Origin of the sequence: Amycolatopsis sp. NPDC049868 (assembly GCF_044461365.1) — a bacterium.
Taxonomy (GTDB): domain Bacteria; phylum Actinomycetota; class Actinomycetes; order Mycobacteriales; family Pseudonocardiaceae; genus Amycolatopsis.
In genome coordinates this window covers 399,940-623,257 of the sequence record NZ_JBITKV010000004.1, presented here as the reverse complement: position 1 = coordinate 623,257, position 223,318 = coordinate 399,940, and the positions used below count along the sequence as shown (strand labels likewise).

Sequence of the window (223,318 nt, the reverse complement as noted above, 5' to 3'; positions counted from 1 at the left end):
GTGTTTTGTCTTGGTGGGGCGTGGCCCAACAGCCCATGTGGGGCCGGCCCCCCCCCCCCCCCCCCCCCCCCCCCCCACGCCTGCAGCAAGGGCGAGTCCCTTCAGCCACCCCAACTAGCCGGCCTCGCCGCTTCGCCGGTCGTGGTGATCCAGCAGCTTGGACAGCAGCTCGGTGAACTGCTCCCGCTCCTCGGGCGAAAGCGGCGCCAGCAGTTCGTCCTGGCGTTCGGCCAGCTGTTTCTCCAGCCGCCGCAGCTGCCGCTTGCCCGCCGTGGTCAGCGAGACGACGTTGCGCCGCCGATCAGCCGGATCCGGGGCACGCTCGACCAGTTCGCGTTCGGCGAGCTCGTTGATCGTCGCGACCATCTCGCTCACGTGGATGCCGCTCCGACGGCCCAGCGCCGCCTGACTGGCGGGCCCGGACTCGTCCAGCGTCGCCAGCACGCGGTAGTGGTAGCCGCGGGCGTCGACCGCGGAAAACCCGTCGGTCACCAGGCGATGCGCGTGGTTCGCGGTCTGCGTGAGCAGCCAGCTGGGCAGCATTCGCCAGCCGTCACGCGGCTCCTGCGAGGGGTCGTCCATGTGACGAGTCTAACCGAATCGTTGGGCGCCCGAACGATTGCGGTATCGTTTGGCAACCAAACGTTTAGCAACCCAACGAACTGTGGAGACCGCGCCGTGATCAAGCCCTTCCGCATCGACATCCCCCAAGCCGACCTCGACGACCTCGCCGACCGGCTGGCCCGCACCCGCTGGCCCAACGAGGTCGCCGACGCGGGCTCGGACTACGGATTCCCGCTCGCCCGGCTCAGAGAACTCGCCGAGTACTGGCGAACCGGCTACGACTGGCGCGCCCACGAAGCCGAACTCAACGAACTGCCGCACTTCACCACCGAGATCGAAGGCCAGAACATCCACTTCGTGCACGTCCGATCGGCGAATCCGGACGCACTCGCGCTGGTCCTCACCCACGGGTGGCCCGGTTCGTTCCTGGAGTTCCTGGGCATGATCGAGCCACTGACGCACGATTTCCACCTGGTGATCCCGTCGATTCCGGGGTACGGCTTCTCGGGGCCGACCCACGAACGCGACTGGAGCGTCGAGCGGATCGCACGGGCCTGGGCCGAGCTGATGCGCCGACTCGGCTACGAGCGCTACGGCGCCCAAGGCGGCGACTTCGGCTCAGGTATTTCGACAGCACTCGGCGCGGTGGCACCGGAGCACGTCGTCGGCGTGCACGTGAACTACCTGCCGACCCGGCCGGACCCCGAAGCCGGCATCGAACTGTCCGAAGAGGACGAAGCCCGCCTCGAAAAGGTGAAGCAGCTCATGGCGAATCGTCCGCCGTACCAGGCGCTGCAGATCGCCACCCCGCAGACCATCGGCTACGCGTTGACCGACTCACCGGTCGGACAGCTCGCGTGGATCGCCGAACGCTTCGCGCAGTGGACGGACCCGCGCACGCCGGTCGACGACGACCGGATGCTCACCGACATCTCGCTGTACTGGCTGACCGCGACCGCGGCCTCGTCCGCGCGGTTGCACCACGACGCCGGAAAGGTGAGCACCCCCTGCCGCGTGCCGCTCGGCGTGGCCGTACTCCCGCATGACATCACGCGATCGGTACGCCAACTCGCCCAGCGGTTGTTCGACATCAGGCACTGGTCGGAATTCGAACGCGGCGGTCACTTCGCCGCGATGGAGGTTCCGGATCTGCTCGCCGCGGACATCCGGGAGTTCTTCCTCGGCCTCGACAACTAGTCGCGACCCGGCCACGGGCCCCTTGGGCTCGTGGCCGGGTTTTTGAGGGCTATGTGGTGGCTTTTAAGCCAGCCGAGCTGAATAGGTCGTTATACACTTAGATGATTCAGCGACCCGCGGGGAGGTCGGCCGCCTCGACCGACCTCCGGTCTTCGAGAACGCGCTGCTTCGCGTTCTCGATATGCCGCCGCATGGCGGCCGCCGCCCCGTCGGCCTCCCCCGCCACCAAGGCGGCGTAGACGGTGCGATGCTCCTCAGCCGCCAGTCCGGGCGCTCCCCTGGCGGAGCCGAGCTTCGCGAAGAACCGGAACCTCTGCACCTGGCCACCGAGCGACCGGTAGGCCTTCTCCAGGAACGGGTTGTCCGCCTGAGCGGCGATGAGCAGGTGGAACCGTTCGTCGATCGTCCAATAGGCGCTGAAGGCCGCCGTGTCGGGCGACGTGGCGGCGCGGGCGAGGTCGTCGACACTCTTCAAGACCTCATCGAGGAACTCGGGGGTCGTCCGGCGGGCGGCCTCGTAAGCGAGCGCGGGTTCGAGGACCAGACGGGCGTCCATCAGCTTGATCAGCTCGAACTCGGTGAGCAGCGGGGCGACCCGGTAACCCTTGAGCGCTTCACGGCGGACGAGCCCGGTGTGCTCCAGCCGCGCCAACGCCTCCCGGAGCGGCGTCTGGCTGACGTCGAGTTCTCGTGACAGCGCACCGATGTTGACCGGTTCGCCCGCGGACCATCGGCCGTCGGTGAACTGACCCAGCAGCACCTCGTACATCCGATCGGCGAGCGGTTGCCGTCCGGACTTCCGCGGGGAAGCCATGTGTCCCTCCTTAGTCGCATCACGATATCCCGCGCGGCCCGGGGGCTTGATCTTGCCTGGCTATAGTATTGACACAAATCCTATAGTATTCGCATCAGGCCGCCCCGAACAGGAGAAACGAACCCGATGACCATGCGCGTACTCGTGACGACCTCGTATCTGAAGCCCGGCGGCGAGGTCGACCAGCTGCTGTCGGACGCGGGTTTCGACACCGTCTTCACCAGCCCCGCGCAGCGCGAGGCCACCGCCACTCCCCTGGCCGACCTCGTACGCGACGCCGACGGGATCGTCGCGGGCACCGATGTCTTCCCCGCCGGTGTCATCGAAGGCGCGAAGCGGCTCAAGGTGTTCGGCCGCTGCGGAGCCGGTTACGACAACATCGACCTCGACGCGGCGACCCGAGCCGGCGTGGCCGTCACCTACACCCCCGGCGCGAACCGCCGGTCGGTCGCCGAGCACGTCCTCGCGCTCATGCTCAACTGCGCCCGCCTCATCCCCCAGAACATCGCGAGCGTCCAGGCGGGCCGCTGGGAGCAGCGCAGCGGACGGGAACTCGACGGTGCCGTGCTGGGCCTGATCGGGCTGGGATCGATCGGCAAGACGGTGGCGCGGCTGGCGCTGGCGTTCGGGATGCGGGTCGTCGCCCACGATCCGTACCCCGACCGCGACTTCCTGGCGGAGACCGGCGTCGAAGCCCGCACCTTCGACGAAGTCCTGGCGGAGGCCGACTTCCTCAGCCTGCACCTTTTCCTCGACGACTCCACCCGTCACCTGATCGACGCGTCCGCACTGCGAAAGATCAAACCCGGGGCCTTCCTGATCAACACCGCGCGCGGTGAAGTGGTGGACGAGGAGGCCCTCGCCGACGCGCTGGAGAACGGCGTGCTGGCGGGCGCGGCCCTGGACGTGCTCACGGAAGAGCCCTTGCCGCTCGACAGCAGGCTGCGCGGGCTCGACAACGTCGTGATCACCGCCCATATCGGGGCCGCGACGGAACAGGCCCGGTCCCGCTCCAGCATGATGGCCGCCCAGCAGGTGATCGACGTCCTCCAGGGCCGCGCCCCCGCCAACCTCGTCAACCCCGGCCACGAGACGGCGGGGCGCCGATGATCCTCCACAATGGACTCCGCTTCGCCGCCAACCTCAAGTGGCTGTTCACCGAACTCCCCTTCGAACAGCGCTTCGACGCGGCAGCGGCGGCAGGTTTCACCGCCGTCGAGTACGCGTCGCCGTACTCCTTCCCCGCCACCACGCTCGTCCGGCGTCTCGCCGACGCCGGCCTGACCCAGATCCTGATCAACTCCCCGACCGGCGAACCCGGCTCCCCCGAGCGGCTCGGCTACGCGTGCCTTCCCGGCCGCACCGCCGAGTTCCGCGCGGGTGTGCAGCTCGGCCTGGAGTACGCCACGACCCTGAACAGTTCGTTCCTGCACCTGCCCGCCGGGATCCGGCCCACCGACGTCTCCCGTGACCGTGCCTTCGCGCACTACGTCGCCAACATCGCGTGGGCCGCGGACCAGGCAAAAGACAGCGGCGTCCGGCTGTTGCTGGAGGCACAGAACAAACAGGACGCGCCAGGCTTCCTCCTCGACGACCAGGCACACGCGGCCGCGGTGTGCGACGCGATCGGCGAGCCCCACGTACGCCTGCTCTTCGACGTCTACCACGCCTCCATCGACGAGAAGGACGTCGTCACGGCGCTACGGGAGTTCCTGCCCAAGGCGGCCCATCTGCAGATCGCCGACTCACCCGGCCGGGCCGAGCCCGGTACCGGCGGCATCCCCTGGACCGACGTCTTCGGCACGCTCCGTTCCGTGGGATACGACGGCTGGATCGGCTGCGAGTACAAGCCGGCCACCGGCACCGAAGCAGGTCTGAGCTGGATCAAGGAGCACAGCCGATGAACCCTCGCATCGCGTTGATCAGCGCCACCCCGGCCGCGATCCCACCCGCTGTGACCGCCCTGGAGAAAGGATTCCCGCGGGCCCGCCCGTGGAACATCCTCGACGACCGGCTGCTGGCCGACGTCGGCGAGAGCGGCCGCACCCCGGCGTTGGACGATCGGATGCGCCGGCTCATCGACTACGCGGTCTCCGGCGGCGCAGACGGTGTCCTGCTCACGTGCTCGCTTTACGGCGAAGTGACGAAGCAGGTCGACGCGCCGGTCCCGCTCCTCGCCCCGGACGAGGCGGCCTTCGACGACGCGCTCTCCAGTGGCCGCACCAGGATTCTCGTGGTCGCCTCCCTGGCCACGGCGCTGAGCGACTCGACGGCACGCTTCGAGCAGGCGGCACGCGACAAAGGGATCCCCATCGAGGTCGGCGGACTTCTCGCGCCGGACGAGCTCATCGAGACCTGCCAGGCACGAGCTCGTGGCTGGGACCTCGTCCTGCTCGCCCAGTACTCCCTCGCCCCGGCCTCGGACGAGCTGTCGGCCGCGCTCGGCATCCCCGTCGTGTCCGGGCCCCGCAGCGCCGCCGCGAGGCTGAAGGCGGTGATCGGGGAATGACCGGCGTGCTCGGCGCGATCGCCGACGACTTCACCGGCGCGACCGACGTCGCCGTCGCCTTCCGCCGGGGCGGGCTGCGCACCGTGCTGTTCTTCGGGGTCCCGCCCGAAGGCGAGGTCACACCGCCGCACGACGCGATCGTGATCGCCCTCAAGAGCCGCGCGATCGCCGCCGCGGAGGCGGTCTCGATGTCCATGCGAGCGCTGCGATGGTTGCGGAACCGGAAGGCCGGACAGATCTACTTCAAGTACTGCTCCACTTTCGACTCGACGCCACGCGGCAACATCGGCCCGGTTCTCGACGCGCTTTCGCGGGCGCTGTCACCCGCAAGAGTCCTGACGACGCCCAGCTCACCAGAGCATGGGCGAACGCAGTACCAGGGCCACCTCTTCGTCGGTGACACCCTGCTGGCCGAATCGCCCATGCGCGACCACCCCGCGACGCCGATGACGGACTCGCACCTGCCCCGTCTGCTGCGAGAACAGACCACCACACCGGTCGCCCTCGTCACGCACGACATCCTCCGGCGCGGCGAGACCGCCGTACGCGAAGCGATCGACGGCAAGAGCGGATACGTACTCGTCGACGCGCTCACCGAAGAAGACCTGCGGCTGCTGGGCCGGATCGCGGCCGACTCGCCACTCGTCGCGGGCGCGGCGGGCCTCGCGGCCGGGCTCGCCGCCGCGCGAGCCTCCACGACGACGACCTTGACCGACACGTCTCCCCCGACCGGCCCGGCGGCCGTACTGTCCGGAAGCTGCTCGGCACGAACACTGGAGCAGGTCGCCGTCATGAAACGGCTCGGACGTCCCGCACACCGCCTCGACCCGGTGGCCACGCCGGATCCGGACGCGCTCGCCGCGGGCGCACTCGCCTGGTACGACACCCTGACCGAGCCCGGACCGCTCGTCTACTCCTCGTCGAGCCCGGCTGATCTTCGCCGTACGCAACAAGAACTGGGTGTCTCGCGAGCCGCCGAGATCCTGGAGAAGGCGACCGGGCTCATCGCCGTCGGTCTCGTCGAGCGCGGTGTGCGCAGGCTCGTGGCCGCCGGCGGCGAAACCTCCGGCGCGGTGGTCACGGCGCTCGGCGTCCGCGGCGGCGTCATCGGCGCCGAAGCCGCTCCCGGCGTGCCGTGGATCCACCCGGTCGAGGACCGACAGCCCGCACTGTTGCTCAAATCCGGCAACTTCGGCGATCCGGACCTGCTCGCGACGGCGTCCGGCTCATGAGCACCGACCGGCTCCACCGCGAACGCGTCATCGCCGCGGCCAGATCGCTGTACGACCGCGGACTCACCCACGGCCGCACGGGCAACATCTCGCTGCGCTACGGCGAGCAGATCCTCGTCACGCCGACCGGGGCCTGCCTCGGCACCATACGACCCGGAGATCTGTCGGTCATCGACGCCGACGGAAACCACCTCGCCGGACCACCGCCGTCGAAGGAAGCCTTCTTTCACGCGACCGTGCTGCGACGGCGGCCGTCCGACACCGCGGTCGTGCACACCCACTCGACGCATTCCGCCGCCGTCTCGTGCTTGGCCGATCTCGACCCGCACGACGCCCTTCCACCGCTGACCGCCTACTTCGCGATGCGGGTCGGCCGCCTCCCGCTGCTCCCCTACCACCCGCCAGGGGATCCGGGCGTCGCCGAGCCGATCGCCCGCGCCGCCGTCGGACATCCGGCACTGCTGCTCGCCAACCACGGCCCGGTGGTCGCCGGGACGAATCTCGACACCGCCTTGGACACCCTCGAAGAACTCGAGCACACCGCGGAGATCTTCCTGCTCCTGCGAGGCCGCGCCACCCGGCCGCTGACCGATCGTCAGCGCGACGCCCTCCACTCCCCACCCGCCCGAAAGGACACCCCATGATCAGCCTCTTCAGCGCACTCTCCGTCAAGAAACCGCTGGACGACGTCCTGCTCGACGCATTCAAGGCGAAGCACGCCCTCGACGTCGAGGTCACGTTCGACCCCACCACCATCCTCGTCGAGAAGATCCGCGACGGCGCCGAGCCCGACGTCGTGATCGCCGTTTCCACCGCCTTCGCCGGACTGGAAACCGCCGGCGCGGTCACCCCTGAATCCCGCGTGGTACTGGCGAAAAGCGGTATCGGCATCGCCACCGCGCCGGAACTCGGCGACCCTGACATCGGCACGGTGGACGCTCTGTGCACGGCCCTCACCTCGGCCCGGTCGGTCGCCTACTCCCGTAGCGGCGCGAGCGGGATCCACTTCGCCCGGCTGCTGGAAGACCTGGGCATCGCCGACGAGGTGAACGCACGCGCCACGGTGGTGGAGAAGGGCTTCACCGCGCTCGCCGTCACCGATGGCCGCGCCGACCTCGCGGTCCAGCAGATCAGCGAACTGAAGTTCGTCCCGCGGGCGCGGATCGTCGGCCCGCTCCCGGACGGAGCCCAGCACTACAGCGAACTCTCGGCCGCGCTCGGCCGCTCGGCCCCGCCCGAAGCCGCGGACCTGCTCCGATTCCTTTCCGGACCGGAAGCCAAGGCCGCATACCGCGAAGCCGGCCTCGTCACCGACACCACAGCACGGACCCACGCGTGAACGCGATCCTGGCGCTGGTCGCGTTCATCGCCGCCATCGTCGTGTGGAATGCGGTCTTCAAACGCAACATCGGCGAAGCGATGGTCATCGGCTTCCTCGTCACCGCCGCCTTCGCGGGCACGGACTTCTTCGCCGTCGCCTGGGAAAGCCTGCTCGACGGGCTGAAGTCCGAGATCACCTTCGCCGCGTTGGCGTTCGTCTTCGTCAGCGAACTGCTCACCAGGACCGGGCTGGTACAGCGGATGGTCGACATTCTCAGTTCGTTCCTCGGGCGCCGCCGGGGCGGATCGGCCTACGCCGCGACCGTCGCTTCAGGACTGTTCGGCGCGGTCGCCCACAACGGTGCCGCGATCGTCGCCACGGTCGGGTCGATCACCATCCCCTGGATGAAAAGGTCCAAGGCGAGCGGTGAGACCGCGGCACTGGTCCTGTCCGGGAACGCCGGCGTCGGCGCCACCTTCCCCTTCAGCGGCGCCTTCTTCATCCTCCTGGCCGCCCCGACCGTGGTGCCGGTGCTCAGCGCGGGCGACATCGTCGCGACGATCTTCGTCACCGGCGCCTGGATGGTGGGGATGCGGCTGATCATGGCCTACGTCATCGTGAAACGCCGTGGTGTGCAAGCGATGGAACCACAGGACATCCACCCCCTGCGCGCGTCGTTCAAGGTCGGCTGGCCGTCGCTGGTCGTCCTCGGTTCGATCGCCGTCCCGATCCTGCTCACCGCACCGCCGACCGCGGATTTCGTCTCGGCCCGCATCGGCGTGGACGCTCCGGACGCGATCCCGCTGCTCATCTGGCTGCCGATCGTCATGCTGCTGGTCGGCCTGCTCGTCGAGCGCAGGCTGCTGCCGAAGGGCCGGGCGCGATGGTGGGATCTCTTCGGCGCGGTCGGCCCCAAACTCGGCCTGGTCGGAGTCACGATGATCTCCGCGTTCGCCGCGTCGAACGTGCTGAAGACGCTCGGCCTCGACGATCAGCTCAAGCCCTACCTCGAAGGGCTCACCGGGGTCTCTCCGCTGGTGGCAGCGATCGTGGTCGGTGTCGTCATCGTGCTCGTCGCCGGACCGCTCAACACGACGTCCACGGTCGCCGCCGTGGGACCCGTGGCGTTCGCCGCGCTCACGGCCGCGGGCATTCCACCGCACATCGCTTTCGCGGCGATCCTCGTATGGGCGTCGTCCGAAGGGTGCTCGCCGCCCGGTGCCGCGCCGCTCTATGTCGCGGCGGGCATCGCCGAGATCAACCCGGTACGGATCTTCGTCCCGGTCGTCCTCTACTACCTGTTGCCCACCCTGCTGTTCGGCGTACTGATGGCCGTCGGCTTGCTGTGGCTTCCTGGAGCGTGATCGCCGTGTACCGGATCCTGCTGGCCGCGACCCGCATCTGCCTGTTCGCGTTCCTCCTCGGCGGCTTCCTGGTCGTCGCCGGGCAAACACTCGGCATCGTCGTCGGTTCCGGGCCGATCGTGACGACGTTCGGCACCGATATCGCCGACAATGTCTGCGTCGTCGCCGGGATCGCGGGCATCCTCGCGTTTCTCTTGCTCTACACGAGGGAGGGCCGGGAAAACGCACCTGACGCCGAGGAATGAGGGTCGGGGTATCAGGGACTGTTCCCGGGCACGACGAGCCCCGCCTCGTACGCGACCACGACCGCTTGCGCGCGATCACGCACGCCGAGTTTGCCGAAAACCCTGCTGACGTGGGATTTCGCCGTCTGCTCCGCGATCACCAGCGCTTCGGCGATCTCCACGTTGGAAAGGCCACGCGCGATCAGCCTGAGCACTTCCGTCTCTCGCGCGGTCAGCTCGGCCACGAGGGAGTGACCCGTGTGAGCCGAGGCGTGTGTGCGGGCGAACTCGCCGATCAGCCGCCTGGTGATCGTCGGCGCGAAGAGCGCGTTGCCCGCGGATACCACCCGGACGGCGGTGACCAGGTCGTCCAGCGGCGAGTCCTTCAGGAGAAAGCCGCTGGCGCCCGCCCGCAGCCCGCCGAACACGTACTCGTCGATGTCGAAGGTGGTGAGGATCAGCACGCGGACCTCCGGCAGACCCGCCACGATCCGCCGGGTCGCTTCGAGACCGTCGAGTTCGGGCATGCGGACGTCCATCAGCACGACATCCGGTTCGAGTTCCGTGCACAGCGCGACGGCGGCGTTCCCGTCCGCGGCCTCCCCGACCACCCGGATGTCGGGCTGCGCGTCGAGCACCGCGCGGAAACTCTGCCGGACCATGGTCTGGTCGTCGGCGATGACCACCGAGATCACGGTTCCAGACGCCCCTCACGATCGAGCGGAACGGTCAAGGCGACGCGGAAACCGCCGTCGGCGCGCTCCCCTGCCTCAAGATCAGCCGCGAGCATAGCGGCCCGCTCCCGCATTCCCACCAGACCGTGCCCGCTTCGCATCGGCTCCGTCCTCTTCGGACCGTCGCCGCGGCCGTTGTCGATACGCAGCCGGACCGCCTCCGGACCGGCCGTGAGGTCGACGGAGATCGCCGCTCCTGGCGCGTGCTGGATCGCGTTGCTGAGGGCTTCCTGCACGATCCGGAACACCGACAACGCGACCCCGACCGGCACCGCGTCGAGGTCGCCGCGCAGGTCGAGCTCACACTCGGTGCCGGCGGCCTTGACCCCTTCGACGAGTTCGACCACCTTGCCCAACCCCGGCTGCGGAGCGACCGCGGGCACATGTTCCTCGGACCGGAGCACCCCGAGCAACCTGCGCAGCTCGGTCAGGCCCTCGCGGGCGGTTCCGGCGAGGTCGGCGAACTCCCGCCAGATTTCGGCCTCGCGATCGGCCTTGCCGTGATCCGCGAACCGGAACCGCGCCGAGTCGGCGCGAAGAGCGAGCACGGACATGTGGTGTGCGACCACGTCATGCAGCTCCCGCGCGATTCCCGCGCGTTCCTCCAGCAGGGCCGCCCGGGTCTCCTCGGCGAGCCTGCGTTCCTGTTGCGCCGCGCGTTCTTCTTCGGCGAGCCTTCGCTGGCGGACCGTGTTGCCGAGGAAGAACAAGATCCCGCCCAGCAGCACGAGCAACGCCGCGTCCCGCCAGTCACGAAGGAATGGGGTGGCGGCACCGAACGAGATCAGCCCCGCCCACGCGAGTTGCGGCTGATCGTTGCTCTCCCCCACCAGATAGAAGACGAGCGCCGCGGTGACCGCGAGTCCCGGCGCCCATGGCCAGCCCCAGGACTCGGCGATTCCGGGCAAGGTCGGCGGGGTGCTCACGATGCCGACGATCAGGACACGCCATCCCCACAGCGGTGAGCGCACCGCCAGCAGGCACGGCAGCACGGAGATGAGGACGTTGAACGTCTTCAAGGGCGGCGGCACCGAAACGGTCGAGAACGTGACGAAACCCGCCCACAGTCCACACGCGACGATCGCGAGAGCGCGCAGCCAGCGCAGCCCCGCCGAACGCTTCGGCGGGGCATCCGTTCCGGCGTAGGCCGTGTAGCGCAGGGCGTCCCGCCACACCCGCAGGCGCTGTCGGTCGATCATCAGGCGTCACCCTACCTTCAGACCGACTCACCGTGCGTAGTCAAAGGCGGGGCGCGCCTGCTTGGCACTGAGTGCCAGATGGCTTACGGCTCGTTCAAGGCGGCGTTGACCTTGGCGATGACGGCGTGCAGGGGCGTCGCCGTGGTCATCACCGCCACCAGCGTCGTTTCGTCCGGCGGTTCTTCGACCCTGAAAGCGTCGATCACCAGCGCGAAGGCCTCCGCCGCGCTGGCGGCGATGTCGTCCTGCCCGCCACTGCGCAGCCAGCGCCGCAGCACATGGTTGTTCGCGGCCGCGATCGCCGCGGCGGCCACCGCCGCCCTCAGGCTCGCCGACTCGTCGCCCTGCTCCGTGAACCGCGCCCGCAAGTAGCGGGCGAGCACGCGCTGATAGCGGTCGACGGTCGCGACCTCCTTGTCCCGCAAGGAAGGAACCGTTCGTGTCAGGGTGAACCGCTTGAGCGACACGTCGAGTTCCGCGGCATAGGAGTCAAGGACAAGACCGACGGCGGAACAAGCCACCTCCACCGGATCACGATCCGGGTCCGCGGCGGCGAACGTCTCCTCCATCTCGGCCACGATTTCGTCGTGGTTGGCGAAGAGCACGTCGTCCTTGGCGTCGAAGTACCGGAAGAACGTCCGGCGGCCGACCCCCGCGGCCGCCGCGATCTCGTCCACCGTGGTGGCCTCGTAGCCCTTGGCCGCGAACAGGTCCACGGCCGCCGCCGCGAGCGCGCGGCGCAGGCGGCGCCTGCCCGCGGGGGTCGCGCCGGCTCGGGTCACCGGCGCTCGGCGCGGCGAATCGGTCATAGCGGGACGGTAGCAGCCACTTGCTAGTGGCACTGAGTGCCGTTACGCTGTGCGGAGTCCCCCACCCCCGCTCGGAAGGCGCCGACGATGTCGCTGGACCACCAAGTGCTTCCGGTCGAGTCACGCTCGATCCGCCCCCGCGGCGACGCCTTCTACAGCCGTCTCTTCGGCTGGTCGCTGAAATGGCGGGGCCCGCAGCCGTTCCTGGTACTGGAAGGCGGGATCTGCGCGGTGACCCTGCCCAAGATCAACGGTGCCCAGGTCCTCACCCGGCTCGCCGACACCGGCTGCGGAGGTCCCGCCATGGCGGTGCTGACCCAGCAGGGCCCGCGCGTGGCCATCCTCGCGGAGACCGACGGCCTGATTCCCCCGCGGATCTCCCTGCCGCAGCATGTCGAAGTACTCGCCTGGGGCACGCTGCTCCCCTTGCCCGCCGATTCCGGACGCGCCGAGGCCCACGCGGAATGGCTCTCCGCGCCGGATCCCCGGCAGCGCTGGCTTCCCAGCCTGGACGCGGTCCTCGCCGCCGTCCGGCCGAGGTAGCGCCGGCGGTTCACGCCGCCACCGACGCCTGCGCGGAAACGAGAAGGGCTCCACCGTCCGATTCGGACAGGGTGATCTCAAGGGTCGCGCCTTCGGCCAACGGCGGCAGATCGCTCAAGGTCACGCGACCGATCAACCGTTGCCCGCGGCGCGCGTGCACCACACCGGAACGCCGGACCTCGATCCCCGATCGGTGCCACACGCGGACATTGCCCGACGTCGTCCGGCCACGCCACTGGCTTCCGCACCAGGCCGCGAGCGCGGCCCCCATCGTGTTGCACAGGACGTCGTCCAGCGAACCCACCCGGCCGGCGTCCTGCCAGACCTGAAGACATTCGATCGACACGGACACCAGGAACGCCGACAGGACGATCCGCGACACGGGCTTCGCCCAGCCGAAGCGCACCGGCAACAGGATCGCGAGCGGCGTCAGCAGGAAGACGTTGCCCGCCAACTGGAACAAGGCAAGTTCCGGACTGTCGCTGAAGACAGGCAGGACGTCCCCCAGCAGGTGAAGACTCACCGACGAGCCGCGTGCCGCCGTCGGCGCCGGCACGAAAACGATCAGAAGGACCGCGAAAAGCGCTGCCAGCAAAGCGAAATCCAGTACGACCGCGAACCGGCCGCGCCGTTTTCCGGTCAAGCGCGCGACGAATTCGGCGACACCCGCACCGGCCGCGGCGACGAGCAGCGACCACGGTGCGGCGTCGAAGAATGCCTGCCACCACCAGCCCATGCACTCCCCTTTCGCCGATGATCGTCTTCGGCGAGGGTGGCAGCATCGTGAAGGCCAGACAAGAACCCCGGCTATTGTCGGTGAATTACTACCATCCGCGTTGATACTTCACGGGCTTCGATTGTCACGGCCGTGCGGCCAGCGCGGGGCCGATCCAGCGGCGGACCATGGAGCGCAACCGCTCGTCGGTGTGCGCCGGTGTCGAGGGGTACTGCAGGAACGACAGGAACAGCCGCATCAGCATTTCGGCGAGCCCCTCGAAGTCGTCGTCGGTCGTGACGCCCACCGCCGTCCAGTCGACCGGCACGTTCCGGAGGATCCGCGCGCCGAGCGCGAACGACTGCGCCGAAGTGACCGCGACGGTGAAGACGTCGGCCTCGCCCGCTTTCAGGAGCAGTCCCAGGTACGGCTCGTCGGGGACCGCGCGGACGCCGAACACCACCGACTCCACGGCGACCTCGATGGGGTCGGCGAACGTGGCCAGATGCCGTTCCATCCGCCCGGCGAACTCCTCGACCCGGTCGAGCGCGACCGCGCTGAGGATGTCCGCGAGGCTCGGGTAGTAGCGATAGACGGTCTGCCGAGTCACACCCGCTTCCGCGGCGACGTCCGAGAGGCTGGTCTTGGCGAGACCGACCCGGTCGATGCACGCCGTCGCCGCCTCGACGATCCGGCGGCGCGCCTCGCGCTCGGTTCCGGGCGGGTTCCCCCGCCATCCGTGGTGCCCCATACGCCTCATCTTCCCCGAACGGAGAATCTCAGACGGTGGCAGGTGTCGCGCGGCGCACCCGGTACAGCGCGCCCAGCATCAGCCCTGCGGTCACGAAGCAGGCCAGTGCGTACAAGCCGCTCCCGATCGAAGTGCCGTTCTCGATGACGCCACCCACCCAGAACACGGCCATCCCGCCCAGATAGACAGCGGGATAGAACCGGGCGAAGGGTGCCAAAGGCTCTTCGGGACGTCCGTGCCGGACGAAGATCCAGATTCCGGCCAGCCACAGCAGGGCCAGCTCGACGCCGAGAACCCACACCTGCGCGGTCACGTTCCCGTCGAGCAGGCTCGACGGGAGCCCGGCGATCGCCATGCTCGGCGGGGTGAGGACCCCGGCCGGCAAGATGCGCGCCACCAGTGACCACCCTCGCCGCGCGCCGCCCGCCAGCCGCACCACCAGATAGGTCATGGCGCCCATCGATACGGACGCGAAGAGCAACATGCTGGTCATCGGCACCGAATCCAGCGCCGGGTGATTGACGATCCGGTTGTTCCCGTTCCAGGCCCACCATTTCACCTGCGGGCCGAGATGATCGAAGACCTCGTAGAAGACCTGACAGGCGAAGGCGACGGCCACGGACCCGATCAAGGCGCCCCGGGCACGGAAGATCCCGAGCGACCGGACGAGTTCGTAGGCGAGCTGACTGATCATCGGGTAGAACGCCACGATGTAGAGCGGCAGCCGATCCCACATGAACTGCACGGTGAACCGGTTGTGGGCGAAGATGAAGCCGTACTGCCGCTCGAGGCCGAACCACTCCGGGAAGTACAACGGCGGTTCGATGACGAAGAGGTAGACCAGCGAAGCGCACCACAACGCCAGATTCGTCGAGTCGCCCTGGCGGTACCGCCGGACGGCGTGCACCAGCGCGAACACGGCTCCGCCGACGACGAGCAGTTCCAGTAGCGGCATCGTCCAGTGGGCTTCCGTCCACGGCGCGCGGATCGAGAGCCACGGGGAGACGTCGTGACAGTCGAAACCGAGTCCTCGCGTGACGGCTTCCGCGTCCGGCCCGCACAGGGCGCTCACCGGGAGACCGCAGCTTCGGCGGCGGCGCCTTTCGGCGAATAGTCCGTGACCGGCGGTTCGGCGCGGGCGTCGAAGTCGAACGGGACCCGGTGCCGTCCCAGCGCGGCCCGGATCCGGTAGCGCACGAGCCCCGCGATCACCCGCGGGTTCGTCATCATGTCGCGCAGCGATTCGTCGAGGTTGAACACCTTCGCGAAGTGCTCGTCGACGACGTCGTCTTCGCGGGCGGCACCGACGATGAGCCTGAAGGCCGGCCCGGACACCGCTTCGAGCAGCCTGCGCCTCCACTCGGGCGCCTTTTCGGTGCCCACCGCGCAGGCGTAGCCCTGATCCCTCGCCATCGCCAGGCTCCACGGCACGTTGAGCAGCTTTCGTTGCGCCGCGAGGAATCGCGCGGAGAACTCCGGGCCGAGACGCCCGGCACGGGAGAGGTGCTCGCGCAACAGCAGTGCCGAGCCCGCGGCGGAACTGATGCCCTGCGCGTAGAACGGGTTGAACGCGCAGATCGAGTCGCCGACGAACGCCAGGCGCTCCGGCGGGGTGCGGAGCCGGTCGTAGCGGCGCCACTTGTTCCCGGTCGAGCGGGTCAGATGTACCTCGGAGGTCGGGGTCGACCGGTCCATCGCGGCCGCGAACAACGGCGCCCGCACCCGGCGGGCCGACTCGACGAACGCCTCGGTGGTACGCGGCATTTCAAGGCCCCAAGAGCCCATGCAGGCGATGACACGGTTGTCCTCGATCGGGAAGAAGTTCACCAGGAACTCGTGCTCGTCCGGATGCTCGCCCTTGTCGGGGGTCGGCATGATCACCAGATGCCGCCACCACCAGGACGGGGGCCGTTCTTCGGGTGAGGGCAGGTCGTACCAGCGTGAGGTGTAGGTGACTTTGGCGTCGAGGGTCCGCACTTCCGGCTCGGGCCAGCCGGCCGCCACCAGCCAAGCGCCGACGGAGGAACCGCGGCCCATCGCGTCGACCACGAAGTCGGCGTCGAGGTGTTCGTCGCCCTCGTGGGCGGAGAAGCCGACGCCCGTGACGACACCCGCCCGTGTCGTCAGCCCGCTCACCGCCACGCCCTCGCGGATCGTGACGTTCGGCAGGCCTCGGACCTTGTCGCGCAGTACGCGTTCGATGAGGATCCGCGAGCCGTAGATCATCGTCATCGCACTGCGTTTCCGCGCCGACCAGCCCTTCCCGTCGAGATACGCGGCGTCCATGGACGGCATCAGATGCAGTCCGCCGGCGGCGACGAGGTCGTCCTCGAATCCGGGGAACAGCGCGCCGATCGCGCGGCGGCCCGAGTTCAGCAGGAAGTGCGGATGCTTGCTCTGCGGTACCCCGCGCCGATGTTCGGCCTCGGCGGGCAGTTCGTCGCGTTCGAGCACCACCACCTCGTCGAAGTACGGGGCGAGCGCTCCCGCGGTGCAGAGTCCGGCGGCGCTGCCACCGAGGACGACGGCGGTCTTGCCGAGTCGCATGCGGACCAACTCCCAGCGTCATTCATACAGATTGACAATGGCTGTATGAATGTATGAATCGTCGCCGAAGCCTGTCAAGAGACCGTCTTGGTTGCCGATTTCGCGCCATCCGCGTTATTTTCAGACCATGCGGTCGGAGAAAAGACCAGATGGTCTGAGTTTCATCGAGCAGGCTCGGCGCAGGCAGATCCTCGACGGTGCCGCGCGGGTGATCGTCGAAGTGGGTTACGCCAACGCGTCGCTCGTCCGCATCGGCGAAGCGATCGGCAGTAGCAAGGGCGGCATCCTCTACCACTTCCCGGACAAGAACACGCTGGTCGGCGCGCTGGTACTGGACATCTACCAGCGCGGCGCTGCCGCCATCGCCGCCGCCGTCCGGGCGGCGGGAGACAGCACCGGTGCCAGGCTCAGGGCATACCTGCTGGCCAACCTCGCCTTCACCGCCGCACATCGGACCGAGGCGATGGCACTCGTGGAGCTGTCCAGCGGCTACCGCAGCCCCGAGGGATGGCGGCTCGACGAAGTGATCCGGCACTGGCTGGACGACCCCGCCCGCAGCGCCGAAGAACGTGCCGAGCTTGCCGTGCTCGACCTTGTCCCGCTGCTTCGCCAGGGTGTCGCGGACGGCGAATTCCGGCCGTCGCTCGACCCCGACGCGGTGGCCACCGCGCTGCGCGGAGCGATCGACGCCGCCGCGTCGCGCTGGGCCCGTGATCCGCGGTTCGACCCCGAAGCCTATGGCCGCGAGCTGGCCGATTTCGCCGACCACGCCTGCCGGAGGACACCATGACCCGACTGCTGATCATCACCACCGGCAGCCACGGCGACCACGCGCCCTACGCCGGTCTCGGCCAGGCGCTACAGCGGCACGGGGTGCGAGTGACCCTTGCCGCGACCAGCCGGTTCGAGCAGCTCGCCCTCGACGCGGGGATCGGGTTCGCCGCCTTGCCGGACGACCCGGAACCGATCGAGGCGACCGAACGCGGCCACCGCGCGAACGCGGGCGGGGCGCGCGGGTTGCGGGCGCTGGTCGAGCTCGGCGTCGAGCAGGCGCGCCGTCAACTGCCCTCCCTGATCGCCGCCGCGGCGGACGCCGACGTCATCGCCGCGACGATCCCGACACTGCTGCAAGCCAGGCCGATCGCCGAGGCCCACGGAGTGCCGCTGGTGGTGTTGCCGTTGCAGCCCGCCTTGCCCACCCGCGAGTTCTCCACGATCGCCACCCGCGACCTGGGACCGGCGCTCAACCGGACGCTCAGCACGCTGGCCGGGCGCTTCGCCTCCCGCTTGTACGCGCCGGTGGTCCGTGAGGTCCGCCAGTCCCTCGACCTGCCACCCGAGGACCGCCGTCAGGCGACGGCGCGGATCGACAGTCTGCCCGTGCTGCACGGGTTCAGCCCGGCCGTGCAAGCACGCCCGCACGACTGGCGGCCCGGCGCCGAGGTCGTCGGCTATTGGTGGCCGGTCGCCGGCAGCCGGCGACCTCGGGCCGAGCTGCTCGACTTCCTCGCCGCCGGGCCGCCGCCCGTGTTCATCGGCTTCGGCAGCATGGCGACCGGCCACACGACGAGGCTCGGCACCGCCGTCGCCGATGCGCTGGCCCGGACCGGGCACCGCGCCGTGGTGCAACGCGGGTGGGCCGATCTGCGGATCGACACCACCGGGCCGAACGTGATCACCGTCGACCACGTTCCGCACGAATGGCTCTTCCTTCGCGTGGCCGCGGTGGTCCACCACGCCGGCGCGGGCACCACCGCGGCGGCCCTGCGCGCAGGTGTCCCGTCGGTGCCTGTCCCCCACGCTCACGACCAACCGTTCTGGGCGCGCCGTCTGGTCGCCCTCGGTACCGCCCCGGCCGTTCTGCCCGCCGGGCGAGCCGACGGTTCGCGGCTCGCCCGGTGTCTTGTCGAAGCCACCGGCTCACCTCGCTACCGGGACAACGCCGCCCGGATCGCGTCCGCTGTCGCCAGCGACGACGCGGTGACCCCGGTACTACGAATGCTGCGACAGCTCACGGAGGGAAAGGCGACCGCTTGAGCGGTGGACTGGGTGGCATCCGGACTTGCCCGACCACTTCAGTAACATCCAGGTATGACCAACCGCTTAGTCTGTCTCGGCGATTCCTTCACCGAGGGTGTCGGCGACGAGGACCCGTCGTCCCCCAACGGCGTCCGCGGCTGGGCCGACCGCGTCGCGGGCACACTCGCGGCCAACCACCAGGACTTCCGCTACGCCAACCTCGCGATTCGCGGCAAGCTCCTCGGGCAGGTCCTTTCGCAGCAGCTCGACCCGGCACTCGCGATGAACCCGGATCTCGTGACGTTCTACGCCGGCGGCAACGACCTGATGCGGCCGAAGGTCGACATCGACGCCCTCATCGAGGATTACGACGTCGCGGTCGGCAAAGTGGTCGCCGCCGGGGCGCGGGTCATCCTGTTCACCGGTGTCGACGGGGTCGAAGACGCGTTGTTCCGCAGGATCCGGGGCCGCGTCGCGATCTACAACGAGCACGTCCGCGGTATCGCGGCGCGCCATGGGGCACTGCTGGTGGACATGTGGGCGATGCGCCAGCTGCGAGACAGGCGGCTGTGGGCGCCGGACCGCCTGCACCTGAACTCGTTGGGACACAACGAGATCGCCATCGCCGTCCTTGACGCGCTCGGTGAGCCGCACAAGCTGACTCCCGCCGCGCTCGGGCCGAGGCCGTCGCTGAGCCCGCAGGCACGGCGAACCGAGAACATCCAGTGGGGCAAGGAGCACGCTGTCCCGTGGATCAAACGCAGGTTGCGTGGCGAGTCCTCGGGGGACGCGCTCATGCCGAAACGCCCGGCGATGGACCCCTACACCTGACGCGGCCGAAGTCCGTCGAAGAGGATGCAGATCGTCCGGGCCCGGAATTCGGGCCCGGCATGCTCCGCCGCCTTCGCGGTTCCGATGATCACCGCGATCAGTTCGTCGACGCCGAGATCCTTGCGGACGTCGCCGGTGTCCTGTGCCCGGCGGAGCAGCACGCCGAGCGCGTCCTTCAGCCGGACACCGATGACCGACCCCGCCGACGGCACGCTGACACCGGCCGCCGACAGGGCCTCGAAGTAGGCGTTCTTCGCGCCGGACATCTCGATCCAGCCGGTCAGGAAGCCGAAGAACGCGGCACCCGGGTCGGGTGAGTCGGCGGCCACCGTGGCCTCCGCTTCGTCGACGAAGCGGTGCAGGCGCGCGAAGAGCACCGCTTCCAGCAGCGCTTCTTTCGTCGGAAAGTGCCGGAACACCGTACCGACGCCGACGCCTGCTTCGCGGGCGACTTCTTCGGTGGGCGCACTGGTGCCTTTGGCCGTGAAGACGCGCTCCGCGGCCTCCAATACCCGTGTGCGGTTACGGCGGGCATCGGCTCGGAGCGGTTTCTCGTCCGTCACAGCGGGGATCCTAGACCCGTTGTCGAGAGCCGATCCGGCGGCTCGCTCCGCTAGTCCGGCATCTCGTCCAATACGCGTGCCAAGGCCTTCGGAACACTGGTGCGCCAGCCGCCGCCCATGATCCGGCGCGACATACGTTGGAAATCGTCGTCGGGGTCGAAGCCCTCGTGACTGAGGAACAGCCGCGTCCCGCGCCCCTCCGGCTCAAGCCGCCACGTGACCGTCCACTCCGGACCCCAGCTGATGCTGAGCAGCCGCTCCGGCTCCACGGCCAGCACTTCGCAGGCGACCGGGCCGCCCGCGAAGCCCGCGGCGGGAACAGGATCCGCGAGCAGCTCGAACCGGTGTCCCACAACGGGTTCGATATCGTTCGGCATCCGCAGCCAGCGTTCCAGCAACTGTGGTTCGGTCAGCGCGCCACACCTTGCGCGGCGGATGCGCCAGGAACTGGTCGACGTGAACGGCCGTCGGATCTTCGTCGTTCAGAAGTCCTCCTCGTCCAGCAGGTCGCGCAGGTTGCCCAGCTTGCCGCGCCAGTACCGCTCGTACGGCGAAAGCCAGTCCGAAACCTCTTGCAGCGGCGCGGCCTCCAGAGAGTAGACGCGATTGCGGCCCTGCCTCTCCTCCCGGACGAGCCCGGCCTCACGGAGCACACGAAGGTGTTCCGACAGACTCGGCCGCCGCATGTCGAACCGTTCGGCGATCTCCCCCGCCGCCCGCGGACCGTCGAGGAGGATGCCCAGCACTTCACGGCGAGCCGGATTGGCGAGCGCGGCGAAAACGTCGTCGTTGACCGGCACTAGCGCGGCCAGTTCCCGTAGCCCGAAGCTTCGAGCAGCCCCATCGCGTTGCCATCAGGATCCTTCAGGGACGTCACACGGCCCCAAGGCATCTCCTCCGCGTCCTCGACCTCGACGCCCTGGGCGCGGAGCTCCACGATGTCGGCGTCGACATCCGTGGTGGTCAGCTGGAAGTGCACACGCGTGTCGTGATCCAGCCCGCCGACGGCGCGATCGACGAGCACGATCCCGGTGTCCGCCCCCTTGGGCCCGACCATGACGAACGGACCATGCGGGCCGCTGACATCGACGAGCAGATCGAAGCCGAGCTTGCCGAGGTAGAAGTCCCGTGCCTTGGCCAGATCGGAGACCGGCACGGTGAGGAACTGGATGCGGTCGATGTTCATACCCAGACCATACGTAGGAGATTTCCTACATGTCAACTCTCGACACCCTTACAACCTCGACATTGATAGAGGTCCAGGGTTCGTGACCACTGCCGCAACGCCTTGAGTTCGCCTATGGACGAACTTTTAGCGTCGTCGGCATGAGCACAGAAACCACCACGCAGTCCCCCATCCGCCTCGCCGTGATCATCGGCAGCGTCCGGCACGAACGCTTCGCCGACGCCATCACGGGATGGCTGCTCGCCGAACTCGCCACGATCGACGGCGTGGAGGTCGATCCGATCGACCTCGCCGACATCGATCTCCCGTTGCAGGGAACGCGCCCCGGTGGCACCGAGACGGTGATCAGCGACAGGTTGCGCGACGCTGACGCCTTCCTCGTCGTCACCCCGGAGTACAACCACAGCTTCCCCGCGGCGCTGAAGAACGCGATCGACTGGCACTTCACCGAATGGGCGTACAAGCCCGTCGCGTTCGTCGGGTACGGCGCGGGATCGGGCGGCATCAGGGCGATCGAGCAACTGCGGCTGATCTTCCCCGAGCTGAGGGCCACCACCATCCGCGACGCGGTACTGCTGAACGCTCCGTGGACCCGCCTGGGCCCGAACGGCTACGAAGGAACCGAGGGCGAACGCGGCGCACTGGCCGCGACGATGACGGAACTGGGCTGGTGGGCCCGCACCCTGCGCGCCGGACGCGTCGCGGTCGAGGTGAGTGCGGCATGAACCGCCTGACCGGGAGAGAACTGCGCATCGCGGCGGTGATCGCGCTCGGCGGGTTGATGGCCGTTCTCGACACCACGATCGTCGCCGTCGCGCTGCCGCGGTTCATGACCACCTTTTCCGCGTCGCTCACCACGATCCAGTGGATCGCGACCGCCTACGCGCTCGGCATGGTCGCGGCGATGCCGCTCGCGGCGACCTTCGCTCGACGGTGGGGAGCGCGCCGGGTGTATCTGGCCGCGCTGCTCGTGTTCGCGGTGGCGTCCGTGGCCGCCGGAGCGGCCGGTGATCTGGGATGGCTGATCGCCGCACGCGCGGTGCAGGGCCTCGCCGGCGGTCTCATCAACCCGCTGGGGATGACCATCGGCTTCGGCGCGGTGGCCCCGGAACGCCGGAGCCGGATGACCACGATCACCGGCCTTCCCCTGTTGATCGGGCCGATCCTCGGCCCGATGCTCGGCGGAATCCTGCTCGACGGGCTGTCGTGGCGGGCACTGTTCTTCATCACCGTTCCGCCCGCCCTGCTCGCCGTCGTCGGTGTGCTGCGCTGGGTACCCGCCGATACCCCGTCGGCGAACCGTGTTCCGATCGATTTCGCCGGTGGCCTGCTGCTCGTCCCCGGCGTGGTCGCGGTGGCGTACGGATTCAGCGAAGAGACGGCAGGCCTTGAGATCCGGGCGGTGATCGTCGCCATCGGGCTGGCGCTCATGGCGGTGTTCATCCGAAGGTCGTGGTGGCATCGCGCCCCGCTGCTGAACGTCCGGCTCCTGCGTGACCGGACCTTCGGGCGCAACACCGCGGTCCTCGTGCTGTACGCCGCGCCCTATTTCGGCTCGATGCTGCTGATGCCCGCCTACATTCAGGTGATGCGCGGCGATTCGCCCATGATCAGCGCGGTGATGATGGTCCCGGGCACGATCGGGATGGGCATCACCATCCAGTTCGCCGCCCGCGTCCTGGAACGCTTCGGGCCGAGGATCGTCGTCGGGACGGGGCTGAGCCTGGCGATCGCCTCGACCGCCCTGACCGTGCTCGTCCTCGCGCCGGACACGCCCTACCTGGTGCTGGGGATCTTGGGCGTGTTCCAGGGAGCGGGCACCGGAGCGATCATGATGCCCACCATCGTGAGCGCGGGCCGCGACCTGCGCGGACCGGATCTCGCGTCCGGTTCCGCGATCCTCCCCCTGGCCAGCACCATCGCGAGCGCGGTCGGCACCGCGGTGGTGAGCGCGGTGTTCAGCGGGCTGATCGCGGCGGCCAGCGCGGGCCGAGGCCTGGCCGCGCTGAGCGATCCGGCGGCGGGCTCGGCGCTCACCGGCGAGATCGTCGACGCGTATCGTCTGACTCTCGTCGGTGTGCTCGCGGTCATGGTGCTCGCCCTGGTGGTCAGGCTGCGGACCCGGCCCGCCGCCCCGACAGCGGAACCCACGACGGTACGGAGCGCGGCATGACGACATCGACACGATCCCCGCTCGACGCCCATCTGACCATCAGCGAGGTCGCGAGCAAGGCCGGGGTTTCGGCCAACGCCGTCCGGTACTACGAGCGCTACCGCGTCATCACCGCCGAGCGCACCGCGGGCAACGCGCGCCGCTTCACGATCGACGCCATCTGCCGGATCCGGCTCGCGGTCGCCGCCCAGCGGGTCGGCCTCAGCCTCGCCGAAAGCGCGGAAATCCTGGCCGAAATCCCGCCGATGTCCCCCGATCTCGAGCAGTGGTCGCGCGCGGGGCAACGGCTCATCGACGCCGGGCAGGCCCGTATCGCCGAACTCGCCTCGGTGGTCGACGAGTACCGGACGCTCGAGTTCCTCAGGAGCTGAACGGTGCTTCCGCGGGATTCGCCCAGCGGAACACCGGACGGTTCTCCAGACCGGGGTAGGCCACGGCCATACCCCGGTCCGGGGACATCGACCACAGCCGCGCGTCAGGCGACGCGGCATGCTTCGCCCAGTCCGGCGACCAGCCGGGGACGTAGCGTTCGTAGATGCGACGGATCCGGGCCAGGTCCTTGGCCTCCAGCCGCGCGGGGCCGCTCGTCCGCACCTGACGGACGTCATCGGGCGGATCGAAGGTCGCGACCATGACAGCGACTTCGCGATGGTCGTGAGCCGCAGCCAGGAACGGGGACGGCGGGCCGTCCGTCACCGGGGTGTGAAACCACAACCTGCCCTCCTCGGCGAGGAACCACATCGTCGCCAATGCCGGGTTGCCCCGGCCGGTGGTGGTGGCGACGCTGGCAGGCAGTCGCGGCTCGTCGAGAAGATCTCGTACCTCGAGAATCGGTCGGTCCATGACGCCAGCCTGCAACTTCGACCGCGATCGAGGTCCAGTGAGCAGCCCCGAAAGTACATGAAGGCCCCCTTCCTTGCGCTAGACGCAAGGAAGGGGGCCTTCATGTACTGCCAGAGACTCAGCGCTGCGGCGGCGGACCGCCCTGCGGACCACCGAACGGCCCCTGCTGCGGGAACGGGCCACTGCCCGGCCCCTGCGACGGCGGCCCCTGGTACGGACCGCCCTGCGGACCCGCGGGCGGCTGCGGCTGCGGCAGTCGCGAAGGTGGCGGAGTCTGCGGGGGCTCCGGAGCGGCCTCCGGCTCGGGAGCCGGCGTGGCCTTCGGAACCTGACGCGGAGCGGGCGGCTCCTGCCGAGGTGTCGCGACACCCAGCGCCGGAACTTCCTTACGCGCCACGGCTTCCGCGGCCGCGACGGCCTCGGCGACCTTCGGGTCGCTGGAGGTGTCGAACCAGCCCTGGACCTCTTCGTCCTCCAGGTCCGGCTTCTCGACGGGGTCTTCCTTCGGCGGCTCGTAGCGGAACACGCCGTCGTCGCCGGGGGCGCCAAGTGCGCGGGCGAAGCCTTCCAAGGCCTTGCCGTAGTCGCTCGGGATCATCCAGACCTTGTTCGCGTCGCCCTGCGCCATCTGCGGCAGCGTCTGCAGGTACTGGTACGCCAGGACCTCGGGCGTCGGGCGCCCGGCCTTGATCGCCGCGAAGACCTTCTCGATCGCCTTCGCCTGACCCTGTGCCTGCAGGTACCGGGCGGCTCGTTCACCCTGCGCCCGCAGGATCCGCGACTGCCGCTCGGCCTCCGCGCTCAGGATCGCGGCCTGCTTGGCACCTTCGGCCGCGAGGATCTGGCTCTGCTTCTGACCTTCCGCGGTCTTGATCGCCGATTCACGCTGACCTTCGGCGGTCAGGATCATCGCGCGCTTCTCACGGTCGGCGCGCATCTGCTTCTCCATCGAGTCCTGGATGGAGGGCGGCGGGTCGATCGCCTTCAGCTCGACACGGGCGACGCGGATGCCCCAGCGGCCGGTGGCCTCGTCGAGCACCCCGCGCAGCTGGCTGTTGATCGAGTCGCGCGAGGTCAGCGTCTGCTCGAGGCTCATGCCACCGACGACGTTACGCAGCGTCGTGGTGGTCAGCTGCTCCACACCGACGATGTAGTTCGAGATCTCGTAGACCGCGGCCCGCGAGTCGGTGACCTGGAAGTACACGACCGTGTCGATGGACACCGTCAGGTTGTCCTCGGTGATCACGGGCTGGGGCGGGAAGGAGACGACCTGCTCGCGGAGGTCGATCCGCGCCCGGACCTTGTCCAGGAAGGGCACCAGAAACGTCAGGCCGGGAGAAGCCACGGTCCGGAACCGGCCCAGCCGTTCGATCACTGCGGACTGCGCCTGCGGCACCACCATGATCGCCTTGACCACGACGACGACCACGAACAACGCGAGCAGTCCGACGACGATGAACACCACTGCTTCTGACAACTACCTTCCCCTTACGTAGAAACCTGCTGCTGTGCGGCCATCCGGCTCACAGCTCGGCCGAGACGACCGCCGTGGCGCCCGAGATCTCGACGACCGTCACCGACGTCCCCGGGGCGATCGGTTCCCCTTCGGTCATGGTCCGTGCCGACCAGACGTCGCCCGCCAGTTTGACCTGGCCCGCATCGCCGTCCACTGTGGACACTACTATCGCTCGCGCACCGATGAGCGCGTCGGTGTTGGTCTTGATGCCCGGCCCCGCGAGGAACCGGCGTTTGAGGGTCGGGCGGACGAGGACGAGCATCCCGACCGAGGCGACGGCGAACACCGCGACATCGATGAACGGGTTGCCGGTCAAGGCGGCCGAGCCCGCCCCGAACAGGGCTCCGACGCCGACCATGAGCAAGAACAGATCACCCGAAAGCAGCTCGGCGATGATCAAGAGGATGCCGGCGATCAGCCAGATGAGAGCGCCTGTCATGCGTTCATGCTCCCAGATCGCGTCGATTCATACCGAAGAAGCGAAACCGACGTGACCGACGCGTGACCTTGAGTGACCTCGCGCAAATCGGTCATTCAGGACTCTTCGCCCGGGTCGGAAACGAAGTCGATGAGCCGCTCCACCGCTCCGATCAGCGGCGTTTCCAGATCCCGGTAGCTCCCGACCGCCGCCAGGATCCGCTGCCAGCCCTCCCACGGCTCGCCCCAGCCGAGCGCGTCGCAGACGCCCTCTTTCCACTCCGTGCCGCGCGGGATCTTCGGCCAGGCGCGGATACCGACGACCGACGGCTTCACCGCCTCCCAGATGTCGATGTACGGATGCCCGGTGATCAGCACGTTCTCGTCGCGGATCGCGTCGACGATCCGGGACTCCTTGCTGCCCGCGACCAGGTGGTCGACCAGCACGCCGAGCCGCCGGCCGGGGCCGGTGCCGAACTCGTCGATGCGATCGGAAAGCACGTCCACCCCATCGAGTGGTTCCACGACCACGCCTTCGACCCGCAGATCGTGTCCCCAGACCCGCTCGACGAGTTCGGCGTCGTGCTTGCCCTCCACCCAGATCCGCGAATCGCGGGCGACCCGGGCCTTGAGCCCCTGGACCTGGACCGACCCGGACGCGGAGATCCGGCGGGCCGGGGTCTTCGGGGCCGCCTTCGCCGGCACCAGCGTGACCGGTTTGCCCTCGAGCAGGAAACCCGCGGGGTTCAGCGGGAACACGCGATGCTTGCCGTGGCGGTCTTCGAGGACGACATTGCCGTACTCGATCTTCACCACGGCACCGCAGTAGCCGCTGGCCGGGTCTTCGACCACGAGCCCCGGTTCCGCGGGCACCTCGGGGATCTTCCGCTTACGCGGGCCGGACAGCACGTCGTCGTACGAATGGGAGCGCACGGCGCCCGACGCTAGCGGCGCCCGGGGGCGGCGTCTCCCCGCCACGCCGGTCAGGCGGCCATCGACAACATGGCTTCGACGAACGGGGTCCGCTCGCCCCGCTCCAGCGGCCGCATCACGAACAGCGGCGCGAGCGCGACGCACCACGCGCGCACCCGGTCGGCGTCGAAACCCGGCAGATACGGCGCGATCGCGTCGAAGCCGTCTTCGAGCGTTCCACCCTCGCGCATCGGCAACGTGACCCAGTCGGCCAGATCGAAGGAGGGATCGCCGACACTCGGTCGCGGGTCGATCGCGACCGCTCCTCTCCCGCGCCCGCCGTCGAGGACGTTCCCCGGATGCAGGTCGCCGTGCACGATCGCTTTTCGTCCCCCGCCGGTCGCGAGCGCGAGCGCCCGCGACCTCGCCCGATCGAGGGTCTCCAGTGAGAGCGTGGCTTCGGCCGCCGAACCCCGGAGCCCACGCTCGGCGAGGCCGTACATGAACACGACACGGTCTTCCAGCGTCGAGAACTCCGGCGGCGGGGTCACCGCGTGGATCTGGACCAGCAGGTCGCCGACCTCGGCCCACGGGACATCCGCTCCCGCCTCCAGCAACTGCGTGCCCGGGTCGATGCCTTCCAGCAGGATCGCCCCGTCGGCGAGCTCGGTGCCCAGCACCTGCACGACCCGCGAGCACCCATCCCATGCCCGCAGCGCAGCGGCCTCGGACGCGGCGATCGTGTGATCCGGCGTCAGCTTGAGAACCTTCTTGGCTCCGTCGTCCCCGGCACAGATCAGGGTCCGCCCGGTGTTACCCGGTTTCGCGTCGACGACGGTGAGCCCCCACCGTGCCGCCAGCCGCGCCACGAGAGCGGGCAGCTCGTCGCACCACGCCGTGGCCTCCTCGCCGAACCGCCTGATCAGACGCGCACGCGCCTCGTCGTCGATCAGAACAGCGGCCACGGGATGGCACGCCAGTCGTCGCCCGGCTCGGGAAAGACGGCCTCCGCCACGAGCAGTTCGGTGCGCTCGGCCAACGCGCGGATCTCGAATCCGGTGAGGTGCTCGCCGAGCGCGTCACCGAGTTCGCCGTCCAGCCGCTCGCGCAGGCCACGCAGCTTGCCGATCTCGTCTTCGGTCAGCCCCTCGCCGATCCAGCCCCAGAGCACCGTCCTCAGCTTCGGGTCGGTGTGCAGGCAGATCCCGTGGTCCACGCCGTAGACGCGGCCGTCCGCGCCGGCCAGCACGTGACCGCCCTTGCGGTCGGTGTTGTTGACCACGATGTCGAGGACGGCCAGCTCCCGCATCCCCTGCCGGTTCGCGTGCGCGAGCACCGCGGGTTCACCGTCGCGATCGTGCGCGTGCAGCACGACACGCCAGTCGTCCGGCACGCTCTCCGGGGACCGGACATCGACCAGTTCCTCATCGGTGGTCTCGACCCACAGCTGCACCATGCCGGGCCCGAACGGACCGTCGCGCAGCACCGTGGGCGGGATCGCGCCGAGCCCGGAAGCGTCGGCGATCATGGCCGTCGCGACCTCGCGGCCGGCGAGCGTCCCGTCCGGGAAGTCCCACAGCGGCCGCTCACCGGAAACCGGCTTGTACACGACGTTGCCGGTGACGCCGTCGAGCTCGATCGTGCAGAACAACGTGACGTTGGAGGCGTCGACGAGCCTGCCTTCGACGTCGATCTTGCCGCGCGTCACCAGCTCCCGCGAAGTCTCCGCCACCTGGTCAGTCCTCGAGGACGTCGACGTCGCGCCGGTACCCGTTCTGACGCGGGCAGATATGGCCCGCCGGGTCGAGCGGTTCCGCGCACAGCGGGCACGGCTTGCGGCCGGCGTTGACCACCCGGTCCGCCCGTTCCGCGAAGGCGCGCGCCGCACCGGGGGTCAGGAAGACACGGACGGCGTCCGGCCCCTCTTCGGTGTCGTCCAGAACGACCGTTTCGTCCACCTCGCCTTCCGTCATCGCGAGCAGTTCGATGACGACGGCACTGCTGTCGGCGTCCCAGCCGAGTCCCATCGTGCCGACGCGGAACTCCTCCTCGACCGGAACGGTCAAGGGGTCGACGTCGAGTAGCTCGTCGGGCGCGTCGTCCGGTACATCCGCGCCGAACCGGCTGGCGACCTCTTCCAGCAGCGAGCTGAGCCTCTCGGCCAAGACCACGACCTGCTGTTTTTCGATCGTCACACTGATCGTGCGGACGTCCTCGGACGCCTGGAGGTAGAACGTGCGGTCGCCGGGCTCGCCGACGGTTCCTGCGACGAACCGGTCGGGCTGGCGGAAGACGTGGATTACGCGAGACATGGCACCTTTGACACTAGGCCACGGCCACATGATCGGCATCCGCCGCCCCATGGTTCCGCCGAGGGCGAAACCGCTCGACAAAACCGGCTGTACGAGCTGTGCCCCGGACCGACACGGACAAAGGGGCGCTCCTAGTCTTCAACCGTGGTTGAGATCGCCCCTTACGGCACCTGGACGTCTCCCCTGTCGGCCGCCGACGTCGCGGCCTCGGGAGTCAGCGCGCAATGGCTCGGAACGGCGGGAAACGAGGTCTGGTGGGCCGAAGCGAGAACAGGTGAAGGCGGCCGCGTGACCCTCGTGCGGTCCCGCGCCGACGGCACGGTCGAAGACGTCCTTCCCGCTCCTTGGAACGTCCGGAACCGGGTCCACGAGTACGGCGGCCGTCCCTGGCTCGTCCTCGGCGACGTCCTGGTCTTCACCCACTGGACGGATCAGCGCGTCTACCGTCGCGACCTGACCACCGGCGAGACGACGCCACTGACCCCGGAACCGGCGACACGGCACCAGATCCGCTACAGCGACCTCCGGCCCGGCCGGGCAGGCGAAGTGTGGCTGGTCCGCGAACGCAGCACCGGACCCCGGCGCGTCGACATCGCCCGCGACCTCATCGCGGTTCCCCTCGACGGCGGCCCGGAACGCGTTTTGACGGCCAGTCATCACTTCCTCACCGCACCGCAGCTCTCCCCCGACGGGACGCGTGCGGCGTGGCTCGGCTGGAACCACCCCGCGATGCCTTGGGACGGCACCGAACTGTGCGTCGCGGAACTCCGCGAAGACGGGACCTTCGGGCCGCACCGCGTGCTCGCCGGCGCCGCCGACGTCTCCGTCTGCCAGGTCGACTGGGAGTGGCCGGACAGCCTGCTGGCCCTGCTCGACCCGCACGGCTGGTGGAACCTGCACCGCGTCGGACTCGACGGCGGCATCACGAACCTGGCCCCGGCCGAACAGGAGATCGGCGGTGCGCAGTGGAAACTCGGCGCCCGCTGGTTCACGCCGCTCGGGGACGGCCGGTTCGCCGTCATCGCCTCGGGCAGGCTCGCCGTCCTCGACGAGGCGACGCGGGAACTGACCCCGGTACCGGCCGCCGCCGACCTGACCGCGTGGTCCACCAACGGTTTGGCCGTCCACGAAGGCTGCGTCGTCGGCATCGCGGCGGGCCCGAAGCGCGAAGCCGCGGTCGTGAAGGTCGATCTCGCCCGTGGAACGGTGACCGAACTCGCTTCGGCACCCGAACCGCCTTCGCCCGCCTACCTGTCGACGCCCGTCGAGCGGATCTTCAAGACCGACGACGGCGACGAGATCCCGGCCTTCCTCTATCTCCCCACCAACGCCGACTTCGCCGCGCCGGACGGGGAACTGCCACCGCTGTTCGTGTACCCGCACGGCGGGCCGACCGGCCGGGACAGCGCGGTGCTCGATCACGAGATCGCCTACTTCACCAGCCGCGGGATCGCCGTCGTCACGGTGAACTACGGCGGTTCGACCGGCTACGGGCGCGCCTACCGCGAACGGCTGCGGGAGCAGTGGGGCGTAGTCGACGTCGCCGACTGCGTCACCGTCGCCGAAGCCCTCGCCGCCGAAGGCACCGTCGACGGCGACAGGCTGGCGATCCGCGGCGGCAGCGCGGGCGGGTACACCTCCGCCGCCTCGCTGACCACCACGACGACCTATCGCGCGGGCACCGTCATGTACCCGATCCTCGACCTCACTCAGTGGACCGGCGACGGCGGCGAGACACACGACTTCGAGTCCCGCTACCTCGACGGGCTGATCGGGCCGCTGCCCGACGCCGAACAGCGCTACCGGGACCGGTCGCCGATCAACAACGCGGCCACCCTCGCCGGTCCCTTGCTGTTCCTGCAAGGTCTGGAGGACGAGATCTGCCCGCCCGAGCAAGCCGACCGGTTCGTGGCCGGACTCGCCGGACGCGGCATCGACCACGCGTACCTGAGGTTCGAAGGCGAACAGCACGGGTTCCGGAAGGCGGAGACGATCGTGGCCGCACTCGAAGCGGAGTTGTCGTTCTACGGCCAGGTCTTCGGCTTCGAGACGCCCGGCGTGCCGAAGCTGCGGCTGAGCCGGTGAGGCCACCGAAGACGCGACCGGGCGACACGATCGCCTTGGTCGCCCCGGCGGGCCCGGTCCCGCCGGACCTCGTCGAGAAGGCGCTACCGGTGCTCCTCGACTGGGGCGTCGAGGTCCATGTCGGCGAGTGCGTCCGCGCGGCCTCCGCCGGCTATCTGTCGGCTTCCGACGAGGTGCGGGCAGCCGAGTTCACCCGGGCCTGGCTGGATCCGGGAGTGACCTGTGTCCTCGCCGCCCGCGGCGGCTACGGCTCGCAGCGCATGCTCGACCTGGTCGACTGGGCGGCGCTGAAGGCGGCCGGGCCCAAGATGTTCGCCGGATCGAGCGACGTCACCGCACTGCACCGGGCCGTCAACGTCCACTTGGGACTGGAGACGTTGTTCTCCCCCATGCCCGCGACCACCCTGTTCGACGCGGTGGCCGCCGAACACCTGCGGCTGTCGCTGTTCGAACCGGAAAGCGTGCGGCTGATCGCCTCGCCGACGTCGTCGCCGCTGGTGGCGGGCGTGACGACCGGGACACTCATCGGCGGCAACCTCGCCCTGCTGACGTCAGGTCTCGGCGCGCCGGAACAGGGCTCGGCACACGACGCGATCGTGCTGCTGGAGGACGTCACCGAGAGCCCCTACCGGATCGACCGGATGCTCACCCAGCTACTGCGTTCCGGCTGGCTCGACGGTGTCCGGGGTTTCGTGCTCGGTTCGTGGAAGTCCTGCGGTGACCCCGAGGAGATCCGCGCCCTGATGCTCGACCGGCTCGGACCGCTCGGCGTGCCCATCGCATGGGACTTCGGCGCCGGGCACCTCCCGGCCTCGCCGACCATCCCCCTCGGGGCACGGGCCACCCTGGACGCCGACGCGGGGACGCTCCTGGTTTTGCCATAACGGCAACGGAACTTGCGAGGACGGCCGGACCGGGGGCATCTTGCGGTCATGGATTCGACACAGCAGTTCTGGGAAGACTTCTACCGTGACAAGGACCAGGTCTGGAGCGGGAAGGCGAACCCGATCCTGGTGAACGAGGTCACCGCCCTCACGCCGGGCACGGCGCTCGATCTCGGCTGCGGCGAGGGCGGCGACGCCATCTGGCTCACCCAGCAGGGCTGGCGCGTCACCGCCGTCGACATCTCGGACGTCGCACTCGCGCGCGCCGCCGCGCACGCGGCCGAGGCCGGAGCCGAGGGCATCACCTGGGAACGCCACGACCTGGCGAAGTCGTTCCCGGAGGGCCGTTTCGACCTCGTCTCCGCACAGTTCTTCCACTCTCCCGTTGCGGAGGACGGCGAGCGGGACAAGGCGCTCCGCCGCGCCGCCGAGGCCGTCGCACCGGGCGGGACCCTGGTGGTCGCCGGCCACGCCGGCTGGCCGACGTGGATGGACGAACCGCCGCACAAGGACGTCCACTTCCCGACGACCGCCGAGGTCCTCGAAACGCTGGCCCTGGCCGACGGCGAATGGACCGTGGAGCGACAGGATCTGATCACGCACGACTTCCCCGGCCCGGAGGGACAGCACGGAACACGGTCGGACAACGTGCTCCGCGTGCGACGCTCGAACTAGGTACCGTCACGGGCATGCGGATGACGCCTGCCGAAGCCCGGTCAAGGTTCGAAGGCGAGCGGATCGCGCGACTCGCGACGGCCGACGCGGACGGCGTCCCCCACCTCGTGCCGGTGACGTTCGTCGTCGAAGGCGACTCGGTGGCCTTCGCGATCGATCACAAGCCGAAGAGCACGACGGCGTTGCGGCGACTGAAGAACATCGCGGAGAACCCGGTGGTCAGCTTCCTGACCGACCACTACGACGAGGACTGGGCCGGGCTGTGGTGGGCTCGGGCTGACGGTGTCGCCCGGGTGCTGACGGATCCCGACGAGCAGGTGCCGTCGGTGCGGTTGCTGCGGGAGAAGTATCCGCAGTACGAGGCGCAACCGGCACCGCATGCTGTGGTGAGCACGCTCGTTCACTCCTGGAGCGGATGGCGCTCCTCCTGAGCTTTTTGGCCGTGTTGCCGGTTTACGGCAACACGGCCTTCGCCGTGCCGTATAGGTCGTTATACACTTTGGTGGGCGAAGTCCTTCACGGAACGCCAGATCGCCTCAGGAGTCGCAACCCTCACGTCCAGAGCGCGTGAAGGCCCCCTTCACGCGGCTCAGCCGAGGAAACTCGCCCTTCGCGACCGCTCCGCCCAAGTACGTGATGGCCGTGAAGGCCTCCTTCACTACCTTCAGGGTAGGTAAGGAGGCCTTCACGGTCGGTTGTTGCGGCTCGCAGGCGTGGTCGTGGCGGCCTCCCACCAAGCCCAAGTACGTGATGGCCCCCTTCCTTGCGCTAGACGCAAGGAAGGGGGCCATCACGTACTTGAAATCAGGACGAGCGAGGAGCCTCGGCAGGCAGGAACTGCTCCGCCGGCTTCCCCCGCCACGCGGCGATGATCCCCAGCGGATCCGGCCGCAGCAGCGAAGCGGCCGCGTACACGCTCGCCGCGACGACGCCGGCCATGAACCACCAGTCGTACAGGGCCTGCTCCCCTGTCGGGTAGTAGACCAGCGTCACGAACACGGACACCGCGACGACGACCGCGAGGTTCCGGCGACGCCATTCGAAGGCCGACAGGACCACGAAACCCCAGGTCAGGTACCACGGCAGCGAGGGCGGCGGGACGATCGCACCGGCCAGCAGGACGATCGCCATCCGGTGGATCGCCGGGTAACCGCCGTCGCGGGCCAGCCACCACTGCCAGCCGGCGAAGACGAACAGGCCGATCATCGCGATCGCCCGGAACACCGTGACGAACGGCGAGACCTCGACGTCGATCACCAGGTTCACCAGCGAGTAGAAGATCTCGCCGATCCCGGTCGGGAAGTTCATCCAGTTCGCGATCAGCGTCGGCGCCTTGAGGCCGGTCAGCCAGCCCAGGTTGACCGAGCCGAGCGAGAGCCAGGTGCCCGCCACGAACACCGGCAGGAAGATCCCGACCGACGCGGCGCCCGCGCGGAAGAAGTTGGCCACCTTCCGGTCGCCGGGCAGGTGGTTCGCCCATACCCAGACCAGGAACGGCAGCGCCCAGGCCGCGGTGGGCTTGATCAGCATGCCGATGGTGACCAGGACGATCGCGACGACGTGTTTGCGCTCCAACGCAGCCAGCACGCCCACCGTGAGGAAGCCCAGCATCAGCAGGTCGTTGTGCGGGCCGCCGACGAGGTGGATCACCGTCATCGGGCTGGCGATGGCGAGCCAAAGGGTGATCGGCAGCTTGCCGCCGAGATGCTTGACCAGCCGCGGCAGCGACCACAGCATGCCGGCCAGGCCGATCATCAGGACCAGCCGGGTCGCGATGACCCCGGCGATCATGTCGTTGCCGGTGACCGAGACGATCCCCTTGGCGACCAGCAGGAACAGCGGCCCGTAGGGCGCCGGGGTGGTCTGCCACAGCGGGTGGACGTTCTGCACGACGTCCGGCAACACGGTCAGTTCGGCCGGGCCATTGGCGTACGGGTCGAGACCGTGCAACAGCTGCGCGCCCTGCGCGAGGTAGGAGAACACGTCGCGGGTGAACAGCGGCGGCGACACCAGCAACGGCGCCATCCAGCAGGCGGCGGCGATGACGATCGGGCGGCTGCCGATCCGGCCGGCGAGCGCGTAGCGGCCCAGGCGGACCCACGCCCAGATGATCAGCGCGAAGCCCGTGTACAGCATCACGTTGGCGAGGATGCGGCCGTGTCCGTAGCGGATCCACGACAGTGGTCCGTGCCCCAGGATCGGGTCACGGATGAGGATGCCACCGGCGCCGAGCGCCGCCAGCATCAGCAGCGTGCTGCCTATGGTTCCCATCGCGATGGTGCGGTACGGGAACCGGGAAGGCACCCGGAGCCGCTCGCCGAGGGAACCGGCCGCGGGCGTCTGCTGGGGGTCTGTCGTGGTCGCCATTTCGAGATTGGAGGTTACACACCGCGCCTGTGCGAGTGCGCGGCAATGGGTGTTTCCCGCGCGGTTCCACCGGGCAACGCGGCGAGCAGCGACTTCGTGTAGTCGTGCTTCGGGTCCAGCAGGACCTCCTCCACGGTGCCGACCTCCACCAGCTCCCCTCGGTACATCACGGCGACCCGGTCGGCGATGTTCCAGGCCAGCCCGAGATCGTGCGTGATCACGAGCCCGGCGAGACCTAGTTCACGCCGCAGGCGCAGCAACAGCGCGAGAATCTCTCCTCGCACCGACGCGTCGAGTGACGCCACCGGTTCGTCGGCCACGATCACGCCGGGGTCCAGCGCGAGCGCGCCCGCGATGACGACCCGCTGCCGCTGCCCGCCGGACAGCTCGTGCGGGAGCCGGTCGAGGAACTTCTCCGCGGGCCGCAATTCGGCCGCTTCGAGGGCCTTGACGACGATCTCGCGCTCGTTCGCGCCCATTCCGTGGATGCGGGGGCCTTCCGCGACGGCCTCGTACACCGTGTGGTTCGGGTTGAGCGCGCTGGTCGGGTCCTGCAGCACGAGCTGGACCTGCCGCCGGTAAGCCTTGAGCCCGGCGCCGCCGAGCGGAACCGGTTTGCCGTCGTATCGCACCGCGCCGGAATCGGGTTTCTGCAGCCCGAGCAGCGTCCGGGCCAGCGTCGTCTTACCGGAGCCGGACTGGCCGACGAGCGCGACGATCTCGTCCTTCCGCACCTGCAGGCTCACCCCGGCGACGGCGTCGATGCGTTTGCCGGTGCGGTCGCGGAAGCTGACGCGCAGGTCTTCGGCCTCCAGCAACGCGGGCTGGTCGGCACTGCGTTCCGGTTCGGGCGGCAGTGGCGTGCTGGTCGCGGGAGCGAACCGGGACACCGGGTCGCCGACGGTCGGGAACGCGGCCGCCAGCGCCTTGCTGTGTTCGTGGTGCGGCGCGCTCATCAGCTCCGCGCTCGGCCGCTCCTCGACGATCTCGCCGTCGTACATCACCGCGATCCGGCGACAGGTCGCGGCGAGCACCGACAGGTCGTGGCTGATCATGATCAGCCCGATCCCCTGTTCGGCGACGAGCCTGCCCAGCAGGTCGAGCACCTGGGCCTGGACGACGACGTCGAGCGCGGTCGTCGGCTCGTCCGCGATGATCAGCCGCGGCGAACAGGCCAGCGCCATCGCGATCATGACGCGTTGCTTCTGCCCACCGGACAGTTCGTGCGGGTACGCCCCGGCGCGACCGGGCGGCAGATCGACCTGTTCGAGCAGTTCCGAGACCTTGGCCCGGATCTCGCCGTCCGAAAGCGCCTTGCCGCCGGGCGGGTGCAGGCGGATCGGCTCGGCGATCTGCTCGCCGATCTTCCGCACCGGGTTGAGCGCGTGCATCGCGCCCTGGAACACCACGGAGGCCTCGGCCCAGCGCACCGCGCGCAGCCGTCCCCACTTCATGGCCGTGACGTCTTCGCCGTCCAGCAGGATCTCCCCGCTGACCTTCGCCGAACGCGGGAGCAGCCGCAGCACGCTCATCGCGACCGTCGACTTCCCCGACCCCGACTCCCCCGCGACGCCGAGGGTGTCGCCGGGTTCGAGCACAAGGTCGACCCCGCGGACGGCGGCGACCTCGCCGCTCCCGGTGGCGTAGGTGACGCCGAGGTTCTTCAGTTCCAGCAACGGGCTCATGAGTGCTGTCCCTTCAGGCGCGGGTTCAGCACGGTCTCCAGCGCGCGTCCGACGAGGGTGAAAGCGAGGACGACCACGACGATCGCGACCCCCGGCGGCAGCAGGTTCCACCAGGCGCCCTTGCTGATCGCGCCGTTGTTCAACGCCGTCTGCAACATGGTTCCCCAGGAGATGGTGTTCGGGTTGCCGACACCGAGGAAGGCCAGCGTCGCGTCCGCGATGACCGCGTTGCCCACGACGAGCGTGGTGTTGGCCAGCACGAGCGGCATGACTCCGGGAAGGACGTGTTTGCCGACGATGTGCAGATGACCGCCACCGAGCGCCTTCGCACGCTCGATGTACGGACGGCCTTCGATCGTCAGGGTCTGCGCACGGACCAGTCGCGCCGTGCTCGGCCAGGCGGTGACGCCGATGGCGACGATCACCGTCATCGCACCCTGTTCCAGCACCGACGCCAGTGCCACCGCGAGCACGAGCGACGGCAGCACCAGGAAGAAGTCGGTGAACCGCAGCAGAAGCCCCGACGCCCAGCCTCTGAAGTGCGCGGCCGCGATCCCGACGATCGTGCCGATCAAGACCGACAGCAACGCCGCCGAAAAGCCCGTGAGCAGCGAGATCCGCGCTCCCCAGAACGTCATCAGCAGCACCGAGCGGCCGTCGATGTCGGTGCCCAGCCAGAATTCCCCGCTGGGCGAGTCGAGCGAACCGCCGTGGACCTTGGTGACGTCGAGACCGGACTCGTCCGAGATCACCGGCGCGAGGATGGCCAGCACCGTGATGAGGCCGAGGAAGGCCAGCCCGAAGACGCCCGCCTTGTTCGTCGTGAACTCGTGCCAGCGCTTCGCCACGGCCTCGCGGCGGCGGCGCCAGACGATCGAACCAGGTTTTTCCGCTGTGGTCATGCCGTCCGCACCCTGGGGTCGAGCACGCGGTAGAGCAACTCCGCGAGCAGGTTCATCAGCACCACCGCACCGGCCAGGGTGACGAAGACTCCTTGCAGGACAGGCAGGTCAGGTCCGCGGAGCGCTTCGTAGAGCAATTGCCCGAGCCCCGGCCAGCTGAACACGGCCTCGACCGAGACCGCGCCCGAGACCACCATGCCGAACTGCATGAAGACCAGCGTCACCGTCGGCAGCAGGGCGTTGGGCACGGCGTGCCGCTTGCGCACCAGGTCGTCGCGCAGGCCCTTGGCCCGCGCGGTGGTGAGGTAGTCCGCGTTCATCTCGCCGATCAGGGACGACCGCATGACCAGCATGTACTGCGCGTAGAACACCACCAGCAGGGTCACGCACGGCAGCACCAGATGGTGGAGAACGTCGAGCCCCTCGCTGAAGAAGCCCGGGGCGACGTCCGGGGAATGCATGCCGCGACTGGGAAAGAGTCCGTTGGTGGCCACGAGCAGCATCAGGCCGAGCCAGAACTGCGGAACCGACCACAGGGTCAGCGCGAGTCCTGTTTGGACCTTGTCGAACCTGCTCCCCCGGCGCCAGCCCGCGCGGATGCCGAGCCACAGTCCGATCGCGATCGCGAGCACGGTCGCGCTGCCGACGAGCAGGATCGTCGGCCACAACCGCTCGCCGATCATGTCGAAGACCGGACGCCGCTGCAGGTACGACTCACCCATGTCGCCCTGGAGCAGGCCGACGACGTAGTCCCAGAACTGCTGCAGCAGGGGCTTGTCCACGCCCATCTTCTCCCGCAGTTCCGCCATCATCTTCGGGTCGGTCGGGCGGTCGCGGACCATGAACCGCACGGGATCGCCGGGCAGGGTCCGGAACAGGAAGAACCCCAGCACGACGACGAGCGCGAGGCTCGCCAGCGCGCCGCCGATCTTGGAGAGCACGAACCGGGTGGTGCCGGTCCCGCCCCGGCGCTCGTCGGGATCGACGAGCGCCGAGGGTTGGTCGAGGGAACTGAGTGCTTCGGTCAACGCGGTCCTTTACTCCCGGTCGTCGGCCGACTTGCCGCGCCGCCCGAGCAGCACGCCGCCACCGACGAGCACCACGAGCACGACCGCGCCGATGCCGATCCACAATCCGGTGTTGCTGCTTTCCTCGGTGTTCGCCGCGGCCGCGTCGGCCGGGGTGGCGCCGTAGACGCCCCAGTAGCCGGACTGCTCGAGGATCGCGCCGTCGGGCTGCGGCTGCTTGGTGAACGAGGAGAACTTGTCCGAGCGGTAGGCCTCGAGCACGTTGTCGTAGTCCAGGACGACGTCGACGTACTCGCCCGCCAGCACGGCCTGCGCCTGCTTGACGAGCTCGGCGCGCTTGGCCGGGTCGAACTCGGTCAGCTGCTTCTTGTACAGGTCTTCGTAGCGCGGGTCGCAGAAGAACGTCGCCGAGCTGCCGCCGTTGCCCTCCGCGTTCGGGCGGCCGGCGCAGGTGTTCAGGCTCAGGGCGTAATCCGGGTCGGGCGTGGTGCCGTAACCGGAGATCGCGAGGTCGTAGTTGCCCGCGGTGGTGCGGTCGTCCAGTTCGTCGTCGGAGACGAGCTCCTGCTTGACGCCGATGCCGACGTCCTTGAGCCAGCCGGTGACGAACTGCGCGACACGCTGGTCGAACGGCCGGTTCGCGTGGCCGGCGAGGCGAAACTCCAGCTTCGCGCCGCCGGGGGCAACGCGGATGCCGTCCGCACCCTTGGCGTAGCCAGCCTGGTCGAGCGTGGCGTTGGCGGCCGCGATGTCGAACTTGGTCTTCTCGGCGTCGGACGGGGTCCAGGTGTAGGCCTTGTAGATCGCCGGCACGACACCGGTCCCGGCCTGGCCGTAGCCGTTCATCACCTTTTCGACGATGGTGCTGGTGTCGACGGCCTGCGCGATCGCCTTGCGGACGCGCAGGTCCTTGAGGATCGGGTTGCCGTCACCGATCGGCTGGTCCAGCACGTTCTTGACGCCGAAGTTGATGATGAGCTCGTTGTACCGGCGGCCCGGCGCCTTGTTCGTGGTGATGTTCTTCTCGTTCTTGAGCGCGTCGAACTGCGTCGGCGTGAGCCGGTTGATGACGTCGACCTCGCCCTGCTTCAGCGCGTTGACCGCGGCCTCGGCGTCCTTGAACTGCAGCAGTTGCAGCTCGTCGACCTTGGGTGCGCCGCGCCAGTAGTCCTTGTTCGCCTTGAACTTCACGAACTCGTTCTTCTTGTACTCGGTCAGCAGGTACGGCCCGCTGCCGACGCCGACGACGGCCATCTCGTCGGTCGAGGGGGCGTTGAGGTCCTTGATCGGCTCCCAGATGTGCTTGGGCACGATCGGGACGTCGAGGGCGGTCATGGTCGCCTGCGGGGCCTTCGTCTTGATGACGAGCGTCTTGTCGTCCGGCGCCGACACCGAGGCGAAGTTGGTGACGTAGCTGCCGTTCGCGGTGCGGGCGTTCTCGTCGTCGAGCATCCGCTGGAAGGTGAACGCGGGGTCCTGCGCGGTGATCGGCTTGCCGTCGGACCACTTCATCCCCTGGCGGATGGTGAAGGTCCAGGTGAGCTTGTCATCGGACGTCTTCCACGACTCCGCGACCCCGCCCGTGGGCTGGGTGTCCTCGGCCGAAGGCAGGGTCAGGAACTCGTAGTTGAACCGGCCGACCTGTGTCGACGCCGCCAGCTGGGCGGTGAAGGGGTTCAGGTGGTCGATGCCGGTCGTGAGCGCCACCCGGAGAACCTTGCCCTGCTGCTGTGCCGCCGCGGCGGGCACGAAAGGCACCGTCGCGACCGCCGAAGCGGCGAGGACGGCGACCACGCGAAGACCACGCCGTCGCCTCGGAAAACGCTCTGTGCGCACGAAGACCACCCCATCGAAACTCGCTGTAACCCAACCCCCGAGGCGGAAAAGTAACCACATGTCGCGGTAACCGCGCAATGACTCGCCAATACCGATCGTGCACGGTGAATGTCGTCGCGTGGTCAACAGCTACTTTACGTCTCGTCAACGTTGCACTGTGTCACCATTTTGGCGTGCGAACCGGCGACACGTGCGGTGTCCTGGGTATTCAAGGGAAGCGGGCTTGCAAAAGTCTTGCGCGCGATGATGCCCAATCGATACGTGCGACGAAGTGCGAGCAAAGCGTTTCGTCCTCTGGATGCGGTGGTTGCACACGCAAGTACCGCATCCAGAGGACGAAACGCGAGAGACGTCAGCCGACGGAGACCTCACGCCGCCGCGCGGCGGCAGCGGCCGCGTAGAGCCACGCGAACAGCGCCCACATCCCGGCGAAGATGAGCCCGACGGTCACGTACGCGACCGTCCACAGCACGGCGGGCGTCTCCGACTTCCGCTCCCGTTGCAGGAACTCGATCTCGGACATGAACGGGCGGGTGCCGGACGTCGCGTCGATCGACGGCGCGTTCGCCGCCGGGTCGGCGGGCGCGTAGATCGGGGCGAGCCCCATCACCCGGTTCGGGACGTGCACGCGGATCCCGGTCTTCCACTGGCCGAACACCGGCAGCGGCTGGGCCGTGCGGTACACCCCGTCGCCGATCTTCTCCAGCGGCGCGGTGAAGAAGTCGCCGCCCTGCCAGGCGAATCCGTTCAGCCAGACGGCGTCGTCGGCCAGGTCGGGCCGCGAGATCGTGACGGTCGCGTCGACCCAGCGGGGCGTGCCGCCGCCGTGCGGGTTCGAGATCGGCAGCCCGGTCGCGGCTTCGGTCAGCCGGACGTCCGCGGTGAACCCCGGTTCCGGATCCGCCGGGACGGCGACCGCCGACATCAGGGCGACCGCGCCCAGCGCGCCGACGAGCCCGACCGCGTGCCGGGGACCGGCCGCGGGCACCCGCGTCGCCGTCTCCTCCACTCGCTGGTACTGCCAGACCCCGATGAACGCGCCCGCGAGCGCCGCACCGGTCCCGAACAGGACGAACAGCGGCAGATGCGCCGTGGGCCAGGGATTCGGCATCAGCCATCGGGTCAACGCCGCCTCGGCGAGCATCCCGGCCGTCCCCACGAGCAGACCGGCGACGGCGGCGAACGTGTAGCCCTGCCGGTTGCGCATCGCGAAGGCGACGACCTCGATGATCACCGCTTCGGCGACGTACGGCAGCAGCGATGCCACGTGCAGGTCGGCGAACAGTGGGATGACGGCGAACGAAGCACGGGAAGCGAGGAAGACCACGAGGACGATCAGCGCGCCGCCGGGGCCCCAGGACAGCCGGCCGTAGGTCAGCGTCCAGGCCCCGATCAGGCCGACGAGCACGACCTGCGACAGCATCGGGAACTGCGGGACGCCGAGATCGAACTCCATGAGGAACGCCGAAGCGCCCATCATCCAAGCGCCGGCGAGGACCGGGCCGAGCAGGCGCACGACCGGTCCGGTCGCGCCGACCTGGCGCGCCTCGCCGAGCAGCAGTTGCAGACCCAGTACGACGCAGACACCGCCGCCGATCATCAGGACGTGCGTCGGCCCCCATTCGGTGACGTCCTGACCGAACAGGCGGTGCCAGACGTCGTCGAGCGGGAAGCCCGCGATGCCGACCAGCCCGGTCGCCATCATCTGGATGGATCCCATCGGCGCCCGCCAGTGCGGACCGATCTTGAACGTGCGCTTGGGCAGGTCCTTCGTGGCCAGTGTCGCGCTGAGCACGCCACTGGCGAAGATGCCCATCAGTCCGAAGTAGATCGGGTAGTGCGACGGGTTCGCGAGCGGTCCTTCGTCACGGCCGAGCTCCATGTGGATCGGCACGTCCCAGTAGACGCCGATCAGCGCCGACATCCCGGAGAGGAAGGCGACGAACATCGGCAACGCCGCCCAGCGTGGCAGACCGGTGAGCCCGCCCATCCAGTCCGCGACGCGACCGGCGACCGTCCGCTTCCCCGCGCGCTCGCGAAGCACGAAGAGGGCCAAGGGCAGGAAGACCGCGGTGAACATCAGGCCCGCGATGACGATCTGCCCGAATTGCGCGCCGCCGGCAGGCGGGCTCTCCTGAGCCATGAACACCGTTCTCGCCTTCCTGCTAACGTGAGTAACTGTTACCTTGGGGTAACACGATAGGCGCAAGGTTCCGACCGGGCAAGCCGGGGCGTACGACTTGGAGGACACCTCGATGCGGAGGATCTGCGGGATCACCGTGGCCGCACTGCTGGCCGTGACCGGCTGCTCGGGATCGACCGGCTCCGAACCGATGCCTGCCACCGGCACCCGGGCAGTCCAGTTCTCGATCACCGACGGCAAGCGCACGGCGGGTCCCGAGGAGGTCGCGGTGCGCACCGGCGAGAACGTCGCGCTCGAAGTCACCTCCGACCAGCCGGACGAACTTCACGTCCACGGCTACGACAAGGCGGCCCAGCTCGCTCCCGGCGTTCCGGGGACGGTCGCCTTCACCGCGAACATCGACGGGATCTTCGAGGTGGAACTGCACAAGAGCGGCGCGGCGGTGACCAGGCTCCGGGTGAGCGGATGATCCTGGCGCACGGGCTCGGCGGCCGGTCCGACCTGCCGGTCCCGCTGTGGCTCGCGCTCTACGCGGGAGCGGCGGCCGTCGTGGTCTCCTTCTTCGCGCTCACCGTGCTCTGGAAAGAGCCCAAACTCCGCGGCGCCGACGCCGGGCGCCCTCTTCCCCTTGCCCTGCAACGGCTCGTCGACAGCGCGTTCTCGCGGTTCACGCTGCGCCTGCTCGGCGTGGTGCTGTTCGCGGGCTTCCTGGCGACGGCATGGGCCGGTCCCGGCAGTTCGGCCGACAACCCGGCTCCAGCCTGGTTCTACGCCTGGTTCTGGGTCGGACTCGTTCCGCTCTCGCTCCTGTTCGGCCCGGTCTGGCGGCGGCTGAATCCACTGAGGACGGTCGCGTCGCTGTTCCCGTCCCGACACCGCGAACTCCCGGACCGGCTCGGCTACCTGCCCGCGATCGTCAGCCTCCTGGCGTTCTTGTGGCTGGAACTGGTGTTCCCGTATTCGGATTCGCCTCGCGCGATCGCTCTTTTCGGCACCGTGTATGCCGTTATACACATTGCACTCGGCGTGGTGTTCGGTCCGCGCTGGTTCGACCGCGGCGACGCTTTCGAGGTCTACGCGCGTCTGATCGCGGCCCTCTCCCCGTTCGGCAGGCGCGGCGACGGACGGTTGGTGGTCCGGAATCCGCTGAACGGCCTGCTCACCATCTCCCCCGCGCCGTGGCTGACCGCGCTGGTGCTGGTGGTGCTCGGCTCGACCGCGTTCGACGGTCTCACCCGGCTCCCGTTCTGGACGTCGCTGGACGCCGGTGTCCTCGGCGGCACCGCCGGACTCGCGGCGTGCGTCGCGCTCACCTACGGCGCCTACGCGGGCGCCATCAGCCTGACCAGGCCGTACCTGCGCCGAGGTTTCGACCCGTATCCCGCGTTCGCGCCTTCGCTGATCCCGATCATGGTCGGCTACACGGTGGCGCATTACTTCTCGTTCGCCGTGTTCTCGGGCCAGCAGGGCTTCGGCCGAGCGATCGACTACACGATCGTGTCGACCGGCGTGATCGCGCTGGTGCAGATCGCCGGAATCGTCGCCGGGCACGTGCTGGCCGTAACCTCGGCACATGATCGTTCGGTCGGCGTGCTGCGCGCGAACTACGTCAAGGTGGGCCAGTACCCGATGCTGGCGCTGATGATCGGCTACACCGCGCTCGGGATCGCGCTGGTCTCCGGCTCATGACCATCGCGGCGCGGGTGGTGATGATGCACCAGGGCGGCTGGGACGAGATCCTCATCTTCGTCGGCCCCGTGGTGATCATCGGACTGCTCATCTACGTGGCACGCAAACAGGCCCCGACCACGCCGGAGGAAGACGACGAGTAGCCGGTCATCCGACGGGCCCGCCGCCGAGAAGCAACGCCCCGGCCAGCTCGGTGACCTCGTCCCGCGACCGGCCGTCGTGGTCGGCGGCCATGAAGTGCTTGCCGATCAGCAGCGAGAACGCCAGCAGGCAGCGGGCTTCGACCTCGTCCTCGTCGGCGAAGATCTCGCGCATGAGGGAACGCAGGTAGTCCATCCGCTGGTTGTCGACCCGCCGGAGCCGTTCGGCGACCACCTGGTCGCGCCGGGCCCAATCCCGGATGGCGAGGTCGATCGGCAGCAGACGTTCGCCGGCGAGCAGTCCCGCACGCCGGATCTTCGCCCTGGCGTCGCCACCTTCGCTCTCGACGCTCTCGTACAGCAGGTCGGTGCTCATCCGCTCCCAGGTGGCGAGCATTTCCTCCAGCAGCGCGCCCCGGTCGGCGAAATGGCCGTAGAAGCCCCCTTTGGTGACACCCAGGGCTTTCGCGAGCACCTCGACGCGGACCGCGTCGGGGCCTCCGGCGGCGAGGGCGGTCAGCCCCGCGTCGATCCAGGCGCTCGGCGGGGTCCGGGTTTCGGCGGCCATGGGTTCACCGTATCTCCCGTCACTCCAGCACCAGGAGGACGATATATACGCTACCGTACAGATGGCGGAAGCTCACTGGGAGGAACAACGACGATGACTGTCGGATCCGTGGTGCCGCGATGAAACTCGCGAATACGGCCCACACCACCCGCACTTGGCGAATCCACGAGATCGCCGGGGACTTCGATCTCGAAGACGTCTGGGCGCTCGACACACCCGGCGGGCCGGACGACTTCAGCAAACTGGTGAAGCAGTTCTCGTCGGGGAACTTCCCTGGCGAGGCACCGCTCCCCGTCCGGGCACTGTGGGCGCTGCGCTGGAAGCTCGGCGGACTGCTCGGGCTGGACAAGCGGAGTTCCGGTCTCGACACCCGGGTGGGATCGCTCCGCGGCAAACTGCCGCAAGACCTCCGCGAAACACCCACCGGCCCGGACGAGGACTGGCTGCCGTTCACCCCGCTCTACCGGCTCGAAGACGAGTTCGCCGCCGAGATGGCGAACCGGACCATGCACGGCGTCCTGCACATCGCGTGGGTCGAGGACGGACAGGGCGGATATCGCGGCCAGATGGCGGTGCTGGTGAAACCCAACGGCCTGCTCGGCCGGATGTACATGGGATTCATCAAGCCGTTCCGGTACCTGATCATCTATCCGGCGCTGATGCGGATGATCGCGCGGGAGTGGCGGACCCGCGGCTAGCGGCGTTCCGTGAAGGCCTCCTTGAGGACGCAGGGTCGCTCAAGGAGGCCTTCACGGACAGCTCAAGAGCGGCGCGTGGTGCGCACCAGCGTCATGTCCTTCTCCCGCACCGGTTCATGGCAGTGCGCGCACACTGTCTCCGGCGCGAGCACCTCACCGCACGAATGCCGCCACACCGTCGGCGGCGGCCCCTCGGTGACATACGTGTCGCCCCAGGCCATCAGGTTCAGCAGCACGTGGTTGAGAGCGTGCCCCGCCTCGGTGAGCACGTACTCGTAGCGCGGCGGATGCTCCTCGTAGAGCCGTTTTTCGAGGATTCCCGTCTCGACGAGCTTCCGCAGCCGCGCGGTCAGGATGTCCCGGCTCGCCCCGGTGTTGCGGACGATCTGGTCGAACCGCCGCGCCCCGAGGAACACCTCACGCAGTGCGAGCAGGCTCCAGCGCTCCCCGATCACCTCCATCGCGTTGGCGATCGAGCAATCCCTCGGTCCTTCGGTCATGCGACCAGCGTAAACCCGGTGAGTCTTGATTTCCAACCCACTCGATGCCACAGTGAGTTGGAGATCCCAACTCACTACTGGAGGCAGCCGTGCACGACGCGGTCATCGTCGACGCCGTCCGTACCCCGATCGGCAAGGGCAAGCCCGGTGGCGCCCTGCATGACATCCACCCGGTCCAGCTGCTCGCCCATACGTTGCGGGCGCTCGTCGAGCGCAACGGCCTCGAACCGGAGCTGATCGACGACGTCATCGGCGGCGCGGTCGATCAGGTCGGCGAACAGGCCCAGAACGTCACGCGATGGGCGGCACTCGCCGCCGGGCTCCCGGAAAGCGTGCCCGCGACCACCGTCGACCGGCAATGCGGGAGCAGCCAGCAGGCGGTGCACTTCGCCGCGCAAGGTGTGATGGCCGGCGCGTACGACGTCGTCATCGCCTGCGGTGTCGAGTCCATGAGCCGGGTCCCGATGTGGTCCAACGTGCTGCCGGGCACCGATCCGCTCGGTCCCGGCGTCGCGGAGCGCTATCCGGAAGGCCTGGTCCCCCAAGGGATCAGCGCCGAACTCATCGCCGCGAAGTGGTCGCTCAGCCGGGAAGCGATGGACGAGTTCGCCCTGTCCTCGCACCAAAAAGCGGCGCGGGCACACGACCTCGGGCGGTTCGCGAGCCAGATCGTGCCGATCGAGACGTCCTCGGGCAGGGTGTCCACCGACGAGTCCGTCCGGCCGGGCACCGACCTCGAAACCCTCGCCAAACTGCGCCCGTCGTTCCAGGACGCGAACGCGGCCGCGCGATTCCCGCAGATCGACTGGTCGGTGACCGCGGGCAACAGCAGCCCGATCAACGACGGCGCCTCCGCCGTGCTCATCACCTCCAGCGAGACCGCGGCAAGACTGGGCCTCCGGCCGCGCGCCCGCCTGCACAGTTTCGCCGTCACCGGATCCGACCCCTTGCTCATGCTCACCGGCGTCATCCCGGCGACGGAGAAGGTGCTGCGGCGCGCGGGGCTGAGCCTGGCGGACATCGACCTGTTCGAGATCAACGAGGCCTTCGCCAGTGTTGTGCTGGCTTGGCAGCAGGAGACCGGGGCCGACCCGGCCAAGGTGAACGTCCACGGCGGCGCGATCGCGCTGGGCCATCCGCTCGGCGCGAGCGGGACCCGGCTGATGGGCACGCTGGTCAACGCGTTGCACCACCACGGCGCCCGGTACGGCCTGCAGGCCATGTGCGAAGGCGGCGGCCAGGCCAACGCGACCATCCTGGAGGCGTTGTGACCGACCGGCTCCCCAGGAAGCTGAAGGATCACCCCTCGGTGCGGGCGGTGCTCGCGAAACCGCGGGACAAACCCTCACCGGTCATCGACGCCGCCTGGCTCAAGGAGATCTGCCTCGCCGCCGGCGCCGACGACGCGGCCGCGGTCTCGCTCGACCACCCGGATCTGGCGGGCGAACGCGAGCACGTCCAGCGCGCGCTGCCCGGTACCAAGACCCTCGTATCCCTCGTGGTGCGGATGAACCGCGACGACGTCCGCTCCCCCGCCCGCAGCGTCGCCAACCAGGAGTTCCATCGCAGCGGCGAGATCATCAACGAGGCCGGTCACACGATCGTCCGGACGCTGCAGGACGCCGGATACCGCGCGATCAACCCGTCCGCGACGTTCCCGATGGAGATGGAGCACTACCCCGGCCGGATCTGGGTCGTCGCGCACAAAACGGTCGCCGTGGCGGCCGGTCTCGGCGCCATGGGGCTGCACCGCAACGTCATCCACCCGAAATTCGGCAACTTCGTGCTCCTGGCGACCTTGCTGGTCGACGCCGAGGTGTCCACCTACGGCGAAGCGCTCGACTACAACCCTTGCCTGGAGTGCAAGCTGTGCGTCGCCGCCTGCCCGATCGGCGCGATCTCGAAAACCGGCGAGTTCGACTTCCTCGCCTGTTCGACGCACAACTACCGCGAGTTCATGAGCGGCTTCACCGACTGGGCGCAGACCGTGGCCGACAGCGAGGACGCCGCCGATTTCCGGTCCAGGGTGACCGACTCGGAGAACGTGTCGATGTGGCAGAGCCTCGCGTTCAAGCCGAACTACAAGGCCGCGTACTGCATGGCGGTCTGCCCGGCGGGCGAAGACGTGCTCGGGCCTTACCTCGAAGACCGGCGCGGTTTCCTCGGAACGGTGGTGAAACCCTTGCAGGACAAGGTGGAGACGCTGTATGTGCGGGAAGGTTCACCGGCGAAGGCCTACGCCGAACGCCGCTTCCCCCATAAACCGGTGAAGGAGGTCGACGGCGGCTACCCGCGGCGGTAGGGCCGCCCCTACCCCGCGCCCGGGGGCCTGTCCCATGTCCGGCGTCGCCGGTGCTCCCTAACCTGGCGGCAAAGCCTGGGGAGGACCTTCCGCATGATCGCGACCAAGCTGGCGTTCTCGTCGCTCCGCCGCCGCCCCGCCGGATTCATCGCGAGCTTCGTCGCGCTGTTCTTCGGCGCCACTATCCTGATGACGTTCGCGTCCCTTTTGGACACTCGGACGGCCGCCGGCCCGGAGGCCGCGAAGACCTTGCTGATCATGGCGAGTGTCGTCGGCGGCTGGGGCTTGGTGATCGTCCTGTTCGCGACGCTTTCGACGCTCTCCCTCCTGATCCGGCAGCGCGCTCCGGAGATGGCGCTGCTGAAGAGCGCCGGCGCGACGCCGTCGCAGATCGGCCGGATGATCGTCGGCGAAGCGGCGGTCGTCGCCGTCCTCGCCACGGCCACGGCCGTCGCGCCATCGGTCTTCGCCGGGCGGTGGCTGGTCACGCTGCTCGGCGACACCGGCCGCATCCCAGCCGGACTAGAGGCGCGGTTCGGCCTGATCGCGGTGTCCATGGGCACCGGCATCACACTCCTCGCCGCACTTGTCGCCGCCACGCTCGCCGCACGGCGAGTGACCAGGCGCGGGGCCATGGAGGCGATTCGCGAGGCGGGGATCGACACCCGGCCGGCAGGCAGGCTCCGGATGATCGGCGCCGTGATCGCCCTGGCCTCCGGCCTCGGGTGCGGAGTGGTGACGATGACCGTGTTCACCGGGACCGAGCCCGCGTTGATGGCGGTCGGTGGCCAGGGCGCGATCCTCGCCGCGATCGGTTTCGCACTCCTCTCCCCGGCGCTGCTCGGCCCGGTCGCCGCGGTGCTGGCCGCTCCGCTGCGGCGCGCGGGCGTCAGTGGTCATCTCACGGCGGCGCACCTTCGCGTCCGCGGCCGACAGCTGGCCGGGGTGCTGGTGCCGATCATCCTGTTCACCGGCATCGCGACCGGGACGCTGTACATGCAGGCCATCGAGAACTCGGCGGGCACCGCGCCCGCGACCATCGCGAACAGCATCGAGACCCTGAACTACGTCGTCGTCGGGATGATCGCGCTGTTCGCCGCCGTGATGCTGGTGAACACCGTCGTGGCCGCGATCGCCGGACGCCGCCGCGAGTTCGGACAACAACGGCTCATCGGTTCGACACCGTCGCAGGTCCTGCGGCTCGTCGGTACCGAAGGCACCGTCCTGGTGGCGGTCGGTGTCCTGTTCGGCTCGCTCTCCGCTGTCGTCACCGTCCTCCCGTACAGCGTCGCCAGGACCGGGAGCCCGGTGCCGGACGAGACGATCGGGGTCTACCTCGCCGTCGTCACGATCGCCGTGGTCCTGACACTCGGTTCGCACGTGGGTGCGGCGGCGAAGGCGATGCGTACCCCGGCGATCCAGGCGGGCACCCGCGGCTGAAGGCCTGTCACATCTTCGTTCCCCCACGCGTCAGGGTTACGACTGAGCGATGAAGGATGGGGACCGTGGACGAACACGACTGGCTGGCGCGGCGCTTCGAAGGGCACCGGACGCATCTGAGGGCGGTGGCGTACCGGATGCTCGGTTCGCTGAGCGAGGCGGACGACGCCGTGCAGGAGGCTTGGCTGAGGCTGAGCCGGTCGGACTCCGGCGAGGTGGACAACCTCGGCGGCTGGCTGACCACCGTCGTCGGCCGGATCTGCCTCGACATGCTGCGCTCGCGCAAGTCCCGGCCGGAAGAGCCTGTGGGCGCCCAGCTCCCCGACCCGATCATCGGCCGTGAAGGCGGGATCGATCCGGAACACCAGGCCCTGCTGGCGGATTCGGTCGGGCTAGCGCTCCTGGTCGTGCTCGACACCCTGGACCCCGCCGAGCGGCTGGCGTTCGTCCTGCACGACATGTTCGCCCTGCCGTTCGACGAGATCGCGCTGATCGTGGGCCGGTCTTCCGCGGCGACACGGCAGCTCGCCAGCCGCGCGCGCCGCCGTCTGCAGGGTTCGCCGACGGTCCCGGACGCGGACCTGGGCCGTCAGCGGGAAGTCGTCGACGCGTTCTTCGCCGCCGCGCGGGGCGGCGACTTCGACGCCTTGGTCTCGGTGCTCGACCCGGACGTCATCCTGCGCGCCGAGGGCGGCGCGGCTCCGGCGGGGACCACGCGTTTCGTGCGCGGGGCGGCCACGGTCGCGAGCCAGGCGCTCATGTTCCGGTCGGCGGGAGACGGCGGGGTCCCGCGACCCGCGCTGGTCAACGGCGCGGCCGGGATGGTCGTCACCAAGGACGGCGTCCCGACGACGGTCTTCGCGTTCACTGTCGTGGGCGGGAAGATCGCGGCGATCGACATCCTCGCCGACCCGGACCGGCTCGCCGCGCTGGACTTCGAGCCGCTCGGCTGAAGTGTCAGGAAAGGGTCGTTCAGGACGTTTTCCGTCCTGAACGACCCTTTCCTGACGTGCGCGCTGCCGGGATCAGGAGGTCGGGAAGTTGTCCGCGGTGCGGATGCGGTCCCGGATCCAGACACCGGCGGGCTTCAGCGGAGCCGTACCGGTGAACGAGCTGCCAGAGCAGGTGCCCGGCTTGAACACCGCGCCCGAGCGGCTGTCGTCGGAGAAGTTCCAGTTGGTCCAGCTGATCTTCTTCGACGCCAGGAAGTCGAGGTACTTCTGGGAGTTGGTGAAGTCGTTACCGCCGTCACCGCTGGCGGTCTGGGTGCCGAACTCGGTCACGAAGAGCGGGATCTTGCTCGCGGCCCGGCTCAGCGCGTTGAAGTACTCGGTTTTGTGCGACGCCGCGTAGAAGTGGAACGTGTACATGAAGTTGGTGGCACGCACCGGGTTGTTGATGATGTCGGTCTCGTTGCGGCCGTCGGAGATGCCGAGCGAGCCCCAGCCGTGGGTGCCCACCAGTACGACGCCGTCTGAGTCCTGGGCACGGATGACCGGGATCATCTGCTCCGCATAGCTGCGGACACGGTCCCAGCTGACGTTGTTGGGCTCGTTGGCGATGTCGTAGATGATGTTGGTCTTGTCCTTGTGCCGCTGGGCGATCTCGGTGAAGAACGTCTTGGCGCGGCTGAGGTTCGCGTTCGGGTCGCCGGGGGTGAGCTGATGCCAGTCGACCAGGGCGTACATCCCGCGTTTGGTGGCCTCTTCGATGTACCCGTGCACCATGTCGGTGAACTTGCGCGGGTTGGTCTCGTAGCCGCCTTCCTGGATGTACATCGAGATCCGGAGGACGTCGGCCTTCCAGTCGTTGGCCAGCGCGTCGAGCGAAGCGGTCTTCACGCACTGGCTGTACCACTGGATCCCGTGGGTGCTCATGCCCCGGAGCTGGATCGGCTTGCCGGCGGAGTTGCAGAGCTGGAGGCCACAGACCTTCAGCTGCCCGTTGATCGCCGCCGGACTGCCCGGCGGCAGCGCGGCGGCGGCCTGCGTTGCGGGCTCTGCCGCGGTCTCGGTCGCCATCGAGGTGCTCGCGGCGGCGACCGGGGCCAGCAGCCCGGCGGCCAGTGCGGCCGTCACCCGGAGACGGATCTTGTCCCAACGCATTCGGCTTCTCCTCTCGCATCGACGGCACCGACGTCGGTGCGCCGACGGTCAGGGCGGCGGAGTTAAATAGGAAACTTTCCTTACTATTGGAAAGTAAAGGGAAGATTACCCACAGGGTCCACAGACGGTCAAGAGTTGACCACCGACGGTTTCGACGACCTCGGGCATGCTCGGATCGTGACGACCATCGTGGCCTTCCACGCCCACCCCGACGACGAAGCCCTGCTGACCGGGGGCACCCTCGCCCGCGCCGCCGCGGACGGCCACCGGGTCGTCCTCGTGGTCGCCACCATCGGCATGCGGGGCGCGGATGCGGCGCGCCGGACCGAACTCGAAGCGAGCGCGAAGGTGCTGGGCGTCGATCGGGTCGTCCATCTCGGCTACGCGGGCAGCGGCCACGGCGCGATCCTCTACCCGGATCCGCCGGGCTGGGTCCGGTTCGTCCGCGCGGACACCGACGAAGCCGCGGCGCGACTCTTGGCGATCCTGCGCGCGGAGAAGGCGTCCGTACTGCTGAGCTACGACCGCAACGGTGGCTATGGCCACCGCGACCACGTCAAGGTGCACGAGGTCGGGAAGAGGGCGGCGGAGCTCGCCGGCGACGTCCGGCTGCTGGAGGCCACGATCCCCCGCGACGTCGTCGCGCGGCTGGTGCGGATCGTGCGCCTGACGCGGATCCCGTTCCGCTACGACGTCGACGCGCTTCTCCGCGCCTACAGTGCCCGCTCGGAGATCACGTACACCTTCGACGTCCGGCGTTTCGCGCGCCAGAAGCAGGCGGCGATCGCCGCCCATTCCTCACAGGTGAAGGGGGACGGCAGGCTGGCGCCGCTGATGCGGGTCCTGACCCGGCTCCCGGCGCCGCTCTTCGGCCTCGCGTTCAACCGCGAGTGGTACGTCGACGCGACGCCGCGCGCATCACGGTCCTGACCGGCGGGCGCGATACGCGGCGGCCTTCACCCGGTTCTGGCAGGCGAGCCCGCAGAACCGCTTGATCTGCGCTTGGCTCGCGTCGATGTACACCTGATCGCAGCGCGGTGCCGCGCACAGCCCGACGCGATGCGGGATGTGGTCGCCGAACGCCGCGGCCACCGACACCGCGAGCCCGGCCGCCCACTGCTGGACGAGGTCGGCGTCGGGACCGTGGAAATGCAGATGCCAGGACTGTTCGCCGTGGCGTTGCAGGGACGGACGGGCCTTGCTGTCGACGAGCATCCGGTTGAGCAGCCCCGCCGCCTCGTCGTGTTCCCGCCGGGACAGCGACTCGATGATCTCCCGCAGCCGCGACGCCAGATTCCGCAACCGCTCCGCGGTGAGCAGGTCGATCTGACCGTTCCCGGTTCCGTCGCCGCCGAGTGCTTCGGTGACGACGCGGACGAGATCGTGACCACCGAGCGCGGATTTCGGCTTGCCGTGGACGTGCTCCCCGGTCAACGCGTTGATCAGCGCGACCCCGGTTTCCAGTCGCATCGCGTGGTGTCCGTCGGGCTCGTCGACCATTCGACCCCTCCCCCTCGCGTCACTGGTTCGCAGGACGCCCGCGGTGACGCTACCAAAGGCGAGCGACACCGCAAGGGCGATGAAGTCGTTCGGAGCAACGGAATCCTACGGAAGGCGTAGCATCGGTCCACTGTGGACAGAAGCGACCCTGACGGGCGCCTTCAGGTAGCCCGAGCGGCGGCCGCTCACCATCGAGGCGGACCGGCGTCCACGATCTTCTGCGAGAGCTCCAGCGGGTCGAGGTGCATCAGCGACTCCATCCACCAGGTCATCCCGGCCTGCCCCAGCGCGGGCAGATCGACCTTGATCGGCTCCTCCCATGCCGGGCTCGCGTTCCCGGCCACGGCGACGTCGAAGGGACGGCCCGGTTCCAGCCCGGCCAGACCGAGCGCGCGGTGGGTCTCGGCGATCTCCTCGGCGGCCGGCGTGCGATCCTCCGGGTTCGGGAAGATCCCGTCGCACAGCGCCGCGCGCCGGACGACGCGTGGGTTGTCAGTGGAACTCGCCACCCAGATCGGGATCGGGAACGGCTCGGGCGGCGCCTCGGCGAGCGCGACCTGATAGTGCGCGCCGTCGTGGTCGAACCGCCTGCCGGACCAGATCGCGCGGATGACGTCGAGGCCTTCGTCGAACATCGCCGACCGGGTCAGCAGGTCGGTCTGCTCACCGAATCGGCTGAAGTCACCGGATTCGTCCGAACCCAGCCCGGTGCCGAGGATCAATCTGCCGCCGGAGAGCCGGCTGACCGTCGACGCGTGCCGCGCGACCACCCACGGGCGGCGCCGGGCGGGCGGCGTGATCATCGGGCCGAAGAGCAGCCTGCTGGTCGCGTGCGCGATGGCGCCGAGTGTCGTCCATGGATCCGCGATGGGCATGGTGTCCGCGACCACGTGGTCCCACAGGAAGAACCCGTCCCAGCCCGCCGCCTCGGCGCGCACGGCGAGGTCGACGAGCACCCCAGGCTCACCGAACGGGCCGAAAGGCGGCAGATAGACGGCATGGCGAACCGTGCTGCCGGTCAAGTCGATCATCTCCCCAACGTCATCGTCGAAGTCCCCGGACGGCCGCTTGTTTACGCCGTTCACTCACGTTAGCGTCCGGAAGATGGCGGACGACGGTGAACGATCGACGAAGTGGCCGGAGCATCGGAGAAGGTTACGCCGGGTGTTGTCCTCGGTGGTCGCCGTCTCACTATGCGCGACACTTTCGGCCGTGAACGCGTCCGCATCGCAGGATGACGACTGGTCCCGGGACTTCTACTGGGGTGTCGCGTCGTCGGGTTACCAGTCCGAGGGCAACGCTCCGGACAGCAACTGGAAGCGGTTCGTGGACCGCTCCGCCGGAAAGGACGGCGTCGACGAATACCGCGACTCCGTCGACTTCCGGCACCGCTACGCCGACGACATCCGCCTCGCGGCCGGTCTCGGCGTCAACACCTACCGCTTCGGTGTCGAGTGGGCTCGCGTCGAACCCTCACCCGGCCGGTGGGACGAGACCGAACTGGCCTTCTACGACGACGTGCTCCGGCAGGTCCGCGCCGCGGGCATGACGCCGATGATCACGCTCAACCATTGGGTCTACCCGGGCTGGGCGCTCGATCGGGGCGGCTGGGCCGAGACGCGGACGGCCGACGCGTGGCTGGAGTTCAGCCGGAAGATCGTCCAGCGCTACGCCGGGCAGGACGTCCTCTGGGTGACGTTCAACGAGCCGCTCATCTTCCTCAGGAACGAGCAGAAGGTCGGCGCGCTGGACGCCACGCGGTATTTCGCGGCGCAGTCCAACGTCGTCCAGGCGCACCGGCGGGCCTACGACCTCATCCACGAACTCGACCCGACCTCGAAGGTCACCAGCAACCAGGCCTACATCACCGGGGTCAACGGGATGGCCGACTGGTTCTTCCTCGACCAGGTCAAGGACAAGCTCGACTTCATCGGCATCGACTACTACTACGGCCTCAGCATCGACAACTGGACCGTGTTCGCCGCGGCCACCGACAAGTTCTGGGACGTGAAACTCCAGCCCGAAGGCATCTACTACGCGCTGCGCAGCTACCACAACCGGTTCCCGCGCCTGCCTCTCTACATCGTCGAGAACGGCATGGCGACCGACAACGGGAAGCTCCGCGACGCGGACTACACGCGCGGCGATCACGTACGCGACACCGTGTACTGGCTCCAGCGGGCGAAGGCCGACGGAATGAACCTCATCGGCTACAACTACTGGAGCCTCACCGACAACTACGAATGGGGCAGCTACCGCGCCCGGTTCGGACTGTACACAGTGGACGCCCTCACCGATCCCGCGCTGACCCGGCGCCCCACGGACGCCGTTCCCGCGTACCAGGATCTGGTGAACGCGGGTGGCGTGCCGCAGGGCTACCGGCTCAAGCGCGGGCCCGGATTCTGCTCGCTCGTGGACGGGCTGAACAGCTGCCTCAACCCGGCAAAGGTGGACGGACCGCTCACGCCGCTGAAGTGACGAGTTCGAGCCGCCTGCCCTCGAATGTCCGCCGCATCCGCCGATCGTGGGTGACGACCACGAGCGCACCGGAGTACGTCGCGAGCGCCTGCTCCATCTCCTCCACGAGATCCGGGGAGAGGTGGTTGGTCGGCTCGTCGAGCAGCAGCAGGTCGGTCCTGGCCGTCACCAGCCTGGCCAGTTCCAGCCTGCGCCGCTGCCCGATGGACAGCTCCCGGACGGGTTTGCGCAGATCCGGCGCCCGGAACAGGCCCAGCGACAGCAACCTCTCGGCCGCCTCGTCCTCGTCACCGCCTCCGGCGAACACCGTCAGGACGGTCCGCGCGTCAGCGGCGAGCCCGCCGTTCTGGTGCAGGAACCCGATCCGGCCCGCCCGCTCCGCCGACCCCGTCGACGGAGCGAGCTCGCCGGCGAGCACCCGCATCAAGGTCGTCTTGCCCGCCCCGTTGGGTCCGGTCACGAGGACCCGTTCGCCGGGCAGCACGCTGAGCGACGTCCGCGGCAGACGGCCGTCGACCGACACGTCGTCCGCTTTCACCACGTACTGACCGGCCTCCGTCTCCCCCGCGGCGATCCGCGCGGTGAACCGGAGCGGTTCGGGCGGAGGCGGGACCGGGTTCGTCTCCAGCCGCTGGATCCGCTCGCGTGCCGACCGGATCCGGCTCATCGCCCCGTGCGCCCGGGAGCGGGCCCGGAACGCGCCCGCTCCGCTGAAGGCGGCCGGGGCCTTGCGCGGGATGGCCGAGAACCGGTCGATGTTGACGTCCGCCATTCGTTCGTAACGGGACTTCTCCAGCCGCCACTCCTCGTATTCGCGCACCCACCGGGCCCGCGCGGTCTCCTTCGCCGCGAGGTAGCCCGAGTACCCGTCGCCGTGCCGCTGCACGCTCCGGCGGTCGGCGTCGACCTCGAGGATCGTCGTGGTGACGCGGCTGAGGAACATCCGGTCGTGGGTGATCGCGACGATCCGGCCGCGATGCCCGCGGAGGTGGTTCTCCAGCCAGGCGACGGCGTCGTCGTCGAGATCGTTGGTCGGCTCGTCCAGCAACAGGAGTTCGGGCGACGCGGCCAGGGTGGCCGCGAGCGCCAGCCGGGATCGCTGGCCACCGGACAGGCTGTCCAGCGCCCGGCCGCGATCGAGACCCGGCTGCCCGAGCCCGTGCAGGGCGACCTCCACCCTGGCATCGGCCTCGTAACCGCCGCGGGCCTCGTACGCGGTCATGAGGTCGCCGTACGCGGCCAGGTCTTCGGCGGTTTCGAGCGACTTTTCGGCTGTCCGCAGCCGGGATTCGAGCTCCCGGATGTCGGCCAGCGCGAGGTCGATCGCGTCGCCGACCGTGGCGGTGCCGGGCAGGTCCAGCGTCTGCGGGAGATAGCCGACGCCGCCGGGCGCGGTGACGGTCACGGTGCCGTTGTCCGCCCGGTCGCGGCCGGCGATCAGCCGCAGCAGGGTGGACTTGCCGGAGCCGTTGTCGCCGATGACGCCCACCTTCTCCCCCGGTTTGACGGTGAAGGAGATCTGGTCGAGCACGACGTGGTCGTCGAAGCGTTTGGTGACGCCGGAGAGCACGAGTTGTGTTCCGGGATTTCGATGCGGGGTACGCACAGGGGCGTCCTCCTGATTCTCGCGGGGAAGAAGAGCAGACGAGGAAGGACGCGACCCGGCGGAGCGAAGGCTCTACGCCAGGGTCGCGTCGAAGGCGAGAATCACAGAGTGAAGAAAATCCCCATGCCGAAGACGGTAGCGGGAGAACGCGGACGGGCAAAACGAATAAAAAGTTGTGTACGGGTTCACAGAGTGGTCTGTGTCCCCATACCGCGACAGCGGCGCCCCGGTGACCGAGAATCGAACATGGAGGTTTTTCGCGGTCTGAGGGAATGGGGTTCCTCGTGCACGGGTCCAGCGGTCCGATCGCCCGGTTCCGGCGACGGCTCTTCCCTGGTCACAATTCGCTGGCGCGCGGCTCCGACCGGTTCGAAGCCCTCCTCCTCAAGCTCGTGATCCTCGCGGCACTGCTCGCCATCCCGGTCGCGGCCGCCGTCGGCTCGGCCAACCACGGCAGGCAGGTCGCCGCGGCCGCCGCCGACTCGACCGGCCGCACACCCGCCACCGCGTACCTGCTGAAGGCGGCGCCCGTCCGCATCGTCGACAGCGAGAGCGTCGGGACCGACACCTCGACCACCGAGGCGACCTGGACCGACTCGCGCGGCGCCCGGCACACCGGTGGCGTCCTCGCGACGCCGGGCAGCCCCGCCGGATCGGCCGTGCCGATCTGGATCGACGCCCGCGGTGAGCTCACCACCGCCCCGAGGACCGCGTCGACGGCCGTGTTCGATTCCGTGCTCGTGGGCCTGTGGCTCTGGTTCGCGGTGGTCGCCGCGCTCGTCCTGGTGCAACGGGTCGTCCGGCTGGTGCTCGACCGGCAGCGGGCCGCGGCCTGGGAGCGCGCTTGGGCGGTCTACCCGCGTTCCGGTTCCTGGCCCTGATCCCGGCGGCGAGGGCAAAGAGCCTCGGCTAGGGTGCCCGGCATGCGCATCATGATCTCGGCGGACATGGAGGGCGCCACCGGCGTCACCTGGACCGAGGACGTCATCCCCGGCACCGAGCAGTGGCAACGATTCCGCCGTCTGTTCACCGGTGACGTCAACGCCACCATCGCGGGCCTGTTCGACTCCGGCGCCACCGACGTGCTGGTCAACGAGGCGCATTCCTCGCAACGGAACCTGCTGCTCGAAGACCTCGACGGCCGGGCGCGCATGCTCACCGGCAGGCACAAGCCGCTCTCGATGATGCAGGGGATCGACACCGGCGTGGACGGCGTCGTCTTCCTCGGCTACCACGCCGGTGCGGGTTTCGACGGCGTTCTGTCCCACACGTACCTGGAGAATCAGATCACCGGCGTGTGGCTCGACGACGTACCCGCCAGTGAAGGCAGGCTCAACGCGGCGATGGCCGCCGAGTACGGCGTCCCGGTGCTGGTCGTCTCCGGCGACGACAAGGCCTGCGACGACGCCCAGGACTACGCGCCGGAAGCCGAGCTGGTCACGGTGAAGGAGTGCGTCAGCCGCTACGCCGCGATCTGCCTGCCGCCCGCCAGGACGGCCGAACTGCTGTCGTCGGCGGCGGCGGACGCGATGAACCGGGCGGGCCGGGTCGAGCGGTACACCACTCCCCACCGGATCGAGGTCGAGTTCGACGCGAGCCATCTCGCGCAGGCCGCGGCGGTGATCCCGACGGTGGAACAGATCGGCGTGCGGCGGGTCGGCTTCGACGCGCCGGACATGACCGAAGCGATGAAGGCGTTCAAGATCGTCACGGCGATCGCGGCTGGGGCGGTGCAAGGTATCTATGGCTGAGTTTGACGTGGTCGAAGTCTGTTCGCGGTTGATCCGGTTCGACACCACGAACCGGGGCAACGGGGACTCCGAGGGCGAGCGTGAGGCCGCCGAGTACGTGGCGTCGTTGTTGTCGGAGCTCGGGATCGACTCGAAGATCATCGAGTCCGCGCCCCGGCGCGCCAACGTGATCGCCCGGGTCCCGGGCACCGACCCGAGCCTGCCCGCGCTGCTCGTGCAGGGGCATCTCGACGTCGTCCCGGCGGACGCCGCCGACTGGTCGGTGGACCCGTTCTCGGGCGAGGTCCGCGACGGGTTCCTCTGGGGCCGCGGCGCAGTCGACATGAAGGACTTCTGCGCGATGGTGCTCGCCGCCCTCGCCACCGGCGTCCGGCCGCGCCGGGACATCGTCCTGGCGTTCGTGGCCGACGAAGAGGACAAGGGTGAGTACGGCGCGCACTGGCTCGCCGCGGCGCACCGGGACCTGTTCGACGGCTGCGCGGCCGCGATCAGCGAATCGGGCGCGTACACCTACCACGTCCCCGCCGCCGACGGCCGGATCGCGCGGCTCTATCCGGTGGCGACGGCCGAGCGCGGCACCGCGCACCTGCGCCTGACCGCCAAGGGCCGTGCGGGACACGGCTCGCGTCCCAACGACGAGAACGCGGTCACCCGGCTGGTCACCGCGCTCGGCAAGATCGCCGCGCACCGCTGGCCGGTCCAGCTGACCCCGACCGTCCAGGCCTTCCTCGAACGCACCGGGGAAGCGCTCGGTGTCCCGGTCGATCTGTCCGATGTGGACGGAACGATCGCGCGGCTCGGGCCCGCCGGGGCGCTGGTCGTGCCGACGGTCCGCAACAGCACGACACCGACCATGCTCGACGCCGGCTACAAGGTGAACGTGATCCCGACCTCGGCCGAGGCCCAAGTGGACGTCCGCGTCCTTCCCGGCGCCGAACCGGCGCTGCTCGCCGAAATCGACGCCATGCTCGGCGAAGGCGTCACCCGCGAGTTCGTCGCGCACCAGCCACCGGTCCAGGCTCCGGTCGATTCGCCGTGGTTCGACGCGATGGCGGACGCCCTGCGTTCGGAGGACCCCGAAGCCGTCGTCGTCCCCTACTGCATGGGCGGCGGAACGGACGCGAAGGCGTTCAGTCCCCTCGGGATCGACTGCTACGGCTTCGCGCCTCTGCTGCTGCCGGAAGGCTTCCCGTACCGGGCGATGGCGCACGGCGTGGACGAGCGGGTCCCGGTGGAGGGACTGCGGTTCGGCACGCGGGTGCTGCGGCACTTCCTGGAGAACTGCTGAGCCACACCTTGCCAAGTACGTGAAGGCCCCCTTCATTGCGCTAGACGCAATGAAGGGGGCCTTCACGTACTTGCGCCGACCGTCCGGAGCCTTTCATTCGAATTTCATGAAGGTCGCTTAGCGTCGCCACCGTGAGACCTTCGACTTCGCGCGCCCGCGCGTGCGTGCTCCTGATCGGCCTCGGCATCGCGATCTCCGCGTGCCGCGGCGGCTTCCCGATCTCGCGTTCCGACCTCCCACCAGAAACGTCCACGTCTCCCCCAGTCGAGACCCAGACCCTCACCGTGACGCCTCCGGCCACGACAGCGCCGACAGCGCCGTCCACGTCGTCCGCGCCGGGCCTCGAACCCGCCGCGGTCGACCGCGTGTTCCAGGTCTACATGAACGGGCTGGCCAATCACGACATGACCGCCTTGCGCAGCGGGACCTGCCCGCGCCTGAGGCCGACCCTGCTCGGGTTCGAACTCCACGGGCATTACGTCGAACGCTGGGAGATGCTGCCGTACTCCGTCCCGTCAGGACAGGAGTTCGTGACGGTCCAGGCCAAGGTCACCCAGCGGAACGCGCGCACCGGCAAACTCGCGGGTGACGTCGTCTATTCCTGGTACGTCGAGCGGAACGAGGACACGAACTACTACGTTTGCGGGTGGCTCGACTACGAATGATCACAGGAGGCCGCCGATGAGCATGGTCGCGCGACTCGCCAGGGACGAACGGGCGGACTTCGCCGCGTTCCTCCGAACGCTCTCGCCTGGACACTGGGACGCGCCGACCTTGTGTTCGGAGTGGACGGTCCGCGAGGTGGTCGCCCACGTCGTCGACTACGACACCCAGCGCTTCCGCGACCTGGTCGGCCAGGCCGTCCGCGGCGGGCTGCGGCTGAACCGGATGAACGCGCTCGGGGTCGCGCGAAAGCCGGACCGGACACCGGAGGAGCTGATCGCGAGGATCGAGGAACACCTCGAACCGCGCGGCCTGACCTCGGCGTTCGGCGGGCGGGTGGCGCTGCTCGACGGGCTGCTCCATCACCAGGACATCCGGCGTCCGCTGGGGTTTCCCCGCGAGGTGCCGCGGGATCGGCTGCGTCACGCGCTGGCGTTCGCCCGCTACGCCCCGCCGGTCAAGGCGGGCAAGCGGGCACGCGGACTCCGGCTCGTCGCCACGGACCTGGACTGGTCGGCCGGATCCGGACCGGAAGTACGCGGACCCGGCGAGGCTGTCCTGCTTTCGATCGCCGGCCGGGACGTGGCACTGGACGAACTTTCCGGCCCCGGCGCGGCGATCCTCGCGTCCAGGATGGACGACTAGCCGACGGCCGCGACAGGAACCGTCGTGGTGGCCATCCGGCGCCGGACCGCGTTGCCGAGCAGCAGCTGACCGACGGCCGCGGCCAGGCACAATCCGAAGCAGACGCTCCACAGCACAGGTGCGCCCAATACCAGCAGCTGCGTGCCGCCGAGCGGGGCGACGAACGCGGCGAGGCCCGCCGCCGTGCCGTAGGCGCCGTTGTACCGGCCGCGCAGATGCGGCGGGGCGAGCTCGGCCACGATCGCGACACCCACCGACTGGATCACGATCTCGCCGAGGGTCCAGAACGCCGCGCACGCCGCGTACGCCGGCGTCGTCGACGCGAAGGCCGTGGCCCCGAAACCCAAGCCCGTCAACAGGATCCCGAACGTGAGCACCCGCGAGGGATCCCACCGTCCCAGCCGATGCCCCACCAGCGGCTGCACGACCACGATGACGATCCCGTTCACCGCCATCACCAGCCCGTACCCCGCCGGTGAAAGACCGTCCTCGCGCATCGCCAGCGGCAATGTGGCCAGGCTCTGCAGGAACACGAACGCGACCACCAGCGAGACCAGCATCAGCCCGGCCATGACCCGGTCGCGCAAGACGACGGTGAAACCGCCCCGTTCCCTGGGGCCGCTGCCACCACCGGTCTCCGGCACCGCCCGCCAGACCAGCAGCCCGAACAGCACGCACGTCGCCGCGTCCACCCAGAACAGCGTCGTGAATCCCGCGCGCGCCAGCGTGCCGCCCAGCACCATCGCGATCGAGAATCCGAGGTTGATCGCCCACAGCAACAACCCGAAAGCCCGCGTGCGGTCGGCCCCTGGCACCAGATCCGCCACGATCGACTGGGTGGCCGGGCGGAACACGTCGAGCGCCAGCCCGAGCAGCAGCGCGGCGACCGCGATCAGTTCGAGGCGTTCGACGTAACCCAGCACCAGCATGATCGCGCCGGTCGCGAGCATGCCGCCGGTCAGCGTCGCCCGCCTGCCGATGCGGTCGGCCAGCATGCCGCCGATCAGCTGCGAGAACACCTGCCCGATGCCGAGCAGCGCCAGCACGGTTCCCGCCGTCGCCACCGAAAGGCCACGTTCGCTGGTCAGATACAGGGCAAGGAACGGCAGGACCATCGTGCCGAGCCGGTTGACGAGCGTACCCGTCCACAGTACCCAGAACGACTTCGGCAGCCCGCCGAGCCGGGTCCGCAGGAACCCCGGCGCCGTCATGGTTCGAGCTCGTAGCAGCCCACGCCGTCGAGATACCGCAGCGTGCCGAGATCACGCAGGACGTACTCCTCGATCTCGTGCATGAACGTGACGACCGCCGGGAATGTCGTGTCGTCGACGGTGCGGCGCAACGGTTTCCCCGGCCGCGTCAGCACGAACATCTCGTGGAAGCTCTCCAGCCGCTCGATCTCGTCGAGCACCGTGTACCGGCGCAGCGTGCCTTCGACCGGCGAGAGCAGGGCGGACCAGGCGTAGTGCCGCCGGATCCGGTAGTCCTCGCCCCACCGCTCGCGGAACCGCTCCGGCCGCAGCACCGCGTCCGCCATCCAGTCCAGCTGGGACTCGCCGATCGCGAGCCGCGCCAGATGCGGCAGGTCGCCGCCCGAGAGGCGGGAACCCACCTCGATCAGCCGCGGGCCCTGTGGTGTCCGCTTGATCTCGACGTGCGCCGCGCCGTGCCGGATGCCCAGCGCGTCGAGTACCGCGAACGCGTAATTCACCAGTTCGTCGTGGCCCGGCCCGCGCCTCGGCACGATCTGGCAGGCGCCGAGCAGGTCGGACACCCCGTTGACGGCGAAGCGCGAGGTCTTCCAGATGTCGCACACCTGGTGCAGGCCGTCCATGCTGACCGTGTTGACCATGTACTCGGTACCAGCGAGATATTCCTGCGCGATGACGAAGTCGTTGTCCTCGGAGAACACGTTCTGGCGCCCGGTGATCGTGCGCAGTGCCGCGACGGACTGCTCCGGAGTGTCGCAAAAGGACACCCCGTCGCCGCCGGCGCTGCGGTTCGGTTTGACGACGATCCGTCCGCCCACCTCCCGATGCCATGCGGCGAGTTCGGCTTCGTCCGAGGTCGGCAACTGCCGTGCGACGGGCAGGTCCGCCGCCGCGACTGCTTCGCCCATGGCGGCCTTGTCCCGTCTGGCCAAGGAAAGGGCGGTGCCGTTCGACGGCACTCCCAGCGCCTCGCTGAGTTCGTCGGTGAACGCGACGGCGTATTCGCCGCCGGCCACGACCGCGACCGGCCGGTGCACCGCCAGCGCGTCCACTGTTTTCGCGAGGTCGCCGTCGTGGACGATGTTCTCGCGATAGTTGCTCATGGTCGGCGAGGACTTCCGGTACTGCCCGGGTGCGTCCGGCGCGCTCTGCACACGCACACAGTCCGCGCCCAGCGCCAAGAACGTCGGCGCGATGTGCCGGGCGGTCTGCGGCAACCCGTGGTCGGCCGTTTCGTAGGTGTCCACGAGCACGACACAGGGCTTCGTCACCAAGGGTTTCACCTCTCAACCGGTGGATCGGAACACCGACGGTCCCAGCAACGCGATCACCGGGCATCTCCCCGTTTGCGCTCCCGCGCCGGGCTTCTTCCAACGCGCGATTCAGCGCACGAATGGAGAGGAAATGACCTTTTCGAAGATGCGACGGTTTCGGCACCCGCCCCCCAGTGCCCCAGAACTGAAGTGAGGTCACATGACGTCGACGTCCACCTTGGAACCTTGGGAGAGAAATGCGGTAAAGCACTCCGACGAGCGGCTGAACGGAGCCCGCGATCCACAGTGGTGGTACACCGGGGTCCGCCCCGAACCCGGCCGCTGTCCGGGCGTGGCCGAATCCGGCGAGATCAGAGCGCTGCCTCTACCCGACCTCTCCGTCTGCAGCCGCGAAGAAGTGCTGGACTACTTCGACAACGCGTGGACACTGCACGAGGTGCTCTTCGCCGGTTTGAAGGGCGCGGAAGCGTTCTACCGTCCTCCGGACCACAACCTGCGGCACCCGATGATCTTCTACTACGGCCATACGACCGCGCTGTACGTCAACAAGCTGCGCGTCTCCGGGCTGCTGGACGCGCCGATCGACGCCTATCTCGAGCACGTCCTGGAAATGGGCGTCGACGAGAACTCGTGGGACGACATGTCGAAGAACGACATGGTGTGGCCGTCGGTTTCGGAGGTGAAGGACTACCGCGCCGAGGTGTACCGGACGGTCGTCGGCATCATCGAGCGCACCCCGTTCGCCCCGGATCTCGGGCGTCCGGTGACGATGGACGACCAGGCCTGGGCCCTGCTGCTGGCGATCGAGCACGACCGCATCCATCTGGAGACCAGTTCGGTGCTGATCCGCGAGATGCGGTCGAGCCTGGTCGAACGGCCCGCCGCGTGGCCCGCGCCGTCGCCGCTGCGCCGCACCACCGAGACCGGCAAGCCCGAACCGGGTTCCGTGCCCGCCAACGGCACCGTGACCGTGCCCGGGCGCACGGCCCGGCTGGGCAAGCCGCAGTCCTTCCCGTCTTACGGCTGGGACAGCGCGTACGGCTCGCGCCGTCAAGAGCTGCCGGACTTCGAAGCGGCCCGCTGTCTGGTGAGCAACGGCGAGTTCCACGGCTTCGTCGCCGACGGCGGCTACCGGCGGCCGGAGTTGTGGTCGGCGGAGGGCGAGGCGTGGCGTCGCTTCCGCAACACCAAGTGGCCGCGGTTCTGGGTACCGACCGGGCCCACCGGGCTGCACGCGTTCCGGCTACGCACGCTGTTCGACGAGATCGACATGCCGTGGGACTGGCCGGTGGTGGTGAACTACCACGAGGCCAAGGCCTTCGCCGCCTGGCGGTCCGAAAAGGACGGACGGGAGTACCGGCTGCCGACCGAGGCCGAATACTTCCTGCTGCGCGACCTGCCGGAACGTCCTGGCGTCGCGGACGACGTCGTCATGCGGCTCGACGGCGCGCAGCTGCGTGAGACCGGGATCAACCTGGGCCTGGCCTGGGGCTCGGAGGGCCCGGTCGACCACTCGCCGACGACGTCGCAGGGGCTCCACGACGCCGGCGGCAACCTGTGGGCGTGGAGTGAGGACACCTTCAATCCGCTCGAAGGCTTCACCCCGCACCCTTACTACGAGGACTTCTCGGTGCCCAGTTACGGCGGTCAGCATCAGCTGATCCTGGGCGGCGCCTACATCAGCACCGGCGAACTGGGCAGTATCTGGGCGCGGCACTTCTACCGGCCGCATTTCCTGCAGCAGGCGGGAATCCGGCTGGTCGTCGCACCGGAGTCCCTTGTGGATGGTGCGGCGCGCGCGGAACTCGACCAGGCTCTGCTCGGCCAGTACGGCACCGCCGAACAGATCTTCGGCCGGGCCGGGCATCCGCTGGCCGCGACCGTGGGCCATCCGGACCGGCTGGCACGGAGGTTCTTCGAAGCCGCCGATGAAGCCGGGGTCGAGCTGCGGCGGGTCGCGGATCTCGCCACGGCGGCGGGCGGGCTGGCGTTCTCGCTGGCCGGGCGGCCGATCGAGGTCGTCGGGCTGGACGACCGGCCGATGTTCGTCGCGACGGCGGACCGGCTGGCCGACGGCTGGGACGTCGGCTACGAGGTGCCGGGTCGCGGCGAGCCGCACGCGCGACGGCCGTCGATCGCGCCGGGCGGCGACGTCTCCTTCACCCTCGCCGACGCCGGACGCCCGCCCGCGGCGCTCGGCACGTTCGACGGCGTGGTCGTGGCGGACGCCTTCGACCGGCTCGGCGGCGCGGCGGGCTACCTGCGCCCGCTCGTCGGCTCGGAGAACTTCCTCCGCTCCGGAGGGCTCCTGCTCGTGGCACTTCCCCGGGCGTCGGCCGCCGAACTCGCGAACGTCCTCGGCGACGCGTTCGAGCAGCTGTCGGAAAGCACGGAGCCGAGCCTGACCAAGGCCGATGGGCACCGGTACGAGATCACCGACCTGGAGGTCTCCATCTGGCGCAAACGCTGATCCCCGAGGGCGGGCCCGCCGCGGCCCGCCCTCCTGGCTTCACAAGGCCTTGGCCAGCGCGCCGAAGGCCGTGTTCAGCCGCTCGCAATGCGCGGCGACGACACCGGCGAGGTCGTCTCCGGCGAGGCGTCGCCGCGTCGTCGCCACGGCGACGGTGCGGTAGGCGGCGACGATCAGGGCGGCGGCCAGCTCACTGTCACCCGAGAACCTGGTGTCGCTTTCGAGCTCATCGGCCACCTCGGCCTCGATCTCGTGCTCGAACTCACGCAGCCGCGAAATGAGCGCGCGCGACCCGGCCACGGTGCGCGCGAGCGGCTCGCCCGCCTCGCTCAGGCCGGACAACGGATGCTGTTCCTCCGCGAGGGCGAGAGCCGTCCGGTGGAACGCTTCGACGACCCCCATGCCGTCCGGCCGGTCCCGGATCGCCGTCCGCGCGATGCCGACGGCGTCAGGCAGCCGATCGAGCGCGAGATCCTCTTTGCGCTCGAAATGCGAAAACACCGTCACCTTCGAAACGCCGGCGGCGGCGGCGACCTCGGCGACCGTGACGTCGTCGAAGCCGCGCTCCACGAAAAGTCCCGTCGCGACCTCGGCGATATGCGCCCGCGTCTTCGAACCGCCCCGGTCTCCTCGCTTCGCCATGTGACAAGAGTACCTTTACTCGATAACCTTACCAGGTAAGCTTATCGAGTAAAGCTTGGAGTCATCATGAACCGGACCGACGTGATCGTGGTCGGAGCAGGGCCCACCGGCCTGTTCCTCGCGAGCGAACTCGCCTTGCGAGGAGTAAAAACAACCGTGCTGGAGCGGCTCACGGAGCCGGATCCGACGATCAAATCCGGCTCGATCAACGTCGCCAGCGCCGAGATCCTGGACAGGCGCGGCCTGCTGCCCGCCGCGGAGGAAGTGCAGCGCCGTCGTCTGGCCGAAGCCAACGCCTTCACCGCCGGCCGCTCGAACCGGACCGTGCGCGAACTGACCGACGCGGCGGGCAGGACCTCCCGGCGGTTCCCCGTCCTCGGGCATTTCGCGGGGATCATGTTCCAGCACGACCTCGTCGATCAGGACGATCCGGTGCTGGCCGCGCATACGGCCGTGGCCAACGGGATCATGGTTCCCCAGCACGATCTCGAACTGCTGCTCGGCGATCACTGCGCTCGGCTGGGCGTCGAGATCCGCCGCGGTGTCGAGGTGCGGGGTCTCCGAAGCGCAGGCGCCGATTTCGACGACGATGCCGATGTGGTCGTCGAGACCGACGTGGGCGACTTCAACGCGCGATGGGTCGTGGCCGCCGACGGCGGACGAAGCGTCGTCCGCAAGCAGCTCGGTGTCGACTTCGTGGGCACCGACCCGGAGCTGGTGGGCTATCAGGCCATCGCCGATTTCGACGACCCGAGCGAATTGCGCCGCGGGTGGAACTGGACGCCTCACGGCATCTACACCTATGGCCCGGTGCCGGGGCGCATCCTCGTCGCCAGGTTCGCACCTCAACCCGAGGACAAGAACGCTCCCGTGACCGTCGACGAGCTACAGAGCGCGGTTCGCGAGGTCACCGGTGTGCCGGTGACCATCACGGGACTGCGGGGCCGGGCGACCCGGTGGTCGGACAACGCGCGCCAAGCACGGACCTACCGGCGCGGCCGGGTACTCCTGGCAGGCGACGCCGCCCACGTGCACTCACCATTCAGCGCACAGGGCCTCAACCTCGGCATCGGCGACGCGGTCAACCTCGGCTGGAAACTCGTCGCGACCATCCAGGGACACGCTCCGGCCGGGCTGCTCGACACCTACCACGCCGAGCGGCACCCGATCGGCGCGTGGGTCCTGGACTGGACACGGGCCCAGGTCGCGCTCCTGCGCGGCGACGAACGGACCGCCCGGCTGCGCGACGTCGTCGGCGGCGAGCTCTTCGCGGTCCCCGGCGCGACCAACCGCATGATCGCGCTCTCCTCGGGGATCTTGCAGCGGTACGACGTCGCCGACGACGCCACCGGACCGGTCGGCTCGATCGCGGGCGATGTCGAACTCGGGGCGGGAACAAGGCTCGCCGACCACGCTCACGACGGCCGCTTCGTGCTCGTGGACCGCTCGGCCGACGGTCGGTACGCCGACGTGGCCGCCGGGCTGGAAAGCCTGGTCACCTACGTCGCGGATCCCGATGTGGCACAGCCGAGTCTCTTCGTCCGCCCGGACGGGATCATCGCCTGGGCCGACGGCTCCGAGAACGCCGCCGACCACGCGCGGAAGCTGCTCGACGTCGCGATCCAGCGCTGGCTCGGCTGATTCAGAGGGCGGTGAAGCGGCTCAGCTCTTCCCAGGCGGCCGGCTCCGCCGCCCTCGACATCGCGACCGTCACACCGACATGATCACCCTCCCGGGCGACGGGTCCGTAGAATCCGATGACGATGCGACGTTTCCGGTGGTGGTGGGGTGCTCTCGCGCTCACGTTCGTGGTGGTTCTCGTCGGGTTCATTGCCTTTACCGGGTCGGAAAGCCGCCCGGGGCAGCCGTCCCCGCGCCAAGGACCGCCGGGGACGGGGCCGCTGACGGTCGTCTCCATCGGCGACAGCACCGTTTCCGGCGAAGGCGCGGGCGATTACACGCCCACCACCAATGGGCAGGGCGGCAACTGGTGCCACCGCTCCCCCAACGCCTTCGTCGAGCAGATCAAGATCCCCGACGTCACCGCACGCGTGAACCTCGCATGTTCGGGGGCTCCCTCGGAGCAGATCGCCTTGGGCGAGGCCAAGCAGTGGACGGAGCCGTCGCAGGCGCAGCAGCTCGCGAACCTGATCAAGGATCACCGGGTCGCCGCCGTGGTGATCGCGATCGGCGCGAACGACGAGCCGAAGTTCTCCGCTCAGGTCAACGAGTGTTTCAAGGCGTGGTTCTCCCCGCAGAATCCGCCGTGCAGCGCGGCGCTTCGCACCACCTGGAAGTCCAAAGTGGACGCCATGGTGCCGAAGGTGACCAATGCGGTCGCCGACGTCAAGAAGGTGTTGGCACAGGCGGGTTACGTCCCGGCGGACTACCAGCTCGTGCTGATGTCGTACGCCTCGCCTGTCGGCCCTCAGATCCCCGAGGCGCTGCGCAGCCTCAACGGCTGCCCGTTCCGCACCGAGGATCTGGAATGGATGCGCCGCGACGGCGTCTCCATCCTGTCGGACGGGCTCAAACAGGCCTCAAGGGCGACCAGCGCACGCTTCCTCGACCTGTCGCGAGCCGGTGCCGGGCACGAAGCGTGCAGCAGCGACCCGGCGAACGAGTGGTTCAGCAGGCTCACGCTGCAGCTGCGCGACCTCGGCCAGGTCGACCGCGCGAGCCACGCGCTGCAGGAGTCCTTCCACCCCAACGCCAACGGCCACGCGCAGGTCGCGAACTGCCTCAACGAGTTCCTCGCCGCGCGCGCGGGCAACGCGTCGTGCCTCTCCGGCCCCGACGGCAAACTGCACGCCGCGCCCGAGGTGGTCGCGCGCTAGAGGTCGAGGGCGGCGCGCAACGCGATGTCGATGCGCTCCTGGACCTCTTGGTCGATCTCCGCGATCTTCTCGTCGAACCACGGCCGGTACAGGCGCGTGAGGTTCAACGTGGAGACCCAGTACCGCGCGTCGACGGCGACACCGAGGATGTCCTGCGGATCACGGTCCAGCAGTTCGGTGCCGAGCAGCCACGGCCGCTCGGATTCGTTCACCCCGTCCGAGGACAGCAGGACGACGGTGCGCTGCCGTGCCGGTTCGGTCGGGGGGTGGTACGTCCAGACTTCACCCCTGTGCACGCAGATCCTTCTCCGCGGCGGTCAGCTCGGCCTCGTCCGATTCGGCGGACGGTTCGACCGGGGCGCGCTGCGGGGTGTATCCGGTGCGCACGGCCTCCCTGCGGGCCGCTTTGGACAACCACGACGAGACCGAGATCCCGTGTGCCTTCGCGGCCCGCTCGGCGAACTCGAGCGCACCACTATCGAGTGAGAGAGTGACCTTACGTGTTGCCATACCTTTTATCGTACCAGCGTCGCGCAAGCCCACCCCCTCTCTCGTCTCACAGGGTGGGCGAGCGGCCCTCGAACGGCGTCGACAGCACCACCGTGGTCCGGGTCGAGACCTTGGCGGACTCGCGGATCCGGCGGAGCAGATCCTCCAGGCCGAGCGGCGACGCCACCCGGACCAGGAGGATGTAGGACTCGTCACCGGCGACCGAGTAGCAGGACTCGATCTCCTTGATGTGCTCGAGACGCTGCGGGTAGTCGTCCGGCGCGGCCGGATCGTTCGGTGTCAGCGAGATCAGCGCCGTGAGCGGGAGGCCGATCTGCTCGCCGTCGAGCCGGGCGGTGTAGCCGAGGATGACCCCGCGCTGTTCCAGGCGGCGCACCCGCTGGTGCACCGCCGACACCGAAAGCCCGACGCGCTCGGCCAGATCGGTGAAACTGCGCCGCCCGTCCGCGGCCAGCTCCTGCACGATGGCTTGATCCAGCGGCTCCAGGGAACCGGTCATGCGTCGAGCACGATCAAGTCGTGCGGGCGCTGGTTGACCGCTTCGACACCGTCCTCGGTGACCACGACGATGTCCTCGATCCGGGCGCCCCAGCGGCCGGGCTGGTAGATGCCGGGCTCGACGCTGAAGGCCATGCCCGGCTCGAGCGGCAGCGCGTTGCCCTTGATGATGTAGGGCTCCTCGTGCACGTCGAGGCCGATGCCGTGGCCGGTGCGGTGGATGAAGTACTCGCCGTACCCCGCCTCGGCGATGATGTCGCGCGCGGCGGCGTCGATCGACTCGGCGGTGACGCCAGGGCGCACGGCGTCGACGGCGGCCTTCTGGGCACGCTGCAGGACGGCGTAGGTCTCGGCGACGTCGGCGTCACGCGGCTCGCCCACCGCGTACGTGCGGGTCGAGTCGGAGTTGTAGCCCTCGGCGATCGGGCCGCCGATGTCCACCACGACGACGTCGCCGCGCTCGATCACCCGCTCGGAGACGTCGTGGTGCGGGCTGGCGCCGTTGGGGCCCGAGCCCACGATCACGAAGTCGGCGTGGGTGTGGCCCTCTTCGACGATCGCGGCGGTGATGTCCGCGCCGACCTCGGCCTCGGTGCGGCCGGGGCGCAGCCATTCGTGCACGCGGGCGTGCACGCGGTCGATCGCCGCTCCCGCGTCGCGCAGCGCCTGGATCTCGGCCGCGTCCTTGCGCATCCGCAGTTCGCGCACGATCGGCCCGGCCAGCGTCTGCTCGGCGTCGCCGAGCGCGCCGCGGAAGGCGAGCACGTGCAGCGCCGGGGTGAAGTCGCTGACCGCCACGCGACCGGGCTTGCCCAGCCGGTCGGCGACCAGTTCGTAGGCGTTGTCGCCGTCGACCCAGGTGACGACCTCGATGCCGAGCTCGTCGGCGGGGACGTCGGCGTAGCCGGGCGCTTCCAGCTTCGGCAGGACCAGCGCCGGGACGCCGTCGGCCGGGATCACCAGCGTGGTCAGCCGTTCGAACGAGCCCCCGGCCTGGCCGATGAGGTAGCGCAGGTCCGAGCCGGGCGCGATCAGCAGGGCGTCGGTGTCGGCGGCGGCGGCCGCGGCGCGGGCCCGGTCGAGGCGGGCGCGGAGGCTGGCGGCGTCGGGGGCGGGATTGTGAAGGGAACGGCGCGACATGATGGCGAGCCTAGTCGGTCCGCGCCCCTTGGCTCACCGGCCGGTCACCCCCGATCGGGGCGGGATCGTCGAGTCCGCGCCAGACCCGGAAGATCGCCGGGAAGGTGCCGGCGATCAGGTACAGACCGCCGAACACGGCGAGCGCGCCGACGAGTCCGATCCCGTCCAGCAGCAACCCGGCCGCCATCGAGCCGAGTGGCATCGCGGCCAGCACCCCGCCGACGAGAAGGCTGAGGACCCGGCCGCGGACGGCTTCCGGGACCCGTTCGTAGACGGCCGGGAGCAGGATCGGGTTGAGCGCGCCCGCCCCGATTCCGGCAACCACCAGACCGGCGAGCAATACGGCCGGCGCCGGTTCCAGCGCGAGCAAGGCGAACCTCGGTGCTCCTTCGATGCCGACCGCGACGAGGATCGCCGTCCGCCGGGAAACCCGGTGGCCCGCCCAGCCGTAGAGCGCCGAGCCGAGCAGCGCACCCGCCGCGACCGCGGTGATCATGGCGCCGATGAGCGCGGTGCTGTGCAGGACCTGGTCGCCGTAGGCCGGATACAGGACACCGAGCAGCCCGAAATCGAGGCTGTTGGTGAGCATCAGCATGCCGACCACCGCGCGCAGTACCGCGTCGCGTTTGACGTATCCGAGCCCTTCGCGCAGTTGCTTGAGGTAGCCGCCCGACGGCGGCCTCGGCGGGCCCGCCGCGACCGGGATCAGCGCGAACACCAGCGCCGAGGACAGCAGGAGCGCGCCCGCGTCGACGAACAGGACCGGAATGGGCCCGATCAGCGCGATCAGCGCACCGGCGGCGGGTCCGCCCGCCATCCTGCCGGTTCTCATCGCCGCCTCGACGGCGCTCGCCGCCCGGCTCACGCGGACGTCGCCGAGTTCGGCGACTCCGGGGAGCAGCACCTGCTTGGCCGTGTCGGCGGGGCCGCGGGAAACGCCCATCATGAACGACAACGCGATGAGTCCGGGCAGGCTGAGCCCGGTGGTCGCCATCGCGAGCGGGATCAGGAGGACCGTCACGGTGGTCAGCAGATCCGCGCCGACGCTGGCCCGGCGGGTACCGACCCGGTCCACGACCGGCCCGCCCAGCAACGCGGCGACCATCAGGCCCAGCACCTCGGCCGCGGTGACGAGGCCGGTCTTGGTACCGCTGCCGGTGCTCTGCAGGACGAACCAGGGAATCGCGAGCAGCGTCATCATCACCCCGGCCGACGAGACTCCCGAAGCCACGACCAGGGCCCCCAGTGGCACCCGGCTCATGGCGTCTCCGGCCGGGATTTCCTCGGGAAGGCCGCCCAGTGCACCCGGACGGAGGTATCGCCCTCCTTGGCCGGGCGGCGATAGCGCTTGATCACGTCGAGGATCTCGTCGCTCAGGGCTGCGGTCTCGTCAGGCGTCAGCGATAGGGACGAGTCGTGGAAGGAGACCTTGTCGATCCACTCGTCCGACCACTCGCGCATCTCGGCGACGAACTGCGCCTCGGCGGCATGACGCTGCTCGACCATCGTGTGGGCGTACGTGCTGAACGGCCCCGCGAGATCGGGATCCCGGATGAAGTCCCGGCCCTGTAGCTGATCCCCGTCGTGCACGGCCTTCCACCACCGGTCCCGCCGGTTGCCGCGTTCGGGATCTTCGGTGACCAGGCCGTACTCGGCCAGCTGGCGCAGATGCCAGCTGGTGGTACCGGAACTCTCCCCCAGCCGTTTTCCCAGACCGGACGCCGTCGCCGGACCGTCCTCCCGCAGCAGCTCCAAGATCCTGACCCGCAGTGGATGCGACAACGCCCGCAGAAGGCGCCCGTCGATCCGCGCGAGATATCTCTCGCTCTTCCCCATACCGGCGACCCTACATCGCAAAGAGTTCTCTGCAATCGAATTCAGACAGAAAGACGTTTCTGGAGTTTGACTTCAACTTAACTGCAGGTTTTACGGTCTTGCCCATGACAACGAACTCGCCTTACCAGCTCGCCGTCGTGATCAGCAGCGTCCGCGAGGGCCGCTTCGCTCCCGTCGTCGCGAACTGGTTCCTCGACCGCGCCAAACAGCGCGACGACGTCACCCTGTCCGTCATCGACCTTGCCGAATCCCCAGGCGACCTCTCCCCCGGCGTCGCCGGCGCGGACGCCGTCGTCGTGATCGTCCCCGAGTACAACCACAGCTACCCCGGCCCGCTCAAGACCGCGCTCGACGCCACCGGCCCGGAGTGGCACGGCAAACCGGTCGCCTTCGTTTCCTACGGCGGGATCTCGGGCGGCCTGCGGGCGGTGGAGCACCTGCGCCCGGTCTTCGCCGAGCTCCACGCCGCCACCATCCGCGAGACCGTGAGCTTCCCGTATGCCTGGAACCACTTCGGGCCCGACGGTGAGCACGACGACTTCGAAGGCGCCTCGCTCGCGGCCACCACCCTGCTGAACCAGCTGAACTGGTGGGCCAACGCCCTCCGCGACGCCCGCCGGGTGCGGCCCTACGCGGCCTGACGGTGTCCGTGGAGGACCCGGCTGGGGGTCGGGTCCTTCACGGACATCCGGGGCGGGACATGGCAGGCTGTCCGCGTGACCGGACCACTCGCTCTCCTCGATTCCGCGAGCCTCTACTTCCGCTCGTTCTACGCGCTGCCCGACTCGATGACCGCCCCGGACGGGACACCGGTCAACGCGGTGCGCGGGTTCACCGACACGATCGCCCGGATCCTCGTCGACCGGCGGCCCTCCCGGCTCGTGGCGTGCCTCGACGCGGACTGGCGGCCGAAGTTCCGCACCGATCTGCTGCCCAGCTACAAAGCGCACCGGGTGGCCGAAGAGGTCCCGGAGGGCAGCGACGTCGAAGAGGTACCGGACACGCTGACCCCGCAGGTGCCGATCATTCTCGAACTGCTGGAGGCCTTCGGGATCGCGACGGCCGAGGCGGCCGGGTACGAGGCGGACGACGTCATCGGCGCCCTCGCGATCCGCGAACAGGTCTCCCCGGTCGAGGTCATCACCGGTGACCGCGACCTGTTCCAACTGGTGCGCCATGAGCCGACGTCCACCGTGGTCATCTACGTCGGCAAGGGCTGGAACAAGGCCGAAGTCCTCGGCCCGGACGAAATCGCCGAGAAGTACGGGATCCCGGCCGGGAACGCCGGTCCCGGGTATGCCGACATGGCCGCGCTGCGTGGCGACCCGTCGGACGGACTGCCCGGTGTCGCCGGGATCGGCGAGAAGACCGCGGCGAAGCTGATCACCCAGTTCGGTTCGCTGCAGGAGCTGATCGAGGCGTCCAACGCGGGCGACTCGCGGGTCCCGCTCAAGACCCGGCTGCGCCTGACCGACGCCGCGGACTACCTCGCGGTGGCCCCGACCGTCGTCCGGGTGGCGGCCGACGCGCCGGTCGAGCAGTCCCGTCCGGACATCGTCCCGTCCGAGCCCGCCGACCCGGACAAGGTCGCGGAACTCGCGGAGCGCTGGAATCTCGGCCGTTCGGTGGAGCGCCTGCTGGCCGCGCTCCCGAAGTCGTGAGCAACACCGAGGCCGACCCGGCCGAGCTGCTGTGCCGGGAACGGCCGGGCGAAGGCGTCACCGTGCTGACCCCGCGCGACGTCCCGCTGGGCGGCCCGCGCGCGATCCGGGTGCGCCGGACACTCCCGCAGCGGCAGCGGTCGCTGATCGGCGCGTGGTGTTTCGCCGACCACTACGGCCCGCAGGACGTTTCGGCGTCCGGCGGGATGGACGTCGCACCGCATCCGCACACCGGATTGCAAACCGCCAGCTGGCTGTTCAGCGGCGAGATCGAGCACCGCGACAGCATCGGCACCCACGCCATGGTGCGGCCCGGTGAACTCAACCTGATGACCGCCGGGCACGGCATCGCGCATTCCGAAGTGTCCACACCGGACACCGCGACGCTGCACGGCGTCCAGCTCTGGATCGCGCTGCCCGGCGAACACCGTGACACCGCACGGGACTTCCGGCATTACGCGCCGCCGCTGCTCGACCTGCCCGGCGCCACGGCGCGGGTGTTCCTGGGCAGCCTCGCCGGGACCACCTCGCCGGTCCCGGCGTTCACTCCCCTCCTGGGCGCCGAACTCACTGTCGAGCCCGGCGCGACCCTTGCGCTCGACGTCGATCCGGCCTTCGAACACGGTGTCCTGCAGGACATCGGCTCCGTCACCGTCGCCGGAGTCGCGCTGGGCACCGGCGAACTCGCCTACCTCGCGCCCGGCGCCGGGCGGTTGGAACTGGCGAACCCCGGCGCCGAACCGGCTCGGGTGCTCCTGCTCGGCGGGACCCCGTTCACCGAGGAACTCGTCATGTGGTGGAACTTCGTGGGCCGCAGCCACGAGGACATCGCCGAGTACCGCGAGGCGTGGCAGGCTCAGGCGGACCGGTTCGGCCGGGTGGAGGGCTATCAGGGCACCACGACGTGGCTGCCCGCACCCACGCTGCCGCAGGTGCGGATCAAACCGCGGCGCAATCCTTCCTAGCCATGTCTAAAAGAACGTTCCGCACCACGGCGAGCGCGCGGTGTGGAACAGGGAGTCGGCACGGGCGACCGCCGCCTCGTCCAGCACCTCGACCCGGCCGGACAGCACCAGATCGCTGAAGAGACCGTGCCCGAGGTACAGCGCCGACAAGGTGGCCACGTCCAGCCGCAGATCGGCCTCGGCGGTCGTGCGTTCCACGCCGTCCGGGCCGACGGCGTAGCGGCCGTTGTTGTCCGGAAGCTGCTTGTCGAGCACTTCGAGCACCACGGGTTCGGCGGTTCCGTAGGAGCGCGCTCGCAGCGCCGCGAGGACGTCGACGAGCCGCAGCCACAGGTCGTCGATGACTTCGGTGGTGTTCACCGCCCGCGAGTCGGTGAGCAGTTCGGCGATCGGCTCGTCCAGTGGGCGGCCCCGTCCGGCGACCTCCGAGACCAGGTCGATCGACAGCAGGAAACGCCACAGCGCCGCCCAGGCCTGGGGTGTGGCGGCATGGAGTTCACGGATGTCCAGAATCGCCCCACGCTCCGGCGCCAGCCTGTCGCGCGCGTCGATGCTCTGGTACACGACGAAGCCGTCGTCGCCGTCCGGTCCACTGTGGACCGCCACCCGGTAGCCGTCGTCCCCCTTCACCACCCGCTCGAAGAAGCCCGGCCACCAGGCAGGCGGCCGGGAGACGAACCCCGGTCGTGCTCCGTCGAAACGGTGGTACAGCGCCGGAACGCCTTCCACGGCTTCGGCGGAGGTGACGAACCTGACCTCGCCGTCCCGTCCCACGCCGTCCCGAAGCCGGGCGCGCGGGCGTTCGATGGACACACCTTTGCCGAAAGTCGCCGGACCGTACCCGAAGCGGCCGTAGATGACGGCTTCGGAGGCATGCAGCGCGGCCAGCGGGACACGCCGCGCCGCGAAGTCCTCCAGCTGTACGGCCATCATCTCGGTGAGGATCCCGCGGCGCGTCCAGTCGGCACGGACGCCGACACCATCGACGGCCGCCGTGACGAGCTTCTGTCCACCAGGGACGGTCAGCTCGACGTCGAAGGAACTGGTGATCCCGACCGGTGCGCCGTGCTCGTCGAACGCGGCGAACTTGCCCGCGGCGGTCCAGGACGGAGCCATCTTCGCCCAGACCTCGTCCGTGGCGGGCTTGCCGTGCAACGACTCCGACAGGACGTCGAGGCAGGCTCGCTGTTCGCCTTCGGCCACGGCACGCACAAGGAATTCGCTCATACCGTGGATCCTGCCGTCCGGGTTGGAGCGCCCCAACCGGTTTTTCAGCTGGGCGCGCCGACTTCGTAGCGGCCGTCTTCACCGGTGACGGTGATCGTGACGGTCTTGCCCTCCCCGCCGACCTGCACGGTGCAGGTGAACGTGCTGCCGTCCTCGACCTTCTGGTTCGCGGGGCAGAGCACGTCGCCGACCTCGCTCACCTGATAGGTCTCGGTGAGGATCTTCCGCACGTCCGCCTGCATCGTCCTCGGGTCGAAGACCCTGCCCGGAGCATCGGAGGACGATCCGCCGGAGGTCGCGGGCGCGCTCGACGAGGCTCTCGACGTCGGTGGGACCGTGACGGTCTTCGTCGCCGGCGCGGGTGCGGGAGTGTCCGAACACGCCACCAGCACCGCGAAAGCGGCACCACACAGACCGACCGTCGCGACGGCTCGCCTGCTCAAGCTTCTCCACCCCCACCGGTGTGATCATCCAACGTCAGAAGAAGGTACCGCACCAGGGGTTCGACCGCGTGCCGAACAGCTGGTCCGCTCGTGCCAAAGCGGTCTCACCGGTGGCGCGGACACGTCCGGCGAACGCGAGATCCGAAGGCCGCCAGCCGCCGAGGTACACCATCGACAGGGTGTCGGCGTGCAGTTCGAGATCCGCCGGGCCGGTCGTGCGGACGGCGCCGTCCTCGGACAGGCGATAGCGGCCGGAGTTGTGCTCCAGGAAGGGATCGGTGACTTCGATGACGACCGGTTCGCCCCGGTACGTGCGGGCGGCGAGCATCGTCTCGACGTCGACCAGCCGGAGCCAGCCCTCGTCCTGGACTTTCTGCACCGCGCAGGCACGCGGGTCGGTGAACAGCAGCTCGACCGGTTCGTCGAGCGGCCGCTTCTCGGCGGTGATGCTGTCGACCAGGTCTACGGACAGCAGATAGCGCCACAACCCGGCGAAAGCGTCGGGACCGGCGTAGTGGAAGGAATGGACCTTCAGCAGAGTCGGAGCGCCGAAATGCGCTCGCTCGACGGTGTAGGTGACGAATCCGTCGGCACCGTCCGCGCCGCTGTGCACCGCCGTCGTGACCGGCGTTGTCGCCCGTCGCACTTCGCGTTCGTAGCCCGGCCACAGATTCGGGCTTCGCGCGATCATGCCGGGCCGGGTGCGCGGGAGCGGGTCGAAGAGCGAAGGCCATTGCTCGATGGTGCTTTCCAGATCGAGGACGGAAATCTCCCCACCGGCGGGCGCCTCGGGACGGAACCGGGCACGGCGCCGGTCGATCTCGATCGACTTGGCCCGCACGGCGACGCCGTAGCCGAACCTGCCGTAGATGGCGCCCTCGGACGCGTGCAGCATCGCCGCGGGAACCCCACGGGCGGCGAAATCCTCGAACTGGGCACGCATCAACGCCGTCAGTACGCCACGGCGGGTTCGGTCGGCACGGACACCGACGAGGCTGGCCGCGGCGAGCGGCGTGGTGCCGCCCCCGGGCAGGGTCACCTCCGAATCGAAGGATCGGAGGGTCCCGATCAGCTCCGGATCGAACGCGCCGAACCCGCGGCCCGGCTGCAACGACACGGACGAGGCCGTCCATTCCTCGTCGGTCATCTCCTTGACGTGCAAGGCCCGCCTGAACAGATCCACCGCAGCCCGTTCCTCGTCGGACCGCAGCAGCCGTACTGAAAAGTCGCTCATGGCACGATCATGCAGGATCGGCCATGCCCGGCGCCCGCCGTTTACTTGGTGGTGGCGGGTGGCGAGACCTCGTAGTTGCCGGTGTCACCCTTCACGGTGATCGGCACCTCCTGCGGCTTGCCCTCGATCGTGGCGGTGCAGGTGAACTTCACCCCGTCCTTGACCTCCTGGCCGGAGGGGCAGGTGACCGCGCTGATCTCCTTGATCCCGTAGGTCTCGGTGAGCAGCTTCTGCACGTCGGTCTGCATCTGGGTGTTGTTGAAGACCTGGGTGTTGAACCAGCCCGGCGTGACGAACCCGAGCACGCCGACCGCGGCGATGATCACCACGAGCGCGCCGATCCCGATGAACAGGCCCTTCTTGGACTTCGGCTTGTCCTGCGCCTCGCCCTGAGTGCCCGGGAACTGGCTCTGGCCGTACTCGTACTGGCCGGGCTGCTGCTGCCCGTACTGAGGCTGCTGCTGCGGGCCGCTCTGCGGGTAGCCCGGCTGCTGCTGGGGCCCGCTCTGCGGATACCCCGGCTGCTGGCCGTATTGCGGCTGCTGACCCCACTGAGGCTGCTGTTGCTGCGTCTGGGAGGGATCCTGCTGCGGATAGCCGGGCTGCTGCTGAGACGGGTCGTACGGCGCGGGCTGCTGACCCCACTGAGGCTGTTGCTGCTGGGTCTGCGACGGGTCGTACTGCGGCTGCTGGCCCCATTGCGGTTGCTGCTGCGGGCCGCTCGGCGGTTGAGCGCCGCCCGGCTGTTGGCCGTAGCCCGGCTGCTGCCCCCACTGGGGCTGCTGCTGCGGGTCGTTGCCGCCATACGGCGTGCTCATCGTTCGCCTCCGCCTGTTCCGCCATCGTCACCGGCCGACCTGCATGGCCGTCGTGGGCGATCCAACCACAGGTCGGCGCCCCTGCCCACTGTTCCCGGGTGGTGTCGGGCCAACTCTCCGCGACCGTGCTCACACTGGAGGCGCCTCCGTTCCTCCGGTCAGCCCAACGCCTTGTCTGTGAAGGACCCCATGCCAAGTACATGAAGGCCCCCTTCCTTGCGCCTAGGTACAGGAAGGGGGCCTTCATGTACCTCAGCTTCACGCGCCGCCGGCCGCCACGACTCCGCGGCGCAAGGCCTTCACCGCGTCCGAAGCCGCCGCCCCGACCGGATCCGCCTTGCCGAGGACGTCGCGGATCTGGTCGAGCAGGTCGATGACCTGCCGCGACCACCGCACGAAGTCGCCGGCCGAGAGTTCCTGCCCGTTCGCTTCGGCGGCGGTGAGGACCTTCTCCAGCGATTCGCCGCGCGCCCACCGGTAGACGGGCCAGGCGAAACCGGCGTCGGGCTCGCGGGTGCGGTCCAGTTTGTGGCGTCGCTCGTCTTCGGTGAGCTCCATCCAAAGGCGCGTGGTCGCCTGCCAGGCGTCGACCACCTTGCCCGCGGGCAGGCGAGGCTCCCCCGCGGTGTCCCGGCGTGCCTCGAAGACGAGCGTCGAGACGACGGCCGCGAGTTCCGCGGGGGCCAGGCCCTTCCAGACGTCGTGCCGGATGCATTCGGCCGCGAGCAGATCCGACTCGCTGTAAAGGCGGGTGAGCCGCTTGCCGTGTTCGGTGACCCGGTCCTCGCCGTCGCCCTTCGACGCGGGGCCGAGGTAGCCGCGCTCGCCGAGCAGCCGCAGGATCCGGTCGAAGGCGCGCGCGAGGGAATGCGTGGTCGCGGCGACCTTGCGTTCCAGCTGCTCGGTCTCGGCCGTGAGCCGCTGGTACCGCTCGACCCAGCGCAGGTTCGCCTCGCGTTCGGCCAGACCGTGGCACGGATGCGCGCGCAGCGCCCGTCGCAGCGCGGCCAGTTCACCGTCCTCATTGGCCCCGGCGCGGCGCTTTTGCCTGCCGGGCAAGGAGATTCCCGCGTTGCGCAGGCTCGAAGCGATGTCGCGCCTGGTCTTGGGCGAACGCAGCTCGATGTGCTTCGGCAGCTTGATGTTCCCCAGCGCCTCGACCGGTGAGGGGAAATCCGAGACCGAGAGCGGTCCGGACCAGCGGTCCTCGGTGACCACGACAGGCCGCGGCTCGCGGATCGGGTCGAGCCCCGGGTCGACGACGACCGCCAGCCCGGCGCGCCGTCCCGCGGGCACGGCGATGACATCGCCCTTGCGGAGCTTCTCCAGCGACTCGGCGGTACCGGCCCGGCGGGCGGAGGTGTTCTGCCGCGACAGCGCCTTCTCCCGCGCCGAGATCTTCGCCCGCAGCTCGACGTACTCCAGCATCTCGTCGAAATCGCCGGTGATGGCGGAGGTGTAGCCCCGCAGGGCCTCCTTGTTCCGCTCGATCCGCCGTGCCGTCCCGACCACCGACCGGTCGGCCTGGAACTGCGCGAACGACTGCTCCAGCAGATCACGGGCCGCCTCGGCGCCGACCTGGGCGACCAGGTTCACCGCCATGTTGTAACCGGGCCGGAAGGACGACCGCAGCGGGTACGTCCTGGTCGAGGCGAGGCCGCCGACCTGCTTCGGGTCGATCCCCGGCTGCCAGACGACGACCGCGTGGCCTTCGACGTCGATCCCTCGCCGCCCGGCCCGCCCGGTGAGCTGCGTGTACTCCCCCGGCGTCAGGTCGACGTGCGCTTCGCCGTTGTACTTGACCAGCCTTTCCAGCACCACGGTGCGCGCGGGCATGTTGATGCCGAGCGCGAGTGTCTCGGTGGCGAAGACGACCTTCACCAGCCCTTGGACGAACAACTCCTCGACGGTCTCCTTGAACGCCGGGAGCAGCCCGGCGTGGTGCCCGGCGATGCCGCGTTCGAGCGCCTCGCGCCATTCCCAGTAGCCGAGGACGCCCAGGTCGCCTTCGGGCAGGTCCTTGGTGCGCTCGGCGACGATCCGGCGGACCTTCTCGACCTCTTCGGGGCCGTTGAGCCGCAGACCGGACCGGACGCACTGACCGACGGCGGCGTCGCAGCCGGCGCGGGAGAAGATGAACACGATGGCGGGGAGCAGACCGGCGTTGTCCAGCCGCTCGACCGTGTCCGTGCGGGACGTCGGCCGGAACCGCGGCATCCGTGACGGTGCCCCTCGCCGTCCGCGCGGTCCGCGCAATCCGGCCGGGGCGAAACGTCCGCCGACCTCCTCGGTGCGGCGCAGCAGCCCGGGGTTGATCCGCAGTTCGGCGCCGGGCGCGTGTTCCTCCTGGCCGGCGAACAGGTCCATCAGCCGGTTGCCGACCAGCATGTGCTGCCACAGCGGCACCGGACGGTGCTCGTCGACGACGACGGTGGTGTCGCCGCGGACTTCGACGAGCCATTCGCCGAACTCCTCGGCGTTGCTCACCGTGGCCGACAGGCCGACGACGCGGACGTGCTCGGGCAGGTGGAGGATGACCTCTTCCCAGACGGCGCCGCGGAACCGGTCGGCGAGGTAATGGACCTCGTCCATGACCACGTACGCGAGCTCGCCGATGGTCGAGGACCCGGCGTAGAGCATGTTGCGCAGGACTTCGGTGGTCATGACCACGACCTGCGCGTTGCCGTTGATCGACGTGTCGCCGGTCAGCAGGCCGACCGCGTCGGCGCCGTAACGGCCGACGAGGTCGGCGTACTTCTGGTTCGACAACGCCTTGATGGGCGTCGTGTAGAAGCATTTGCGCCCCTCGGCGAGGGCGAGGTGCACCGCGAACTCGCCGACCACGGTCTTCCCGGCGCCGGTGGGCGCGCAGACGAGCACGCCGTGACCGTCTTCGAGCGCCTCGCAGCCGCGGATCTGGAAGTCGTCGAACTCGAACGACGATTCCGCGGCGAAGCGGGTCAGCTGGGGGTATCGAGCGCGGCGCTGGGAGGCAGCGTAAGCCTCGGCCGGGGTCTGAGGAGGGCTATTGACCACTTCGTCAGGGTTCCATACCCCACCGACAGTTCGCACTCGGTGTGACGATCTCGGGAACGGCCGTCACTCCGCTGTCATCCAAGGGGCGGATTCGTGATCGAGAGGGGACGCCATGGAGATTGCTTGCCCGCAGTGCGCGCAGGTCGACCAGGTGCAAAGTGTGCCGGCGGTGTTCCAGAGCGGGCAGACGACCTACAGGATGCAAGGCGGGATGACGGCCATCCCGGCCGGTGACGGCGTGGTCTACACCGCGACGACGCACACGGGTGTGTCGGTGACCGCGACCGCGGCGTCGCTCAACCCGTATCCGGTGCTCCGCGGCGGCGGGTGCTTCCTGGCGCTCGCACTGGTGCTGTCGATCCCCGCGTTCGTGTTCCTCGCCTTCGCCAACGACGTGCTGGACGAGAACGTCGCGCCGACCGCCGACGGCCGGGTCGCGCAGTTCATCGGGGCGTCGATCTTCCCCGTCGGCGCCTTCGCACTGGTCGCCCTGTTCGCCGTGCTGTACGTGCTCCGGTTGCGGCGCAACGCACGGATCCGGCGGGGCATCCCGGCTGCGCTCGAGTACTGGCGGCAGGCCTGGTTCTGCCATCGCTGCGGCGGGGTGTTCTTCCCGCGCGGCGACCTGATGCCGGCCGCGACGTTCCGCGGACAGGTGTGGCGGGCGGGTGACTACGCCGGGCTCACCCGACGACGGTGAGCGCTCCGGGGACGCAGGTGACGTCGATCGGCAACCCGCCCAGCGGCTCGCCGTCGGCGTAGACGGGCAGGTCGCTGCCCGCCAGGTGGATCTGGGCGGCCTTGAGGGTCCGGACCGCCGGATGCGCGATGTGCTGCCCGGAGCGGACGCCGGGCAGCATGCGGAGCAGGTCCCGCCGGGTCGCGTTGCCCACGACGGTGACGTCGAACAGCCCGTCCTCCGGATCGGCTCCAGGACAGATCCGCATGCCGCCGCCGTAGAACGGGGTGTTGCCGACGGCGATCATGGTCGCGTCGAGTTCGAGCGTCTCGACGTCAGTGCGGAGCACCACCGGCCGGGGCCGGAACGCGGCGAGTTCGGCCAGGATCGCGACGTCGTAGCGGCGCGGGCCGCGCGGCCAGGTCAGCCGGTTGGCGCGTTCGGTGACCAGTGCGTCGAAGCCGGAGCACAGTACGGTGGCGAACCATTCGCCACCGGCCCGGCCGAGATCGATCCGCCGCCGTTTCCCCTCCGCGATCCGCCTCGCGACGAGATCGACGGCGGTGTGCGGCCGTTCGGGGATGCCGAGCGCCCTGGCGAAGTCGTTGCCGGTGCCCGCGGGGACGAGCCCGAGCGCGACGCCGGATTCGGCGCAGAACTGAACGCCTTCGTGCGCGGCGCCGTCACCACCGAGGACGACGAGGACGTCCAGCCCGCCCGCGCGCGAGTCGGTCATCAGCGCACGGGATTCGTCGACCGTGTGGGCCACGAGGACGTCGAGCCGGTCGACGACGGGCCGCAGCCGCGCCGCGACCGACTCCATCAGCCGTTCCGCGGCCCCGTTACCCGAGGCGGGGTGGACGGCCAGTGCCGCGTGCATCCCCGGCTCAGGTGACGTCGTCGGTGCTGGTGCGCTTGCCGTTCGTGGCGGCCGACGGCTCCTCGTCGATCGTGCTCGGCGTGTAGTCGAACGGCGCGGCCTCGTCGTCGGCGAGCTGGTCCCAGCCCTCGGTGCCGCGTTCCTTGTCGAGCTTGCGGTCGTGGAAGCGCGCGATCTGGATGGAGAGCTCCAGGAGCACCACCAGCGCGCCGGCCAGGGCGATCATCGAGAACGGGTCCGAACCGGGCGTCGCGAAGGCGGCGAAGACGAACACGACCATGATCAGGCCGCGGCGCCACTTCTTCAGCGTCTGGTACTTCAGGACGCCGACGCGGTTCAGCATCACCACGAACAGCGGGAGTTCGAAGCTGACACCGAAGATCAGCAGCAGCGACAAGATGAACGAGATGTACTTGTCACCGGTGAGGGCGGTGATGAACTGGTCGCCACCGAAGTTCATCAGCAGCTCGAGAGCGTGCGGGATGAGCAGGTACGCGAGCACCGCGCCGAAGGCGAAGAGGATCGACGCGAAGAAGACGAAGGTGAGCGCGTACTTGCGCTCCTTCGAGTAGAGGCCAGGCGCGATGAACGCCCAGATCTGGTAGAGCCACAGCGGCGCCAGCAGCACCGCGCCCGCGGCGAGACCGACCTTCAGCTGGATCATGAAGGCTTCGAACGGCACCGTCTGAAGCAGCTGACAGGGGCCGTGCTCAGTGCCGCCGAGCCTGCGCTGGTGCGGGATACCGCAGTACGGGCCGGTCATGATCTCGCCCAGCGACGGAATCGGACCCACCTTGGTCTGGAACCAGATGAAGCCGATGATCCCGCCCGCCAGGATGGCGAGCAGCGCGAAGCCCAGGCGGCGCCGGAACTCGTAGATGTGCTCGATGAGCGTCATCGTGCCGTCGGGGTTGCTCCGACGGCTGCGCTTGCGCCGCTTCGTACCGCGGCGCTCCTCACCGGAGGCGGAATCCGCCACTGGACAGTCCGTTCTCGTCAGGGTCCACCATGAGCGCGCCGTGACTTCGGCGCGCTCATCCGCGAACAGGCTCCGCTTGGCTTAGTGAGACCGCTCAGCTGGCGTTCTTCTGCGCCTGCTCGGCCGGAGCGGGCGTGGCGGCCTGCTGCTTCTTGAGCTCGTCGAGCTGACGCTGGAGGTCGGCGACCTGCTTGTCCTGCGCGGTCGCGGCGGGCGCGGGCGTGGTGGCCTGCGGCAGCTGCTTGGTCTCGACCTCTTCGGTCTCGGCGGCCTTGTCCTTGTCCCCGGCCATGTCCTTGGTCTCGGCCTTGAAGATCTTCATGGACTTGCCGATGGACCGCGCGGCGTCCGGAAGCCTCTTGGCGCCGAACAGCAGAACAACGACGAGCACCAGGATGATGATGTGCCACGGCTGCAGCGCGTTCATCGTTTGCGGCCTCCTTCTCGAGTCTCTCGTGTGTGATGTTACCGGTCTTCGGACCCACGTCGTTGCGCGATCGCCACGCGGAGCGCGGCCGACCTGGCACGAAGGAGCCCTGTCCGATTTCGGGTGTTCGTAGCCACCATGCTCATCGTATGGGTGAGCACGCGCAAGACTCTGCGTAATTTGATTAGCAAAACGAAGAGCAGGATCAGCCCGGCGACGGCGAGCAGGATGCTCGGCAGGTACGACACGGCGTCACCCTACTGCTCGTAGGTTGACGTTAGGTGACGAGCCCGGGCCAGCGCGTCGGCCGCCCGTTGACGAACTGCCGCTCCGAGCGCGGCCGGGCTTTCGACCTGCGCGTCTCCGCCCAGACCGAGGATCAGCCGGACCATCCAGGACTCGTCGGCGTACCGCATCCGGATGCGCAGCCGCCCGCCGTCGAGCTCGTCGAGTTCCTCGCACGGGTAGTACTCGGCTACCCAGCGTGTGTCGGGATCGAGGACGAGGACGGCTTCCTGCTGGTCGGGACGGGGCCGGAAAACACCATCGGAAATGTCAGTGGGCTGGGCGTGCGCCGGCGGGACGGCGGGTTCGTCGAGCACGGTGAGCTCGTCGATGCGGTCGAGCCGGAACAACCGGACGCCCTCGGCGCGGCGGCACCACGCTTCGAGGTAACCGACCGCCTGGACGATGAGCAGCCGCATCGGATCGACGGTGCGTTCGGTGATCTCGTCCTTCGACGCGGTGTAGTACCGGATCCGCAGCGCACGCTTCGCGGTGAGAGCGGCCCGGACGGCTTCGCGAGTCCCGGCGGTCTTCTTGCCTTCACGGACTCCCCCGCCGACGACGATCCCCGACGGCTGCGCCTGCCCCGCGGCGGCCTCGATCTTCGCGATCGCGCGGCGGACCGCGTCGGCGTCGACCACTCCAGGCGTCTCGGCCAAGGCTCGCAACGCGACGAGCATGGCCGTCGCCTCTCCGCCGGTGAGCCGCAGCGGACGGTTCATGCCGGCGTCGTGCGTGACGACGATCGTGTCGCCCTCGAAGGAGAGGTCGATCAGGTCGCCGGGGCCGTAGCCGGGCAGCCCGCACATCCACAGCAGCTCCAGGTCCTTGCGCAGCTGCTTGGGCGTGACGTCGAAGTCGTGGGCGGCGTCGGTGATCTTGATCCCGGGCCGGGCGAGGAGGTAGGGCACGAGCGCGAGCAGGCGCGGCATCCGTCCGGTGGTGCTCATCGGGCACCACCCGCGTGCGCGATGGCTTCGAGACGGCTGAAGACCGACTTCGCGAGGACCTCGGGTTCGAGGACGAGGACGTCCGGGCCGTGGGCGGTGAGCCAGTCGGCGGCGGATTCCGGGTAGTACAGCGCGATCTCCACGAGGTCGCCTTCTTCTCCCCCGGCGTCGCTGCGGCCGACCACCTGGCCGCGGCGGCGGACCCCTGCGGCCCGGCCGTCGGCGACCCAGACACTGGCGATGGTCGGGGCGGACGGGTCCTCGCCACTGCTGGCGGAAACCATCCGCAGCAGGTTGACCCCTTCCGGACGTTCGACGACGCCGGTTTCCCCGAAGGCGTCGACCTTCCCGGTCACGCGCGAGAGGCGGAAGCAGCGGGACGCGCCACGGTCCCTGTCGTGCCCGACGACGTACCAGCGGCCCTTCCACGACACCACGCCCCACGGTTCGAGGGTGCGGATCTTGCGCTCGGCCGAGCCGCTGCGGCGGTACTCGAAGCGCACCGCCTGTCCGGCTTGGACGGCGGCCAGCAGCGGGCCGAACGCCGGTTCGGCCCGTACCCGGGGTTCGACGACGGTCGGGGCGTGGTCGTCGACCTCGACCCCGGCGGCGCGAAGTTTCACCAGTGCGCCTTGCGCCTCACCGGTCAGTTCCGGGGAATCCCAGAGCCGGACGGCGAGCCCGACCGCGGTCGCCTCGTCGGGCGCGAGGTCGATCTCACCGAGTTCGTAGTCACGGCGCGCGATGCGGTAGCCGTCGATCGCGTCGAACGCCGAGTTGCGGCCGGTCTCCAGCGGGATGCCGAGTTCGCGCAGTTCGGTCTTGTCGCGCTCGAACATGCGGAAGTACGCCTCGTCGCTGGCCGCGTCGGCGTACCCGGGCACGATGCCCCGGATCCGCTCGGCGGTGAGGTACTGCCGGGTGGACAGGAGGGCCAGAACCAGGTTGACCAGACGTTCGGCGCGTGCGGTGGACACCCGGCTACCCTAGCCCGCGCCGTCCGACCCGATGGTGAGAGCCGCCGTTCGCGCGTCGTAACGGTCCCTGGCGGTCTCGACCTCGTCGAACCGGGTCTCGGCCCAGTCCTTGATCCCGGCCAGCAGCTGCCGGAGGCTCCTGCCGAGCTCGGTCAGTTCGTAGTCCACGCGCACCGGTACGCATGCGGTGACGGTGCGTGTCAGCAGACCGTCCCGCTCCAGGGTCCGCAAGGTCTGCGTGAGCATCTTCTGACTGACGCCGGCGATCCGGCGGGAGAGGTCGCTGTAGCGCTGAGGCCCGTCGCCGAGCGCCACGAGAACGAGACTGACCCATTTGCCCGAGACCTCGTCGAGCAGTTTCCGGGCGGGACAGGCCGCGAGGTAGGCGTCATAGGCCCGCTTCGCCTCGTCCCGCCGTTCCTGTGCCGTGCGCGTGACCACGGTGCGCGTACCTCCGCGTGGGTTGGGCACCTCGAAGTGCGTACTTCCCGATGGAGAGTAGCTCCCCATACGTTCGTGGGGAACGATCCCCTGGAGGAGAACGATGCGTGCAGTGGTGGTCCGCCGGTTCGGCGGCCCGGAAGTCCTGGAGTTCGCCGAAGTCCCGGTGCCCGACCCGGGACCCGGTCAGGTGCGGGTGAAGGTGACCGCGGCCGGGGTCAACCCGGTCGACGCCGGGACCAGGTCGGGTTTCCTGACCGAGGCGGGGATCGTCCCGCCGCGTGAGGTGCTCGGGATCGGCTGGGATGTGGCAGGGACGGTCGACGCCGTGGGCGACGGCGTCGCCGGATTCGCCATCGGAGACAGCGTGATCGGCCTGCAGGACCGGCCGTCGGCGGCGCTCGGCACGTACGCCGAGTTCGTCGTCCTCGACGCGGACGCGCTCGCCGCCGCACCGCGGACGGCGTCTCCCGCGGAGGCCGCGACCCTGCCGTTGAACGGTCTCACCGCGATCCAGGCGCTCGATCTTCTCGACCTCCCGCCGGGAGCGACGGTCCTGGTGACCGGTGCGGCGGGGGCTGTCGGCGGCTACGCGGTCACTTTGGCCAAGGCACGCGGCTTCCGGGTGGTCGCGGTCGCCGGCGCCGCCGATGAGGCACTGGTCCGAGGGTTCGGCGCGGCGGTTTTCGTGCCCCGTGGTGATTTCCTCGCCGATCGGGTGCGGGCGGTGATCCCCGGCGGCGTGGACGCGGTACTCGACACGGCTCTGCTCGGGCTTGAGGCCCTGGACGCCGTGGCGAACCGTGGCCGGTTCGTGGTGTTCGCGGCCGGAGCGGCCCCGATCCCCTTGCGGGGCATCAAGGTCGAGCATGTCTGGATCCGCGCCGACGGCCCTGCGCTCGCCGGGCTGGCCGCTCTCGTCGACGACGGCACGCTCGCTCTGCGGGTCGCGGACACCTTGCCCTTGACCGAGGCCGTGAAGGCGCACGAACTCTTGGCGGCGGGCGGGCTCCGGGGGCGACTGGTGCTGACGAACGATAAGTTGACGCTTAATTAAGCCCACGGTTATCTTCGCTCCATGGACAACGACGTGACCCGGCTCGAACTCCGGCGCGAGTACCCGGACCCGATCGAAGACGTCTGGTCGGCGCTCACCGAGTCCGAGCGCACGGCACGCTGGATCGGCCCGTGGACGGGCGAGGCGGGGGTCGGCAACACGATCATGCTGACGATGACCGCGGAGGAGGGCTCCGAACCGGGGCCCGCCGTAATCCGCGAATGTGACCCGCCGAAGCGGCTGGTGATGGATCTGGGCGTGACCGGTCAGCCCGCGTGGCGGGTCGAACTGACCTTGACCGAGCGAAGTGAAGGAACGGCGCTCGACTTCGTGCACCTGCTGCCCAAGACCGACTGGGACACCTCGGACATCCTCAAGGGCTGGCATTTCTACCTCGACCGGCTGGGCGCCGCCCTCGTCGGCGAACCGGTGCCGGAGTGGGACACCTACACGCCGCCTAGTTTGGAGGCATGAACGATCGAGTACTGCTGATCACCGGCGCCTCCCGCGGTCTCGGCGAAGCCACCGCACGGCGGGCCGCGGCGGCCGGTTTCCGTCTCGCCCTGCTCGCCCGCGACCGCGAGGCGCTGCTCCCGCTCGTCGCAGAATTCGGCGAGGATCGTGCCCTCGCGCTCGCGGCCGACGTCACCGACTGGGGTTCGCTGTCCGCGACCGTCGAGACGGTGAAGAACACCTTCGGCCGACTGGACGCGGTGTTCGCCAACGCGGGGCAGAGCGTCGTCGTCTCGTTCTTCGGCGACGGCGGTGCGGACCCCGAACAGTGGCGGGACATGGTGCTGACGAACGTCTACGGCACCGCCCTCACCGCGCGGGCGACCCTGCCGTCGCTCGCGGAATCGAAGGGGCATCTCGTGCTCACCGGCTCGGTCGCCGGGCGCTACCACCGGCCGGGAAACCTCTACTCGGCGACGAAATGGGCGGTGACCGGACTCGCCGGCTCCATCCGGGAGGAAGCCGTCGGCACCGGCGTCCGGGTCACGGTCGTGCAGCCAGGCCTGGTCGACACCTCGATGATCCCCGAGGATTCGAAGTCCAAGCCGAAACTGGAACCCGACGACGTCGCGAGGGCGGTGCTCTACGCGCTGGAGCAGCCGCCCTCGGTCGACGTCAACGAGATCGTGGTCCGCCCGACCGGCCAGCTGCGCTAGCTCGGCAGCAGCGATCCGGCCAGCCGCCGCCAATGCGGCATGGCCGACTCGCCGGGTTCGACACCGATGACCTGGACGCCGACATGGTCGGCGCCGGCGTCCAGGTGACCGTGCAGTTTCGCGACGATCGTGTCGAGGTCGCCCCAGAACACGAGATCGTCGACGAGCCGGTCGCTGCCGCGGCCGCCGTCGATGTCGGCTTCGGTGTAGCCGAGCCGGCGGTACTTGGCGACGTTGTACTCCGACGTCAGGTACACGTGCAGGTGTTCGCGGGCGATCTCGCGCGCCTTGCCCGGATCGGTTTCGAACAGCACGGCGTGCTCGACGCCGAGGAAGGCCTTCTCCCCCAGCACTTCCCTCGCCTGGGCGGTGTGCGGCACCGTCACGTGGTAAGTGTGCGCACCCTCGGACCGGTCGCGGGCCAGGCCGAGCATCTTCGGTCCGTAGGCCGCGAGCAGCCGCTGGATCGGTGCGTCGGGCAACGGGTTCGAACTGGTGACGGCGTCGAGTTCGTCCAGGTATTCGCTCATCGCGTCCAGCGGCTTGACGCCGGGCTGCGCGCCACCGAAGCCGAGCCCCAGGACATGCCTGCCCGGATACGCGTCGGCGAGCAGGAGCGCCGCGCCACGGGTCCAGCGCGCGCCGCGGGAGCCGATACGCGCGATCCCGTTGACCACGGCCATGCGCTCGGTGGACGCGAGCAGGAATCCGGCGTGGGTCAGCGCTTCGCGCCCGTCCCGTTCCGGGATCCAGATCGCGGGCCAGCCGAGTTCCTCCAGCTCCTGTACAGAATCCCGCAGCATGCTCGCGGGCTGATCCTCGAAGTCGAACGTCCAGATCCCGAAACGCCCCAGTTCCATCTGTCTCTCCTCAGGTCGAGTCCAACATATCGAAGTATCGCAGATTCTCGATATGTTATTCCCGGCGAGATCAGATGGAGCGTCCCAGCAGGTCCACGAGCTGCGTGATCCGCCGCTCGTCGCGCCGGTAGTGCGTCCACTTCCCCACCCGCGTCGACTCGACGAGCCCGGCGCGCTGCAGCAACGCCATGTACGCGGACACCGTGGACTGCGCGAGTCCCAGCTTGGCCTGGAGATGACTGACGCAGACACCGACCTCGTTCTGGTCGGCGATCGCCTTCTCCGGCGGGAAATGCCGGTCCGGCTCGCGCAGCCACCCGAGCACCTGGAGCCGGATCGGGTTGGCCAGCGCCTTCAACACCTCGACCAGATGATCGGTGGTCTCCGGGACTGATTCGGCTTGTGCGGTCATAGTCCTTCGAGCTTAGGCCGTGCCGAGCCGGGCGGCCCGTCCCTTCGCCCCGCTCGCCCAGCAGGCACCGCGGGCACAGTCGACGGAGTCCAGCGATCCGGTGTCGAACGACTTCCAGTGCCGTCCGCCGTCCGGGCTCAGGTCGCTCCCGCCGGGGCCGACGGCGAGCACCGTGTTCCCCAGCCACGCCAGGCCCGAGCGGTAGCCGACCGGCGCCTCGGACGGCGTCCGCCAGGTGCGGCCCTTGTCCGCGCTGAGCGCGACCGCCGGACCGGGCGCGTTCGGCGCCGCGTAGTCGCCGCCGATCGCCACGCCGTGCCGCGGATCCCGGAAGGTCACCGAGAAGACGCCGGCGGACGCGCCACTGGGCAACGGGGTGTCGGCCGCCTCCCAAGTCCTCCCGCCGTCACCGGAGTGCAGGACCCGCGCGCGGGCACCGCCGCCGGTGGCGATCCAGGCGTCACGCGGACCCGACGTCGTGAGGCACTGGCCGCTGGCGGCGAAGCCGAACTCGCCGTCGAGCGCGGGGACCATACCCTCGGCAGGTACGGGCTTCCAGGTGCGGCCGCCGTCCGAAGTGGACTGCAGCCGGAACTTGCCGTCCACCGGATCGCTCATCGCCAGGCCGCGCCGGTGGTCGAAGAACGCGACACAGTCGTAGAAAGCGGCCGGATCACTGTTCTGGAAGGACAGTCGCCAGCTCTCGCCACCGTCGTCCGTGCGGTAGATCCGGGACGCGTCGCCGGGCCCGATCGACAGGGCGACCGCGTGATCGGCGTCGAAGGCCTCGATGTCGCGGAAGTCGAGCGCCTCGGTACCGGCCGGGGCGACGGGCTTCCAGGTGCGGCCACGGTCGATGGTGCGCAGGATGGTGCCCCTGCTGCCGCTGACCCACGCCGTACGGGAATCCACCGCGGAGAGACCGCGAAGCTGCGCGTCCGTGCCCGTCGGGGTCTCCACCCACGCGGGATCGGGGCACTCGGGCGCGGCGTGCGCGACGCCGGTGAACGCCAGCGGGACGACCGCTCCCAGCAGGACCAGCAACGCACGGCGCATCGGCGTACCTCTCCCTCGGTCCAAGAATCGCGCGAGTCACCCTAGCCTGGCCGACGGCGACGTGACGAGACCCGAGTCAGCCGGACTCCCGCGCCAGATACTTCTGCACCTTCTCGACGGTCGGGAAGAGCAACCGATGGGAGACGACGAGGTTGACGGCCGTCAGGATCATGGCGAGAACCGGCAGGAGTGTGTACATCACAATGCCGGGTGTCACCTCGATGCGATCCTGCGGGTTGTACCGCCCGGAACCGACGATCCCCGGAACGTAGAAGAACAAGAAGACTGCCATCGCGAAAATCGCTCCTGCGCACAACCCCGCCTCGACTCCTCGCAGAGTTATGGCACCTTTCGTCTCGACACAGCCCGTTCTCACGAGCGTCCGTGAAATCAACATGGCGAGTCCCGACAACAGCGACGCACCGGCCGCGAAAGTGGCCATCCCCATGGTGACGACATTGGCGCCATCACTCGCAGTCGGAAGAACCCGCCCCGAGATCTGTATGACGATCACCATGACCAGGCCGACGACGCCCGTTCCGGCCCCGAGACTGGTGGCGATTTCGCGAATGTTTCCGATCATGCCGGGCGGTAGCCGCCGGTAAGGCTCCTCCGGCCACACGGTCGGGTACGTCACGACTGCCGCTTCCAGTCCGCCGAGTGCGACATTGATTCCGTGTTGGCCTTGGGCCACGCGGCACCCAGAGAGTTCACCTTGTCCTGAATCGCGGTTTGTTCCACTCCGATGCTGTTGGTAAGCGAATCGACCGTGTCCTGATCCCGACCGCTGATCCGGTCCGCATCGGCGGCGGATGACGGCGACCGATCGTCGTCCATCCGCGCCCTCCCCGGCTCAGAACCCACAGCAACGCACACGGTACTTGGAGTGACAACCGCGTGTCGGCCGGTTCTGAGCCGGGTGTCGATCAGAGCGAGGAGATGAGCCTCTCGACGCGTTCGTCCACCGAGCGGAACGGGTCCTTGCAGAGCACGGTCCGCTGCGCCTGGTCGTTCAGCTTGAGGTGCACCCAGTCCACCGTGAAGTCGCGCCCGGCGGCCTGCGCGGCGGCGATGAAGTCACCGCGCAGCTTCGCCCGCGTGGTCTGCGGCGGGGTGTCCTTGGCCAGTTCGATCTCGCCGTCGTCGGTGACCCGCCGCACGAGCCCCTTCCGCTGCAGCAGGTCGAAGATGCCACGGCCACGCCGGATGTCGTGGTAGGCCAGATCGAGCTGGGCGATCCGCGGGCTCGACAGATCGAGGTCGTGCTTGTTGCGGTAGCGCTCGACCAGCCGGTGCTTGATCGCCCAGTCGATCTCGGTGTCGATCTTGCTGAAGTCCTGCTGCTCGACCGCCTCCAGCGCCCGGCCCCACAGTTCGACGACGCGCTCGGACTGCGGCGACGAACCCGTCTCCTTGACGTGCTGGACGGCGCGGGCGTGGTACTCGCGCTGGATGTCCAGCGCCGACGCCTCGCGGCCGCCGGCGAGCCGCACCTGGCGGCGGCCGGTGAGGTCGTGGCTGATCTCGCGGATGGCCCTTATCGGGTTGTCCAGCGTGAAGTCGCGGAACTGGACGCCCGCCTCGATCATCTCCAGCACCAGGTTCGCCGAGCCCGCCTTGAGCATCGTGGTCGGCTCGGCCATGTTCGAGTCGCCGACGATGACGTGCAGGCGCCGGTAGCGCTCCGCGTCGGCGTGCGGCTCGTCGCGGGTGTTGATGATCGGCCGCGAACGCGTGGTGGCGCTGGAGACGCCTTCCCAGATGTGTTCCGCACGCTGGGACAGGCAGTACACCGCGCCGCGCGGCGTCTGCAGCACCTTGCCCGCGCCGCAGATCAGCTGCCGGGTCACCAGGAACGGCAGCAGCACATCGGCGATCCGGGAGAACTCCCCCGCACGGGTCACCAGGTAGTTCTCGTGGCAACCGTAGGAGTTGCCCGCCGAGTCGGTGTTGTTCTTGAACAGGAAGATGTCGCCGCCGATGCCCTCGTCCGCCAGCCGCCGCTCGGCGTCGACCAGGAGGTCCTCAAGGATGCGCTCACCGGCCTTGTCGTGCGTGACGAGCTGGACGAGGTCGTCGCATTCGGCCGTCGCGTACTCAGGGTGAGAGCCCACGTCGAGGTAGAGCCGCGAGCCGTTCGACAGGAAGACGTTCGACGAACGCCCCCAGGACACGACACGCCGAAACAGGTAACGCGCCACCTCGTCCGGGGAGAGCCTGCGCTGCCCGTGAAAGGTGCACGTGACCCCGTACTCGGTCTCGATGCCAAAGATCCGCCGCTGCATCCCACCAGAGTAGGCGGTGAGGACCCACTGAAGGTGCGCCGTTCGGGCGGCGACACGCGGTCGGTACGTTGCATTCGGTGAAAGGTGTGCGGGAAGTCCCGATCGGATATCACGCGCATGACGTCCCGGCCCGGAAGTGGGGAACCCGTGTTAAAGCAGCTCAAGCGCCCTTTCCGTAAGGTCGGACGAACCGATCGACGGCTGATGGCACGAAGCGCGGCCCTGCCGAGGACCAGGGCAGACGACGTGATCACCTCACTCTCCAAAAGTGCGGACAAGTCCAAGCTCTGGTGGTGTGTCGCGATCGCTCTCGCGGCGAAGAAGGGCCCGACGCGCCGGGGTGCGCTCCGCGGCGTGGCCGCCATCGCCGGGGCGAGCGCGGCGGCGAACCTGATCGGCAAGCCACTGTTCCCGCGCCGACGGCCCGCGGCAGAGGAGGTGCCGATGCACCGGCGCCTCGTCCGGCGGCCGACCTCGTCGTCGTTCCCGTCCGGACACTCGGCGTCGGCGGCCGCCTTCGTCACGGCCGTCGCGATGGAATCGCCCAAGACCGGCGCCGCCCTTGTCCCGCTGGCCGCCGCAGTCGCCTATTCCCGGATCCACACCGGCGTCCACTGGCCCAGTGACGTCGGCGTGGGGATCGGTATCGGCGTCGGCGCGGGCCTGCTGACGCGGCACTGGTGGCCGCTGAACGACGACGTCCCCGGCCGCACCGCGCACACCGCCGAGGCGCCGGAGATGCGCGACGGCGAGGACATGCTCGTCCTGGTCAACCCGCATTCGGGGATCGACGGCCAGGACCCGACCGACCAAGCCCGCTTCGCCTGGCCCAAGGCCACCATCCTGTACCCGGACGCGAAACGGGATCTGCGCGATCAGCTCTGCGACGAGATCGCCGCCCGCGACAACACCGTGCGCGCGCTCGGCGTCGCCGGGGGCGACGGGACCGTCGCCGCGGTGGCCGCCGTCGCGGCCGACCACGACCTGCCGCTCGCGCTCATCCCGGCGGGCACCCTCAACCATTTCGCCCGCGACGTCGGCATGCGCTCGATGCCCGACGCGGACGCCGCGACCGAAGCGGGCAACGCCGTCGGGGTCGACCTCGGCGAGGTCGAGATCAACCACGGCGATGACCACCGCTATTTCGTCAACACCGCGAGCCTCGGCGGCTACCCGGAAATGGTCCGGATCCGGGAGCGGCTGCAGAAGCGGCATCCGAAGTGGCCGTCCGCGGCGATCGCACTCGCCCGCACCCTCCGCCGCGCGAAGCCGCTGGAAGTGACCCTCAACGGCAAGAACACCAGCATCTGGCTGCTGTTCGTCGGCAACGGCACCTACTCCCCGAAGGGGTTCGCGCCCTCGCGCCGCCCGGCCCTCGACACCGGCCTTCTCGACGTGCGCTACCTGCGCGCCGACGTGCCGTATTCGCGGGCACGGTTCATCCTCGCCACGATCACGAACAGCCTCAACGCCAGCCACGTCTACCAGGAGCTCGACGTCCCGGAGTTGCACGTCCGGCTGCTCAACGGCAACCGCCGGGTCGCCACCGACGGCGAGGTCGGCCCGCTCGGCAACGACTTCCGCTTCCGGTCGCGGCCCAGCGCGCTCACCATCTACCGGCTCTAGGCGCTGTCCGGTAAGTCTGTTCGATGGGCTTCGTGATCCAGGTGGTTCCTGACGGTGCGGGCGGATCGGCCTCGTACCGGGTCGTACTCGGCCGCATCCGCCCGCGCCGTCAGGGACCGCCTGGGCGCGGAGATCGCGAACACGACTTACCGGACAGCGCCTAAGTACCCAGAAGCGCGGTCCCCAGGGGCGTCAGCGAATGCAGCACGGCGTTGCGATCCCGTTCGGTGGTGATGAGCCCCGCGCGCCGCAACACGGCGGCGTGCTTGCTGGCCGCCGACGGGGTCACGCCAAGCCTGGCGGCCAGCTCCGACGTGCTGCAGCCGACCGCCAGGACCGCCAGCGTCGCCGCCCGGGTCGGGCCGAGCAGGTCGGCGAGGGCGGTGTCCGGTGATCTCCGCACATCGCGGCCGTATCCGGTCGACGGAGCCGCCTGCCGCACCGAGGGGTAGAGCAACCGAACCGGTGAACGTCCCGCCGCGGGGACGATCACCGGGCATACCGCGAAGTACGTCGGCGAGATGATCAGCCCGGCGCCGTCCGCGCCACGGGAACCGACGATCCCGTCACCGATCTCCAGTACCGGCGAAGACCAGCGCACCAGCGGCCGCAGACTCGTGAGCATCGCGTCCACCCCGTCGTACAGGAGCAGCTGGGCCCGCATCCCCCGGTCCGCCTCGACCTGCGCCCGTGCCGGCTCCCAGCCCGGCGCCAGCGACAGTTCGAAGTAGTCCTGCATCGCCTGGACGAGCTTGGGCAGCCCGGCCGTGTCCCCGTCCGGCAATCCCGCCGCCCACGACGGCAGCTCCCGGTTCCCCGGGAAATCCCGCAACGCCGATTTCAAACCGACCGGGTCGGTGCGGGCGACTTCCGCCAGCCCCGCCTCCAAACCACTTTCTTCCACGCCCGGAACGAGGAACGCCGGGATCGGCGCATGCGGGCGGCACAACCACAGCAGTACCGAAGCCGACTCCGACAATCCCAGCCGGACCCGATGTCTCCACCGGTTGAACAACGCCGAGCCCGCGTCGCGCCGTTGCAGGATCTGCAGACTCGAAACCAGCTCGGCCAAGGGATCGGCTTCGGGCGCGAGCCGAACACGCGTCAGGTCCTGCAACGTCAGCTCGATGCGCACGGATGTCCTCGCCTTGATCGAAGTCGTCGCCGTGTGATCGCGTGCCGCGCCATTCCGTTACATCGCTGAACTGCCTTATTGCCGCTATCGGAAATCTCCTCGACGGCCGTGGTCCAGACCTGAATGATGTTCGGAGAAGGCCCGCTTCTCGGGGGTTTACGCGGAGCCTTCCACGAGGGGGATTCACCGGCCGGACTCACGGGGCGCGTTTCATCGTGGCCCGTTGTCTTCTGCCGTTCCCCTTCACCTCACTGGGAGAAAACGCTTTCCACAAAGGGGAAAGAAAATGACGAAAATGAAGCGACTGGCGGGAATCATCGCCGCCGCCGCGGGTGTCCTGACCCTGGTCACCGCTCCGGCCGCGACCGCCGCACCGCAGGCCACCGGCGAGGGATTCAAGACGGTCTCCGTGAACGGCATCCAGCTCATCCCGGTCAAGCGCACCTCGACCGGCGCGCGCACGCAGGCCGCGGGCGTCGCCGACGCGGACATGTTCCTCATCCCGTCCGGCCTCAACCCGAACAAGTGCTGGGACGCCGACCTGAACACCATCAACCGCAACGGCACCAAGATGCAGCTCTGGGACTGCAACATGAACGCGGACCACCAGGCGTTCTACATCACCGACAACCCCGAGGGCTACACCCGCTTCCAGAACGTGGCCAGCGGCCGCTACCTGGACGCGGACCTCAACAGCATCAACCGCAACGGCACCATCGTCCAGCTCTGGGACTTCATCGCCGGCGCCAAGAACCAGTGGTGGGGCGGCAGCGTCAACCCCGAAGGTTACGTCCGTTTCCAGAGCCCGAGCAGCGGTCGCTACCTGACCGCGGAGGGCAACTCGGCCACCAACGGCACGCGGCTCCAGCTGTGGAGCTTCATCGCCGGCGGCCGCAGCCAGTGGTGGGGCACCGGTCCTGCCTGATATCGGCTGACCGTCCGTGAAGGCCTCCTTCCCTACTCTCAAGGTAGGGAAGGAGGCCTTCACGGCGTCCACTGTGTACCGCGCGATATGTGAAGGGCCCCTTCCCAAATGTGAGAAGAGGCCCTTCGCGTACAGAGAGGCTCAGTCCTTCTTGGACTCACCGTCGGGCTTGTCGCCGTCGGCGTCGTCCTTCTTCGGCTCTTCCGGCTCGGCGGGCAGCAGCGCCTCCAGCGCCGCACCGGCGACCCGGCGGAACTTGCGGCCCCGCCGCTCCCGCTCCAGCACGGCGACTTCGAGCTTCACCGGGTCCGAGTCGCCGTTCGCAGGCGTGGGGGTGTTGTCTCGCAACGCCTTCACCGCGACCCCGAGGGCGACGCCGAGCTCCATGTCCGGCTCGAAGCTCTCCTTCAGCTTCGTGGTGAGCGTGTCGGCCTGACCGCCCATCACGACGAACTTCGGCTCGTCGAAGATCGAACCGTCGTAGGTCAACCGGTACAGCTGGTCCTCGGCGGCGGTCGCGCCGACCTCGGCGACGCAGACCTCGACCTCGAACGGCTTCAGCTGCTCGGTGAAGATGCTGCCCAGCGTCGCGGCGTACGCGTTCGCCAGCGCACGCGCGCTGACGTCCCGCCGGTCGTACTGGTAGCCCTTCAGGTCCGCGTGCCGGATACCGGCGACACGGAGGTTTTCGAACTCGCTGTAGCGGCCCACGGCCGCGAAACCGATCCGGTCGTAGATCTCCGACACCTTGTGCAACGTCGCCGAGGGGTTCTCGGCCACGAACAGCACGCCACCGCGGTACTTGAGCACGACCACGCTCCGGCCACGCGCGATGCCCTTGCGCGCGATCTCGGAACGCTCCCGCATCAACTGCTCGGGAGAGGCGTACAACGGCATCGTCACTGTGGTGCTCCGCTCTTTCGGGCTCTCATCGGAAAGGGAACAGGGAGGAGGGCTAGCGCCCGCGCTCGGCTCGTCCGGCCACGACCGCCTCGGCCACCGCGGTCGTCTGCTCGAGCGGCAACGCCACCGCACCCTGTTCCGCGGTGACCGTCACGATCGTCGGGAAGATCCGGCGCACCAGATCCGGCCCGCCGGTCGCGGTGTCGTCGTCCGCCGCGTCGTACAACGCCTCCACGGCCGTCCGGATCGCGCCTTCGGCGTCCGCGTCGGGGTCGTACAGCTTCTTCAGCGAGCCCTTGGCGAACAGCGAACCCGAGCCGATGGCGTGGTAGCCGGCGTTCTCCTCGTAGCGCCCGCCCGTCGCGTCGTACGAGACGATGCGGCCCGCGTGCTTCGCGTCCTCGGCGTCGAGGTCGTACCCGACGAACAGCGGCAGCACGGCCAGCCCGGCCATCGCCATCTCGAGGTTCGACTTCACCAGCCCCGCGAGCTTGTTCGTCTTGCCGTCGAGCGAGAGCGAAACACCCTCGATCTTCTCGTAGTGCGCCAGTTCGACCGCGTACAGCCGCACCATCTCGATCGCCAGCCCGGCCGAGCCCGCGATGCCCACCGCCGAGTACTCGTCGGTGACGTGGACCTTCTCCATGTCGCGTGAAGCGATCAGGTTGCCCGACGTCGCCCGCCGGTCACCGGCGATCAGCACCCCGCCCGCGAACTTGACCGCGACGATCGTCGTGCCGTGCGGCGCGTCCAGCCCGCCCGCACCCGTCGCGACCCGCCGCTCCGGGAGCAGCTCGGGCGCCTGCGCCCGAAGGAAGTCCGAGAACGACGAGGTCGCCGACGAGAAGTACGCGGCGGGCAGCGCCGACTTACCCGAGGTGTGTTCCATACGTGCTCAAAGTTCCAATCTGTGTGATCCGCCGGCTCCGCACAGGCGGCCCCGGCCAGGGGCCGCCGGGAAACGAGCTACTCGCCGCCCTTTTGCACGTACGCGCGGACGAAGTCCTCGGCGTTCTCCTCGAGCACGTCGTCGATCTCGTCGAGGATCGTGTCGACGTCCTCACCGAGCTTCTCGCGCCGCTCCTGGCCCGCCGGACCGCCGTCCTCGAACTCTTCGTCCGAGTCGCCTCCGCCGTGCTTTTCGATCTTTTCCTGAGCCATCTCGCCTCCCGGTGTGGCCGATGTTTCCTAGCCTACCCAGCGGTCCCGACATTCCGTGGGATCCGTGATCGCTTAACCCCGATGAAAGGAAATCCCGCTAGTCCGAACCGGTGAGCGCCTCCACCAGCTCCTCGGCGGTCGCGGAGTCGTCCAGCAACTTCCCCACGTGGGCCTTCGTGCCCCGCAACGGCTCCAACGTCGGGATCCGCACCAGCGATTCCCTGCCGACGTCGAAGATGACCGAATCCCACGACGCCGCGGCGATGGAGTTGGCGTACTTCTCCAGCGTGCGGCCCCGGAAATAGGCCCTGGTGTCCGAAGGCGGGGTCGTGACCGCCTCCAGCACCTCCTCCTCGGTCACCAGGCGTTTCATCGAACCCCTGGTGACGAGCCTGTTGTACAGGCCCTTGTCCAGCCGGACATCCGAGTACTGCAGGTCGACCAGCCGCAACCGCGGCGCGCCCCAGGCCAGCTGGTCCCGCGCGCGGTAGCCCTCGAGCAACCGCAGCTTCGCCGGCCAGTCCAGCCTGTCCGCGCATTCCTGGGGGTCCCGTGCCAGCGCGTCGAGGATCTCGCCCCAGACCCGCAGGACCTCCTTGGAGGCCTCGTCCGCGCCGGTGCGCTCCAGGTTCGCCGACGCGATCTCGTGGTAGGCGAACTGGAGGTCCAGCCCGGTGTACTTGCGCCCGTTGGCCAGCGACACCTTCGCCTTCAGCGTGGGGTCGTGGCTGATCTGGTGCACGGCCCGCACCGGCTCGTCCAGTTTCAGGTCGTCGAACCGGATACCCGCCTCGATCAGGTCCAGCACCAGCGCCGTCGTGCCGACCTTGAGATACGTCGAGTACTCGGCCAGGTTCGCGTCACCGATGATGACGTGGAGACGGCGGTACTTGTCCGCGTCGGCGTGCGGCTCGTCGCGGGTGTTGATGATGCCGCGCTTGAGCGTCGTCTCCAGGCCGACCTCGACCTCGATGTAGTCGGACCGCTGCGAAAGCTGGAAGCCCGCTTCCTCACTCTGCTGCCCGACACCGACCCGGCCGGAACCCGTGATCACCTGACGGGAGACGAAGAACGGCGTCAGCCCCCCGATCACCGCGGTGAACGGGGTCGACCGCTGCATCAGGTAGTTCTCGTGCGTGCCGTAGCTCGCGCCCTTGCCGTCGACGTTGTTCTTGTACAGCTGCAGCGGGGGCTGCCCGGGGACGGTGGCCGCCTTGCGCGCCGCCTCCTCCATGACCCGTTCGCCCGCCTTGTCCCAGATGACCGCGTCGCGCGCGTTCGTCACCTCGGGCGCCGAGTACTCCGGGTGAGCGTGGTCGACGTACAGCCGCGCCCCGTTGGTCAGGATCACGTTCGCCGCGCCGAGGTCCTCGACGTCCGGGTCGTGCCCTGGGCCGCTCGGGCCGGTCAGGTCGAACCCGCGGGCGTCGCGCAGGGGCGATTCCACCTCGTAGTCCCACCGTGCCCGCCTCGCCCGCGGGATGTCCGCCGCGGCCGCGTAGGCCAGCACGACCTGGGTCGAGGTGAGTACCGGGTTCGCCGTCGCGTCGCCCGGCACCGCGATGCCGTACTCGACTTCGGTTCCCATGATCCGCCGCATACCCACCACCCTACGGGGTCGGGGGCGTGCGACGATGCCCCCCATGTCAGGCAGTGACGAACTCGTTGCGCTCTATGACCTCGGCGGAACGACGGTGGGAGCGGCCCCGCGCTCCCGGGTCCGCGCCGAAGGACTCTGGCACGCGGCGGGCGTGGTGTTGGTCCGTTCGAGTGACGGAGAGCGCGTCTACGTGCATCTCCGTACGGCCACCAAGGACGTCTATCCCTCCACATGGGACTGCTGGGCGGGCGGCGTCGTCGCGGCGGGCGAGACCCCCGAGGAGTGCGCGCGCCGGGAACTGGCCGAAGAACTGGGTGTTCACGCTGTGGAACTGCGGCCGCTTTTCACCCACGTCTACGACCAGGGCACGATCCGCTGCCACAACTTCGCCTTCGAGGCGAGGTGGGACGGCCCGTTCGTCCATCAGCCGTCCGAAGTGGTCGAAGGACGGTGGCTGACGCTCGGCGAATTGCGTTCGTGGCTCGACGATCCTTCGAGCGCTTTCGTGCCGGACGGCCGTCTCGGTGCGCTGGAGTGGTTCCGGCGGGAGAACGCTTAAGCCGAACGGAGGCGCTGCGCGACGATCGGCAACAACCGCTTCGCCGCGTCCGTCGCCCGTGCTTCGGTTCCGGCGGTCACGCTGAGGGCGGAGACGAGCTTCCCCTTGGCGAGCAACACCGTGCACGTCGTGCCCTCGCACCAGGCGCGCTGGACCTCGATGCCGGTCTGCTTCGTCAGCGTGACCTTCTTGCCTTCGCAGTCCGCCTGGGTGACGACGTCCGAGGCGTCACGGTCGGCGTACTCGGTGACCTGATGTTCCAGCGTCGAGCCGCTCGGATACGACCACGCCGCCGAACGGCTCGTGCCGCGGGTGAGACCGGTCAGACAGCCGGACACCTTGCTCCCGCCGGGAACGACCTCTTCCTCGGCGACGTCCTCGTCGGTCAGCAACGCGGCGGAGACGGCCGCGGGGACCGGAGTCTGGGTCGTCGGCGGCGGAACCGGGTTGGCCTGCGGCTTGACCGAAGGCTGCGCGGGCTCGACCGTCGGCGTCGGTGTCGGGTCGTCGTAGTAGGTGTCGAGGTCGTTGGGACGGTCGGCGCATCCCGACAGACCGAACAGCGCGACCGTCGCCACCGCGAGCACCTGCCGATGACGCACTCTCGAGTCCTCCCCGATGTCCCGCCTGACGTTTGCCGCGAGACTAGTCCAGCCCTTCAGTGCCAGCCGAGGCAGGACCTGTGCCGCCAGTAAGCGGACGGCTCCTCGGCGAGCGTCGCGAGTTCCGCGAGTTCGTCAGCGGTCGGCTTCGCCTTCGTGGCAACGAGATTCTCCCGCAGCTGGGCCGTACTCGACGGGCCGATGACCGCGACGGGCCGCCAGTCCTGCGCGAGCACCGCCGCGATGGCCACCGCGTCCGGACCCGTCCCGTGCTCCCGCGCGATCCGCGCGAGCGGCGACGGCGGCTCGACCACCAGCCTTCCGTTCGCGACGGTTTCCTTGACCAGCACCCGTTTCCCGGCGGCGTGCGCTTCCGCGAGCGCCGGACCGACCGAGGGTTCGAGCAGGTTCCACGTCGACTGCACGGCGCTGAAGACCGGGGTTCCGGCCACCTCCAGCTCGAACGCCCGCCGCACTGCGTCCGCCTGGGCGGGCCCGGACGTGGAGAACCCCACTGGGACACCGCCGGCCGCCAGTTCGGCGAGCGCGCCGATCAGCCGGTCGTCGGTGAACAGCGGACTGTCCACAGTGAGCGAGTGGACCTGGTAGAGCGAGACCGCCTTCCCCAGCAGGTCGACGGTTTCCGCCCACTGTTCGGCGAACCGCGCCGCGGTGTGCTCCTTGACCTCGTGCACCTCCGCGTCGAGCTTCCACTCCCCCACGTAGCGGTAGCCCCATTTGCTCGACACCGTCACGTCCGTATGCCCGCGGTCGGCGAGCCATCCGGCCAGGAACTCCTCCGAAGAGCCATACGAACGGGCGACGTCGATCCACCGGACGCCCGCGCCGTACGCGTCGTCCAGCACGTCGTAGGTCGCCGCGCGCATCGCCTCGAACGCACGTCCTGGCGGCAGCGCCTCTGCCCGGCCGAGGTTGATGTACGCGGGCCTGCCGAGCGCCGCCAGCCCGACGGCGATCCGGTCGCCGACGGGGATTTCCGTGTCCGTCACCGGGCTCCTTCGTTCTTGTGGCGGAGGATCGCGAGCCACTGGCTCGAATTCTGCGCCTGCCGGTGAAGCTTTTCGAGGCGGGCCGCCGGAGCCCGAACGTAACCCTTGCCGAAGACCGGCGCGATCTGACGGAGGCTGGCGCCCTCCTCCCTCGCGGCGAGCAGTGCCCAGTCGGAGGCGTCCGCGCAAGCCGCGGAAGCGCGGCGCAACTCGCCCAGCAGCTCGATCAGCTCGGGGGCGCTCACCTCGCCCGACCGGACGGCGGCGGCCGTCGTTTCCAGCCAGGCCAGGACATCGGCTTCGGTGATCGGCGCGCGCGGGCGCCCGGAGGATTCGCTCACAGCCCGGAAGTATAGGTCGTTATACGGCAGGTTCGGCCGAGCGCCACGCGGGAGGCGTCGACCACATCGTCCGAAAACCGCTGGAGCGCAAGGGGGATGCCGGGATTCACTGAGCGCGGACTTGCGGAATCAGGAGAAGGACAATTGGGACGTTTCAGTATCGCGATCCGGTTCGCGGCGCTCGCGATCGTATGGGGTGCGAGTTTTCTGTTCATCAAGGTCGGTCTCACCGGCCTTTCACCAGCCCAAGTGGCGCTCTCCCGCGTCTGCCTCGGCGCGGTGGCGCTGATCGCCATCGCCGCCTGGCGCCGTAAGCCACTCCCCCGCGATCCGGCGCTCTGGGGCCATCTCGCGGTAGTCTCCGTGCTGCTGTGCGTCATCCCGTTCCTGTTGTTCTCCTGGGCCGAGCAGTACATCTCCTCCGGGCTCGCCAGCATCTTCAACGCGACGACACCGCTGATCACCATGCTCATCGCCGCCGCGGCCCTGCCGTCGGAACGGTTCACGAAGGCCCGCACGACCGGACTGATCCTCGGATTCCTGGGAGTGCTCACCATCGTCGGGGTCTGGCAAGGGATCGACGTCTCCCACGAGCTGACCGCGCAGCTGGCGTGCCTGGGCGCGACGACGTGCTATGGGATCTCGTTCGTCTACGTACGACGGTTCATCTCCTGGCGGAACCTCGACGCGCCGACCATCGCGCTCGGGCAGGTCTGCTGCGGCGCCGTCGTGATGCTGGCGCTGGCGCCGTTCATCGCGACGACGCCGGTGCGTCTCGACACGCCGATCGTGCTCAGCATGATCGCGCTCGGGGCGTTCGGCACCGGGCTGGCCTATGCCTGGAACGCGTCGATCATCGCGGCGTGGGGCGCGTCGAACGCGTCGGCAGTGACCTACCTCACACCCGTTGTCGGCGTGCTGCTCGGTGTCCTCGTGCTCGACGAACCCCTGGCGTGGAACCAGCCCGTCGGCGCGCTGCTCGTCGTTCTGGGAATCCTGGCCGCGCACGGGCGGCTGAGCCCGCGCAAGAAGGTCCAGGAAGCCGTAGCCGTGTGACGCGAAGGAGCCCTTCACCGCAACACGTGCGGTGAAGGGCCCCTTCGGTTCGGACTACAGGTACTGACCGGTGTTCGTGGCGGTGTCTATCGCCCGCCCCGAATCCTGGTTCTTGCCGGTGACGAGCGTGCGGATGTAGACGATCCGCTCGCCCTTCTTGCCGGAGATCCGGGCCCAGTCGTCCGGGTTGGTGGTGTTGGGCAGGTCCTCGTTCTCCGCGAACTCGTCGACGATCGCGTCCAGCAGATGCTGCACGCGCAGGCCGGGCTGCTTGGTCTCCAGCACCGACTTGATGGCCGACTTCTTCGCCCGGTCCACGATGTTCTGGATCATCGCGCCCGAGTTGAAGTCACGGAAGTAGAGGACTTCCTTGTCACCGTTGGCGTAGGTGACCTCGAGGAACCGGTTCTCGTCCGTCTCCTCGTACATCCGCTCGACGGTGTGCTGGATCATCGCGTCGAAGGTCGCCTTCACATCCCCGCCGAACTCGGCGAGGTCGTCCGCGTGGATCGGGAGACCGTCGGACAGGTACTTGGAGAAAATGTCCTTCGCGCCTTCGGCGTCCGGACGCTCGATCTTGATCTTGACGTCGAGCCGGCCCGGCCGCAGGATCGCCGGGTCGATCATGTCCTCACGGTTGGAGGCGCCGATGACGATGACGTTCTCCAGGCCCTCGACACCGTCGATCTCCGAAAGCAGCTGCGGGACGATCGTGGTCTCCACGTCGGAGGACACGCCCGAACCGCGGGTGCGGAAGATCGAGTCCATCTCGTCGAAGAACACGATCACCGGGGTGCCTTCGGAGGCCTTTTCCCGAGCCCGCTGGAAGATCAGGCGGATATGCCGCTCGGTCTCCCCGACGAACTTGTTCAGCAGTTCCGGACCCTTGATGTTCAGGAAGTAGGACTTCCCGTCCGCCGAGTCGCCGCGGGCTTCCGCGACCTTCTTGGCGAGCGAGTTGGCCACCGCCTTGGCGATGAGGGTCTTTCCGCAGCCAGGAGGCCCGTAGAGCAGCACGCCCTTCGGCGGGCGAAGCTGGTACTCCTGGTACAGATCGGCGTGCAGGAACGGAAGCTCGACGGCGTCGCGGATCTGCTCGATCTGCCGGGTGAGGCCACCGATGTCCTCGTACCGGACGTCGGGCACCTCCTCCAGCACGAGATCCTCGACCTCCGCCTTCGGCACGCGCTCGTAGGCGTAACCGGCCTTCGAGTCCACCAGCAGGGAATCGCCCGGCTTGAGGGGCTGTTCGGCCAGCGGATCGGAGAGCAGGACGACCCGCTCCTCGTCCGCGTGCCCGACCACGAGCGCACGGGGGCTGCCGCCCTCGACGTCCGGGGCCAGCACCTCGCGCAGCGCGCAGACCTCGCCGATCCGCTCGAAGTCACCGCCTTCGACGACGGTGAGCGCCTCGTTGAGCCGCAACGCCTGTCCGCGCTGCAGCGACGAGACCTCGACCGCGGGTGAGACCGAAACCCGCATCTTGCGGCCCGCGGTGAACACGTCCACCGTGTTGTCCTCGTACGCGGTGACGAACACGCCGTAACCGCTCGGAGGCTGGGCCAGCCTGTCGACCTCCTCCCGCAACGCGAGCAACTGGCCACGCGCCTCGCGGAGCGTCTCGACCAGTTTCGTGTTGCGTTCCGTGAGTTGGCTCACGCGTTCCGACGCCTCGGCGAGTCGCTGCTCCAGCACTCGGTTCTGACGTGGGGAATCGGTGAGCTTCCGGCGCAGCAGGGCGACTTCCTCCTCGAGGAAGCGGATCTGGCGTGCCTGCTCGTCGGACGTGGTTCCAGCTCCGGTCGTTTCTGAAGGGTCGGCCTCCTCGCGCCGACCTCCGGGAAGGTCATGATGCATCGGGCACCTCCTCGGAGTGCTTTTCATTCCACGGTACCGGCGATCACCGACAATAAAAGGCCTTTCCGCATCACAAGATCGGCGCGTCGCGTTCCGGACCACCCGCCAGCACGTACCTTCGCGACGCGCAAGGGGCCATCCCGGTGCCGGGTCCGGCGCACTCATGGTCACAATCCGTCCACCTGGCCTGACCTGCGACGGAATACCCGGCTCCGTCCGGGTGCAAACGGGTTTCCGGTCTCAGTTCGGCCCTAATCGAGCGGCGATCCGGCTCGATGGCTAGCATCGGGCGACGTTCGCCGGGGAGGCGGACCCGCAGGTCATGTTGAGCATTTTCGCAGAACAGCTAGGGGGCACCACCCATGACTTACCCGCCGCAGCAGCCCGGCGGCTACGGACAGGATCCGTACGGCCAGCAGGGCGGGTACCCGCAGAGCGGCCCCCAGCCGCAACAGGGCTACCCCGGCGCCGGCCAGTACGGACAACAGGACCCGTACGGCCAGCAGCAAGGTGGTTACCCGCAGAGCGGTCCTCAGCCCCAGCAGGGATACCCCGGTGGCACGCAGCAGTTCGGCCAGCCGGATCCGTATGGGCAGCAGGGCGGCTTCAACGCGTACCCGCAGGAAGGCGGTTACGGCGGCGGAGAACCACCCAAGAAAAAGAAGACCGGCCTGATCGTCGGCATCGCGATCGGCGCGGTCGTGCTGGTCGGTGGCGGTGTCACCGCGCTGGTCATCGCGCTGAACTCCGGTGACGACAACCCGACCGCCGCGCCGCCCTCCAGCAGCGCCGCCCCGTCGGAGGCCCCGTCCTCGTCGCAGAAGCCGAGTTCGACGCGCACCAGGTCCAGCTCGCCGAGCACGTCGTCGACCAGGGGCTCCGGTCCGGCGCCGGGCGGCAAGGCCACGCCGCAGGAGGTCTTCGAAAGCGCCGCGAGTTCCTACAGCGCGGGCGACAAGCAGACGTTCCTCAACCTGATCTGCCGTAGCGAGAACACCAAGGACGAGGGCAAGCCGCTCGACCCGATCAAGCTCGAGATCACCGAGCCCGCCAAGGAAAGCGGTGACCGGGCGACCGGGCGCTACCGCGCCACCCAGGGCACCAAGACGGCGGAGGGCACCATCACCGCGGCCAAGGAATCGGATCTGTGGTGCCTCAAGGACATCAAGGCCGACAAGAAGTGACCTGCCCGTGACGGTGAGCCACAAGCTGACCGCCGTCGCGGTGGTTTGCGGCGCGGTCGTGGCCGGGGTCGTGGTGGGGCTGCTTCTGGTGGCCCCGTCCGGCTCCGACCCGGCCGCGTCGAGCAGTGTCACGCCCGAGCCACGACCGGGTTCGTCCCGTCCGGTGCCGGTGGATCCGGACGTGGCGGCGGTCGAAGTCGTCGGCAAGGCGATCGCCGCGGCCATCGTCAACCACGACGCGACGGCGTTCGGGAAGCTCACCTGCGTCCAGCAGTCTTCGGCCGATCTGGCCGAGCTCGGACGGAAATGGGCGGCCGCGGGGCAGGTCACCGCGACCGTCCCGGACCCGCCGGCGGTCAGCGGCGACTCCGCCTCCGTGACCGTTCACGTCGAAGGTGCCGGCGGCCAGAAGGACACGCCGTTCCCGCTGAAGAAGCGCGACGGCAAATGGTGTGTGCAGTAATTTTTGTCGACCGCTGAAGTCTCCGTCGGGCGCGGGGCGCCCTTGGGGAGACCGTTCGGTACCGACACCTCGGTACTTGTGCCGCTGCTTTCCGCTAGCCCTTGCCGGAGCGACGGTGGACCCGCGGTGACACGGTCCCGTCCGCCAGACGGCGCGCGGTCAGCAGGAAAGCGGTGTGCGCGACCATCCGGTGGTCCGGCCGCACCGCGAGACTCACGACGTGCCATGGCCGCATGAGCGTCTCCCACGACTCCGGCTCGGTCCAGCACTGCTGATCCCGCAGGGCTTCCGTGATCCGCGAAAGCTGTGTGACCGTCGCCACATAAACCGTGAGCACGCCGCCGGGCACGAGATGCGCGGCGACCGTCTCCAGCTGGTCCCAAGGCGCCAGCATGTCGAGGACGACGCGGTCGACCTCGCCGGTGTGCGTCGACAGGTCCGCGACCGTCAGCGACCAGTTGTCCGGCTTGTGGCCGAAGAACTTCTCCACGTTCCGCTCGGCGTGTTCGGCGTGGTCGTCCCGGATCTCGTAGGACTGCACGGTGCCTTCCGAGCCGACCGCCCGCAGCAGCGAGCAGGTCAGCGCACCGGAGCCGGCGCCCGCTTCGAGCACCCGCGCCCCCGGGAAGATGTCGCCCCACATCACGATCTGCGCGGCGTCCTTCGGGTAGATCACCTGCGCGCCGCGCGGCATCGACAACACGTAGTCCGGCAGCAGCGGGCGCAGCGCCAGATAGTGGCTGCCGCCCGCCGAAGTGACGACGGAACCCTCCTGCGCGCCGATCACGTCGTCGTGCGCCAGCGCGCCGCGGTGCGTGTGATACTGCTGTCCCTCGGCCAGCACCATGGTGTAGTGCCGCCCCTTGGAGTCGGTCAGCTGAACCCGGTCACCAACACGAAACGGCCCTCGGACCGACACTGAACCTCCATACCCGCAAACTGATCGACGACCGATCCTCGCAGGTGGCCTCGCCGCGCTACGCCGGGGGTCGGCTCCGGGTCATCGCGGCGCGCAGGTCTTCACGCCGGAGCACCCCCGCGGGCCTGCCCTCGTCGTCCACGACGAGGAACTGCCACGCGGCGGTTTCCCTGACCCGCTCGGCGATCTCCTCCCCCGACTCCGAGGAGAGCAGCACGGTGTCGGCGCGGATCGGCTCCGCGGCCATCTCCGCGGGCGCGTGCGGCGACGTCCCGGCCAACTGCGCGGCGGCCGTCTCGTCGAGCAGCCCGGCGGCGACGCCGTCGGCACGCACCAGGACCACCCCGCGGCCCGCCGAAGCGGCCAGCGCGTCCGAAACGGGGCTTTCCGCGGGAAGCTGGAGAACGGGCCGGATCAGTTCGCTGAGCCGTACGCCTTCCGGCCAGCCTCGGCGTGTTTCGGCGGCGAGTTCGCTTCGCGCGCCGAGGATCACGAACCACGCTGTCACGACGCAGACGCCGAGGCGGAGCCAACGGTCCTCGCTGCCCGCCGCCAGCCCCCACAGCGCCCAGACGACCAGCCCCGCCGCGACGAGACCGCCACCGACGACCGCGGCCCGTGTGCCCTTCTCGCGGCGTCCCGTGGCCGCCCAGACCCCGGCGCGGACCAGCCGTCCGCCGTCGAGCGGGAGTCCGGGAAGGAGGTTGAAGATCCCGACGGCGAAGTTCGCGACGGCACATTCGGCGATGAGCAGCCATGCGGCGCTTTCGGGCGGGACCGCGAACATCAGCAGACCGCAGAATCCGCCGAGCAGCAACGAAACCACCGGCCCGGCGGCGGCGACAAGCCCCTCCTGCCGAGGCTGGCGGGGAGTCCTGGCGACCTCGGAGAGACCGCCGAGCAGGAACAGCCGCAGGCGCCGGACCGGGATGCCGAGGCGCAGCGCGACCAGGCAGTGCCCGAGTTCGTGCGCGAGCACCGAGAGTCCGAGAAGGACCGCGAACGCGGCCGCCAGGAGCCAGGAGGTCAACGTGGTGACGCCGGGCAGGATCCGGCCGACCAGCGGTGTGTAGAGCACCACGATGATCAGGGAGCCGATCCACCACGAAGGGGCCAGCAGCACGGGGATCCCGGAGACCCGGAACAGCAGGAGCCCACCCTCTGGTGCCACGCCTCGTCGAGGCGGGCCCTGCTCACCCGTCACCGCCATGTGTCGAAGCGTAGATGCCCAGGTGTGGGGTACCGGTAACCCGCCCTTCCCGTCCGGGTGGTGTCGGTCATGCCGCTCCGGTGCGTTGCGGTCCCGAAACTGTCGGTGCCCGGCGATACGCTCCTTACATGCCCGACACCGACACGGTCACCGCCGATCCGCCGCCCGGCGCCGAAGTCCCGCGCCGTCGGCCGGCCCTGTCCCCGTCGCGTGCCAGCGACTTCAAGCAGTGTCCGCTGCTCTACCGCTTCCGCGCGGTCGACAGACTGCCCGAGATCCCGACGAAGGCCCAGCTGCGCGGCACGCTGGTGCATTCCGTGCTGGAGCGCCTGTTCTCCCTTCCCCAGGCCGATCGCACCCCTCCGCAGGCCAAGGAGCTGCTCGCACCGGCGTGGGAGGAGCTGTCCGCGGAACGTCCGGAGTGGATCGAGCTGTTCGATCAGGAGGACCCCGACGCCGTCACGTCGTGGCTCTCGTCGGCCGAGCAGCTCGTCGACACCTATTTCGGCCTCGAGGATCCGCGTCGCCTGGAGCCGGAGGCGTGTGAACTGCACGTCGAGATCGAACTGGGCTCCGGTGTGCTGCTCCGGGGCTACGTCGACAGGCTGGACGTGGCTCCGACCGGCGAAATCCGCGTCGTCGACTACAAGACCGGTGCCGCGCCCCGCGAGATCGGCGAGGCCAAGGCGATGTTCCAGATGAAGTTCTACGCCGTGGTCCTCTGGCGGCTTCGCGGTGTCGTACCTCGCCAGCTGAAACTGATGTACCTCACCGACGGGCAGTCACTGGCGTACACGCCCGACGAGGGCGAGCTGATCCGTTTCGAGCGCACGCTGGAGGCGATCTGGCAGGCGATCCTCAAAGCGGGCAAGACCGGAGATTTCCGGCCGAATCCGAGCAAACTCTGCGCGTGGTGCGACCACCAGGCCCTCTGCCCGCAGTACGGCGGCACTCCCCCGCCGTACCCCGGCTGGCCGGAGCCGGATCCCGGCGAAGAGTCCGTATTGGACCGTGCGGACTAGGCCTAGGGTGCGTTTGTGACAGAAGCCTTCTACGTGCCGTCAGGCGACGGCGTCTTCCTCCCGACCCCGCACACCGCCGGCCCCTGGACTCCCGAAGCGCAGCACTTCGGGCCGCCCTCGGCGTTGCTGGTCCGCGCGCTCGAAGAGGTCGAGGCGCCGCACGCGAGCCAGCTGGCCCGGGTGACGGTCGAGATCCTCGGGCCCGCACCGCTCGAAGAGCTGTCGGTACGGGCTCGGGTGGAACGACCGGGCCGGTCGGTCGAGTGGCTGACGGCCGAACTCTCCCACGGCGAGCGGGTCGTCGCCCGTGCCTCGGCGTGGCGTATCGCGACGTCGGACACCACCGCGGTGGCCACCGCGGAAGCACCCGCGCTGCCGTCACCGGACGGTCTGCCCGCGTCGACCTGGCCTGAAGGCTGGCACGGCGGGTACCTCCAAGCCGTCGAGTGGCGCCGCGTCAAGGGCGCGCTGGACGAACCCGGCCCCGCGACCGTCTGGGGCAGGCAGCGCGTCGCGCTCGTGGACGGGGAGAAGCCGAGCCCGCTGCAGCGGCTGTTCGTGCTGGCGGACTCCGGCAACGGGATCTCGAACTTCCTGGACCCGCGGGAGTGGTGGTTCATCAACTCGGAGCTGACGGTGCACCTCCGCCGCCCGCCCCTCGGCGACTGGATCGGCGTCGACGCGGCCACCCTGGTCGGCCCGAACGGGATCGGCACGGCGACGACGACGCTGCACGACGCGTCGGGGCCGATCGCCTCCGGGGCGCAGGCGTTGCTGGTGCGACCGCGACAGGCGGGCTGATAGACGCGCTTTCTCGGCGTGTTTCCAATAGCCTTCGCGGAACAACAGACACAGGGAGCGCTTCGGCATGCAGATCACCTCGGTGGTCAACCAGAAAGGCGGGGTCGGCAAGACCTCACTCAGCGTGGGCGCGGCGGCCGCACTGGCCGAACGCGGCCGCCGGGTGCTGCTGATCGACCTCGACCCACAGGGCCACGCGACCACCGAACTCCTCGGACTCGACGAGGTGTCGCCGGACATGCCCAGTCTCGCGAAAGCCCTGACCAAGGTGTGGAAGGGCTCGATCGAGGAGCTCGCGGTGCGACATCCGCGCAGCAACCTCGGGCGGGGCGGCGCGTTCGACGTCATCCCGACCTCGCCGGGGATGTTCGACCTGATCCGGCGGCTGGACCAGTTCCGCGTACCCGGCTGGCAGCTGGCCAGGGTCATCCAGTTCGCGAACTACGACCACATCATCATCGACTGCCCGCCCGCGCTCGACGTGCTCACCAACAACGCGCTCGCCGCTTCGCACGGGATCCTCGTGCCGGTGCAGCCGGACCGGACGAGCATCCGCGCGCTGCGCCTGCTCGCGGACCAGGTGCGTTACGTCGAACAGACCGTCGGCCGTCCGCCGATCGCCTACTACGGCCTCGTGCCCGGGCTGTACCGCCGCCCGATCTCGCACTACGCGGCCGCGGCGTTGCAGGAGCTGTACGCGTTCGGGATCCCGATGCTGTCGCACGTCCCGCTCGGCGTCGTGATGAACGAAGCCGCCGCGCACGGCGTACCGGTGACGACGTACGCGCCGGAAACGCTGCAGGCGTTGTCGTTCCGGGAGATCGCGGAGACACTGGACGGCTACCTGCAGAACCATCCGGCCGCGGCGATCGTGCCCGCGGACGAGGAGTTCGTCTTCGAGGACTTCATCACCGAGGTCTCGGTGACTCGCAGCGCCAAGGACAACGGAGCGCGAAAGAAGCTCTACGACCTGATGCCCAAGAAGCCCAACCGCCCCCGCTAGCCAATGCTATGAAAGGTCCTTTCCTTGCAAATTTTGCAAGGAAAGGACCTTTCATAGCGTCCGGAGCGAGGTCAGAGGCGGCAGGCCCGGATGTCGGAAGCCAGGATGGCCTTGGCGCCGGTCTCGGCGAGCTCGTCCATGATCCGGTTGACCTCCTTGCGCGGCACCATCGCCCGCACGGCCACCCAGTCTTCGTGGGCCAGCGGCGCGACGGTCGGCGACTCGAGACCCGGCGTGATCGAGATGGCGGCGTCGAGCAGCGACCGCGGGCAGTCGTAGTCCAGCATCATGTAGTGCTGAGCGAAGACGACACCTTGCAGCCGTGCCTTGAGCTGGTCCTTGGGCCGGGTGTGCTCGGTGCCCGCCCGCTGCAGCAGCACCGCCTCCGACACACAGATCGGGTCCCCGAAGGCCACGAGGTTGTGCTGGCGCAACGACCGTCCCGACTCGACGACGTCCGCGATGGCGTCGGCCACGCCGAGCTGGATCGAGATCTCGACGGCGCCGTCGAGGCGGATGACCTCCGCCTCCACCCCGTGCTGCTTCAGGTTCTCGCGCACGAGCCGCGGGTACGACGTCGCGAGCCGCTTGCCCTGCAGGTCTTCGGCCCGCCACTCCCGGCCCGCCGGCGCGGCGTACCGGAAGGTGGAACCGCCGAAGCCGAGGCCCAGGATCTCCTCGACCGGGGCACCGGAATCGAGCGCGAGGTCGCGGCCGGTGATGCCGAGATCCAGCTCGCCGGATCCGACGTAGATCGCGATGTCCTTGGGACGCAAGAAGAAGAACTCGACCTCGTTGATCGTGTCGAGCACGGTCAGGTCGCGGGCCTCATGTCGCTTGCGGTAGCCGGCCTCTCCGAGCATCTCCGTCGCGGCGGCGGCGAGGGCTCCCTTGTTCGGCACGGCGACACGCAGCATTGCTTCTCCTTGGTTTTCCGGACGCGAACGCGTCACAGGTACCGGTACACGTCCTCTGTCGACAGTCCTCGGCCGAGCATGAGCACCTGTACGCGGTACAGCAGCTGTGAAATCTCCTCGGAGAGCCTGTCGTCGGATTCGTGCTCGGCGGCGATCCACACCTCGCCCGCCTCTTCGAGCACCTTCTTGCCCTGCGCGTGCACTCCCGCGTCCAGTGCGGCGACGGTGCCGGAACCGTCGGGGCGCGTACGGGCGCGCTCGGCAAGCTCGGCGAACAGCTCATCGAAGGTCTTCACGGTCCGAGATCCTTCCATCCGCGCCCGCGCCGCGCTGCCCCGGGCCGGTGTGTTGCCGCCCGCGTCACACCTCAGAACAGCGCAGCGCCGCCCCGCTCGAAGTCGAGCAGGTGCCGCTTCCGTTCGACACCGCCGCCGTAACCGGTGAGATCGCCGTTGGAACCGATCACCCGATGGCACGGCACGATGATGCCGATCGGGTTCTTCCCGTTCGCGAGCCCGACCGCGCGCGAGGCGGTGGGCCTGCCGAGCCGGTCGGCGAGCTGACCGTAAGAGACCGTCTCGCCATATGGGATGCCGAGCAGGCCTTCCCAGACCATCCGCTGGAATTCGGTGCCGCCGAAGCTCAGCGGGAGATCGAATTCCTTCCGCTGTCCGGCGAAGTACTCCTTCAACTGCTTCTCGGTCTCGACGAAGATCGGCGCGTCCGGTTCCTGATGGCCGAAACTCTCCTCGGGCGGGCGGTGCCGCTGCTGGACCATGTAGACCCCGCAGAGGCTTTCGCCGTCCGCGACCAGGGTCAGCTTGTCGTACGGACTGTCGATGACGGTGTGCGTGCGCATGGCGCTCCTCGAATTCAGGCGGCGGGCAGCCGGTTGATCGGGTGATCTCCGGTCGCCCAGAGGTGCTGGACGGCGTAGGCGCGCCACGGGCGCCAGTGTTCGGCGTGCGCGGCGAACGCCGCCGGGCCGAGCCCGAGCCCTTTCGCGGCGACTTTGACGCCGAGGTCGGTCGGCAGGAAGGCGTCGGGGTCGCCGAGCGAGCGCATGGCGATGCTCTCGACGGTCCACGGGCCGAAGCCGGGCAACGCGTGCAGCCGCTCGCGGGCGCGCTGCCAGTCGCTTCCCGCGCCGAGGTCGAGTTCCCCGCCGTTCAGTTCCGCGACGAGGCCGAGCAGGGTCCGCTTGCGGCTCTGCGGCATGGCGAGGCTCTCCGGGTCGATCTCCGCGAGCGCGGCGGTGTCCGGGAAGACGTGGGTGAGCCCGCCGTCCGGATCGTCGACGGGGTCACCATGCACGAGGACCAGCCTGGCGGCGTGGGTGCGGGCGGCCGCGGTGGACACCTGCTGCCCCAGTACGGCGCGGACGGCGAACTCGTCACCGTCGACCGTCCTCGGCACCCGCCTGCCCGGCGCGGCGGCGACGAGCGGCCCGAGCTGCGGATCCGCGGCCAGAGCGTCGTCGACGGCGACCGGGTCGGCGTCCAGGTCGAGCAGACGGCGGCAACGGCTGATCGCGGTCGAGAGATCCCGCAGATCCGACAAGGTGAGCCGGCAGCCGATGTAGCCGTCCTCCGGCTTGAGCGCGACGACGGCGGGTCCGTGCGGGAGCCGCAGCGTGCGGCGGTACGCGCCGTCGCGCCATTCCTCGACCCCGGGGACACCGGTCGCGACGAGATGCCCGAAGAGGTTGTCCGGGAACAGCGGCTTCCGGTACGGCAGACGCAGGTTCAGCGTCCCTGGCGCGGCCGCCGGGGCGGAGCGGACACGCGCCCGCAGTTCCGTCGGGGACAGCGCGAAGACCTCACGGACGGTGTCGTTGAAGGTCCGGACGCTGCCGAACCCCGCGGCGAGGGCGACGTCGATCATCGACAGGCCGGTCGTCTCGATCAGCAGCCGCGCCGTCTGCGCCCGTTGCGCACGGGCGAGACTGAGCGGGCCCGCGCCGAGTTCGGCGCGCACGTGCCGCTCCACCTGCCGGACGCTGTAGCCGAGCCGGGCGGCCAGGCCGCTCACGCCGTCGGTGTCGACGACGCCGTCGGCGATCAGCCGCATCGCCCTGGCCACCAGGTCCGCGCGCTCGTTCCACTGCGGCGACCCGGGGCTGGCATCCGGACGGCACCGTTTGCAGGCACGGAACCCGGCCTCCTGCGCGGCCGCCGCGCTCGGGTAGAACGTCATGTTCTCCGGTTTGGGCGGGACGACCGGGCAGCTCGCCCGGCAGTAGATCCGCGTCGTCAGGACGGCGGTGAAGAACCAGCCGTCGAACCGGGCGTCCTTCGCTTGGACCGCCCGGACACAGCGCTCGAAATCCTCATGCACCAGGCCAGCATCACCGACCGCACCGGGTGCGGTCTAGCGGAAACGCGACATGGCGGTCAGGGCAGGAGCGCGGTCAGCGCCGCCACGTCGAGCCCGACCAGCGACGTGCGGAACACCCGCCGCTCTCCCGGTTCGACGTCGACGTCGTTCGGGATCACCACCACCGTGCAGCCGGCGGCGGCCGCGGAAGCCGCGCCAGGCGGTGAATCTTCGATCGCCACACACCGGGAAGCCGGGACTCCCAGCAACTCCGTGGCCAGCTGATATGGCCTCGCGTCCGGCTTGTTCAGACCATCGACCTCGTCACCGCAGACCGTGGCGGCGAAGTACTCGCGGCCGATCGTGTTGAGCGCGAGTTCGGTCAGCGACCGTTCGGTGGAGGTGACCAGCGCCATGGGAACGCCGTTGGAGCGCAACAGTTCGAGCAGCTCCTGCGCGCCCGGACGCCACGGGAGGGGACCGTCGAAGAGGTTGGCCGTGCGACGGCGGATCCACTGCCCCATCTCCGCGATCGACTCGGACGTGACCGGCCTGGCGCACACTTCGAGCAGGAACGCGGCCGTGTCGTCCATATTGGACCCGACGAGACTCAGGCGCTGTTCCTCGGTCAGGGTGCCGCCGAGGCTTTCGACGGCTTCGTAGAGCGCGACGTCCCACAGCTTCTCCGAGTCGACCAGCGTGCCGTCCATGTCCCACAGCACGGCGGCGAGCCCGTCCGGTGTGGACGGTTCGGTCACGGTTCCCCCTCACGATCGGTCAAGCCTTCCAGAGCCCACGGTAGCCGAGACGGATTCACGTCGACGGCCAGGTGGTCGCCCGAAATGTCGTATTGCGTCGGCTCCGCGCGGTTCGCCCCCGCGAAACGCCACCGGACATGCCCAACGGCACACGGCCGCCTGGTCGTAGGCTGGTCCGGTGAGTGAGCCCGTCGACGAGACCCAGCGGCCCGGCCGCGACCACCCGGATGACACCAAGCCGATCATGATCGTCGCCTTCGAAGGATGGAACGACGCAGGTGACGCGGCCAGCCGGGCGGTCGAGCATCTCCAGCTCAACTGGGATGCGACACCACTGAGCGAGCTGAGTCCTGACGAGTACTACGACTTCCAGGTCAGCAGACCGACCGTGCGTATGGTGGACGGCGTCACCCGGCGGGTCGACTGGCCGACCACGCGGCTCTCGGTATGCCGCCCGGAAAGCCTCAGCCGGGACATCGTGCTGGTCCAGGGGCCCGAACCGAATATGCGCTGGCGCGCCTTCTGCGCCGAACTGCTGGAGCACATCCAGCGACTGGAAGTCTCCACCGTCGTCACCCTCGGCGCGCTCCTGGCCGACACCGCGCACACGCGGCCGGTCCCGGTCACCGGGACGGCGTACGACAAGGACACCGCTTCGCAGTTCGGGCTGGAGCTGAACAACTACCAGGGACCGACCGGCATCGTCGGGGTCTTACAGGACTACTGCGTGCAGGCGGGTGTCCCGGCGGTCTCGATCTGGGCGGCCGTGCCGCACTACGTCTCGCATCCGCCGTCGCCCAAGGCCACGCTGGCGCTGTTGCACAAACTCGAAGACATCCTCGACGTCGAGATCCCGCTCGGCGCCCTTCCCGAGCAGGCGGAGGAGTGGCAGCGGACGGTCACCGAGATGGCCGAGGAGGACGAGGAGATCAGCGAGTACGTCCGGGGACTCGAGGAGCGCGGCGACGCGGAGACCGAGTTCACGCTGGACGACGTCAGCGGGGACAAGATCGCGGCCGAGTTCGAGCGGTACCTGCGGCGTCGCCGTCCCGGCCAGGACGGTCCCGGCCGGGTCTGATCGCGTCCCGTCAAGCGCTATGAACGGTCCGTTCCTTGCAAATTTCGCAAGGAACGGACCGTTCATAGCGTTCGGGAGGGGTCAGAAGATGCGCCGCAGCGGGATCGGCCCCCGCGCCCGCTTCCGCCACTCACGCGGATAGCCGAGCGAGACCTCTTCGAACCGCACCCCGTCCGCCGCCGTGGAGCGCGGGATGTGCAGGTGCCCGTAGACGGCGACCTCGGCACGGAAGCGCAGGTGCCAGTCCTCGGTCTCGGTCGTCCCGCACCACAGCGCGAACTCCGGGAAGTACAGCGGTTCGGTCGGGTGGCGGTGCAGCGGCCAGTGCGACATCAGGATCGTCCCGTGGTCCTCGGGGATCGCCTCCAGCCGTTCCGTGCTGATCTTCACCCGGTCGGCGCACCACGCCTGCCTGCTGGGATACGGATCGGGGTGCAGGAAGAACTCGTCCGTGCACAGCACGCCCGCCTCGCGCGCCTGCTCGATGGCCGCCAGCATCGGCAGCCCGTCGGCCAGCGGGGTCCGCCAGCTGTAGTCGTAAAGGACGAACAGCGGCGCGATCGTCAGCGGCTTCTCCTGGTGCTCCCATACCGGGTACGGGTCCTCCGGGGTGAGGACGTCGATCTCGCGGCAGCGTTCGACCAGATGCTCGTAACGCGCCTGTCCGCGCAGCTGACATTCGTCCTTCTGGGTGGTCCACAGCTCGTGGTTGCCGGGTACCCAGACGACCTTCGCGAAGCGTTCGCGCAAGGTCTTGAGCACCCCGATCACGGATTCGGCGCGTTCGGCGACGTCACCGGCCACGAGCAGCCAGTCGTCGGGGGTCCGGGGGACGACCTCGTCGACGAGCGGGGCGTTGCCCTCATGGGTGACGTGGAGGTCGCTGGTGGCGAAGAGATGCGGCACTCCACCACCGTAGCTTCACCCGGTCCGGGGAACCGCCGGAATAGTGTCACCGCGCAGCCTGCCCGACGCCGACACACCCAGCACGATCAACGCCGAGACGGCGTGCAGACCCGCCTGGACGTTCAGCAAGACCCCCGTGCCCAGCACGTTCAGCAGCCATCCCGTCAGCAGAGCGCCCAGCGCCGTGAACCCCGCGGTCCCGGCGAAGACGGTGCTCAGCACGCGGCCGGAGCGTTCCGGGGACGCGGCGGTCTGGACCAGCGAGAGCAGCCCGGACCCGGCGAGCACCCCGGGTGCGCCGACCAGCCCGAAGAGCCCGATGAAGACGCCCAGCGAAGCGGTCAGCGCGGGCAGGTTCCAGATCACCGCCGACAGCAGGCCGAGCGCGAGCCCGCCCCAGCCGAGCAGAGCGGCGGGCGCGACCTTGCGGGCGACGGTGGCGACGGCGAATCCCGCGGCCAGCCCGCCGAGTGCCTGCACGCCGCGCAGCAGGCCGACGTCGCCTTCGGTGCCGTCGAGGATGTCGAGTACGAAGACCACGAACAGCACCAGGAACATCCCCTGCGCCAGTGACGTCAGCACCACGACGACACCGGCGAGGCGAAGGCGTCCTTCGCGGCCGATCTCGCGGAGCCCGTCGAGCCAAGCTTGCAACACCGGCTCGTGCGGTCCGGCCGCTTTCGGCGCGGCGACGCGCCGGAACGGGCGCACCAGCAATGCCGAGCCGATCACCAGCACGCCGAGATAGGCGACCACGACCCAGCCCAGACCGCCGAACCCGAGCAGGAGCCCGCCCGCCCAGCCACCGGCGAGCCGCGCGACGCTGCCGTTGATGCTCATCAGGCCGTTGGCGCCGATCAGCTCGCCGGGGGCGACCAGTTCGGGCACGAGCGCGTTGCGCGCGGGCTCGAACAGCGAAGCCAGGCCCGCCTGCGCGGCCATCACCCCGTAGATCACGTACACCGGGCCGCCGGACGCGACGAACAGCAGCGGCAGCGCCACGAACGCCTGTCCCGCACACACCACGCACAGCACGAGCCGCCGGTTCCAGCGGTCCGCGATCACACCGGCGACCGGGCTCAGCAGCACCGCGGGCACCAGGCCGAGGACGATGCTCAACGCCGTGGTGGCCGCCGAACCGGTCGCCTGGAAGACGAACACCGGCAACGCGATCTGCAGCATCCACTCCGCGGTCTCGGAGAAGAAGGCGGCGATCCACAACCGCGCGAAGGCGGGTTCCCTCAACGGTTTCATCTGCCCGGCTTCCCCTCGGCGTCGATGCGGAGGAACGCCCGCAGTCCCAAGTGGACCGGGAGCGCCTCCGCGGGAGCGTCTTCACGGATCGCGCCGACGTAGGGCCGCACGAGCGCGTCGATCCGCTGGACCAGCTCCGCCAGCTCGCCGGCGGTCACCCGCAGCGAGTAGTTGTTGATCCCCGACGCGTCCTGCCACTCCTTGCCGAGCCGGTCGGCTGCGTCGAGATAGCGCTCGGTCAGCTCCTTTTCCCGCGCGAGAGTGGTTCCCACGACCGCCAGCTGCGCCCCGTGCAGCTCCGGGTCGTCACCGAACTCGATGCCGACCTGGCACGCCCGCCACGGCCGCTCCCGCCCGTCCTCCCCCTCGACCCGCTCCACGAGGCCGTGCCGCGCCAGCTGACGCAGATGCCAGCTGCAGTTCGAGGCGGTCGAGCCGACGGCCGCCGCGCACTCGCTCGCGGTCCGCGGGCCGACCGCCATGAGGTGGTCCACCAGCGCCGACCGCAGCGGATGCGCCAGCGCCCGCATCAGCTCGACGTCTTCGATCCGCTTGCGCGGCGGTAACCCGGCCATCGCCCGATCCAATCTGAAAGATATCTTTCGAAAGTTCCCTTTCAGATTTACAGGTGGCCGGAACGATGTCAAGCCGCCTCGATACCCTTGCCTGGGAAGTTGCTGCACAACGCAGCAACTGCGTAGCGCACTTACTGTCCAAGGGAAGCACATGCCTGACCAGCGAGAACTCGCCACCGCGGCGGCTTTGGAGATCCCCCGGTTCGTCAGCGCGACCGTCCTGTTCCAGACGGCCATGGCGGAACGGCTCGGGATCAGCCCGACCGAGCTGCACGGGCTCCAGCTGGTCATCAGTGGTGCCGCGACCTCGCCGACCGGGCTCGCACGGGCGCTCGGCATGAACACCGGCGCGGTGACGCGGATGCTCGACCGCATGGAGACGCGGCGGCTGGTCGAGCGCGTCCCCGATCCCGCCGACCGTCGGCGTCTCGCGATCCGCCCGCTCCCCGACCGGCTCGACGACGTCGCCGACCTCTACTCCCCCATGGCCAGGTTCTTCGGCGACCGCCTCGGCAAGCTCGACCGGCGCCAGCTCGCCGCGCTGCTCGGCGTCATGACCGACGGGCGCGTGTTCGCCGAACAAGAGGCCGCTCGCCTGCGCTCCGAAAAGAGGACTTGACTAACGCTACAGGTGTTGCGTTAGACTCTTCGCATCATGGACAACTGACATCGCGCCTTCCCCGCCCCGAGGCGGCTTCGGTCGAGCACCGCTCCCGTAAGCCACGACGCCCGGCGGGGTTCCCCATGTCCGAAGAAACCCGGTGATGTCGTATGTCTCTTTCCCTGATCGCCAAGGACCTCGTCCACTCCTACGGTGCCCGCGTCGTCCTCGACGGCGTGAACCTGACGGCTTCGGCCGGGCAGCGACTCGGACTGGTCGGCGAGAACGGCGTCGGCAAGTCCACGCTCCTGCGTCTGCTGGCCGGGGTCGAAGAGCCGCAGGGCGGCGAGGTGATCCGAGGCGACGACCTCGGATTCCTCCTGCAGGAGCTGCCTTTCCCGCTCACGGCGAGGTTCTCCGACGTCATCGACGACGCGCTCGCCGAGATTCGGCGAGCGTCCGCGAGGCTCGACGAGCTGACCGAGGCGCTCGCCCGGCACCCGGACGACGCCGCCGTGCTCGACGAGTACGGCACGGTGCTCGAATGGGCCCAGGCGCACGACCTGTGGGACGCCGATCGGCGCGCCGAGGTCGTGTGCGCGGGGCTCGGACTGGCCGGGATCGACCCGGCGCGCGAACTGGGCACGCTGTCGGGCGGCCAGCGGTCGCGGCTCGGCCTCGCGGCGTTGCTGATCCGGCGGCCGGGCACCTTGGTCCTGGACGAGCCGACGAACCATCTCGACGACGCCGCGATGGAGTTCCTCGAACAGCATCTCGCTTCGCTGACCGGTGTCCTCGTGCTGTCATCGCACGATCGCGTGTTCCTCGACGCGGTGTGCACCGACATCGTCGACCTCGACCCGGCGCTGGGCGGCCCGACCCGGTACGGCGGCACGTATTCCGACTACCTGGACCAGAAACGGGCCGAGCGGGCGCGCTGGGAACAGCGCTACGCCGAGGAACAGGACGAGCTCAAGGAACTGCGTGAATCGGTGGCCGTCACCGCGCGCAACGTCGCGCACAACCGGCCGCAGCGTGACAACGCCAAGATGCTCTACGACTTCAAGACCGGGAGGGTGCAGAAGCAGATCTCACGCCGGGTCCGCAACGCCCAGCTGCGGCTGGACGAACTGGAACGCGACCAGGTGTGGAAACCGCCGGCGCCACTGCGGTTCCAGGGCGATCTGACCGGAGAGCCCGGCGAAGGGAAGACGGCGATCTCGGTACGGGACATCGAGATCGCGGGGCGACTCCGGCTGGCGACCCTGGATGTCACGACCACGTCGAGACTCCTGATCACCGGCGGCAACGGCGCCGGGAAGTCGACGCTGCTGTCCGTCCTGGCCGGCTCGCTGACCCCGGACTCCGGCACCGTCCTTTCCGGACGCGGGGTGCGGATCGGCCTGCTGGCACAGGACGTCGTGTTCGACGAGCCGGAGAAGACCGCTCAACGGACCTACGCCGAAGCCCTCGGCGAGAACGCTCCCCCGTTGCGCGGGCTGGGGTTGCTGGCACCGCGTGATCTCGGGACCCGGGTGGGCGCGTTGTCGGTCGGGCAGCGGCGGCGGCTCGCGCTGGCGCTGCTCATCGCCGACCCGCCGGAGGTGCTCCTGCTGGACGAGCCGACGAACCACATCTCGCTCACCTTGGCCGAGGAGCTGTTCACCGCGCTCGATTCCGCGCCGGGCGCCGTCGTCATCGCGTCTCACGATCGATGGCTGCGGCGGGACTGGGCGGGTGACCACCTCCGGCTCGAAGCCGGCCGCGTCGCCGTGTAGGGCGTTATACGGATGTCAGGAAAGGGTCGTTCAGGACAAAAGATGTCCTGAACGACCCTTTCCTGACGTTCCTCAGAGCTCGATGCCGAGCAGCGCGTCGACCGCGTTCCGGATCAGCCCGGGCGCGGCCGGGTCGGTGCCGGAGCGGTTCAGCGCCTGCTCCACCCAGGCGTCGACGGCCGCGAGCGCCTTGGGCGTGTCGAGGTCGTCGGTGAGACGGTCACGCAGACGCGCGACGGTGTCCTCCGCCGCGGGGCCCGTGCCGAGAGAGACCGCTTCGCGCCAGCGCGCCAGCCGCGCTTCGGCGTCCGACTGCAGCTGCGCGGTCCACGGCCGGTCCTCGCGGTAGTGGCCGGAGAACAGCGCGAGCCGGATCGTGCCGGGGTCGACCTTGTCGGCGCGCAGCCGCGAGACGAACACGAGGTTCCCGCGCGACTTCGACATCTTCTCGCCGTCGAGGCCGATCATCCCGGCGTGCACGTAGTGCCGCGCGAACGGCCTGTCCCCCGCGACGGCCTCCGCGTGCGCGGCGCTGTACTCGTGGTGGGGGAAGATCAGGTCCGAGCCACCGCCCTGGACGTCGAAGCCGAGGCCGAGGCGGTTGACCGCGATCGCGCTGCACTCGATGTGCCAGCCGGGCCTGCCCGCGCCCAGTTCGGACTCCCACGACGGCTCGCCGGGGCGCGCCATCCGCCACAGCAGCGCGTCCAGCGGGTGCTGCTTGCCGGGGCGGTCCGGGTCGCCGCCGCGTTCGGCGAAGAACTTCGCCATGGTCTCGGCGTCGTAGTTCGACTCGGAACCGAAGTGCCCGGTCGCGTCGTGGTCGAAGTAGATGTCCGGGTATTCCGCGTCGTCCGCGCGGTAGGCGCTGCCGTTGGCCAGCAGCTTGGCGATGACCTCGACGATCTCCGGGATGCTCTCGACGGCCCCGACGAACTGCCGCGGCGGCAACACCCGCAACGCGGTCATGTCCTCCCGGAACAGTGCCGTCTCGCGCATGCCGAGGACGACCCAGTCGTCCTTGTCGCGCTCGGCGCGTTCCAAGAGGGGCTCGTCGATGTCCGTCACGTTCTGCACGTAGTGGACTTCGTGCCCGGCGTCCCGCCACAGGCGGTTCACCAGGTCGAACGTCAGGTACGTGGCCGCGTGCCCCAGATGGGTGGCGTCGTACGGCGTGATGCCGCAGACGTACATCCGGGCGGTGGGCCCGGGCGCGGTGGGACGGATCTGTCCCGTCGCGGTGTCGTGGAGCCGCAGCGGACGGGGGGTGCCGGGGATACGGGGCACGTCGACCGATGACCAAGTCTGCATACCTCGACTGTAAGCGGAGCCGCCGCGCCGTTCCCGCCCGGTGGGAGACCAACACGGCCGGAGTAACCGGACTCGCTATCCGGCGGCCCGGTCCGCGTTGGCGTGGACGGCGTCCCGGATGTACTCGCCGAGGCCAGGCCGCTGGTCCGGCTCACGCACCAGGAAACCGAGCTGGACCGGTTCGGTCGCGTACAGCCCGGCGAGCTCACGGTGCGTCGCGAGGTCGCAGTCACCCATGAACGCCGCGAGCATCCGGCGGTGTTCCTCGGCGAGGTCCATCGCCGAGGAACTGCCGGCGGGCGCGCCGGAGTCGAAGACGGCGAGCAACCGCCGGACCCAGTCCTCCCGGATCTTCTCCGCCGCGAGCCATTCCTCCTTGGACCGCGGCACGGCCGCCGCCCGCCAGTGCGGAGTCTCACCCCATCGGCGGACGGCTTCCTCCGCGTAGCCCTCCGGCTCACGGAACTCGCCGAAGACCTCGAAGCGCTCCTCCGGGGTCAGCGCGGCGCCGACCTCCTTCGCCGCGATCACCCGCTCGACGGATTCGGCCATCCTCGTAAGCTCGCCGATCCGGTCGGCGAGCAGCGCGCGCTGGCGCCGCAGGTGCTCCAACGCGTCCACACCCGGGTCTTCGATCACCTTCGCGATCGTCTCGAGGCCGAACCCGAGTTCCCGGTAGAACAGGACGCGTTGGAGGCGGTCGAGGTCGTCGTCGCTGTAGCTGCGATACCCGGCGGCCGTCCGCCCGCTCGGGGACAGCAGGCCGATCTCGTCGTAGTGGTGCAGCGTGCGCACGGTGACGCCCGAGAGCGCCGCGACCTTCCCGACCGAGTACCCCATCGGCTCAGCGTAGGTGAGTTCAGCGCTTCCTGGTCCGCAGGTAGTCGCCGACCACGGCGGCACCGAGCCCGTCGAGGTCGGGAGCGACCACCCGGCCCCCGGAGCGGCGGGCGAGCAGGTCGACGAACTCCGTCAGCCGCGGGTCGTCCCCGAGGCGGAACACCGTCACCGACGCGCCCAGCTTCGCCATCCGGTCCACTTCGGACAGGGTCTTCAGCAGTGTCCTCGGCTGGGGCGGATAGTCGAATTCCGCCGATCCGTCCGGTTCCAGGTGCGCGGTCGGCTCGCCGTCGGTGACCATCAGGACCACCGGCTGCGCGTCGGGATGCCGCCGCAGATGGCGTCCGGCCAGGAGCAGGGCGTGGTGGGCGTTGGTGCCCTGTTCCCAAGCGCCTTCCAGGCCCACCAGCTCGGCCAGTTCGACTGACGTCGCGTAGCGGCCGAAGGTGATCAGCTGGAGAGCGTCGTTGCGGAACCGGGTGCTGATCAGCTGGTGCAGCGCGAGCGCCGTCCGCTTCATCGGCAGCCAGCGCCCCTCCTGCACCATCGACCACGAGGTGTCCACGAGCAACGCCACCGCCGCGCGAGACCGGTGCTCGGTCTCGACCACCTCGACGTCGGAAACGTCCATCCGGACCGATCGCTCCCCCACCGAAATCGAGCGCAGGACGGAGTTGCGGACCGTTCTGGAGACGTCCCACGGCTGCATGTCCCCGAACCGCCACGGCCTGGTGGCGCCGGTCGGCTCGCCCGCGGCGCCGGCGGACTCGGTCTCCCGCTGCCCGGTCTTGCCGCGCAACGCGTTCACGACGTCCGCGAGCGCCGTCTCGCCCAGCCGTCGCAAAGCCTTGGGAGACAAGCGAAGCGTTCCATCCGGAGCACGTTCGAAAAGGCCTTGCCGCCGGAGCTCGCGTTCCAGTTCGGACAGCCGCCGCGCGTCGACGCCGGCGTCCCGTCCGAGCTGGCGTTCGAGCGCGTCTACGTCGATGTCCTCCAGCCTCGCGCCCGGATACGACTGGCCGAGCTGTTCGGCCAGCGCGTCCAGCTCGGCGAGATCGGACATCGCCCTGGCGCCCTCGCCGAGGCCCAGCGGATCGTCGCCCCGGAAGCGCCCCGAGGATGTCCAGTCCTCACCGGGCCGCAACGCTCTCAGCTGAGCATCCAAAGTGGACAGTTGCTGCGCGAGCCGCGGGTCGCCGAACGCCTGTTGGGACAGTTCGGCCAGTTCGGCTCGCTGTTCCGGGGTCATCGAGTTCAGCATCCGCTGCGCGGCCGCGGCGCGAGCGGCGAGGACGTCGATCAGCTCTTCGACGTTCTTCGGGTTCTCCGGGAAGAACTCGCCGTGCTCACGCATGAACTCCGCGAACCGCTCGGGGACGTCCTCACGGCCCTGGGCGTGCGCGGCCAGGAGGTCGTTGAGGTCGGCGAGCATGCGGTTCGCCTGCTCGACCTGCTCAGGGCCGGCGTTCCGCAGCGCCTCCTTCATCCCTTCGAAACGGGAATCCAGCAGCTCACGGCCGAGCAGCTCGCGGATCTTCTCGTAATTCTCCCTGCCCTCTCGCGAACGCCAGTCGTACTCGGCGAGTTCGCGCACCGCCGCGGCCGTCCCCGGCGGCAACGCGTCCAGCTGCGCCTCGCGGAAACGGGCGTCGTCGTCCGGATCGGGGAACAACTCGCGGCGCTCGGCCTCCAGCGCCTGGTCGAGAAGCCGCTGGACCTCTTGAAGCGTGCCGTCGAGCCGATGCCGACGCTGGATCTCCGACCGGCGCTGCCAGAGCCGCCTGGTCAGCTCGTCGAGCCCCGCGGTGCGCGGGGTGCCGCGCCTCAGCAGCTCTTCGAGCGCGGACCGGGGCGAGGCGCCCGCCATGACGTCGCGGCCGATCTCGTCGAGCGCGTCCCGCAGATCCGCGGGCGGCGCCAGCGGATCCGGGCCGTCGTGCCACGGCCCGTACGAATAGCCCTCAGGGAGGAAACTCATCGGCCGTAGACGGTCGTCGAGTCGTCCGAGTCCTTGGCGAGTCTCCTCGACAGGAACAGGGATTCCAGCGCCAGCTCGACCGCGGCCGCGATCCGCCCCGCCGGTTCGTCCGGCGCGACGCCCGCACGCGCCGCGACGTCGTGCAGGACCGGCAGTTCCGGCAGCGCGGCGAGGACGTCCTTACCGGGTACACGTTCCCCGGTGGCCACCAGATGCCCGGACTCGACGGCGTCGGCCAGCGGCAGCAGGTCCAGACCGGCGAACCGCGAGCGGGCCGTCTCCGCGACCGCTCGGCGCAGCAGGTGCACGAGGTGTTCGGTCTCGCGCCCCTCCTCTCCTGGCTCGAATTCGAGCTTGCCGCGCAGGACGGCGGGCACGGCGTCGAGATCGACCGGGCGCGCCACCGCGGGTTCCTCGCCGGTCAGCGCGGACCGGCGCAACGCCGCGGCGCCGACCGTTTCCGCCGCCGCGACGGCGAACCGGGCCGAAACACCGGACCGCTGGTCGATCACCGGCGACTCACGCAGGTTCCGCACGAACCGGGCGAGCACCTCCAGCAACGGCTCGCCGACCTCGGCGACCAGCCGCGCCTCCTGCCGGACGACCGCGATCTCCGCCTCGACGTCGAGCGGGTAGTGGGTACGGATCTCGGCGCCGAACCGGTCCTTGAGCGGGGTGATGATGCGGCCGCGGTTGGTGTAGTCCTCCGGGTTGGCCGTCGACACCAGCAGTACGTCCAGCGGCAGGCGCAAGGTGTAGCCGCGCACCTGGATGTCGCGCTCCTCCATCACGTTCAGCAGCGCGACCTGGATGCGCTCGGCGAGATCCGGCAGCTCGTTGATCGCCACGATGCCGCGGTGGGCGCGCGGGACGAGTCCGAAGTGGATGGTCTCGGGATCGCCGAGGCTGCGGCCTTCCGCGACCTTCACCGGGTCGACGTCGCCGATCAGGTCACCGACCGAGGTGTCCGGTGTGGCCAGTTTCTCCGTGTACCGCTCGTCCCGGTGGCGCCAGGTCACGGGCAGGGCGTCGCCGAGTTCGGCGGCGCGGCGGCGCGACTCCGGGGTGATCGGGTCGAGCGGGTGCTCGCCCAGCTCGGCGCCCTCGATCACGGGCGTCCATTCGTCGAGAAGTCCCACGAGGGTACGCAGCAGCCGGGTCTTGCCCTGGCCGCGTTCGCCGAGGAGGACTACGTCGTGGCCGGCCAGCAGCGCGCGTTCCAGTTGCGGCAGCACCGTGCGCGAGAAACCGACGATCCCGGGCCAGGCGTCTTCGCCCGCCCGGAGCTTGGCAAGCAGGTTGTCGTGCAGTTCTTGGTTGATCGACCGCGGCAGGTGACCCGCCGCGCGGAGGTCCCCGGCGGTCCGGGGCAGGTTTGCGGGAACATCGTTCACCCGTTCGACGCTACGTCGCGGGCGTGGCCGCTGTCGACGTGAAGCAACTCCAGCTCCGCATCAACCGTTCGATGGAGAGATCTTCAAAGATCGGTTGATGCGGCGACGGTGTCCGCCCTGGAGGCTTGACGTATGCCCGAAACCCACCTGTGCCGGCCGCGGACCGCCCGTTCTGATCGGATCGCCCCGATCGCCGACGGCGCCCGTCCGCCGTAGTCGTCCGCACGTTGAGAAGAGGAGAAGTCAAGCCGGGGTTAACCCGCCCATTTCCTGGTTTCACTGAAAGCACGACTAAAATCAGTCCGGTGTGCCGTCCTAGTGCGACCCTCGCGGTCTGGTCTTCGGCGTGGCTGAACGGAGCCGCGGCCTCCGACGACGTCCTTGACGCCCTGCAGGTCTGGGGTGAAGCCCACGACTTCGTCGCCGCGGACGCGGCGGCCGCCGAGGCGTTCGACCTGCCACTCGCGTTCAACCGGGCCGCGACCCCGGTCCAGCTGCTGCTCGCCCTCCGTTCGCAGGGGGCGAAGAGCATGCAGCTGCTACTCCCGGTGCCAGGTGACGTGCGCGGGCTGGGCGGCGGCGGTCCGTTCGCCGAGGCCGCGCTGCGGACCGGCGAGGCCGTCGTGCTGCCGGAGCTCGGCTACGGAGTGGTCCCCGAGGCGATCGCCGAAGGTCTCATGCGGTGGACCGTGTACTCGGTGCCCATGCCGGGCGTGCTCGAGTACCGCCCGCTGGGCGAGGCCGAACACGGCCTGACCGACGCGATCCGCGCGAGCGCGGGTGCGTTGCAGGCGCTGGACGTGGCCAGCGAACGGCCCGGGGTGCGGGCGGAGCTCTCGGCCCGGCTCCGAGCGGCCACCGACGCGCCCTGGCCCGCCGGAATGCCCAACCGGGCGCTGCGGGTGCTCCAACGGTCCCAGGAGATCGCGGCGATCCTCGCCATCGCGGAATCCGACGATCCGGGCGGCGCGCTCTCCTCGTCGGCGGCGCTTCGGCGGGCGGAGGCCTTGCGGCCGCTGACCGAAGCCGTCCGCAACGCCCGGTGCGCGGCGATCAACGAAGCGGTGCGGGTGTTCGCCGAGCAGGCGGACAGGCACCCATAGCCGGGTGGTTCACGCGGCCACGGTGTGCTTCCGCAGGATCCTTTCGGCATACCGGGCGGACCACAGCGAGAGCCCGCCGATGACAGCGAGCAGCAGGAACACGCTGAGCGCGTTCATCACGTCGGCCGACAAGGTGTAGACCAGCGGCACCCGGACCGCGGCCTCCAGCAACAGCGCCACTCCCCACACCGCGGACATCCGGGTGAACGCCCGCCGGAAAGCGGGGACCTCGTCGCCGAGCCGTTCGATCTCCGCGCGTTTCGCCGCGCTGGAACCGGCCCGCACGGCGACGAGCACCATGGGCGTGCGCCCGAAGCAGCTCAGCAACAGCACGATCGCGGCGGTCGCGGTGGCGAAGGATTCCTTCAGCAGCAGGAACTTCGCGTCACCGGTGACCAGCGAGAGCACGAGCCCGACTCCGAGCACACCGGCCAGCAACGCGGCGAAGCCGTCGAAGGACCGGTCACGGACGGCGACCCACGCGATCCGCGCCGCGGCCACACCCGCCCCGGCCAGCAGCGAAACCTGCTCGCTCTGGCCGGCGAGCCGGAGCCCGTAGTAGGCGGCCAACGGGAGCGCGACGTCCCAGAGGAGCAACGACAGCGTGGGGTTCTTGCCGCGCGCGGTCACGAGCCCGCTTCGCAGTCGGCCAGGAACCTCAGGACGCGCGCGTTGACCTCGGCCGCGGATTCACCGGCGATGGCATGGGTCGCCGACGGCCACAGTTCGACCTGTCCCCGGGCCAGGAGATCGCGGGCGCGGGCGGCAGCGCGGTCCGGATCGTGGATGACACTGCGCCCGGCGATCAGGGCCAGCACCGGCATCCGCAGTGAGCGCAACTGCGCGTCGGTGAACAACCTGGGCGACGGCAGGGCGATGCGGAAGGTCCGCATTCCCTCGTCGATCACCCGCGCGACCGGATCCGTGGCGTCGATTTCCGCGCCACCGGAAATCCAGTTGAGGAACGAAGGGCGGGCCCATCGGCTGACACCGGGGATCACGGCGAGGGTGGCGCGGATGACGAGTCCCGCGGTCAGGCCGCCGAAGGTCAGCACGGGGTCGATCACGGTGAGCGACCTCAGCCGGTCCGGCGCCCGCACCGCGAGGTTGGTGGCGAGCCAGCCACCGAACGAGTACCCGATCAGGTGCACGGACGACAGGTCGAGTTCCGCGAGCACCGTGCTCAGCCACGCGGCTTGATCCGCACCGTCGCGGATCGGGACGGTCTGTTCGCTGCGCCCCGGCTCACCGATGAGGTCCACCGCGAAGACCTCGCCGTGCCGGAGCAGCGCGGTGAGGTTGGGTTCCCACATCACCGCGGTACCGGCGCGACCGGGCAGCAGCACGATCGGTGTCCCGCCCGGCTGCCCGAACCGGTACACGCGCGCCACCCCGAACGACGTCTGGATGTCGTGCACACCGGCCGGCGCGGGCAAGGCCGCCAAACCTCGTTCATAGACGGCCTCGTACTCGGCTCGCGCCGCCGACGAGGCGAAACCGCCCACCTTCATTCGCACCCCTCCTCTTTACGGTACGATCGGATTGTAAACAGTTGGTGAGAAGTTTGCAATCCGATCGGACTGCCAAAAGGAGAAGTGGTGCCCAAACGAGTCGATCACGAGGACCGGCGACGGCAGATCGCCGCGGCCGTTCGCCGTATCGCGGCCGACCGGGGGCTCGAAGGGGTCAGCCTGAACGAGGTCGCAGCCGAGGCCGGTATCTCGAAAGGGTTCGTGCAGCACTACTTCGCGTCACGGGACGACATGCTGCGCTACGCGACGACCACCCTTCGGGATGGAGTCGAGGAGCGCATCGCCATGCCGTCCGAGCCCAGCGTCCGGGATCTTCTCGTCGCACTGCTCCCGCTGGACGAGGCGAGCCGGAACGACGCGCTGGTCGCCAACGCCTTCATCGTGCGCGCGTTCAAGGATCCGGAGATCGCCGGCCACTTCAGGGCCGGCCACGGCCAGCTTCGCGACGCGATCGCGGCCCTGCTCGCCGCCGCCCAGGCGGACGGCGATCTCGTTCAGTCCATCGACCCGGCCGCTGAAGCCGCTCTTCTGCTCGCCCTGGTTTCCGGTCTCGGCGACGCGGTGTTGCTCGGCTACCAATCCGGCGATGAGGCCATCGCCCTCATCGACCTGCACCTGTCAAGGATCGCCGCGTGATGACCGTTCGAAAGCCACGCCGTACCGCGCCGGTCCTCGCCGTCGCGTCCGTCGTCTTGCTCGGCGCCTGCGGGCCGAAGTACGACGAAGCCACCACTGAACCGGTCTCCAGTCCCGCCCCGACCTCGGTGGCCGAGCGGGGAAAATCGCCGAGCGAACTCGCGGCCAAGATCCGGTTCGAGATCAAAGAGCACGCGGAGGGCATGATCGGCGGGCCGAACCTCGGCCTGGCCCTTCAGTGCGGTGAGCTCTCCGGCTCGATGATGAAATGTTCGGCCACTTTCAAGGACCAGACCGTCCAGATCGACGCCCGGGTGTACGACTACTCCCCGGGCAAGACCTTCGACACCTACAAGCAGGACATCACCGCGAAGGCTCGTTTCCTCGTGCGGGACCAGGTCCACCGGGAGTTCCACGAATCGATCATGGCGTTCCAGAACGGCGGGCCGCTCGGCGCCGACGACGTGCTGCGCTGCGACAAGATGCCGGAAGTGACCACCGTCCGACTGGGCGTCGACGACGAGTGGGTCGACACCGGCATCCGCTGCTACCACTACGGCGGAACGCTGACCACGACGAAGCACCTGAAGGTCATGTCCAAAGACATCGGCTTCCACGACTGACCTCGTCAAAGCCGAAGGTGTCTTGATCCTCATCTCGGTCCGTGAAGGCCTCCTTGAGGGACTCTGGGTCCCTCAAGGAGGCCTTCATTTACTTACCGACGACAAGCCTTCCCAGAGCCGCGACTCCAACTGGCTTCGAGACGACGCAGGACACCGCAGCACCCGATGCCCCCAACGCCACATTGGAGACCGGGCAAAACCGCCTAACCCGCCGACACACTGGCGGGAGAACAAAGATGAATCCCCAAGGAGGCCTTCACGGACTCGATGATCGCCACATACGCCCCACCTGCACCAGCAGTCACAACAGAGGCGCGTGAAGGCCCCCTTCCCTCGGCTCAGCCGAGGAAACTCGACCTTCACACCATGCCAAGTACATGAAGGCCCCCTTCCTTGCGCCTAAGTACAGGAAGGGGGCCTTCATGTACCGCAGGGGCGAGCAAGAGCGGCGGTGGCATAGCGAGGCGCGCCTCGTAAGCGGCAAGGGCGGCCAGAACCGTCCTCACTCACGAGCCTGATCGCCTACGGACGCGCGGGCCTCTTCGCGGGCTCGCAGCACCCGACCGCGCAAGGCGCCCCGTTGATCGTGCACCCGGCCGCCGGGAACGGCGAAAGCTTCCGCGCCGGCGCCCCTTCGGTGTGTTCCCGGATCAGCTCCACGACGAGTTCGGCGAAACGCGGGTCGGTGTCCGGCGTGGCGGCCCGCGCGAAGCCCATGCCGTGCTCCGCGGCCCGCTCGGCGGCCTCGTTGTCGAGGTCCCAGATCACCTCGAGGTGGTCGGACACGAAACCCACCGGGCACACGACCACCGAGGTGACGCCTTCCGCGTGCAACGCGTCGATGTGGTCGACGATGTCCGGCTCCAGCCACGGCACCTGCGGCGGGCCGGAGCGCGACTGCCAGACGACGTCGTAGGTCTCGATACCCACTTCGGCCGCGACGAGCCGGGCCGCTTCGGCGATCTGGCGCGAGTAACGCCGTCCGCCTTCCGAAGGCGGTCCGGACGCGGTGTCCGCGGACTCGGGCACCGAGTGCGCGCAGAACACCGTCCTCGTCCCAGGCTGGTTCCCCAGCTTCGCGTGCGCGGCCCGGACGGCGTCGGCGAAGGCGGCGACGAACAGCGGGTGGTCGAAGAATTGCCGCAGCTTCACCAGTTCCGGCGCGCCCTCGCCGACCGACGCACGGGCGCGCTCGATGTCCTCGTCGTACTGGCGGCAGGCGGAATAGCCGCCGTACGCGCTCGTGGGGAAGACCAGGACGCGCTGAGCACCCGCCTCGGTGATCTCGGCCAGTGCGTCCTCGACCATCGGCCGCCAGTTGCGGTTGCCGAAGTGGACCGGCAGATCGATCCCGGCGGCAGCGAGTTGCTTCTCGACCGCGGAGATCGCGTCCCGGTTCAGCCGGTTGATCGGCGAGACCCCGCCGAAGTGCTGGTAATGCTCGGAGACCTCGAGCAGTCGTTCCCGGGGGACCCCCCGGCCCCGCGTGACGTTCTCCAGGAACGGCATCACCTCGTCGGGCCCCTCGGGACCACCGAACGAAAGCCAAAGCAGCGCGTCGTAACCCACCCTGCCATCTTGCCGTTGTGGCGCTCCGCACGCTGACCCGACCCGTTTTGAACCGACCGATCCAAAACCTGGTACGGTCGCTTCCATGGCCAGGCCGAAGGAATTCGACGAGCGCGCCGCCATCGGGCGCGCCATGGACGCGTTCTGGGCACGCGGTTACGAGGGCACGTCGACACAGGCCCTCTGCGAAGCCACCGGCTTGGGCCGCAGCAGCATCTACAACACCTTCTCCAGCAAGCACGCCCTGTTCATGCGCGCGCTCGACCACTACGCCGAACGCGGAATCACGGCCAGAACGGCACTACTGGAGGAATCCGGGACCGGCGTCGAGCGATTCCGCGCCCTGTTCGACTTCACGATCGACGAGGAGGTCGAGCATCCCGGGCGGGGCTGCCTCGTGGTCAACACGGTGGCCGAGTTCGGCGAGCGCGATCCCGAGATCAAGGCGCGGATCGACGCCGACACCCGGCGCCACGTCGCCCTTCTGTCTGCCTGCGCCAAGGAAGGGCAACTCGACGGGACGATCGACAGCGCTCGCGAGCCCGGCGCCGTCGCCGAGTTCGCGCACAGCACCGTCGCCGGGCTCCGGCTGATGTCCCGCCGCGGCGCCGGACGAGCGGCCATGGAGGCCGTCGCGGCCATCGCATTGGACGCGATCGCCGCGAAGTAGACCGAAAAGAACCCCTGTGCGCGACGCTGCCCACATTTTGGACTTAACGATACAAAACTGGAGGGAATTCCCGTGCCTTTGGCGGTCTGCGTACTCGGACTGAGCGTGTTCGCGCTCGGTACCTCCGAGTTCATGATCACCGGCCTGCTACCGGGGATGGCGGCCGACCTGAATGTCGGCATCCCGGAGGCCGGGCTGCTCATCTCGGCCTTCGCGATCGGCATGGTCGTCGGCGCTCCCCTGCTCGCGATCGCGACGCTGAGAGTGCCGAGGCGCGCCACCCTGATGGCCCTGCTCGTCGTCTTCGGGCTTTCACATGTCGTCGGCGCGCTGGGATCGGGGTACGCCCTGCTCTTCGCGACGCGCGTCGTCAGCGCGGTCGCCTGCGCCGGATTCTGGGCGGTCGCGGCGGCCACCGCGGTCGCGCTCGTCCCGGTCGAGCGCCGCGGCCGTGCCCTGGCCATCCTGGTCGGCGGGCTCACCGTCGCGAACATCGCCGGCGTACCCGCCGGGACCTTCCTTGGCCAGCACGCGGGCTGGCGGGCGGCCTTCTGGGCGGTCACGGCGCTGACCGTGATCGCGTTGATCGGGGTTTTCGCCCTGGTCCCGGAGACACAGAACGGCGAAGACAAGACCGACGTCGCGACCGAACTGCGGCTCTACCGAGGCGGCCGGTTCTGGCTGGCCCTCGGCGTGATCGCGCTCGCGCAGGCGATGATCTTCGCGACCTTCAGCTACCTCGCACCCTTGCTGACCGAGGTCGCCGGCCTGCCGGAAAGCTGGGTACCGGGCGTGCTTTCCCTGTTCGGGCTCGGCGCGCTGATCGGCATCACCGCCGGCGGCAGGCTCGCCGACGCGAGGCCCTTCGCGACCCTCTACGGCGGCCTCGCCGTCGCCCTGCTCGCCCTGGTGCTGCTCGCGCTCTCCGGTCCGGCGACGCCGGCCGCGATCTTCGCCGTCTTCCTGTTCGGCGTGGCCGGATTCGGGGTCAATCCCGCCTTGAACGTCCGTGCCTTCGCCGTGGCGGGCAACGCGCCCACGCTCGTCGGCGCGAGTACGACCGCCGCCTTCAACGTCGGCAACACCGTCGGCCCGTGGCTCGGCGGAGAGTCGATCGACGCCGGTCTCGGCTATCCCAGCGTGGCATGGGTGAGCGTCGGGCTCGGGGTCGCCACCCTCGTCGCACTCACCTTCGCCGCCGGTGTCCAGCGCACCGACGACCTTCGCCTGCTCCGCGAACCCGTTACCCATTAAGGAGAATCATGTCCGAACGAACCAAGGCCACCCTCGACGAGTTCTTCCGTCGAATGTCCACAGGAGACACTGACGGCGCCACGGAACTCTTCGCCGACAGCGTCGCGTGGGACATCCCCGGCGCGACGGAGCTGGTCCCGTGGATCGGCCCGCGCCGGAACCGGGCGGAGATCCGCGAGTTCTACGACCTGCTCGACAAGGGCCTCGTCAAGGACCGGTTCGACGTCGAACGCGTCCTCGTCGACGGACCGCACGCGGTCGCGATCGGCCGCCTGCGCTCGACGATCCGCAGCACCGGCAAGGTGATCGAGACGGCCTTCACCATCGAATTCGAGGTGAACGACGACGGCCTGATCACCAAGTACCTGCTGCTCGAGGACTCCTGGCACGTCGCGAACGCCGTCCTCCCCTGACGCGCGTGAAGGCCCCCTTCCCTTGGCTGAGCCGAGGGAAGGGGGCCTTCACGCGCATCGAGACCTAGATGCCGAGGGCGTGCACTCCGCCGTCGACCATGATCATCGAGCCGGTGGTGGCGGGAAGCCAGTCCGAGAGGACGGCACAGACCGACTTCGCCGTCGGGTCCGGGTCGGAGCTGTCCCACCCGAGCGGCGCGCGGTCGCCCCAGCCCTCCTCCAGCTCGGAGAAGCCGGGAATCGACTTCGCGGCCATCGTCTTCATCGGGCCGGCGCTGACCAAGTTGACCCGGATCCCCTTCGGGCCGAGGTCGCGCGCCAGGTACCGGTTCACCGACTCCAGCGCCGCCTTCGCCACGCCCATCCAGTTGTAGACGGGCCACGCGACGCGCGCGTCGAAGTCCATGCCGACGATCGACGCACCGCGCGAGAGCAGTGGCAGCGTCGCGACGGTGAGAGCCTTGAAAGAGTACGCCGAGACGTCGACGGCCACCTTCACGTCCTCGCTCGGGGCGTCCAGGAACGGCGCGCCGAGGCAGGACTGCGGGGCGAACCCGATCGAGTGCAGCACCCCGTCGAGCCCGTCGACGTGCTCACGCACGCGGTCGGCGAGCGAGTCGAGGTGCTCCTGGTTGGTGACATCCAGCTCCAGAACCGGCGCCGGCTCGGGGAGCCGCTTGGCGATGCGCTCGACGAGCGACAGCCTGCCGAAGCCGGTGAGCACGACCTTCGCGCCCTCCTGCTGCGCGATCTTGGCCGCGTGGAACGCGAGCGAGGCGTCGGTGATGACGCCGGTGATCAGCAGGCGCTTGCCTTCGAGCAGTCCTGGCACGGGACCTCCAGTCCGGAGTGGTTTGTGATCGGTACGGGGAAACGGGGACGTCAGTGGCCCATGCCGAGGCCGCCGTCGACCGGCAGCACCGCGCCGTTGACGTAACCGGCCTCTTCGGAGGCGAGGTACCGGACGGCGGCGGCGATCTCCGACGGCTCGGCGTACCGGCCGGAGGGAACCTGGGCGAGGATCTCCTTCTTGCGGTCCTCGCCGAGCTCGTCGGTCATGTCCGTGGCGACGAAGCCCGGCGCGATGACGTTCGAGGTGATGTTGCGCGAGCCCAGCTCACGCGCGAGCGACCGGGCGAGACCGACGAGGCCCGCCTTGCTGGCCGCGTAGTTGACCTGCCCGGCCGAGCCGGTGAGGCCCACGACGGACGAGATGAAGATGTAGCGGCCCCACTTGCCGCGCAGCATGCCGCGCGAGGCGCGTTTGGCGACCCGGTACGCGCCGGTGAGGTTGGCGTCGACCACGCGGGTGAACTGCTCCTCACTCATGCGCATGAGGAGGGTGTCGTCGGTCATCCCGGCGTTCGCGACGAGGACCTCGACCGGGCCCTGGTGCTCCTCGACGAGCTTGAAGGCGGCGTCGATCTGCTCGGCGTCGGTGACGTCGGCCTGCACTCCGAAGAGGCCTTCGGGCGCGCCGGACCCGCGGTGCGTGATCGCGACCTTGTGCCCCTGCGCCGCGAGGTCCTTCGCGATCGCCAAACCGATGCCGCGGTTGCCGCCGGTGACCAGTACCGACCGTCCCACAGAGCTCTCCTCGCCTCGTCTTCGTCCCGTGACGGCTCTGAGGCTATCGGCTGCCCCGCCGCACGCCGGAGCCGCTCCACCCCTACCTCCGGGTAACCGCGACCACCCTAAGCGGATGTTAGGAACCGCGCCGAAACCTTGCCCGGCGGTCACGGATTGTTCACCGTGAGCCGGAACACAGGAGGTCAAAGATGACAACCCGGATCGGCGAATCGTCGCCGCCCGTGAGCGAGCGTCGAGTCGTGGGCAACGTGCTGCGCGGCTCGATCGGCAACCTGGTCGAGTGGTACGACTGGTACGCCTACGCCGCCTTCACCACGTACTTCGCGAAGTCCTTCTTCCCCACCAAGGACACGACGGCGGCCTTCCTCGGCACCGCGGCGGTGTTCGCGGTCGGCTTCCTCATGCGGCCGCTCGGCGGCTGGATGCTCGGCCGGTTCGCCGATCGCTTCGGGCGACGAAGCGCACTCGTGCTTTCCGTCACGTTGATGGCGACGGGCTCGCTGATGATCGCCGTGACACCGACCTACGCCACGATCGGGATCGCCGCGCCGATCCTGCTGCTGGTGGCCCGGCTCGTCCAGGGGCTCTCGGTCGGCGGCGAGTATTCGACCTCCGCGACCTATCTGTCCGAAGTGGCCACTCCGGGCAAGCGCGGTTTCTACTCCAGCTTCCAGTACGTGACGCTGTACGGCGGCCAGCTGCTGGCGCTCGGGCTCCAGCTGCTCCTGCAGGCCGTGCTCACCGAGCAGCAGCTGACCTCATGGGGCTGGCGGATCGCCTTCGTCGTCGGCGCGCTCGCCGCGGTCGTGGTGATGATCCTGCGCCGCGGGATGGACGAGTCGGCCAGCTTCGAGGAGGCCAAGGCCTCCGGCACCGGCAAGGACGCGGGCGACAAGGGCACGCTGCGCGCGCTGATCAAGTACCCCAAGGAGATCGCGCTCGTCGTCGGCCTCACCCTCGGCGGCACGGTGTCGTTCTACACCTTCGCCACCTACAGCCAGAAGTTCATGGAGAACACCGCGGGCATCCCGCGCCGGACGGTCACGCTGATCCTGTTCTGCGCGATCCTCGTCGCCGCGATCCTGCAGCCGTTCGCGGGCAAGCTCTCCGACCGCATCGGCCGCCGTCCGCTGCTGATGTTCTTCGGGATCGCCGGCACGCTGCTGACCGTCCCGATCATGACGCTGATGGGCGGGACGAAGCAGCCGGTGCTCGCCTTCCTGCTGATGCTGGCCGGGCTGGTGATCGTCACCGGGTACACCTCGATCAACGCGATCGTGAAGGCCGAGCTGTTCCCGACGAAGATCCGCGCGATCGGCGTCGGTCTCCCCTACGCGCTCACCGTGGCGATCTTCGGCGGCACCGCCGAGCTCATCGCGCAGGCGCTCAAGGGGGCGGGCCACGAATCGGTGTTCTTCTACTACGTCGCGGGCTGTGTCCTGGTCTCCCTCATCGTGTACGGCACAATGCGGGAAACCTCGAAGACCTCGGAGCTGGACAAGAAGAAGCAGCCCGAGCCCGAGCTCGTGTCCGGCCGAGAAGGCTAGGCGGGAAGGTATGGCCGTGCGGGTGCTTCTCGTCGAGGACGACGCTGGTGTCGCCGACGCGCTCTCCGAAGCGCTGCACGCGCGCGGTCATACCGTCTCCCACGCGGTCCGGGGCTGCGACGCGCTGCACCGGCATCGCGGGGCCGACTTGATCCTGCTGGATCTCGGCCTGCCCGACATGGACGGGCTCGACGTGCTCAGGAAGATACGTCAGGTGTCGCTGGTTCCGGTGCTGGTCCTCACCGCGCGCGGTGAGGAACGGTCCATCGTGCGCGGGCTGCGGCTCGGCGCCGACGACTACCTGGCCAAACCGGTCCGCCTCGCCGAGCTTCTGGCGCGGATGGACGCGGTCGTGCGCCGCGCCGCCGCGCCGGTCGCGCCGCAGGACGACGTCGTCCGCGTCGAGGACGTCGAGATCGACCTCGGCGCGCGACGCGTGCTGGTCGACGGGAACGACATCGGGCTCACCACCAAGGAGTTCGCCGTCCTGGCCGTGCTCGCCGCCCGGCCGGGCACGGCGGTGAGCCGCCAGCAGCTGATGGACGAGGTCTGGGGCGACGCGTACCTCGCCGTCTCCCGTTCGCTGGATGTGCACCTGACCCAGCTGCGCGCGAAGCTCGACCGGCCGGGGCTGCTGACCACCATCCGGGGTTTCGGCTACCGGCTGGGCCGGGACTGACCGGTGCGCACCCGGCTGCTGGTCGTCCTCGTCGCCCTCGCGCTGACCGTGGTCGCCGCGTTCGCGATCCCGCTGTTCGGCTCGACCGCCGCACAGCGGACGCAGCAGCTCGTGATCGCCCGCAACGCAGACGTCGACCGGTTCGTCGTCCTCGCCCAGCAGGCGGTCGACGCCGCCGATCCGACCGCGCTGGCGGTCGACGCCGAGCGGTATTCGTCGTTATACGGCGAGGCGGTCGTGGTGGTCGACGCGCGCGGCCTGCCGCTGGTCGAAACCGGCGGGATGACCGCCGGGGAACCGGTGGTCCGTTCATTCGTCGAGGCCGCGCTGCGCAACCAGCCCGCGCGGGGACCGGAACAGCTCAGCCCGTGGTCGGTGGATCCGGTCCATTTCGCCCGTCCGGTGGGCACCGGGACCCGGGTGGCCGGCGTGGTCGTGCTCCGCGCGTCGGTGACCACGGCGGCGGCCGACGTCGCCACCCGCTGGGCCGCGATCGTCGCGGGCGCGGTGCTGGTCGCGGCGGTGTTCGTGTTGCTCGCGGTCCTGCTCGCCCGCTGGATGGTACGGCCGCTGCACGAACTGGAGACCGGTGTGCAGGCGGTGACCGAAGGACATCGCGCGCAGGTCCCCGACCGGGCCGGGCCCCATGAGCTGCGCTCGCTCGCGACGTCGTTCAACCGGATGTCCGACGCCGTCGTCGAGGCGTCCGAACAGCAGCGGCGGCTGGTCGCGGACGCGTCGCATCAGCTGCGGAATCCCATGGCCGCCTTGCGGTTGCGGGTGGATTCGCTCGCCGCGCAGGTCGACGGAGACGGCCAGCGGGCCTACCGGGCGACCGTCGCGGAGGTCGAGCGCCTGGAGTCCCTGCTCGACGGGCTGCTCGCGCTGGCGCTCGCCGAAAGCGCCGCGACCCGGCTCGCCGCGGGCGAGTCCGGCGACGAACCCTGCGACCTCCCCACCGTCCTGGCCGAACGGGTCGACGCGTGGCGGCCCTCGGCCGAAGACGCGGGAGTGGGCCTCGCGGCGTCGGAAGGCCACGACGAGCCGGTGCCGGTGCGGTGCGAGGAAAGTGAACTGGCCCAAGTGCTGGACGTCCTGCTCGACAACGCGGTGCACTACGCGGGACGCGGCGCCACGATCACCACCGGCTACGAAATCGGTGACACGACCGCCACGCTCTTCGTCTCCGACAACGGCCCCGGACTGTCCACAGAGGACCGTGAACGCGCGACCGAGCGCTTCTGGCGTGCCGGTGGCGACGGCGCTCCACGCGGCACGGGTCTCGGCCTCGCGATCGCGAGCCAGCACGTGCTGGCCAGGGGCGGCAAACTCGAACTGTGTGAGGCGAAACCGCACGGGCTCGAGGTCCGCGTCGAGCTTCCTCTCGCGGCAGGGGAAAAGCCATGACCGTCACCAGGCGCACCGCGCTTCTCGCCGGTCTCGCGACACTCGCCGGCTGTTCGACCGCGGGTTACCAAGGCCCCGAACGAGAGGTCGTCATCGCCGCGGGCGAGAGCGGCGGTTTCTATCTGGCCTTCGCGGAACTCCTCGCCCAGCAGCTCAACCGGGCGGAACCACGACTGCGGGCGACGGCCGTCGCCACCGAGGCCAGTGTCGAGAATCTGCGGCGGCTACGGGACGGCCGGGCCGATCTCGGGCTGGTCCTCGGAGACGTCGCCGAGTCCGCTTTCCTCGGCGCGGAGCCGTTCTCCGTCCCGATCTCGTTCTCGGCCATCGGCCGTGTCTACGAGAACTACCACCAGCTCGTCGTCCGGGTGGACGGCGGTGTGCGATCGCTCGCCGATCTGTCCGGGCGGCCGGTGGCGATGGGCGCGAGCGGGTCCGGCGTCGCGGTGTTCAGCACGCGCCTGTTCGCCCGCGCCGAGGTGCCCGTGAAGGCGAAGAACCTGCTTCTGGGCGAAGCGATCAACGCGCTGGCCGCGCACGAGGTCGACGCGCTCCTCTGGTCCGGCGGGATCCCGACCCCCGCGCTCACCGAACTGAACCGCACCACCCCGATCACGCTTCTCCCCCTCGACAGCCACCTTCCCGCCCTGCGCGCCGGCTACGGTCCGGTGTACGACCAGGTCCACGTGCCGGCGCAGGCCTATCAAGGGGTCGGCGAGCTACGGACGATCGGCGTCGCGAACCTGCTGCTGGCGGCCCCTTCACTGCCCGACGACGTCGCGGCCGCCGTGGCACGCGTGCTGGCGGCGCACGCCGCCGATCTCGTGCCCGCGGCCGCGGTGGGAACGCAGTTCCTCGACGTCCGGACGCTGATCGGCACCGGGAAGGTTCCGCTGCATCCCGGAGCCGCCTCGGCCTACCGTGCCCTGCACGGGTGATCGCGGCTCCATCTTCAGAGGGATGCGCGTCGCACCGGGGCGCTGCCAGGGTCGGGAACAGGCGGCCGCCGGGCCGCCCCGATCCGGAAGGACTCCAGCAGTGGGCGAATTCATGCGGTCGTCGCAACATGGGAAAGTGTCATCGAGACACACCAGGGTGGTGCGGGGTTCGGCGCTGATCGCGGGCCTCGCGCTCGCGGGCGGGCTCGCCACGGCGGCCCCCGCCGTCGCGGCCGACCAGGCCAAGCTCACCGCACCGGCCCTCACCGGCCCTTACGAGGTCGGCACCACCGACCTCCACCTCGTCGACCCGTCCCGCCCTGATCCGTGGAAACCGGAACGGCGCCGGGAGCTCATGGTCACCGTCACCTATCCGGCGGACCGGTCCGCCGACGGCCCGCGGGCGCTGTGGCTCACGCCCGGGGTGAGCGGCGTCATCGATCAGGCGCTCTCGGCCGAGGACTATCTCGGTCTCCCGGTCGGCTCCATCGACTGGGCGTCGGCGAAGCGGCGCGCCGAAACCGGCGTTCCGGTGGCGCACGGCGCTCCCAAACCCGTGGCGCTCTTCTCCCCCGGTTTCGGCGGCCCTCGCGAGACGTACACGGCGATCGTCGACGATCTCGCCAGCCGCGGCTATGTGGTCGTCTCGCTTTCGCACACCTACGAGAGCGCCGCGGTCGAATTCCCCGGCGGAAGGCTCGAAACGGCCATTCCGCGGGGCGAAGGACCCGAGTTCATGAAGAAGGCGCTCGACGCCCGGGTCGCCGACAGCCGCTTCGTCCTCGACCGGCTGGCGGACATCACCCGCGGGCAGAACCCGGACGCGGAGCACCGGCCGCTCCCGCGTGGGCTCGGCCGGTCGCTCGACCTGTCCAGGGTCGGTGCCTACGGCCACTCCTACGGCGGGTTCACCGCCGGCGAGACGATGGTCCACGACCGCCGTGTCGACGCCGGGATCAACCTCGACGGCGCGATGGCGACCGCGTTCGGCTACCCGCCGGGCAGCGCCTACGTGCCCGGAGAGGTCACGAAACGCGGCCTGGACCGGCCGTTCCTGCTGATGGGTGCCGAGGGCGTCGACGAGAACGGCAAGCCGCTGGAGCACACGCACCGGCAGCCCGAATTCGACCGCAGCTGGGCGGACTTCTGGGCCAACCAGCGCGGGTGGAAGCGGGACCTCCTGCTGCGCGGTGGCAGCACGCATATGGCCTACAGCGATCTGCAGGTCGTGGTGCCGCAGCTCGGTTCGCGAGTGGCGCCGGAGAAGCGCGATGCGATCATCGGCACGATCGATCCCCGGCGCTCGGTGGCCGCGCAGCGGGACTACATCGGCGCGTTCTTCGATCTTCACCTTCGCGGCCGGGACAGGCACCTTTTCGATGGTGAGTCTCCGCGTCATCCGACTATCGATTTCATCGACTAGGGAGCTGTGCCACGCTCCGGGAAGGCGGCCGTCCGGCCGTCTTCCCGGAACGAAGGGGCTCCCTCAGTGTCATCGGGGCACACCTCGGGCCTGGCCGGCTCGCTCTCGGCGGCCGGCCCCGTCGAATTCACCATCCCCGCGCCGGCCGGTGGCCTGACGATCGGCACCACCGAACTCCATCTGGTCGACACCTCACGGCCCGATCCCTGGAAACCGGATCGCCGGAGAGAACTCATGGCCACCGTCACCTACCCCGCGGATCGCCACGACGGCCCGCGGGCGCCCTGGCTCAGCGACGGCTTGGCGGCCGCGCTGGATGACAGCCCCGACGGCCTTGCCGGCCTCGGCATCCCGCCAGGAGCGGTGGACTGGACCTCCGCGCGGCGGCACGCCCGTACCGGGGCACCGGCGAAGACAGAGGACGGTCCGTACCCGGTCGTCGTGTTCTCACCGGGCTTCGCCATGCCGAAGGAGTTCGCCGCCGTCCTCACGGACGATCTCGCGAGTCGCGGATATGCCGTCGTCTCGCTTTCGCATACCTACGAGGCTCCGGCCGTCGAGTTCCCCGGCGGCCGGATCGAGCAAGCCCCGGCGTGGGAAGTAAATCCCGGGACGATGAAGACGGCCATCGATACGCGAGTGGCGGACAGCCGATTCGTCCTCGACCGGCTGCCCCTCCTGGCCGACGACACCGAGCGCCACGCGCTCCCCCGGGGACTCGGCCGTTCGCTCGATCTGTCCCGCGTAGGGATGTTCGGGCACTCCTACGGCGGTTTCACCGCGGCCGAGACGATGTACCGGGACCGTCGCGTCGCCGCCGGGATCAACCTCGACGGGGTGCTCGCCAGCGCGTTCGGCTTCCCGGAAGGCACTCCGTACGTCCCCGGCGAGGCGGTGAAGCACGGGCTGGACCGGCCGTTCCTGCTGATGGGCTCGGAACTCGCCGACCCGGTCACCGGCGATGTCGACCGGCATTCCCACACGGACCCCTACGACCGCAGCTGGGCCGAGTTCTGGGCGAACCATCGAGGCTGGAAGCGCGACCTGCTGCTCCGCGGGAGTGCGCATCTGGGCTACAGCGACCTGCAGGCCGTGGTGCCGCAACTGTCCTCGCTCGCCGGGTCCGCCAAGACGCGGGAACTCATCGGCACCATCGATCCGGGTCGTTCCGTGGCCGCGCAACGAGACCTCGTCGGCGCGTTCTTCGATCTGCACCTGAGGGGACAGGACCGACGCCTTTTCGAGCTCGGGTCGACGCGCCATCCCGGCGTCGAGTTCACCGGCTGATCTTCACGTACGTTGGAACCGTGACAGAGCCACGGAAACCGATCGTCGAGATGCCGCTGCGCGTGCGCTACCACGAATGCGACGGGCAGGGCATCGTCTTCAACGCGCACTACCTCGCCTATGTGGACATGGCCATGTTCGAGGTGGAGAAAGCCCTCTTCGGCTCACATCAGGAGGCGCTGGCCCGCGGTGTCGACGTCGTCGTCGCCGAATCGAACCTCCGCTACCGCGCGCCTTGCCGCTACGACGACGAACTGGTCGTCGCCGTGTACCTGAACCACCTCGGCACGACGTCGCTGCTCATCGACTTCGAGATCACCCGCGGCGGCGACCTGTGCACGGAAGTGAAGACCCGTTACGTCTTCGTCGACCCCGCGACCCTCACGAAGGCGGCGCCGCCCGCGACGGTGCGCGAGGCGTACGCCCCCTTCGTGCCCGCTCAGGCGGACTGAACGCCGGGCCGCCGGTCTTCGACGACGTAACTGGCCCGTGTGCTGATCGGCGCTCCGGGGGTGTTGACGAACGGCACCACCCGGAAGTCGCTCTGCCAGCGCTGCCGGTTGACGTTCACCCGGACGTAGCCGCGCTGACTGTTGAAGAACTTCATGTGCGGGTTGGCCTTCAGCAGGTTCTCACCGCCGGGTGTCATGTCCGCGCCGTTGCCACCGCTGGTGATCGACGTCCCGACGAACTCGCTCGCCACGGTCGGTGAATCGGGGTCGCCAAAGTCGCGCTTGAGGTCCCAGGCGTAGTTCTGGTGCCTGTCGCCGGTGATGACCACCAGGTTCCGCACCCCGCGGTCCTGCGCCGCGGCGAGCACGCGGTCGCGGTCGGCGACGTAGCCGTCCCACGGGTCGAGGTAGACGTTCGTGGCCTCGCCCGCGTCGGTGTCGGTCTGGCCCATCGGCGCCTGGTTGCCGAGGATCTGCCACCGCGCGCGGGACCGCGAGAACCCGTCGAGCAGCCAGTTCCGCTGCTCCGAGCCGAGCAGGGTGCGGTTCTCGTCGAACCGCTCGGTGCAGTTCGCCGACTGACCGTCGCCGCACGGCTGGTCGTCGCGGTACTGGCGGGTGTCGAGCATGGTGAAATCGGCCAGCGTGCCGTAGCTCAGCCGACGGTGAAGCCGCGCGTCCGGCCCCTTCGGCAGCTGGGCGATGCGATACGGCAGGTGCTCGTACATCGCCTGGAACGCCTCGGCCCGCCGCTGCCGGAACACCGCGCGATCCTGGTCCGGTTCCTTGTCGATCTGCGAGATGTCGCCCGCCCAGTTGTTCTCCACCTCGTGGTCGTCGTTGACGTGGATCCACGGGAAGGCGGCGTGCGCGGCCATCAGCGGCGCCTCGGACTTGTAGAGCGCGTACTGGAGCCGGTAGCGGGCCAGGTCGAAGGTCTCGCCCTTGAACTGCGGCCCCACCGGCGTCCCGCGGCCGACACCGGTGACACCGCTTTCGTAGAGGTAGTCGCCCAGGTGCACGACCAGGTCGAGATCCTCGGCCGCCATGTGGTCGTAGGCGGTGAAGTGCCCCGCCTCCCAACTCTGGCACGACGCGAACGCGAAGTTCAGCTCGCGCGGCGACGACCACGCGACCGGCGCCGTCCGGGTGCGCCCGACCGGCGAGATCACGCCGCCCGTGCGGAAGCGGTAGAAGTATTCGTGATCCGGCGCGAGACCGTGGACCTCGGGGTGCACGGAGTGACCGAGTTCGGGCGTGGCGACCACGGACCCGCGGCGGATCACCGCGCGGAAACGCTCGTCGAGCGACACTTCGTACTCGACGCGGACCGGCGTGCGCGGCATACCGCCGAACCCGTCGGCCTCGTAGGGCTTCGGCGCGAGCCTGGTCCAGAGGACGACACCGCCGGGCAACGGGTCACCCGACGCGACGCCGAGGGTGAACGGGTCGCCGGCACCGGGAGCGAGCGGCATCGCGCCGGCGGCGTTCCAGGCACCGGTCCCCAGCAGGACGGCGGCGGCGCCGGCGGAGCCATAACCGAGGAAGCGACGCCGCGACAGGGGGTGAGGGAGCGAAGGCATGAAGCCCTCCTGTGGTGGGATGGTCACGGGCGGGCCTCATGCTCGTCCGGCTTGATGGCCGCCCGGCCGCGCTCAGGCGAAGCGCCCGTGAACGAAAGACGATCAACCCTCGTGTTCCGCATCCTGTTCTACCGCCCCGAAATCCCGCCCAACACGGGTAACGCGATCCGCTTGACCGCGAACACCGGCTGCGAGCTCCACCTGGTGGAGCCGCTCGGTTTCACGCTGGAGGACAAGCAGTTACGACGCGCCGGGCTCGACTACCACGACCTCGCGCGCGTCCACGTCCACACGGACCTCGACGCGGCATGGGCGGCACTCCTCCCCGCGCGGGTCTACGCGTTCAGCGCTTCGGCGACGCGGCTGCACACCGACGTCGCGTACGAGCCCGGGGACGTCCTGATGTTCGGACCGGAGTCGGCGGGGCTGCCCGCCGACGTCCAGGAGTCCGCCCAGGTGACCGACCGGGTGCGGCTGCCGATGCTGCCGTCGAGCCGGTCGCTGAACCTTTCGAACACCGCTGCGATCAGTGTGTACGAGGCTTGGCGGCAGAACGGCTTCGCGACACCCTGACCGCCCACCCCCGAGCCGCATCAGTGCAGCCGCTGCCCTCTTGGCGGGTCCGTGATCAATCGCAGCCGGAATCCACGTAGGTACCTAAGAGCACCTTGGCTCTAGCCCGAAATGCCACTCACGAGGCCCTGCAGTACGTAATGGGCCCTCTTCCTGTAGCTAGGGCGCAAGGAAGGTGCCTTCATGTGCTCGGCGAAGGTATGAAGGTCGAGTTTCCTCGGCTGAGCCGAGGGAAGGGGTCCTTCACGCGCGGCAACATGTGACCGCTGTGGCTGCTGCTGGTGTGCCTGGGGCGTGTGAGGCGAGCCGCGGGTCCGTGAAGGCCTCCTTCCCTACTCTGAAGGTAGGGAAGGAGGCCTTCACTACGCCGTCGTCGTGGCAGTTGGCGAGCTCCATCGTCAGGACGCGTGTCGTGAAAGCCACTTTCGCGACGTGTGACGTCCCGAAAGTGGCTTTCGGGACACCGGCTTCGGCCCGCGCTCTGCCAACAGCCGAATCAGGGAAGTCGCTGCCCCAGGAAGAGCGAAGCCGCGGCACCGATCATCAGCACCAAGGTCCCGAGGATCACCCAAGGCCGGCTCGCGTCGGCGTCCTTGAGCTCGTACCCGATCTGCTCGCCGAGGTCGTCGTACACGCGTTTCAGCTCGTCCGCGCTCGCCGCCTTGTAGAAGTCGCCGCCCGAAAGCCGGGCGATCTCCTCCAGCGATTCGTCGTCGACCTTCACATCCTGCGGTTTGCCGTCGATGTCGACCGAACCGTGCGTGGTACCGAACGAGATCGACGAGATCGGCACCTGAGCCTGCTTCGCGGCCTGAGCGGCCGTGTAGCCGCCTCGCGGGGCGTACAGGTCGTCCGGGACGGTCTGCTTTCCGTCACTCATCAGGACGATCCGGGCGGGCGGCGGGCCCTCGGCGCCACCGACGATCGCCGAGAAGCTCTCGATCGACTGCAGCGCGGCGAAGATCCCTTCACCGGTGGCCGTCGACTGCGCCAGCTTCAGGTTGTCGATCGCCTTCACCACGCCGCCGCGATCGGTGGTCGGGGCGACCAGCACGGTCGCCGTCCCCGCGAACGAGATCAGCCCGAGGTTCACGCCCGGAGTCATGTTCTGCGCGAACGACCGCGCCGACTCCTGGGCCGCCTTCAGCCGGGTCGGGGCGACGTCGGTCGCTTCCATCGACAGCGAGGTGTCGATCACCAGCATCACGGTGGCCCGGTTCCGGGGCACCTTCTGCTCGGCCGTCGGCCCGGCGAGCGCCACGGTGAGCACCAGCAGCGACAGCACGATCAGGATGGCGGGAACGTGCCGCACCCATCCCTGGCTCTTCGGCGCGACCTTCTCCAGCAGTTCCAGGTTGGCGAACCGCATGGTGCGTTTGCGCCGCGCGCGCTGGGACAGCACGTAGCCCACGACCACCGCGGCGACCGCCAGCAGCAGCAGGAACCACCACGGCGACGCGAATCCGGTGAGGCTCACGCGACACCACCGGACCAGCGGCGTTTGCGGGCCACCACGAACCGGACCATGTCCGCGATCCAGTCCGAATCGGTGCGCAGCACCAGATGCGCGGCACCGGCCCGGCGCAGCGCGGCCGCGACCTCTTGCCGGTGTGCGTGCGCCGCGGCGCCGAATTCCTTGCGCAGCAAGGCCGAAGCGTGCACTTCGCGCTGTTTCCCTGTCTCCGGGTCGGCCAGCACGACGGTGCCCACATCGGGCAGATCGATGTCGCGCGGGTCGAGGACTTCGATGGCGATGAGGTCGTGGTGCCCGCCGAGCGCCCGCAACGGGCGCTGCCATTCGGTGTCGCCGAGGAAGTCGGAGATCACGACGGCGAGCCCGCGGCGGCGCGGCGGACGGCGCAGTTTCTCCAGTGCCGCGGCGAGATCCCCGCGGACACCTTCCTCGGCGCGCGGGGTCTCGGCGATCTTGCGGACCAGTCCCCGCGCGTGCGGAAGCCCGCCACGCGCCGGGATGCGCGTGATACTGCCCGCACCGTTGGAGACGAGCGCGCCGATCCGGTTACCGCCTCCGCCGGTCAGATGCGCGACCGCGGCCGTCGCGCAGACGACCAGGTCGCGCTTTTCGCACAGCGCCGTGCCGAAGTCGAGGCTCGCGGACACATCCGCCACCAGCCACGTCTCCAGTTCGCGGTCGGCGACGGTCTCCCGGATATGCGGGCTCGTCGTCCGCGCGGTGACCGCCCAGTCCATCCGGCGGACGTCGTCACCGGGCTGGTACGGCCGGGCCTCCCCCGGTTCCGAACCGGGTCCGGGCACCAGGCCGAGATGGTTTCCCTGCAGCAGCCCGTCGAGACGGCGGCGCACGTCGAGTTCGAGCGTGCGCAGGCCCGCCTCCATCCGCTCCCCGCGGAGTACCGGCGGAGCCCAGGAAGGACGTTCGCCCTTCTCGTTCTTCACGCTCGCTTCCCTACCTGACCGGTGCGCCGGCCGGGACCGGGCCGCCCTGCCCGGCGCCGCCCTGCGGACGGGCCGAGACCTGCGGCAGCGGCACGGTCTGCAGCACCCGCGTGATGATGTGGTCGATGGGGACGCCGTCGGCCAGCGCGTCGTAGGACAGCACGAGCCGGTGACGCAGCACGTCGGGAACGACGTCGACGACGTCCTGCGGCAGCACGTAGTCCCGCCCGCGGACCAGCGCCAGCGCGCGGGCCGCGGCGATGATCCCGAGACTGGCGCGCGGCGAGGCGCCGTAGGACACCCAGCCCGCGACGTCGGCGAGGCCGTGGTCGTTCGGCGTACGGGTGGTGAGCACGAGGCGCACGACGTAGTCGACCAGCGCGTGGTGCACGAAGACCTGCGAAGCGACGTTCTGCAGCCGCACCAGCTCCGCCGGGCTGAGCACCTCTTGCGGGGTGGGCGGGGTGACGCCCATCCGGTAGATGATCTCGCGCTCTTCCTCGGCCGTCGGGTACTCGACGACGATCTTGAACAGGAAGCGGTCCCGCTGCGCCTCGGGCAACGGGTACACGCCCTCGTTCTCGATCGGGTTCTGCGTGGCGAGCACGAGGAACGGGTCGGGCATCGGGAAGGTCTGGCCGCCGATCGACACGTGCCGCTCGGCCATCACCTCGAGCATCGCCGACTGCACCTTCGCGGGCGCGCGGTTGATCTCGTCGGCGAGCACGAAGTTCGCCACCACCGGGCCGAGCTCGACGTCGAACCGCTCGGCGCCCTGCCGGTAGATCCGGGTGCCGAGGATGTCGGCGGGGACCAGGTCCGGGGTGAACTGCACACGCGAGAACGAGCCGCCGACCACTCGCGCGAAGGTCTCGACGGCGAGGGTCTTCGCGACACCGGGAACACCTTCGAGCAGAAGGTGCCCCCTGGCCAGCAGGCCGACCAGCATGCGCTCGACCAGCCTGTCCTGGCCGACGATGATCCGCTTGACCTCGAACACGGTCCGCTCCAGCAACTGGGCGTCCCGCGCCGGCGTTCCGGGCTGCTGCGCGCCGTCGGCGTAGCCGGGCTCGGTCACTCGTGCCTCCTGTGTTCCCCGCTTGCGTTCTTGCGTCCGGATGTGACCGTAGTGGTCGGTGACACAGCCGTTCGTGACGGTAGCCAACCCGATCAGCGGTATGACGGCTGTGAAGGGGCCTCGCCCCGGAACTTCACCAGGTCGTCCCACGCCTGCCTCGGATGCATCGCCATCCGCTGCCGGACGACGGCGAGCAGGTGCAAGCGGGGCGTCAGCCGGTCGCCGGTCAGTGTGTCGTCGAAGACCTCCAGCACGGTCGCGCAGAACAGCACGAAACAGCCACTGTGCCAGCGCAGATCGCTGATCGCGGCGTCGCCGCCGTCGTCGTCCACCAGCCGCTCGGCGATCCCGGCCAAGGCCTCCGGCTCCTCCGTCCCCGGGATGCCGAGCAGTTCCGTGGTCAGCGCGACCAGGTTCGACGATCGGTCCAAGGTGGCCGCGGTGGCGATGAAGGCGCGGGCCTTGCCCGCCAGTTCCCCCGTGACGAGGCTTCGGGCGACGATCTCCAGCGACGGCTGGTAGATCTCGTTCGCCAGATCGACCATCTCGGTGGCACAGCGTTTGAGGTCCCGCGGCAGGCCTCCCGACAGACAGTGCGCCAGGTAGCAGAACTGTTCCGAGATCCCCCGCAACCGCAAGGCGATCCAGAGCCTGCTTTCGTCCAAAGTGAACGGTTCGAGCCGCACCATCTCCGAGAACGCGCTGTCGAAGGCGTCCCGGACGCCGAGTCCCCGCTGTTCGAAGCCGAGGACGGCGTCGTCTGATACGGACACGAAGAACAGGCACCCCGGAACGTCGAAGACACCCTTCACGTCGTTGATGAACTGGTGTGCCTTCTCGGGCTCGCCGATCTTGTCCAGTTCGTCGATCGCGATCACGACCCGGCCGGCGAGCTTCTCCGCCTCCAGCCGCCGAGCCGCCTCTTCGGCGAACTCGCGGAACTTGTCGACGACCTCCGGATGGGTGAGCTGCTGTTCGGCGCGCTGGGTCGACCAGGTCCGGCCGGCTTCCCCTTTCAGCGGCATGCTGAGCTTCCCGGACCATCCGGTCGTGTAGGTCTGCAGGAACCGGATCCGATCGAGTTGCTGCTCGGTGAGGCGGCGGAAACCCGCCAGCCGGATCTCGCGGCGTCGCACGATCAGCAGCCGGACGATCGCGGCTCCGGCCGCCACCACGCCGAACACCATCCGCAGCAGGAACAGCGAGACAACTCCAAGGGCGACGAGCTTCGCTGTGGGCTGTCCCGTCCACACCTGCTGAGGCGTCACCCGCCCGTTCACGACGTCGAGCGCGAGCGTCCAGAGGTCCTGCCACGGCGTCCCGCCCCACAGTAGCCAGACGGCCGAGGCCGCGACTCCCCAGAACACCAGGAACGCCAACCCCTTCCGAAGTGAGCGCCGGAGCATCCGCCGCCGCCGAAGACGGCCGGACACCGTTCGCGAACCCTTCGAGATCTTCGCCAGCACCGCCTTGCAGAGCAACGCGTGCAGGTGCAGCACGAAGTCGCGTGCCTCGTACGCGGCAGGAGCGGAGGCGACCACGACCAGTGGCGCCGCCCGGTCCGATCGGCTCAGCAGGCCCTGCTCAAGCGAGCGGATCGACGTGGTCTTGCCGGTGCCCCGGTGCCCGGCCAGCGCGACAGCCACCGATTCCGCCCGATCGACGATCCGGCGCAGCCGTTTCACCGCGGCCGTCCGCACGAGACCCGCTTCCAGATCCGCCGAGGCGTCCGGCTCTTCGAAGACGAGATTCACGCCCACGCGGATCCGCCGGTGATCCCGCAGATGATCCCGGAGGGCGGGCAGGACGATCTCCCGCAGCGCGAACTCCCATCGGTCGCCCAAACCGATCATCTCCGGATGTGCCCACTCCTTGGTCCGTTGCCAGCCTTCGACGACGAAGAGACCGGGGACCCGGCGGCCGATGACCAGGACGGCCATCCCGATCACCGCGCCGAGTCCCAGCACGCCGACCAGCTGGAAAGGCGACGGCAACGACGACCACGTCAGCCGCAGGATCCTGAGGTACCCCACGAGGAGCGCGCAGGTCACGAGCAACCAGCCCGCCTCCCGGACGGTCACTCGCCGGAACGGGAGGCGCCGGGGCCGTTCGTAGACCACACCCGGCCGTTCCCGCTCCATCCGGATCCGCGCGAGCGCGGTGACATCGCCGAGAACGGCCGTGCGGGCGTCTTCGGCGCGCAGTCCCTCCCTGCGGAGTCCCGAAGCGATCTCCGGCTCGGTGAGCGCTTCGTCGAGCACGGCCTCCAGCGCGAGCATCGAGGACCACGTGTCGAAATCCTCGATGAATCCCTGGCCGTCGCGCAGGAGGTCCGACTCGTACTCGTCCGGATGCAGGTCGCTCACCGGCTTATGATGCCGAACCGCCGTCCCGCGTACCCCGGCTTCGGTCAGGAAAACCGGTCGAGATCCTCCGGGGTGTCGATGTCGGCGCTCTCCCCCGGCTCTTCGGGCACCTCGACGATGTCCAGCCCGCCCAGCGTCCGCCGCAACGACGCGTTCTCCACCGTTTCCGGCAGGGCGCCGCGCAAGGCCTCCGCACGCCAGGCGCCGAGCAACCACTGGCGCTCCCCCGAGGTGTCGACCAGCACCGCCCCCGAAGCCCGGCCGAGCCCCGCCAGCAGCCGGTCCACAGTGGACTTCCGGACGCCGGCGAGGTCACCGGCCAGCACCACGACGAGCTCCGTGCGCACCAGTGCGAGTCCGGCCGCCAGCGCGGCCACCGGACCCGTTCCGGGTGACGATTCCCTGGTCCAGACGACGTCGCCGAATCCAGGCCGTTCCGGGCCGACGACGATCACCGGATCCGCGTCCGCGAGCGCCGCCAACGCCCTGGCCAGCAACGGTTTCCCACCGACGGGAAGCGCGGGTTTGTCCACACCGGACAGGCGGCGCGCGGCGCCGCCCGCCAGCACGATCCCCGCGTAGGACACGCTCTAGGCCCTGTCTCTCAAAGCGCGCTTTCGAATTTCCGCAGCCGGGCCGCGGCATGGGCGAGCTACTCGCTCAGCCGTGTCAGCGGCCCGCCTCCGCAAATCCGAGGCCTCCGGCCGAAAAGAAACGCGCGCGCGTGTCCTCGCCTGACCTGCCGGCTTCAGTTCGGGAGACACGCTCTAGCCGATCAGACGGGTCGCGTACGGCATGATGCCGCCGTACCGCACGGGCGCGATCCGGACCCGCAGGCCCGACTGCGGCGCCTCGACCATCTGGCCGTTCCCGAGATACATCGCGACGTGGTGGATGCCCCGCGCGCTGCCGCCCCAGAAGAGCATGTCTCCGCGGCGCATCTGGGAGAGCGGCACCTTCCGCCCGGCGTTGTACTGATAGCCGCTGTAGTGCGGAAGCGACTTCACCCCGGCGAACGCGTAGATCATCAGGCCCGAGCAGTCGAACCCGATCTTGTTGTAGTCGCCGTAGCGGTCCGCCGTACCGCCGTCGCGGATACCGCGCGTCGGGCCGGAGGTGTTGCCGCCGCCCCACGCGTAGACCACTCCGAGCTGTGAGAGCGCCCGCCGGACGACGGCCTCGACACTCGCCCCGGCGGGGGCGGACTGGACGGGCCTGGCGGACGGACGGCCACCACCACCCTGGCTGGGCCTTTCCGCGGCGAGAGCGGCCTGACGAGCACGTTCCTCGTCCTCGCGGGCCTTCTGTGCCTTCCAGTCCTCGTAGCGCTGCCGCTGGCCCTGGAGGCCGTTGACCTTCTGCTGCGCTTCGAAGAGCTGCTTCTCGACACTGGCCTTGTCGGCTTCGAGTTTCTGGTTCTGCGTGGCCTGGGTGTCTTGGGCGTGCTGCGCGGCGCTCTGCGCGTTGTCGGCCTCGTGCTTGGCCGCCTCGGCCGCGCGTTTGCGCTCCTGCGCGATCTCCAGCTTCTTGCGCGCGGTCGCGTCCTTGTTGGACTTGTCCGTCTGTGCGCGCTTCATCGTGTCGAGCGCGTTGAGCCTGCTGCCGCCGACCGCGTCGAGCATCTGCGCCCGGCCGAGGAGTTCCTTCGGGCTGTTGGCGGTCAGGTACGCCGACACCGAGCCGATCGTGCTGCCCTGCTGGAAACTCGCGGCGGCGAACTTGTCGAGGTCGGCGCGAGCCTTGTCGATGGTCGCCTGCGCGGCGTCGGATTCGGTCCGCGCGGACCGCGCCTCACGATCGGCCTGTGCGGCTTCGTCCTGCGCGGTCTCCGCGTCGACCCGTGCCTTGTTGGCCTCTTCCATCTTCAGCTCGACGTCGTCGTTGAGCTGGGCGAGCTTCGACTCGGCCTGGGCCAGCTGGTTCGTGAGCCTGCCGACGTCGCCCGCCTTGGCGTTGGCGTCGGCCTTGCTGGAGCTGATCTCGGAGTCGCTGGGGTTCGGCGGAGGCGGCGGCACCGCAACGGCGGTACCCGTCACCCCGAGCAACAGGGCGATGCCGAGCGCGCCGATGGTCACGCCACGGCGGGCACTGGTCCCGGACCCGGCTTCACCACGCACGATCCGCCCACCTCCCGATCTTGAACAACGACCTCACTGTGCCACTGCCGTCACAGCATTACCAGAAGCACCACCAGGAACTTACACACCGTAGGCACCATTTCCCCTCAACGGGGGACGAACAGGCGAGCGCTTCGTCACTCGAACGGCCGCAGGTGGCTGAGACCTTCATGACCCGCGTGTCGGCTTGCCAGTCAAAAAGGACAGGCGTACTGTTTAGGAGGACGAACGAGGTGTGCCATCCCGGGTCCGGACATACGGTGGGGGTGCGCAACACTCGCTCCGGGTCGGCCCGAACGACCTGGAGAACACACCGAACTGACCCGCCACTGGAGTTAGAAGTGACCGCACCCGCCAGCAAGGACAGCTTCGGCGCCAAAGACACGCTGAAGGTGGGCGACGCCTCCTACGAGGTTTTCCGCCTGAACAAGGTCGAGGGCTCCCAGCGCCTTCCCTACAGCTTGAAGATCCTGCTCGAGAACCTGCTGCGGACCGAGGACGGCGCGAACATCACCGCCGACCACATCCGCGCGCTCGGCAACTGGGACGCCAAGGCCGACCCGTCGATCGAGATCCAGTTCACGCCCGCCCGCGTGATCATGCAGGACTTCACCGGCGTGCCCTGCGTCGTCGACCTCGCCACCATGCGCGAGGCCGTCACCGACCTCGGCGGCGACCCGGACAAGGTCAACCCGCTCGCCCCCGCCGAACTGGTCATCGACCACTCCGTCATCATCGACGTCTTCGGCCGCGCCGACGCCTTCGAGCGCAACGTCGAGATCGAGTACGAGCGCAACCGCGAGCGCTACCAGTTCCTGCGCTGGGGCCAGGGCGCCTTCGACGAGTTCAAGGTCGTCCCGCCGGGCACCGGCATCGTGCACCAGGTCAACATCGAGCACCTCGCGCGCACGGTGATGGCCCGCAACGGCCAGGCGTACCCCGACTCCTGCGTCGGCACCGACTCGCACACCACCATGGTCAACGGCCTCGGCGTGCTGGGCTGGGGCGTCGGCGGCATCGAGGCCGAGGCCGCCATGCTGGGCCAGCCGGTCTCCATGCTCATCCCGCGCGTCGTGGGCTTCAAGCTCACCGGCGAGATCCCGACCGGCGTGACCGCCACCGACGTCGTGCTCACCATCACCGAGATGCTGCGCAAGCACGGTGTGGTCAGCAAGTTCGTCGAGTTCTACGGCGAGAGCGTCGGCGCGGTGCCGCTGGCCAACCGCGCCACCATCGGCAACATGAGCCCCGAGTTCGGCTCCACCGCGGCGATCTTCCCGATCGACGAGGAGACCGTCCGCTACCTCAAGCTCACCGGCCGCTCCGAGGAGCAGGTCGCGCTCGTCGAGGCCTACGCCAAGGAGCAGGGCCTCTGGCACGACCCGTCGCACGAGCCGGAGTACTCCGAGTACATCGAGCTGGACCTGTCGACGGTCGTCCCGTCGATCGCCGGCCCGAAGCGCCCGCAGGACCGCATCGAGCTCACCGACGCGAAGAACTCCTTCCGCAAGTCGATCCACGACTACGTGGGCGGCGAGCAGGTCCCGCACACCAACGTGGACGAGACCGTCGAGGAGACCTTCCCGGCCAGCGACCCGGCCGCCCTCTCCTTCAAGGACGAGGACGCCGTCGAGATCCAGTCGGCGGCGAACGGCCACACCGGCCGTCCGACGAACCCGATCAAGGTCAGCAGCGCCGACCGCGGCGAGTTCATCCTCGACCACGGCGCCGTGGTGATCGCCTCGATCACCTCGTGCACCAACACCTCCAACCCGTCGGTCATGCTCGGCGCGGCGCTGCTCGCGCGGAACGCGGTCGACAAGGGCCTCTCGGTCAAGCCGTGGGTCAAGACCTCGATGGCGCCGGGTTCGCAGGTCGTCACCGACTACTACGACAAGGCCGGCCTCTGGCCGTACCTGGAGAAGCTGGGCTACCACCTGGTCGGCTACGGCTGCACCACCTGCATCGGCAACTCCGGCCCGCTCTCGGACGAGATCTCCGCCGCGATCCAGGAGAACGACCTCACCGCGGTTTCGGTGCTCTCGGGCAACCGGAACTTCGAAGGCCGCATCAACCCCGACGTGAAGATGAACTACCTCGCGTCGCCGCCGCTGGTCATCGCGTACGCGCTCGCCGGCACGATGGACTTCGACTTCGAGGCCCAGCCGCTCGGCCAGGACACCGACGGCAACGACGTCTTCCTGAAGGACATCTGGCCGTCGGCCAAGGAGATCCAGGAGACCATCGACTACGCGATCACGCAGGAGATGTTCACCAAGGACTACGCCGACGTCTTCGACGGTGGCGAGCGGTGGAAGTCGCTGCCGACCCCCGAGGGCAAGACCTTCGACTGGGAGGCGGAGTCCACCTACGTCCGGAAGCCCCCGTACTTCGAGGGCATGCAGGCGGAGCCCGCCCCGGTCACCGACATCGCCGGCGCGCGCGTGCTGGCGAAGCTGGGCGACTCGGTCACCACCGACCACATCTCCCCCGCCGGCGCGATCAAGCCGGGCACCCCGGCCGCGCAGTACCTGACCGAGCACGGCGTGGAGAAGAAGGACTTCAACTCCTACGGCTCGCGTCGCGGTAACCACGAGGTCATGATCCGCGGCACCTTCGCGAACATCCGGCTGCGCAACCAGCTGCTGGACGACGTGCAGGGCGGCTACACGCGCGACTTCACCCAGGCCGACGCCCCGCAGGCGTTCATCTACGACGCGGCGCAGAACTACGCGGCGCAGGACATCCCGCTGGTCGTCCTGGGCGGCAAGGAGTACGGCTCCGGTTCGTCCCGTGACTGGGCGGCCAAGGGCACGAGCCTGCTGGGCGTGCGCGCGGTGATCACCGAGTCGTTCGAGCGCATCCACCGGTCGAACCTGATCGGCATGGGCGTCATCCCGCTGCAGTTCCCGGCGGGCGAGTCGGCCTCGTCGCTCGGCCTCGACGGCACCGAGACGTTCGACATCTCGGGCATCACGAAGCTGAACGACGGCGAGACCCCGCGCACGGTCCACGTCACCGCGACGAAGTCCGACGGCACCAAGGTGGAGTTCGACGCGGACGTCCGCATCGACACCCCGGGTGAGGCGGACTACTACCGCAACGGCGGCATCCTGCAGTACGTCCTGCGGAAGATGACCCAGGCGTAAGCACCACACGCGAAGGCCCCTTTCCCCGCACTTTGGGGAAAGGGGCCTTCGTGCGTTCTTCGGTAGCGTGGACGTATGGCCCACGGTCGAATCCAAGTCGAGAACGGCGAGCTCGCGTACGAGATCCGAGGCGCGGGTGATCCCGTCATCCTGCTCCACGGCGGGATGCTCGACTCCCGGATGTGGGACGCCGAGATGAGCGAACTCGGGCGCCACCACACCGCCATCCGGTACGACGCACGCGGACACGGCGAGTCGTCCACACCGACGGAGCGGTTCAGGCACTACGAGGATCTCCGCGCGCTGATGACCGCGCTGGGACTCCCCCGCGCGTCACTGGTCGGGTTGTCCGGCGGCGGGCGGATCGCGGCCGATTTCGCACTGACGTATCCGGAGCTGGTCGAGAATCTCGTCCTCGTCGCGACCGGCCTCAGCGCGATGGTGACGAAGGATCCCTTCGTCCTGGAACAGAACAAGAGACTCGAAGAGGCGGGCGCCCGGGGAGATCTTCCCGCCGCCATCGAGTGCATCCTGCGCATGTGGGTGGACGGGCCCCGGCGGGTGCCCACGGACGTCGATCAGCGAGTCCGGCTGGTCTGCCAGGAGATGTACACGCAGACGGTCGTGCGCCACGGGCTCGCCGGGTTGACGCTGATGGACGAACTACGGGCCGTCGAGCGCACCGGCGAGCTGACCCCGCGCACCTTGACCTTGGCGGGAGATCTGGATTCCGCGGATATCATCGCCATCGCGGACCAGATCGAAAGTGAGGCACGCGACGCCCGGAAACTGGTCGTCCCCGGGGTCGCGCATATGATCAATCTGGAGAAGCCCGCCGAGTTCTCCCGGATAGTGCTGGACTTCCTGTCCTGCTCCTGAGCGGCATCAAGCCCTCTCGCGCTCTTCCTGCCCCGAGCACTCATCCCTGTTCTCCGGGCGACGGTCGACGACGCGGCCGAGCGGGCGCAACAGCACGTTGACCCCGACGATCACCGCCGTCCCGGCGAGCGCGACGACGTAAAGTCCCGCTCCCGCAAGGGATCCGACGGCCGCCGAGCACCAGAGGGTGGCCGCGGTGTTGAGTCCGCGCACGTTCAGGCCGTCCCGCAGGATGACCCCGGCACCGAGGAAACCGATACCGGAGACGATCTGGGCGGCGACCCGCGTCGGGTCGGCGTCACCGCTGGTGTTCAGCCCGCCGAAGCCGTGGGCGGACAACAGGACGAAGAGGGTCGCGCCGACGGCGACGAGGGCGTTGGTACGGAGTCCGGCCATCCGGGCGCGGTACTGACGCTCGATGCCGATGACGGCGCCGAGGCCGACGCCGGTGCCGACCCTGAGCAGCATTTCGAAGGTGTTCATGATTCCGGCTCTTTTCTGGCGTGCGCACACAAAGCCAGACAGGGAAAGGAGACCGGAGCAGGTCAGCGCACCGCGCACACGGGTGAACGGCGACCACGTCCGGTCGGTCCAGAACTGTCTTCCGGCATGTGCCGCTCACCTCGCTTTCGTACTCGATCGGTGTTGATCAACCTTCGGGACTCTACCACCGGACGGCCCGAGCGCGGCGTGGATCGTGTCACGCAGCCAGCGCTGCGCGGGATCGGCGTCGAGCCGCGCGTGCCAGAGCTGGCAGACCTCGATCCGCGGCAGCTCGGCGGGAATCGGGAACCAGCGGAGGCCGAGTGACCGGCCGTATTGCTCGGCGAGCCGCTGGGGCGCGAGCCCGATGTAGTCGCTCGACGCGACCAGGAACGCGGCGACGGCGGAGGTGGGGACGACCGCGGCGACCCGGCGCTGGAGACCGGCCGCCTCGAGCACGTCGTCGAGCGGTCCTCTGCCCCGGCCCCGCCGCGACGCGGAAACGTGGGGATAGCGGCAAAGTTGCGCCAGCGTCGGACGTCGCACACCGCCGAGCGGACCGTCCGCCCTGACGATCGCGACCACGCGTTCGTGGTACAGCGGCGCCGAGCGGATGTCGGGGGCCGTGATGTCACCCGCGCCGATGTCGAGGTCCACCGAGCCGTCACGCAGGGCTTCGGTGCTTTCGCTGCCTTCCGCGACGAAGCGCAGGACAACGCCCGGAGCGACGGCGGCGGTCGCCTCGACGGCGGCCGTCGCCAGTGTCGCGGCGACGCCGTCGTTGATGCGGATGGTGAAGGTGCGTTCGAGGTCGCCGATCGCCAGGTCGCGGTCGGCGCTGATCAGCGCCGACGCCTCGTCGAGCAGCGATCGGACCCGCGGCGCCGTCCGGAGCGCGAACGGCGTCGGCACCATCCCGCGCCCGGCGCGCACCAGGATCGGATCCCCCATCGCGCGCCGCAACCGGCCCAGCGCCCGGCTCGCCGCCGGGATCGACAGATGCAGACGTTCGGCGGCCGCCGTCACGCTGCCCTCCCGCAGCAAGGCGTCGAACACCCGCAAGAGGTTGAGATCCAGCTGATCGGCCATAGTTGCATCGTACGCAACTAAGCCTTGTCAAAGTTGCGTGGCACGCAGAACCAGCTGGTCCATAGCGTCGTAGGCATGCCACTCCGACTTCAAATCCGAGAGCGCCCCGGGGCCGCGGCGAACCGCCCGGCCGCACGACGCGGCCTGTTGATCACCATGTGCGCCTGTGTCGTGCTCGTGGTCGGGATGGTCGCCGCGATCAACCTCGCCGTCCCCATGCTCGCCGCGAGCGACCTCCACCCGTCCGCGTCGGCGCTGATCTGGATCGTCGACACCTATGTCGTCTTCTTCGCCTGTCTCGTGATCCCCGGCGGAGCGGCGGGCGATCGTTTCGGCCGCAAGGGTGTCCTGCTCGCGGGCCTGGCACTGTTCGCGCTCGGCGCGCTGCTGTCGGCGATCGCGCCGAACGTGCCCTTCCTGCTGGTGGGCCGGGCGATCACCGGGGTCGGGGCCGCCGCGGTGCTGCCCAACACACTCGCCGTCCTGCTCCACGCCGTCCCCGTCGAGCGTAAGGGCGTGACCATCGCGACCTGGGCGTCGATGACCGGGATCGGCGGTGTCGTGGGGAACGTCGGCGGCGGCGCCGTGCTGGCGGGAGGATCGTGGCGATGGCTGTTCGCGGCCGCCGTCCCGCTCTCGCTGGTCCTCGTCGCGCTCGTCGCGCGGATCGCGCCGGTGTCCCCGCGGCACGAGCGACCGCTCAGCCCACTAGGTGCCGTCCTGCTCGTGGGCGCTTCGGTCGCCCTGCTGCTCGGCATCGTCGAGGGTCCTGAAGCAGGCTGGACCAGCCCGGTCGTCCTGGCCGGATTCGCCGGTTCCGTCGTGCTGTTCGCCCTGTGGACGTTCGTGGAGCTGAAAGCCGGGCACCCGCTGCTCGATCCCCGGTTGTTCCGGGTGCCCGCGCTGCGCAGCGCCTGTCTCGGCATGACCGCGATCTTCTTCGGGATGTTCGCGCTGTTCTACGTCAACGCGTCCTTCCTCCAGTACGGCAAGGGTTTCGGTGTCCTGCCGACCGGGCTCGGGATCATCCCGCTGACCGTCCCGGTCATTCTCGGCGCGCGGCGCGTGGGCAAGCTCGTCCAGCGTTTCGGGGTCGACGTCATCGTCGCCATCGCGTTCCTCTTCTGCGGCTGCGGCCTCATCGGACTGTCCACAAGTGACGGTTCGACGCCGTATCCGGTCTACGCGGCCTGGCTCGTGGTGACCGGGATCGGTGTCACACTGGCCCTTCCGACGCTGTCCGCCGCGATCTCCGGTTCGCTGCCGCCGGCGCAGGCCGGTGTCGGCGCCGGACTGCAGGCGACCACGCGCGAATTCGGCAGCGCGCTCGGTGTCGCGGTCATCGGCACCGTCCTCACCGGACGGTTCGTCGCGGCGCTGCCGTCCGACCTCCGCGCGGACCACGATCCGCACACCGTCGCGCAGGCGCTCGCCGTCGCCGCGCCCGGCCGCTCCCCCGAAGTGATCTCCGCGTTCGTCACCGGCGCGAGCACGGCACTCCGGGTGATCGGCGTGAGCGTGCTCGTCCTCGGGGCGCTCGTCGTCCTGCAATCACGGCTTTCCCGTAGCACCAAATAGAAGGAGCGTTCCCATGCACGTATTCGTCACCGGGGCGACCGGCTGGATCGGCTCGGCCGTCGTGGACGAGCTGCTCGACGCCGGGCACGAGGTCACCGGCCTCGCCCGATCGGATGCCTCCGCCGCCGCGCTGGAGCAGAAAGGCGCCCGGATCCGCCGCGGCGACCTGGACGACATCGACGGCCTTCGCGCAGGTGCCGAGGCGGCCGACGCCGTCATCCACCTGGCGAACAAGCACGACTGGGGCAATCCCGCGGAGTCCAACCGTGCCGAGCGGGCGGCCGTCCAGACCTTCACCGACGCGTTGACCGGCACCGGCCGGGCCTTCGTCCTCGCCGCGAGCCTCTCGACCCTGGCCACCGGCCGCCCCGCCACCGAGACCGACCTCTCCCCCGCCGTCGGCCCCGGCTCCCATCGTGGCGGCGCCGAGAACCTCGCGCTCGCGTACGCCGAGAAGGGCATACGGGTGATCAGTGCCCGCTTCGCGCCGTCCGTGCACGGTGCGGGCGACCACGGTTTCGTCGCCGCGCTCGTCGCGGCCGCTCGTGAGCGAGGTGTGTCCGGCTACCCCGGCGACGGCACCGCGGCCTGGGCCGCCGTGCACCGCACCGACGCGGCCCGGCTCGTCCGGCTGGGGCTGGAAGGCGCGCCCACCGGCTCGCTGCTCCACGCGGTCGCCGAAGAAGCCGTCACCACGAAGGAGATCGCCGAAGCCATCGGACGGGCGCTCGACGTCCCGGTGGTGTCCGTGGCACCGGAGAACGCCACCGAGCACTTCGGGTTCGTCGGCCGGTTCTTCGCGCTGGACATGTCCGCGTCCAGCGCGCGCACCCGCGAACTCCTGAAGTGGACCCCATACGGACCGAGCCTGGCCGAGGACATCGAAGCCGGCGCTTACGCCTGATCGAGAGGAAACACCATGTCCGAAGTGACCGCTTTCATGCTGGTGAAGACCACACCCGAGTGGCTCGGCCTGACCGTCGAACAGCGCGTGGAGGCCTTCAAGACCGAGATCCTCCCCGCCATCGAGAGCAAGGTGAAAGGCGTCCGGTCCCGCTTCTTCGACACCGAGTTCTACTCCGCACGAGTGACCGACGTGTGGGTGTGGGAGGCCGACGACCACCACTCGTACCAGCTGCTCGTCGAAGCGCTGCGCGAGACGCCGTTCTGGGACCGGTACTTCGAGGTGGTCGACCTGCTGGTCGGGGTCGAGAACGCGTACGCCACGAACTACGGTCTGGACGCCTACGCGAGCGTCAACGCCTGAAGCCGGTGGGTGAGCCAGGCGCACCGGCGGCCGCGACCACGCCGAAGCCGGTGCCCTGGTTACCCACCCGGATCTCCTGGACGAGCAGTTCGTCCGGCCAATCCGGCCCTCCCCGTCCGGAACCCTAGGGCCGGGAGTCGGGGACCGGTCCCCGGACGCCACGAAGGCCACCGCCGCGACGGTGGCCTTCGTGTACTTTCAGCCCGGGATCAGGCGGTTTCGAACGGCTGGACGTTCGGCTGGAAGACCTGGCCGTTGGCCGGGACCTTCAGATCGATCAGGTAGTCGGCCGTCACCTTGTCCACCCCGAGCGAGTCGCCCAGGATGCAGTGCCCGAAGGCGTCGACCGAGAGCAGCCGGGCGTTGCCCAGCTCGTCGGCCATCCGCTTCGAGAACAGGTACTGGGTCGCCGGGTCGTAGAAGTTGCCGACGACCAGGACCGGGGTGTCGGTCTTGGCCTGCCACGGGCCGCGGTAGACGTCCGGCTTCTTCACCGGCCACACCGGGCAGCCCGCCACGTCCGAGAACGCCTGGTAGCGACCGAAAGTGGGCGATTCCTTCTCCCACTTCGCGGCGATCTCCGGGACCTTCTCCTGCTTGATCGTGATCTTCTTGTCCGAGCAGTTCACGGCGAAGTACGAGTCGTCGCCGGTGTACGGGCTGTCCGGGTCCACGTCCGCGCGCCCGTTCGCCCCGGACCGCAGCACCTTCAGCTCGACGGCCTGCGCCGTCTGCGTCTGCGCCGCGGGCGGGTGGACGACGTTGTACAGCGCCTGCAGGTCGTCAGCCAGCGGCCCGAACGAGGTCGGCGAGTACAGCACCCCGGCCACCGTGCTAGTGAACGCGTTGATGTCGTAGCTGCTCCCGTCCGGCAGCTTGATCGGCTGCCGGCGCAGGTGGTCGCGGATCTCGTCGAACTTCTCCCGCGGCGTGCCCGCGCTGAAGGAGCACTTCTGCCCGACCTGGGCGCACTTGCGCAGGAAGGCGTCCAGCGCGATCTCGAACCCGCGAGCGCGCTCGCGGTCGTACTGCACGCCGTCGCTGGTGCGCAGCGCCGGGTCGACGTTGCCGTCGATGACGATCGCCCGGCTCTGCTTCGGGAACATCGACGTGTACGTCGACCCGATCAGGGTCCCGTACGAGAAGCCGACGAAGGTCAGCTTCTGGTCGCCGACGGCCGCCCGCATCTTGTCGAGGTCGCGCACGACGTCCTTGGTGGACATGTGGTTCAGCAGCGCACCCGCGTTGTTCTTGCAGAACTGGCCGTAGTCGCGGTACGAGGCCAGCGTCCCGGAGATCTCCTGCCGTGACAGCGGTACGGGGATCTGCGCGGCGAAGACGTCGTCCGCGTCCTCCTGCGTGGTGAAGCATTTGAGCGGGTTGCTGGCCCCGACCCCGCGCGGGTCGAAACCGATCAGGTCGAACCGGTCCAGCACCTGCGGCTGGAAGTAGTTCGCCGCGCCGATCGGCATCCGGAACCCGGAGCCGCCGGGACCGCCCGGGTTGAGGAACAGCGAACCGACCTTCTTGTCGGGCGTCTTCGCCGCCCGCTTCAGCATCGCGATGTCGATCGTGCCGAGCGCCGCGTTGTCGTGGTCGACCGGCACGCGATACCGCGCGCAGCTGTAGAACTTCACCTGATCGGCCGGAACACCGCGGAGCTGGTCCGCCGTGCAGGCACCCCAGTTCACCGGCGCCGTGGCGCCGACCTGGGCGGCGGACGTCCCGGCGTCCGGTGCGGCGATCGCCGTCCCGGAAGCACCGGTCAGCGCGGCGCCGGCCACGAGTGCCCCTACCAGTGCGAAACCGCGCACCGGCCTCCTTGTGGATCTCGGCAAAACGACTCCTCCCTCGGCTGGCGACGTGTCGGACCACGTCGCACGATGCGCCGCCGACGTCACGGCGCGTAACACCAAGCGAGCCTCGCACAAGCCGGTAACCCAGTCACCGGCCGAAAGGATGGTACGAACCTATCGAGTGGTTGTCTTCAACTCGAAAATCGGTAACACACGGCGAGCGGCCTTCTCCTCCATGGAGTAACCGGGCCAGAACTCCAGCAGCAGTTTCCACATCGCTTCGTACTCCTCACCGAGCAGTTCCCCGGCCCTGACCGGGATCTCCTTACCCGCCAGCGCGACGACCGCGTCGGGATGCGCGCGGAGATTGTGTGTCCACGCCGGATCGTTCGGCTTCCCCCAATTGGAGCCGACGAGCACGAAGCCTTCCTCGTGCGGAAAGTACAAAAGATTGGTACTGCGGGGCAGCCCGCTCTTCCTGCCGGTCGTGGTCAGCCGAAGGGAAGGGAGCCCGGCCAGCGCGACCAGGCTCACCTTCCCCTTGAACAGCCGGTGGAGTCTCTTGTCCACCCAGATGATCCCGCCCGCGAGCCCCATCAGCCATGGTTTGGTGCCGAGCACGCGGGCGAGCGACGTGAGAGGGTTAGCCACGGACAGATCTTGCCAGGCTCACCCCGAACCGCGATTCCGAGTCCGTCCACCATTTCTCCACGGAGAAACCGGCTTCGGCCAGTTCCGCGGCGATTCCCTCCCGCCGGAACTTCGCGGAGATCTCGGTACGCACGTATTCACCCTCGGCGAACTTCACCTGCAGGTCGGCGCCCGGGATGTCGACGGTCAGCGGCTCACGGGCACGCAGGCGCATTTCGATCCATTCGTTCTCCTCGTCCCAATACGAGACGTGGTCGAACGCGGCCGGATCGAAGTTCGCGCCGAGGCCGTTGTTGATCACGTGGAGCATGTTGCGGTTGAACTCGGCGGTGACGCCGGCCGCGTCGTCATAGGCGCGCTCCAGGGTTTCCCGGTCCTTCACCAGGTCTGTCCCGAGAAGGAACCACTCCCCTTCGTCGAGTACCTCCCGGACCGAGCGCAGGAACGTGGCGCGGTCGGCGGGAAGGAAGTTGCCGATCGTGCCGCCGAGGAAGACCACCATCCGCGGCCGGTCGCCCGGTAGCAGGTCGAGGTGCTGGGTGAAGTCACCGACCACGCCCCGGACCTCAAGCGACGGATAGTCGGCCGTGATGGCTTCCGCAGCCTCGGCGAGCGCGGTTTCGGAGACGTCGAGCGGGACGAACTCCTTCAACGTGCCGTGACTCGTGAGCGCGTCGAGCAGGAGCCTTGTCTTCTCGCTCGATCCGGAGCCGAGTTCGACGAGGGTGTGCGCACCCGAGCTTTCGGCGATCTCACCACCGCGCGCGGCGAGCACCTCCCGTTCGCTCCGGGTCGGGTAGTACTCGGGAAGGGCGGTGATCTTCTCGAACAGCTCGCTGCCGCGCGCGTCGTAGAACCATTTGGGCGACAACCACTTCTGGTCCGCCTCCAGGCCGGTGCGGACGTCCGCGCGCAGCTGCTCGGTGATATCCGATTCGCTGTGGTGTACGTCGAGGTCGAGTTCGGTCATCGTGCCTCAGGGCTCCGATCGGCTTCGAGGGGCAGGATCTCCACGCCCGCGCCGGTGACCCGGACGGCGTGGTGGTCGGGAACGGGAGTCCATCCGGGATCGTCGTCGCACGGTTCCGACGCGACGAGCACACCGTCACCGGTGTCCCGATAGGACAGGGAATGCGTCCACGCGGTACCGATGAGCGTCCGGCCGTCGGTCAGCAGGAGATTGAGCCGCGAACCCGGCCCCGCCTCCTCGACCACTCCGGTCAGCCAGGTGACGGCCGCGAACGGGTCTTCGCCCGCTTCGAGCCGTTCACGCAGCAAAGCCCACAGCAGTACCGAATCCGTGGTCGCCTCCAGCGTGAGGAGCCGGGTGATCGGCAGTTTCGCGGCGAGCTCGGCCATCGAGTCCGGCCAGCCCCGCACCAGCCCGTTGTGGCTGAAGAGGTACCCGCCGCCGGTGAACGGCGCGTTCGCCGCCTCGACCACGGGCATCCCCGTCGTACCGTTCCGGACCGCCGCCAGGAAGGCGTGCGACCGGACCGATCCGGCGAGGGCGGGCAGATCGCCGTCCGTCCACAAGGGAGCGGACCGGCGCAGCCGCAGCGGTTCGGGACCTTCGGCGTACCAGCCGAGGCCGTACCCGTCCGCGTTGACCGAGCCGCCGCCCCGCATGTCATGGGGAGCGTACGACTGCACGAGCAGCGAATGAGGGGCGTGAAAGAGCATCTCGGCGGGCGAACGCGGCTCGCCGAGATACGCGAGATGACGGCACATGCCGCTCAGGCCACCTCGCTCGGCCGCGCGTCCCGGGCACAGCGGAACCCGGAGAAGATCTGCCGCCGGATCGGGTGATCCCAGTTGCGGAACGTCCCGCGGATCGCCGCCGCGTCCGTGCCGAACGAGCCACCGCGCAGGATCCGGTAGTCCCCGCCGAAGAACACCTCCGAGTACTCCTTGTACGGGAACGCGGCGAATCCCGGGTACGCCTCGAAGCCGCTGCTGGTCCACTCCCAGACGTCGCCGATCAGCTGGTGCACGCCCAGGGGCGAAACGCCCGCCGGGTACGCGCCGACCTCCGCGGGCCGCAGGTGCCGCTGCCCGAGGTTGGCGTGGTCGGGGGTGGGTTCCTCGTCGCCCCAGGGGAACCGGCGCGACCGGCCGGTCGCCGGGTCGAACCGGGCGGCCTTCTCCCACTCCGGTTCCGTCGGCAGGCGCCTGCCCGCCCAGGCGGCGTACGCCTCGGCCTCGTGGAACGAAACGTGGACGACGGGTTCCGTGGCGGGCACCTTCTCGTAGACGCCGAACCGCGTCCGCCACCAGCCGTCCTGCTCCCGTTTCCAGAACCGCGGCGCGTCGATGCCGTGCTCGCTGCGGTACGCCCAGCCGCGCTCACTCCACCACTTCGGGTCTTCGTAACCCCCGGAGTCGAGGAACTCGGCATACGCCGCACAGGTGACCGGTGTGGTGTCGATGAAGAACGCCTCCACCGCGACCTCGTGCGCCGGACGCTCGTTGTCCAGCGCCCACGGCTCGGCGGAGGTGCCCATGGTGAAGGCACCGCCGGGTACGAACACCTCCGCGGGCAGCGGCCCGGACCGCGACGGCGGCGGGGCGGGCGCGTGCAGCACCGGGTCGCCCTTGCGCAGCTGATGGGTGGCGAGCATCGTCTCGTCGTGCTGCTGCTCGTGCTGGGTGATCATGCCGAAGGCGAAGGCGTCCTCGGTGAGCCGCCTGCCCTGCAAGGGAACGGTTTCCAGGATGTCGAAGGATTTCTCCCTGACCTCGCGGACGTACTTGCGCGCTTCCTCCGGGCCGAGCAGCGGCAGCGCCGGGCGGTCCGCGCGGGCGTGCTGGAACGCGTCGTAGATGTCGTCGATGTCGGGCCGGAGCGCCTCGCGCCCGCCGACGTCGCGCACCAGCCAGAGCTCCTCCTGGCTGCCGATGTGCGCGAGGTCCCAGACCAGCGGCGACATCAGTTTCGAATGCTGGCGGACCAGGTCTTCGTCGTCGACGCTCGTCAGCGCGACGCTGCGCTCACGGGCCCTGGTGAGCGCCTCGGCCGCGTGAGCCCGCAGGTCTTGCGGGCTCAGCGCGCGAAGCGGGTTGGTCTCGGTGCTTTCCACGCTCATGACTGGTGGCTCCTCGAACCGCGTACGAGGGATTGCACGCCCTCGCTGATCTCGGTGATGGTCTCCGGCGGCAGACCGGTCGTGCCCAGTTCGGCACAGCCGAGGTCCACCACCTCGCTCGCGACGGCGGCGATCGCCCGGTCCGCCAGGCCGAACCGGGCAGCACACTCCCATTTGCCCATGACCGGTTCGCACAGTTCGAGCACTTTGTCCACTGTGGACGGGCGTGCGAGCAGAGCGGCCAGCAGGGCCACCGGGTGCAGCCACCTGGCGGCGGGCTGGGCGTCCAGGTAGCGGATCTCCAGATACCCCTGTGGACGGACCGGGGTGAAGAACGTCGTCAGGTGATAGGCCAGGTCGTCCTCGGTCGGCTTGCCGAGCCCGGCGCTCTCGCCCCGTCCGTCGATCCAGTCGGCGAAGGTCAGGGAATCGGGCGCGTCCCAGCGGCCGCCGGGGCCGGGAAGGACCATCAGCGGGGTGTCCAGGATCCTGCCCGCCCACTCGGCGGCCGGATCCTCGCCCGGTTCCGCCGACCGGGTGCGGGCCTTTTCCGTTTCCATGACGGCGAGCCAGCGCGCCGACGCGTGGCCGGTGTCGCGGCCGGCGTGGATCCGGGAATTGGCGAAGGTGGCGAGCAGGGGCGGGCCGAGCGCGTGGACGGCGGCCCAGCGGACGGCCAGGTCGTGCGCCTCACCGGCGTCCACGCAGACCTGCAGGCCCGCGGTGCTGCACATCATCGTCGCGCCGCCCTGGCCCATCGGGGCGAAGCGGCGTTCCATCGCGGCGTAGCGCGGGGTGCCCAGCTTGCGGGCGGGGGCACGATACCTGTCTATCCCGGTGTCCCCCAGGTACAGGCCTCGTGCGGCGAGAAGACTTTCGAGGTGGGCCAGATCGGCCGAGACGACGGCGTCCAGGTGGCGCAGCGTGGTCTGTGGTCGAGCGGAGATCTCCACCTGGCATCCGGGCTCGAGGCTCAGCGGTGAACCTGCCGGAAGCGGGAGGGCGGGGCTGTCGGGGCGCAGTGTCCGCGGCGTATGCGGGCCGAGCGCGGTGGCGAGATCGTCGGGATCGAGGGGCCTGGCGGGTTCGTCGGCGTAATGCACGGTGAACTCCAGCTCTACGCCGAGAAGTCTCGGCGGCCCGTGTTTGAAGCACACGGAAGCGACATACGCCTCGCCTTCGGCGCGGTCCGAAAGGACCTTCGCCGTCGCGTTCGACGCGCTCCCGGACTTCTCGGGGAAATCATGAACAGTAGTCATCTTTCCGCAGTCCAGTCGGTTGTCCGATAGTTGAGATACCTTGACTTCGGACGCTACACGCGGGGTCCGACAAATTCAGGCGGGTTCTTGCGGGGCAGGATCGCCGGACCACGTCCCGGGACGGGACGATCAGGGCAAAGCGGGCTCCGTGCCCAGGCCCAGCGCCGCGGCCGCGTTACGCACCGCCTCGATCACCAGCTGCAGGGCCGGTCGCCGCGACGAGGTCGTCCGGTAGGCGATCGAAACCGTCCGCAGCAACGGTGTGGTCAACGCGACGACGTCGATCCCCGGCGGCCGGAGCCCGAGCCCGAGGTCGGAAACGAGGGTCACCCCGAGCCCGGCCCTGACCATCGCCATCGCCGTGGACTGCTCCTCGACCTCGTGGTTGATCTTGGGCTCGAACCCGTGACGGTGACACGCCGTGCGCACCGCGCGACCGAAATGACTCTTCGGGCTGGCGAGGATCCAGGGATGCTCACCCAGCTCCGGCAGGGACGCACTCCCGGAGGGCACCGCACCGGCGGGTACGGCGGCGTGCAGCCGTTCGACCGCGATCACCGCGCGCTCCAGGCCCGCGTCCCACGGCATCGGCGCGTCGGAATAGTCGAGGACGAACGACAGGTCCAATTCGCCGTCACGGACGGCGTCGGCGGTGTCCTCGGGAGCCAGCTCACGGGTCCGGACCTGGATGCCCGGATGCTCACCCGCGAGCGCGGCCAGCGCGTGCGGCAACAGACCCGACGCGACCGAAGCCCACACCCCGGCCATGAGGCGGACCGAAACGGTCGCCTGGGCCTCTTCCAAGGCCAATGTCGCCCGTTCGACCGACCCCAGGATCTCTTCGGCGTGCTCGGTGAGCAGCAATCCCAGTTCGGTCAGCTGCACCCGTCTGCCGAATCGTTCGAACAGCTTCGCGCCCACGTCCCGCTCCAGCTGAGCCAGCTGCTGCGATACCGCCGAAGCGGTGTAATGCAGCGAAGCGGCGGCCGCCGTGACGGTGCCGCGCCTGCTCAGCTCGCGGAGCATCCTCAGGCGGTGCAACGAAAGCTCCATGGCCTCAACGTAATCGGGCGCGGTCGCGGACGCCGGGTGACGCGTTACACCAGTTTCTCTGCACATCATCGTTCAGATTCGGTAAATGGACGCGCGCGCCCGCGCGGGCGCACCCTCGGAAGTGGCGCAGGACGACCCCGAATCCACGAAGGAGGTGGCCGCATGGCCGCGAGGAACGCCGAACCGCTGATGAGGCTCGTCTGGACCGACCCCGTCACCGGTGCCACCGGCTACCTCGTTGTGCACAGCCTCGTCTCCGGTATCGCGACCGGCGGGACCAGGATGCGCGCGGGCTGCACGATGAGCGAGGTCGAGGACCTGGCGAGGGGGATGGCGAACAAGACCGCGACCTTCGGCCTGCCCGTCGGCGGGGCCAAGGGCGGTATCGACTTCGACCCGAAGGACGAGCGTGCTTTCGGTGTGCTGGAACGGTTCTGCTCGTTCCTGCGGCCGTGGATCGACAACCACTGGGTGACCGCCGAAGACCTCGGCGTGCCCCAGCACCTGATCGACGAGGTGTTCGCGAAACTCGGGCTCGAGCAGTCGTACCACGCCGCCATCCGTCGTTCGGCCGATCCGGCGCACACCCTTCGCCGGGTACAGGCCGGGCTGAGCACACCGGTCCCCGGCGGGCTCCTGCTCGGCGACGTGATCGGCGGTTACGGCGTCGCACAGGCCTGCCTCGGTGTCGCCGACGCGTGGGAGTGGCCCGCCGAGAAGACCACGGTCGCCATCCAGGGCATCGGCACCATGGGCGGCGGGGCGGCCTGGTACCTGCACGAAGCCGGGATGAAGGTCGTCGCGGTCGCCGACGCGGCCGGGACGCTGTACCGGCCCGAAGGTCTCGACATCCCGGCGCTGCTGGAACTTCGCGACGAGTACGGCGAGATCGACCGGAGCCGGCTCCCCGCCGACGTCCGGCCGCTCCCCCGCGACGAGATCGTGGCGACGGACGCGGACATCCTCGTCCCGGCGGCGATCTCCTACGCGCTGCGCGCCGGGAATCAGGGCGTCGTCAAGGCGAAGGTCGTCATCGAAGCGGCCAACGCGGCGACCACACCCGACGCGGAGGCGGGGCTGACGGCCCGTGGCATCCCGGTGATCCCGGACTTCGTCGCGAACGCCGGCGCGGCCGCGTGGGCCTGGTGGCTCCTGCTCGGCGAGGTCGGCGCCGATCCCGCCGATTCGTTCCTGCGCCTGCGGACCGAGATGCGGGCGAAGGTGGCCCTGCTGCTGAGTTCGTGGAACCTCGACCGGATCGCACCCCGCACCACCGGCCTGCGGCTCGCCGAAACCACCCGTTCGGACGCCTCCACCCCGGAATCGGCCCCCGCGCTGGTCATCCCCTGACAACGCGCGTGAAGGCCCCCTTCCCTCGGCTGAGCCGAGGGCAGGGGGCCTTCACGCGCGATCCGTGACTCAGGAGGCGAAGCGGTCCGTCGCGCCGATGAGGACTTCGCGCATCGGCTCGTCCTGGGTGCTGTGGCCGACCTCGTCGATGACCACCAGTTCGCTGCCGGGCCACGCGTGCGCCAGCTCCCACGGGGTGCCGACGAGGTTGCCCAGGTCGAGACTTCCTTCGGCGAGCACAGCCGGGATGTGGGCCAGTTTCCCGGCTTCCCGAAGCACCACACCTTCGTCCAAAAAGGACCCCTGACTCCAATAGTGGGTGACCAGCCTGGCGAAGGCGAGCCGGAACTCCGGCGTCTCGAAGCTCTTGTACGGCGGGGAGGTCGGGATGATCGCGTCCTCCCAGGCGCACCAGTCGGCCGCCGCCTTCTCGTGCACCGCCGGATCGGGGTCCATCAGCAGCTTGAGGTACGCCGCCGCCAGATCGCCGTCGCGATCCTCTTCGGGAACGCCGTCGCGGAACTTCGCCCACGCCTCGGGGAAGACGCCGCCGAGGCCGCGGGTGAGCAGGTCGGTCTCGCTCCGGCGTCCGGTGGCCAAGCCCATCAGGACCATCTCCGAGACCCGGTCCGGATGGCGCTCGGCGTAGACCAGCGCGAGCACCGAGCCCCAGGAACCGCCGAAGAGCAGCCACTTCTCGATGCCCAGATGCTCGCGAAGCCGTTCCATGTCGGCGATCAGGTGGTCGGTGGTGTTGGCGGAGAGGTCGGCCTCGGGCTCCCCCGCGTGCGGGGTGCTCCGGCCGCACCCTCGCTGGTCGAACAGCACGACGCGGTACTTGGCCGGGTCGAAGTACCGGCGCAGGCCCGTACTGCACCCGGTTCCGGGGCCGCCGTGCAGCGTGACGGCGGGTTTCCCGTCAGGGTTCCCGCAGACCTCCCAGTACACGAGATGCCCGTCGCCGACGTCGAGCATCCCGTGGTCGTACGGTTCGATTTCCGGATACAGCCGTGTCACGTTCTCGTCCTCCCAGACCCCGCCAGAAATACAACAGCGCTGTCACAATAGCCCGGGTCGGTGTCCGGGCGCGCGTTCTTTTCCGCCTCTCGGCGAATCCCTGTGGCTCGAGTGTCTGTTCGGGCCTCGGACGTTCGTGGACAAGGTGAGCGGCTGCCACGATGGCGCCGCCACGAGCCTCAGGGGATGAGATGTCGCACGCCCGCCGCATGTACGACCTGATCGAGCCCATCGGTCTGGTGCCCTACTTCGCCGACGAGTCGGACGAGGCCCTGATCGCGCTCGGCCTGCGCGGCCAATGGGACGCCTACTTCGCCGGCCGGGCCGCACCGTTCGGCCGGTCGGTGCCCGCCGAGGTGATCCACGCGATCTTCTACAACTTCGCCCCCGGCGAGGTGGCCCGCCACATCCCGAAGGTCTGGGAGCTGACCACGCCCGAGGCCGCGCTGGCCGCCCGCGAACAGGGATGCGTCGCGGGGATACGACGGATCCTCGGCGAACTCGCCGACTCCCCCGGAGTCGCCCGCGCGGGCGAACTCCTGTTGAAAGCGGCGACCAGCGCGCCGGTGGAGGGGCGCGCTCTCTACGCCGCTCTCCGCACGCTTCCGATCCCGCAGGAACCCGTGGCCAGGCTGTGGCATGCCGCCACTCTCCTGCGTGAGCACCGGGGCGACGGCCACACCGTCGCCTTGCTGGCCGAGGGCATCGGCGGCACCGAGTCCCACGTGCTCCACGCCCTGTCCGCCGGCATCCCCGCGAACGAGTTCGGCCGGGTCGGCCATCTTCCCGCCACGCGGCTGACCGCGGTCGTCGACGGCATGCGCGACCGCGGTCTCGTCGGTGCGGACGGTTGGCTCACCCCAGCCGGGCGCGCCACGAAGGAACGTGTCGAGGCCATGACCGACCGGCTGGCGGAGACGCCGTACGACTCCCTGAGTCCCCACGAACTCGAACGCCTCGTCGCCGACCTCGAACCGATCTCGGCCGCGCTCAAGGCGGTCTTTCCGTGGTGAGGGACTAGCCGCCGAGGGTGCTGGAGACGTGCTGAAGCGCGTCTGCCAGCTCCGCCGGGCCGGCGGGTCCGATGTGGACCACGGCGTCGTTCCCGTGGCCGGTCGTGTAGCTGAGGTATCGGCCCCAGTCGGTGTCGGCGAAGTGGAGCGGATCCTCGGCGGCCACGTGCCTGCCGACCTCGTCCCGCTTGCCGACGTAGAGCTCGCCGCTTCCCTCGACCGGCCGCTGCACGAGGCTGACGATGTCCGCGATCACCGGCGGCAGCGAATGCGTGTCCGGGCCGCGGCGGGCCGCTTCTTCGAGCTCGTACGCGCGGACCGTGCGCAGCCTGCCGCCGCCCGCCGGGACGGGCGGCAGCTGCTCGATCAGCGTTTCGGGCAGCCGTCGGCGATCGATCTCCTGCAGCCCGACCCAGTCACCGGACGCCACCGCCAGGACCGCCTGCAGTCCCAGCGAGGCGGCGAGGACGCCGTAGGTCTCGCCTCCGGTGTTCACCCAGCCGTAGTACTCGATGGCCGGTTTCGTGAGCACTGGAAGCCAGTCCAGGAAGTCGACCGACGCACGGCCGCTCGAATCCAGCAGCCCGGCCTGCGCCAGCGCCGCTTCCACTCGCTTGTCCGCCTCCGCGCGGGCCGTCCTGGACAGCCAGCGCGGTTCGGGACGCAGCGTGATGTGCAGGTCGCCGACGCGTTCGCGTTCGGCGAGCACCGCCAAGGCTTCGACCGGGACGTCCACCCGGCCTGTTCTCACGGTCATCCGCTACTCGCCGATGACCGGCGGGCTGGTCCGCTGGTCGGTGCCGAAGATCGCGTCCGGGTCGGCCTCGATCAGGTAGTCGGGACGCTGGTGCTCGTCGTCCTCGTCGCCGTCGGCGCGCCTGCCGCCGGCTCCCATCGGACCCATCTGGCCACCGCCGCGTCCGCCCGCTCCGCGACCGCCGGCCAGATGGTCGGCGCCACCCAGGCCGCCGAGACCGCCCATGCCGGATCCCCTGCCCGAGCCGAGACCGCCGGAACCGGGAGCGCCGGCCCTGCCGCCGGTGCCGCCCTCGCCGCCGAGCAGCCTGCCCGCGGCGCTGTTGGGCGGGGGCACGTTGCGACCGCCGGTGCTCCCTGGCGGGTTCTGTCCGGGGTTGTAGTTCTGGCCGGGGCCGTTCGGCAGGCCGATGACGTTGTCCGAGTCGCCGGGACCACGTCCGGGGATCCGGCCGGGGATCTCGGTCGTCGGCCCTGGCTTGCCCTTGCCGCCGCCGGTCGGGCGTGTGGTGTCGTCGCCGTCCCCCGGCTTGCGCGTCGTCGGCGGGATGACGGGGTCGGGCCGGTCCCTGGGGATCACCGGGCGGTCGTCGTTCGGGCCCGGTTTGGTCGGCGTGCGCTCGTCGCCCGGCTTGTTCTGATTCGGGTTGGTGCGGTTGTCGTCCGTGCCGCTGGTGTCGGTGCCGTCGTTGTCGTCCCCGCCGCCGTTCCTGACGGGTTTGACCGGGATGACCGGTGGGTTGATCGGGGGCGTACCGCCCGGGGTCTTGACGCTGACGTCCGCGCCGTCGTTCTTCAGCACGCCGTAATCGGTCGGCAGGCTGGAACTCGTGCTGCTGGTGACCGAGTCGTACTGGTCCATCACACGGACGTTGTTCTGGTTCGCCGCCTCGTGCTTCGCGACGCCCTCTTGGTAGTTCTTGATGTCGTTGTTGACCATGAACGGCCCGGCGATCGGGATCGCGCCCTTCAGCCCGGTGGTCCAGGGGTTGGGCTTGTCCGGCTTCGGCGGCACGGGGACGACCGACGACCCTGAGTCGTCGAAGCTGTCGGCCTGCGTCGTCACCGAGTCCCTGGTCTGGAACAGCGGGTCCGCCGTCTCCTTGAAGGCCTGCTCAAGCGGGCCCGCACCGGCGTTCGCCGCGTCGGCGGCGGACCCCGTCCAGGACGCCGTCATCCGCGTCTGCAGGGACTTGATGGCCATCCCGCGCTCGACATAGGCGTTGGAAAGCTCCGCGACGCGATCGGCCGCGCTGCGCAGGTTGCGGGTGTCGCCCTGGGTGAAGTTCTCGTAGATCTGTTTGCCGTCCACCCTCATGCCCCCTTGAGTGTCTTGATCACGGCCGACGCGAGTTTCTGCGCGGTCCCGCACGAGTTCTGTTCGTTGCCGTAGCCGGCGGCCAAGGTGTTGATCGTCAGGTCGTCCGCGACGCCCACCGCGAGATCGCAGTTACCCCGTGCTCGCCTGTCCTGGATTCCGTAATAGACGGTCGGATAGCCGTCGACCTCGGGGCCGGGCTCCAGAAACCTCAGTTGCCCGGATTCCTTGGCCTTGTACATTCCGGCCAGGCCACCCGCGCCCTTTTCGCGGTTTCCGCTGCCGAGGATGATCTGCAGCGTCTCCCCTTTGCCCCTGATGAACCAACCGCAGCTCGGATTGCTCGACTCGGACCGGGGTTCGCCCGGCTCGGTGAACCCCAGCTCCGCGGCGGCGGCGGCGGGAAGCAGCTTGCAGGCGTCACCGACGTACGCCGAGGCGTCCAGCGGATCCGCCACCTTCGGGACGTTCGGATCCTCCGGTGCGGCGGAAGACGCCGACGACGGCGAGGTTCCCGGGGTCGGCGTAGCCGTACCGGGTGTCTCCCCCGTGCAGCCCGCCACCGCGACGGATACGAGCATGAGCGCCGCCACCGCGGCGCGATTCCTCAACACGTTCGGCATCCTCAGGTCGTGCGCAGGGTGTTGGCCTGGTCGGTGACCATCGTCTTCGTCCTGGCGATCTCGAGCTTCGCGATGTAGCCCGTGATGTATTCCTTCATCGAGTCGTTCTGCTTCTGCAAGGCGAGCAGCGAATCGACGCCGGAATCGACATAGCTGGAGCTGGCCTCGTCCTGGCCCGGCGGCCGCAGATCGGCGAGGATGTCCTCGATCTTCATGCCGTCCTCGGAGACCTTCTTCAGCTCGTCCTGCCAGAGCCCGATGACGGTCTTCAGCTCCTCGGGGCTCATCTCGAACCCGCCGCCACCGCCGCCCCCACCGCCGTAAACGGTCGGCTCCTTCGGCGTGGTGAGGTCACCCCAGACGGCCTTGATCGCGCTCGCGGCGTCGCCGATGATGTTCACACCCGCACCTTCCCCTCAGCACTCACACACGGTGATGGACAAAGAGTAGCCAAGTGGCGGACGGCGTGTCAGCCGATCCGGCCGAGTGGTCCGACGTGTCTCGGAGCCGCCCGGTTCCCGGTCAGGGCGATCATCCCGCGAACTGGTCACAGTACGTACGTACGGATTGCATTAACCCGGTCCCCGGTGTCAGGATTCCAGGATGCCACGGGTCAGCCAGGATCACCTCGACGCACGCCGGCGCCAGATCCTCGACGGCTCACGCGTGTGCTTCGCACGCCATGGCTACGAGGGTGCCACCGTCCGGCGGCTGGAAGAAGCCACCGGCCTGTCCCGCGGTGCGATCTTCCACCATTTCCGCGACAAGGAGTCCCTCTTCCTGGCCCTGGCAGAGGACGACGCGGTGCGGATGGCCGACATCGTCGCCGAGCAGGGTCTCGTCCAGGTGATGCGCGAGCTGCTGACGAACCGCAGCGAACACCCCGCCGACTGGCTCGGCACCCGGCTGGAGGTCTCCCGACGGCTGCGTACCGACCCCGAATTCCGTGCCCGCTGGGCCGAGCGGTCCCATCAGCTGACCGCCGCGACCCGCCGCCGTCTGGAGCGTCAGCGCGACGCCGGGATCCTGCGTGACGACGTCGACGTCGACGTCCTGACCGCGTACCTCGAACTCGTTCTCGAAGGTCTCGTCTCCCACCTCGCGATGGGCCAGCCGGGTGACGATCTCGGCCCCGTTCTCGATCTGGTCGAGGAGAGCGTGCGGCGGCACCGTGCCCACGCGGCCGGGGGAACACGTTAAGATTGTCCCATCGTCGCAGTACAGCGGCGGTGTCAGTTGATTTCGATCGAGGAGTGACTCTTTTCGTGCGCGACGCGCAGTCACCTGGTGACAGTATCGAGCCGGGTGGCACACCCGGCTGTTCCGCGGCTCTTCCCGCCGACCCCGCCGGCAGGGAATGATGGAAATCCTGCTCGCCGTTCTCGGCATTCTCCTGTTCCTCCTGCTGACCGTCGGCACCGGCCTCGCCGTCGCCGCCGAGTTCTCCCTCACCGCGCTCGAACGCAGCACGGTCGACGCGAACGTCCGCCAAGTCGGCGACAAGCGTGCGCACACCGTGCAGAAAGCGCACCGCACGCTCTCGTTCCAGCTCTCCGGCGCGCAGGTGGCTATCACCATCACCACCCTGATCACCGGTTACCTCGCGGAACCGGTGATCGGTGACCTGCTGCACCCGTTGTTCACCGCCGTCGGGTTCTCCGAAGGCGTGGCGAACGGCGTTTCGCTGGCGGTCGCGCTGATCCTGGCCACGTCGCTGTCGATGATCCTCGGCGAAATGATGCCGAAGAACCTCGCGATCGCCCGGCCGCTGCAGACCGCGCGCGCCGTCGCGGGCTATCACTCGCGGTTCTCATCGCTGTTCCGCTGGCTCATCACCCTGATGAACAACAGCGCCAACTTCCTCGTCCGCAAGTTCGGCATCGAGCCGCAGGAGGAACTGCGGTCGGCCCGGTCGCCGCAGGAACTCGGCTCGATCGTGCGGTCCAGCGCGGAAAGCGGCACCCTCGACACGTCGACGGCCGAACTGCTGGACAAGTCGCTGCGCTTCGGCGAGCGGACGGCCGACGAGCTGATGACGCCGCGCGTCCAGCTCGAATCGCTGACCGTGGACGACACGATCGCCGACCTCATCGAGATCTCGCGTCGCACCGGCTTCTCGCGTTTCCCGGTGTACACCGAGGATCTCGACGACGTGCAGGGTGCGGTGCACATCAAGCAGGCGTTCACCGTTCCGGCCCCCCAGCGCGCCACGGTGCGGATCGGTTCGGTCATGCGGCCGATCCCGACGGTGCCCGAATCGCTGCCGGGTGACTCGCTGCTCAACCGGCTGCGCGATTCCCGGTTCCAGCTCGCGATCGTCGTCGACGAGTACGGCGGCACCGCGGGTCTGGTGACCTTGGAGGACGTCGTCGAGGAGATCATCGGCGATGTCCGCGACGAGCACGACGAGCGGGAAGCGCCCTCGTCCCAGCAGGTCGGCGCCGACAACTGGCTCGTGTCCGGACAGCTTCGCGCCGACGAGGTCACCGACGAGACCGGGTTCCGGATGCCCGACGGCGACTACGAGACCATCGCCGGGCTGATCCTCGAACGGCTCGGCCGGATCCCCTCCCCTGGCGACGCCACCGATCTCGACGCCTGGCGGCTCACGGTGACCAAAATGGACCGTCTCCGCATCGCCGAGGTCGAAGTCCGCCGGGTCAGCGAAACCGCGACCTCCGCCGAGCAGGAGCCCGCCCGATGAGCGACTGGTTCAACATCTTCCTCGTCGTGCTCCTGTTGCTGGCCAACGCGTTCTTCGTCGGCGCCGAGTTCGCGCTGATCTCGTCGCGGCGTGACCGGCTGGAAGCCTTGCTGGAGCAGGGAAAGACGCGCGCCAGGATCGTGATCAACGCGAGCAGGAATGTCTCGCTGATGCTGGCGGGCGCGCAGCTCGGCATCACCATCTGTTCACTGCTGCTGGGACGGCTGGGCGAGCCCGCCATCGCGCACCGGCTGGCCGGGTTCTTCGAGCTGTTCGGGATCCCCGAGGTCCTGCTGCACCCGATCTCGTTCGCGATCGCGCTGGCGTTCATCACCATCCTGCACGTGCTCATCGGCGAGATGGTGCCGAAGAACCTCGCGATCGCCGAGCCGGAGCGGCTGGCGCTATGGCTGGTCCCGGTGCACGTGGCCTGGGTGAAGCTCGCCAACCCGTTCATCTGGCTGCTGAACTTCGTGGCGAACTCGCTGCTGCGGGTGTTCAAGGTCGAGCCGAAGGACGAGCTGGAGACGGCCTACACCTCCGACGAACTCGCCGAACTGCTCAGCGAGTCGCGACGAGAAGGGCTGCTGGAGCACTCCGAGCACCAGCGCCTGAGCAAAACGCTGTCCTCGGTGGAGAAGACGGTCGCGGACGTGCTGGTCCCGACGGCTCAGCTGACCACGCTGCCTTGCTCGCCCACGCTGGGCGACGTCGAGCGCGCGGTGTCCTCGACCGGGTTCTCCCGCTTCCCGGTGTGCACCGACGACGGAACGCTGACCGGCTACATCCACGTCAAGGACATCCTCGACCTCGTGGGCGAGGATCCGACCACCGTGGTGCCGCCGGACAAGACGCGGGCGCTCACCGAACTGCGCGCCGACGCCCGGCTGGACGAGGCGTTGTCGGCGATGCGCAAGGAAGGCAGCCACCTGGCGCGGGCGCTGAGCCCGGCGGGGGCCGCGGTCGGCGTCGTCGCGCTGGAGGACCTCGTCGAGGAATACGTGGGAACTGTCCGCGACGGTACCCACGTCATGTCATGACCGGTTTGATCGTCCTTCCCGAGCCTGCCTGGCGGGCTCGGGAGGACGACCACGTCACGCGGATGCGGCGCTGGACGACACCGCACCAGCGCCGCCGTTCGCGGGGCGAGAAGCATCCGGTGCTCGACTTCCTCTTCAGCTACTACTCGCACCGGCCAGGGCATGTCGAGCGCTGGCAACCAGGCCCGGGTGTCGTGCTCGAAGGCGCGTCCGCGCGCCGGTTCCTGGAGCGGAAGGGCTACCTGGAGACTCCGGACGGCGTCATGCTCGATCCGGCGGGCTTCACCGAGGGCCGGGCCAAGACCGCCGAATTCGTTCTCGGGCTGCTTTCCGCGACCGCGTCCCGCTCGCCGAGACTCAGTTGTTTCGGACTTCACGAATGGGCAATGGTTTACCGGGAATCGGCGAATGAGGTCCGTCACTCACAACTTCCGCTTCGGCTCGGTTCGGCCGGAACCGACGACGTCGTCGAGTCGCTGGAGATCCGATGCGGACATTTCGACGCGTTTCGGTTCTTCACCGAGCCCGCCCGGCCGCTCAACACCCTGCGGCCGGCGCGGGAGAACCAGATCGACTTCGAGCAGCCGGGCTGCCTGCACGCCAACATGGACCTGTTCAAGTGGGCGTACAAACTCGATCCGTTCGTCCCCGCCGAGCTGGTCGGGGACTGCTTCGAGCTGGCCGCGGACATCCGGGAGCTGGACATGCGGGCCAGCCCGTACGATCTGGCGTCGTTCGGGTACTCGCCCGTGCGGATCGAGACCCCGGAAGGCCGTGCCGAGTACGCCCGCGCGCAGGCCGGGTTCGCCCGCCGGGCCGCGCCGCTGCGTGAGCACCTGATAGCGCATTGCCAACGACTCCTTGCCGAGTTAAGGAAGGTTCCCGCGACACGCGGAAAACAACTGTGAGTCGTCGCATTCCCCGTAACATCCTCCCCTGTTAGAGTGATAACGGTTTGATTGCATACGCAGCGCGAGCGCGCACGTTTCGAAAGGACAACGATGGGGCGACACAGCGTGGCCGAGGAGCCGGTGCCGCATCCCCTCGACCCGCCGAAGCGGCCTCAGGGTCGCGGTGAGGCGACCGGCTCGCACCGGATCGTCGGGAAGAAGGCCCCGCGGCGGCGGATCGCCAAGTGGCCCATCGCCTGCCTGGTCCTCGTGGTCCTGGTCGCGATCGGCGTGTTCGGCTGGAACTGGGCGGACGGCGAGCTCAACACCCGCGCCGAAGCCCAGGCCAAGGCGTGCAGCGCCGGCGACACCCCGATGCGGGTCATCGTCACCCCCAGCATCGAGAAGCCGGTCCGCGCGGCGGCCGAGCGGTGGAACAACGCCGCGACCGTGGTCCGCGACCACTGCGTGATCATCCAGATCGACGCGCTGTCCTCCGCTTCCGTGCTCGACGGCCTCGTCGGACGGACCAATCTCGACTCCATCGGCGGTCTTCCCGCCGCCTGGATCCCCGAGTCCTCTTATTGGGTGACGGAGCTGAACACCGCCAAGCCCGAACTGGTCGGTTCGCCCGCCCAGTCGGTCGCGACGGCGCGTTCGGCCGATTACCCGCTCGTCGGGCTGGCCGGCAAGAACATCGACGAGGTCCAGATGCGCGCCTCGCAGACGTTCCGCCAGTACCTGCAGCAGCCCGCCCAGCAGGCCGACTTCGCGGCCGCGGGTATCAAGGCCACCTGAGGCCCCGAACCACGGGAAAGGCCCCTTCACCGCTCGGGAAGGGGCCTTTCCCGTACCTCCGGCCTCATGAGGGGTGAGGACGGACCGGCATTCGCCCTACCCAGGTCTGAGCAGGGCGAATGTGACGTGTCGGCGGTCGTCGAAGGGGTCGCTCGGGTCTCGGAGCTTGATCAACGGAGGATTTGGGACACTCAACGTCCCCGATCTTCCGTTGATCAAGCTCGCACGGCCCGGTTCGCTGCCGAGTGGGGAGGATTAGGGACACTGAACGTCCCCAATCCTCCCCACTCGCCGACATCGGCTCCACCATGACAGCGGGACGAGGCCAAGCCCAGCAGGCAGGCGAACACCGGTCCACCAGAACCGTCCTCACCACTCACGAGGAGAAGGTGTCCGGGTCCGGGCCGGTGCGCGTCCCGTCGTCGAACTCGGCGAGCGCCGCGAGATCGTCTTCGGCGAGTTCGAAGTCGAAGACGTCGAAGTTCTCGCGGATCCGCGACGGTGTCACGGATTTCGGGATGGCGACGGTGCCGAGCTGCAGATGCCAGCGCAGCACCAGCTGTGCCGGGCTCTTGCCGTATTTGGCGGCGAGGGCGGTCAGCGTCGCGTCCGAAAGCAAGGATCCCTGCGCGAGCGGGCTCCACGCCTCGGTGACGATGCCGTGCTCGGCGTGGAACTCCCGCAACGCCTTCTGCTGAAGCCGGGGATGCAGCTCGACCTGGTTGACCGCGGGCACGATCCCGGTTTCGTCGAAGAGCCGCCGCAGATGCGGGGCGTGGAAGTTCGACACCCCGATGGCCCGCGCCCGGCCGTCCGTGTACAGCTTTTCCAGCGCCCGCCAGGTTTCGACGTACTTCCCGCGGGCGGGCATCGGCCAGTGGATCAGGTACAGGTCGACGTGGTCCAGGCCGAGTTCCGCGAGGCTCGCGTCGAACGCCCGGAGCGCCTCGTCGTAGCCGTGGCCCGGATTCGGCAGCTTCGTGGTGATGAACAGTTCGTCGCGGGGCACTCCCGCCGAGCGGATCGCCTCGCCGACACCGGCTTCGTTCCGGTACGACGCGGCGGTGTCGATGCTGCGGTACCCGGCCTCGATGGCGGTCCGGACGACCTTGGCCGTGTCGCCCGCGGGCACCTGCCAGACGCCGAAACCGAGTTGGGGGATGGCTACCTCGTTGTTCAGGACGACGGAAGGCACGGCCATGGAAGGGAAATCCTCACTGGGGTCTGCGGCAGGGCTTCTTGCCCCGCATCATTCCACCCCGCGCGCGGCGTACGCGCGCAGATACTCCGCCGTGTCCGCGTCGGCCGGGAAGAACGACTCGATCACCAGCTCGGCGACCGTGACGTCCAGCGGCGTCCCGAAGGTGGAGACCGTGCTGAAGAACGTGAGTTCGGCGTCCTCGTGCCGCAGTTTCAACGGGACGAAGATGTCACCCGGTCCGGGGACCTCCACCTCGGGGACGGGATCCGCGCACGGATAGGCGAGCAGTTCCTCCAGCAGCTCGGTCAGCACCGGGTCGGCGGTCTGGATCACCTGACGCCGCAGCCTGCCGAGCAGATGGGCGCGCCACTCCCCCAGGTTCAGCACGTACGGCGCCATCCCGTCCGGATGCAGCGTCACCCGCAGGACGTTGACCGGCGGCGTCATCAAGGCCGGCGAGACCAGGTCGGTCATCAGCGAGATGCTCGTGTTGGCGTCGACCAGGTTCCACCAGCGGTCGACGACGGCGGCCGGGTACGGCTCATGGCCGGTCATCAGCTGGCGGACCGCCTCGCGGACGGCCGCCAGTTCCGGGGCGCCGAGACCGGTTTCGGTGTACGCGGGCGCGTAACCGGCGGCCAGCAGCAGCTGGTTGCGTTCCCGCAAGGGCACCTCCAGGTGTTCGCCGAGCCGCAGCACCATCTCACGGCTGGGTTTGGACCGGCCGGTTTCGACGAAGCTCAGATGCCGGGTGGAGATATCCGCCGAGATGGCGAGGTCCAGCTGGCTGATCCGGCGGCGGTCACGCCATTCACGGAGGAGTTCCCCGACGGGGCGGCGGCCCGCGGTCACTGTGGTCGTCACGATCACGAACCTACGGCCCCGGTTGCCGGGCCGCCATTACCTCCCGCGTAATCGACGGGCCCCACCCCCGGCCGACAGAGTTGCGGCATCGGTTACCCCACAACGGAACGAGGAGACACCAATGTCGGACATCCAGCGCGTCGCCGAGCAGTACATCGCCGTGTGGAACGAGACCGACCCGGACCTGCGCCGCGCCTTGATCGCCGAAGTGTTCACCGAGGACGCCGCCTACACCGACCCGCTCGGCGCCGTCACCGGCCACGACGGTGTCGACGGCTTCATCGCCGGCGCGCAGGCCCAGTTCGCGGGCCTGAAGTTCAGCCTGCCCGCGGCGCCCGACGCGCATCACGACATCGCGCGGTTCCAGTGGTACCTCGGCCCGGAGGGCGCGGAGGAGCCGCTGGCGATCGGGTTCGACGTCATCACCGTCGAGGACGGACGGATCAAGCAGGTGCTGGGCTTTCTCGACAAGATGCCCGGCTGACACTCAGGCGAAGGCCTCCGGTGGCGGGCAGGAGCAGACGAGGTTGCGGTCCCCCGCGGCCCCGTCGATCCGCCGCACCGGGGGCCAGATCTTCGACGCGGTGAACCCGGCCGGGAAGACCGCGATCTCCCTGCTGTACGGCCGATCCCACTCGCCCGCGAGACAACGCGCGGTGTGCGGGGCGTTGCGCAGCGGGCTTTCCTCCACCGGCCACTCCCCCGCGGCGACCTTCTCGATCTCGCCGCGGATCGCGATCATCGCGTCGCAGAACCGGTCGAGTTCGCCGAGATCCTCGCTTTCGGTGGGCTCGACCATCAGCGTTCCCGCGACTGGGAAGGACATCGTCGGCGCGTGGAGTCCGTAGTCGGCTAGCCGCTTGGCGACGTCGTCCACGGTGACGCCGGTCCGTTTGGTGAGCGCGCGGAGATCGAGGATGCATTCGTGCGCGACCAGGCCGTCGTGCCCGGAGTACAGCACCGGGTAGTACTCGGCGAGACGTTTGGCGACGTAGTTGGCGTTCGCGACCGCGGTCAGCGTCGCCCGCTTCAAGCCTTCCGCGCCCATCATCCGGACGTAGGCCCAGGAGATCGGGAGGATCGACGCGCTCCCCCAGGGCGCGGCGCTGATCGGTCCCACGCCGGTGGCCGGGCCCGCGTCCGGCTGCAGCGGGTGGTTCGGCAGGTACGGCGCCAGATGCGCGCGGACGCCGATCGGGCCGATACCCGGCCCGCCGCCACCGTGCGGGATGCAGAAGGTCTTGTGCAGGTTCAGGTGGGAGACGTCCGCGCCGAACCTGCCGTACTGCGCCACCCCGATCAGGGCGTTCAGGTTCGCGCCGTCGACGTACACCTGACCGCCGGCGGCGTGCACCAGCGCGCAGACCTCGCGGACGGTGTCCTCGTACACGCCGTGCGTGGAGGGATAGGTGATCATGATCGCGGCGAGGTCGTCCGCGTGCTCGTCCACAGTGGACTTGAGGTGACCGAGGTCGATGTTGCCCTCGTCGTCGCATTTCACGACGACCACCCGCATCCCGGCCATGACCGCGCTGGCGGCGTTCGTCCCGTGCGCGCTGGACGGGATCAGGCAGACGTCACGGGCCGCGTTCCCGCGTTCGCGGTGGTACGCGCGAATGGCCAGCAGCCCGGCGAATTCGCCCTGGCTTCCGGCGTTCGGCTGCAGGGAAACCGCGTCGTAGCCGGTGATCCCGGCGAGCCAGCGCTCCAGATCCTCCACGACGGTGAGCAGGCCGGCCGCGTCCTCGGCGGGCGCGAACGGATGCAGGCCGGCGAACTCGGGCCACGTGATCGGTTCCATCTCGGCCGTGGCGTTGAGTTTCATCGTGCAGGAGCCCAGCGGGATCATGCTCCGGTCGAGTGCGACGTCCTTGTCGGACAACGCCCTCAGGTACCGGAGCAACGCCGTCTCCGAGCGGTGCGCGTGGAAGACCGGATGGGTCAGGTAGTCGCTGGTGCGGCGCAGATCCGGCGGGAAGCCGTCCGCGGTGTCCGCGTCCAGCGAGTCCACATCGGACACCGCGACCCCGAAGGCCTTCCACACCAAGGAAAGATGCTCACGGGTTGTCGTCTCGTCGCAGGCGGCGGCGACGTGGTCCGCGTCCACGAGCCTCAGGTTGACCCCGAGTTCCCGTGCCGTGCCGACGATCCCCGCCGCGCGGCCCGGCACGGAAACCGTGACCGTGTCGAAGAATTCGCAGTGCACGACGTCGACACCGCTTTCGGCGAGCCCCGCCGCGAGTACCGTGGCCATCCGGTGCGCGCGGTTCGCGATGGCGCGCAGCCCTTCGGGACCGTGGTACACCGCGTACATCGACGCGATGACCGCCAAGAGCACCTGTGCGGTGCAGATGTTGCTCGTCGCCTTCTCGCGGCGGATGTGCTGTTCGCGGGTCTGCAACGCGAGCCGGTACGCGGGCGCGCCGTCGGCGTCCTTCGACACCCCGACCAGCCGGCCGGGCAACTGCCGTTCGAGCCCCTGCCGGACGGCGAGATACGCGGCGTGCGGCCCGCCGAAGCCCATCGGGACACCGAACCGCTGTGTCGACCCGATCGCGACGTCGGCACCGAGTTCACCGGGCGACCGCAGCAGGGTCAGCGCGAGCGGATCCGCGGCCATCACCACGGCGGCGCCCAGCGCCTTGACCTCGCCGATGGTGTGCTCCCATTCACGGACGACCCCCGACGCGCCCGGATACGACAGCAGCACTCCGAAGAAGTCGCCGCCGAGCCCGAGTCCGGTGATGCCCTGGGACAGGTCCGCGGTCACCAGGTCGATACCGAGCGGTTCGGCCCGGGTGCGCAGGACCTCGATCGTCTGGGGCAGGGTGTCCTCGTCGACCACGAACCGGCTCGATTTCGCCTTGCCCGCCCGGCGGACCAGTGTCATCGCCTCGGCCGCGGCGGTCGCCTCGTCGAGCATGGACGCGTTGGCGATCGGCAGACCGGTCAGATCGGCGACCATGGTCTGGAAGTTGAGCAGCGCTTCGAGGCGCCCTTGCGAGATCTCCGGCTGATACGGCGTGTACGCCGTGTACCAGGCCGGGCTTTCCAGCACGTTGCGGCGGATCACCGGCGGGGTCACGGTGTCGTGGTAGCCGAGGCCGATCATCTGGACCATCGGCCGGTTGCGCGCGGCCAGCGCGCGGAGTTCGGCGAGCGCGCCGGTCTCGGTGGCGGCCGATGGCAGGTCCGGCGGGGTCGCGGACTCACGCAGCGAGGCGGGAACTGCCCGCTCGGCGAGCTCTTCGAGGGAGGCGACACCGACGACGTCGAGGATGCGCGCGAGTTCTTCGGCGCCGGGACCGATGTGCCGGTCCGCGAAGGGGGTTCCGGATTCGAGAGCGGCCAGTGAAACGGGCTCCATCGGGGACCTCCCAAGACGCGGGGGTGGGGCCGGGACGGATTGTCCTGGCCCTCCCCACTCTGTCCGTACCCCCGAGGGGGCGCCTGAGAGTTTCGCCCGAGTGTTGAGCCGGGCTTGCACCGTCGGCGGGGCCGCCAGGCTGTGACCTGGCGAACCACTTTCCAGAGGCGTCTCTTCCGCGCGGTCCAGGGTGCCTGAGAGGTTCCGGGGAGGACTTGCTCCTTCGGCGCCGAGCTCAACGGTTATCGACTCGGTCTCTCCCGCGCGGATTCGTCGACCGCGGAAGTGAGCCTACCCTGCCGCCCTCGCGGCTTCATGATCAGCCGGTGCGACGTGCGTTACGGCGCTGCGTGAGCTCGTCCGGCGTGACCGTTTCGATCACGCCGCCGTCGGCCCGTTCGGCCGGGAACTCGTGGATGGTGCCGCTGATCTCCTGCATCGCGCCGCTGACCGCGATCCCGAAGACACCCTGCCCGCCCTGGAGTAAATCGACGATCTCTTCGGGCGAGGTGCACTCGTAGACGGTGGTGCCGTCCGAGAACAGGGTGACCTTGGCGAGATCGCGGACGCCACGCAGGCGCAGGTGATCGACGGCGACGCGGATGTTCTGCAGGGAGACGCCGGTGTCCAGCAGCCGCTTGACCACCTTCAGGACGAGGATGTCCTTGAACGAGTAGAGCCGCTGCGAACCGGAACCGTGCGCCGTGCGGATGCTCGGCGCGACCAGCTTCGTGCGGGCCCAGTAGTCGAGCTGCCGGTACGTGATCCCGGCGATCTGGCAGGCGGCGGGGCCGCGGTAGCCGACGAGTTCGTCCGGGAGGGAAGAGTCGGGGAACAGCTCGCCCTGCTCGCCGTCAGCGACCGGAACGAGCGGCTCTTGAGGGCTACCAGCCTCGACCACGCCATGCCTCCCCTCGCCCGACCTGGCGGCCGGCGAACAAAGCCGCGCGGACCCACGGGAGTCCGCACCGGAGTTCATCGTCAAGACGAATGCCCCAGACATCCGAATCACACCTTGGCGATTCACCTCCATTGACGGTAAGCGCGTCCGGCAAACCGGTCAACGCGACGCGCGGTCGGCCTCAAGCTCTTCTTGAGGCTTGTCGAGGAGAGTCCCCCGTTCGGCGGCACGCTTGCCTGATTTACTCGGCCGTGTTAATTTTTACTCATGCAAGTAAATCCCTCCACCCAGAGCGCCCTGCAAGAGGTTCAGGCGGAGCTGGGGCTGTCGGTCACCGAGGCGGCCCGGCGGGCCCAGATCGTCGGGGCCACGATCGCGACGATCTCCGATCTCGGCTATCACAAGACGTCGTTCGCGAAGATCAAGGAGCGGGCCGGGCTGTCCAGCACCCGGATCATCTCCTACCACTTCACCAACAAGGCCGGCCTGATGCAGGCCGTGGTCACCACCGCGACGGGAATGAAGGACAAGTTCCTCGAAGAGCGCATCGAGGGCACGACCGATCGCGCCGGGCTGCTGCGCGGCTACATCGAAGCGGAGATCGCGTTCCTCGGCTCGTACCCGGAACTGGTGCGGGTCATGGTCGAGATGGCTGCCAGCGGCTCCGACGCCGAGGGCTGGTTCATGTCGGCGCCGCTCGTCGAGGAGTTCCGGACCGGGCGGCTCGAACGTCAGCTCCGTCAGGGCCAGCAGGAAGGCGCTTTCGGCGACTTCGCGGCGGACGTGATGGCACTGTCGATCGCCCAGGCCATCGACGGCGTCGCGGCGAAGTTCGCGGCGGATCCGAAGCTGGATCTGGAGCGGTACGGCCGCGAACTGGCGGACCTGTTCCTCAAGGCGACCGCGGCCTAGCCGTCGCGAACCGCATTCAGAGGACCAAACGCGCGCAAGGAGAAGGGGCGGCACCATCAGGCGCCGCCCCTTCCCGAGTTCTCACGATGTGGATCAGGTGTCCGCGCCGCGGAAGTCCTCCGGCGAGACCGAGTCGAGGAACTCGCGGAACTTCTCGACCTCGTCCTCCTGCTCGTCGGGGATGATGAGGCCCGCTTCCTCCAGCACCGCGTCGACGGCGTGGATGGGCACTCCCACCCGCAGCGCCAGCGCCACCGAGTCACTCGGCCGCGCCGAAACCCGGATGTCCCCGTCGAAGACCAGCTCCGCGAAGAACGTGCCTTCCTTCAGATCGGTGATGACGACCTGTTCCAGCTCACGGCCCAGCGCTCCGATGACCTCCTTGAGCAGGTCATGGGTCAGCGGACGGGCCGGGCGGACTCCCTGCTGCTCCAAGGCGATGGCGGTGGCCTCGACCGAGCCGATCCAGATCGGCAGGTAACGCTCGCCTTCGGTTTCCCGCAGCAACAAGATCGGCTGATTCGCGGGTAGCTCCACCCGCACGCCGACGACGCGCATCTCGCTCATCGGGCTTCGCCTCCCTCTCGTGCGCACGGGCTGCAACGCTTGTCTCGACGACCAAGCGACGGCAGTCCCGACGCTACCCGTCTTCCGAGCGCTGTGCTCGCTGTCTCCGACATTCTTGGTTCGCCCGTGGCAAACCCAACTCTCACGGTACGGCATAGGGTGCCGAACATTCAGTCATTGACAAGTGGCCTGAAGGCGTTCCCGGTCCCCTGGAACCCTTCAACCGCCCGTGACAGCCCGTATTCCGGCCTTCACCAAGAGCGTATGCAACGCCACGGTCAAGGCCGCGAGCTCCCGGACGACCTCATCGCCCCTTGCCTGGGCGTCCTCGTCACGATGCCGATACACCGGGGTCACGATCTGCTCCAGCAGGCCGACCTCGCGGTCGGCCGCGGCCCGGAAGGCACGCAGATGTCTCGGCTCTATACCGAATTCGGTCATCGCTTTCACGGTCTTCGCCACGAGGACCGCGTCGGGGTCGAAGAACCCCGCCGCGCCTGGGCGCACCAACCCGTATTGCCGCAGCTCAGCCAGGGTGGCGGCGTCGATGCCGGCCTGGTGGAGCAGATCTTCCTCGGTCAGCCTGATCTCGCGATCGGTCTCGAAGTCCCCGGGGGACGGCAGTCCGCCGTTCTCCCCGGGGGCGTCGAGTGAAACGAGTTTCCGCGGCAGCCTCGGCATCCCCGCCTCGGGCGCGGCACCGCGATCCGCCGCGTCCAGCTGTTCCTTGATGACCTTCAGCGGAAGGTAGTGATCCCGCTGGGCGGACAGGACGAACCGCAACCGCTCCACGTCCGCCGGGGCGAACTGCCGGTACCCCGACGGGGTCCGGCCCGGCTGGACCAGACCCTCCGCCTCGAGGAACCGGATCTTGGAGATGGTGACATCGGGGAAGTCGCCGCGCAGCTGTGCCAGCACGGCCCCGATGCTCAACCCATCGCGCTGCGACGCATCCCGATCAGGCCGCCCGGCCGCCGTCACCGTGCCCCCTGGCCCCCGGAACCCGGGCCGGTCAGGAAGACCAGGCGGAACTTGCCGATCTGCACCTCGTCGCCACCGGCGAGGACGGCCTGGTCGACCGGCTCGCGGTTGACGTAGGTGCCGTTGAGGCTGCCGACGTCGATGACGACGAACTCGCCGCCCTCACGGCGGAACTCGGCGTGCCGCCGCGAGACCGTGACGTCGTCGAGGAAGATGTCGCTGTCCGGGTGCCGTCCCGCGCTGGTGGTGTCGCGGTCCAGCAGGAAGCGCGAACCCGCGTTCGGGCCCCGCTTGACGACCAGCAGCGCGGAACCCGCGGGCAGCGCGTCCACACCCTGGACGGGGGCCTCGGCAGCCGGAGGAGCCTCAGTGCCTTCGACGTCGGCCAGGAAGTCGGCCCGGAAGACAGAAGTCCGCTCCGGAGACTGCTCCGGGGGAACGCCGGGCCCGTCGTTCGTGCTCACCTGAGCTCTCCTAACGCATGTGTGTTGCCACTACTCAAGAACGTGTGGAGGTCAAACGTACCGTGCCTGATCGAATCTCCGGCCCGCGGCTCCCCCTACTCTTCCCGAAGGGCCGCGGCCTGCGGCTATTCCTTGATCAGCGCCTGGTACGCCTCGGCCTCCAGCAGGGTTTCGACCGAGCTCGCGTCGTCGAGACGGAGCTCGATCAGCCAGCCCTCGCCGTACGGGTCGCTGTTGATCAGCTCGGGCGACTCGGTCACCGCGTCGTTGACCGCGACCACCTCGCCGTCGAGCGGGGCGAACAGCTCCGAAACGCTCTTGGTCGACTCGACCTCGCCGAACGCGTCGCCCGAACCGACCTGCTTGCCGACTTCGGGCAGTTCGACGAACACCACGTCACCGAGCTGGTCCTGGGCGTACTCCGTGATGCCCACGCGCACGAGCCCGCTGTCGCGCACGGAGACCCACTCGTGTTCCTCGGTGTACCGCAGTTCTTCTGGAGTGGACAACGCCGCTCCCCTTTCTGATGCCCTCACTCGAAACCGACGCGCGAAGTTTCGCATCCCGCCGGGTCACGCGCCCGGCGCCTCCCGCAACTCGCCGGGAACGGCCGATCGCAGTGCCCGCAGTGTCTGGACGACGTACAGCACGCCCGAATAGACGTACAGCACCGCACCCCACGCCGTGAAGGCGTAGCCGATCGGCCGGGCGATCGCGGCGATGTCGGAACCGCCCTGGGTGAGCAGCAGGAACGGGAAGGCGTACATCAACACGAAGGTGGCGCCCTTGCCGATGTAGGTGACCTCCGGCGGAGCGAACCCCCGGCGGCGCAGCAGCAGGACGCAGACGCCCAGGACGGCCTCGCGGACGACCAGCGGGACCACCAGCCACCACGGGATGATGTCGCGGATCAGGAAGGCGATGAGGGTCGCGAGGATGTAGAGCCGGTCGGCGGCGGGGTCGAGCAGCTGGCCGAGCCGGGACATCTGGTTGAGCCAGCGGGCGAGCTTGCCGTCGAGCCAGTCGGTGAGCGCGCTGAACACGAGCAGCGCGAGCGCCCAGCCGTCCTCCTTCGGGCCGAGGAGCAGCCACAGGAAGACCGGCACCCCGGCGAGCCGGAGGATCGAAAGCATGTTGGGGACGTTCAGGGCCTGCCGCAGCAGGGAAGGCTCTTCGCTGGTCACGCTCGGTTCAGGGGGCGTACTCACCCGCTCAGCCTAGCCAGCGGCGGCAGGTCCTCCCGCGTCAGCTGGCCCGGGTGTGCGTCCAGCCGCGGCGTTGCAGGTCCGCGCTGGTCAGCGCCACGGGCCTGCCTCGGTGGTCGGTGCCCATCCAGCGGTGGTGGCCCGCCGAGTTCTCCAGGACGTACGGGCGGCCGCCACACCAGACGACGGTGCACGGTGCCGTCGGCGGAAGCTCCGTGCTCGCCGGTGCGGTGGCCTGGGGTGACGCGGGGTCGGTCTGTTCGTCGGTCTTCATCGCTCTCACGGTTTCGGTGACGGGGACTGGGACACGCCGGAGCGCTACTTTCATTTTCGGCAGAACAGGGCCGCGCGTTAACGGCTCGGCGCCGGATTCGTCCGATCGGTTCGCGACGACAGCAGGGTGTTGCCGCGCTGTGAACGGCATATTAATTGTCCACAATGGACAGTGATTGGGCGGTCCTCGGGTATCGCGGCGGCGGGGTCGCGATAACCTCCCGCGAATCGAACGTGGCTCAATGCCACGGCATCGGGCCCGGCCGGGTCAGAATGGGCCGGCCACGACCGGCCGACGAAAGGATCGCCTTGCCCGCCTCGACGACCACGGGAACGTGGCGGCGCCTGTTCGCGGTCTGCGCCGTCGCCGGAACGCTCGCCGCCTGTTCGGGCGAAGCTCCGCCACCGCCAGTCACTTCGATGTCGGTCTCACCGCCTTCACTCCCTTCGAGCGCCTCCCCCGTATCGGTGCCGCCGATCCCGTCGCAAACCGCGCCGAATCCGTCCACCGCACCGACTCCCGCCCCGAAACCGAAACCCGCTGAACCGGTACAGGGTTCCTGTGGAACGGTGACCGCGGCGAGCGGGCTGACCTTGCAGGTGCTCAACGGGCCGGGCGTCTCCTGCGCGGAGGCGACCGGGATCGTCGACTCGTTCCACAAGAGGATCGCCGGGCGGCAGTCCGCGGGTTCGGACGAGCCGGTCAGCGAGACCGTGGACGGCTGGCTGTGCGTTTCCGGCGCTCCCGCCGCCCAAGGCGGTACCAGTTGCAGCAAGGGCGAGCAGAACGTGTTCGCCGCCGTCGTTCCCGTCGAATGAACCATCCCCGAGAAGAAGGGCCCATGAAGAGCCTCTCCGTGCTTCCCGCCGCGCTCGCCGTAGTCCTGCTGAGCGGTTGCGGCGCCGATCCCGCCCCCGCGGCCGCGCCGTCGCCCTCCTCGGCTCCGGCGGCCGACCAGGCCCTCGCCGGTTCACCCTGCGGGGAGGTCACCGGATTCCAGGGCGCGAAGAACAAGGTCGTCGTCCGCGGCAAGACCGACTGTGCCGAAGCGGCACAAGTACTCAAGGACTACTTCGCCAAGCTGACTCCGGCCGAAGCGGCGTCACCGCAGGGTCCGGGCCCGGTCGTCGTCGGGGCCTGGACCTGCGGGAGCGGGCCGAACGATCCGGTGACGAGCTGCTCGACCGAGGACGAGCGCCAGATCGAGGCGACCCGCACCTGAGCTTCCGGGCTCCTGAGCGGTAAGGACAGCTGGAACCAAGGCCCCCTTCCTTGCGCCTGACGCAAGGAAGGGGGCCTTCATGTACTTCAGGGGCGGCGGAACCCGCTTGCCATCAGAAGTAAGAGTCGTCTAGACTCAAACTATGCTCACCAGGGAAGAAGCCGTGACGATGGTCGAGAACACGGCCGACGCGGCCGCGCTGTTCGCCCGCCATCGCTACCGCGAACTGGCGGCCGTGCTCCACCCCGACCGCAACCCCGGCGACGCGCGGGCCCACCGCGCGGCCGCCACGCTCAACCGCCTCCACGACGAGTGGAAGCGGGCCCGGCGGCAGACGGTCACCACGGCGACGTCGGCCTACCCCCTCGTCGCGCCGCACGCGGTGGGCAGTGTCGCCACGACCTACCGGACCACCGGACCGCATCTGGTCAAACTCGCCCGCGATCCGGCGCTCAACCCGCTGATCCACGCCGAATGGGAAGCGTTGCGCGCGCTCGACGGCTTCACCGAACGGCACCGCTGGCTCCGTCCCTACTACCCGCGGTTGCTCGACACGTCGGGGCCGGTCGCGAGGGGCGACCGCGCGTTCAGCGTTCTCGATCCGCTCGTCGACGGCTTCATCACCCTCGCCGACGTCGGGAAGGCCTTCCCCGGCGGGCTCGACGGCCGCGACTACGCCTGGATGCACCGTCGCCTCCTGCGTGCCGTGGCAGGCGCGCATCGCGCGGGTGTCGTCCACGGCCATCTCACCGCGGACAACGTGCTCGTCCACCCCGGACAGCACGGCATCGTCCTCGTCGGCTGGTCCTTCGCCGTCCAAGACGGTGCGCTCCCGCTGGCGGCGGACAAATCCGTCCACTACCCACCGGAAGTCCACAAAGGACTGCCGATGACCGCGGCCACCGACGTCCACATGCTCCACCGCATGATGCTGGATCTCCTGTCACCAGGCGAAACCCGCCAGCGCGAGTTCGCCAAGTGGTGTCTTCAGGAGATCCCGGCACAGCGACCCGAGGCCGCCGATCTGCTCGACGAGTACGACGAACTGCTCGCCGATCTGTACGGCCCTCGCACCTTCCGACCGTTCATCATCCCCGAGACAGGAGCCTGACCATGGGACACGGACACTGGGACGACAACGCCTACGCCGCGGCGAAGACCTTCCGCGCGGCCACGGGCGAGGACGATTTCGGCTACACCGCCGATCTCCGCTCCAAACCCGCGAAAGAATGGAAGGTCGCGCCCGCGCTGGACCCGCTGAACGCCGTGCGCGAATGCCGGGATTCGGCCGACCACACCGATTCGACGCCGATCGCGGTGCTGTTCGACGTCACCGGGTCGATGCGCCGGGTGCCGCGGGTGATGCAGGGCAAGCTCGGCAAACTGCACGGCCTGCTGAAGCGCCGGGGCTACCTGGCCGATCCGCAGGTGCTGTTCGGCGCGATCGGCGACGCCGACAGCGACCGGGTTCCCTTGCAGGTCGGGCAGTTCGAATCGGACAACCGGATGGACGAGCAGCTGCGCACGATCTTCCTCGAAGGCGGGGGCGGCGGGCAGAAGAGCGAGTCCTACGAACTGGCCGCCTACTTCATGGCCCGGCACGTCGTGACCGACGCGTGGCAGAACCGCGGCCGCAAGGGCTATCTGTTCATCATCGGCGACGAGCTGAACAAGCCCGCGCTGGAGGCCCGCCACATCCGCCGCGTGCTCGGGGACGACGTGCGTGAGGACATCGACCCGGCCTCGGTGTACCGGGAGCTGGCGCGCAAGTGGCACGTCTACTTCGTGCTGCCGAACCAGTCTTCGTACTACAACGACCCGCAGATCGGCGAGCACTGGAGTGATCTGCTCGGCCAGAACTTCCTGAAGCTCGACGATCCCGGCGCGGTCTGCGAACTGATCGCCGCCACCATCGGACTGGAAGAGCGGGTCGTCGACGTCGACCGAGCGCTCGCCGATCTCGCGGACGTCGGCTCGGTCGCCGAAAGCAAGTCGGTCGGCAAGGCGCTGGCGAAGCTGGGCACCAAATCGGTCGTCACGTCGGCGGTACCCGAGGCCGGCGGGCCGAGCGACGTGGTGCTGCGATGAATCTGCCGGATGGTCACGTGGTGGTGGTCGGGCTCGGCTTCGGCGACGAAGGCAAGGGCGCGGTGGTCGACGCGCTCTGCGCCGCCCGGCCCACCACCGCGGTGGTCCGCTTCAACGGGGGCGCGCAGGCCGCGCACAACGTCGTCGTGGACGGGCGGCACCACACCTTCAGCCAGTTCGGGGCAGGCACGTTCGCCGGCGTGCCCACCCATCTGTCCCGGTTCGTGCTCGTGGAGCCGTTCGCGCTGGCCGCGGAAGCGCGGCGGCTCGAAGCGGCGGGCGTCCGGAATCCGCTCTCACTGCTGAGCGTGGACGGCCGGGCGCTGCTCACGACGCCGTTCCACATCCACGCCAACCGGGCCAGGGAGGAGGCCCGGGGCGTGAACCGGCACGGTTCGTGCGGGAAGGGCATCGGCGAGACCGTCTGGTACTCGCTGCTGCCCGGGGCCGTGCCGGGTGACGTGGTGGAGAACCAGGAGGTGATCGGGGCGCCGGGGGAAGCGCCCACGGTCGCCGATTGCACCCGGCCGTCGGTGCTGCGGCGCAAACTGGACGCGCTCGCGCGGTTCTACGCGCCGCTCGCCACACCGCCGCACAGCGTGGACGAACTGGTGGCGCTGTACCGCGATTTCGCGGGCGCGGTGCGGATCACCGACGGAGACGAAACGGGACGGCTGGCGGATTCCGGGCGGCTGGTGTTCGAGGGAGCGCAGGGGGTTCTCCTCGACCAGCACCACGGATTCCACCCGCACACGACCTGGTCGACGACCACACCGCACAACGCCCGCACCCTGTTGGGCGGGCGCCCGCACACCGTCGTGGGGGTCACGCGGACCTACCTCACTCGGCACGGGGCAGGGCCGCTCCCCACGGAATCCGCCGCCGTACTCGCCCGCTTTCCCGAGACGCACAACGAAACCGGCGAGTTCCAGGGCGCGTGGCGGGCTGGTCATCTCGACGCGGCCTTGCTGGATTACGCGATCGCGGCCTGCGACGGCGTGGACGCGTTCGCGGTGACCCATCTCGACGCGACCGGGCTGAAGGTCGTGCCCCGCGACGGCTCCCCCGCCGTCGACCTGCCGGATCCGCTGGCGTGGTTCGGCGCGCGGCTGCCGGTGGCCGTCACCGGGTACGGCCCGGACAGGGCCGGTTACCGGGTCGCGGAGGCAAGGTCGACAATCAACGCGTGATCGAGTCGACGCCGGTGTCCGTTGACGTGCTCGTGGTGCGGTTCGCCCCCGGCACCCGGAATGTCCTGCTGGGAATCGCGCCGCGAGCGGCCGGGCCGTTCGAGGGGGAACTCGCCCTGCCCGGGGTGCTGCTCGGGCTCGGGGAACGGCTGCGGGAGGCGGCGAGCCGGGCGGTGGTCGGCAAACTCGGCCTCCCGCCCGACGCGGTCTCGGCGACGGGACAGCTCGCCACCTTCGACGAGCCGAACCGTGATCCCCGCGGTCCCACGCTCTCCATCGCCTTGTGGGCCACGGTGAATCCCGCGCTCGACGACCCGGGGAACGTCCTGTGGGTGCCGCTGGACGAAGTCCCGCCGCTGGCGTTCGACCACGACCGGATCGTCGCGGACTGCCGCCCGATGCTGGCCGAACGGCTGTGGCGGGACGTCGCCTTCACCGCCGGGCTGCTGGGACCGATCTTCACCACGGCACAGGCGCTGGACGCCACCGAAGCGCTGACCGGGGACCGCCCCTATCCGGCCAATCTCGGCCGGACCATGGAGCGGGTCCCCGGTTTGCGGCGCACCACCGAACACGCGGCCGCCCTCCCCAAGGGAGGACGGCCGCCGTCGTTGTGGCGCTGGGAGTGACTCAGATTCCGCAGGAGGACGCCGACCAGAACCGCGTCGACCGGTGTGCCACGTGCGTGTGATCGTTGTGGCCGGGGTAGCCCGGGCCGAGGATCTCGGCGAACCCGTGGTTGCGGGCCTGCTTCGCCAATCCGCAGAAGCCCTGCGAACCGGCCCCGAGGTCGACCGCGTCCCCGTAGAGATGCCTGCTGTTGGTCGCGCCGCCGACCGCGTTGTTGCACGCGACGCTGCGGAAGCCGCCGTTGACGTCGATCGGCCGGTCTCCCATGGCGTGCCGCATCGCCTGCAGCTTCCACATCGAGACCAGCGCGTTGGCCTTCGCCGTCGCGGGTGGAACGTTCCCGCCCGACCAGTCGGAGTTGCACCGGTTCAGTTCCGCGTAGGTGAAGTTGACCGGCGTGCAGTCGTCGTCCTGCAACGCGTAGAGCTTCGAGAACGTGGCCGAGCCGGCGATGCCGTCCGCGGCCAGCCCGTACGCCTGCTGGAAGCGGGTGACCGCGGCCTTGGTGCCCGCGCCGAACTGGCCGTCGAGGGCGAGCACGCCACCGTAGCCGGGATACCCGGCGACCCGGATCTGCAGTTGCCGGACGTCCTCACCGGACGCGCCCTCGGACAACGTGCGTCCCCAGGAGTAGCAGGCGTCGGCGACGGACACTTCGCCCGCCGTCACCGGGCCCGGATCGGCGGCGGCCGGGGTGGCCACCGCGGTACCGAGCCCGGCCACCAGGGCGAGCATCGGCAGGAGGAAACGAATGCGCATGACAGGAACACCTTTCAAAGCAGGGAAGGTGAGACCCGTGACCCCCACGGGTTGTCAACGATTCACTGCCGAGGATGCTAACGCGGTTCCGGTTACCGCGCTGTGGGTCGTTCGACCCACACTCCTGCCTTGACCGTCACGCGTGATCGGACGGACGACACACGTGATCAGGCGGACGACACTGCCTGATCACGTGTGTCGTCCGCCTGATCACGTGTGTCCGCCGTCGGAGGTCAGCCCTTCAGCTGCGGGAAGTCCTCCTCGCGGAACTCCCCCGCCGGCCGCCCGTCGGCTTCGTTCTCGCGTCCGCGCAGTTCGACCCGCCGGATCTTGCCGGAGATCGTCTTCGGCAGCTCGGCGAACTCCAGCCGCCGGATTCGCTTGTACGGGGCCAGATGTTCCCGGCAGAAGGCCAGGATGGACACCGCGGTGCCGGCCGTGGGCTCGTGCCCGTTCGTCAGGACGACGTAGGCCTTCGGCACCGCGAGCCGGATCGGGTCGGGCGCCGGGACGACCGCCGCTTCGGCGACCGCTTCGTGTTCGAGCAGGACACTTTCCAGTTCGAACGGCGAGATCCGGTAGTCCGACGCCTTGAAGACGTCGTCCGTCCGGCCCACGTAGGTGATGTAGCCGCGTTCGTCGATCGAACCGACGTCCCCGGTGTGATAGAAGCCGTTCGCGAAGGCCGCGGCGGAGCGTTCCTCGTCGTCGGCGTATCCGGTCATGAGCCCGACCGGTCGATGGTCGAGGTCGAGGCAGATCTCGCCCTCCTGCGCGCGTTCGCCGGTGACGGGGTCCACGAGCGCCACGGTGAAGCCGGGCAGCGGGCGGCCCATCGACCCCGGCACGACGTCCTGTCCGGGGGTGTTGGCGATCTGGACGCTGCTCTCCGTCTGCCCAAAACCGTCGCGAATCGTGACACCCCAAGCCTTTTCGACCTGGTCGATCACCTCGGGGTTGAGCGGCTCGCCCGCGCCGACCACCTTGCGCGGCGGCGTCTTCAGCACGGTCAGGTCCGCCTGGATCAGCATCCGCCACACCGTCGGCGGGGCGCAGAAACTGGTGATACCGCACCGGTCCATCTGCGCCATCAGGGAGACCGCGTCGAATCGCGCGTAGTTGTAGAGGAACACCGTCGCCTCGGCGTTCCACGGCGCGAAGACGTTGCTCCACGCGTGTTTCGCCCAGCCGGGCGAGGAGATGTTGAGGTGGACGTCGCCCGGTTCCAGGCCGATCCAGTACATTGTGGACAGATGGCCGATCGGGTACGAGACCTGCGTGTGCTGCACCAGTTTCGGCTTCGCGGTGGTCCCCGAGGTGAAGTACAGCAGGAGCGGGTCTTCCGCGGCCGTCGGGCCGTCGGGCGTGAAGGTGTCCGATTCTTCGTAGGCGTCCACAAAGGACTGCCAGCCTTCGACCGGCTCACCGACGGCGATGCGGGTGTAGTCGCCCTCGACGTTCTCGAACTTGTGCGCGTCGACGGACCGGATCACGACATGTTTCGCCGCGCCCCGCTCGACCCGGTCGGTGAGGTCCGCCGGGCCGAGCAAGGTCGAGGCCGGGATGATGACGGCGCCCAGTTTGATCGCGGCGAGGATGGTCTGCCACAGCTCGCCCTGGTTGCCCAGCATCAGGATCAGCCGGTCGCCCCTCGCCACGCCGAGCGAGCGGAGCCAGTTCGCGACCTGGTTGGACCGCCGCGCCATCTCCGGATAGGTCCAGCGGTTCTCGATGCCGTCCTCTTCGACGATCCACAGCGCGTACCGGTCCTGATTGGCCGGATCGGCCGCGACGACGTCGAACCAGTCCAGCGCCCAGTTGAACTCGGCGGGCCGGGGCCAGACGAAGTCCCGATAGGCGGTTTCGTAGTCCTCGCGATGGGCCTGTAGATAGTCCCGTGCCTCGCGGAACGTGCGGTATGCCTCCGAAGCGCTCACGATCGTCCTCCTGGTCCGCTGATTGGGCCGCCGGTTCTTTTTACTCCCCCCTGAACTCCGGCGCGCGGCGCTCGAGGAAGGCCTGCACGGCCTCGCCCAGGTCCTTGCTGGGCAGGAAGGCCGCGTTCCAGGCCGAGACGTACCGCAGGCCGTCCGCGACCTGGCGTTCGGTGTTGGCCGACAGGACGTTCTTGGTGCCCTGCACGACCAGCGGCGGGTTCGTGGCGATCTCACCGGCCAGCTTGCGGGCCTCGGCCAGCAGGGTGTCCTGATCCGCGTAGACGTCGTTGACCAGGCCGATCTTCTCCGCACGCGCGGCGTCGATGTCCTTGCCGGTCAGGGCCAGTTCGCGCAGGTGTCCTTCGCCGATGATCGGCGCGAGCCGCTGAAGGCTGCCGAGGTCGGCCACGATCGCGACCTTGACCTCGCGCACGCTGAACTTCGCGTCGGCGCTCGCCAGGCGGATGTCCGCGGCCGCGATCACGTCGACGCCACCGCCGATGCACCAGCCGGAAATGGCCGCGATGACCGGTTTGCGGCATTCCGCGACCGAGGACACGCTCGCCTGGAGGGACCGGACCTCGTCGAGGAACTTGGTCCGCGGGCCCGCGAGCGCGTCGCCGCCGAGCATTTCGCCCCAGCCGGGCATCATCGCGGGCAGGTCGAGCCCGTAGGAGAAGTGTTTGCCGCTCCCGGTCAGCACGACCGCCCTGACCTGGGGGTCCGCGTCGAGCGCACGGAAGACGATCGGCAGCTCACGCCAGAAATCGGGGCCCATCGCGTTGCCCTTGGACGGACCGAGCAGCGTCACTTCGGCGACGTGCCCGTCGATCTCCACCTTGAGCGAAACGAGATCGGGAAGACTGTCAGCTGTAGCGGTCATGAGGTCATCTTGACTCATGTGATTGACAGGCTGCCAACGGCCACTGTGCCACGGTGGTCACAAGATGCTTTCCTGGTACCAGCGGGTACTACCGGTGAGTACCGACGATCGACGAAGGACGGTGGGATATGAGCCCGGCCAGCAGCGCCATCGCGGTCGCCGACCTGCCCGCACCCACCCCCGGACGGCGAGGGGAACGATCCTCCCGGCCGATCGAGCTGTCGGGATCCTTCACCCATGAGGGTCACCGGCTCGCCTACACCGAGTTCGGCTCCGGCGACCGGGTGGTCGTGCTCACCCACGGCATCATGCTGACGCGGCGGATGCACGCCCCGCTCGCCCGCAGGCTGGCGCGGGCCGGTTTCCGGGCGGTGACCCTCGACCTGCTCGGTCACGGCGATTCGGACCGGCCCACCGACTCGTGGCTGTACTCGATGCCCGCCTTCGCGGAGCAGACCGTCGCGCTGCTCGACCATCTGGAGATCGACGCCGCCGTCATCGGCGGGACCTCGCTGGGCGCCAACGTCGCGCTCGAAGTGGGTGTCGCGGCTCCGGAGCGCGCGCTGGGCCTGGTCGTCGAGATGCCCGTGCTCGACAACGCGATCGTCGCCGGGCTCATCACCTTCGCGCCGCTGCTCATGGCCGCCCGGTTCCTGCCGGTGACCGTGCAGGGCGTGGCGCTGGCGGCGAAACTCGTGCCGCACGGCAATCAATGGGTCGACGTCGTCACCGACACACTGTCCCAGCAGCCCGCGCCGATGGCCGCGCTCCTGCACGGCGTGCTCTTCGGGCGGATCGCGCCGCCCAAGTCGGTCCGGTGCAAGATCGAGACCCCGGCGCTGGTCATCGGGCACGAGCGCGACCCGATCCATCCCTTCGGCGACGCCGACACGCTGGCCGCGGACATGCCGGCGGCCGAGTTCGTCCAGGCTCGCAGCCCGGTCGAGCTGCGGTTCGACCCGACCCGCCTGACCGACACCATCGCCGACTTCTCCGCGCGCTGCCATGACCGTTGACCCGGCGCCGGCCCAGGCCGTGGGCGCCGAGGAGCTGAGGACCGGGCGGCTGCTCCTGCGCCGTCCAGGCACCGAAGACCTCGACGCGATCTTCGCCCTCCACACCGATCCTGAGGCCTGTGTGCACAACCCTTCGGATCTGCTGGAGACGCGTAAGGAGGCGGAGCTGCTGTTACTCCGCTGGTCGCACCAGTGGAACCGGTACGGCTTCGGATACTGGACCGTCCGGCGCCACGACTCGGCGGAGACACTGGGATTCTGCGGGGTGAAGATCGTCGGCTTCCGGCGCCGCCCGGTGCTGAACCTCTTCTACCGGCTGTTCCCCGCCTCCTGGGGTTCCGGGTACGCCGGTGAGGCCGCCACCGCGGCGGTGGACTGGGCCCGCGTCCACCGGCCGGACGACCTCGTGATCGCCCGTGTCCGGCCGGAGAACATCGCGTCACAGCGGGTTGCGCTGCGGGCAGGGCTGGTCCGCGCGGAGCATCTCGACACCCCTGGCGACGACGGAGCCGACTGGTTCTACGTCTCGGATCGCGGTTACGAGGGCTGAGCCAGCCCCGCCACCGGGCCGAAGACGATCACCGCGGGCGGCCGCACCCCGGCCGCCGCGGCGTCCTCGACCACCTTGTCCAAAGTGGAGCGGAGAACCCGCTGCGTGCGCATGGTGCCGTCCTCGACGATCGCCACCGGCGTGTCGCCCGGCCGTCCCGCCTGCAGGGCCTTGACGAACAGCGGAAGCCGCTCGACGCCCATCATCAGCACGATCGTGCCGCGCATCTTCGCCAGCTGGTCCCAGTCCACCAGCGACTTCTCGTCGTCCGGCGCGACGTGACCGGACACCACGACGACCTCGTGCGCGACGCCGCGATGGGTCACCGGGACGTCCGCCGCGGCGGGGACGGCGAAGGCGCTCGTGATACCGGGGACCATCGTCACCGGGATGCCCGCTTCGGCGCAGGCGAGGACTTCTTCGAAGCCGCGGCCGAACAGGTACGGATCGCCGCCCTTGAGCCGCACGACGAACTTTCCGGCCTTCGCCCGGTCGATCAGGGTGGAGTTGATCACGTCCTGGCTGGCGGCGCGGCCGTACGGGATCTTCGCGGCGTCGACGATCTCGACGTGGGGTGAGAGTTCGTCGAGCAGTTCGCGCGGGGCCAGCCGGTCGGCGACGACGACGTCGGCCCTGGCGAGGAGACGGCGGCCGCGGACGGTGATCAGTTCGGGGTCACCGGGACCACCACCCACGAGGGCGACGCCGGGGAGGTCGCCGCGGGCTTCCGGCACGCGGCCGTCGGCGACGGTGCCGGCACGGAGGCCGTCGAGGACGCTGTCCCGGACGGTCGCCGACCGCAGCGGCTCACCGCCCGAGAGCACGCCGACCAGGAGCCCGCCGTGCCTGCCGGAAGCCGGGGTGACCGCGCTGCCGAGGTCCCCGTCGTCGGCGCGGACGCAGAACACCCGCGCGCGTTCGGCCTCGGCGCAGACGGCGGCGTTGACCTCGGGGTCGTTCGTGCACGCCAGCGCGTACCAGGCGTCGGCGAGGTCGCCCTCGGTGTAGCGGCGCTCGTGCCAGACGATCTCGCCGGCGTCGGCCATGGCGCTCACCGACGGCGTGGTGTGCGGTGAGACCAGTTCGACCCGCGCGCCGGCGCCGATCAGCCGGGGCAGGCGGCGCTGGGCGACCGTCCCGCCACCGATCATCACGACACGACGGCCGGCCAGGTCGAGGCCGGAGAGGTAATGCGGGTCATCCATGCGGGGCAGTGTAAGGATTCAGTGCCCTGGACCGCGATCCGAGTGAGAACCGCCTCAGCGTTCGAGCAACTCCAGCAGCTCGGTGTTGCCGAACATCCTGGCCGCGTCGATCGCCGACGGCTCCCCCGCCGTCGCGTCCGCGCCGCCCTTGAGAAGCGCCTTCACGACCTCGGGTTCGTTCTTGAAGACCGCGCCGGCGAGCGGGCTCTGGCCGCGGTCGTTCTCGCGGTTCGGATCGGCGCCGCGGTCGATCAGCGCCCCGACGGTCTCCGCGTGACCGTGGTAGGCGGCGAGCATGACCAGCGTGTCGCCCCGGTCGTTGGTCAGGTTCGCCGAGACTCCCGCGTCGACGTACGCGGCGAGTTCGGCCGTCGCGCCGGAGCGGGCGAAGCCGAACACCTTGGCCCACAACTCCAGCAGTTCGGGATCGAATTCCTCGGCCTGTCCGGGGTTCTCCGTCATGGGGCCGATTCTTCCACAGGGCCGTGGTCCGGGCGGCGCGTCGCACCGCCCGGACCGGCGGGGTCAGCGCCCCGCGTTGGGGTAGGGCAGCAACGCCATCTCGCGGGCGTTCTTGATCGCCGTGGCGACCTGTTTCTGCTGCTGGGGCGTCAGCCCGGTGACCCGTCGGGCGCGGATCTTGCCGCGGTCGGAGATGAACTTCCGCAGCAGATCGACGTCCTTCCAGTCGACCTCGGTGATCTTGTTGGCATGCAACAGGTTCGTCTTGCGCTTGAAGGGACGGTCGCGGTTCGGCTTGCCCATCGCGCTCACCAGCTCGACTTCGTGACGCCGGGCAGTTCGCCGTTGTGCGCCATCTGCCGCATCCTGACCCGTGAGAGCCCGAACTTCCGCAGGTAGCCGCGAGGACGGCCGTCCGCGGCGTCGCGATTGCGGATCCGGGTCGCGCTGGCGTCCCGCGGCATCGCCTGCAGGGCCGACACGGCGGCCGCCTTCTCCTCCGGCGACGCGGAGGGCGCGGCGATGGTGGCCTTCAGCTCGCGACGACGTTCGACGTAGCGGGCGGCGACGACCTTGCGCTGCTCGTTCTTGGCGATCTTGGACTTCTTGGCCATCAGCGCTCCTCCTTGAACTCGACGTGCTTGCGCGCGACCGGGTCGTACTTGCGCAGCACCATGCGGTCCGGGTCGTTCCGGCGGTTCTTCTTGGTGACGTAGGTGTAGCCGGTGCCGGCGGTCGAGCGGAGCTTGATGATCGGCCGGATGTCGGTGCTCTTGGCCATCAGAGCTTCACCCCTTTCGCGCGGAGCTCGGCCACGACGGCCTCGATCCCCCGCTTGTCGATGGTCTTCATGCCCTTCACCGAGACCCGCAGCCGGACCCAGCGTCCTTCGCTCGGCACGAAGTAGCGCTTGGCCTGCAGGTTCGGCTCCCAGCGCCGGGACGTGCGCCGATGCGAATGCGACACCTGCTTCCCGTAGCCCGGTTTGCGGCCGGTGACCTGGCACACGGCGGACATACACCCTCCCGAGTTGATATCGGTTGTCGTTTTCATTTACTCTACACAGCCGAACCAGAACGCCCTCGACGCCCCGGAGCTTCAGTGACCGACAACCCCCGCGTGCCCCTCGTCCTGATCAGTGGCCTCGCACCGGGACCGAACGCCGACCTCGCCGAGCGGCTGCGCCTCGCCGAACCCGGCACCGCCGTCGTGCATCACGACCTGAGGCAGATTCACTCCGGAGTGGTCCGGCGGCGGATCCGGCTCGGCGACCGCGACCAGCTGACGGTGCTCGAACTGGCGCACGGCTGCGTCTCGTGCACGTTGCGCGAAGACCTGTTGCCGTTGCTGCGCAAGCTCTCCCGGATGCCGCAGGTGCGCCGGATCGTGGTGCGGCTCGACGAGGCGATGGAGCCCGAGCCGGTCAGCTGGGCTCTGCACAACGTCCTCGTCGGCGAGCGTCCGGTGATCGAGGACGTCGACCTGCGGGCCGTGCTGACGGTCGTCGACTGCGCGGGCTGGCTGGCCGACAGCACCGGTGACGACACGCTGGCCGAGCGGGACCTGCGGGCCAGCCCCGAGGACGAGCGGACCGTCGCGCAAGTCGCGCTGTCCCAGGTCGAGTTCGCCGATCTGCTCGTCCTCGCCGGAGCGGCGACCGACGCCTGGTCCGCGGCGAAGGCCTCGGCCGTACTCGATCGGGTCGCGCCGTCGATCCCCCGCGTCGAACTGTCCTCCGTGGACGGGAAGACCGTGCTCGACGCCGTCCCCGCCGACGCCCGGCGCGGCGAGGTCACCGACATGCACGGCCCTCTGCTGCGCGGCCAGCCGCCGTTGCACACCGACTGCGGGATCGGGCTGCTCACCTTCACCTCGCAGCGCCCGTTCCACCCGGAGCGCCTCCACGACGCGATCGACGTCCTGCTCGACGGCGTCGTCCGCACCCGGGGACGGCTCTGGGTGGCGAGCCAGCCGGACATGGCGCTGTGGATCGAATCCGCGGGCGGCGGCCTCGGCGTCGGGCACGCCGGACCGTGGCTCGCCGCCCCCGACGGCCCGGATTGGGCCGACGTCTCCCCGGAACGGCGCACCCTCGCGTCCCTGCGCTGGGACCCGCTGTTCGGCGACCGCGCGCAGGAACTGGTCGTCGTCACCGATCAGGCCACCCCCGACGAGATCGAAGCGGCCCTGAACGGGGCGCTGCTGACCGAGGAGGAGCTCGCCGCCGGTGAGCAGGAATGGCTCCGCTATCCGGATCCGTTCGGCGAATGGCACGAAGAACCGTGCGAGGACACGGAAACCGACCCTGAGAAGCACGACGTGAACGCGTCGAACCGAAAGGACGAAACGCAGTGAAACCGGGTATCCACCCCGACTACCACCCTGTGGTGTTCAAGGACCTCTCCACCGGGGACGCCTTCCTGACCCGCTCCACCGCCACCTCGGAGCAGACCATCGAGTGGAGCGACGGCAACACCTACCCGCTGGTGAACGTCGAGATCAGCTCGTGGTCGCATCCGTTCTGGACCGGCAACCAGCGGATCATGGACAGCGCCGGACAGGTCGAGAAGTTCCACCGCCGCTACGGACGTCGCGGAGGGTCGAAGTAATGGCCGTCCCGAAGCGGAAGATGTCGCGCAGCAACACCCGGTCCCGTCGTTCGCAGTGGAAGGCGGCCGTGCCGGATCTGGTGCCGATCAAGGTGAACGGCGAGACGAAACTCGTGCCGCGCAAGCTGATGAAGCATTTTCACCAGGGTGGGGCGTGACGACGCCCGTCACGGTGCTGTCCGGATTCCTCGGTGCGGGCAAGACCACCGTGCTCAACCACGTCCTCGCGAACCGCGACGGGCTTCGGGTCGCGGTGATCGTGAACGACATGAGCGAGGTGAACATCGACGCCGCGCTGGTGCGGGACGGGAACAGCCTGTCCCGCACCGAGGAACGGCTCGTCGAGATGACCAACGGCTGCATCTGCTGCACCTTGCGCGACGACCTCCTGGACGAGGTCTCGCGGCTGTGCGAGGACGGCCGGTTCGACTACCTGCTGATCGAATCGAGCGGGATCTCCGAGCCGATGCCCGTGGCGGCGACGTTCTCCTTCGCCCGTGAGGACGGCGCCACCCTGCTGGACTCCGCGCGGCTCGACACGATGGTGACCGTGGTCGACGCGGTGAACTTCGAACGGGAACTGGCGGCCGGGGACGCGCTGACCGAACGCGGGCTGGACCAGTACGACGGCGACGAGCGGACGGTCAGCGATCTGCTGATGGACCAGATCGAGTTCGCGGACGTCCTCCTGCTGAACAAGGCGGACCTGGTCCCGGCCGACTCCCTCGACCGGCTGACGGCGGTGCTGCGGCGGCTCAACCCGGCCGCCGAGGTCATCGTTTCGACACACGGCCGGGTCCCGCTCGACCGGGTGCTCGGCACCGGGCGCTACGACGTCGAACGGGCGCAGGAAGCACCCGGCTGGGTGGCGGAACTCAACGGTGATCACGTTCCGGAAACGGAGGAGTACGGGATCTCCAGCGTGGTCTTCCGCGCCGGGCTCGCTTTCGATCCGGCGCGGCTGCGGGACTTCGTCGGGCGGCTCGACACCGGGGAGTTCGGGACGGTCCTGCGGTCGAAGGGGTTCTTCTCGCTGGCGTCGCGGCCCGGGGTGACCGGGCTGTGGTCGCAGGCTGGGTCGGTCGCCCGGTTCGAGCCGCAAGGCGTCGAGGAGGCGCCGCGGCAGGAACTCGTGTTCATCGGCGTGGGACTGGAGGAGGACGCGTTGCTGGACTCGCTCCGGTCCTGTCTGACCACCGATTCGACCGGCGCGGACCCGTTTCCGGCGTGGGAAGCGGTGCACGTCCACTGACGGACTTCGGGCGCCGCTGTTGCGAAGAGTGCCGCGAAAGCCACTTTCGAGACATCTGACGTCGCGAAAGTGGCTTTCGCGACACGACACCTTTGCCGCACCCCTTAAGCGAACCACTCGTGGGCGGCGCGGGTCAGTGGTCGTCGTAGTGGTCCCCGTGCGCGGCGTGGCGGTGGCCGTCGTGCAGGTAGTCGACGTGGTCGCCGTGCGGCACCGCGACGTGACCGCAGCCCTCGCCGTGGGCGTGATCGTGACCCTGGTGCGGGATGTGCTCACCGGCCTCGCACTCGTCGAAATGCCCGTCGTGCGCGCGGTGCAAGTGCCCGTCGTGCACGTAGTCGACGTGGTCGCCGTGAGGTACGGCGACATGGCCGCATCCTTCACCGTGAGCGTGCGTATGGCCGGCGTGTTCGGTGTGCGCGGCGGTCATCATCGGGTCCTTCCTGATCGAAAATGCCTGATCAGGCGGACCGTAGCACCGGTTTCACCCGCTGATCAGCGCTCTCACCCGACCGAGTGCCCGCACCTGGTCGGCCCAGCGCGGGCCCGTCAGTCCGACGACGACGTGGGCCGCACCCGCCTCCCGGTACGCCGCCAGCCGTTCGGCGACGGCTTCGGCGGAACCGGTCAGCGGCAGCGAGATCGCCTGCTCGAGCGGCATCCCGTAGGCGTCGCCGATTCCCTTCGCCAGGTCCGCCGACGACGGCAGGTCGCCGCCCCCGCCCAGCGCGCTGGTGGCGCCGACCGCGATCACCGGGCTCGCGACGCCGAGATCCATCAGGCGTCGCCGTCCGGCGGCGACGGCTTCCGGCGACAGGAGCGAGGGGAACCACCCGGTGCCGTGCTCCGCGACCCGCCGGAGCACAAGCCCGCCCCGGTTGCCGACCCAGATCGGCGGCACCGCCACCGCCGGTGCCAATTCGACGGTGGCGGTGCCGAGCCGGACCTCCTTGCCCGCCAGCAGATCCGGCAGCAGCCGCAGCGCCTGATCGGTGCGCGGGCCGCGTTCGGCGAACGGCACCCCCGCCGCGGCGAACTGGGCTTCTCCTCCGCCCGAGCCGATGCCGAGGATCAGCCGTTCGCCCGAAACCTGTTGCAGTGAGGCGATCTGCTTGGCCGCCCATGCCAAGGGCCGCATCGCCGGGACGAACACGCTCAGCCCGATCCGGATCCGGGTCGTGACCGCGGCGGCGACCGCGAGCCCGATCGTGCTGTCGAGCGAGGGACGTCCGGTCATCAGGTGATCGCCGAGGAACACGCTGTCGAGGCCGGCGTCCTCGGCCTGCCGGGCGGAGACGCGGAGATCGTCGGACGGGAGGATCACACCCAGTTTCATGGCCCTATCGTGGAACTTCGACTCCGCTGGAGGTCAAGCCCGCCAGCTGCCGGTGCCCGGCGGCGGTGTCCATGTACTCGCGCACACGGTGGATCAGGCCTCGGCGCAGCTCGAAGATGAAGCAGTAGTCGTTGCTGTACCGGCTCCCGTCCGCCAGTTTCGCGGTCATGGTCTCCTCGACGACCACCGTCTCGCCTGCCGCGTGGAAGCCCCGGAACTCGATGGCCACGTCCGATACGAACACCTTCCGGAAGTCTTCGGCCAGGAACCGGACGATCACGGCCCTGCCGACCAGGTGACCCGACCCGCCCAGCGCGACCGCGGTCGCGTTCCCCGGCGGCGCCAGCCACTCCGCGTCCTCGGTGAACACCGCGGCTATGCGGTCGGGGTCGTAGGTACCGAAGGCCTTCCAAGCGTTCTGGACGATCTGGAGGCTGCTCTCTGTCATGGTCGGAAAGCTAGCCGGGCCAGGCACCCGGTGACTGGCGACTTTGCGACGTCAACGTCGGTCACCTACCCGAGCAGCAGCCTCCGGACGTCTCAGCGCCGTCGTAGGAGTCGTGCCAGTTCCACCACTCGTACGGCGGCGTCTGCGGATAGCCCTCCGGCGAGTCCTCCCACTCCTCCTGCCGCCCCAGCGCGGTGATGTCGAGGTAGCTCCAGGTACTCCCCATCGTCTCGTCGCCGCGCTCGTTGACGAAGTACGTCCGGAACACCTGGTCACCCTCACGGATGAAGGCATTGGTGCCGTGCCACTCATCGACGCCGAAGTCGACGTCGAAGTCGCTGGTGATCGTGTACCACGGCATCGTCCAGCCCATCCGCGTCTTCAGCCGCGCGATATCCGGCTGCGTGCCTCGCGAGGCGAACGCGAGCGTGGTGTCGCGGGCGTTCAGATGCGCGACGTGCGCGACCTGGTCGGCCACGAGCGAGCAGCCCTTGCAGGCGTGGCCGGGGAAACCCTCCACGCCGGGATCGAAGAAGGCCCGGTAGACGATCAGCTGACGGCGCCCCTCGAAGAGATCGAGCAGGTTCACCGTCCCGGACGGGCCTTCGAACTCGTACGGCTTCTCCACCGCGAGCCACGGCATCCGCCGCCGCTCGGCCGCGAGCGCGTCGCGGGCGCGGGTCAGCTCCTTTTCCTTGACCAGTAACCGAAGGCGCGCTTCTTCCCATTCCGCGGCGGACACTGTGTTCATCGCGCCGACTCCTCGGTGAAACTCATGCTGAACCCTCCAAATGGTCTTTCAGAGCCGCGAGCGGCCCGTCCCAGTCCCGGGCGAGCGCGGCGAGGAACTGCTGGGCGACCTGCATCGGCGCCGAGTGCAGCCGGTAGCGGACGCGGCGCCGCTCCCCTTGTTCCGGGGTCACCAGGCCGGCGTCGGTGAGCAGGGCGAGGTGCTTCGCGATGGCCTGCCGTGTGATCGGCAGGCGTTCGGCCAGATCGGTCGCCGTGGCGGGGCCGCCCGAGGCGAGCGTGGCGAGGATGCTCCGCCTGCTCGGGTCGGCCAAGGCGACGAAGACCTGTTCGGCGATCGCTTCGATGTCAGGCGGCATCGAGGTATTCGATCAGTTCGCCCAGCTCGGCCGCCCACCCCTTCGTGTTCCCTTCGAACGCGACGCGGTGGACATCGTCCGGAAGCTGGGAGAAACCGGTCTCGACGACGGTGAGCCGCGTGCCTGCGCCGTTCGGGGCGAGGGTGAACTCGACGTAGGTACGACGAGGGTCGTCGTCCGGCAGACCGTAGATGTTCCAGGTGAAGCCGAAGACCTCCGACTCTTCGACGCGCTCGACGCGCATGTTCGCCTTGTGCCCCTCGTCCCATTTCATCTCGGCGTCGCCACCGGGCCGCAGGTCGATACTGGCCTGGTTCCCGAACCAGGTGCCCAGGCCTTCGGCCGTGGTCAGCGCGGCCCAGACCTTCGCGGGCGGATGGGCGATCTCGACGGTGCGTTCGATCCGGTCGGGGAATCCCATGACAGCCTCCTCAAGTAGCAATCAATCGGTTGCTATAACTTTGTATAGCAACCGACCGATTGCGTCAAGACGAGTTTCAGGAAGCCGTGTACAGCGCGCCGAGGAATTCGAGCAGCAGCCGCTCCCGCAGCGGACCGGGTGCCGTGGCCAGCAGAGCGTTGATCTCCGCCATCCGCGTGGGCAGGCCGGCGTCGCCGCCGAGGCCCGCGGCGGCCAGTAGCCCGGCGAACTGCTCCGGCGTGAGCGTCGCGGGATCCAGCGCGGCGACGAACTCGGCCACCCCCGGGTCGACGACGACCGGCCCGGCCTCTCGGGCGGCCTCGACCGAAGCGGCCAGATCGGCCACGAAGTCCTTCTCGCTCCCCCGGTTCGCGGCCGTCACGGTCAAATGCAGGTTCGCGGGTGACGACTCGTGCGCGAACTGCGGCTGCACGTACCAGCCGCGCTCGCGCATCTCGTCCGCGACGGTGAACAGGTCGAATCCGGCGCCGTCCGCCACGGTGAACGCGAGCAGGGTCGACACCGGATCGCCGAGGACCCGCAACCCGTCCAGCGCCTCGATCCCGGTACGGATCTCCACCGCCGCCGCACGCGCCGCCGAAGCCAGCTTCCGGTAACCCTCTTCGCCGACATGACGCACGACGGCCCACGCCGCGGCGAGCGGTCCGCCGGACCGCGTGCTCTGCAGCGTGGTGTTCAGCATCGTGTAGCCGGGCCAGTCCGCACTGGCGAAGTACTGCGAACGGCGCAGTCCGGCGTCGGCGTGCAAGAGAACCGACGCGCCTTTCGGGCAGTACGCGTACTTGTGCAGGTCCACCGAGACACTGGTGACGCCGGGGACGTCGAAGCCGAACGGCCCGAGTCCCAGATACGGCAGCACCCAGCCGCCGATGCAGGCGTCGACGTGGAACCGGACGCCGTCCAGCAGCGCGGCGATCTCCGGGATCGGGTCGAGGACGCCGTGGGCGTACGACGGCGCGCTCGCGACGACGAGCACCGTGCTGTCGTCGATCGCCGCGGCCATCGCCTCGGGAACGGCGCGGAAGCTCACCGGGTCGACCGGCACCGAAACGACGCGCACACCGAAGAAATGCGCCGCCTTGTGGAACGCGGCGTGCGCGGTCGTGGGCAGCACGATGCTCGGCGAAGACGCGTCCGGGCGCGCGTCACGGGCGGCCAGGACGGCGAGCATGCACGACTCCGTGCCGCCCGAGGTCACCGAACCGACCGTCTCGGCGGTACCGCCCAGCAACCGGGCGGCGGTGCCGACGAGATCGTTCTCCATTCGCAGCAGGCTCGGGAACGCCGTCGGGTCGAGCCCGTTGGCCGACGAGGCGAGCGCGTGCGCCGCCGCGCCGAGTTCGTCCACTTCGGACAGGCCGCTGTCGTAGACGTACGCGAGCGTCCGGCCGCCGTGGGTCGGCAGGTCCCCCGCGCGCAGTTCCCGCAGCTCCTCCAGGACGTCTTCGGCGGTCACGACCTGCGCTCCAGTACCGATTTACGCAGCAGCGGGATGCCGAGCACGATCAGCACGGCCGGAAGGATCGACGCGCCGAGCAGGATCGCCGTGAGCGCGCTGTCCGGCTGCGCGGCCTTCGCGTCGAGGCTGGACTGATAGCCGCCGAACTGCAGCACCAGCCCCCAGAGCCCCGGCCCGAGCGCGAGGCCCAGCGTCTCCGACGCCGTCCAGACCCCGGCCGCGACCCCGGCCCTCGTCTCGCCGGTCCGCTCCTCCTCGTCGCTGATCAAGTCGGGCAGGATCGCCAGCGGGAACACCGAGATACCCGCGTACCCGACCCCGCAGAAGGCGACGAACACCATCGTGACGGCGAACGGGAGCACCTCGGCCCCCAGCAGCCCGAGAAGACCGACACCGAACGCGGCGGTGGCGATCCGGAATCCGGCCAGCTTCCCCACGCTCGCACCGAGCCTCGGCCACAGCGGCATGGTCAGCAGCGCCGGGCCGACGAACCCGACGAACAGCACCGTCGAGTAGCCGGAGCTGCCAAGGATCCGCTCGGCGAAGAACGGGATCGCGGCCAGCACCGTGCCGATGCCGAGCGCCTGGATGAAGTAGACGCCGAGCAGCCAGCGGAACGGCCGCCACTGCGCGAGCGTCCGGAGCAGCTCGCGCGGGCTCACCGTGTTCGGCCGCAGCGCGCCGACGGGAGCGTCCTTGAGCCCGAAGTACACGCCGAGTGTCGCGAGCAGGATGACCACCGCGATGAACAGGCCCATGACCCGGTAGCCGGCGACACCGCCGACGAGGTCGGTGATCGCGGGCGCGCCGCCGCCGGAGACCAGGATGGCGACCGCGAGGAAGCCGATCCGGACGCTGGTCAGCTTGGTGCGCTCCTCGGCCGAATCCGTCAGTTCGGCGGGCAGTGCGTTGAACGGCACCTGAAAGAAGGCGTACGCGGTGGCGCACAACAGGAACACGACGACGACATAGATCGCGTCGGGCACTGGGCCGCCGAAGCCCGGATGCGCGAACAGGGCCGCGAAGAGAACCGCGACGCCGATACCGCCGTAGAGCAGGAAACGGCGGCGGCTGCCGGTGCGGACCATGTCCGCGTCCGACAGCCGTCCCGCGATCGGGTTGAAGAGCACGTCCCACGCTTTGGGAACGAACACGATCAGGCCGGCCACGCCCGCCGCGACGCCCATCGTGTCGGTGAGGTACTTCAGGAGGAGCAGGCCGGGAACCGTGCCGAAGGCGCCGGTGACGAACGAGCCGAGCGAGTAGCGGTACCTCGTCCGTGCTGGCAGCGATGCCATGATCCTCCTCGAGGCGATTCTCCCGATGAAGGCCTCAGTATTGGATCTTGGCCACCACCGGGTAGTGGTCGGAGGGAATCGTGCCACCGTCGTAATGCACGAGCTGTACCGGGCCGACAGCGGCGAGCGGCCGCCCGCCCGCGCGTACGGCTCCGACGTAGTCGAGCGAGTCGCGGTAGGTCGCCGGAACGGACTTCGCCGCGTTGGGGTTCGTCACCGCGTCGAAGGTGTACGCGCCTTCGCCCGTCGTGCGGAGAACGCCTTCGAGGAAGGCCTCGCCTTGCTGAACCTGGGTCCGGCCGAGGGAGTCCTTGCGCGCTTGTCCCGCCCAGTACTCGATGTTCAGGTCGCCCGCGATGACGACCGGCTCATGGGCGGGGGCGTATTTGGTGACCAGTTCCCGGATCTCGCCGAGCTGCGCCATCCGGATGTCGTGCGCCTTCGGCAGCGTCTCCGGTCCCTCGTCGGCCTGCATATGGGTGCCCGCGATCCAGACTGGCTTCCCGGCGACGACCAGGCGGGCGAGCGCGGCGCCCTTGTTGGACAGGTAGTCCGCGGTACCGGAGTAGGAATTGCGGAAGACCAGCTGGTGCTGTTCGGTCACCGGCGCCTTGCTCAGCACGGTGACCCCGCCGTTGACCACGATCGGGGAATTCGAGCAGTTGCCGTTCACCGTCGTCCAGCCCGGTGACGTGGAGCAGTACTGGCCTACGAGCGGGGTCTGATGCGGCCAGACGTCCTTCAGCCGGTTCCGCATTTCCTCCGCCTGGGCGCTGAAGGCCTCGTCCAGGACGACAACGTCGGCGTCGTTCGCGCGGATGACGGCCTCCGCCGCTCGGGCCCGCGCTTGTTTGTCCGAGGTGTTCGGGCTGGCGATCCACGGCAGCTGCCAGATGTTGAACGCCATGACCTTCACCGAGACCGCCGCTTGGGCGGGGACGGCGGTTCCGGCGAACAAGGCGGCGGCGATGGCGAGTACGGCGAGCTTCCGCACGAAAGACCCTTTCGGTGTCAGGAAACGACGAACGTCCGTGAAGTCCCGCTGAACGCGGAGATCGCCCCGTTCCAGCCGTTCTTCCAGTTTCCGAAGTGGATCACGCGATATTTGCCGATCGGGGCGTTCGCGGGGATCTTCCAGTGGACGACGGCTTTCGATTCGGCGACGAACGTCCGCGCCCAGTGGTACTTCGTGTCCCAGTCACCGTCGTCGGCGTGGCGGACCCACTTGCCGTCGACCAGCCGCTGGATCTCCAGGAAGGTGCCGCCGCGCCGGAGGTCGTTCTTCGGATGTCCGGTGACGAACTCGACCGCGACCTGGTCACCGCGCGCGTAGGTGCTCTTCGCGTCGGTCAGGACGTCACCGAAGTCCTTGAACGCGGGTGGGCTGTCGAAGACGACGCCGGGCTGGAAGTTGATCAGCTTGCCGCGCAGATCCCGTGGCGTCGGCCCGTGCGGGACCGATGTCCCCGTCTTCATCGCGGCCGCGAGTTTGGCGAATTCCTGCTGGTACGCGGGAAGCGTGTAGCGGCCGTAGAGGGTCGACGCGCCTTCGTACTGCTGCGAGTCGTACTCCTCGGGCGTCGTCACGTATTGGCTGTAAGCGTTGGAGTAGCCCTGGATGAGCACGTTCTCCAGCGGGACACCGAGTTCGGCGGCGACGGTCCGGCGCAGCCGCAGCCCGGAGACGATGGTCAGTTCGGCCGGTACGGCCACGAGGTGCAGCTGCCCGATCCGGACGAGCTGCAGCGGCAGGACCTCCGGCGTCCACGGATACGGCTTCATCGCGCCGAACGGCACCGCGATCACCTTCGGCGCGTGCGCGTCGGCCAGCGCCTGCGGGATCGGCGCGTCGATGCCGCCGAGCCAGTCGATGAACGGGTTCTTCACCCCTTCCGGGAGCGGCAGGCCGGGTCCGTCCTCGCGGCTGCCCGCCAGCATCGAGACCCCGATCGCGGCCGTGCAGGTGCGCTGCGGCCGCCCGTTCGGGGTGTACTTCGCGTCGACGGCCACATCGGACATGTCCACGTAGCACATCCGGTGGTCGACGCCGCCCGTCACGGCCTCGGCGGCCGCGTCGAAGGCGCTCTTCGCCGCGCGGAACTGGAGGTCGCCGATGGTGCGGGTGTTCTCGAACTCGGTTTCGGGTGTGCCGGGTTCGAGGTTCAGGTTCGGGCTCATGTCGCCGGTGTTGGTCTGCGGGAACGCGGCGACGAACCGCGGGTTCCCGTCGAGGTAGCGCACGCCGGCGTGGTCGTGCTCCCACTCGTAGGCGGCGTACCCCTTGTTGTCGCCGCTGATCAGGTGGTTGCCGTTGCTCATCGACGTCCCGTGCGTGGCGAACCAGCTGATCGCGCCGACGTCGACGCCGTTCTGGCTGAACCGAAGCACCGTGACGGCCGGGTCGATCGCCTGCGGGAAATGGTCCTTGTCGGCCTGCGGGTTCAGGTCGAAGGCCTTGCGGGAGCGGTTGACGCTCGCCTTGGTCAGCTCGGCGCGGCCGAGCCGGATCGACCCGGGCGCGAGGTTCGCGTGCGCCCGGCCGATGGCCTCGAAGATCCCGTCGACGACGGCGTCGTAGACCTCCTGCTGGAAGCCGAGGATCGCCAGATCGTAAGCGGCGTAATGGGAATCCCCGCCACAAGCGGAGTGGGTGTGCGTGGCGTTGAGGAGCACGTTCTGCTCGGTGTACAGGTCGCCGTACTCGGCCTGGAGCTTGCGCAGCACGCCCTGATGGACGGACTGGAACAGCGCGCCGAGGTCGGCGGTGACGAAGGCGATCCGCTTGGCGCCGTCGTCGACCACGAAGGCCCGCGCCCGGGTGCGGAGATGGATGCCGGCGGTCTGCTGCTGCGGCATCGAGTAGCCCATCATGCCGTTCTCGGCGGCCGGTCCGGTGACGTCGGAGATGCCTACGCCGACAGGGAAACCCTTCGCCGACGCCGCTTGCGCCTGCGGGACGCCGAGCATGCCCGCCGCGACGGGCAACGCCGCCGCACCCGCGAGAACCCGCCTCCGGCTCACCGTCATGAGTCGCACCTCCCGGCCACGAACATGAACCGACTTCATGTTCGTGGCCGGGACGCTACGTGATGGGCCTCACTGCCGCAACCCACGAAAGGCGCGGACCAGTGCCTCCCTGCTACCGCCGCCCTTGCTCGCTCGAAGTACATGAAGGCCCCCTTCACTGCGCTAGACGCAGTGAAGGGGGCCTTCATGTAGTTGGGGACGGTGTGAAGGTCGAGTTTCCTCGGCTGAGCCGAGGGAAGGGGGCCTTCACGCGCGGTCGCTGTGACTGCTGGGGCTGGTGGTATTTCCTGGTGGTACTGCAGAGCCGCGAGTGGAGGTCGTGTGGTCCGTGAAGGCCAACTGCCACTCACGAGGTCGGGAGCGGCTACGCGAGGACTTCCGCGACCTTCGTGAGCGTCGCGGCATCGCCCCGCAGGAGCAGCGTGGTCACCACGGTCTCCTCCCACGCCGCGAGTTCGTCGCGGATCTTCTCCGCCGGTCCGATCAGCGAGGTGTCCTCGACCAGCGACGTCGGGATCGCGGCCGTCGCCTCGTCCTTGCGGCCGGCCAGGTACAGCTCCTGGACCTTGTCGGCGACGTCCTCGTACCCCATCCTGGCGAAGACGTCATGGTGGAAGTTGACCGATTTCGCGCCCATACCGCCGATGTAGAGCGCGAGCGACGGTTTGATCCAGCTCGCGGCCTCCTCGACGTCGTCGTGGACGAGCACCGGGACGGACGCGGCGACCTCGAAATCGCCGAAACCACGCCGGGCGCCGGGACGCGAGAAGCCTTCCTCCAACGCCTTCCGGTAGAAGGCGTCGCTCTTGGGCGAGAAGAACAACGGGAGCCAGCCGTCGCAGATCTCCGCCGACAGCGCCACGTTCTTCGGCCCCTCCGCGGCGAGGAAGATCGGGATCTCCTTGCGGAACGGGTGCACTGTGGACTTCAGCGGCTTGCCGAGCCCGGTGCCGCCTCGCAGCGGAAGCTGGAAATGCTCCCCGTCGTG

The 223,318-nt window shown here is 69.2% G+C and carries 235 protein-coding genes, 1 pseudogene and 1 riboswitch (1 of these 237 cut by a window edge); of the genes and pseudogenes, 97 read left to right on the top strand and 139 right to left on the bottom strand.

Features of this window, described 5'->3' with window-relative positions:
- Positions 1-114 precede the first annotated feature (114 nt).
- Positions 115-582 (bottom strand): MarR family winged helix-turn-helix transcriptional regulator, encoded by a 468-nt coding sequence (locus tag ACIBTM_RS21470; RefSeq protein WP_395878805.1) that lies wholly within the window; start codon positions 580-582, stop codon positions 115-117.
- 96 nt (positions 583-678) lie between these two features.
- On the opposite strand from ACIBTM_RS21470, the gene ACIBTM_RS21465 reads away from it, so the two are divergent.
- On the top strand, positions 679-1,761 hold the full coding sequence (locus tag ACIBTM_RS21465) for an epoxide hydrolase family protein (RefSeq protein ID WP_395878804.1): 1,083 nt from the start codon (positions 679-681) through the stop codon (positions 1,759-1,761).
- A gap of 106 nt (positions 1,762-1,867) precedes the next feature.
- Here ACIBTM_RS21465 and ACIBTM_RS21460 read toward each other — a convergent pair whose 3' ends face one another.
- Positions 1,868-2,575 carry a GntR family transcriptional regulator gene (locus ACIBTM_RS21460; RefSeq protein WP_395878803.1) on the bottom strand — a complete coding sequence of 236 codons (708 nt, stop codon included), beginning with the start codon at positions 2,573-2,575 and terminating at the stop codon, positions 1,868-1,870.
- A 126-nt stretch (positions 2,576-2,701) separates the two neighbouring features.
- Between ACIBTM_RS21460 and ACIBTM_RS21455 the strand changes: the two genes are divergently transcribed.
- Genes ACIBTM_RS21455 through ACIBTM_RS21420 form a run of 8 tightly spaced genes read left to right on the top strand, consistent with a single transcriptional unit; the run spans position 2,702 to position 9,246 of the window.
- The gene (locus tag ACIBTM_RS21455) at positions 2,702-3,685 is read left to right on the top strand and encodes a phosphoglycerate dehydrogenase (RefSeq protein ID WP_395878802.1); all 984 of its coding nucleotides are present in this window, start codon (positions 2,702-2,704) and stop codon (positions 3,683-3,685) included.
- Positions 3,682-4,479 carry a hydroxypyruvate isomerase family protein gene (locus tag ACIBTM_RS21450; RefSeq protein ID WP_395878801.1) on the top strand — a complete coding sequence of 266 codons (798 nt, stop codon included), beginning with the start codon at positions 3,682-3,684 and terminating at the stop codon, positions 4,477-4,479. Before ACIBTM_RS21455 ends, ACIBTM_RS21450 begins: the two co-directional genes overlap by 4 nt.
- Positions 4,476-5,084, top strand: coding sequence for a hypothetical protein (locus tag ACIBTM_RS21445; RefSeq protein ID WP_395878800.1), 609 nt, complete (start codon positions 4,476-4,478; stop codon positions 5,082-5,084). The genes ACIBTM_RS21450 and ACIBTM_RS21445 overlap by 4 nt, the downstream gene beginning before the upstream one ends.
- A complete protein-coding gene (gene otnK, locus ACIBTM_RS21440) occupies positions 5,081-6,316 on the top strand; it encodes a 3-oxo-tetronate kinase (RefSeq protein ID WP_395878799.1) in 1,236 nt (411 codons plus the stop codon). Before ACIBTM_RS21445 ends, otnK begins: the two co-directional genes overlap by 4 nt.
- On the top strand, positions 6,313-6,960 hold the full coding sequence (gene otnC / locus ACIBTM_RS21435) for a 3-oxo-tetronate 4-phosphate decarboxylase (protein WP_395878798.1): 648 nt from the start codon (positions 6,313-6,315) through the stop codon (positions 6,958-6,960). Before otnK ends, otnC begins: the two co-directional genes overlap by 4 nt.
- A complete protein-coding gene (locus tag ACIBTM_RS21430) occupies positions 6,957-7,655 on the top strand; it encodes a molybdate ABC transporter substrate-binding protein (RefSeq protein WP_395878797.1) in 699 nt (232 codons plus the stop codon). Before otnC ends, ACIBTM_RS21430 begins: the two co-directional genes overlap by 4 nt.
- Positions 7,652-9,001, top strand: a complete 1,350-nt coding sequence (locus ACIBTM_RS21425; RefSeq protein ID WP_395878796.1) for a TRAP transporter large permease subunit — start codon at positions 7,652-7,654, stop codon at positions 8,999-9,001. Before ACIBTM_RS21430 ends, ACIBTM_RS21425 begins: the two co-directional genes overlap by 4 nt.
- Positions 8,998-9,246, top strand: a complete 249-nt coding sequence (locus tag ACIBTM_RS21420) for a hypothetical protein (RefSeq protein WP_395878795.1) — start codon at positions 8,998-9,000, stop codon at positions 9,244-9,246. The genes ACIBTM_RS21425 and ACIBTM_RS21420 overlap by 4 nt, the downstream gene beginning before the upstream one ends.
- An 11-nt stretch (positions 9,247-9,257) precedes the next feature.
- Here ACIBTM_RS21420 and ACIBTM_RS21415 read toward each other — a convergent pair whose 3' ends face one another.
- The 3 genes from ACIBTM_RS21415 to ACIBTM_RS21405 all read right to left on the bottom strand — a co-directional run bounded on the left by ACIBTM_RS21415 (position 9,258) and on the right by ACIBTM_RS21405 (position 11,967).
- On the bottom strand, positions 9,258-9,920 hold the full coding sequence (locus ACIBTM_RS21415) for a response regulator (RefSeq protein ID WP_395878794.1): 663 nt from the start codon (positions 9,918-9,920) through the stop codon (positions 9,258-9,260).
- The gene (locus ACIBTM_RS21410) at positions 9,917-11,158 is read right to left on the bottom strand and encodes a histidine kinase (RefSeq protein WP_395878793.1); all 1,242 of its coding nucleotides are present in this window, start codon (positions 11,156-11,158) and stop codon (positions 9,917-9,919) included. The genes ACIBTM_RS21415 and ACIBTM_RS21410 overlap by 4 nt, the downstream gene beginning before the upstream one ends.
- 83 nt (positions 11,159-11,241) lie before the next feature.
- Positions 11,242-11,967, bottom strand: a complete 726-nt coding sequence (locus ACIBTM_RS21405; protein WP_395878792.1) for a TetR family transcriptional regulator — start codon at positions 11,965-11,967, stop codon at positions 11,242-11,244.
- Positions 11,968-12,054: 87 nt separating this feature from the next.
- Between ACIBTM_RS21405 and ACIBTM_RS21400 the strand changes: the two genes are divergently transcribed.
- Entirely contained in the window at positions 12,055-12,510 is a 456-nt protein-coding gene (locus ACIBTM_RS21400) for a glycogen operon protein GlgX (RefSeq protein ID WP_395878791.1), read from the top strand.
- A gap of 10 nt (positions 12,511-12,520) precedes the next feature.
- Here ACIBTM_RS21400 and ACIBTM_RS21395 read toward each other — a convergent pair whose 3' ends face one another.
- From ACIBTM_RS21395 to ACIBTM_RS21380, 4 genes are all read right to left on the bottom strand, one after another.
- Complete coding sequence (locus tag ACIBTM_RS21395; RefSeq protein ID WP_395878790.1) at positions 12,521-13,246, bottom strand: VanZ family protein; 726 nt, start codon at positions 13,244-13,246, stop codon at positions 12,521-12,523.
- Positions 13,247-13,370: 124 nt separating this feature from the next.
- The gene (locus ACIBTM_RS21390; RefSeq protein ID WP_395878789.1) at positions 13,371-13,976 is read right to left on the bottom strand and encodes a TetR/AcrR family transcriptional regulator; all 606 of its coding nucleotides are present in this window, start codon (positions 13,974-13,976) and stop codon (positions 13,371-13,373) included.
- A 28-nt stretch (positions 13,977-14,004) separates the two neighbouring features.
- Positions 14,005-15,048: a hypothetical protein gene (locus tag ACIBTM_RS21385; protein WP_395878788.1), complete on the bottom strand. Its 1,044-nt coding sequence runs from the start codon at positions 15,046-15,048 to the stop codon at positions 14,005-14,007.
- Positions 15,045-16,523, bottom strand: coding sequence for an FAD-dependent oxidoreductase (locus ACIBTM_RS21380; protein WP_395878787.1), 1,479 nt, complete (start codon positions 16,521-16,523; stop codon positions 15,045-15,047). The genes ACIBTM_RS21385 and ACIBTM_RS21380 overlap by 4 nt, the downstream gene beginning before the upstream one ends.
- A 127-nt stretch (positions 16,524-16,650) precedes the next feature.
- Between ACIBTM_RS21380 and ACIBTM_RS21375 the strand changes: the two genes are divergently transcribed.
- The 3 genes from ACIBTM_RS21375 to ACIBTM_RS21365 are packed head-to-tail and all read left to right on the top strand — an operon-like array spanning position 16,651 to position 19,373.
- Positions 16,651-17,313, top strand: coding sequence for a TetR/AcrR family transcriptional regulator (locus ACIBTM_RS21375; protein WP_395878786.1), 663 nt, complete (start codon positions 16,651-16,653; stop codon positions 17,311-17,313).
- Positions 17,310-18,560 (top strand): glycosyltransferase, encoded by a 1,251-nt coding sequence (locus ACIBTM_RS21370; protein ID WP_395878785.1) that lies wholly within the window; start codon positions 17,310-17,312, stop codon positions 18,558-18,560. The genes ACIBTM_RS21375 and ACIBTM_RS21370 overlap by 4 nt, the downstream gene beginning before the upstream one ends.
- A gap of 54 nt (positions 18,561-18,614) precedes the next feature.
- Complete coding sequence (locus ACIBTM_RS21365) at positions 18,615-19,373, top strand: SGNH/GDSL hydrolase family protein (RefSeq protein ID WP_395878784.1); 759 nt, start codon at positions 18,615-18,617, stop codon at positions 19,371-19,373.
- Here the strand turns inward: ACIBTM_RS21365 and ACIBTM_RS21360 are convergent.
- From ACIBTM_RS21360 to ACIBTM_RS21345, 4 genes are all read right to left on the bottom strand, one after another.
- A complete protein-coding gene (locus ACIBTM_RS21360; RefSeq protein WP_395878783.1) occupies positions 19,364-19,936 on the bottom strand; it encodes a TetR/AcrR family transcriptional regulator in 573 nt (190 codons plus the stop codon). The genes ACIBTM_RS21365 and ACIBTM_RS21360 overlap by 10 nt on opposite strands.
- A 50-nt stretch (positions 19,937-19,986) precedes the next feature.
- Positions 19,987-20,313 carry an SRPBCC domain-containing protein gene (locus ACIBTM_RS21355; protein ID WP_395878782.1) on the bottom strand — a complete coding sequence of 109 codons (327 nt, stop codon included), beginning with the start codon at positions 20,311-20,313 and terminating at the stop codon, positions 19,987-19,989.
- Between the two features lie 105 nt (positions 20,314-20,418).
- Entirely contained in the window at positions 20,419-20,736 is a 318-nt protein-coding gene (locus ACIBTM_RS21350) for a metalloregulator ArsR/SmtB family transcription factor (protein ID WP_340682021.1), read from the bottom strand.
- Complete coding sequence (locus tag ACIBTM_RS21345) at positions 20,736-21,122, bottom strand: VOC family protein (RefSeq protein WP_395878781.1); 387 nt, start codon at positions 21,120-21,122, stop codon at positions 20,736-20,738. Before ACIBTM_RS21345 ends, ACIBTM_RS21350 begins: the two co-directional genes overlap by 1 nt.
- 140 nt (positions 21,123-21,262) lie before the next feature.
- Between ACIBTM_RS21345 and ACIBTM_RS21340 the strand changes: the two genes are divergently transcribed.
- From ACIBTM_RS21340 to ACIBTM_RS21330, 3 genes are read left to right on the top strand one after another with little or no spacing between them, the layout of a single operon-like run.
- Positions 21,263-21,847, top strand: coding sequence for an NADPH-dependent FMN reductase (locus ACIBTM_RS21340; protein ID WP_395878780.1), 585 nt, complete (start codon positions 21,263-21,265; stop codon positions 21,845-21,847).
- Positions 21,844-23,295, top strand: a complete 1,452-nt coding sequence (locus tag ACIBTM_RS21335) for a DHA2 family efflux MFS transporter permease subunit (RefSeq protein ID WP_395878779.1) — start codon at positions 21,844-21,846, stop codon at positions 23,293-23,295. The genes ACIBTM_RS21340 and ACIBTM_RS21335 overlap by 4 nt, the downstream gene beginning before the upstream one ends.
- Entirely contained in the window at positions 23,292-23,666 is a 375-nt protein-coding gene (locus ACIBTM_RS21330) for a MerR family transcriptional regulator (protein WP_395878778.1), read from the top strand. Before ACIBTM_RS21335 ends, ACIBTM_RS21330 begins: the two co-directional genes overlap by 4 nt.
- Here ACIBTM_RS21330 and ACIBTM_RS21325 read toward each other — a convergent pair.
- The 7 genes from ACIBTM_RS21325 to ACIBTM_RS21295 form a co-directional block, all read right to left on the bottom strand.
- A complete protein-coding gene (locus ACIBTM_RS21325; RefSeq protein ID WP_395878777.1) occupies positions 23,656-24,138 on the bottom strand; it encodes a hypothetical protein in 483 nt (160 codons plus the stop codon). The genes ACIBTM_RS21330 and ACIBTM_RS21325 overlap by 11 nt on opposite strands.
- 118 nt (positions 24,139-24,256) lie before the next feature.
- On the bottom strand, positions 24,257-25,603 hold the full coding sequence (locus ACIBTM_RS21320; RefSeq protein ID WP_395878914.1) for an SPFH domain-containing protein: 1,347 nt from the start codon (positions 25,601-25,603) through the stop codon (positions 24,257-24,259).
- 58 nt (positions 25,604-25,661) lie between these two features.
- Positions 25,662-26,093 carry an NfeD family protein gene (locus ACIBTM_RS21315; RefSeq protein ID WP_395878776.1) on the bottom strand — a complete coding sequence of 144 codons (432 nt, stop codon included), beginning with the start codon at positions 26,091-26,093 and terminating at the stop codon, positions 25,662-25,664.
- 95 nt (positions 26,094-26,188) lie between these two features.
- Entirely contained in the window at positions 26,189-27,004 is an 816-nt protein-coding gene (locus tag ACIBTM_RS21310) for a DUF3097 domain-containing protein (RefSeq protein ID WP_038513733.1), read from the bottom strand.
- Positions 27,005-27,054: 50 nt separating this feature from the next.
- Complete coding sequence (locus ACIBTM_RS21305) at positions 27,055-27,948, bottom strand: aminoglycoside phosphotransferase family protein (protein ID WP_395878775.1); 894 nt, start codon at positions 27,946-27,948, stop codon at positions 27,055-27,057.
- Positions 27,933-28,715 (bottom strand): SCO1664 family protein, encoded by a 783-nt coding sequence (locus tag ACIBTM_RS21300; RefSeq protein WP_395878774.1) that lies wholly within the window; start codon positions 28,713-28,715, stop codon positions 27,933-27,935. Before ACIBTM_RS21300 ends, ACIBTM_RS21305 begins: the two co-directional genes overlap by 16 nt.
- Positions 28,716-28,719: 4 nt before the next feature.
- The gene (locus ACIBTM_RS21295) at positions 28,720-29,295 is read right to left on the bottom strand and encodes a DUF3090 domain-containing protein (RefSeq protein WP_016334235.1); all 576 of its coding nucleotides are present in this window, start codon (positions 29,293-29,295) and stop codon (positions 28,720-28,722) included.
- A 144-nt stretch (positions 29,296-29,439) separates the two neighbouring features.
- Here ACIBTM_RS21295 and ACIBTM_RS21290 point away from each other — a divergent pair, with 144 nt between their 5' ends.
- Genes ACIBTM_RS21290 through ACIBTM_RS21275 form a run of 4 tightly spaced genes read left to right on the top strand, consistent with a single transcriptional unit; the run spans position 29,440 to position 33,370 of the window.
- The gene (locus ACIBTM_RS21290) at positions 29,440-31,380 is read left to right on the top strand and encodes a prolyl oligopeptidase family serine peptidase (protein ID WP_395878773.1); all 1,941 of its coding nucleotides are present in this window, start codon (positions 29,440-29,442) and stop codon (positions 31,378-31,380) included.
- Positions 31,377-32,264, top strand: coding sequence for an LD-carboxypeptidase (locus ACIBTM_RS21285; RefSeq protein WP_395878772.1), 888 nt, complete (start codon positions 31,377-31,379; stop codon positions 32,262-32,264). Before ACIBTM_RS21290 ends, ACIBTM_RS21285 begins: the two co-directional genes overlap by 4 nt.
- Before the next feature lie 48 nt (positions 32,265-32,312).
- Entirely contained in the window at positions 32,313-32,939 is a 627-nt protein-coding gene (locus tag ACIBTM_RS21280; RefSeq protein ID WP_395878771.1) for a class I SAM-dependent methyltransferase, read from the top strand.
- Between the two features lie 14 nt (positions 32,940-32,953).
- Positions 32,954-33,370, top strand: a complete 417-nt coding sequence (locus ACIBTM_RS21275) for a TIGR03668 family PPOX class F420-dependent oxidoreductase (protein ID WP_395878770.1) — start codon at positions 32,954-32,956, stop codon at positions 33,368-33,370.
- Positions 33,371-33,743: 373 nt separating this feature from the next.
- Here the strand turns inward: ACIBTM_RS21275 and mptB are convergent, their stop codons facing one another.
- From mptB to ACIBTM_RS21245, 6 genes are all read right to left on the bottom strand, one after another.
- Positions 33,744-35,306 carry a polyprenol phosphomannose-dependent alpha 1,6 mannosyltransferase MptB gene (gene mptB, locus ACIBTM_RS21270; RefSeq protein WP_395878769.1) on the bottom strand — a complete coding sequence of 521 codons (1,563 nt, stop codon included), beginning with the start codon at positions 35,304-35,306 and terminating at the stop codon, positions 33,744-33,746.
- Between the two features lie 14 nt (positions 35,307-35,320).
- Entirely contained in the window at positions 35,321-36,991 is a 1,671-nt protein-coding gene (gene nikE / locus ACIBTM_RS21265) for a nickel ABC transporter ATP-binding protein NikE (protein WP_395878768.1), read from the bottom strand.
- On the bottom strand, positions 36,988-37,893 hold the full coding sequence (locus ACIBTM_RS21260) for an ABC transporter permease (protein WP_395878767.1): 906 nt from the start codon (positions 37,891-37,893) through the stop codon (positions 36,988-36,990). The genes nikE and ACIBTM_RS21260 overlap by 4 nt, the downstream gene beginning before the upstream one ends.
- The gene (locus ACIBTM_RS21255; protein WP_395878766.1) at positions 37,890-38,921 is read right to left on the bottom strand and encodes an ABC transporter permease; all 1,032 of its coding nucleotides are present in this window, start codon (positions 38,919-38,921) and stop codon (positions 37,890-37,892) included. Before ACIBTM_RS21255 ends, ACIBTM_RS21260 begins: the two co-directional genes overlap by 4 nt.
- A gap of 9 nt (positions 38,922-38,930) precedes the next feature.
- Positions 38,931-40,715, bottom strand: a complete 1,785-nt coding sequence (locus ACIBTM_RS21250; protein WP_395878913.1) for an ABC transporter substrate-binding protein — start codon at positions 40,713-40,715, stop codon at positions 38,931-38,933.
- Between the two features lie 394 nt (positions 40,716-41,109).
- A complete protein-coding gene (locus ACIBTM_RS21245; RefSeq protein ID WP_395878765.1) occupies positions 41,110-42,900 on the bottom strand; it encodes a hypothetical protein in 1,791 nt (596 codons plus the stop codon).
- 112 nt (positions 42,901-43,012) lie between these two features.
- On the opposite strand from ACIBTM_RS21245, the gene ACIBTM_RS21240 reads away from it, so the two are divergent.
- The 3 genes from ACIBTM_RS21240 to ACIBTM_RS21230 are packed head-to-tail and all read left to right on the top strand — an operon-like array spanning position 43,013 to position 44,732.
- Positions 43,013-43,369, top strand: a complete 357-nt coding sequence (locus tag ACIBTM_RS21240; RefSeq protein WP_395878764.1) for a hypothetical protein — start codon at positions 43,013-43,015, stop codon at positions 43,367-43,369.
- The gene (locus ACIBTM_RS21235) at positions 43,366-44,589 is read left to right on the top strand and encodes a hypothetical protein (RefSeq protein WP_395878763.1); all 1,224 of its coding nucleotides are present in this window, start codon (positions 43,366-43,368) and stop codon (positions 44,587-44,589) included. The genes ACIBTM_RS21240 and ACIBTM_RS21235 overlap by 4 nt, the downstream gene beginning before the upstream one ends.
- Positions 44,586-44,732, top strand: coding sequence for a hypothetical protein (locus ACIBTM_RS21230; RefSeq protein ID WP_395878762.1), 147 nt, complete (start codon positions 44,586-44,588; stop codon positions 44,730-44,732). The genes ACIBTM_RS21235 and ACIBTM_RS21230 overlap by 4 nt, the downstream gene beginning before the upstream one ends.
- 4 nt (positions 44,733-44,736) lie before the next feature.
- Here the strand turns inward: ACIBTM_RS21230 and ACIBTM_RS21225 are convergent, their stop codons facing one another.
- The gene (locus ACIBTM_RS21225) at positions 44,737-45,297 is read right to left on the bottom strand and encodes a TetR/AcrR family transcriptional regulator (protein WP_395878761.1); all 561 of its coding nucleotides are present in this window, start codon (positions 45,295-45,297) and stop codon (positions 44,737-44,739) included.
- 119 nt (positions 45,298-45,416) lie between these two features.
- Between ACIBTM_RS21225 and ACIBTM_RS21220 the strand changes: the two genes are divergently transcribed.
- Entirely contained in the window at positions 45,417-45,995 is a 579-nt protein-coding gene (locus ACIBTM_RS21220; protein WP_395878760.1) for a DUF2867 domain-containing protein, read from the top strand.
- Between the two features lie 62 nt (positions 45,996-46,057).
- Here ACIBTM_RS21220 and ACIBTM_RS21215 read toward each other — a convergent pair whose 3' ends face one another.
- Positions 46,058-46,495 carry a winged helix-turn-helix transcriptional regulator gene (locus ACIBTM_RS21215; RefSeq protein WP_395878759.1) on the bottom strand — a complete coding sequence of 146 codons (438 nt, stop codon included), beginning with the start codon at positions 46,493-46,495 and terminating at the stop codon, positions 46,058-46,060.
- A gap of 89 nt (positions 46,496-46,584) precedes the next feature.
- On the opposite strand from ACIBTM_RS21215, the gene ACIBTM_RS21210 reads away from it, so the two are divergent.
- The 4 genes from ACIBTM_RS21210 to sigJ all read left to right on the top strand — a co-directional run bounded on the left by ACIBTM_RS21210 (position 46,585) and on the right by sigJ (position 51,190).
- Complete coding sequence (locus ACIBTM_RS21210; protein WP_395878758.1) at positions 46,585-47,766, top strand: thiolase family protein; 1,182 nt, start codon at positions 46,585-46,587, stop codon at positions 47,764-47,766.
- Complete coding sequence (locus ACIBTM_RS21205) at positions 47,763-48,797, top strand: (4Fe-4S)-binding protein (RefSeq protein WP_395878757.1); 1,035 nt, start codon at positions 47,763-47,765, stop codon at positions 48,795-48,797. Before ACIBTM_RS21210 ends, ACIBTM_RS21205 begins: the two co-directional genes overlap by 4 nt.
- Before the next feature lie 93 nt (positions 48,798-48,890).
- On the top strand, positions 48,891-50,237 hold the full coding sequence (locus tag ACIBTM_RS21200; protein WP_395878756.1) for an FtsX-like permease family protein: 1,347 nt from the start codon (positions 48,891-48,893) through the stop codon (positions 50,235-50,237).
- 65 nt (positions 50,238-50,302) lie between these two features.
- Positions 50,303-51,190 carry an RNA polymerase sigma factor SigJ gene (sigJ, locus tag ACIBTM_RS21195; protein ID WP_395878755.1) on the top strand — a complete coding sequence of 296 codons (888 nt, stop codon included), beginning with the start codon at positions 50,303-50,305 and terminating at the stop codon, positions 51,188-51,190.
- Between the two features lie 72 nt (positions 51,191-51,262).
- Here the strand turns inward: sigJ and ACIBTM_RS21190 are convergent, their stop codons facing one another.
- Positions 51,263-52,342, bottom strand: a complete 1,080-nt coding sequence (locus ACIBTM_RS21190) for a glycoside hydrolase family 5 protein (RefSeq protein WP_395878754.1) — start codon at positions 52,340-52,342, stop codon at positions 51,263-51,265.
- A 135-nt stretch (positions 52,343-52,477) separates the two neighbouring features.
- Here ACIBTM_RS21190 and ACIBTM_RS21185 point away from each other — a divergent pair, with 135 nt between their 5' ends.
- Entirely contained in the window at positions 52,478-53,272 is a 795-nt protein-coding gene (locus ACIBTM_RS21185; protein WP_395878753.1) for a PIG-L deacetylase family protein, read from the top strand.
- Here ACIBTM_RS21185 and ACIBTM_RS21180 read toward each other — a convergent pair.
- Together ACIBTM_RS21180 and ACIBTM_RS21175 are read right to left on the bottom strand one after the other, a co-directional pair.
- On the bottom strand, positions 53,261-53,842 hold the full coding sequence (locus tag ACIBTM_RS21180) for a CGNR zinc finger domain-containing protein (RefSeq protein WP_395878752.1): 582 nt from the start codon (positions 53,840-53,842) through the stop codon (positions 53,261-53,263). The genes ACIBTM_RS21185 and ACIBTM_RS21180 overlap by 12 nt on opposite strands.
- Positions 53,843-54,027: 185 nt before the next feature.
- Positions 54,028-54,873, bottom strand: a complete 846-nt coding sequence (locus ACIBTM_RS21175) for an LLM class flavin-dependent oxidoreductase (protein WP_395878751.1) — start codon at positions 54,871-54,873, stop codon at positions 54,028-54,030.
- Between the two features lie 181 nt (positions 54,874-55,054).
- Between ACIBTM_RS21175 and ACIBTM_RS21170 the strand changes: the two genes are divergently transcribed.
- Positions 55,055-56,320 (top strand): family 1 glycosylhydrolase, encoded by a 1,266-nt coding sequence (locus tag ACIBTM_RS21170; RefSeq protein ID WP_395878750.1) that lies wholly within the window; start codon positions 55,055-55,057, stop codon positions 56,318-56,320.
- Here the strand turns inward: ACIBTM_RS21170 and abc-f are convergent.
- The gene (gene abc-f / locus ACIBTM_RS21165; protein ID WP_395878749.1) at positions 56,304-57,926 is read right to left on the bottom strand and encodes a ribosomal protection-like ABC-F family protein; all 1,623 of its coding nucleotides are present in this window, start codon (positions 57,924-57,926) and stop codon (positions 56,304-56,306) included. The genes ACIBTM_RS21170 and abc-f overlap by 17 nt on opposite strands.
- Before the next feature lie 284 nt (positions 57,927-58,210).
- Between abc-f and ACIBTM_RS21160 the strand changes: the two genes are divergently transcribed.
- The 5 genes from ACIBTM_RS21160 to ACIBTM_RS21140 all read left to right on the top strand — a co-directional run bounded on the left by ACIBTM_RS21160 (position 58,211) and on the right by ACIBTM_RS21140 (position 62,273).
- Positions 58,211-58,807 carry a hypothetical protein gene (locus ACIBTM_RS21160; protein ID WP_395878748.1) on the top strand — a complete coding sequence of 199 codons (597 nt, stop codon included), beginning with the start codon at positions 58,211-58,213 and terminating at the stop codon, positions 58,805-58,807.
- 42 nt (positions 58,808-58,849) lie between these two features.
- Positions 58,850-59,677 carry a M55 family metallopeptidase gene (locus ACIBTM_RS21155; protein ID WP_395878747.1) on the top strand — a complete coding sequence of 276 codons (828 nt, stop codon included), beginning with the start codon at positions 58,850-58,852 and terminating at the stop codon, positions 59,675-59,677.
- Positions 59,670-60,965 (top strand): M20/M25/M40 family metallo-hydrolase, encoded by a 1,296-nt coding sequence (locus ACIBTM_RS21150; protein WP_395878746.1) that lies wholly within the window; start codon positions 59,670-59,672, stop codon positions 60,963-60,965. Before ACIBTM_RS21155 ends, ACIBTM_RS21150 begins: the two co-directional genes overlap by 8 nt.
- A 131-nt stretch (positions 60,966-61,096) precedes the next feature.
- Positions 61,097-61,630, top strand: a complete 534-nt coding sequence (locus ACIBTM_RS21145; RefSeq protein ID WP_395878745.1) for a hypothetical protein — start codon at positions 61,097-61,099, stop codon at positions 61,628-61,630.
- A 16-nt stretch (positions 61,631-61,646) separates the two neighbouring features.
- Positions 61,647-62,273, top strand: coding sequence for a maleylpyruvate isomerase family mycothiol-dependent enzyme (locus ACIBTM_RS21140; RefSeq protein ID WP_395878744.1), 627 nt, complete (start codon positions 61,647-61,649; stop codon positions 62,271-62,273).
- Here the strand turns inward: ACIBTM_RS21140 and ACIBTM_RS21135 are convergent.
- Entirely contained in the window at positions 62,270-63,484 is a 1,215-nt protein-coding gene (locus ACIBTM_RS21135) for an MDR family MFS transporter (RefSeq protein ID WP_395878743.1), read from the bottom strand. The two genes, ACIBTM_RS21140 and ACIBTM_RS21135, sit on opposite strands and share 4 nt — an antisense overlap.
- The gene (locus ACIBTM_RS21130) at positions 63,481-64,755 is read right to left on the bottom strand and encodes an ATP-grasp domain-containing protein (protein ID WP_395878912.1); all 1,275 of its coding nucleotides are present in this window, start codon (positions 64,753-64,755) and stop codon (positions 63,481-63,483) included. Before ACIBTM_RS21130 ends, ACIBTM_RS21135 begins: the two co-directional genes overlap by 4 nt.
- Before the next feature lie 202 nt (positions 64,756-64,957).
- Between ACIBTM_RS21130 and ovoA the strand changes: the two genes are divergently transcribed.
- Complete coding sequence (ovoA, locus tag ACIBTM_RS21125; RefSeq protein ID WP_395878742.1) at positions 64,958-67,228, top strand: 5-histidylcysteine sulfoxide synthase; 2,271 nt, start codon at positions 64,958-64,960, stop codon at positions 67,226-67,228.
- Positions 67,229-67,267: 39 nt separating this feature from the next.
- Here the strand turns inward: ovoA and ACIBTM_RS21120 are convergent, their stop codons facing one another.
- Positions 67,268-67,870: a TetR family transcriptional regulator gene (locus ACIBTM_RS21120; RefSeq protein WP_395878741.1), complete on the bottom strand. Its 603-nt coding sequence runs from the start codon at positions 67,868-67,870 to the stop codon at positions 67,268-67,270.
- Between the two features lie 66 nt (positions 67,871-67,936).
- On the opposite strand from ACIBTM_RS21120, the gene ACIBTM_RS21115 reads away from it, so the two are divergent.
- On the top strand, positions 67,937-69,511 hold the full coding sequence (locus ACIBTM_RS21115) for an FAD-dependent oxidoreductase (RefSeq protein WP_395878740.1): 1,575 nt from the start codon (positions 67,937-67,939) through the stop codon (positions 69,509-69,511).
- Positions 69,512-69,633: 122 nt separating this feature from the next.
- Entirely contained in the window at positions 69,634-70,707 is a 1,074-nt protein-coding gene (locus ACIBTM_RS21110; RefSeq protein ID WP_395878911.1) for a GDSL-type esterase/lipase family protein, read from the top strand.
- Here the strand turns inward: ACIBTM_RS21110 and ACIBTM_RS21105 are convergent.
- Genes ACIBTM_RS21105 through ACIBTM_RS21080 form a run of 6 tightly spaced genes read right to left on the bottom strand, consistent with a single transcriptional unit; the run spans position 70,704 to position 74,691 of the window.
- Positions 70,704-71,003: a hypothetical protein gene (locus ACIBTM_RS21105; RefSeq protein ID WP_005150941.1), complete on the bottom strand. Its 300-nt coding sequence runs from the start codon at positions 71,001-71,003 to the stop codon at positions 70,704-70,706. The genes ACIBTM_RS21110 and ACIBTM_RS21105 overlap by 4 nt on opposite strands.
- Entirely contained in the window at positions 70,990-71,217 is a 228-nt protein-coding gene (locus ACIBTM_RS21100) for a hypothetical protein (RefSeq protein ID WP_007035425.1), read from the bottom strand. Before ACIBTM_RS21100 ends, ACIBTM_RS21105 begins: the two co-directional genes overlap by 14 nt.
- Before the next feature lie 46 nt (positions 71,218-71,263).
- Positions 71,264-71,716, bottom strand: coding sequence for an Lrp/AsnC family transcriptional regulator (locus ACIBTM_RS21095; RefSeq protein ID WP_016334198.1), 453 nt, complete (start codon positions 71,714-71,716; stop codon positions 71,264-71,266).
- A complete protein-coding gene (locus ACIBTM_RS21090; RefSeq protein ID WP_395878739.1) occupies positions 71,713-72,855 on the bottom strand; it encodes a M24 family metallopeptidase in 1,143 nt (380 codons plus the stop codon). Before ACIBTM_RS21090 ends, ACIBTM_RS21095 begins: the two co-directional genes overlap by 4 nt.
- Before the next feature lie 10 nt (positions 72,856-72,865).
- Complete coding sequence (locus ACIBTM_RS21085) at positions 72,866-74,116, bottom strand: MFS transporter (RefSeq protein ID WP_395878738.1); 1,251 nt, start codon at positions 74,114-74,116, stop codon at positions 72,866-72,868.
- On the bottom strand, positions 74,113-74,691 hold the full coding sequence (locus ACIBTM_RS21080; protein ID WP_395878737.1) for an ArsR/SmtB family transcription factor: 579 nt from the start codon (positions 74,689-74,691) through the stop codon (positions 74,113-74,115). The genes ACIBTM_RS21085 and ACIBTM_RS21080 overlap by 4 nt, the downstream gene beginning before the upstream one ends.
- A gap of 104 nt (positions 74,692-74,795) precedes the next feature.
- On the opposite strand from ACIBTM_RS21080, the gene ACIBTM_RS21075 reads away from it, so the two are divergent.
- The 3 genes from ACIBTM_RS21075 to ACIBTM_RS21065 all read left to right on the top strand — a co-directional run bounded on the left by ACIBTM_RS21075 (position 74,796) and on the right by ACIBTM_RS21065 (position 77,317).
- Entirely contained in the window at positions 74,796-75,332 is a 537-nt protein-coding gene (locus ACIBTM_RS21075) for an NADPH-dependent FMN reductase (RefSeq protein ID WP_240598673.1), read from the top strand.
- A 75-nt stretch (positions 75,333-75,407) separates the two neighbouring features.
- Positions 75,408-76,352, top strand: coding sequence for a 5'-3' exonuclease H3TH domain-containing protein (locus ACIBTM_RS21070; RefSeq protein ID WP_395878736.1), 945 nt, complete (start codon positions 75,408-75,410; stop codon positions 76,350-76,352).
- On the top strand, positions 76,349-77,317 hold the full coding sequence (locus ACIBTM_RS21065) for a pirin family protein (protein ID WP_395878735.1): 969 nt from the start codon (positions 76,349-76,351) through the stop codon (positions 77,315-77,317). Before ACIBTM_RS21070 ends, ACIBTM_RS21065 begins: the two co-directional genes overlap by 4 nt.
- A gap of 6 nt (positions 77,318-77,323) precedes the next feature.
- Here ACIBTM_RS21065 and ACIBTM_RS21060 read toward each other — a convergent pair whose 3' ends face one another.
- The 5 genes from ACIBTM_RS21060 to ACIBTM_RS21040 form a co-directional block, all read right to left on the bottom strand.
- On the bottom strand, positions 77,324-78,544 hold the full coding sequence (locus ACIBTM_RS21060; protein WP_395878734.1) for a GNAT family N-acetyltransferase: 1,221 nt from the start codon (positions 78,542-78,544) through the stop codon (positions 77,324-77,326).
- 44 nt (positions 78,545-78,588) lie between these two features.
- The gene (locus tag ACIBTM_RS21055; RefSeq protein ID WP_395878733.1) at positions 78,589-78,987 is read right to left on the bottom strand and encodes a DUF4333 domain-containing protein; all 399 of its coding nucleotides are present in this window, start codon (positions 78,985-78,987) and stop codon (positions 78,589-78,591) included.
- Positions 78,988-79,021: 34 nt separating this feature from the next.
- Positions 79,022-80,221 carry a GNAT family N-acetyltransferase gene (locus ACIBTM_RS21050; RefSeq protein ID WP_395878732.1) on the bottom strand — a complete coding sequence of 400 codons (1,200 nt, stop codon included), beginning with the start codon at positions 80,219-80,221 and terminating at the stop codon, positions 79,022-79,024.
- A gap of 41 nt (positions 80,222-80,262) precedes the next feature.
- Positions 80,263-81,039 (bottom strand): DUF4333 domain-containing protein, encoded by a 777-nt coding sequence (locus tag ACIBTM_RS21045; RefSeq protein ID WP_395878731.1) that lies wholly within the window; start codon positions 81,037-81,039, stop codon positions 80,263-80,265.
- A 258-nt stretch (positions 81,040-81,297) separates the two neighbouring features.
- Positions 81,298-84,075 (bottom strand): DEAD/DEAH box helicase, encoded by a 2,778-nt coding sequence (locus ACIBTM_RS21040; protein WP_395878730.1) that lies wholly within the window; start codon positions 84,073-84,075, stop codon positions 81,298-81,300.
- 112 nt (positions 84,076-84,187) lie between these two features.
- Between ACIBTM_RS21040 and ACIBTM_RS21035 the strand changes: the two genes are divergently transcribed.
- Complete coding sequence (locus ACIBTM_RS21035; protein WP_395878729.1) at positions 84,188-84,775, top strand: hypothetical protein; 588 nt, start codon at positions 84,188-84,190, stop codon at positions 84,773-84,775.
- On the opposite strand, the gene ACIBTM_RS21030 is transcribed toward ACIBTM_RS21035, so the two are convergent.
- From ACIBTM_RS21030 to ACIBTM_RS21000, 7 genes are all read right to left on the bottom strand, one after another.
- Complete coding sequence (locus tag ACIBTM_RS21030) at positions 84,759-85,634, bottom strand: diacylglycerol/lipid kinase family protein (RefSeq protein ID WP_395878728.1); 876 nt, start codon at positions 85,632-85,634, stop codon at positions 84,759-84,761. The two genes, ACIBTM_RS21035 and ACIBTM_RS21030, sit on opposite strands and share 17 nt — an antisense overlap.
- A 7-nt stretch (positions 85,635-85,641) precedes the next feature.
- Positions 85,642-86,613 carry a twin-arginine translocase subunit TatC gene (gene tatC / locus ACIBTM_RS21025; protein ID WP_395878727.1) on the bottom strand — a complete coding sequence of 324 codons (972 nt, stop codon included), beginning with the start codon at positions 86,611-86,613 and terminating at the stop codon, positions 85,642-85,644.
- A gap of 94 nt (positions 86,614-86,707) precedes the next feature.
- Positions 86,708-87,040 (bottom strand): Sec-independent protein translocase subunit TatA, encoded by a 333-nt coding sequence (gene tatA, locus ACIBTM_RS21020; protein ID WP_007035409.1) that lies wholly within the window; start codon positions 87,038-87,040, stop codon positions 86,708-86,710.
- 38 nt (positions 87,041-87,078) lie between these two features.
- Positions 87,079-87,288, bottom strand: a complete 210-nt coding sequence (locus tag ACIBTM_RS21015; protein WP_395878726.1) for a bacteriophage holin — start codon at positions 87,286-87,288, stop codon at positions 87,079-87,081.
- 9 nt (positions 87,289-87,297) lie between these two features.
- Positions 87,298-88,275 carry a helix-turn-helix transcriptional regulator gene (locus ACIBTM_RS21010; protein ID WP_395878725.1) on the bottom strand — a complete coding sequence of 326 codons (978 nt, stop codon included), beginning with the start codon at positions 88,273-88,275 and terminating at the stop codon, positions 87,298-87,300.
- On the bottom strand, positions 88,272-89,252 hold the full coding sequence (locus ACIBTM_RS21005) for a helix-turn-helix transcriptional regulator (protein ID WP_395878724.1): 981 nt from the start codon (positions 89,250-89,252) through the stop codon (positions 88,272-88,274). The genes ACIBTM_RS21010 and ACIBTM_RS21005 overlap by 4 nt, the downstream gene beginning before the upstream one ends.
- 9 nt (positions 89,253-89,261) lie before the next feature.
- Positions 89,262-89,693: a winged helix-turn-helix transcriptional regulator gene (locus ACIBTM_RS21000; protein WP_395878910.1), complete on the bottom strand. Its 432-nt coding sequence runs from the start codon at positions 89,691-89,693 to the stop codon at positions 89,262-89,264.
- A 103-nt stretch (positions 89,694-89,796) separates the two neighbouring features.
- On the opposite strand from ACIBTM_RS21000, the gene ACIBTM_RS20995 reads away from it, so the two are divergent.
- Genes ACIBTM_RS20995 through ACIBTM_RS20985 form a run of 3 tightly spaced genes read left to right on the top strand, consistent with a single transcriptional unit; the run spans position 89,797 to position 91,919 of the window.
- Positions 89,797-90,750 (top strand): NADP-dependent oxidoreductase, encoded by a 954-nt coding sequence (locus ACIBTM_RS20995; RefSeq protein ID WP_395878723.1) that lies wholly within the window; start codon positions 89,797-89,799, stop codon positions 90,748-90,750.
- A 21-nt stretch (positions 90,751-90,771) separates the two neighbouring features.
- Entirely contained in the window at positions 90,772-91,224 is a 453-nt protein-coding gene (locus ACIBTM_RS20990; protein WP_395878722.1) for an SRPBCC family protein, read from the top strand.
- Positions 91,221-91,919 carry an SDR family oxidoreductase gene (locus ACIBTM_RS20985; RefSeq protein WP_395878721.1) on the top strand — a complete coding sequence of 233 codons (699 nt, stop codon included), beginning with the start codon at positions 91,221-91,223 and terminating at the stop codon, positions 91,917-91,919. The genes ACIBTM_RS20990 and ACIBTM_RS20985 overlap by 4 nt, the downstream gene beginning before the upstream one ends.
- Here ACIBTM_RS20985 and ACIBTM_RS20980 read toward each other — a convergent pair.
- From ACIBTM_RS20980 to pafA, 6 genes are all read right to left on the bottom strand, one after another.
- Positions 91,916-92,779 (bottom strand): TIGR03620 family F420-dependent LLM class oxidoreductase, encoded by an 864-nt coding sequence (locus tag ACIBTM_RS20980; RefSeq protein ID WP_395878720.1) that lies wholly within the window; start codon positions 92,777-92,779, stop codon positions 91,916-91,918. The two genes, ACIBTM_RS20985 and ACIBTM_RS20980, sit on opposite strands and share 4 nt — an antisense overlap.
- Before the next feature lie 70 nt (positions 92,780-92,849).
- Positions 92,850-93,191, bottom strand: a complete 342-nt coding sequence (locus ACIBTM_RS20975; RefSeq protein ID WP_395878719.1) for an ArsR/SmtB family transcription factor — start codon at positions 93,189-93,191, stop codon at positions 92,850-92,852.
- Between the two features lie 12 nt (positions 93,192-93,203).
- Positions 93,204-94,247: a WD40/YVTN/BNR-like repeat-containing protein gene (locus ACIBTM_RS20970; protein ID WP_395878718.1), complete on the bottom strand. Its 1,044-nt coding sequence runs from the start codon at positions 94,245-94,247 to the stop codon at positions 93,204-93,206.
- A 76-nt stretch (positions 94,248-94,323) separates the two neighbouring features.
- Entirely contained in the window at positions 94,324-94,884 is a 561-nt protein-coding gene (locus ACIBTM_RS20965) for a hypothetical protein (protein WP_395878717.1), read from the bottom strand.
- Complete coding sequence (locus tag ACIBTM_RS20960; RefSeq protein WP_395878716.1) at positions 94,881-95,084, bottom strand: hypothetical protein; 204 nt, start codon at positions 95,082-95,084, stop codon at positions 94,881-94,883. Before ACIBTM_RS20960 ends, ACIBTM_RS20965 begins: the two co-directional genes overlap by 4 nt.
- 89 nt (positions 95,085-95,173) lie before the next feature.
- Positions 95,174-96,532, bottom strand: a complete 1,359-nt coding sequence (gene pafA / locus ACIBTM_RS20955) for a Pup--protein ligase (RefSeq protein WP_037337524.1) — start codon at positions 96,530-96,532, stop codon at positions 95,174-95,176.
- A gap of 147 nt (positions 96,533-96,679) precedes the next feature.
- On the opposite strand from pafA, the gene ACIBTM_RS20950 reads away from it, so the two are divergent.
- Positions 96,680-98,158: a bifunctional phosphatase PAP2/diacylglycerol kinase family protein gene (locus ACIBTM_RS20950; protein WP_395878715.1), complete on the top strand. Its 1,479-nt coding sequence runs from the start codon at positions 96,680-96,682 to the stop codon at positions 98,156-98,158.
- Between the two features lie 160 nt (positions 98,159-98,318).
- On the opposite strand, the gene ACIBTM_RS20945 is transcribed toward ACIBTM_RS20950, so the two are convergent.
- Positions 98,319-99,293 carry an ArsR/SmtB family transcription factor gene (locus tag ACIBTM_RS20945; protein ID WP_395878714.1) on the bottom strand — a complete coding sequence of 325 codons (975 nt, stop codon included), beginning with the start codon at positions 99,291-99,293 and terminating at the stop codon, positions 98,319-98,321.
- 286 nt (positions 99,294-99,579) lie between these two features.
- On the opposite strand from ACIBTM_RS20945, the gene ACIBTM_RS20940 reads away from it, so the two are divergent.
- Entirely contained in the window at positions 99,580-100,218 is a 639-nt protein-coding gene (locus ACIBTM_RS20940; RefSeq protein WP_395878713.1) for an RICIN domain-containing protein, read from the top strand.
- A gap of 141 nt (positions 100,219-100,359) precedes the next feature.
- Here the strand turns inward: ACIBTM_RS20940 and prcA are convergent, their stop codons facing one another.
- From prcA to dop, 4 genes are all read right to left on the bottom strand, one after another.
- Positions 100,360-101,121 carry a proteasome subunit alpha gene (prcA, locus tag ACIBTM_RS20935; protein ID WP_395878712.1) on the bottom strand — a complete coding sequence of 254 codons (762 nt, stop codon included), beginning with the start codon at positions 101,119-101,121 and terminating at the stop codon, positions 100,360-100,362.
- Positions 101,122-101,173: 52 nt separating this feature from the next.
- Complete coding sequence (prcB, locus tag ACIBTM_RS20930; RefSeq protein ID WP_063272938.1) at positions 101,174-102,010, bottom strand: proteasome subunit beta; 837 nt, start codon at positions 102,008-102,010, stop codon at positions 101,174-101,176.
- A 77-nt stretch (positions 102,011-102,087) separates the two neighbouring features.
- Positions 102,088-102,282 (bottom strand): ubiquitin-like protein Pup, encoded by a 195-nt coding sequence (locus tag ACIBTM_RS20925; protein ID WP_037319666.1) that lies wholly within the window; start codon positions 102,280-102,282, stop codon positions 102,088-102,090.
- A gap of 97 nt (positions 102,283-102,379) precedes the next feature.
- Positions 102,380-103,882 (bottom strand): depupylase/deamidase Dop, encoded by a 1,503-nt coding sequence (dop, locus tag ACIBTM_RS20920; protein ID WP_016334163.1) that lies wholly within the window; start codon positions 103,880-103,882, stop codon positions 102,380-102,382.
- Positions 103,883-103,925: 43 nt separating this feature from the next.
- Here dop and ACIBTM_RS20915 point away from each other — a divergent pair, with 43 nt between their 5' ends.
- Positions 103,926-104,441: an NUDIX hydrolase gene (locus ACIBTM_RS20915; protein WP_395878711.1), complete on the top strand. Its 516-nt coding sequence runs from the start codon at positions 103,926-103,928 to the stop codon at positions 104,439-104,441.
- On the opposite strand, the gene ACIBTM_RS20910 is transcribed toward ACIBTM_RS20915, so the two are convergent.
- The 3 genes from ACIBTM_RS20910 to ACIBTM_RS20900 are packed head-to-tail and all read right to left on the bottom strand — an operon-like array spanning position 104,438 to position 106,394.
- Positions 104,438-105,043 (bottom strand): hypothetical protein, encoded by a 606-nt coding sequence (locus ACIBTM_RS20910; protein ID WP_395878710.1) that lies wholly within the window; start codon positions 105,041-105,043, stop codon positions 104,438-104,440. The two genes, ACIBTM_RS20915 and ACIBTM_RS20910, sit on opposite strands and share 4 nt — an antisense overlap.
- A 56-nt stretch (positions 105,044-105,099) precedes the next feature.
- Entirely contained in the window at positions 105,100-106,053 is a 954-nt protein-coding gene (locus tag ACIBTM_RS20905) for an aldo/keto reductase (protein WP_395878709.1), read from the bottom strand.
- The gene (locus ACIBTM_RS20900; protein ID WP_395878708.1) at positions 106,050-106,394 is read right to left on the bottom strand and encodes a hypothetical protein; all 345 of its coding nucleotides are present in this window, start codon (positions 106,392-106,394) and stop codon (positions 106,050-106,052) included. The genes ACIBTM_RS20905 and ACIBTM_RS20900 overlap by 4 nt, the downstream gene beginning before the upstream one ends.
- A 144-nt stretch (positions 106,395-106,538) precedes the next feature.
- Between ACIBTM_RS20900 and ACIBTM_RS20895 the strand changes: the two genes are divergently transcribed.
- Positions 106,539-107,450: a DMT family transporter gene (locus tag ACIBTM_RS20895; RefSeq protein ID WP_395878707.1), complete on the top strand. Its 912-nt coding sequence runs from the start codon at positions 106,539-106,541 to the stop codon at positions 107,448-107,450.
- Positions 107,451-107,504: 54 nt separating this feature from the next.
- Here the strand turns inward: ACIBTM_RS20895 and arc are convergent, their stop codons facing one another.
- Positions 107,505-109,307, bottom strand: coding sequence for a proteasome ATPase (arc, locus tag ACIBTM_RS20890; RefSeq protein WP_037337492.1), 1,803 nt, complete (start codon positions 109,305-109,307; stop codon positions 107,505-107,507).
- A gap of 362 nt (positions 109,308-109,669) precedes the next feature.
- Here arc and ACIBTM_RS20885 point away from each other — a divergent pair, with 362 nt between their 5' ends.
- Together ACIBTM_RS20885 and ACIBTM_RS20880 are read left to right on the top strand one after the other, a co-directional pair.
- Entirely contained in the window at positions 109,670-110,491 is an 822-nt protein-coding gene (locus ACIBTM_RS20885) for a hypothetical protein (protein WP_395878706.1), read from the top strand.
- Between the two features lie 7 nt (positions 110,492-110,498).
- Positions 110,499-110,954: a hypothetical protein gene (locus tag ACIBTM_RS20880; protein ID WP_395878705.1), complete on the top strand. Its 456-nt coding sequence runs from the start codon at positions 110,499-110,501 to the stop codon at positions 110,952-110,954.
- 94 nt (positions 110,955-111,048) lie between these two features.
- On the opposite strand, the gene ACIBTM_RS20875 is transcribed toward ACIBTM_RS20880, so the two are convergent.
- Both ACIBTM_RS20875 and ACIBTM_RS20870 read right to left on the bottom strand, forming a co-directional pair.
- Positions 111,049-111,873 (bottom strand): tRNA (adenine-N1)-methyltransferase, encoded by an 825-nt coding sequence (locus ACIBTM_RS20875; protein ID WP_007035384.1) that lies wholly within the window; start codon positions 111,871-111,873, stop codon positions 111,049-111,051.
- A gap of 58 nt (positions 111,874-111,931) precedes the next feature.
- Complete coding sequence (locus ACIBTM_RS20870) at positions 111,932-113,083, bottom strand: M50 family metallopeptidase (protein ID WP_395878704.1); 1,152 nt, start codon at positions 113,081-113,083, stop codon at positions 111,932-111,934.
- A gap of 128 nt (positions 113,084-113,211) precedes the next feature.
- Here ACIBTM_RS20870 and ACIBTM_RS20865 point away from each other — a divergent pair, with 128 nt between their 5' ends.
- From ACIBTM_RS20865 to ACIBTM_RS20855, 3 genes are all read left to right on the top strand, one after another.
- Positions 113,212-114,105, top strand: a complete 894-nt coding sequence (locus ACIBTM_RS20865; protein ID WP_395878703.1) for a RecB family exonuclease — start codon at positions 113,212-113,214, stop codon at positions 114,103-114,105.
- Between the two features lie 15 nt (positions 114,106-114,120).
- Complete coding sequence (locus ACIBTM_RS20860) at positions 114,121-114,906, top strand: thioesterase family protein (protein ID WP_395878702.1); 786 nt, start codon at positions 114,121-114,123, stop codon at positions 114,904-114,906.
- A gap of 67 nt (positions 114,907-114,973) precedes the next feature.
- Entirely contained in the window at positions 114,974-115,909 is a 936-nt protein-coding gene (locus tag ACIBTM_RS20855; protein WP_395878701.1) for a ParA family protein, read from the top strand.
- Positions 115,910-115,980: 71 nt separating this feature from the next.
- Here the strand turns inward: ACIBTM_RS20855 and hisG are convergent, their stop codons facing one another.
- The 5 genes from hisG to ACIBTM_RS20830 form a co-directional block, all read right to left on the bottom strand.
- Positions 115,981-116,826, bottom strand: coding sequence for an ATP phosphoribosyltransferase (gene hisG, locus ACIBTM_RS20850; RefSeq protein WP_395878700.1), 846 nt, complete (start codon positions 116,824-116,826; stop codon positions 115,981-115,983).
- A gap of 32 nt (positions 116,827-116,858) precedes the next feature.
- Complete coding sequence (locus tag ACIBTM_RS20845) at positions 116,859-117,122, bottom strand: phosphoribosyl-ATP diphosphatase (protein ID WP_016334149.1); 264 nt, start codon at positions 117,120-117,122, stop codon at positions 116,859-116,861.
- A gap of 71 nt (positions 117,123-117,193) precedes the next feature.
- Entirely contained in the window at positions 117,194-117,685 is a 492-nt protein-coding gene (locus ACIBTM_RS20840; RefSeq protein ID WP_395878699.1) for a methylated-DNA--[protein]-cysteine S-methyltransferase, read from the bottom strand.
- Positions 117,686-117,699: 14 nt separating this feature from the next.
- Complete coding sequence (locus ACIBTM_RS20835; RefSeq protein WP_395878698.1) at positions 117,700-119,163, bottom strand: DNA-3-methyladenine glycosylase 2 family protein; 1,464 nt, start codon at positions 119,161-119,163, stop codon at positions 117,700-117,702.
- A gap of 56 nt (positions 119,164-119,219) precedes the next feature.
- Positions 119,220-119,900 carry an HAD family hydrolase gene (locus ACIBTM_RS20830; RefSeq protein WP_395878697.1) on the bottom strand — a complete coding sequence of 227 codons (681 nt, stop codon included), beginning with the start codon at positions 119,898-119,900 and terminating at the stop codon, positions 119,220-119,222.
- 178 nt (positions 119,901-120,078) lie between these two features.
- On the opposite strand from ACIBTM_RS20830, the gene ACIBTM_RS20825 reads away from it, so the two are divergent.
- The gene (locus ACIBTM_RS20825; protein ID WP_395878696.1) at positions 120,079-120,978 is read left to right on the top strand and encodes a PAC2 family protein; all 900 of its coding nucleotides are present in this window, start codon (positions 120,079-120,081) and stop codon (positions 120,976-120,978) included.
- An 81-nt stretch (positions 120,979-121,059) separates the two neighbouring features.
- On the opposite strand, the gene ACIBTM_RS20820 is transcribed toward ACIBTM_RS20825, so the two are convergent.
- From ACIBTM_RS20820 to ACIBTM_RS20810, 3 genes are read right to left on the bottom strand one after another with little or no spacing between them, the layout of a single operon-like run.
- Positions 121,060-121,884, bottom strand: a complete 825-nt coding sequence (locus tag ACIBTM_RS20820; protein ID WP_395878695.1) for a metallophosphoesterase family protein — start codon at positions 121,882-121,884, stop codon at positions 121,060-121,062.
- Positions 121,885-121,899: 15 nt separating this feature from the next.
- Positions 121,900-123,138 (bottom strand): MFS transporter, encoded by a 1,239-nt coding sequence (locus ACIBTM_RS20815; RefSeq protein ID WP_395878694.1) that lies wholly within the window; start codon positions 123,136-123,138, stop codon positions 121,900-121,902.
- Positions 123,135-123,713 carry an ArsR/SmtB family transcription factor gene (locus ACIBTM_RS20810; protein ID WP_395878693.1) on the bottom strand — a complete coding sequence of 193 codons (579 nt, stop codon included), beginning with the start codon at positions 123,711-123,713 and terminating at the stop codon, positions 123,135-123,137. The genes ACIBTM_RS20815 and ACIBTM_RS20810 overlap by 4 nt, the downstream gene beginning before the upstream one ends.
- A 151-nt stretch (positions 123,714-123,864) precedes the next feature.
- On the opposite strand from ACIBTM_RS20810, the gene ACIBTM_RS20805 reads away from it, so the two are divergent.
- Together ACIBTM_RS20805 and ACIBTM_RS20800 are read left to right on the top strand one after the other, a co-directional pair.
- A complete protein-coding gene (locus ACIBTM_RS20805) occupies positions 123,865-124,332 on the top strand; it encodes a MarR family winged helix-turn-helix transcriptional regulator (RefSeq protein WP_395878692.1) in 468 nt (155 codons plus the stop codon).
- A gap of 152 nt (positions 124,333-124,484) precedes the next feature.
- Positions 124,485-126,092, top strand: coding sequence for an ABC-F family ATP-binding cassette domain-containing protein (locus ACIBTM_RS20800; RefSeq protein WP_395878691.1), 1,608 nt, complete (start codon positions 124,485-124,487; stop codon positions 126,090-126,092).
- 72 nt (positions 126,093-126,164) lie between these two features.
- Here ACIBTM_RS20800 and mshC read toward each other — a convergent pair whose 3' ends face one another.
- From mshC to ACIBTM_RS20780, 4 genes are all read right to left on the bottom strand, one after another.
- Entirely contained in the window at positions 126,165-127,403 is a 1,239-nt protein-coding gene (gene mshC / locus ACIBTM_RS20795; protein ID WP_395878690.1) for a cysteine--1-D-myo-inosityl 2-amino-2-deoxy-alpha-D-glucopyranoside ligase, read from the bottom strand.
- A gap of 75 nt (positions 127,404-127,478) precedes the next feature.
- A complete protein-coding gene (locus ACIBTM_RS20790) occupies positions 127,479-128,243 on the bottom strand; it encodes a MerR family transcriptional regulator (protein ID WP_395878689.1) in 765 nt (254 codons plus the stop codon).
- A 19-nt stretch (positions 128,244-128,262) separates the two neighbouring features.
- Positions 128,263-130,221 carry a hypothetical protein gene (locus ACIBTM_RS20785; protein ID WP_395878688.1) on the bottom strand — a complete coding sequence of 653 codons (1,959 nt, stop codon included), beginning with the start codon at positions 130,219-130,221 and terminating at the stop codon, positions 128,263-128,265.
- Positions 130,218-131,615, bottom strand: a complete 1,398-nt coding sequence (locus ACIBTM_RS20780) for a sigma 54-interacting transcriptional regulator (protein ID WP_395878687.1) — start codon at positions 131,613-131,615, stop codon at positions 130,218-130,220. Before ACIBTM_RS20780 ends, ACIBTM_RS20785 begins: the two co-directional genes overlap by 4 nt.
- 305 nt (positions 131,616-131,920) lie before the next feature.
- On the opposite strand from ACIBTM_RS20780, the gene ACIBTM_RS20775 reads away from it, so the two are divergent.
- Positions 131,921-132,718 (top strand): hypothetical protein, encoded by a 798-nt coding sequence (locus tag ACIBTM_RS20775; RefSeq protein ID WP_395878686.1) that lies wholly within the window; start codon positions 131,921-131,923, stop codon positions 132,716-132,718.
- Between the two features lie 9 nt (positions 132,719-132,727).
- Here the strand turns inward: ACIBTM_RS20775 and ACIBTM_RS20770 are convergent, their stop codons facing one another.
- Both ACIBTM_RS20770 and ACIBTM_RS20765 read right to left on the bottom strand, forming a co-directional pair.
- The gene (locus ACIBTM_RS20770) at positions 132,728-133,348 is read right to left on the bottom strand and encodes a VC0807 family protein (protein ID WP_395878685.1); all 621 of its coding nucleotides are present in this window, start codon (positions 133,346-133,348) and stop codon (positions 132,728-132,730) included.
- Positions 133,345-134,229 (bottom strand): alpha/beta fold hydrolase, encoded by an 885-nt coding sequence (locus ACIBTM_RS20765; RefSeq protein ID WP_395878909.1) that lies wholly within the window; start codon positions 134,227-134,229, stop codon positions 133,345-133,347. The genes ACIBTM_RS20770 and ACIBTM_RS20765 overlap by 4 nt, the downstream gene beginning before the upstream one ends.
- An 87-nt stretch (positions 134,230-134,316) precedes the next feature.
- Between ACIBTM_RS20765 and ACIBTM_RS20760 the strand changes: the two genes are divergently transcribed.
- Positions 134,317-134,886, top strand: a complete 570-nt coding sequence (locus ACIBTM_RS20760) for a TetR/AcrR family transcriptional regulator (RefSeq protein WP_395878684.1) — start codon at positions 134,317-134,319, stop codon at positions 134,884-134,886.
- Positions 134,886-135,509, top strand: coding sequence for a hypothetical protein (locus tag ACIBTM_RS20755; RefSeq protein WP_395878683.1), 624 nt, complete (start codon positions 134,886-134,888; stop codon positions 135,507-135,509). The genes ACIBTM_RS20760 and ACIBTM_RS20755 overlap by 1 nt, the downstream gene beginning before the upstream one ends.
- 522 nt (positions 135,510-136,031) lie before the next feature.
- Here the strand turns inward: ACIBTM_RS20755 and ACIBTM_RS20750 are convergent.
- Entirely contained in the window at positions 136,032-137,078 is a 1,047-nt protein-coding gene (locus tag ACIBTM_RS20750; protein ID WP_395878682.1) for a ferrochelatase, read from the bottom strand.
- 85 nt (positions 137,079-137,163) lie between these two features.
- Between ACIBTM_RS20750 and ACIBTM_RS20745 the strand changes: the two genes are divergently transcribed.
- The 3 genes from ACIBTM_RS20745 (at position 137,164) to ACIBTM_RS20735 (ending at position 139,415) form a co-directional block, all read left to right on the top strand.
- On the top strand, positions 137,164-137,748 hold the full coding sequence (locus tag ACIBTM_RS20745; protein ID WP_395878681.1) for a TetR/AcrR family transcriptional regulator: 585 nt from the start codon (positions 137,164-137,166) through the stop codon (positions 137,746-137,748).
- A 72-nt stretch (positions 137,749-137,820) separates the two neighbouring features.
- Complete coding sequence (locus ACIBTM_RS20740) at positions 137,821-139,002, top strand: Cmx/CmrA family chloramphenicol efflux MFS transporter (RefSeq protein WP_395878680.1); 1,182 nt, start codon at positions 137,821-137,823, stop codon at positions 139,000-139,002.
- An 8-nt stretch (positions 139,003-139,010) separates the two neighbouring features.
- Positions 139,011-139,415: a nuclear transport factor 2 family protein gene (locus tag ACIBTM_RS20735; protein ID WP_395878679.1), complete on the top strand. Its 405-nt coding sequence runs from the start codon at positions 139,011-139,013 to the stop codon at positions 139,413-139,415.
- Between the two features lie 64 nt (positions 139,416-139,479).
- On the opposite strand, the gene fabI is transcribed toward ACIBTM_RS20735, so the two are convergent.
- Together fabI and fabG are read right to left on the bottom strand one after the other, a co-directional pair.
- Positions 139,480-140,247: an enoyl-ACP reductase FabI gene (gene fabI / locus ACIBTM_RS20730; RefSeq protein ID WP_395878678.1), complete on the bottom strand. Its 768-nt coding sequence runs from the start codon at positions 140,245-140,247 to the stop codon at positions 139,480-139,482.
- 50 nt (positions 140,248-140,297) lie between these two features.
- The gene (gene fabG / locus ACIBTM_RS20725; RefSeq protein ID WP_016334125.1) at positions 140,298-141,002 is read right to left on the bottom strand and encodes a beta-ketoacyl-ACP reductase; all 705 of its coding nucleotides are present in this window, start codon (positions 141,000-141,002) and stop codon (positions 140,298-140,300) included.
- Between the two features lie 191 nt (positions 141,003-141,193).
- On the opposite strand from fabG, the gene ACIBTM_RS20720 reads away from it, so the two are divergent.
- From ACIBTM_RS20720 to ACIBTM_RS20690, 7 genes are all read left to right on the top strand, one after another.
- Positions 141,194-142,552: an MFS transporter gene (locus ACIBTM_RS20720; RefSeq protein ID WP_395878677.1), complete on the top strand. Its 1,359-nt coding sequence runs from the start codon at positions 141,194-141,196 to the stop codon at positions 142,550-142,552.
- 10 nt (positions 142,553-142,562) lie between these two features.
- Positions 142,563-143,231, top strand: coding sequence for a response regulator transcription factor (locus ACIBTM_RS20715; RefSeq protein ID WP_395878676.1), 669 nt, complete (start codon positions 142,563-142,565; stop codon positions 143,229-143,231).
- Positions 143,232-143,234: 3 nt separating this feature from the next.
- Positions 143,235-144,638 (top strand): sensor histidine kinase, encoded by a 1,404-nt coding sequence (locus ACIBTM_RS20710; RefSeq protein ID WP_395878674.1) that lies wholly within the window; start codon positions 143,235-143,237, stop codon positions 144,636-144,638.
- Positions 144,635-145,576, top strand: coding sequence for a TAXI family TRAP transporter solute-binding subunit (locus ACIBTM_RS20705; RefSeq protein ID WP_395878673.1), 942 nt, complete (start codon positions 144,635-144,637; stop codon positions 145,574-145,576). Before ACIBTM_RS20710 ends, ACIBTM_RS20705 begins: the two co-directional genes overlap by 4 nt.
- A gap of 136 nt (positions 145,577-145,712) precedes the next feature.
- On the top strand, positions 145,713-146,999 hold the full coding sequence (locus tag ACIBTM_RS20700) for an alpha/beta hydrolase family protein (RefSeq protein ID WP_395878672.1): 1,287 nt from the start codon (positions 145,713-145,715) through the stop codon (positions 146,997-146,999).
- Between the two features lie 66 nt (positions 147,000-147,065).
- A complete protein-coding gene (locus tag ACIBTM_RS20695) occupies positions 147,066-148,286 on the top strand; it encodes an alpha/beta hydrolase family protein (protein ID WP_395878671.1) in 1,221 nt (406 codons plus the stop codon).
- A 20-nt stretch (positions 148,287-148,306) separates the two neighbouring features.
- Positions 148,307-148,738 (top strand): acyl-CoA thioesterase, encoded by a 432-nt coding sequence (locus ACIBTM_RS20690; RefSeq protein WP_395878670.1) that lies wholly within the window; start codon positions 148,307-148,309, stop codon positions 148,736-148,738.
- Here ACIBTM_RS20690 and ACIBTM_RS20685 read toward each other — a convergent pair.
- Positions 148,726-150,321 (bottom strand): alkaline phosphatase D family protein, encoded by a 1,596-nt coding sequence (locus tag ACIBTM_RS20685; protein ID WP_395878669.1) that lies wholly within the window; start codon positions 150,319-150,321, stop codon positions 148,726-148,728. The two genes, ACIBTM_RS20690 and ACIBTM_RS20685, sit on opposite strands and share 13 nt — an antisense overlap.
- A gap of 111 nt (positions 150,322-150,432) precedes the next feature.
- Here ACIBTM_RS20685 and ACIBTM_RS20680 point away from each other — a divergent pair, with 111 nt between their 5' ends.
- Positions 150,433-150,894 (top strand): tRNA (cytidine(34)-2'-O)-methyltransferase, encoded by a 462-nt coding sequence (locus ACIBTM_RS20680; RefSeq protein WP_395878668.1) that lies wholly within the window; start codon positions 150,433-150,435, stop codon positions 150,892-150,894.
- Between the two features lie 496 nt (positions 150,895-151,390).
- On the opposite strand, the gene ACIBTM_RS20675 is transcribed toward ACIBTM_RS20680, so the two are convergent.
- From ACIBTM_RS20675 to ACIBTM_RS20650, 6 genes are all read right to left on the bottom strand, one after another.
- Positions 151,391-152,371, bottom strand: coding sequence for a VWA domain-containing protein (locus ACIBTM_RS20675; RefSeq protein WP_394360951.1), 981 nt, complete (start codon positions 152,369-152,371; stop codon positions 151,391-151,393).
- Positions 152,368-153,252, bottom strand: coding sequence for a DUF58 domain-containing protein (locus ACIBTM_RS20670; RefSeq protein ID WP_225950060.1), 885 nt, complete (start codon positions 153,250-153,252; stop codon positions 152,368-152,370). Before ACIBTM_RS20670 ends, ACIBTM_RS20675 begins: the two co-directional genes overlap by 4 nt.
- Positions 153,253-153,322: 70 nt before the next feature.
- A complete protein-coding gene (locus ACIBTM_RS20665; RefSeq protein WP_378369221.1) occupies positions 153,323-154,390 on the bottom strand; it encodes an AAA family ATPase in 1,068 nt (355 codons plus the stop codon).
- Positions 154,391-154,482: 92 nt separating this feature from the next.
- Positions 154,483-156,756 (bottom strand): P-loop NTPase fold protein, encoded by a 2,274-nt coding sequence (locus tag ACIBTM_RS20660; RefSeq protein ID WP_395878667.1) that lies wholly within the window; start codon positions 156,754-156,756, stop codon positions 154,483-154,485.
- A gap of 44 nt (positions 156,757-156,800) precedes the next feature.
- Positions 156,801-157,343, bottom strand: coding sequence for a molybdenum cofactor guanylyltransferase (locus ACIBTM_RS20655; protein ID WP_395878666.1), 543 nt, complete (start codon positions 157,341-157,343; stop codon positions 156,801-156,803).
- Positions 157,344-157,523: 180 nt separating this feature from the next.
- Entirely contained in the window at positions 157,524-158,873 is a 1,350-nt protein-coding gene (locus ACIBTM_RS20650; RefSeq protein ID WP_395878665.1) for an NlpC/P60 family protein, read from the bottom strand.
- Between the two features lie 341 nt (positions 158,874-159,214).
- Between ACIBTM_RS20650 and acnA the strand changes: the two genes are divergently transcribed.
- Positions 159,215-162,022 (top strand): aconitate hydratase AcnA, encoded by a 2,808-nt coding sequence (gene acnA, locus ACIBTM_RS20645; RefSeq protein ID WP_395878664.1) that lies wholly within the window; start codon positions 159,215-159,217, stop codon positions 162,020-162,022.
- A 75-nt stretch (positions 162,023-162,097) separates the two neighbouring features.
- Positions 162,098-162,901: an alpha/beta fold hydrolase gene (locus ACIBTM_RS20640; protein ID WP_395878663.1), complete on the top strand. Its 804-nt coding sequence runs from the start codon at positions 162,098-162,100 to the stop codon at positions 162,899-162,901.
- A gap of 21 nt (positions 162,902-162,922) precedes the next feature.
- Here ACIBTM_RS20640 and ACIBTM_RS20635 read toward each other — a convergent pair.
- A pseudogene (locus ACIBTM_RS20635) lies at positions 162,923-163,384 on the bottom strand (MgtC/SapB family protein); the annotation flags it as partial.
- A gap of 135 nt (positions 163,385-163,519) precedes the next feature.
- Positions 163,520-164,473 (bottom strand): LysR family transcriptional regulator, encoded by a 954-nt coding sequence (locus ACIBTM_RS20630; protein ID WP_395878662.1) that lies wholly within the window; start codon positions 164,471-164,473, stop codon positions 163,520-163,522.
- Between the two features lie 156 nt (positions 164,474-164,629).
- On the opposite strand from ACIBTM_RS20630, the gene ACIBTM_RS20625 reads away from it, so the two are divergent.
- Genes ACIBTM_RS20625 through ACIBTM_RS20615 form a run of 3 tightly spaced genes read left to right on the top strand, consistent with a single transcriptional unit; the run spans position 164,630 to position 167,318 of the window.
- Positions 164,630-166,051 carry an MFS transporter gene (locus ACIBTM_RS20625; protein ID WP_395878908.1) on the top strand — a complete coding sequence of 474 codons (1,422 nt, stop codon included), beginning with the start codon at positions 164,630-164,632 and terminating at the stop codon, positions 166,049-166,051.
- Positions 166,052-166,064: 13 nt separating this feature from the next.
- Positions 166,065-166,955 (top strand): SDR family oxidoreductase, encoded by an 891-nt coding sequence (locus ACIBTM_RS20620; protein WP_395878661.1) that lies wholly within the window; start codon positions 166,065-166,067, stop codon positions 166,953-166,955.
- Between the two features lie 15 nt (positions 166,956-166,970).
- Positions 166,971-167,318 (top strand): darcynin family protein, encoded by a 348-nt coding sequence (locus ACIBTM_RS20615; RefSeq protein WP_395878660.1) that lies wholly within the window; start codon positions 166,971-166,973, stop codon positions 167,316-167,318.
- A 209-nt stretch (positions 167,319-167,527) separates the two neighbouring features.
- On the opposite strand, the gene ACIBTM_RS20610 is transcribed toward ACIBTM_RS20615, so the two are convergent.
- From ACIBTM_RS20610 to ACIBTM_RS20580, 7 genes are all read right to left on the bottom strand, one after another.
- The gene (locus ACIBTM_RS20610) at positions 167,528-169,132 is read right to left on the bottom strand and encodes an alpha/beta hydrolase (protein WP_395878659.1); all 1,605 of its coding nucleotides are present in this window, start codon (positions 169,130-169,132) and stop codon (positions 167,528-167,530) included.
- 156 nt (positions 169,133-169,288) lie between these two features.
- The gene (locus tag ACIBTM_RS20605; protein WP_395878907.1) at positions 169,289-169,711 is read right to left on the bottom strand and encodes a nitroreductase family deazaflavin-dependent oxidoreductase; all 423 of its coding nucleotides are present in this window, start codon (positions 169,709-169,711) and stop codon (positions 169,289-169,291) included.
- A 46-nt stretch (positions 169,712-169,757) separates the two neighbouring features.
- A complete protein-coding gene (gene egtD / locus ACIBTM_RS20600) occupies positions 169,758-170,735 on the bottom strand; it encodes an L-histidine N(alpha)-methyltransferase (RefSeq protein WP_350584422.1) in 978 nt (325 codons plus the stop codon).
- Positions 170,732-171,496: an ergothioneine biosynthesis protein EgtC gene (gene egtC, locus ACIBTM_RS20595; protein WP_395878658.1), complete on the bottom strand. Its 765-nt coding sequence runs from the start codon at positions 171,494-171,496 to the stop codon at positions 170,732-170,734. Before egtC ends, egtD begins: the two co-directional genes overlap by 4 nt.
- Before the next feature lie 5 nt (positions 171,497-171,501).
- Positions 171,502-172,851, bottom strand: coding sequence for an ergothioneine biosynthesis protein EgtB (egtB, locus tag ACIBTM_RS20590; protein WP_395878657.1), 1,350 nt, complete (start codon positions 172,849-172,851; stop codon positions 171,502-171,504).
- Positions 172,848-174,110, bottom strand: coding sequence for a glutamate-cysteine ligase family protein (locus tag ACIBTM_RS20585; RefSeq protein WP_395878656.1), 1,263 nt, complete (start codon positions 174,108-174,110; stop codon positions 172,848-172,850). Before ACIBTM_RS20585 ends, egtB begins: the two co-directional genes overlap by 4 nt.
- A 129-nt stretch (positions 174,111-174,239) precedes the next feature.
- Entirely contained in the window at positions 174,240-175,163 is a 924-nt protein-coding gene (locus ACIBTM_RS20580) for a LysR family transcriptional regulator (protein WP_395878655.1), read from the bottom strand.
- A 162-nt stretch (positions 175,164-175,325) separates the two neighbouring features.
- Between ACIBTM_RS20580 and ACIBTM_RS20575 the strand changes: the two genes are divergently transcribed.
- On the top strand, positions 175,326-176,513 hold the full coding sequence (locus ACIBTM_RS20575; protein ID WP_395878654.1) for a Glu/Leu/Phe/Val dehydrogenase: 1,188 nt from the start codon (positions 175,326-175,328) through the stop codon (positions 176,511-176,513).
- 69 nt (positions 176,514-176,582) lie between these two features.
- Here the strand turns inward: ACIBTM_RS20575 and pip are convergent, their stop codons facing one another.
- The gene (gene pip / locus ACIBTM_RS20570) at positions 176,583-177,488 is read right to left on the bottom strand and encodes a prolyl aminopeptidase (protein WP_395878906.1); all 906 of its coding nucleotides are present in this window, start codon (positions 177,486-177,488) and stop codon (positions 176,583-176,585) included.
- Positions 177,489-177,721: 233 nt separating this feature from the next.
- On the opposite strand from pip, the gene ACIBTM_RS20565 reads away from it, so the two are divergent.
- Positions 177,722-178,543: a MarR family winged helix-turn-helix transcriptional regulator gene (locus ACIBTM_RS20565; RefSeq protein ID WP_395878653.1), complete on the top strand. Its 822-nt coding sequence runs from the start codon at positions 177,722-177,724 to the stop codon at positions 178,541-178,543.
- 4 nt (positions 178,544-178,547) lie between these two features.
- Here the strand turns inward: ACIBTM_RS20565 and ACIBTM_RS20560 are convergent, their stop codons facing one another.
- From ACIBTM_RS20560 to ACIBTM_RS20545, 4 genes are read right to left on the bottom strand one after another with little or no spacing between them, the layout of a single operon-like run.
- Positions 178,548-179,279 carry an ESX secretion-associated protein EspG gene (locus tag ACIBTM_RS20560; RefSeq protein ID WP_395878905.1) on the bottom strand — a complete coding sequence of 244 codons (732 nt, stop codon included), beginning with the start codon at positions 179,277-179,279 and terminating at the stop codon, positions 178,548-178,550.
- 24 nt (positions 179,280-179,303) lie between these two features.
- On the bottom strand, positions 179,304-180,617 hold the full coding sequence (locus ACIBTM_RS20555; protein WP_395878652.1) for a hypothetical protein: 1,314 nt from the start codon (positions 180,615-180,617) through the stop codon (positions 179,304-179,306).
- Positions 180,614-181,240 (bottom strand): DUF3558 domain-containing protein, encoded by a 627-nt coding sequence (locus ACIBTM_RS20550; RefSeq protein ID WP_395878651.1) that lies wholly within the window; start codon positions 181,238-181,240, stop codon positions 180,614-180,616. The genes ACIBTM_RS20555 and ACIBTM_RS20550 overlap by 4 nt, the downstream gene beginning before the upstream one ends.
- 2 nt (positions 181,241-181,242) lie before the next feature.
- Positions 181,243-181,641: a hypothetical protein gene (locus tag ACIBTM_RS20545; protein WP_395878650.1), complete on the bottom strand. Its 399-nt coding sequence runs from the start codon at positions 181,639-181,641 to the stop codon at positions 181,243-181,245.
- A gap of 202 nt (positions 181,642-181,843) precedes the next feature.
- Between ACIBTM_RS20545 and ACIBTM_RS20540 the strand changes: the two genes are divergently transcribed.
- The 5 genes from ACIBTM_RS20540 (at position 181,844) to ACIBTM_RS20520 (ending at position 186,672) form a co-directional block, all read left to right on the top strand.
- Positions 181,844-182,440: a TetR/AcrR family transcriptional regulator gene (locus ACIBTM_RS20540; protein WP_037337340.1), complete on the top strand. Its 597-nt coding sequence runs from the start codon at positions 181,844-181,846 to the stop codon at positions 182,438-182,440.
- Positions 182,441-182,597: 157 nt separating this feature from the next.
- Positions 182,598-183,944, top strand: coding sequence for a hemolysin family protein (locus ACIBTM_RS20535; RefSeq protein ID WP_395878649.1), 1,347 nt, complete (start codon positions 182,598-182,600; stop codon positions 183,942-183,944).
- Positions 183,941-184,984 (top strand): hemolysin family protein, encoded by a 1,044-nt coding sequence (locus ACIBTM_RS20530; protein ID WP_395878648.1) that lies wholly within the window; start codon positions 183,941-183,943, stop codon positions 184,982-184,984. The genes ACIBTM_RS20535 and ACIBTM_RS20530 overlap by 4 nt, the downstream gene beginning before the upstream one ends.
- Positions 184,981-185,892, top strand: coding sequence for a 3-methyladenine DNA glycosylase (locus ACIBTM_RS20525; RefSeq protein ID WP_395878647.1), 912 nt, complete (start codon positions 184,981-184,983; stop codon positions 185,890-185,892). Before ACIBTM_RS20530 ends, ACIBTM_RS20525 begins: the two co-directional genes overlap by 4 nt.
- Before the next feature lie 93 nt (positions 185,893-185,985).
- The gene (locus tag ACIBTM_RS20520) at positions 185,986-186,672 is read left to right on the top strand and encodes a hypothetical protein (protein WP_395878646.1); all 687 of its coding nucleotides are present in this window, start codon (positions 185,986-185,988) and stop codon (positions 186,670-186,672) included.
- 376 nt (positions 186,673-187,048) lie between these two features.
- Here the strand turns inward: ACIBTM_RS20520 and ACIBTM_RS20515 are convergent, their stop codons facing one another.
- Positions 187,049-187,873: an aldo/keto reductase gene (locus ACIBTM_RS20515; protein WP_395878645.1), complete on the bottom strand. Its 825-nt coding sequence runs from the start codon at positions 187,871-187,873 to the stop codon at positions 187,049-187,051.
- A 48-nt stretch (positions 187,874-187,921) separates the two neighbouring features.
- Positions 187,922-188,743 carry a helix-turn-helix domain-containing protein gene (locus ACIBTM_RS20510; RefSeq protein WP_395878644.1) on the bottom strand — a complete coding sequence of 274 codons (822 nt, stop codon included), beginning with the start codon at positions 188,741-188,743 and terminating at the stop codon, positions 187,922-187,924.
- 115 nt (positions 188,744-188,858) lie between these two features.
- Between ACIBTM_RS20510 and ACIBTM_RS20505 the strand changes: the two genes are divergently transcribed.
- Entirely contained in the window at positions 188,859-189,221 is a 363-nt protein-coding gene (locus tag ACIBTM_RS20505) for a nuclear transport factor 2 family protein (RefSeq protein ID WP_395878643.1), read from the top strand.
- A 3-nt stretch (positions 189,222-189,224) separates the two neighbouring features.
- On the opposite strand, the gene gcvP is transcribed toward ACIBTM_RS20505, so the two are convergent.
- Complete coding sequence (gene gcvP / locus ACIBTM_RS20500) at positions 189,225-192,104, bottom strand: aminomethyl-transferring glycine dehydrogenase (RefSeq protein ID WP_395878642.1); 2,880 nt, start codon at positions 192,102-192,104, stop codon at positions 189,225-189,227.
- Positions 192,105-192,275: 171 nt separating this feature from the next.
- Positions 192,276-192,377, bottom strand: a riboswitch (glycine riboswitch).
- A gap of 46 nt (positions 192,378-192,423) precedes the next feature.
- The gene (locus ACIBTM_RS20495; RefSeq protein ID WP_005150040.1) at positions 192,424-193,005 is read right to left on the bottom strand and encodes a MerR family transcriptional regulator; all 582 of its coding nucleotides are present in this window, start codon (positions 193,003-193,005) and stop codon (positions 192,424-192,426) included.
- Positions 193,006-193,272: 267 nt separating this feature from the next.
- On the opposite strand from ACIBTM_RS20495, the gene ACIBTM_RS20490 reads away from it, so the two are divergent.
- The gene (locus ACIBTM_RS20490; RefSeq protein WP_395878641.1) at positions 193,273-193,917 is read left to right on the top strand and encodes a TetR/AcrR family transcriptional regulator; all 645 of its coding nucleotides are present in this window, start codon (positions 193,273-193,275) and stop codon (positions 193,915-193,917) included.
- Positions 193,918-194,010: 93 nt separating this feature from the next.
- Here the strand turns inward: ACIBTM_RS20490 and ACIBTM_RS20485 are convergent, their stop codons facing one another.
- The 7 genes from ACIBTM_RS20485 to ACIBTM_RS20455 form a co-directional block, all read right to left on the bottom strand.
- Positions 194,011-194,484: a bifunctional nuclease family protein gene (locus tag ACIBTM_RS20485; protein ID WP_005150031.1), complete on the bottom strand. Its 474-nt coding sequence runs from the start codon at positions 194,482-194,484 to the stop codon at positions 194,011-194,013.
- Positions 194,485-194,703: 219 nt separating this feature from the next.
- On the bottom strand, positions 194,704-195,465 hold the full coding sequence (locus ACIBTM_RS20480) for a MerR family transcriptional regulator (protein ID WP_395878640.1): 762 nt from the start codon (positions 195,463-195,465) through the stop codon (positions 194,704-194,706).
- Positions 195,462-195,929 carry a glycogen accumulation regulator GarA gene (gene garA, locus ACIBTM_RS20475; RefSeq protein ID WP_016334077.1) on the bottom strand — a complete coding sequence of 156 codons (468 nt, stop codon included), beginning with the start codon at positions 195,927-195,929 and terminating at the stop codon, positions 195,462-195,464. Before garA ends, ACIBTM_RS20480 begins: the two co-directional genes overlap by 4 nt.
- A 125-nt stretch (positions 195,930-196,054) precedes the next feature.
- A complete protein-coding gene (gcvH, locus tag ACIBTM_RS20470) occupies positions 196,055-196,438 on the bottom strand; it encodes a glycine cleavage system protein GcvH (protein ID WP_395878639.1) in 384 nt (127 codons plus the stop codon).
- 63 nt (positions 196,439-196,501) lie between these two features.
- Positions 196,502-197,137, bottom strand: coding sequence for a CDP-alcohol phosphatidyltransferase family protein (locus tag ACIBTM_RS20465; RefSeq protein ID WP_395878638.1), 636 nt, complete (start codon positions 197,135-197,137; stop codon positions 196,502-196,504).
- A 37-nt stretch (positions 197,138-197,174) separates the two neighbouring features.
- A complete protein-coding gene (locus ACIBTM_RS20460) occupies positions 197,175-197,408 on the bottom strand; it encodes a hypothetical protein (RefSeq protein ID WP_016334075.1) in 234 nt (77 codons plus the stop codon).
- 238 nt (positions 197,409-197,646) lie between these two features.
- Positions 197,647-197,916, bottom strand: a complete 270-nt coding sequence (locus ACIBTM_RS20455) for a hypothetical protein (protein ID WP_395878637.1) — start codon at positions 197,914-197,916, stop codon at positions 197,647-197,649.
- A gap of 61 nt (positions 197,917-197,977) precedes the next feature.
- Here ACIBTM_RS20455 and ACIBTM_RS20450 point away from each other — a divergent pair, with 61 nt between their 5' ends.
- From ACIBTM_RS20450 to ACIBTM_RS20425, 6 genes are all read left to right on the top strand, one after another.
- Positions 197,978-198,226: a hypothetical protein gene (locus ACIBTM_RS20450; protein WP_395878636.1), complete on the top strand. Its 249-nt coding sequence runs from the start codon at positions 197,978-197,980 to the stop codon at positions 198,224-198,226.
- 23 nt (positions 198,227-198,249) lie between these two features.
- A complete protein-coding gene (locus ACIBTM_RS20445; RefSeq protein ID WP_395878635.1) occupies positions 198,250-198,630 on the top strand; it encodes a hypothetical protein in 381 nt (126 codons plus the stop codon).
- Positions 198,631-198,772: 142 nt separating this feature from the next.
- Entirely contained in the window at positions 198,773-199,741 is a 969-nt protein-coding gene (locus ACIBTM_RS20440; RefSeq protein WP_395878634.1) for an adenylate cyclase, read from the top strand.
- A gap of 2 nt (positions 199,742-199,743) precedes the next feature.
- Positions 199,744-200,718 (top strand): hypothetical protein, encoded by a 975-nt coding sequence (locus ACIBTM_RS20435; RefSeq protein ID WP_395878633.1) that lies wholly within the window; start codon positions 199,744-199,746, stop codon positions 200,716-200,718.
- Positions 200,715-201,908 carry an adenylosuccinate synthetase gene (locus ACIBTM_RS20430; RefSeq protein ID WP_395878632.1) on the top strand — a complete coding sequence of 398 codons (1,194 nt, stop codon included), beginning with the start codon at positions 200,715-200,717 and terminating at the stop codon, positions 201,906-201,908. Before ACIBTM_RS20435 ends, ACIBTM_RS20430 begins: the two co-directional genes overlap by 4 nt.
- Positions 201,905-202,537, top strand: coding sequence for an NUDIX domain-containing protein (locus ACIBTM_RS20425; protein WP_395878631.1), 633 nt, complete (start codon positions 201,905-201,907; stop codon positions 202,535-202,537). Before ACIBTM_RS20430 ends, ACIBTM_RS20425 begins: the two co-directional genes overlap by 4 nt.
- Before the next feature lies 1 nt (position 202,538).
- Here ACIBTM_RS20425 and ACIBTM_RS20420 read toward each other — a convergent pair whose 3' ends face one another.
- The 3 genes from ACIBTM_RS20420 to ACIBTM_RS20410 form a co-directional block, all read right to left on the bottom strand.
- A complete protein-coding gene (locus ACIBTM_RS20420; RefSeq protein WP_395878630.1) occupies positions 202,539-203,297 on the bottom strand; it encodes a D-Ala-D-Ala carboxypeptidase family metallohydrolase in 759 nt (252 codons plus the stop codon).
- A 233-nt stretch (positions 203,298-203,530) separates the two neighbouring features.
- Positions 203,531-205,234 carry an AMP-binding protein gene (locus tag ACIBTM_RS20415; protein WP_395878629.1) on the bottom strand — a complete coding sequence of 568 codons (1,704 nt, stop codon included), beginning with the start codon at positions 205,232-205,234 and terminating at the stop codon, positions 203,531-203,533.
- A 40-nt stretch (positions 205,235-205,274) separates the two neighbouring features.
- Positions 205,275-206,117 (bottom strand): crotonase/enoyl-CoA hydratase family protein, encoded by an 843-nt coding sequence (locus ACIBTM_RS20410; protein ID WP_395878628.1) that lies wholly within the window; start codon positions 206,115-206,117, stop codon positions 205,275-205,277.
- A gap of 128 nt (positions 206,118-206,245) precedes the next feature.
- Between ACIBTM_RS20410 and ACIBTM_RS20405 the strand changes: the two genes are divergently transcribed.
- Positions 206,246-207,133, top strand: coding sequence for an alpha/beta fold hydrolase (locus ACIBTM_RS20405; RefSeq protein WP_395878627.1), 888 nt, complete (start codon positions 206,246-206,248; stop codon positions 207,131-207,133).
- Positions 207,123-207,683, top strand: a complete 561-nt coding sequence (locus ACIBTM_RS20400; protein ID WP_395878626.1) for a GNAT family N-acetyltransferase — start codon at positions 207,123-207,125, stop codon at positions 207,681-207,683. Before ACIBTM_RS20405 ends, ACIBTM_RS20400 begins: the two co-directional genes overlap by 11 nt.
- Here the strand turns inward: ACIBTM_RS20400 and cobA are convergent.
- The 6 genes from cobA to rpmB all read right to left on the bottom strand — a co-directional run bounded on the left by cobA (position 207,671) and on the right by rpmB (position 210,367).
- Positions 207,671-208,888, bottom strand: coding sequence for a uroporphyrinogen-III C-methyltransferase (cobA, locus tag ACIBTM_RS20395; RefSeq protein WP_395878625.1), 1,218 nt, complete (start codon positions 208,886-208,888; stop codon positions 207,671-207,673). The two genes, ACIBTM_RS20400 and cobA, sit on opposite strands and share 13 nt — an antisense overlap.
- 54 nt (positions 208,889-208,942) lie before the next feature.
- Positions 208,943-209,350, bottom strand: coding sequence for an ankyrin repeat domain-containing protein (locus tag ACIBTM_RS20390; protein ID WP_395878624.1), 408 nt, complete (start codon positions 209,348-209,350; stop codon positions 208,943-208,945).
- 63 nt (positions 209,351-209,413) lie between these two features.
- Entirely contained in the window at positions 209,414-209,662 is a 249-nt protein-coding gene (rpsR, locus tag ACIBTM_RS20385) for a 30S ribosomal protein S18 (RefSeq protein WP_395878623.1), read from the bottom strand.
- Positions 209,659-209,964, bottom strand: coding sequence for a 30S ribosomal protein S14 (rpsN, locus tag ACIBTM_RS20380; protein ID WP_395878622.1), 306 nt, complete (start codon positions 209,962-209,964; stop codon positions 209,659-209,661). Before rpsN ends, rpsR begins: the two co-directional genes overlap by 4 nt.
- Entirely contained in the window at positions 209,964-210,131 is a 168-nt protein-coding gene (gene rpmG / locus ACIBTM_RS20375; RefSeq protein WP_005149953.1) for a 50S ribosomal protein L33, read from the bottom strand. Before rpmG ends, rpsN begins: the two co-directional genes overlap by 1 nt.
- Positions 210,131-210,367 (bottom strand): 50S ribosomal protein L28, encoded by a 237-nt coding sequence (rpmB, locus tag ACIBTM_RS20370; protein ID WP_005149951.1) that lies wholly within the window; start codon positions 210,365-210,367, stop codon positions 210,131-210,133. Before rpmB ends, rpmG begins: the two co-directional genes overlap by 1 nt.
- Before the next feature lie 84 nt (positions 210,368-210,451).
- Between rpmB and mrf the strand changes: the two genes are divergently transcribed.
- From mrf to ACIBTM_RS20350, 4 genes are read left to right on the top strand one after another with little or no spacing between them, the layout of a single operon-like run.
- Positions 210,452-211,705: a ribosome hibernation factor-recruiting GTPase MRF gene (mrf, locus tag ACIBTM_RS20365; RefSeq protein WP_395878621.1), complete on the top strand. Its 1,254-nt coding sequence runs from the start codon at positions 210,452-210,454 to the stop codon at positions 211,703-211,705.
- Positions 211,702-211,959 (top strand): type B 50S ribosomal protein L31, encoded by a 258-nt coding sequence (locus ACIBTM_RS20360; RefSeq protein WP_034306403.1) that lies wholly within the window; start codon positions 211,702-211,704, stop codon positions 211,957-211,959. The genes mrf and ACIBTM_RS20360 overlap by 4 nt, the downstream gene beginning before the upstream one ends.
- A complete protein-coding gene (gene rpmF, locus ACIBTM_RS20355) occupies positions 211,959-212,117 on the top strand; it encodes a 50S ribosomal protein L32 (RefSeq protein ID WP_038514106.1) in 159 nt (52 codons plus the stop codon). Before ACIBTM_RS20360 ends, rpmF begins: the two co-directional genes overlap by 1 nt.
- Positions 212,114-213,211, top strand: coding sequence for a GTP-binding protein (locus ACIBTM_RS20350; RefSeq protein WP_395878620.1), 1,098 nt, complete (start codon positions 212,114-212,116; stop codon positions 213,209-213,211). Before rpmF ends, ACIBTM_RS20350 begins: the two co-directional genes overlap by 4 nt.
- 133 nt (positions 213,212-213,344) lie before the next feature.
- On the opposite strand, the gene ACIBTM_RS20345 is transcribed toward ACIBTM_RS20350, so the two are convergent.
- From ACIBTM_RS20345 to ACIBTM_RS20295, 11 genes are all read right to left on the bottom strand, one after another.
- Positions 213,345-213,641, bottom strand: coding sequence for a hypothetical protein (locus ACIBTM_RS20345; protein ID WP_395878619.1), 297 nt, complete (start codon positions 213,639-213,641; stop codon positions 213,345-213,347).
- Positions 213,642-213,695: 54 nt separating this feature from the next.
- Positions 213,696-214,547 carry an LLM class flavin-dependent oxidoreductase gene (locus tag ACIBTM_RS20340; protein WP_395878618.1) on the bottom strand — a complete coding sequence of 284 codons (852 nt, stop codon included), beginning with the start codon at positions 214,545-214,547 and terminating at the stop codon, positions 213,696-213,698.
- 4 nt (positions 214,548-214,551) lie between these two features.
- Positions 214,552-214,995 (bottom strand): nuclear transport factor 2 family protein, encoded by a 444-nt coding sequence (locus ACIBTM_RS20335; RefSeq protein ID WP_395878617.1) that lies wholly within the window; start codon positions 214,993-214,995, stop codon positions 214,552-214,554.
- A gap of 61 nt (positions 214,996-215,056) precedes the next feature.
- Positions 215,057-215,746, bottom strand: a complete 690-nt coding sequence (locus ACIBTM_RS20330) for a DUF899 domain-containing protein (RefSeq protein ID WP_395878616.1) — start codon at positions 215,744-215,746, stop codon at positions 215,057-215,059.
- 22 nt (positions 215,747-215,768) lie between these two features.
- A complete protein-coding gene (locus ACIBTM_RS20325; protein WP_016334049.1) occupies positions 215,769-216,104 on the bottom strand; it encodes a helix-turn-helix transcriptional regulator in 336 nt (111 codons plus the stop codon).
- Positions 216,094-216,525, bottom strand: coding sequence for an SRPBCC domain-containing protein (locus ACIBTM_RS20320; RefSeq protein ID WP_395878615.1), 432 nt, complete (start codon positions 216,523-216,525; stop codon positions 216,094-216,096). Before ACIBTM_RS20320 ends, ACIBTM_RS20325 begins: the two co-directional genes overlap by 11 nt.
- 76 nt (positions 216,526-216,601) lie before the next feature.
- Positions 216,602-218,002, bottom strand: coding sequence for a pyridoxal phosphate-dependent decarboxylase family protein (locus ACIBTM_RS20315; RefSeq protein WP_395878614.1), 1,401 nt, complete (start codon positions 218,000-218,002; stop codon positions 216,602-216,604).
- Positions 217,999-219,303 (bottom strand): MFS transporter, encoded by a 1,305-nt coding sequence (locus ACIBTM_RS20310; protein WP_395878613.1) that lies wholly within the window; start codon positions 219,301-219,303, stop codon positions 217,999-218,001. The genes ACIBTM_RS20315 and ACIBTM_RS20310 overlap by 4 nt, the downstream gene beginning before the upstream one ends.
- Positions 219,304-219,337: 34 nt before the next feature.
- Positions 219,338-220,297, bottom strand: coding sequence for a sphingomyelin phosphodiesterase (locus tag ACIBTM_RS20305; RefSeq protein ID WP_395878612.1), 960 nt, complete (start codon positions 220,295-220,297; stop codon positions 219,338-219,340).
- Between the two features lie 17 nt (positions 220,298-220,314).
- Entirely contained in the window at positions 220,315-222,330 is a 2,016-nt protein-coding gene (locus ACIBTM_RS20300; protein ID WP_395878611.1) for a neutral/alkaline ceramidase, read from the bottom strand.
- Between the two features lie 364 nt (positions 222,331-222,694).
- Positions 222,695-223,318: the 3' portion of an LLM class F420-dependent oxidoreductase gene (locus tag ACIBTM_RS20295; protein ID WP_395878610.1), read on the bottom strand. The gene runs 402 nt beyond the window's last position; 624 of the gene's 1,026 nt are visible here — the last part of the coding sequence; its start codon lies off the right edge, out of view; its stop codon occupies positions 222,695-222,697.

Coding starts and splice junctions, on each gene's coding strand:
- ACIBTM_RS21470 (WP_395878805.1), bottom strand. CDS start 582: ATGGACGACCCCTCGCAGGAGCCGCGTGACGGCTGGCGAATGCTGCCC.
- ACIBTM_RS21460 (WP_395878803.1), bottom strand. CDS start 2,575: ATGGCTTCCCCGCGGAAGTCCGGACGGCAACCGCTCGCCGATCGGATG.
- ACIBTM_RS21455 (WP_395878802.1), top strand. CDS start 2,702: ATGACCATGCGCGTACTCGTGACGACCTCGTATCTGAAGCCCGGCGGC.
- ACIBTM_RS21450 (WP_395878801.1), top strand. CDS start 3,682: ATGATCCTCCACAATGGACTCCGCTTCGCCGCCAACCTCAAGTGGCTG.
- ACIBTM_RS21445 (WP_395878800.1), top strand. CDS start 4,476: ATGAACCCTCGCATCGCGTTGATCAGCGCCACCCCGGCCGCGATCCCA.
- otnK (WP_395878799.1), top strand. CDS start 5,081: ATGACCGGCGTGCTCGGCGCGATCGCCGACGACTTCACCGGCGCGACC.
- otnC (WP_395878798.1), top strand. CDS start 6,313: ATGAGCACCGACCGGCTCCACCGCGAACGCGTCATCGCCGCGGCCAGA.
- ACIBTM_RS21430 (WP_395878797.1), top strand. CDS start 6,957: ATGATCAGCCTCTTCAGCGCACTCTCCGTCAAGAAACCGCTGGACGAC.
- ACIBTM_RS21410 (WP_395878793.1), bottom strand. CDS start 11,158: ATGATCGACCGACAGCGCCTGCGGGTGTGGCGGGACGCCCTGCGCTAC.
- ACIBTM_RS21405 (WP_395878792.1), bottom strand. CDS start 11,967: ATGACCGATTCGCCGCGCCGAGCGCCGGTGACCCGAGCCGGCGCGACC.
- ACIBTM_RS21400 (WP_395878791.1), top strand. CDS start 12,055: ATGTCGCTGGACCACCAAGTGCTTCCGGTCGAGTCACGCTCGATCCGC.
- ACIBTM_RS21395 (WP_395878790.1), bottom strand. CDS start 13,246: ATGGGCTGGTGGTGGCAGGCATTCTTCGACGCCGCACCGTGGTCGCTG.
- ACIBTM_RS21390 (WP_395878789.1), bottom strand. CDS start 13,976: ATGGGGCACCACGGATGGCGGGGGAACCCGCCCGGAACCGAGCGCGAG.
- ACIBTM_RS21380 (WP_395878787.1), bottom strand. CDS start 16,523: ATGCGACTCGGCAAGACCGCCGTCGTCCTCGGTGGCAGCGCCGCCGGA.
- ACIBTM_RS21375 (WP_395878786.1), top strand. CDS start 16,651: ATGCGGTCGGAGAAAAGACCAGATGGTCTGAGTTTCATCGAGCAGGCT.
- ACIBTM_RS21370 (WP_395878785.1), top strand. CDS start 17,310: ATGACCCGACTGCTGATCATCACCACCGGCAGCCACGGCGACCACGCG.
- ACIBTM_RS21365 (WP_395878784.1), top strand. CDS start 18,615: ATGACCAACCGCTTAGTCTGTCTCGGCGATTCCTTCACCGAGGGTGTC.
- ACIBTM_RS21355 (WP_395878782.1), bottom strand. CDS start 20,313: ATGCCGAACGATATCGAACCCGTTGTGGGACACCGGTTCGAGCTGCTC.
- ACIBTM_RS21345 (WP_395878781.1), bottom strand. CDS start 21,122: ATGAACATCGACCGCATCCAGTTCCTCACCGTGCCGGTCTCCGATCTG.
- ACIBTM_RS21340 (WP_395878780.1), top strand. CDS start 21,263: ATGAGCACAGAAACCACCACGCAGTCCCCCATCCGCCTCGCCGTGATC.
- ACIBTM_RS21335 (WP_395878779.1), top strand. CDS start 21,844: ATGAACCGCCTGACCGGGAGAGAACTGCGCATCGCGGCGGTGATCGCG.
- ACIBTM_RS21330 (WP_395878778.1), top strand. CDS start 23,292: ATGACGACATCGACACGATCCCCGCTCGACGCCCATCTGACCATCAGC.
- ACIBTM_RS21325 (WP_395878777.1), bottom strand. CDS start 24,138: ATGGACCGACCGATTCTCGAGGTACGAGATCTTCTCGACGAGCCGCGA.
- ACIBTM_RS21315 (WP_395878776.1), bottom strand. CDS start 26,093: ATGACAGGCGCTCTCATCTGGCTGATCGCCGGCATCCTCTTGATCATC.
- ACIBTM_RS21295 (WP_016334235.1), bottom strand. CDS start 29,295: ATGTCTCGCGTAATCCACGTCTTCCGCCAGCCCGACCGGTTCGTCGCA.
- ACIBTM_RS21280 (WP_395878771.1), top strand. CDS start 32,313: ATGGATTCGACACAGCAGTTCTGGGAAGACTTCTACCGTGACAAGGAC.
- ACIBTM_RS21275 (WP_395878770.1), top strand. CDS start 32,954: ATGCGGATGACGCCTGCCGAAGCCCGGTCAAGGTTCGAAGGCGAGCGG.
- mptB (WP_395878769.1), bottom strand. CDS start 35,306: ATGGCGACCACGACAGACCCCCAGCAGACGCCCGCGGCCGGTTCCCTC.
- nikE (WP_395878768.1), bottom strand. CDS start 36,991: ATGAGCCCGTTGCTGGAACTGAAGAACCTCGGCGTCACCTACGCCACC.
- ACIBTM_RS21260 (WP_395878767.1), bottom strand. CDS start 37,893: ATGACCACAGCGGAAAAACCTGGTTCGATCGTCTGGCGCCGCCGCCGC.
- ACIBTM_RS21245 (WP_395878765.1), bottom strand. CDS start 42,900: ATGGCTCAGGAGAGCCCGCCTGCCGGCGGCGCGCAATTCGGGCAGATC.
- ACIBTM_RS21240 (WP_395878764.1), top strand. CDS start 43,013: ATGCGGAGGATCTGCGGGATCACCGTGGCCGCACTGCTGGCCGTGACC.
- ACIBTM_RS21235 (WP_395878763.1), top strand. CDS start 43,366: ATGATCCTGGCGCACGGGCTCGGCGGCCGGTCCGACCTGCCGGTCCCG.
- ACIBTM_RS21230 (WP_395878762.1), top strand. CDS start 44,586: ATGACCATCGCGGCGCGGGTGGTGATGATGCACCAGGGCGGCTGGGAC.
- ACIBTM_RS21225 (WP_395878761.1), bottom strand. CDS start 45,297: ATGGCCGCCGAAACCCGGACCCCGCCGAGCGCCTGGATCGACGCGGGG.
- ACIBTM_RS21220 (WP_395878760.1), top strand. CDS start 45,417: ATGAAACTCGCGAATACGGCCCACACCACCCGCACTTGGCGAATCCAC.
- ACIBTM_RS21215 (WP_395878759.1), bottom strand. CDS start 46,495: ATGACCGAAGGACCGAGGGATTGCTCGATCGCCAACGCGATGGAGGTG.
- ACIBTM_RS21200 (WP_395878756.1), top strand. CDS start 48,891: ATGATCGCGACCAAGCTGGCGTTCTCGTCGCTCCGCCGCCGCCCCGCC.
- ACIBTM_RS21190 (WP_395878754.1), bottom strand. CDS start 52,342: ATGCGTTGGGACAAGATCCGTCTCCGGGTGACGGCCGCACTGGCCGCC.
- ACIBTM_RS21180 (WP_395878752.1), bottom strand. CDS start 53,842: ATGGTCGACGAGCCCGACGGACACCACGCGATGCGACTGGAAACCGGG.
- ACIBTM_RS21175 (WP_395878751.1), bottom strand. CDS start 54,873: ATGATCGACTTGACCGGCAGCACGGTTCGCCATGCCGTCTATCTGCCG.
- ACIBTM_RS21155 (WP_395878747.1), top strand. CDS start 58,850: ATGCGCATCATGATCTCGGCGGACATGGAGGGCGCCACCGGCGTCACC.
- ACIBTM_RS21150 (WP_395878746.1), top strand. CDS start 59,670: ATGGCTGAGTTTGACGTGGTCGAAGTCTGTTCGCGGTTGATCCGGTTC.
- ACIBTM_RS21140 (WP_395878744.1), top strand. CDS start 61,647: ATGAGCATGGTCGCGCGACTCGCCAGGGACGAACGGGCGGACTTCGCC.
- ACIBTM_RS21135 (WP_395878743.1), bottom strand. CDS start 63,484: ATGACGGCGCCGGGGTTCCTGCGGACCCGGCTCGGCGGGCTGCCGAAG.
- ovoA (WP_395878742.1), top strand. CDS start 64,958: ATGACGTCGACGTCCACCTTGGAACCTTGGGAGAGAAATGCGGTAAAG.
- ACIBTM_RS21120 (WP_395878741.1), bottom strand. CDS start 67,870: ATGGCGAAGCGAGGAGACCGGGGCGGTTCGAAGACGCGGGCGCATATC.
- ACIBTM_RS21115 (WP_395878740.1), top strand. CDS start 67,937: ATGAACCGGACCGACGTGATCGTGGTCGGAGCAGGGCCCACCGGCCTG.
- ACIBTM_RS21110 (WP_395878911.1), top strand. CDS start 69,634: ATGCGACGTTTCCGGTGGTGGTGGGGTGCTCTCGCGCTCACGTTCGTG.
- ACIBTM_RS21100 (WP_007035425.1), bottom strand. CDS start 71,217: ATGGCAACACGTAAGGTCACTCTCTCACTCGATAGTGGTGCGCTCGAG.
- ACIBTM_RS21095 (WP_016334198.1), bottom strand. CDS start 71,716: ATGACCGGTTCCCTGGAGCCGCTGGATCAAGCCATCGTGCAGGAGCTG.
- ACIBTM_RS21090 (WP_395878739.1), bottom strand. CDS start 72,855: ATGTCGCGCCGTTCCCTTCACAATCCCGCCCCCGACGCCGCCAGCCTC.
- ACIBTM_RS21085 (WP_395878738.1), bottom strand. CDS start 74,116: ATGAGCCGGGTGCCACTGGGGGCCCTGGTCGTGGCTTCGGGAGTCTCG.
- ACIBTM_RS21080 (WP_395878737.1), bottom strand. CDS start 74,691: ATGGGGAAGAGCGAGAGATATCTCGCGCGGATCGACGGGCGCCTTCTG.
- ACIBTM_RS21075 (WP_240598673.1), top strand. CDS start 74,796: ATGACAACGAACTCGCCTTACCAGCTCGCCGTCGTGATCAGCAGCGTC.
- ACIBTM_RS21060 (WP_395878734.1), bottom strand. CDS start 78,544: ATGAGCGAATTCCTTGTGCGTGCCGTGGCCGAAGGCGAACAGCGAGCC.
- ACIBTM_RS21050 (WP_395878732.1), bottom strand. CDS start 80,221: ATGAGCGACTTTTCAGTACGGCTGCTGCGGTCCGACGAGGAACGGGCT.
- ACIBTM_RS21045 (WP_395878731.1), bottom strand. CDS start 81,039: ATGAGCACGCCGTATGGCGGCAACGACCCGCAGCAGCAGCCCCAGTGG.
- ACIBTM_RS21035 (WP_395878729.1), top strand. CDS start 84,188: ATGGAGATTGCTTGCCCGCAGTGCGCGCAGGTCGACCAGGTGCAAAGT.
- ACIBTM_RS21030 (WP_395878728.1), bottom strand. CDS start 85,634: ATGCACGCGGCACTGGCCGTCCACCCCGCCTCGGGTAACGGGGCCGCG.
- tatA (WP_007035409.1), bottom strand. CDS start 87,040: ATGAACGCGCTGCAGCCGTGGCACATCATCATCCTGGTGCTCGTCGTT.
- ACIBTM_RS21010 (WP_395878725.1), bottom strand. CDS start 88,275: ATGAGCACCACCGGACGGATGCCGCGCCTGCTCGCGCTCGTGCCCTAC.
- ACIBTM_RS20995 (WP_395878723.1), top strand. CDS start 89,797: ATGCGTGCAGTGGTGGTCCGCCGGTTCGGCGGCCCGGAAGTCCTGGAG.
- ACIBTM_RS20990 (WP_395878722.1), top strand. CDS start 90,772: ATGGACAACGACGTGACCCGGCTCGAACTCCGGCGCGAGTACCCGGAC.
- ACIBTM_RS20985 (WP_395878721.1), top strand. CDS start 91,221: ATGAACGATCGAGTACTGCTGATCACCGGCGCCTCCCGCGGTCTCGGC.
- ACIBTM_RS20980 (WP_395878720.1), bottom strand. CDS start 92,779: ATGGAACTGGGGCGTTTCGGGATCTGGACGTTCGACTTCGAGGATCAG.
- ACIBTM_RS20975 (WP_395878719.1), bottom strand. CDS start 93,191: ATGACCGCACAAGCCGAATCAGTCCCGGAGACCACCGATCATCTGGTC.
- ACIBTM_RS20970 (WP_395878718.1), bottom strand. CDS start 94,247: ATGCGCCGTGCGTTGCTGGTCCTGCTGGGAGCGGTCGTCCCGCTGGCG.
- ACIBTM_RS20960 (WP_395878716.1), bottom strand. CDS start 95,084: ATGGACGACGATCGGTCGCCGTCATCCGCCGCCGATGCGGACCGGATC.
- pafA (WP_037337524.1), bottom strand. CDS start 96,532: ATGCAGCGGCGGATCTTTGGCATCGAGACCGAGTACGGGGTCACGTGC.
- ACIBTM_RS20940 (WP_395878713.1), top strand. CDS start 99,580: ATGACGAAAATGAAGCGACTGGCGGGAATCATCGCCGCCGCCGCGGGT.
- prcB (WP_063272938.1), bottom strand. CDS start 102,010: ATGGAACACACCTCGGGTAAGTCGGCGCTGCCCGCCGCGTACTTCTCG.
- ACIBTM_RS20925 (WP_037319666.1), bottom strand. CDS start 102,282: ATGGCTCAGGAAAAGATCGAAAAGCACGGCGGAGGCGACTCGGACGAA.
- dop (WP_016334163.1), bottom strand. CDS start 103,882: ATGCGGCGGATCATGGGAACCGAAGTCGAGTACGGCATCGCGGTGCCG.
- ACIBTM_RS20915 (WP_395878711.1), top strand. CDS start 103,926: ATGTCAGGCAGTGACGAACTCGTTGCGCTCTATGACCTCGGCGGAACG.
- arc (WP_037337492.1), bottom strand. CDS start 109,307: ATGCATCATGACCTTCCCGGAGGTCGGCGCGAGGAGGCCGACCCTTCA.
- ACIBTM_RS20885 (WP_395878706.1), top strand. CDS start 109,670: ATGACTTACCCGCCGCAGCAGCCCGGCGGCTACGGACAGGATCCGTAC.
- ACIBTM_RS20870 (WP_395878704.1), bottom strand. CDS start 113,083: ATGGCGGTGACGGGTGAGCAGGGCCCGCCTCGACGAGGCGTGGCACCA.
- ACIBTM_RS20865 (WP_395878703.1), top strand. CDS start 113,212: ATGCCCGACACCGACACGGTCACCGCCGATCCGCCGCCCGGCGCCGAA.
- ACIBTM_RS20855 (WP_395878701.1), top strand. CDS start 114,974: ATGCAGATCACCTCGGTGGTCAACCAGAAAGGCGGGGTCGGCAAGACC.
- hisG (WP_395878700.1), bottom strand. CDS start 116,826: ATGCTGCGTGTCGCCGTGCCGAACAAGGGAGCCCTCGCCGCCGCCGCG.
- ACIBTM_RS20840 (WP_395878699.1), bottom strand. CDS start 117,685: ATGCGCACGCACACCGTCATCGACAGTCCGTACGACAAGCTGACCCTG.
- ACIBTM_RS20815 (WP_395878694.1), bottom strand. CDS start 123,138: ATGAAACCGTTGAGGGAACCCGCCTTCGCGCGGTTGTGGATCGCCGCC.
- ACIBTM_RS20810 (WP_395878693.1), bottom strand. CDS start 123,713: ATGGCCGGGTTACCGCCGCGCAAGCGGATCGAAGACGTCGAGCTGATG.
- ACIBTM_RS20805 (WP_395878692.1), top strand. CDS start 123,865: ATGCCTGACCAGCGAGAACTCGCCACCGCGGCGGCTTTGGAGATCCCC.
- ACIBTM_RS20800 (WP_395878691.1), top strand. CDS start 124,485: ATGTCTCTTTCCCTGATCGCCAAGGACCTCGTCCACTCCTACGGTGCC.
- mshC (WP_395878690.1), bottom strand. CDS start 127,403: ATGCAGACTTGGTCATCGGTCGACGTGCCCCGTATCCCCGGCACCCCC.
- ACIBTM_RS20790 (WP_395878689.1), bottom strand. CDS start 128,243: ATGGGGTACTCGGTCGGGAAGGTCGCGGCGCTCTCGGGCGTCACCGTG.
- ACIBTM_RS20785 (WP_395878688.1), bottom strand. CDS start 130,221: ATGAGTTTCCTCCCTGAGGGCTATTCGTACGGGCCGTGGCACGACGGC.
- ACIBTM_RS20765 (WP_395878909.1), bottom strand. CDS start 134,229: ATGAAGGTGGGCGGTTTCGCCTCGTCGGCGGCGCGAGCCGAGTACGAG.
- ACIBTM_RS20755 (WP_395878683.1), top strand. CDS start 134,886: ATGACCGTTCGAAAGCCACGCCGTACCGCGCCGGTCCTCGCCGTCGCG.
- ACIBTM_RS20745 (WP_395878681.1), top strand. CDS start 137,164: ATGGCCAGGCCGAAGGAATTCGACGAGCGCGCCGCCATCGGGCGCGCC.
- ACIBTM_RS20735 (WP_395878679.1), top strand. CDS start 139,011: ATGTCCGAACGAACCAAGGCCACCCTCGACGAGTTCTTCCGTCGAATG.
- ACIBTM_RS20720 (WP_395878677.1), top strand. CDS start 141,194: ATGACAACCCGGATCGGCGAATCGTCGCCGCCCGTGAGCGAGCGTCGA.
- ACIBTM_RS20715 (WP_395878676.1), top strand. CDS start 142,563: ATGGCCGTGCGGGTGCTTCTCGTCGAGGACGACGCTGGTGTCGCCGAC.
- ACIBTM_RS20705 (WP_395878673.1), top strand. CDS start 144,635: ATGACCGTCACCAGGCGCACCGCGCTTCTCGCCGGTCTCGCGACACTC.
- ACIBTM_RS20685 (WP_395878669.1), bottom strand. CDS start 150,321: ATGCCTTCGCTCCCTCACCCCCTGTCGCGGCGTCGCTTCCTCGGTTAT.
- ACIBTM_RS20670 (WP_225950060.1), bottom strand. CDS start 153,252: ATGGAGGCGGGCCTGCGCACGCTCGAACTCGACGTGCGCCGCCGTCTC.
- ACIBTM_RS20640 (WP_395878663.1), top strand. CDS start 162,098: ATGGCCCACGGTCGAATCCAAGTCGAGAACGGCGAGCTCGCGTACGAG.
- ACIBTM_RS20630 (WP_395878662.1), bottom strand. CDS start 164,473: ATGGCCGATCAGCTGGATCTCAACCTCTTGCGGGTGTTCGACGCCTTG.
- ACIBTM_RS20625 (WP_395878908.1), top strand. CDS start 164,630: ATGTGCGCCTGTGTCGTGCTCGTGGTCGGGATGGTCGCCGCGATCAAC.
- ACIBTM_RS20620 (WP_395878661.1), top strand. CDS start 166,065: ATGCACGTATTCGTCACCGGGGCGACCGGCTGGATCGGCTCGGCCGTC.
- ACIBTM_RS20615 (WP_395878660.1), top strand. CDS start 166,971: ATGTCCGAAGTGACCGCTTTCATGCTGGTGAAGACCACACCCGAGTGG.
- ACIBTM_RS20605 (WP_395878907.1), bottom strand. CDS start 169,711: ATGGGGCTCGCGGGCGGGATCATCTGGGTGGACAAGAGACTCCACCGG.
- egtD (WP_350584422.1), bottom strand. CDS start 170,735: ATGACCGAACTCGACCTCGACGTACACCACAGCGAATCGGATATCACC.
- egtC (WP_395878658.1), bottom strand. CDS start 171,496: ATGTGCCGTCATCTCGCGTATCTCGGCGAGCCGCGTTCGCCCGCCGAG.
- egtB (WP_395878657.1), bottom strand. CDS start 172,851: ATGAGCGTGGAAAGCACCGAGACCAACCCGCTTCGCGCGCTGAGCCCG.
- ACIBTM_RS20585 (WP_395878656.1), bottom strand. CDS start 174,110: ATGACTACTGTTCATGATTTCCCCGAGAAGTCCGGGAGCGCGTCGAAC.
- ACIBTM_RS20580 (WP_395878655.1), bottom strand. CDS start 175,163: ATGGAGCTTTCGTTGCACCGCCTGAGGATGCTCCGCGAGCTGAGCAGG.
- ACIBTM_RS20575 (WP_395878654.1), top strand. CDS start 175,326: ATGGCCGCGAGGAACGCCGAACCGCTGATGAGGCTCGTCTGGACCGAC.
- pip (WP_395878906.1), bottom strand. CDS start 177,488: ATGCTCGACGTCGGCGACGGGCATCTCGTGTACTGGGAGGTCTGCGGG.
- ACIBTM_RS20565 (WP_395878653.1), top strand. CDS start 177,722: ATGTCGCACGCCCGCCGCATGTACGACCTGATCGAGCCCATCGGTCTG.
- ACIBTM_RS20555 (WP_395878652.1), bottom strand. CDS start 180,617: ATGAGGGTGGACGGCAAACAGATCTACGAGAACTTCACCCAGGGCGAC.
- ACIBTM_RS20550 (WP_395878651.1), bottom strand. CDS start 181,240: ATGCCGAACGTGTTGAGGAATCGCGCCGCGGTGGCGGCGCTCATGCTC.
- ACIBTM_RS20540 (WP_037337340.1), top strand. CDS start 181,844: ATGCCACGGGTCAGCCAGGATCACCTCGACGCACGCCGGCGCCAGATC.
- ACIBTM_RS20535 (WP_395878649.1), top strand. CDS start 182,598: ATGATGGAAATCCTGCTCGCCGTTCTCGGCATTCTCCTGTTCCTCCTG.
- ACIBTM_RS20530 (WP_395878648.1), top strand. CDS start 183,941: ATGAGCGACTGGTTCAACATCTTCCTCGTCGTGCTCCTGTTGCTGGCC.
- ACIBTM_RS20525 (WP_395878647.1), top strand. CDS start 184,981: ATGACCGGTTTGATCGTCCTTCCCGAGCCTGCCTGGCGGGCTCGGGAG.
- ACIBTM_RS20520 (WP_395878646.1), top strand. CDS start 185,986: ATGGGGCGACACAGCGTGGCCGAGGAGCCGGTGCCGCATCCCCTCGAC.
- ACIBTM_RS20515 (WP_395878645.1), bottom strand. CDS start 187,873: ATGGCCGTGCCTTCCGTCGTCCTGAACAACGAGGTAGCCATCCCCCAA.
- ACIBTM_RS20505 (WP_395878643.1), top strand. CDS start 188,859: ATGTCGGACATCCAGCGCGTCGCCGAGCAGTACATCGCCGTGTGGAAC.
- gcvP (WP_395878642.1), bottom strand. CDS start 192,104: ATGGAGCCCGTTTCACTGGCCGCTCTCGAATCCGGAACCCCCTTCGCG.
- ACIBTM_RS20490 (WP_395878641.1), top strand. CDS start 193,273: ATGCAAGTAAATCCCTCCACCCAGAGCGCCCTGCAAGAGGTTCAGGCG.
- ACIBTM_RS20485 (WP_005150031.1), bottom strand. CDS start 194,484: ATGAGCGAGATGCGCGTCGTCGGCGTGCGGGTGGAGCTACCCGCGAAT.
- ACIBTM_RS20460 (WP_016334075.1), bottom strand. CDS start 197,408: ATGAAGACCGACGAACAGACCGACCCCGCGTCACCCCAGGCCACCGCA.
- ACIBTM_RS20445 (WP_395878635.1), top strand. CDS start 198,250: ATGAAGAGCCTCTCCGTGCTTCCCGCCGCGCTCGCCGTAGTCCTGCTG.
- ACIBTM_RS20440 (WP_395878634.1), top strand. CDS start 198,773: ATGCTCACCAGGGAAGAAGCCGTGACGATGGTCGAGAACACGGCCGAC.
- ACIBTM_RS20435 (WP_395878633.1), top strand. CDS start 199,744: ATGGGACACGGACACTGGGACGACAACGCCTACGCCGCGGCGAAGACC.
- ACIBTM_RS20430 (WP_395878632.1), top strand. CDS start 200,715: ATGAATCTGCCGGATGGTCACGTGGTGGTGGTCGGGCTCGGCTTCGGC.
- ACIBTM_RS20420 (WP_395878630.1), bottom strand. CDS start 203,297: ATGCGCATTCGTTTCCTCCTGCCGATGCTCGCCCTGGTGGCCGGGCTC.
- ACIBTM_RS20410 (WP_395878628.1), bottom strand. CDS start 206,117: ATGACCGCTACAGCTGACAGTCTTCCCGATCTCGTTTCGCTCAAGGTG.
- ACIBTM_RS20405 (WP_395878627.1), top strand. CDS start 206,246: ATGAGCCCGGCCAGCAGCGCCATCGCGGTCGCCGACCTGCCCGCACCC.
- ACIBTM_RS20400 (WP_395878626.1), top strand. CDS start 207,123: ATGACCGTTGACCCGGCGCCGGCCCAGGCCGTGGGCGCCGAGGAGCTG.
- cobA (WP_395878625.1), bottom strand. CDS start 208,888: ATGGATGACCCGCATTACCTCTCCGGCCTCGACCTGGCCGGCCGTCGT.
- ACIBTM_RS20390 (WP_395878624.1), bottom strand. CDS start 209,350: ATGACGGAGAACCCCGGACAGGCCGAGGAATTCGATCCCGAACTGCTG.
- rpsN (WP_395878622.1), bottom strand. CDS start 209,964: ATGGCCAAGAAGTCCAAGATCGCCAAGAACGAGCAGCGCAAGGTCGTC.
- rpmG (WP_005149953.1), bottom strand. CDS start 210,131: ATGGCCAAGAGCACCGACATCCGGCCGATCATCAAGCTCCGCTCGACC.
- rpmB (WP_005149951.1), bottom strand. CDS start 210,367: ATGTCCGCCGTGTGCCAGGTCACCGGCCGCAAACCGGGCTACGGGAAG.
- rpmF (WP_038514106.1), top strand. CDS start 211,959: ATGGCCGTCCCGAAGCGGAAGATGTCGCGCAGCAACACCCGGTCCCGT.
- ACIBTM_RS20345 (WP_395878619.1), bottom strand. CDS start 213,641: ATGACCGCCGCGCACACCGAACACGCCGGCCATACGCACGCTCACGGT.
- ACIBTM_RS20340 (WP_395878618.1), bottom strand. CDS start 214,547: ATGAAACTGGGTGTGATCCTCCCGTCCGACGATCTCCGCGTCTCCGCC.
- ACIBTM_RS20335 (WP_395878617.1), bottom strand. CDS start 214,995: ATGACAGAGAGCAGCCTCCAGATCGTCCAGAACGCTTGGAAGGCCTTC.
- ACIBTM_RS20330 (WP_395878616.1), bottom strand. CDS start 215,746: ATGAACACAGTGTCCGCCGCGGAATGGGAAGAAGCGCGCCTTCGGTTA.
- ACIBTM_RS20325 (WP_016334049.1), bottom strand. CDS start 216,104: ATGCCGCCTGACATCGAAGCGATCGCCGAACAGGTCTTCGTCGCCTTG.
- ACIBTM_RS20320 (WP_395878615.1), bottom strand. CDS start 216,525: ATGGGATTCCCCGACCGGATCGAACGCACCGTCGAGATCGCCCATCCG.
- ACIBTM_RS20310 (WP_395878613.1), bottom strand. CDS start 219,303: ATGGCATCGCTGCCAGCACGGACGAGGTACCGCTACTCGCTCGGCTCG.
- ACIBTM_RS20300 (WP_395878611.1), bottom strand. CDS start 222,330: ATGACGGTGAGCCGGAGGCGGGTTCTCGCGGGTGCGGCGGCGTTGCCC.